Annotated in this window: 206 protein-coding genes, 10 tRNA genes and 4 pseudogenes (2 of these 220 only partly in view); 73 read left to right on the forward strand and 147 right to left on the reverse strand. The window is 61.9% G+C overall.

The features are described 5' to 3' along the window. The 20 genes from ACM6IM_RS10235 to ACM6IM_RS10330 all read right to left on the reverse strand — a co-directional run. On the reverse strand, positions 1–702 hold the 5' portion of the coding sequence (locus ACM6IM_RS10235; RefSeq protein WP_201189081.1) for a CsgG/HfaB family protein. It extends 156 nt beyond the left edge of the window; 702 of the gene's 858 nt are visible here — the first part of the coding sequence; it begins with the start codon at positions 700–702; its stop codon lies off the left edge, out of view. A gap of 30 nt (positions 703–732) precedes the next feature. After that, entirely contained in the window at positions 733–1,167 is a 435-nt protein-coding gene (locus ACM6IM_RS10240; protein ID WP_192301601.1) for a curli assembly protein CsgF, read from the reverse strand. Then, on the reverse strand, positions 1,164–1,553 hold the full coding sequence (csgE, locus tag ACM6IM_RS10245; RefSeq protein ID WP_192301602.1) for a curli production assembly/transport protein CsgE: 390 nt from the start codon (positions 1,551–1,553) through the stop codon (positions 1,164–1,166). Before csgE ends, ACM6IM_RS10240 begins: the two co-directional genes overlap by 4 nt. Beyond that, positions 1,550–2,080: a type II secretion system protein gene (locus tag ACM6IM_RS10250; RefSeq protein ID WP_414865054.1), complete on the reverse strand. Its 531-nt coding sequence runs from the start codon at positions 2,078–2,080 to the stop codon at positions 1,550–1,552. The genes csgE and ACM6IM_RS10250 overlap by 4 nt, the downstream gene beginning before the upstream one ends. Further along, positions 2,055–2,429 (reverse strand): type II secretion system protein, encoded by a 375-nt coding sequence (locus ACM6IM_RS10255; RefSeq protein WP_192301604.1) that lies wholly within the window; start codon positions 2,427–2,429, stop codon positions 2,055–2,057. Before ACM6IM_RS10255 ends, ACM6IM_RS10250 begins: the two co-directional genes overlap by 26 nt. 3 nt (positions 2,430–2,432) lie before the next feature. Then, on the reverse strand, positions 2,433–2,906 hold the full coding sequence (locus ACM6IM_RS10260) for a type II secretion system protein (RefSeq protein ID WP_192301605.1): 474 nt from the start codon (positions 2,904–2,906) through the stop codon (positions 2,433–2,435). A gap of 2 nt (positions 2,907–2,908) precedes the next feature. Continuing rightward, positions 2,909–4,744 carry a secretin N-terminal domain-containing protein gene (locus ACM6IM_RS10265; protein WP_192301606.1) on the reverse strand — a complete coding sequence of 612 codons (1,836 nt, stop codon included), beginning with the start codon at positions 4,742–4,744 and terminating at the stop codon, positions 2,909–2,911. After that, positions 4,741–5,259 (reverse strand): hypothetical protein, encoded by a 519-nt coding sequence (locus ACM6IM_RS10270; protein WP_414865055.1) that lies wholly within the window; start codon positions 5,257–5,259, stop codon positions 4,741–4,743. Before ACM6IM_RS10270 ends, ACM6IM_RS10265 begins: the two co-directional genes overlap by 4 nt. Beyond that, the gene (locus ACM6IM_RS10275) at positions 5,259–5,807 is read right to left on the reverse strand and encodes a pilus assembly protein PilO (protein ID WP_414865056.1); all 549 of its coding nucleotides are present in this window, start codon (positions 5,805–5,807) and stop codon (positions 5,259–5,261) included. Before ACM6IM_RS10275 ends, ACM6IM_RS10270 begins: the two co-directional genes overlap by 1 nt. Next, positions 5,794–6,339 carry a PilN domain-containing protein gene (locus ACM6IM_RS10280; RefSeq protein ID WP_414865057.1) on the reverse strand — a complete coding sequence of 182 codons (546 nt, stop codon included), beginning with the start codon at positions 6,337–6,339 and terminating at the stop codon, positions 5,794–5,796. Before ACM6IM_RS10280 ends, ACM6IM_RS10275 begins: the two co-directional genes overlap by 14 nt. 1 nt (position 6,340) lies before the next feature. Next, a complete protein-coding gene (locus ACM6IM_RS10285; protein WP_414865058.1) occupies positions 6,341–7,144 on the reverse strand; it encodes a hypothetical protein in 804 nt (267 codons plus the stop codon). Next, a complete protein-coding gene (locus ACM6IM_RS10290) occupies positions 7,125–8,831 on the reverse strand; it encodes a GspE/PulE family protein (RefSeq protein WP_414865059.1) in 1,707 nt (568 codons plus the stop codon). The genes ACM6IM_RS10285 and ACM6IM_RS10290 overlap by 20 nt, the downstream gene beginning before the upstream one ends. Before the next feature lie 84 nt (positions 8,832–8,915). After that, positions 8,916–9,446 (reverse strand): response regulator, encoded by a 531-nt coding sequence (locus tag ACM6IM_RS10295; RefSeq protein ID WP_201189101.1) that lies wholly within the window; start codon positions 9,444–9,446, stop codon positions 8,916–8,918. Between the two features lie 224 nt (positions 9,447–9,670). Further along, positions 9,671–10,624 (reverse strand): peptidylprolyl isomerase, encoded by a 954-nt coding sequence (locus ACM6IM_RS10300; protein WP_414865060.1) that lies wholly within the window; start codon positions 10,622–10,624, stop codon positions 9,671–9,673. A gap of 15 nt (positions 10,625–10,639) precedes the next feature. Next, on the reverse strand, positions 10,640–12,190 hold the full coding sequence (locus ACM6IM_RS10305; RefSeq protein WP_414865061.1) for an ABC transporter substrate-binding protein: 1,551 nt from the start codon (positions 12,188–12,190) through the stop codon (positions 10,640–10,642). 9 nt (positions 12,191–12,199) lie between these two features. Further along, positions 12,200–12,820: an SCO family protein gene (locus tag ACM6IM_RS10310; protein ID WP_414865062.1), complete on the reverse strand. Its 621-nt coding sequence runs from the start codon at positions 12,818–12,820 to the stop codon at positions 12,200–12,202. Next, positions 12,817–13,476, reverse strand: coding sequence for an SCO family protein (locus tag ACM6IM_RS10315; RefSeq protein ID WP_414865063.1), 660 nt, complete (start codon positions 13,474–13,476; stop codon positions 12,817–12,819). Before ACM6IM_RS10315 ends, ACM6IM_RS10310 begins: the two co-directional genes overlap by 4 nt. Before the next feature lie 13 nt (positions 13,477–13,489). Further along, the gene (locus tag ACM6IM_RS10320) at positions 13,490–15,442 is read right to left on the reverse strand and encodes a cytochrome D1 domain-containing protein (protein ID WP_414865064.1); all 1,953 of its coding nucleotides are present in this window, start codon (positions 15,440–15,442) and stop codon (positions 13,490–13,492) included. Between the two features lie 352 nt (positions 15,443–15,794). Next, the gene (mnxG, locus tag ACM6IM_RS10325) at positions 15,795–21,644 is read right to left on the reverse strand and encodes a manganese-oxidizing multicopper oxidase MnxG (protein ID WP_414865065.1); all 5,850 of its coding nucleotides are present in this window, start codon (positions 21,642–21,644) and stop codon (positions 15,795–15,797) included. A gap of 324 nt (positions 21,645–21,968) precedes the next feature. Further along, complete coding sequence (locus ACM6IM_RS10330) at positions 21,969–22,577, reverse strand: lytic transglycosylase domain-containing protein (RefSeq protein ID WP_201189114.1); 609 nt, start codon at positions 22,575–22,577, stop codon at positions 21,969–21,971. A 194-nt stretch (positions 22,578–22,771) separates the two neighbouring features. Between ACM6IM_RS10330 and gspG the strand changes: the two genes are divergently transcribed. From gspG to ACM6IM_RS10345, 3 genes are all read left to right on the forward strand, one after another. After that, positions 22,772–23,221, forward strand: a complete 450-nt coding sequence (gene gspG, locus ACM6IM_RS10335; RefSeq protein ID WP_201189116.1) for a type II secretion system major pseudopilin GspG — start codon at positions 22,772–22,774, stop codon at positions 23,219–23,221. Positions 23,222–23,233: 12 nt separating this feature from the next. Continuing rightward, a complete protein-coding gene (locus ACM6IM_RS10340; protein WP_414865066.1) occupies positions 23,234–24,421 on the forward strand; it encodes a type II secretion system F family protein in 1,188 nt (395 codons plus the stop codon). Between the two features lie 102 nt (positions 24,422–24,523). After that, on the forward strand, positions 24,524–25,015 hold the full coding sequence (locus ACM6IM_RS10345; protein ID WP_414865067.1) for a hypothetical protein: 492 nt from the start codon (positions 24,524–24,526) through the stop codon (positions 25,013–25,015). Positions 25,016–25,134: 119 nt separating this feature from the next. On the opposite strand, the gene ACM6IM_RS10350 is transcribed toward ACM6IM_RS10345, so the two are convergent. Continuing rightward, positions 25,135–26,031 (reverse strand): LysR family transcriptional regulator, encoded by an 897-nt coding sequence (locus ACM6IM_RS10350; protein ID WP_192301623.1) that lies wholly within the window; start codon positions 26,029–26,031, stop codon positions 25,135–25,137. Between the two features lie 160 nt (positions 26,032–26,191). Between ACM6IM_RS10350 and ACM6IM_RS10355 the strand changes: the two genes are divergently transcribed. After that, a complete protein-coding gene (locus tag ACM6IM_RS10355) occupies positions 26,192–27,211 on the forward strand; it encodes an alpha/beta hydrolase (protein WP_414865068.1) in 1,020 nt (339 codons plus the stop codon). A gap of 170 nt (positions 27,212–27,381) precedes the next feature. Continuing rightward, positions 27,382–28,809: a mechanosensitive ion channel domain-containing protein gene (locus tag ACM6IM_RS10360; RefSeq protein ID WP_414865069.1), complete on the forward strand. Its 1,428-nt coding sequence runs from the start codon at positions 27,382–27,384 to the stop codon at positions 28,807–28,809. Between the two features lie 109 nt (positions 28,810–28,918). Here the strand turns inward: ACM6IM_RS10360 and ycaC are convergent, their stop codons facing one another. From ycaC to ACM6IM_RS10390, 6 genes are all read right to left on the reverse strand, one after another. Further along, positions 28,919–29,545, reverse strand: coding sequence for an isochorismate family cysteine hydrolase YcaC (gene ycaC, locus ACM6IM_RS10365; protein WP_192301626.1), 627 nt, complete (start codon positions 29,543–29,545; stop codon positions 28,919–28,921). A gap of 67 nt (positions 29,546–29,612) precedes the next feature. After that, positions 29,613–31,451 (reverse strand): amidohydrolase, encoded by a 1,839-nt coding sequence (locus ACM6IM_RS10370; protein ID WP_414865070.1) that lies wholly within the window; start codon positions 31,449–31,451, stop codon positions 29,613–29,615. Next, positions 31,448–32,041, reverse strand: coding sequence for an antibiotic biosynthesis monooxygenase (locus tag ACM6IM_RS10375; protein WP_414865071.1), 594 nt, complete (start codon positions 32,039–32,041; stop codon positions 31,448–31,450). Before ACM6IM_RS10375 ends, ACM6IM_RS10370 begins: the two co-directional genes overlap by 4 nt. Continuing rightward, positions 32,034–32,450 (reverse strand): DoxX family protein, encoded by a 417-nt coding sequence (locus tag ACM6IM_RS10380; protein WP_192301629.1) that lies wholly within the window; start codon positions 32,448–32,450, stop codon positions 32,034–32,036. Before ACM6IM_RS10380 ends, ACM6IM_RS10375 begins: the two co-directional genes overlap by 8 nt. Positions 32,451–32,772: 322 nt before the next feature. Further along, on the reverse strand, positions 32,773–33,693 hold the full coding sequence (locus ACM6IM_RS10385) for a LysR family transcriptional regulator (protein WP_192301630.1): 921 nt from the start codon (positions 33,691–33,693) through the stop codon (positions 32,773–32,775). Positions 33,694–33,724: 31 nt separating this feature from the next. After that, positions 33,725–34,708 carry an MBL fold metallo-hydrolase gene (locus tag ACM6IM_RS10390; RefSeq protein ID WP_414865072.1) on the reverse strand — a complete coding sequence of 328 codons (984 nt, stop codon included), beginning with the start codon at positions 34,706–34,708 and terminating at the stop codon, positions 33,725–33,727. 197 nt (positions 34,709–34,905) lie between these two features. On the opposite strand from ACM6IM_RS10390, the gene ACM6IM_RS10395 reads away from it, so the two are divergent. After that, entirely contained in the window at positions 34,906–35,346 is a 441-nt protein-coding gene (locus ACM6IM_RS10395) for a helix-turn-helix domain-containing protein (RefSeq protein ID WP_414865073.1), read from the forward strand. Positions 35,347–35,408: 62 nt separating this feature from the next. Here ACM6IM_RS10395 and ACM6IM_RS10400 read toward each other — a convergent pair whose 3' ends face one another. Further along, positions 35,409–35,984, reverse strand: coding sequence for a flavodoxin family protein (locus ACM6IM_RS10400; RefSeq protein WP_414865074.1), 576 nt, complete (start codon positions 35,982–35,984; stop codon positions 35,409–35,411). A 380-nt stretch (positions 35,985–36,364) separates the two neighbouring features. Here ACM6IM_RS10400 and ACM6IM_RS10405 point away from each other — a divergent pair, with 380 nt between their 5' ends. Next, positions 36,365–39,169 (forward strand): ATP-binding protein, encoded by a 2,805-nt coding sequence (locus ACM6IM_RS10405; protein WP_414865075.1) that lies wholly within the window; start codon positions 36,365–36,367, stop codon positions 39,167–39,169. Here the strand turns inward: ACM6IM_RS10405 and ACM6IM_RS10410 are convergent. Together ACM6IM_RS10410 and ACM6IM_RS10415 are read right to left on the reverse strand one after the other, a co-directional pair. After that, the gene (locus ACM6IM_RS10410; protein WP_414865076.1) at positions 39,134–40,615 is read right to left on the reverse strand and encodes an ATP-binding protein; all 1,482 of its coding nucleotides are present in this window, start codon (positions 40,613–40,615) and stop codon (positions 39,134–39,136) included. The two genes, ACM6IM_RS10405 and ACM6IM_RS10410, sit on opposite strands and share 36 nt — an antisense overlap. 161 nt (positions 40,616–40,776) lie before the next feature. Then, positions 40,777–41,727, reverse strand: coding sequence for a GlxA family transcriptional regulator (locus tag ACM6IM_RS10415; RefSeq protein WP_414865077.1), 951 nt, complete (start codon positions 41,725–41,727; stop codon positions 40,777–40,779). A gap of 233 nt (positions 41,728–41,960) precedes the next feature. Here ACM6IM_RS10415 and ACM6IM_RS10420 point away from each other — a divergent pair, with 233 nt between their 5' ends. After that, a complete protein-coding gene (locus ACM6IM_RS10420) occupies positions 41,961–42,683 on the forward strand; it encodes a pirin family protein (RefSeq protein WP_414865078.1) in 723 nt (240 codons plus the stop codon). Between the two features lie 47 nt (positions 42,684–42,730). Here ACM6IM_RS10420 and ACM6IM_RS10425 read toward each other — a convergent pair whose 3' ends face one another. Continuing rightward, the gene (locus ACM6IM_RS10425; RefSeq protein ID WP_192301638.1) at positions 42,731–43,594 is read right to left on the reverse strand and encodes a LysR family transcriptional regulator; all 864 of its coding nucleotides are present in this window, start codon (positions 43,592–43,594) and stop codon (positions 42,731–42,733) included. Between the two features lie 112 nt (positions 43,595–43,706). Here ACM6IM_RS10425 and ACM6IM_RS10430 point away from each other — a divergent pair, with 112 nt between their 5' ends. From ACM6IM_RS10430 to ACM6IM_RS10440, 3 genes are all read left to right on the forward strand, one after another. After that, positions 43,707–44,918 carry a YbfB/YjiJ family MFS transporter gene (locus ACM6IM_RS10430; RefSeq protein WP_414865079.1) on the forward strand — a complete coding sequence of 404 codons (1,212 nt, stop codon included), beginning with the start codon at positions 43,707–43,709 and terminating at the stop codon, positions 44,916–44,918. Between the two features lie 57 nt (positions 44,919–44,975). Next, a complete protein-coding gene (locus tag ACM6IM_RS10435; RefSeq protein WP_414865080.1) occupies positions 44,976–45,974 on the forward strand; it encodes an NAD(P)H-quinone oxidoreductase in 999 nt (332 codons plus the stop codon). A gap of 142 nt (positions 45,975–46,116) precedes the next feature. Then, positions 46,117–47,079, forward strand: a complete 963-nt coding sequence (locus tag ACM6IM_RS10440) for an alpha/beta hydrolase (RefSeq protein WP_414865081.1) — start codon at positions 46,117–46,119, stop codon at positions 47,077–47,079. On the opposite strand, the gene ACM6IM_RS10445 is transcribed toward ACM6IM_RS10440, so the two are convergent. The 3 genes from ACM6IM_RS10445 to ACM6IM_RS10455 form a co-directional block, all read right to left on the reverse strand. Further along, positions 47,076–48,890, reverse strand: a complete 1,815-nt coding sequence (locus ACM6IM_RS10445) for an ABC transporter ATP-binding protein (protein WP_414865082.1) — start codon at positions 48,888–48,890, stop codon at positions 47,076–47,078. The two genes, ACM6IM_RS10440 and ACM6IM_RS10445, sit on opposite strands and share 4 nt — an antisense overlap. Before the next feature lie 102 nt (positions 48,891–48,992). Continuing rightward, entirely contained in the window at positions 48,993–49,646 is a 654-nt protein-coding gene (locus ACM6IM_RS10450) for a DUF6338 family protein (RefSeq protein ID WP_414865489.1), read from the reverse strand. Positions 49,647–49,823: 177 nt separating this feature from the next. Continuing rightward, complete coding sequence (locus ACM6IM_RS10455; protein WP_414865083.1) at positions 49,824–50,828, reverse strand: AraC family transcriptional regulator ligand-binding domain-containing protein; 1,005 nt, start codon at positions 50,826–50,828, stop codon at positions 49,824–49,826. 166 nt (positions 50,829–50,994) lie between these two features. Between ACM6IM_RS10455 and ACM6IM_RS10460 the strand changes: the two genes are divergently transcribed. The 10 genes and pseudogenes from ACM6IM_RS10460 to ACM6IM_RS10505 all read left to right on the forward strand — a co-directional run bounded on the left by ACM6IM_RS10460 (position 50,995) and on the right by ACM6IM_RS10505 (position 60,300). Further along, on the forward strand, positions 50,995–51,846 hold the full coding sequence (locus ACM6IM_RS10460) for a 3-hydroxybutyryl-CoA dehydrogenase (RefSeq protein ID WP_192301644.1): 852 nt from the start codon (positions 50,995–50,997) through the stop codon (positions 51,844–51,846). Next, complete coding sequence (locus tag ACM6IM_RS10465) at positions 51,833–52,435, forward strand: TetR/AcrR family transcriptional regulator (RefSeq protein ID WP_201189147.1); 603 nt, start codon at positions 51,833–51,835, stop codon at positions 52,433–52,435. Before ACM6IM_RS10460 ends, ACM6IM_RS10465 begins: the two co-directional genes overlap by 14 nt. A gap of 164 nt (positions 52,436–52,599) precedes the next feature. After that, positions 52,600–53,013: a VOC family protein gene (locus tag ACM6IM_RS10470; protein ID WP_201189148.1), complete on the forward strand. Its 414-nt coding sequence runs from the start codon at positions 52,600–52,602 to the stop codon at positions 53,011–53,013. A gap of 455 nt (positions 53,014–53,468) precedes the next feature. Further along, the gene (locus ACM6IM_RS10475) at positions 53,469–53,675 is read left to right on the forward strand and encodes a hypothetical protein (protein WP_414865084.1); all 207 of its coding nucleotides are present in this window, start codon (positions 53,469–53,471) and stop codon (positions 53,673–53,675) included. A 177-nt stretch (positions 53,676–53,852) separates the two neighbouring features. Then, positions 53,853–54,661 (forward strand): annotated as a pseudogene (locus ACM6IM_RS10480) (response regulator transcription factor). A gap of 104 nt (positions 54,662–54,765) precedes the next feature. Continuing rightward, positions 54,766–55,881: an ABC transporter ATP-binding protein gene (locus ACM6IM_RS10485; protein WP_414865085.1), complete on the forward strand. Its 1,116-nt coding sequence runs from the start codon at positions 54,766–54,768 to the stop codon at positions 55,879–55,881. A 34-nt stretch (positions 55,882–55,915) separates the two neighbouring features. Beyond that, entirely contained in the window at positions 55,916–57,058 is a 1,143-nt protein-coding gene (locus tag ACM6IM_RS10490) for an ABC transporter substrate-binding protein (RefSeq protein ID WP_192301651.1), read from the forward strand. A 30-nt stretch (positions 57,059–57,088) separates the two neighbouring features. Next, a complete protein-coding gene (locus ACM6IM_RS10495; RefSeq protein WP_192301652.1) occupies positions 57,089–58,006 on the forward strand; it encodes an ABC transporter permease in 918 nt (305 codons plus the stop codon). Position 58,007: 1 nt separating this feature from the next. Beyond that, entirely contained in the window at positions 58,008–58,835 is an 828-nt protein-coding gene (locus ACM6IM_RS10500) for an ABC transporter permease (protein ID WP_192301653.1), read from the forward strand. Then, entirely contained in the window at positions 58,828–60,300 is a 1,473-nt protein-coding gene (locus ACM6IM_RS10505) for an aldehyde dehydrogenase family protein (protein WP_414865086.1), read from the forward strand. Before ACM6IM_RS10500 ends, ACM6IM_RS10505 begins: the two co-directional genes overlap by 8 nt. Before the next feature lie 86 nt (positions 60,301–60,386). Here the strand turns inward: ACM6IM_RS10505 and ACM6IM_RS10510 are convergent, their stop codons facing one another. The 11 genes from ACM6IM_RS10510 to ACM6IM_RS10560 all read right to left on the reverse strand — a co-directional run bounded on the left by ACM6IM_RS10510 (position 60,387) and on the right by ACM6IM_RS10560 (position 71,390). Next, complete coding sequence (locus tag ACM6IM_RS10510; protein WP_414865087.1) at positions 60,387–61,865, reverse strand: aldehyde dehydrogenase family protein; 1,479 nt, start codon at positions 61,863–61,865, stop codon at positions 60,387–60,389. Then, positions 61,858–62,820 (reverse strand): NTP transferase domain-containing protein, encoded by a 963-nt coding sequence (locus tag ACM6IM_RS10515; protein ID WP_414865088.1) that lies wholly within the window; start codon positions 62,818–62,820, stop codon positions 61,858–61,860. Before ACM6IM_RS10515 ends, ACM6IM_RS10510 begins: the two co-directional genes overlap by 8 nt. Positions 62,821–62,844: 24 nt before the next feature. Then, positions 62,845–64,353 (reverse strand): aldehyde dehydrogenase family protein, encoded by a 1,509-nt coding sequence (locus tag ACM6IM_RS10520; protein WP_414865089.1) that lies wholly within the window; start codon positions 64,351–64,353, stop codon positions 62,845–62,847. Continuing rightward, the gene (locus ACM6IM_RS10525; RefSeq protein WP_201189162.1) at positions 64,340–65,407 is read right to left on the reverse strand and encodes an aminoglycoside phosphotransferase family protein; all 1,068 of its coding nucleotides are present in this window, start codon (positions 65,405–65,407) and stop codon (positions 64,340–64,342) included. Before ACM6IM_RS10525 ends, ACM6IM_RS10520 begins: the two co-directional genes overlap by 14 nt. Before the next feature lie 5 nt (positions 65,408–65,412). Next, the gene (locus ACM6IM_RS10530) at positions 65,413–65,757 is read right to left on the reverse strand and encodes a cupin domain-containing protein (protein WP_192301658.1); all 345 of its coding nucleotides are present in this window, start codon (positions 65,755–65,757) and stop codon (positions 65,413–65,415) included. Between the two features lie 67 nt (positions 65,758–65,824). Next, positions 65,825–66,193 (reverse strand): cupin domain-containing protein, encoded by a 369-nt coding sequence (locus ACM6IM_RS10535; protein ID WP_201189164.1) that lies wholly within the window; start codon positions 66,191–66,193, stop codon positions 65,825–65,827. After that, positions 66,186–67,469 carry a nucleotide disphospho-sugar-binding domain-containing protein gene (locus ACM6IM_RS10540; RefSeq protein ID WP_192301660.1) on the reverse strand — a complete coding sequence of 428 codons (1,284 nt, stop codon included), beginning with the start codon at positions 67,467–67,469 and terminating at the stop codon, positions 66,186–66,188. The genes ACM6IM_RS10535 and ACM6IM_RS10540 overlap by 8 nt, the downstream gene beginning before the upstream one ends. Positions 67,470–67,503: 34 nt before the next feature. Beyond that, positions 67,504–68,580, reverse strand: a complete 1,077-nt coding sequence (locus tag ACM6IM_RS10545) for an ABC transporter ATP-binding protein (RefSeq protein ID WP_414865090.1) — start codon at positions 68,578–68,580, stop codon at positions 67,504–67,506. After that, positions 68,573–69,379, reverse strand: coding sequence for an ABC transporter permease (locus tag ACM6IM_RS10550; protein ID WP_192301662.1), 807 nt, complete (start codon positions 69,377–69,379; stop codon positions 68,573–68,575). The genes ACM6IM_RS10545 and ACM6IM_RS10550 overlap by 8 nt, the downstream gene beginning before the upstream one ends. Beyond that, positions 69,376–70,236, reverse strand: coding sequence for an ABC transporter permease (locus ACM6IM_RS10555; RefSeq protein WP_192301663.1), 861 nt, complete (start codon positions 70,234–70,236; stop codon positions 69,376–69,378). The genes ACM6IM_RS10550 and ACM6IM_RS10555 overlap by 4 nt, the downstream gene beginning before the upstream one ends. Positions 70,237–70,334: 98 nt before the next feature. Then, positions 70,335–71,390: a spermidine/putrescine ABC transporter substrate-binding protein gene (locus ACM6IM_RS10560; RefSeq protein WP_192301664.1), complete on the reverse strand. Its 1,056-nt coding sequence runs from the start codon at positions 71,388–71,390 to the stop codon at positions 70,335–70,337. A gap of 195 nt (positions 71,391–71,585) precedes the next feature. On the opposite strand from ACM6IM_RS10560, the gene ACM6IM_RS10565 reads away from it, so the two are divergent. Next, the gene (locus ACM6IM_RS10565) at positions 71,586–72,518 is read left to right on the forward strand and encodes a GntR family transcriptional regulator (RefSeq protein WP_201189168.1); all 933 of its coding nucleotides are present in this window, start codon (positions 71,586–71,588) and stop codon (positions 72,516–72,518) included. Between the two features lie 95 nt (positions 72,519–72,613). Then, the gene (locus ACM6IM_RS10570; protein WP_192301666.1) at positions 72,614–73,888 is read left to right on the forward strand and encodes a nucleotide disphospho-sugar-binding domain-containing protein; all 1,275 of its coding nucleotides are present in this window, start codon (positions 72,614–72,616) and stop codon (positions 73,886–73,888) included. A 615-nt stretch (positions 73,889–74,503) separates the two neighbouring features. Here the strand turns inward: ACM6IM_RS10570 and ACM6IM_RS10575 are convergent. The 6 genes from ACM6IM_RS10575 to ACM6IM_RS10600 form a co-directional block, all read right to left on the reverse strand. After that, complete coding sequence (locus ACM6IM_RS10575; protein ID WP_414865091.1) at positions 74,504–75,607, reverse strand: hypothetical protein; 1,104 nt, start codon at positions 75,605–75,607, stop codon at positions 74,504–74,506. A gap of 10 nt (positions 75,608–75,617) precedes the next feature. Further along, on the reverse strand, positions 75,618–76,769 hold the full coding sequence (locus ACM6IM_RS10580; RefSeq protein WP_192301667.1) for a M24 family metallopeptidase: 1,152 nt from the start codon (positions 76,767–76,769) through the stop codon (positions 75,618–75,620). 66 nt (positions 76,770–76,835) lie between these two features. Continuing rightward, a complete protein-coding gene (locus ACM6IM_RS10585) occupies positions 76,836–77,690 on the reverse strand; it encodes an ABC transporter permease (RefSeq protein WP_414865092.1) in 855 nt (284 codons plus the stop codon). Next, positions 77,687–78,535, reverse strand: coding sequence for an ABC transporter permease (locus ACM6IM_RS10590; RefSeq protein ID WP_192301669.1), 849 nt, complete (start codon positions 78,533–78,535; stop codon positions 77,687–77,689). The genes ACM6IM_RS10585 and ACM6IM_RS10590 overlap by 4 nt, the downstream gene beginning before the upstream one ends. Position 78,536: 1 nt before the next feature. Continuing rightward, positions 78,537–79,652, reverse strand: a complete 1,116-nt coding sequence (locus ACM6IM_RS10595; RefSeq protein ID WP_192301670.1) for an ABC transporter substrate-binding protein — start codon at positions 79,650–79,652, stop codon at positions 78,537–78,539. 77 nt (positions 79,653–79,729) lie between these two features. After that, positions 79,730–80,830: an ABC transporter ATP-binding protein gene (locus ACM6IM_RS10600; RefSeq protein ID WP_414865093.1), complete on the reverse strand. Its 1,101-nt coding sequence runs from the start codon at positions 80,828–80,830 to the stop codon at positions 79,730–79,732. A 130-nt stretch (positions 80,831–80,960) separates the two neighbouring features. Here ACM6IM_RS10600 and ACM6IM_RS10605 point away from each other — a divergent pair, with 130 nt between their 5' ends. Then, positions 80,961–81,854, forward strand: coding sequence for a LysR family transcriptional regulator (locus tag ACM6IM_RS10605; protein WP_192301672.1), 894 nt, complete (start codon positions 80,961–80,963; stop codon positions 81,852–81,854). Positions 81,855–81,888: 34 nt separating this feature from the next. Here the strand turns inward: ACM6IM_RS10605 and ACM6IM_RS10610 are convergent, their stop codons facing one another. After that, complete coding sequence (locus ACM6IM_RS10610) at positions 81,889–82,248, reverse strand: cupin domain-containing protein (RefSeq protein WP_207195344.1); 360 nt, start codon at positions 82,246–82,248, stop codon at positions 81,889–81,891. Positions 82,249–82,265: 17 nt separating this feature from the next. Then, positions 82,266–83,663 carry an NAD(P)/FAD-dependent oxidoreductase gene (locus ACM6IM_RS10615; RefSeq protein WP_414865094.1) on the reverse strand — a complete coding sequence of 466 codons (1,398 nt, stop codon included), beginning with the start codon at positions 83,661–83,663 and terminating at the stop codon, positions 82,266–82,268. 158 nt (positions 83,664–83,821) lie between these two features. Between ACM6IM_RS10615 and ACM6IM_RS10620 the strand changes: the two genes are divergently transcribed. Then, entirely contained in the window at positions 83,822–84,640 is an 819-nt protein-coding gene (locus ACM6IM_RS10620) for a helix-turn-helix domain-containing protein (protein ID WP_412547982.1), read from the forward strand. A gap of 221 nt (positions 84,641–84,861) precedes the next feature. After that, the gene (locus ACM6IM_RS10625; protein WP_414865095.1) at positions 84,862–85,941 is read left to right on the forward strand and encodes a sensor histidine kinase; all 1,080 of its coding nucleotides are present in this window, start codon (positions 84,862–84,864) and stop codon (positions 85,939–85,941) included. On the opposite strand, the gene ACM6IM_RS10630 is transcribed toward ACM6IM_RS10625, so the two are convergent. The 5 genes from ACM6IM_RS10630 to ACM6IM_RS10650 all read right to left on the reverse strand — a co-directional run bounded on the left by ACM6IM_RS10630 (position 85,902) and on the right by ACM6IM_RS10650 (position 91,609). Then, complete coding sequence (locus ACM6IM_RS10630; protein ID WP_414865096.1) at positions 85,902–87,080, reverse strand: carboxylate-amine ligase; 1,179 nt, start codon at positions 87,078–87,080, stop codon at positions 85,902–85,904. The genes ACM6IM_RS10625 and ACM6IM_RS10630 overlap by 40 nt on opposite strands. A 15-nt stretch (positions 87,081–87,095) precedes the next feature. Further along, entirely contained in the window at positions 87,096–87,374 is a 279-nt protein-coding gene (locus ACM6IM_RS10635; protein WP_414865097.1) for a hypothetical protein, read from the reverse strand. A 181-nt stretch (positions 87,375–87,555) separates the two neighbouring features. Continuing rightward, positions 87,556–88,485, reverse strand: coding sequence for a homocysteine S-methyltransferase family protein (locus ACM6IM_RS10640; RefSeq protein ID WP_414865098.1), 930 nt, complete (start codon positions 88,483–88,485; stop codon positions 87,556–87,558). After that, positions 88,485–89,459 (reverse strand): glycine betaine ABC transporter substrate-binding protein, encoded by a 975-nt coding sequence (locus tag ACM6IM_RS10645; protein ID WP_192302788.1) that lies wholly within the window; start codon positions 89,457–89,459, stop codon positions 88,485–88,487. Before ACM6IM_RS10645 ends, ACM6IM_RS10640 begins: the two co-directional genes overlap by 1 nt. An 86-nt stretch (positions 89,460–89,545) precedes the next feature. After that, positions 89,546–91,609, reverse strand: coding sequence for an ATP-binding cassette domain-containing protein (locus tag ACM6IM_RS10650; RefSeq protein WP_414865490.1), 2,064 nt, complete (start codon positions 91,607–91,609; stop codon positions 89,546–89,548). A 397-nt stretch (positions 91,610–92,006) separates the two neighbouring features. On the opposite strand from ACM6IM_RS10650, the gene ACM6IM_RS10655 reads away from it, so the two are divergent. Beyond that, positions 92,007–92,453: a cupin domain-containing protein gene (locus ACM6IM_RS10655; RefSeq protein ID WP_192301681.1), complete on the forward strand. Its 447-nt coding sequence runs from the start codon at positions 92,007–92,009 to the stop codon at positions 92,451–92,453. 36 nt (positions 92,454–92,489) lie between these two features. On the opposite strand, the gene ACM6IM_RS10660 is transcribed toward ACM6IM_RS10655, so the two are convergent. From ACM6IM_RS10660 to ACM6IM_RS10670, 3 genes are all read right to left on the reverse strand, one after another. Next, positions 92,490–93,092 carry a DUF4157 domain-containing protein gene (locus ACM6IM_RS10660; RefSeq protein ID WP_201189190.1) on the reverse strand — a complete coding sequence of 201 codons (603 nt, stop codon included), beginning with the start codon at positions 93,090–93,092 and terminating at the stop codon, positions 92,490–92,492. A gap of 243 nt (positions 93,093–93,335) precedes the next feature. After that, positions 93,336–93,677 (reverse strand): hypothetical protein, encoded by a 342-nt coding sequence (locus tag ACM6IM_RS10665; RefSeq protein ID WP_414865099.1) that lies wholly within the window; start codon positions 93,675–93,677, stop codon positions 93,336–93,338. A gap of 34 nt (positions 93,678–93,711) precedes the next feature. Next, positions 93,712–94,653 carry a catalase family peroxidase gene (locus tag ACM6IM_RS10670; RefSeq protein WP_414865100.1) on the reverse strand — a complete coding sequence of 314 codons (942 nt, stop codon included), beginning with the start codon at positions 94,651–94,653 and terminating at the stop codon, positions 93,712–93,714. Positions 94,654–94,867: 214 nt separating this feature from the next. Here ACM6IM_RS10670 and ACM6IM_RS10675 point away from each other — a divergent pair, with 214 nt between their 5' ends. Next, entirely contained in the window at positions 94,868–95,488 is a 621-nt protein-coding gene (locus ACM6IM_RS10675; RefSeq protein WP_192301685.1) for a helix-turn-helix transcriptional regulator, read from the forward strand. 12 nt (positions 95,489–95,500) lie between these two features. Here the strand turns inward: ACM6IM_RS10675 and ACM6IM_RS10680 are convergent, their stop codons facing one another. Further along, positions 95,501–96,604 carry an FAD-dependent monooxygenase gene (locus ACM6IM_RS10680; RefSeq protein ID WP_414865101.1) on the reverse strand — a complete coding sequence of 368 codons (1,104 nt, stop codon included), beginning with the start codon at positions 96,602–96,604 and terminating at the stop codon, positions 95,501–95,503. Between the two features lie 184 nt (positions 96,605–96,788). On the opposite strand from ACM6IM_RS10680, the gene ACM6IM_RS10685 reads away from it, so the two are divergent. Together ACM6IM_RS10685 and ACM6IM_RS10690 are read left to right on the forward strand one after the other, a co-directional pair. Further along, on the forward strand, positions 96,789–97,838 hold the full coding sequence (locus ACM6IM_RS10685) for an NAD(P)-dependent alcohol dehydrogenase (RefSeq protein ID WP_192301686.1): 1,050 nt from the start codon (positions 96,789–96,791) through the stop codon (positions 97,836–97,838). Between the two features lie 74 nt (positions 97,839–97,912). After that, positions 97,913–99,100 (forward strand): MFS transporter, encoded by a 1,188-nt coding sequence (locus ACM6IM_RS10690; RefSeq protein ID WP_414865102.1) that lies wholly within the window; start codon positions 97,913–97,915, stop codon positions 99,098–99,100. A gap of 16 nt (positions 99,101–99,116) precedes the next feature. On the opposite strand, the gene ACM6IM_RS10695 is transcribed toward ACM6IM_RS10690, so the two are convergent. The 7 genes from ACM6IM_RS10695 to ACM6IM_RS10725 form a co-directional block, all read right to left on the reverse strand. After that, positions 99,117–99,518 carry an ExbD/TolR family protein gene (locus ACM6IM_RS10695; protein ID WP_192301687.1) on the reverse strand — a complete coding sequence of 134 codons (402 nt, stop codon included), beginning with the start codon at positions 99,516–99,518 and terminating at the stop codon, positions 99,117–99,119. 1 nt (position 99,519) lies between these two features. Then, positions 99,520–100,245 (reverse strand): MotA/TolQ/ExbB proton channel family protein, encoded by a 726-nt coding sequence (locus tag ACM6IM_RS10700; protein ID WP_414865103.1) that lies wholly within the window; start codon positions 100,243–100,245, stop codon positions 99,520–99,522. 82 nt (positions 100,246–100,327) lie between these two features. Continuing rightward, the gene (locus ACM6IM_RS10705; RefSeq protein ID WP_414865104.1) at positions 100,328–101,137 is read right to left on the reverse strand and encodes an energy transducer TonB; all 810 of its coding nucleotides are present in this window, start codon (positions 101,135–101,137) and stop codon (positions 100,328–100,330) included. Between the two features lie 74 nt (positions 101,138–101,211). Beyond that, positions 101,212–102,273: an ABC transporter substrate-binding protein gene (locus ACM6IM_RS10710; RefSeq protein WP_414865105.1), complete on the reverse strand. Its 1,062-nt coding sequence runs from the start codon at positions 102,271–102,273 to the stop codon at positions 101,212–101,214. A 56-nt stretch (positions 102,274–102,329) separates the two neighbouring features. Then, positions 102,330–102,716 carry a 2Fe-2S iron-sulfur cluster-binding protein gene (locus tag ACM6IM_RS10715; RefSeq protein ID WP_371047727.1) on the reverse strand — a complete coding sequence of 129 codons (387 nt, stop codon included), beginning with the start codon at positions 102,714–102,716 and terminating at the stop codon, positions 102,330–102,332. 19 nt (positions 102,717–102,735) lie between these two features. Then, positions 102,736–104,457: an FAD-dependent oxidoreductase gene (locus ACM6IM_RS10720; RefSeq protein ID WP_414865106.1), complete on the reverse strand. Its 1,722-nt coding sequence runs from the start codon at positions 104,455–104,457 to the stop codon at positions 102,736–102,738. Continuing rightward, complete coding sequence (locus ACM6IM_RS10725; RefSeq protein ID WP_414865107.1) at positions 104,450–105,442, reverse strand: ABC transporter substrate-binding protein; 993 nt, start codon at positions 105,440–105,442, stop codon at positions 104,450–104,452. The genes ACM6IM_RS10720 and ACM6IM_RS10725 overlap by 8 nt, the downstream gene beginning before the upstream one ends. A 297-nt stretch (positions 105,443–105,739) precedes the next feature. Between ACM6IM_RS10725 and ACM6IM_RS10730 the strand changes: the two genes are divergently transcribed. Then, positions 105,740–106,963: an MFS transporter gene (locus ACM6IM_RS10730; protein WP_414865108.1), complete on the forward strand. Its 1,224-nt coding sequence runs from the start codon at positions 105,740–105,742 to the stop codon at positions 106,961–106,963. Between the two features lie 131 nt (positions 106,964–107,094). Here the strand turns inward: ACM6IM_RS10730 and ACM6IM_RS10735 are convergent, their stop codons facing one another. Genes ACM6IM_RS10735 through ACM6IM_RS10750 form a run of 4 tightly spaced genes read right to left on the reverse strand, consistent with a single transcriptional unit; the run spans position 107,095 to position 111,927 of the window. Continuing rightward, positions 107,095–108,117, reverse strand: coding sequence for an aldo/keto reductase (locus ACM6IM_RS10735; protein ID WP_371047723.1), 1,023 nt, complete (start codon positions 108,115–108,117; stop codon positions 107,095–107,097). Positions 108,118–108,163: 46 nt separating this feature from the next. Further along, positions 108,164–109,954, reverse strand: coding sequence for an ABC transporter ATP-binding protein (locus ACM6IM_RS10740; protein ID WP_414865109.1), 1,791 nt, complete (start codon positions 109,952–109,954; stop codon positions 108,164–108,166). Beyond that, on the reverse strand, positions 109,951–110,946 hold the full coding sequence (locus ACM6IM_RS10745) for an ABC transporter permease (RefSeq protein WP_414865110.1): 996 nt from the start codon (positions 110,944–110,946) through the stop codon (positions 109,951–109,953). Before ACM6IM_RS10745 ends, ACM6IM_RS10740 begins: the two co-directional genes overlap by 4 nt. A gap of 3 nt (positions 110,947–110,949) precedes the next feature. Then, on the reverse strand, positions 110,950–111,927 hold the full coding sequence (locus ACM6IM_RS10750; protein WP_371047720.1) for an ABC transporter permease: 978 nt from the start codon (positions 111,925–111,927) through the stop codon (positions 110,950–110,952). 365 nt (positions 111,928–112,292) lie between these two features. On the opposite strand from ACM6IM_RS10750, the gene ACM6IM_RS10755 reads away from it, so the two are divergent. The 4 genes from ACM6IM_RS10755 (at position 112,293) to ACM6IM_RS10770 (ending at position 119,511) form a co-directional block, all read left to right on the forward strand. Then, the gene (locus ACM6IM_RS10755; RefSeq protein WP_414865111.1) at positions 112,293–113,882 is read left to right on the forward strand and encodes an ABC transporter substrate-binding protein; all 1,590 of its coding nucleotides are present in this window, start codon (positions 112,293–112,295) and stop codon (positions 113,880–113,882) included. Positions 113,883–113,950: 68 nt separating this feature from the next. Then, positions 113,951–115,159 carry an SfnB family sulfur acquisition oxidoreductase gene (locus tag ACM6IM_RS10760; RefSeq protein ID WP_414865112.1) on the forward strand — a complete coding sequence of 403 codons (1,209 nt, stop codon included), beginning with the start codon at positions 113,951–113,953 and terminating at the stop codon, positions 115,157–115,159. Between the two features lie 158 nt (positions 115,160–115,317). Next, the gene (locus tag ACM6IM_RS10765) at positions 115,318–117,861 is read left to right on the forward strand and encodes a TonB-dependent receptor plug domain-containing protein (protein ID WP_414865113.1); all 2,544 of its coding nucleotides are present in this window, start codon (positions 115,318–115,320) and stop codon (positions 117,859–117,861) included. A gap of 57 nt (positions 117,862–117,918) precedes the next feature. Then, positions 117,919–119,511 (forward strand): ABC transporter substrate-binding protein, encoded by a 1,593-nt coding sequence (locus tag ACM6IM_RS10770; protein ID WP_414865114.1) that lies wholly within the window; start codon positions 117,919–117,921, stop codon positions 119,509–119,511. A gap of 120 nt (positions 119,512–119,631) precedes the next feature. Here ACM6IM_RS10770 and ACM6IM_RS10775 read toward each other — a convergent pair whose 3' ends face one another. The 5 genes from ACM6IM_RS10775 to ACM6IM_RS10795 all read right to left on the reverse strand — a co-directional run bounded on the left by ACM6IM_RS10775 (position 119,632) and on the right by ACM6IM_RS10795 (position 127,065). Then, positions 119,632–120,810, reverse strand: a complete 1,179-nt coding sequence (locus ACM6IM_RS10775; RefSeq protein ID WP_414865115.1) for a JmjC domain-containing protein — start codon at positions 120,808–120,810, stop codon at positions 119,632–119,634. Next, positions 120,803–121,864 (reverse strand): LLM class flavin-dependent oxidoreductase, encoded by a 1,062-nt coding sequence (locus ACM6IM_RS10780; RefSeq protein WP_192301704.1) that lies wholly within the window; start codon positions 121,862–121,864, stop codon positions 120,803–120,805. The genes ACM6IM_RS10775 and ACM6IM_RS10780 overlap by 8 nt, the downstream gene beginning before the upstream one ends. Positions 121,865–121,894: 30 nt before the next feature. Further along, positions 121,895–123,061 carry an LLM class flavin-dependent oxidoreductase gene (locus tag ACM6IM_RS10785; RefSeq protein ID WP_414865116.1) on the reverse strand — a complete coding sequence of 389 codons (1,167 nt, stop codon included), beginning with the start codon at positions 123,059–123,061 and terminating at the stop codon, positions 121,895–121,897. 71 nt (positions 123,062–123,132) lie between these two features. Beyond that, complete coding sequence (locus ACM6IM_RS10790; protein ID WP_414865117.1) at positions 123,133–125,670, reverse strand: TonB-dependent receptor plug domain-containing protein; 2,538 nt, start codon at positions 125,668–125,670, stop codon at positions 123,133–123,135. A 153-nt stretch (positions 125,671–125,823) separates the two neighbouring features. Further along, positions 125,824–127,065: an acyl-CoA dehydrogenase family protein gene (locus ACM6IM_RS10795; protein WP_414865118.1), complete on the reverse strand. Its 1,242-nt coding sequence runs from the start codon at positions 127,063–127,065 to the stop codon at positions 125,824–125,826. Between the two features lie 277 nt (positions 127,066–127,342). Here ACM6IM_RS10795 and ACM6IM_RS10800 point away from each other — a divergent pair, with 277 nt between their 5' ends. The 4 genes from ACM6IM_RS10800 to ACM6IM_RS10815 are packed head-to-tail and all read left to right on the forward strand — an operon-like array spanning position 127,343 to position 131,853. After that, complete coding sequence (locus ACM6IM_RS10800) at positions 127,343–128,332, forward strand: ABC transporter permease (RefSeq protein ID WP_371047710.1); 990 nt, start codon at positions 127,343–127,345, stop codon at positions 128,330–128,332. After that, complete coding sequence (locus ACM6IM_RS10805; RefSeq protein WP_414865119.1) at positions 128,329–129,180, forward strand: ABC transporter permease; 852 nt, start codon at positions 128,329–128,331, stop codon at positions 129,178–129,180. The genes ACM6IM_RS10800 and ACM6IM_RS10805 overlap by 4 nt, the downstream gene beginning before the upstream one ends. A gap of 15 nt (positions 129,181–129,195) precedes the next feature. Then, positions 129,196–130,200: an aldo/keto reductase gene (locus ACM6IM_RS10810; RefSeq protein WP_414865120.1), complete on the forward strand. Its 1,005-nt coding sequence runs from the start codon at positions 129,196–129,198 to the stop codon at positions 130,198–130,200. A 57-nt stretch (positions 130,201–130,257) separates the two neighbouring features. Continuing rightward, positions 130,258–131,853, forward strand: a complete 1,596-nt coding sequence (locus tag ACM6IM_RS10815; RefSeq protein ID WP_414865121.1) for an ABC transporter substrate-binding protein — start codon at positions 130,258–130,260, stop codon at positions 131,851–131,853. Positions 131,854–131,882: 29 nt separating this feature from the next. Here ACM6IM_RS10815 and ACM6IM_RS10820 read toward each other — a convergent pair whose 3' ends face one another. Then, on the reverse strand, positions 131,883–133,322 hold the full coding sequence (locus ACM6IM_RS10820; RefSeq protein WP_414865122.1) for an HD domain-containing phosphohydrolase: 1,440 nt from the start codon (positions 133,320–133,322) through the stop codon (positions 131,883–131,885). A gap of 109 nt (positions 133,323–133,431) precedes the next feature. Here ACM6IM_RS10820 and ACM6IM_RS10825 point away from each other — a divergent pair, with 109 nt between their 5' ends. Together ACM6IM_RS10825 and ACM6IM_RS10830 are read left to right on the forward strand one after the other, a co-directional pair. Then, on the forward strand, positions 133,432–134,190 hold the full coding sequence (locus ACM6IM_RS10825; RefSeq protein WP_192301711.1) for an alpha/beta fold hydrolase: 759 nt from the start codon (positions 133,432–133,434) through the stop codon (positions 134,188–134,190). Positions 134,191–134,366: 176 nt separating this feature from the next. Beyond that, a complete protein-coding gene (locus ACM6IM_RS10830) occupies positions 134,367–135,401 on the forward strand; it encodes a diguanylate cyclase (RefSeq protein ID WP_414865123.1) in 1,035 nt (344 codons plus the stop codon). Positions 135,402–135,505: 104 nt separating this feature from the next. On the opposite strand, the gene ACM6IM_RS10835 is transcribed toward ACM6IM_RS10830, so the two are convergent. The 3 genes and pseudogenes from ACM6IM_RS10835 to ACM6IM_RS10845 all read right to left on the reverse strand — a co-directional run. Then, positions 135,506–136,051, reverse strand: a complete 546-nt coding sequence (locus ACM6IM_RS10835) for a hypothetical protein (protein WP_414865124.1) — start codon at positions 136,049–136,051, stop codon at positions 135,506–135,508. A 58-nt stretch (positions 136,052–136,109) separates the two neighbouring features. Then, entirely contained in the window at positions 136,110–136,319 is a 210-nt protein-coding gene (locus tag ACM6IM_RS10840) for a hypothetical protein (protein ID WP_201189203.1), read from the reverse strand. Between the two features lie 240 nt (positions 136,320–136,559). Continuing rightward, positions 136,560–136,652, reverse strand: a pseudogene (locus ACM6IM_RS10845) (cell wall hydrolase); the annotation flags it as partial. A 125-nt stretch (positions 136,653–136,777) separates the two neighbouring features. Here ACM6IM_RS10845 and ACM6IM_RS10850 point away from each other — a divergent pair. Beyond that, the gene (locus ACM6IM_RS10850; protein WP_414865125.1) at positions 136,778–138,796 is read left to right on the forward strand and encodes an acyltransferase family protein; all 2,019 of its coding nucleotides are present in this window, start codon (positions 136,778–136,780) and stop codon (positions 138,794–138,796) included. Between the two features lie 41 nt (positions 138,797–138,837). Here the strand turns inward: ACM6IM_RS10850 and ACM6IM_RS10855 are convergent, their stop codons facing one another. Beyond that, complete coding sequence (locus ACM6IM_RS10855; protein WP_414865126.1) at positions 138,838–139,146, reverse strand: hypothetical protein; 309 nt, start codon at positions 139,144–139,146, stop codon at positions 138,838–138,840. A 31-nt stretch (positions 139,147–139,177) separates the two neighbouring features. Between ACM6IM_RS10855 and ACM6IM_RS10860 the strand changes: the two genes are divergently transcribed. Beyond that, positions 139,178–139,348 carry a hypothetical protein gene (locus ACM6IM_RS10860; RefSeq protein ID WP_414865127.1) on the forward strand — a complete coding sequence of 57 codons (171 nt, stop codon included), beginning with the start codon at positions 139,178–139,180 and terminating at the stop codon, positions 139,346–139,348. A 200-nt stretch (positions 139,349–139,548) separates the two neighbouring features. Continuing rightward, positions 139,549–139,860 (forward strand): hypothetical protein, encoded by a 312-nt coding sequence (locus ACM6IM_RS10865; RefSeq protein ID WP_414865128.1) that lies wholly within the window; start codon positions 139,549–139,551, stop codon positions 139,858–139,860. 178 nt (positions 139,861–140,038) lie between these two features. Here the strand turns inward: ACM6IM_RS10865 and ACM6IM_RS10870 are convergent. The 9 genes from ACM6IM_RS10870 to thrS all read right to left on the reverse strand — a co-directional run bounded on the left by ACM6IM_RS10870 (position 140,039) and on the right by thrS (position 147,495). Further along, positions 140,039–140,115: transfer RNA gene (locus ACM6IM_RS10870), tRNA-Pro, on the reverse strand. An 89-nt stretch (positions 140,116–140,204) separates the two neighbouring features. Then, positions 140,205–140,561 carry a MerR family transcriptional regulator gene (locus ACM6IM_RS10875; protein ID WP_003179985.1) on the reverse strand — a complete coding sequence of 119 codons (357 nt, stop codon included), beginning with the start codon at positions 140,559–140,561 and terminating at the stop codon, positions 140,205–140,207. After that, positions 140,542–140,844, reverse strand: a complete 303-nt coding sequence (gene ihfA, locus ACM6IM_RS10880) for an integration host factor subunit alpha (RefSeq protein WP_002553164.1) — start codon at positions 140,842–140,844, stop codon at positions 140,542–140,544. Before ihfA ends, ACM6IM_RS10875 begins: the two co-directional genes overlap by 20 nt. Before the next feature lie 3 nt (positions 140,845–140,847). After that, the gene (gene pheT, locus ACM6IM_RS10885; RefSeq protein WP_414865129.1) at positions 140,848–143,229 is read right to left on the reverse strand and encodes a phenylalanine--tRNA ligase subunit beta; all 2,382 of its coding nucleotides are present in this window, start codon (positions 143,227–143,229) and stop codon (positions 140,848–140,850) included. A 26-nt stretch (positions 143,230–143,255) separates the two neighbouring features. Beyond that, the gene (gene pheS, locus ACM6IM_RS10890; RefSeq protein WP_192301721.1) at positions 143,256–144,272 is read right to left on the reverse strand and encodes a phenylalanine--tRNA ligase subunit alpha; all 1,017 of its coding nucleotides are present in this window, start codon (positions 144,270–144,272) and stop codon (positions 143,256–143,258) included. A 109-nt stretch (positions 144,273–144,381) separates the two neighbouring features. Beyond that, the gene (gene rplT / locus ACM6IM_RS10895; protein ID WP_007905879.1) at positions 144,382–144,738 is read right to left on the reverse strand and encodes a 50S ribosomal protein L20; all 357 of its coding nucleotides are present in this window, start codon (positions 144,736–144,738) and stop codon (positions 144,382–144,384) included. 28 nt (positions 144,739–144,766) lie between these two features. Then, entirely contained in the window at positions 144,767–144,961 is a 195-nt protein-coding gene (gene rpmI / locus ACM6IM_RS10900; RefSeq protein WP_002553160.1) for a 50S ribosomal protein L35, read from the reverse strand. A 60-nt stretch (positions 144,962–145,021) separates the two neighbouring features. Beyond that, positions 145,022–145,573 carry a translation initiation factor IF-3 gene (gene infC / locus ACM6IM_RS10905; RefSeq protein ID WP_169851780.1) on the reverse strand — a complete coding sequence of 184 codons (552 nt, stop codon included), beginning with the start codon at positions 145,571–145,573 and terminating at the stop codon, positions 145,022–145,024. After that, positions 145,573–147,495: a threonine--tRNA ligase gene (gene thrS / locus ACM6IM_RS10910; protein ID WP_192301722.1), complete on the reverse strand. Its 1,923-nt coding sequence runs from the start codon at positions 147,493–147,495 to the stop codon at positions 145,573–145,575. The genes infC and thrS overlap by 1 nt, the downstream gene beginning before the upstream one ends. A 370-nt stretch (positions 147,496–147,865) precedes the next feature. Between thrS and ACM6IM_RS10915 the strand changes: the two genes are divergently transcribed. Then, positions 147,866–148,168: a hypothetical protein gene (locus ACM6IM_RS10915; RefSeq protein WP_192301723.1), complete on the forward strand. Its 303-nt coding sequence runs from the start codon at positions 147,866–147,868 to the stop codon at positions 148,166–148,168. Between the two features lie 292 nt (positions 148,169–148,460). Then, on the forward strand, positions 148,461–148,673 hold the full coding sequence (locus tag ACM6IM_RS10920; protein ID WP_003179963.1) for a cold-shock protein: 213 nt from the start codon (positions 148,461–148,463) through the stop codon (positions 148,671–148,673). Positions 148,674–148,744: 71 nt separating this feature from the next. On the opposite strand, the gene ACM6IM_RS10925 is transcribed toward ACM6IM_RS10920, so the two are convergent. Together ACM6IM_RS10925 and ACM6IM_RS10930 are read right to left on the reverse strand one after the other, a co-directional pair. Further along, a complete protein-coding gene (locus ACM6IM_RS10925; protein ID WP_201189230.1) occupies positions 148,745–149,065 on the reverse strand; it encodes an I78 family peptidase inhibitor in 321 nt (106 codons plus the stop codon). Positions 149,066–149,229: 164 nt separating this feature from the next. Further along, positions 149,230–149,535: a hypothetical protein gene (locus ACM6IM_RS10930; RefSeq protein ID WP_414865130.1), complete on the reverse strand. Its 306-nt coding sequence runs from the start codon at positions 149,533–149,535 to the stop codon at positions 149,230–149,232. 131 nt (positions 149,536–149,666) lie between these two features. Here ACM6IM_RS10930 and ACM6IM_RS10935 point away from each other — a divergent pair, with 131 nt between their 5' ends. Further along, complete coding sequence (locus ACM6IM_RS10935; RefSeq protein WP_201189232.1) at positions 149,667–149,879, forward strand: hypothetical protein; 213 nt, start codon at positions 149,667–149,669, stop codon at positions 149,877–149,879. Positions 149,880–149,911: 32 nt separating this feature from the next. On the opposite strand, the gene ACM6IM_RS10940 is transcribed toward ACM6IM_RS10935, so the two are convergent. From ACM6IM_RS10940 to ACM6IM_RS10975, 8 genes are all read right to left on the reverse strand, one after another. Then, entirely contained in the window at positions 149,912–150,940 is a 1,029-nt protein-coding gene (locus tag ACM6IM_RS10940; RefSeq protein WP_414865131.1) for a nucleoside hydrolase, read from the reverse strand. Between the two features lie 37 nt (positions 150,941–150,977). Further along, entirely contained in the window at positions 150,978–151,382 is a 405-nt protein-coding gene (rbsD, locus tag ACM6IM_RS10945; protein ID WP_414865132.1) for a D-ribose pyranase, read from the reverse strand. Then, the gene (gene rbsK, locus ACM6IM_RS10950; protein ID WP_414865133.1) at positions 151,379–152,296 is read right to left on the reverse strand and encodes a ribokinase; all 918 of its coding nucleotides are present in this window, start codon (positions 152,294–152,296) and stop codon (positions 151,379–151,381) included. The genes rbsD and rbsK overlap by 4 nt, the downstream gene beginning before the upstream one ends. 18 nt (positions 152,297–152,314) lie before the next feature. After that, positions 152,315–153,334 (reverse strand): LacI family DNA-binding transcriptional regulator, encoded by a 1,020-nt coding sequence (locus tag ACM6IM_RS10955; protein WP_414865134.1) that lies wholly within the window; start codon positions 153,332–153,334, stop codon positions 152,315–152,317. Between the two features lie 3 nt (positions 153,335–153,337). Further along, positions 153,338–154,315: an ABC transporter permease gene (locus ACM6IM_RS10960; protein WP_192301731.1), complete on the reverse strand. Its 978-nt coding sequence runs from the start codon at positions 154,313–154,315 to the stop codon at positions 153,338–153,340. Then, a complete protein-coding gene (locus ACM6IM_RS10965) occupies positions 154,312–155,865 on the reverse strand; it encodes a sugar ABC transporter ATP-binding protein (RefSeq protein ID WP_414865135.1) in 1,554 nt (517 codons plus the stop codon). Before ACM6IM_RS10965 ends, ACM6IM_RS10960 begins: the two co-directional genes overlap by 4 nt. Positions 155,866–155,920: 55 nt before the next feature. Then, entirely contained in the window at positions 155,921–156,877 is a 957-nt protein-coding gene (locus tag ACM6IM_RS10970; protein ID WP_201189245.1) for a sugar ABC transporter substrate-binding protein, read from the reverse strand. Positions 156,878–157,101: 224 nt separating this feature from the next. Then, positions 157,102–157,554 (reverse strand): hypothetical protein, encoded by a 453-nt coding sequence (locus tag ACM6IM_RS10975; RefSeq protein ID WP_414865136.1) that lies wholly within the window; start codon positions 157,552–157,554, stop codon positions 157,102–157,104. A gap of 176 nt (positions 157,555–157,730) precedes the next feature. Here ACM6IM_RS10975 and ACM6IM_RS10980 point away from each other — a divergent pair, with 176 nt between their 5' ends. Next, on the forward strand, positions 157,731–158,021 hold the full coding sequence (locus ACM6IM_RS10980; protein WP_412547983.1) for a DUF1654 domain-containing protein: 291 nt from the start codon (positions 157,731–157,733) through the stop codon (positions 158,019–158,021). 4 nt (positions 158,022–158,025) lie between these two features. Continuing rightward, a complete protein-coding gene (locus ACM6IM_RS10985) occupies positions 158,026–158,715 on the forward strand; it encodes an endonuclease (protein ID WP_201189247.1) in 690 nt (229 codons plus the stop codon). Positions 158,716–158,820: 105 nt separating this feature from the next. Here ACM6IM_RS10985 and ACM6IM_RS10990 read toward each other — a convergent pair whose 3' ends face one another. Beyond that, a complete protein-coding gene (locus ACM6IM_RS10990) occupies positions 158,821–159,186 on the reverse strand; it encodes an SPOR domain-containing protein (protein WP_414865137.1) in 366 nt (121 codons plus the stop codon). A 250-nt stretch (positions 159,187–159,436) separates the two neighbouring features. Between ACM6IM_RS10990 and csrA the strand changes: the two genes are divergently transcribed. Next, positions 159,437–159,628, forward strand: a complete 192-nt coding sequence (gene csrA / locus ACM6IM_RS10995; RefSeq protein ID WP_192301738.1) for a carbon storage regulator CsrA — start codon at positions 159,437–159,439, stop codon at positions 159,626–159,628. A gap of 108 nt (positions 159,629–159,736) precedes the next feature. Here csrA and ACM6IM_RS11000 read toward each other — a convergent pair whose 3' ends face one another. Further along, on the reverse strand, positions 159,737–160,192 hold the full coding sequence (locus ACM6IM_RS11000) for a DUF2214 family protein (RefSeq protein ID WP_414865138.1): 456 nt from the start codon (positions 160,190–160,192) through the stop codon (positions 159,737–159,739). A 138-nt stretch (positions 160,193–160,330) separates the two neighbouring features. Here ACM6IM_RS11000 and ACM6IM_RS11005 point away from each other — a divergent pair, with 138 nt between their 5' ends. Then, positions 160,331–160,615, forward strand: a complete 285-nt coding sequence (locus ACM6IM_RS11005; RefSeq protein ID WP_192301740.1) for a hypothetical protein — start codon at positions 160,331–160,333, stop codon at positions 160,613–160,615. Positions 160,616–160,755: 140 nt separating this feature from the next. Here the strand turns inward: ACM6IM_RS11005 and ACM6IM_RS11010 are convergent, their stop codons facing one another. Then, on the reverse strand, positions 160,756–161,091 hold the full coding sequence (locus ACM6IM_RS11010) for a hypothetical protein (RefSeq protein ID WP_201189252.1): 336 nt from the start codon (positions 161,089–161,091) through the stop codon (positions 160,756–160,758). Between the two features lie 827 nt (positions 161,092–161,918). On the opposite strand from ACM6IM_RS11010, the gene ACM6IM_RS11015 reads away from it, so the two are divergent. After that, entirely contained in the window at positions 161,919–163,922 is a 2,004-nt protein-coding gene (locus ACM6IM_RS11015; RefSeq protein ID WP_414865139.1) for an acyltransferase family protein, read from the forward strand. Positions 163,923–164,242: 320 nt separating this feature from the next. Here the strand turns inward: ACM6IM_RS11015 and ACM6IM_RS11020 are convergent. Beyond that, positions 164,243–164,319 (reverse strand) — tRNA-Val (locus ACM6IM_RS11020). Between the two features lie 183 nt (positions 164,320–164,502). Between ACM6IM_RS11020 and ACM6IM_RS11025 the strand changes: the two genes are divergently transcribed. Next, positions 164,503–165,786, forward strand: a complete 1,284-nt coding sequence (locus ACM6IM_RS11025; RefSeq protein WP_414865140.1) for an NAD(P)/FAD-dependent oxidoreductase — start codon at positions 164,503–164,505, stop codon at positions 165,784–165,786. A gap of 66 nt (positions 165,787–165,852) precedes the next feature. Here ACM6IM_RS11025 and ACM6IM_RS11030 read toward each other — a convergent pair whose 3' ends face one another. From ACM6IM_RS11030 to leuC, 22 genes are all read right to left on the reverse strand, one after another. Further along, on the reverse strand, positions 165,853–168,264 hold the full coding sequence (locus tag ACM6IM_RS11030; RefSeq protein WP_414865141.1) for a TonB-dependent siderophore receptor: 2,412 nt from the start codon (positions 168,262–168,264) through the stop codon (positions 165,853–165,855). A 66-nt stretch (positions 168,265–168,330) separates the two neighbouring features. Then, positions 168,331–169,275, reverse strand: a complete 945-nt coding sequence (locus ACM6IM_RS11035; RefSeq protein WP_201189257.1) for a FecR domain-containing protein — start codon at positions 169,273–169,275, stop codon at positions 168,331–168,333. After that, a complete protein-coding gene (locus ACM6IM_RS11040; RefSeq protein WP_192301744.1) occupies positions 169,272–169,781 on the reverse strand; it encodes a sigma-70 family RNA polymerase sigma factor in 510 nt (169 codons plus the stop codon). Before ACM6IM_RS11040 ends, ACM6IM_RS11035 begins: the two co-directional genes overlap by 4 nt. A 257-nt stretch (positions 169,782–170,038) precedes the next feature. Then, a tRNA-Asp gene (locus ACM6IM_RS11045) sits at positions 170,039–170,115 on the reverse strand. 90 nt (positions 170,116–170,205) lie between these two features. Then, a tRNA-Asp gene (locus tag ACM6IM_RS11050) sits at positions 170,206–170,282 on the reverse strand. A gap of 53 nt (positions 170,283–170,335) precedes the next feature. Beyond that, positions 170,336–170,411: transfer RNA gene (locus ACM6IM_RS11055), tRNA-Val, on the reverse strand. 214 nt (positions 170,412–170,625) lie between these two features. After that, entirely contained in the window at positions 170,626–171,402 is a 777-nt protein-coding gene (locus ACM6IM_RS11060) for an SDR family oxidoreductase (protein WP_192301745.1), read from the reverse strand. Further along, a complete protein-coding gene (locus tag ACM6IM_RS11065) occupies positions 171,399–172,610 on the reverse strand; it encodes an O-succinylhomoserine sulfhydrylase (RefSeq protein WP_192301746.1) in 1,212 nt (403 codons plus the stop codon). The genes ACM6IM_RS11060 and ACM6IM_RS11065 overlap by 4 nt, the downstream gene beginning before the upstream one ends. A gap of 61 nt (positions 172,611–172,671) precedes the next feature. Further along, positions 172,672–174,177 (reverse strand): amidophosphoribosyltransferase, encoded by a 1,506-nt coding sequence (gene purF, locus ACM6IM_RS11070; RefSeq protein WP_192301747.1) that lies wholly within the window; start codon positions 174,175–174,177, stop codon positions 172,672–172,674. A gap of 41 nt (positions 174,178–174,218) precedes the next feature. After that, the gene (locus ACM6IM_RS11075) at positions 174,219–174,779 is read right to left on the reverse strand and encodes a CvpA family protein (protein WP_017337640.1); all 561 of its coding nucleotides are present in this window, start codon (positions 174,777–174,779) and stop codon (positions 174,219–174,221) included. A gap of 99 nt (positions 174,780–174,878) precedes the next feature. Beyond that, positions 174,879–175,544, reverse strand: a complete 666-nt coding sequence (locus ACM6IM_RS11080; protein ID WP_201189260.1) for an SPOR domain-containing protein — start codon at positions 175,542–175,544, stop codon at positions 174,879–174,881. Next, positions 175,528–176,835 carry a bifunctional tetrahydrofolate synthase/dihydrofolate synthase gene (folC, locus tag ACM6IM_RS11085; RefSeq protein WP_414865142.1) on the reverse strand — a complete coding sequence of 436 codons (1,308 nt, stop codon included), beginning with the start codon at positions 176,833–176,835 and terminating at the stop codon, positions 175,528–175,530. The genes ACM6IM_RS11080 and folC overlap by 17 nt, the downstream gene beginning before the upstream one ends. After that, positions 176,832–177,752, reverse strand: coding sequence for an acetyl-CoA carboxylase, carboxyltransferase subunit beta (gene accD, locus ACM6IM_RS11090; RefSeq protein WP_201189266.1), 921 nt, complete (start codon positions 177,750–177,752; stop codon positions 176,832–176,834). The genes folC and accD overlap by 4 nt, the downstream gene beginning before the upstream one ends. Positions 177,753–177,961: 209 nt before the next feature. After that, positions 177,962–178,585 (reverse strand): phosphoribosylanthranilate isomerase, encoded by a 624-nt coding sequence (locus tag ACM6IM_RS11095; protein WP_201189268.1) that lies wholly within the window; start codon positions 178,583–178,585, stop codon positions 177,962–177,964. A 63-nt stretch (positions 178,586–178,648) separates the two neighbouring features. After that, the gene (gene truA / locus ACM6IM_RS11100) at positions 178,649–179,473 is read right to left on the reverse strand and encodes a tRNA pseudouridine(38-40) synthase TruA (protein WP_414865491.1); all 825 of its coding nucleotides are present in this window, start codon (positions 179,471–179,473) and stop codon (positions 178,649–178,651) included. Positions 179,474–179,761: 288 nt separating this feature from the next. Then, entirely contained in the window at positions 179,762–182,404 is a 2,643-nt protein-coding gene (locus tag ACM6IM_RS11105) for a FimV/HubP family polar landmark protein (protein ID WP_414865143.1), read from the reverse strand. Between the two features lie 208 nt (positions 182,405–182,612). Further along, positions 182,613–183,623, reverse strand: a complete 1,011-nt coding sequence (locus ACM6IM_RS11110; RefSeq protein WP_414865144.1) for an aspartate-semialdehyde dehydrogenase — start codon at positions 183,621–183,623, stop codon at positions 182,613–182,615. A gap of 252 nt (positions 183,624–183,875) precedes the next feature. Then, positions 183,876–184,988, reverse strand: coding sequence for an aspartate-semialdehyde dehydrogenase (asd, locus tag ACM6IM_RS11115; RefSeq protein WP_414865145.1), 1,113 nt, complete (start codon positions 184,986–184,988; stop codon positions 183,876–183,878). A gap of 68 nt (positions 184,989–185,056) precedes the next feature. After that, positions 185,057–186,139: a 3-isopropylmalate dehydrogenase gene (gene leuB / locus ACM6IM_RS11120; RefSeq protein ID WP_414865146.1), complete on the reverse strand. Its 1,083-nt coding sequence runs from the start codon at positions 186,137–186,139 to the stop codon at positions 185,057–185,059. A gap of 65 nt (positions 186,140–186,204) precedes the next feature. Then, entirely contained in the window at positions 186,205–186,972 is a 768-nt protein-coding gene (locus ACM6IM_RS11125) for a class I SAM-dependent methyltransferase (RefSeq protein WP_414865147.1), read from the reverse strand. 119 nt (positions 186,973–187,091) lie between these two features. Continuing rightward, the gene (leuD, locus tag ACM6IM_RS11130; RefSeq protein WP_201189278.1) at positions 187,092–187,736 is read right to left on the reverse strand and encodes a 3-isopropylmalate dehydratase small subunit; all 645 of its coding nucleotides are present in this window, start codon (positions 187,734–187,736) and stop codon (positions 187,092–187,094) included. 11 nt (positions 187,737–187,747) lie between these two features. Continuing rightward, the gene (leuC, locus tag ACM6IM_RS11135; protein ID WP_414865148.1) at positions 187,748–189,166 is read right to left on the reverse strand and encodes a 3-isopropylmalate dehydratase large subunit; all 1,419 of its coding nucleotides are present in this window, start codon (positions 189,164–189,166) and stop codon (positions 187,748–187,750) included. A gap of 147 nt (positions 189,167–189,313) precedes the next feature. Between leuC and ACM6IM_RS11140 the strand changes: the two genes are divergently transcribed. The 3 genes from ACM6IM_RS11140 to ACM6IM_RS11150 all read left to right on the forward strand — a co-directional run bounded on the left by ACM6IM_RS11140 (position 189,314) and on the right by ACM6IM_RS11150 (position 196,322). Then, complete coding sequence (locus ACM6IM_RS11140) at positions 189,314–190,204, forward strand: LysR family transcriptional regulator (protein ID WP_201189282.1); 891 nt, start codon at positions 189,314–189,316, stop codon at positions 190,202–190,204. Positions 190,205–190,269: 65 nt separating this feature from the next. Next, complete coding sequence (locus ACM6IM_RS11145; RefSeq protein WP_414865149.1) at positions 190,270–193,548, forward strand: PAS domain S-box protein; 3,279 nt, start codon at positions 190,270–190,272, stop codon at positions 193,546–193,548. 500 nt (positions 193,549–194,048) lie between these two features. Beyond that, positions 194,049–196,322: a nitric-oxide reductase large subunit gene (locus tag ACM6IM_RS11150; RefSeq protein WP_414865150.1), complete on the forward strand. Its 2,274-nt coding sequence runs from the start codon at positions 194,049–194,051 to the stop codon at positions 196,320–196,322. Between the two features lie 53 nt (positions 196,323–196,375). Here the strand turns inward: ACM6IM_RS11150 and ACM6IM_RS11155 are convergent, their stop codons facing one another. The 10 genes from ACM6IM_RS11155 to gltX all read right to left on the reverse strand — a co-directional run bounded on the left by ACM6IM_RS11155 (position 196,376) and on the right by gltX (position 202,258). Beyond that, positions 196,376–196,822, reverse strand: a complete 447-nt coding sequence (locus ACM6IM_RS11155; protein WP_192301768.1) for an Hsp20 family protein — start codon at positions 196,820–196,822, stop codon at positions 196,376–196,378. 122 nt (positions 196,823–196,944) lie between these two features. Then, complete coding sequence (locus tag ACM6IM_RS11160) at positions 196,945–197,904, reverse strand: tRNA dihydrouridine synthase (RefSeq protein ID WP_201189289.1); 960 nt, start codon at positions 197,902–197,904, stop codon at positions 196,945–196,947. A gap of 89 nt (positions 197,905–197,993) precedes the next feature. Beyond that, positions 197,994–198,443 carry an acyl-CoA thioesterase gene (locus ACM6IM_RS11165; RefSeq protein ID WP_414865151.1) on the reverse strand — a complete coding sequence of 150 codons (450 nt, stop codon included), beginning with the start codon at positions 198,441–198,443 and terminating at the stop codon, positions 197,994–197,996. A 48-nt stretch (positions 198,444–198,491) separates the two neighbouring features. Beyond that, entirely contained in the window at positions 198,492–199,325 is an 834-nt protein-coding gene (locus tag ACM6IM_RS11170) for an alpha/beta fold hydrolase (protein ID WP_192301771.1), read from the reverse strand. 31 nt (positions 199,326–199,356) lie between these two features. Beyond that, the gene (locus ACM6IM_RS11175; protein WP_134421324.1) at positions 199,357–199,896 is read right to left on the reverse strand and encodes a TetR/AcrR family transcriptional regulator; all 540 of its coding nucleotides are present in this window, start codon (positions 199,894–199,896) and stop codon (positions 199,357–199,359) included. A 184-nt stretch (positions 199,897–200,080) separates the two neighbouring features. After that, a tRNA-Glu gene (locus ACM6IM_RS11180) sits at positions 200,081–200,156 on the reverse strand. A 79-nt stretch (positions 200,157–200,235) separates the two neighbouring features. Further along, a tRNA-Ala gene (locus ACM6IM_RS11185) sits at positions 200,236–200,311 on the reverse strand. Between the two features lie 53 nt (positions 200,312–200,364). After that, positions 200,365–200,440: transfer RNA gene (locus tag ACM6IM_RS11190), tRNA-Glu, on the reverse strand. A gap of 79 nt (positions 200,441–200,519) precedes the next feature. Continuing rightward, positions 200,520–200,595, reverse strand: a tRNA-Ala gene (locus ACM6IM_RS11195). Between the two features lie 181 nt (positions 200,596–200,776). Further along, the gene (gltX, locus tag ACM6IM_RS11200) at positions 200,777–202,258 is read right to left on the reverse strand and encodes a glutamate--tRNA ligase (RefSeq protein WP_192301772.1); all 1,482 of its coding nucleotides are present in this window, start codon (positions 202,256–202,258) and stop codon (positions 200,777–200,779) included. A gap of 220 nt (positions 202,259–202,478) precedes the next feature. Between gltX and ACM6IM_RS11205 the strand changes: the two genes are divergently transcribed. After that, positions 202,479–203,528, forward strand: a complete 1,050-nt coding sequence (locus ACM6IM_RS11205; RefSeq protein WP_414865152.1) for an HlyD family secretion protein — start codon at positions 202,479–202,481, stop codon at positions 203,526–203,528. A gap of 49 nt (positions 203,529–203,577) precedes the next feature. Then, entirely contained in the window at positions 203,578–205,068 is a 1,491-nt protein-coding gene (locus ACM6IM_RS11210) for an MDR family MFS transporter (protein WP_414865492.1), read from the forward strand. Positions 205,069–205,209: 141 nt separating this feature from the next. Here the strand turns inward: ACM6IM_RS11210 and uvrB are convergent, their stop codons facing one another. After that, entirely contained in the window at positions 205,210–207,225 is a 2,016-nt protein-coding gene (uvrB, locus tag ACM6IM_RS11215; RefSeq protein WP_414865153.1) for an excinuclease ABC subunit UvrB, read from the reverse strand. A gap of 338 nt (positions 207,226–207,563) precedes the next feature. Between uvrB and ACM6IM_RS11220 the strand changes: the two genes are divergently transcribed. Together ACM6IM_RS11220 and ACM6IM_RS11225 are read left to right on the forward strand one after the other, a co-directional pair. After that, positions 207,564–208,760, forward strand: coding sequence for an amino acid aminotransferase (locus ACM6IM_RS11220; protein WP_201189296.1), 1,197 nt, complete (start codon positions 207,564–207,566; stop codon positions 208,758–208,760). A gap of 175 nt (positions 208,761–208,935) precedes the next feature. Continuing rightward, positions 208,936–209,145, forward strand: coding sequence for a hypothetical protein (locus ACM6IM_RS11225; protein WP_201189298.1), 210 nt, complete (start codon positions 208,936–208,938; stop codon positions 209,143–209,145). Here the strand turns inward: ACM6IM_RS11225 and ACM6IM_RS11230 are convergent. Beyond that, a complete protein-coding gene (locus tag ACM6IM_RS11230; protein WP_192301777.1) occupies positions 209,142–209,372 on the reverse strand; it encodes a hypothetical protein in 231 nt (76 codons plus the stop codon). The genes ACM6IM_RS11225 and ACM6IM_RS11230 overlap by 4 nt on opposite strands. Positions 209,373–209,599: 227 nt before the next feature. Between ACM6IM_RS11230 and ACM6IM_RS11235 the strand changes: the two genes are divergently transcribed. Together ACM6IM_RS11235 and ACM6IM_RS11240 are read left to right on the forward strand one after the other, a co-directional pair. Further along, positions 209,600–209,675: transfer RNA gene (locus ACM6IM_RS11235), tRNA-Asn, on the forward strand. 211 nt (positions 209,676–209,886) lie between these two features. Continuing rightward, positions 209,887–210,021: pseudogene (locus tag ACM6IM_RS11240) on the forward strand (TolC family protein); the annotation flags it as partial. A 55-nt stretch (positions 210,022–210,076) separates the two neighbouring features. Here the strand turns inward: ACM6IM_RS11240 and ACM6IM_RS11245 are convergent. Next, positions 210,077–211,009, reverse strand: a complete 933-nt coding sequence (locus tag ACM6IM_RS11245; protein ID WP_414865154.1) for a helix-turn-helix transcriptional regulator — start codon at positions 211,007–211,009, stop codon at positions 210,077–210,079. A 575-nt stretch (positions 211,010–211,584) separates the two neighbouring features. Between ACM6IM_RS11245 and ACM6IM_RS11250 the strand changes: the two genes are divergently transcribed. From ACM6IM_RS11250 to ACM6IM_RS11265, 4 genes are all read left to right on the forward strand, one after another. Continuing rightward, positions 211,585–212,934, forward strand: coding sequence for an MFS transporter (locus ACM6IM_RS11250; RefSeq protein WP_414865155.1), 1,350 nt, complete (start codon positions 211,585–211,587; stop codon positions 212,932–212,934). Positions 212,935–213,034: 100 nt separating this feature from the next. Next, a complete protein-coding gene (locus ACM6IM_RS11255; RefSeq protein ID WP_201189306.1) occupies positions 213,035–213,727 on the forward strand; it encodes a fumarylacetoacetate hydrolase family protein in 693 nt (230 codons plus the stop codon). A gap of 49 nt (positions 213,728–213,776) precedes the next feature. Next, positions 213,777–214,535, forward strand: a complete 759-nt coding sequence (locus tag ACM6IM_RS11260; RefSeq protein WP_414865156.1) for an SDR family oxidoreductase — start codon at positions 213,777–213,779, stop codon at positions 214,533–214,535. A gap of 32 nt (positions 214,536–214,567) precedes the next feature. Beyond that, a complete protein-coding gene (locus ACM6IM_RS11265; RefSeq protein ID WP_192301786.1) occupies positions 214,568–215,524 on the forward strand; it encodes a 2-hydroxyacid dehydrogenase in 957 nt (318 codons plus the stop codon). A gap of 45 nt (positions 215,525–215,569) precedes the next feature. Here ACM6IM_RS11265 and ACM6IM_RS11270 read toward each other — a convergent pair whose 3' ends face one another. Continuing rightward, positions 215,570–216,871 carry an Nramp family divalent metal transporter gene (locus ACM6IM_RS11270; RefSeq protein ID WP_192301787.1) on the reverse strand — a complete coding sequence of 434 codons (1,302 nt, stop codon included), beginning with the start codon at positions 216,869–216,871 and terminating at the stop codon, positions 215,570–215,572. A 243-nt stretch (positions 216,872–217,114) separates the two neighbouring features. Between ACM6IM_RS11270 and ACM6IM_RS11275 the strand changes: the two genes are divergently transcribed. Continuing rightward, positions 217,115–218,248 (forward strand): lactonase family protein, encoded by a 1,134-nt coding sequence (locus ACM6IM_RS11275; protein WP_414865157.1) that lies wholly within the window; start codon positions 217,115–217,117, stop codon positions 218,246–218,248. Between the two features lie 114 nt (positions 218,249–218,362). Here the strand turns inward: ACM6IM_RS11275 and ACM6IM_RS11280 are convergent, their stop codons facing one another. Continuing rightward, entirely contained in the window at positions 218,363–219,883 is a 1,521-nt protein-coding gene (locus ACM6IM_RS11280) for a nucleobase:cation symporter-2 family protein (RefSeq protein ID WP_414865158.1), read from the reverse strand. A gap of 252 nt (positions 219,884–220,135) precedes the next feature. Here ACM6IM_RS11280 and ACM6IM_RS11285 point away from each other — a divergent pair. Both ACM6IM_RS11285 and ACM6IM_RS11290 read left to right on the forward strand, forming a co-directional pair. Continuing rightward, a pseudogene (locus ACM6IM_RS11285) lies at positions 220,136–220,240 on the forward strand (BrnT family toxin); the annotation flags it as partial. Positions 220,241–220,273: 33 nt separating this feature from the next. Further along, on the forward strand, positions 220,274–220,591 hold the full coding sequence (locus ACM6IM_RS11290; RefSeq protein WP_414865159.1) for a BrnA antitoxin family protein: 318 nt from the start codon (positions 220,274–220,276) through the stop codon (positions 220,589–220,591). A gap of 9 nt (positions 220,592–220,600) precedes the next feature. On the opposite strand, the gene ACM6IM_RS11295 is transcribed toward ACM6IM_RS11290, so the two are convergent. Continuing rightward, positions 220,601–221,443, reverse strand: coding sequence for an arylamine N-acetyltransferase family protein (locus tag ACM6IM_RS11295; RefSeq protein WP_414865160.1), 843 nt, complete (start codon positions 221,441–221,443; stop codon positions 220,601–220,603). A 90-nt stretch (positions 221,444–221,533) separates the two neighbouring features. Then, positions 221,534–222,328 carry an exodeoxyribonuclease III gene (locus ACM6IM_RS11300; protein ID WP_414865161.1) on the reverse strand — a complete coding sequence of 265 codons (795 nt, stop codon included), beginning with the start codon at positions 222,326–222,328 and terminating at the stop codon, positions 221,534–221,536. Between the two features lie 127 nt (positions 222,329–222,455). Between ACM6IM_RS11300 and ACM6IM_RS11305 the strand changes: the two genes are divergently transcribed. Together ACM6IM_RS11305 and ACM6IM_RS11310 are read left to right on the forward strand one after the other, a co-directional pair. Continuing rightward, a complete protein-coding gene (locus tag ACM6IM_RS11305) occupies positions 222,456–223,043 on the forward strand; it encodes a GNAT family N-acetyltransferase (protein WP_414865162.1) in 588 nt (195 codons plus the stop codon). 89 nt (positions 223,044–223,132) lie between these two features. Beyond that, on the forward strand, positions 223,133–223,471 hold the full coding sequence (locus ACM6IM_RS11310) for a hypothetical protein (protein ID WP_192301794.1): 339 nt from the start codon (positions 223,133–223,135) through the stop codon (positions 223,469–223,471). A 46-nt stretch (positions 223,472–223,517) separates the two neighbouring features. Here the strand turns inward: ACM6IM_RS11310 and ACM6IM_RS11315 are convergent, their stop codons facing one another. Further along, positions 223,518–225,089 carry a diguanylate cyclase gene (locus ACM6IM_RS11315; protein ID WP_414865163.1) on the reverse strand — a complete coding sequence of 524 codons (1,572 nt, stop codon included), beginning with the start codon at positions 225,087–225,089 and terminating at the stop codon, positions 223,518–223,520. A 163-nt stretch (positions 225,090–225,252) separates the two neighbouring features. Continuing rightward, a complete protein-coding gene (locus ACM6IM_RS11320; protein ID WP_414865164.1) occupies positions 225,253–226,980 on the reverse strand; it encodes a L,D-transpeptidase family protein in 1,728 nt (575 codons plus the stop codon). Positions 226,981–227,061: 81 nt separating this feature from the next. Between ACM6IM_RS11320 and ACM6IM_RS11325 the strand changes: the two genes are divergently transcribed. After that, positions 227,062–227,766, forward strand: coding sequence for a murein L,D-transpeptidase catalytic domain family protein (locus tag ACM6IM_RS11325; protein ID WP_414865165.1), 705 nt, complete (start codon positions 227,062–227,064; stop codon positions 227,764–227,766). 59 nt (positions 227,767–227,825) lie between these two features. Next, positions 227,826–228,444, forward strand: the 5' portion of a protein-coding gene (locus ACM6IM_RS11330) for a transporter substrate-binding domain-containing protein (protein WP_414865166.1). It continues 167 nt past the right edge of the window; 619 of the gene's 786 nt are visible here — the first part of the coding sequence; it begins with the start codon at positions 227,826–227,828; its stop codon lies beyond the right edge, outside the window.

Genomic DNA, 228,444 nt, shown 5'->3' on the forward strand with positions numbered 1-228,444 from the left:
CAACTGCGCCGGTTCGTTGGTGGTATAGCCAACCTCCGCCTCGAGCAGCTTCTTGAACTCGATGAACTTGAAGACCCCGGCGCTACGACCCACCGAGTAGATGGTCTTGCTGGTCATGACATTGGCCAGCACCTGCCCGCTGCGCACGTCCACCGCCCGCAGGTTCACGGTGACCTGATCCACGCGATACTCCCGGGAAATGTCGATCCCCAGGTAGCGCGCCCCTTCCCCGCCGCTCTTGACGTTGGTGTCGTAGGCAATGATCCCGCCCTCGAGCATCATGTTCGCCGCTTGCAGCGGCGGCAGTTCAGCCTGGATGTTCACCGGGGTGTTGGGCTTTTTCTGCGAAGCGCGGATGATCTTGCGCTCGGTCAGCAGGTTCTGCAGCCCTTCGCGTTCCAGCACCACGAACCAGCCGCTGGCCTGCAACGCGTCCATCAACATGCTCGCCGCCCCCTGGGTCACGCTGGTGGAGAACGAGCTGGCCGGCGTCGGTTTGTACTGCCCGGTCTGGTCGCGGAAACCGTACACCACCGCCATCAACCGGCCCTTGGGACGCGGCATGTTGATCAGGTCGTAGTAAGTCGAAGCCCTCGGGGTCAGCGTCGGCGTTTCAGTGTCCTGTTCGGCACCGATCGGCTCGCGCAGACTGCAGCCTTGCAACGCCGCCAACATCAGCCCCAGCAAGATTATTCTTTTCATGTCCTTTACTCCCCATCACGCCAAGTGCCCTCAAGGGGCCAGGCCACTCACCTGGATTTCCGAAATCTCACCCGTCGCCCGGTCCGTCACGACGATGGTCAATTGGCCGGAGTCGTCGACGACGTTGACGATAAAAGCGTCGGTGGTCAGGCTCCCCGTGTTGCCGGCGGAGATGTTGTCCAGCAACTGCCCGAGCAAGCGTGATTGCAACTGGCTGGTGAAGCGCTCCAGCGCCGAGGTGCCGGCCACCGACGTGCGTTTTTTCAGATCGGGATCGTCGTAGTCGTTCTGCGCCTGGGCATTGTTGAGCAGCCAGGTGCCGTTCAACGGGTTGCCGCCGAACGATGGGTTGATCGGCGTGTAGACCAGTTCCGTGGCGTGCACCAGGCTGCAACTGCCAAGCCCGAGCAGGCACAGGCCGGCCCGCGAAAGCGCTGAACGTTGCGAGAAGTTTGTTGTTTTCATAATTCGTCCCTCTCCAGGTCCGTTGTGTCCTGCAACATGGCTTCCAGCTTGCGCTGGACGATCTGCCCGCGTACCCAGTCGGCGGCGTCGTACGCCTCGTCCTTGAGTTCCACGGTGTTTGGCGGCAGAAACCGCCGGTAAACCAGGCGCTGCTGATATTCCACGGTGACCAGGGCGCCCCAGCGCGCCGAAGGCCGTTCACGTACCACCAGGTTGAAATCCATCGGGCTGGTGGCACGCAGGCGTTCACTGAACGAGTAATAAAAGTCGTGGCCGATGTGCGAAATCGTGTCATCGACGATGAAACCCATCATTTCGTCCTCTTCGCCGGCCGCAGCGGCAGCGGACGCCAGCATCAGGATCAGGGCCAGGCAGCGGCGGTTCATGGCTGCAACCCCTGAGGCGATCTGGACGGTCCCTTGCCGGCACCCGGCGCGCCGTCGAGGAACGCCTTCTCGGCCACGAACTGCCAGTCCTTGTAGCTCGCCATGCCGGCAAAATCCGACCACTGGGTGGGGAAGTCCGCCTGCTTCAACGGCTTGTCCGTGGAGGCGCTGGTGAGGCCGGTGATGCGCCCGTCGAACCCGCGCATCAAGGCCCATTCCCCCGCGCCCAGCGGGTCCGGATACAACTGCCGCAAATGATGCTTGGCATTGGGAAAACGCTCGTCCTGCAACAGGTCCTCAAGGGTTTTCGGGTATTGGGCCAAGCCCGGCGAACTGCGGTAGTAGCTGCGCAGGGCCTGGGCGTATTGGGTACCGACCCAGAGCAACTGGCGCTCGCGGTCACGGCGCGCGGCGGTGGCCCACAACTGGCCGGCACTGGCCAGGCCCATGCCCATCACCACGATCAGGAACAGCACGCCCAGGTAGGTGAAACCCGCCTCCCTACCACTCGGAAAATAGGCTGCCATCACGCGCCCTCCCTGTGGCTCCGCTCTTGATGTCGGCGACCGCGCCCGGTACGCCGTCCGGCGGTGCGACCATCACCCAGAGGTCCTTGCGCTCGGCAATCGGGTCCATCGGCGCATTGCGCAGGTAACGCTGCTCCACCAGTTGCTCGAGCGAATCGGGATAACGCCCGGTGTCGCCGTAATAGTGATCCAGGGCTTCGCGCATCGATGCCAGGCTTTGGCGCAGGGTGGTCTCTTTCGAGGATTCCAGGCTTTCGAAATAACGGGGCATGGCGATGGTCATGAGGGTCGCGATGATTGCCATGACCACCATCAGTTCCAGCAGGGTAAAGCCCTTTTGCCGACGCATGATTCACCACTCCCGATACGCAATGCCGTTGAGGCCCTTGCCCCGCGCCTTCGAATACACATCGAAGATGTCTTCGCCTTCGCGCGGGTTCTGCGCCGAACTGTCGTAGGCACGCAGGCCCCAGCCGCCTTCATCGTCGCGCTTGACCGGGACCAGCGGGTCCCGGGGCACGCGGCGCAGGAAATAGAACTTGGCGCCCTTGGCGCTGCGCACGTCGCGCACGCCGTCCACCAGCACCTTGAGGCTGGGCGGATAGCCGCTGCTGTTCAGCGACTTCTCGATGTAACCGGCGTCGAACGCGCGTTTGTAGGCGTCGATCGCATCGCGGATCTGATACAGCGCGGTGCGCAGTTCCTGCTCCTTGCCCCGGCGCACCACTGTTTCGGTCAGCGGTGCGGCCATGCTGGCCAGCAGGCCGATCAGCGCCAGCGTCACCACCACTTCGACCAGGGTAAAACCACGTTGCGAGGCGTTCATGATCAAGGCTTCTCGATAAAGACCTGGGTGGTGGTCGCGGCCACCGGGCGGTCGATGCGATCGGTGGTCACAGACATTGGCAGGCTGCGATCCGGCGCCTGGATGTGCATGCTGGTTTCGGTGCCAGTGGTGAACTCCATGTCGGACGGGCTCTGGTACGGCAGGTTGCGCACCACCCGCGGGGTGATCGACAGCACCAGCTCCGACTTGCTGACCGAGTCCTTGTTGCTGCCGAACAACCGGCCCAGCCCCGGGATGTCACCCAGGCCGGGGATCTTGTTGCCGGTGGCGCCATGGTCGTTGCGCATCAGCCCCGCCAGGATCTGCGTTTCGCCGTCATGCAGGCGCAGGGTGGTCTGGGCGTTGCGGGTATCGACCTGAACCGGAATCGTGCCCTGGCGGGTCGGTTCCAGCGGCGTGGCGTTACTGACTTCGAGGGCGATCTTGATCGCCACTTCGTTGTTCAGGTGCACGGTCGGCTGCACTTCCAGTTTCAGGCCGACGTCCAGGTAGGTCACGCTTTCGGTGATCACCGGACCCTGGGTGGACGGCACCGAGGTGGCGCTGATGATCGGCACGCGCTGACCGATGTGGATGCGCGCCTGTTCGCGGTTGCTGACGCGAATGGTCGGGCTGGCCAGGGTATTGATGTCGTTGTCCTGGGCGTTGATCTTGGCCTGGGGCGACGGCGAGATGGTAATCCGGCTGGAGTCGATGCCCTTGAGCTGGTTGAGCAGCGTCACCGGCGAACCGTCACTGTTGATCACGCCGAAGGTATTGGGCCATTGCAGGCCGAGGTCGAGAATCCGTTGGGTGGCGACTTCCATCACCTCCACTTCCAGCACCACTTCCGGGTTGGACTGGTCTTGCGATTGCAGGAGTTTTTCGGCCATGCGGATCGCGTCTTCGGTGTCGCGCATGGTCAGTGTGTTGAGGCGTTCGTCGACGAACACGTCGCGGGTCTTGAGCATGGTCTTGACCATGTTCAACGCCGTGTTGGCGTCGATGCTGGTCAGGTAGAACGTGCGCATCACCAGCTCCTGGTAATCCTTGAGCTTCTGCGGCGAATCCGGGTAGATCAGCAGGGTGTTTTCGTTCACCACCTTCTGGTGCAGCTGGTTTTGTTGCAGCAACAGATCCACCGCGTCTTCGATGCGCACGTCGCGCACGAAGATCGTCGCCTTCATGTCCGGGCGCAGGTCCTTGTCGAAGATGAAGTTCAGGCCGGCGACCTGGGACAGCACTTCAAAAATGGTCTTCAGGTTGGCGTCGCGAAACTCCAGGGTGACCGGCCGATCCAGGCGGGTGCGCAGTTGCGGGTAGGGGATGACGTTGCGGCTCTGTACCAGGCGGATACTGCCTTGCAGTTCCAGGGCGCCGGCATTTTGCGGGTCCAGTTCGAGGATCTGCTTGACCTGGCGGTCGGCGCCGTAGAGGTCACCGCGACGCAGGTCGCCCCGGGCCAGTTCGAGTTTTTCATCCATGCTGCGCAGGTATTCGAGCTGGCGCAGGGCGTCCTGGGCACGGCGGTTGTTCGGCTCGATGGTCAACACGCGGCTGTAGTTGATCCGGGCGGCCGCGAAATCGCGACGGGAGCGGTCGGTATCGCCCTCGGTCAGCAGCGCGGTGATGGCCCGGGTCCGGGCGGTATTGAGCGCCAGGTGCAGTTCGGTGTCGCGAGGGTTTTCCCGCAGCCCTTCCTGGATACGTGCCAGCCCCGCCTCGTATTGCCCCTGCTCGATCAACTCGGCAGCTTCCTTGTTGGCCACTTGCGCGGAACTGCACGCGGCCAGCGCAACGCAGAGGCAAAGGCTCATCGACAAACGGATCGGGTTCATGGCGCGCTCCCCACAGACAAGGTCTGGGACAAATGCATAGGCAGGTAGACCAGGCTCAACTCCCTGTCGGAGATGCCCTCGATCCGCCAGGTTTCGTCGATCACATCCCCTTTGCGTACGACGTATATTTTTTCGCCGTTCTGCAAAAACACCTGCAGGTCGGAACGGTCATCCAGCCGGCCAACGAACTGGAACGGCATCGGCGGTGCAGTGGGGGCCTGCACCACCGGGGTCACATTGACGGGTTGCTCGGTGACGCTGGCCAGGGTCGGCGCGGCTTTCCAGCTGCGGGCGGCAAACAGGTCGCCCGCCGGGCTCAAGTCCCTGATCGCCGCCGGTTTGCCCGCTGCGGGCGTGGCCGGCAAGGCCCTCTTGGCCTTGGCGTTGGCCGGGGGGGCGACCGCCGCCAGCGAGACATCGCCCTCTCCGGCCGGCGTCCAGTACTCGGGTAACCAGGCCAGCGCCGCCGCGACGCCGAAGAAGCCCACCCATCCTGCTACGCGCTTGGTGTTCATCATGACCTCGACAGGTAAAGGGTCAGGCGGATGCGCCCGGTCAGGTCGGTGTCGGCGATTTTCTTGCGCTGGAACTCCACGTCTTCCACCACCACCGCTGGCAACTGGCCGAGCAAGGCATGCAGGAAGCGCCGCAGTTGCGGGTAGCTGCCGCGCACCGGCAGCAGGATCTGATAACGCGCCAGGTGGGTCTTGGGGTCGATGCCCAGGGCGTATTCACCCCGTGCCAGGGTGATGCGTTCCTTCGCCGCGAGGGCGTAGATCTTGTCGATGGCCACCGTGGCCTGGGGTTGCGCCGGCAGTTTGCTGCGAAAGTCATCGAGTTGCCGTTGCGGTACCACGGGGGCGGCGACGCTGCCCTCCTCGACCCTGGCCAGGTAGTCGCGGGCGTCTCGGGTCTGCTGGCTGAGCTGTTGCAGCGACTGCCAGTGCGGCATCAGGCCTGCCAGGCCATACACCAGCGCCAACACCAGCATCGCCGCCCCCGCCAGGCCGGGAACGCCCAGGCCCTGCAGGTATTCGTGGACGATCAGTCTAGGGATTCGCATCGCCAATCTCCCAGGTAGCCGACAGGTTGAATTGCACCGGGTGCTCCGGCACGTTGGCCACGATTTCGTGGCTGAGCAGCGACACATCGGACAGCTCGTCGCTGGCCTCGAGGTTGCGGTGGAAATCGAGCATGGCTTCCAGATCCTTCGCCTCGGCGCTGATCCGCACCTGCCCTTTGCGGGCATCGGGGGTCAGGGTCAGCAAGGCGATGTCGTCGCGGGGCATGGCTTCGAGCATGGCGAACAGGCTTTCCCAGGGCCGGCGCAGTTGCTGCGAGACCTTGCGCATCTCGGCAAGGTTTTGCGCCTGTTCGCGGACCTGGGCCGGGGTCAGTTCGACTTTGGCACCGCTATCGCCGGTCAGCACGCGCTGGGTGGTCTGCAGGTGCCCCTGCTGTTGCTCGACCTGTTCGCCCAAGTGCTGCGACATCACCAGGCAGCCCAGCGCCAGTCCCCCGCCCATGGCCAGCAGGCTCCAGCCCAGCGGGCCCGAACGTCGACGGGGCTGAAAATCCAGGTTGAGGGCGCGCATCTCAGGCCACCGCCCGGGACATGACGTACAGGCAATCGCGTACGGGTGTGCGGCCTTCTTCGAGGGTGCGCAAGTGCACATCGGGCAGATCGGGCTGCACGTCGACGCGCGCCGGGGCATGCAGGTAGACGTTCAGCGGGCGCTCGCTGGTGGACGCCTGCAACTGGCATTCGCGGGCGATCAATGCGCTCAGCGCGGCGTCACTGTCGCTGCTGCCCACCGAGCGCACCGAGGTCCAGCGTTGTTCACGGGCCAGCAGCAACACGCTGCGCACTGGTTCCGCCACCACGAACAGGAAGTCGCCGCCTGCCAGGCTCTTGTCGAAGTGATTGAACGCCGCCATCAGGTACGGCTGCACCGAACGCAGGCGCAGGCCACGGGCACGGATCAGGGTGCGCAGGCGGGTCAGCAGGTCCTCGGGCAATGCGCTGGCGACGCGGTCATGGCCCGCCGGCTCCGCCGAGAGCACCAGGCTCCAGGGTTGGCTCGGCACGCCGTACAGGTCTTCGAAGCACAGTTGCGCGAAGCCGTGCAATTCGCCGGGGCTGCTGATCTGCTCGCTCCAGGGCACCAGGCAGAAGCGGCTGAAGTGCCCGGAAATCACCACGCTCAACTCGGCACCGGCACGGGTGTGGTCGGCCAGCAGGTGGTCGAGGGTGTCCAGGGCCACGGCCCAGGCATGGAAGCCTTCGTCGATGAAACCGACGCTGCCCAGCCACAGGGTTTCGCTGCCACGGCGCTGGCCGAGGCCGACGCCGCTGGCGCCGATGACGGCGACATAACGCTCACGAGATAAAAGTGACACGATTGATCTCCTCGAGAGTGGTCCGGCCCTGTTGCACCAGTTCCAGGGCCGATTCGCGCAGCAGGCGCAGGCCACGCTTGCAGGCGTGGGCCTTGATTTTCGCAATCGGTTGGCGCTCGACGATCATTTGCCGCAGCTCATCGTCCAGGTGCAGCAGCTCGGCAATGGCGCTGCGCCCACGGTAGCCGGTGCCGCGACAATGCCCGCAGCCCTTGCCATGAACGAAGTGGTAGCGGGCGGCCTGTTGCGCATCCAGGCCGGAAGCCTCCAGCTCTTCTTCGCTGGGGAGGTACGGGCTGCTGCAACTGGTGCAGACCAGGCGAATCAGGCGCTGGGCCAGCACCGCATTGAGCGCCGACACCAGGCTGTAGGGGTCGATTTCCATCTGAGTGAAACGGCCGATCACGTCGAATACGTTGTTGGCGTGGATGGTGGTGAACACCAGGTGCCCGGTGAGCGCCGATTGCACGGCAATCTGTGCGGTGTCGGGGTCGCGGATTTCCCCGACCATGATCTTGTCCGGGTCATGACGCAGGATCGAACGCAGGCCCCGGGCGAAGGTCAGGCCCTTTTTCTCGTTGACCGGGATTTGCAGCACCCCCGGCAACTGGTACTCCACCGGGTCTTCGATGGTGATGATCTTGTCCACGCCGTGGTTGATCTCGGTGATCATCGCGTACAGCGTGGTGGTTTTGCCGCTGCCGGTGGGGCCGGTGACCAGCACCATGCCGTAGGGTTCGGCGGCCAGGCGACGCAGCTGGCGCAGGGTTTCCTCCTCGAAGCCCAGGGCCTGCAATTGCACGCCGCAGACCTTGTCGGCCAAGTCCTGCTTGTCGAGTACCCGCAGCACTGCGTCTTCACCGAAGATGCTCGGCATGATCGACACCCGGAAGTCGATCTGCCGGCCGCTGATGCCGATCTTGAAGCGCCCGTCCTGGGGCACGCGCTTCTCGCCGATGTCCAGCTCGGCCATGACCTTGACTCGCGAAATCACCTGCTCGGCAAACTCGCTGCCCTGGATCTTGCTGATGTTGTTGAGCACGCCGTCGATCCGGTACTTGATCACCAGGCCGCTGCCGGTGGTGCCCAGGTGGATGTCGCTGGCGTGCATTTTCAAGGCGTCGTAGAGGGTCGAGTTGACCAGCTTGACCACGACGCTGGCGTCCTCGCTGATGCTGGTCAGCGACAGGCTTTGCAGGGTGTCGACTTCGGTATTGGCGTCGGCCTGGGCATTGAGCGATTCCACCGCGTGAAAGCTCTCTTCGTGACGCGCCAGATACGCCTTCAAGTCGTCGGCATGCACCAGGTACAACGGCGCGCCGTGCAGACAGTCGTCGATCCAGGCCAGGCGTGCGGTGTCGAAGGGGTCGGCGAACACGCCGATGACCGCGTCCTCGTGACGCAGCAGGATGAATTCACGTTTCAGGCATTGGGCCAGGGTGACCCGGTCGAACACCGGGGTGGCCTTGAACAGCGTGTCGGTGTCGAGCACCGGGTAATGCAGGGTCGCGCCGAGGCACTGGATGAAGGGCATGGGCGCCAGTTCGCACAACACCCCGAGGGCTTCGAGCATCCGTTCGCCGGAACGGCCGGCCAGCGCCCGGGCCTGGGCCAGTTGCTCACTGGAAAAGCGCGATGGGGGACATTCCAACTGCGCCGGTTCAACGGCAAGGGATAGACGGTCCATGGCTTGCTCTCCAACGCCGGGGGCTTTGAGCCCTGTCGACGCGGCGAGCGATTACGGTGGAGACCGCAGCGGCTTGTCGCGCCTTTACTCCCCGGTGAGCAATTGTTCGTCGTCTGGTGCCTTGGAGGCCGAACTTCGTCGGCGATCCGCCAGCACCCAACTGCCGTCGTACAACTGCAGCGGGAAACTCTCATTCCTGCTCTGGCGTCGTTCGACAAAACCTTCGGCGGTGCCCATGCCGGTGAGGGGTTCACGCTTCATCCCCAGAAGGTCGCACACGGCTCGGGCCAGTTCCGCCATTGGAAACGGTTTGAACAGGATATGGCTGACACCCAGCTGGTGGGCCCTTTCGCAGACTTCAGCGGTCGGGTGCCCGGTGATCAGCACAAAGTGGCAGTTCCTGTTCTGGCGGATAGCTTCGAGCACCTCAAAACCTTCCATGTCAGGCAAGCGGTAATCGAACACCATCACATCGGGTGCGAACTGTTCGGCTTCACCGATACCCGTCGCACCGTCATGTGCAATCCGAACGTCCAGTTCCTGCGCCTGAAGGTAATCCTTGAGGTTTTCTGCAAGAAGCTGTTCGTCTTCAACAACCAGTACTTTGTTTAACAAGGTGGACTCCTTGAAACCGCAGGTCCGATTTCCGAGCCTGGTGGAGTGCGCGCCTTGATAGGGCTAACGCACACTTCATGCCAGGCTGAGCGCCGGTAATTTCACCACTGCATCCCATTGAATTGCTTCGAATCACCTGTTCGTCCAGGCACCCTTTTCCCCAAAGACGGGGAAGCGCACGAAAGGTCGCCGAAGCTTTTCCCCCACTATTGGGGGGCCAATCCTCAGTCGCCGTCAATCCTTTGAATTCGATTGCTGGAGCGCAACTGCGCAAACACCTGCTGACGAACCTGGACTTGTTGCTGTCGGGCAAGGTACGCCCTGACACTTTCCAGTCCCTGTGTTTCTGAGACATCGACCGCCTCCAAGTGGTTCTGTTGAAAGATCAGATGCCAGCCCAGCGGTGTGCGGACCGGCTCGCTGACCCCACCGGGCTGCAAGGCAAACGCTGCCGCTTCGAACGTGGGCAGCATCCGTCCACGGGGGAAATAGCCCAGGTCCCCGCCCGCGCTGGCGGATGCATCTTCGGAACCGCTGCGGGCGACGCTGGCAAAGTCCTCGCCCTGAGCGATCCTGACCTGCATCTGCACCAAGCGTAGTCGAGCCGACTCGACCGCTGCTGCGTCGGCATCGGGCGCGACCTTGATCAGGATGTGCCGGGCCTGCACGGACTCCGGCTGGCCCATTTCGGCGCGGTGCTGGTCGTAGAACGCCCGAACCTGCTGTTCGTCCGGGCCGTCCACCCGGGTCAACTGCTCGAACACTTGCCGGGCCGCGAGCTCGCGGCGGGTGTACTCGGCAAAACCGGCCTCGTCGAAACCGGCATCTTCCAGGCGCCGGGCGAATTTCTCGGCACCGCCGCTGGCGGCGCGCATCTGTTCAACCTGGTTGTCGACGGCAGCATCACTGATGACCACACCGCGCTTGACCGACTCCTGCCAGAGCAATTCACGATCGATCAGCGCGTCCAGGGCCTGCTGGCGCAATTGCTTGTACGCCTTGGGGTTGCGAATGCTGCCCAGCGCGCGGCCCTGATCTTCCAGGTATTCGGCAAAATATCGTTCGAAGCGCAACGCCGATATCTCTTGATCATTGACCCGCGCAACCGCCGGGCCATTGCTGGCCAATGCCCCGGGCAACCACAGGGTCAGCAGTATCAGTAACGTGTTGAATGTCATGATCGAGGCCTCCGCTCAAGGGGTCGCCGTCACCGGTTTATAGGGGGCAACCAGGTAGAAACGCTGGTCAGGCAGATCCACGGTGACGATGTGTGCGCCGTTCAGGCCCAGGCGCCGCCCCGGCCCGAAGCTGATCAGCGGGGTCAGCCCGGTGTCGAAATCATGCAAGCCTTCCAGGGCGTTGATCAGCTTCTCGCGGCTGGCATCGCGACCGGCCTGCTTCATGCCTTCGCTGAGCAGCAGCATCGAACTGAAAGCCCCGACTTGCAGCACCGAGTGCTGGCCGCCAAGTCCCTGCTGCTCGCGCACCTGAGTCAGGGCCAGGCGCCCGGCCTGCGTCCAGTCACTGGGCACGAACGGATAGGAGAGGAACACCCGCCGGGAAAAACCGCTGGGCACCTGCAACAGGTCACCGGCCACCTGATTGGACGTGGCGAACAGGTAAGGCACCTGCCCCGCTGTTTGCAGGCGTGCGGCGAAGCGACTGAAATCCTCGCCGCAGCCCAGGTAAAACACGGACCGCGAGCCCAGCGGCAGTTGTTCCTGCGTCGGGTCGTAGGCATTGAGGCTGACGTTCTGCCAACCGCGTCGCAGCAGGTATTGCCCGAGGTTTTGCGCCGCCTGCTGCTGGCCGGGCTCGTTCGGGTAGGTGATCAGCGTCGGGCCCTGGAGCACGCGCAGGCTGTCGGTGGCGTAATCGGCCAGGGCGAACAGTTGTTCGCGCAGCCCCGGCATCGGTTCGAAAATCTGCCGACTGCTCTGCGTCGCCCCCTGCAACGACACCGGGCCGATCAGCGGAATACCCGCCTGTTCCAGGCGCGCCACCAGTTGCGCATCGAGGGCCGGTGCCAGCGGCGCGATCAGGGCGAACACCTGCTCCGGCCCGATCAACTGGCCCAGCGCGCGTTCGGCACTGGCCAGGTCTGGGCCCGGATCAATGATCGTCAGGCGCAATTGTCGACCGTGAATCCCGCCCGCCTTGTTGATACGCGCGATACTCCCGTTGAGCACCGCGGCCACCGTCGCCCCCTCCTCCACCAGCAGGCCCTGGCTGGGCAGCAAGGTGCCCAGGTGCAGGCTGTCGGGCGTCAGGCCGGGATCACGTTCTTCGGCCAGGCGCTTGAGGTAGGCCGTGAGGTTGCGCTGGTCGTTCATCGACAGCACGAAACGCGGCATCGCCGGGTCGAGGCGATTGTTGCCCGGATCACGCCCCTCCTGCACCGCCCGCGCCAGTGTGCGTTCGGTGTAGGCCGGGTAGTCGCGGCCATTGATGTGCTGCTGGCCGTGGCGGCTGGTCAACCGCGACCAGCTCAGGTCCGGCGGTCGCACCCCGCCCTCGGGCCGGCCCAGACCATCGGCGCCATGGCAGTTGGCGCACGGCAGGCGGGTGGCTGGCAACACCATGTCCGCCGCCCCGACCCGCGCCATGATCGGCTCGCCACTGCCCGATACGCCCTCGCGATACAGGCGTTTGCCGGCACTTTCTTCAGGGCTCAGGGGCGACGCACCAGCGCTCGGAAGGCATCCGGCGATCAGGAGCAGGCCAAGGACCAGGCTGAGGTTCATGGCGCGCCCTCAACGGCCGGCCACGGGCATTGTCAGCAGCTGCAAGCGCTGGGCAATGGCGGCGGCCGGGGCATCGGGACGGATCTTGCTCCAGCGTTTGTTGGCCACATCGCCGACGATCAATTGGGTTGAATGCTGCTCGGGGGTCGGCACGATCTGGCCGATGCGGCTCAATACAAGGTCCATTTGCGCCTTGTCGCCCGTGAGAAAAAACCAGTGGGGCCCATCGACGCCCTGTTTCAAGGTGTAAGCCTTGAGCACCGCTGGCGTGTCCCGCAGCGGATCACTGGTAAGGGAAATGAAGGTGATGTCGTCCGCCTTGTCGCCCAGCACTTCACGCACGTCCTTGAGCTTCTGGGTGATCAACGGGCAGGCATCGTTGCAGCTGGTGAAAATGACATTGAGCAGCACCACGCGGTTTTGCAGGGCATCGCTGTAGAAGCGCAGGGTGTTGCCGTTCTGGTCCTGCAACGGCGTATCGGTGAACCAGGTTTTCGCATCGCGCGTGCCGCTCGCCGGTTGCGTCGCGGCGACCGTCGGCATGGCGGGTTCATGGCCTTCATGGGCGAACGCCATCGAGCTGAAAATGCAGTAACACAGGGTCAATGAAATCCAGTCGACGACTCTCATGGCTGCTGCTCCGTGCTGGCGATGGCGGTGTGTTTGGCGTGGGCGTTGCGCTGGCCGCTGAGCTTTTCCACTTCACGGGTCAGCACGGCCGGGTCGGTGAAGCCGTAGTAGCGCGTCCAGTGGCGACTGTTGCCGTCACCGACGAGGATCAGCGGCTGGTGACTCTTGAAGTCGCCACTGAAACTGCCCAGCCCCTTGAGCGTTTCGTTGACCGACTGCGGCGAACCGGTGAGCCAGCTCCAGCCCGGCCCTTTCTGGAAGGCGCGGGCGTAGTCGTTCAGGCGCCGGGCGTCGTCACGCTGCGGGTCGATGCTGATCGACACCAGTTGCACCTCCTTGCCGACCCGCGCCCCCAACTGCTGCTGCACCTTGCCCATGATCGACGAGACCACTGGACAGACCGTGGAGCAACTGGTGTAGATGAAGCTCATGACCACGATCTTGTTGCTGACCAGGTCGTGTTCCAGGTGCACGTTCTGGCCGTTCTGGTCCACCAGCGGGACATTGGCGAACTTGACCTGGGTGCTTTCGGCGCTGGCGCTCTTGGCCGGCATGGCATGCCCGGCATGTTCGCCCGTCGAATGTGCCAGCGCCTGGCCAATGCCGGTAGCCAGCAGGCAGAGTGTCAGCAGGCCACGGTGTGTAAATCGATTCATGTCGAGGTCCTCTTCAATGAGCGGTGTCGGCCAGTACGCGGACACTGGCAAAGGTCTGGTCGCCGAAACCGGCGCCCAGGGACGGCGCACTGACGTGCAGGTACCAGGCGCCTTGCCGATCCAGGGTGACCGGGGCTTCGTAGATGCCATTGCCGATGTGGCGCGCCACCACCCGTTGCGGTCTTGAACTGGGGGCGAGGAAGTAGCGCAGCTGTACGTCTTCGACTCCGCTGCGCACGACGTTCTGCTTGCCCTGGACAATGCGCAAACGCACGGTGTAGGGATCGCCGAGCACGGCAGTGGTCTTGTCCAGCAGGAACTCCACTTTCGCCACGCCTGTGGGTGCCGCGCCGCTGTTGTCCGGCTCGATCAGCGTGCTGAAGCAGTGGACGATGTTCGGCTGGTTGAGCAGGAAAGCCACGTCGAAACGTCCGGCCGCCGGCAGTTTGACCCGCGCGCTGTACAGGCCCGGCTCGATTTCGCGCAGGCTGCGGTCAATGACCAGCGCCGCCCGTGCCAGTTGCCCGCGATTGGGGTAGCCGGACATGGGGGCGTTCATGCCTTCGGCGTAGAAGTAGGTGGTGTTGTCCACCGGATTGACCACGAACACCGCGTTGTCGTCACGCGACACCGCCAGGCTGGAGGCCAGCGGCAGGTCGCCGGCCATGCGTGGTGGCTGGGTACCGGCCTCGAAACCCTGGGTAATGGGCTTGCGCCCTTCCCCCAGCGACGCCAGGTTGATCATCATCACCTTCGACGACGCCAGCCCGCGCACATAGGCGTAGGCCTTGGTGAACACCACTTGATAGGGCTCGGCAGAGACGTCCAGAGTGTGGATCAGCGAATCGGTGGCGGCGTCGATCACCGCAGCCTGGTTCTCCAGGGTGTTGAGCACAATGCCGAAGCGGCCGTCGGCGCTGAAGCCCATCGGGCCCAGGCCCTGTTTCAAGGCGATCACCCGGCGCACCGACTGGCTCGCGGCGTCGACCACGGTCACCGTGCCGTCCTGACCATCCGTCACGTACGCGGCGCCGGCCAGCGGCGAATACACCACCGACAACGGGTGCGAGCCGGTCCTGAGCTGCTTGATCAAGGTCAGGCTGGCGATGTCGATGATGCTCAGGGTGCCGTCGTCGCGGTTGGTGACAAAGGCGAAGCGGCTGTCCCGGCTGAAGGCGATTTCGTGATGCCCGCCGCCGGTGGCCAGGTGCTTGAGGGTTTTGAGGCTGCGGGTGTCGATCACCGTGACCCCGGACTGTTCGGCCGATGGGGCGTTGTTGCCGACCCACAGCAGGCGTTCATCGGGTTGCAGGGCCACACGGACCGGGTGGCTGCCGGCCGCGACCGAGTCGAGCACCTTGAATTGTTCGCTGTCGATCACCGCCACCTCATCAGCGGCCGGCATCGACACGAACACCCGTTTGTTGTCCCTGGGCGTCACCCAGTCCATCGCTGGTTGCTTGATGTCGATACGCGCCAGGGTGCTGGTGATGCCGCCCACCGAGACCGACGGGTCCACCACCATGACGCTGGCATCGCGGTTCATCACCAGCAGGAAGTAGCTGTTGAGGTCCAGCAGCGGGCGCGCACCGATGTTGGATTTGAGGAATGTGCCGACCCGCGATTTGCAACTCTTGTCCCGGCCCTGGGCCTGATCGGCGGCCATGGCCTGCGGGTCCAGCCAGGCACCCGGCGCGGCACCGGCGAGCGGTTGACCGGAGGCCTTGTCGGTGATGCGAAACAGCACGTCGGCAAACTCGCCTTCGCGCAGCACCCCGTCCTCGGCCAGTGACCGCATCTGCAGCGCCACCGTGACGCCGTCGCGCTCCAGCGTCTGGCCAGCCCCGGTATCGGGCTGTGCGACGGCGCTGAGCACGGTCGGCGGCGTGGCCCGCCAGACGCTCAGCCAGATGACCGCCGCCCCCACCATCAACGTACCGGCCACCAGTGCAATGGTTCTGTTCATTTTCTTGTTCTCCCCTGACAGATCGGTGCACGCGTTCATGTGGGAGCGGGCTTGCCCGCGAAGAGGCCAGCACAGCCAACCTCTCTGAGCCTGACACTCCGCCTTCGCGGGCAAGCCCGCTCCCACAGGTACTGCGGCGCTCTTGGTGGGAGCGGGCTTGCTCGCGAAGAGGCCGGCACAGCCAACATCTCAGTGCCTGACACTCCGCCATCGCGAGCAAGCCCGCTCCTACAGGTACTGCGGCGCTCTTGGTGGGAGCGGGCTTGCTCGCGAAGAGGCCAGCACAGCCAGCATCTCAGTGCCTGACACTCCGCTTTCGCGAGCAAGCCCGCTCCCACAGGTACAGCGGTGGTTAAGGAGCCGGTGCCGGCTCCGGTTCATTGGTCACCCGCAACAACCCCCACAGCCCGGCGGTATTACCGAAGGACGCGTTGTCGCGGTACAGGTAGTCCCCGGCGATCGCATTGCTGCCCCCGGCGCTGGGGTGCATGAAGCTGAAGTGCGCCGCTGGCAACACGCTTTCCCGGGCGCCGATGTACATCGACATCGGGTTGTAGCCGAACTTCACCGAACCGATGCCCGGGGTGCCCATCGGGTAGCCGCCCAGGTCGCTCTTCTCGGAGACGAACGGGTTGACCGACCAGACGTGACCGTCGAGCTGGAAGGTCGAACCGCGACTGCCACCGGACGGCATCAGGATGTGCGTACGGAACGGCTGCCCCGGCTTGGCGTAGAACACCGGCGTTTGCGGATCGCCGCCCACCAGCGCGTTGCTGTAGGCCATGTGCGCATTGGGCACGTTGCCGTAGCTGCCCGGGCTGCCGGCGTGGCCGAACGGTGCATCGGGGGCCAGGCCAAAGCGGAACCAGATCGGTTCGACCTTGTAGTTGATGGCCATGCTGGCGTTGTCCTTCGGATCGTTCGGCACGCCATTGCCCTCCGAGGCGATGCCTTCCACCGGCCGACCATTGGCCCAGCGGGTGTTCAGCGCGCGCTGCCAGACCATCGCAAAGTCGCGGTAGCTGGTCTGGCCAGGGGCCGTCACCGTGGCCGACGCGCGCTTGGCATCCTCAACCCAGGTGGAGCCGATCGGCAGGATGCTCATCGCGCCACCCAGGCCTTTTTGCGGCTGCTTGATGACGTCCGCCGGGGTGATGTTCAACCCGCCGAACTCCACCGCCGTGGCGTTGATGTTGTCAACGTTGCGACCCAGCTGGGTGATCGGCTTGCCTTCACGCTCCAGGTGCCCGGCGTAGTACTGGTAGGTACGGGTCGGGTAGGCACCGGTATTGCCGACGCGGGGTGGCACGGTCTGGATCGGGTTGGCACCGACGTTGGCCCCGTCGGACTTGGTGATGTCATACGCCAGCAGTTGCGCGTGCAGCCCCACATGGCTCGATGGCCGCAACAGGTTGTTGTTGAAGGTGGTCGAGCCCATGCTGTCGTTGCGGTCGCGCTTGGCCAGGCCCTGCAGGATCGCGGTCTGGGCCAGGTCCGGCATCACGCTCGGCAGGCGGTTTTCCAGGGTGATGTTGATGCAGTCACCGGCCGCCGCGCGCAGGATCAGCGGCTCGACAGGAATACCGGGCTTGAGCTTGCCGGTGGTCACATCGAGGTCGCCCTTGCGCACGTACAGGATGGCGGTCGGGTCATGCAGCGGCCCGCTTTGCCCGCCGATGGTGAAGGTTTCGCCGTCCTCTTCGTCGACCACCGTCACCTGCGGGATGCTCATCGTCCGCGAGTTGAGCACCAGGGTGCCGCCGGTGGGTTTCAGCGGCCCGCCGACATGCTGCCCGATGCCCGCCGGGTCGCCGATGCTCAGGCCCAGGGGGTTGCTGAGGATGTCGTTGGCCAGCGCGGCGACCACTTCATAGTTGCGCTGCACGGTCGGCCGGGTCCCGATGCCATTGGGGTTGGCACCGATCCGTGGGCAGATGCCGTCGAATGCCACGGTGTTGCGCATGCCGGTCGGTTTCGAGTTGTTGGGCAGCGCGAACAGATCGCTGCGTTGCGCGGTGTAGTTGCGCATCACGCCCCAGATACCGTTCCAGTAGCCCTCGATGGCCGCGTCCATGGTGTAGAGGTAGTCACCGGTGGTGGCCGCTGCGCTGGAGATCATCGACACCGGCGCGTTGAAGCCCATCTGCTCGGAGATCCCGACCATTTGCGAGGCGCGCCAGCCGGAGTTGGAGCTCGCGCCGAAGCCGGAGCCGCTCTGCAGCCATTTCACACCGTGCAGGGTGACGTTGTGCTCCTCTTCGTGACCGCCGGCGTGCACCCGCAACCGCACGTTGTCACCGGTGTAGGTGCGCAGCATCGGGGTGAACGGGTCACCCGGTTCGGCGCCGCCCTTGTTGATGTGCGGCGGGAACAGCGTGGTGCCGCCGGTGGGACCGGTGGCCGAGGTGATCAGGTTCGGCGCCAGGTTCATCGCCGGGATCGCACGGTCGGTACGGCTCTGCATGGCGTACGCCAGGTCACCGCCCAGGCCGTCGGCCTGCATGCCGCGCTTGCCGTCCGGGCCGACCTTGTTCGGGTCGAACACCCGCAGGGCCAGCGGTTCGTTGCGGTAGTTGACGACGAACATGCCCGGGTCATCCACCGAGATCGCCTGCGGGCATGGCCGGCTTGGGCAGCCCGGTTTGACCCCGCCACGCAGTTCCACCACCGCTTCGAGCAACTGGCTGGTGTTGTCGCGCACCGGCGGGTTGATCGCGTAGCGGAAGCTGTCGGCGGTGGCCGGGTAGGCTTGCGGGTTGGGCACGCCGTTGGGGCCGGCGCCGACGTAGACACCGGCTTCATAGGCATGCTGGAAGTCGCTGTACTCCAGGAAGAACTCGCGGAAGCTGTCGTTCTTGCCGTCATAGTCCAGATCGCCAGTGGAAATCACCGCCTGCCACGAGGTCGGACCGCCGTCCTGCCGCGCACCGCTGTACAGCGGCTCGCCGGTTTCGGCATGAAACCAGGTGGAACCGGCCGGCTCAGCCAGTACAGTGGCGTACAGGCCGATCTGCTGGTGAGTCGATGGGCCAAGGTGGTCGTGGGTAAAGATGGTGCCCAGGCCCCGGTCGATGCCCTGGGTGTTGATCACCGGGTCGACGAACCAGCGCTGCATGGCCGTGCGTGCGCCCACCCAGTCTGCCCGACCGAACTGGCCGAAGTACGGGTGGTTTTTCGCTTTCGGACAGGCCGGAGTGCCGTCACGCGGGTCGGTGCCTTCGCACTGGTTGAACTCGCGAATGGCGTGGATGCGCTCCTGCACGGCACCGGGGGAAAGCACGCCGTCTTCGTAGTTCCAGCCGTTGGACGAGCCATCGGCAGACGTCAGGTCCCATTTGGGCAGGTGAATGTGCTGACCGATCACGTCGGTCGGCGTGCGCACCTGATAGTCATCCATCTCGTAAGTGGCGGGCACCAGGTTGGTTTGCTGGTACTGCACGCAGTCGAAAGTGTTCATGCGCATCACCAGTGGCTCTGGCGGACGCTGCTTGGTGATCACCGGCCAGGCGTCCTCCCACAGGGCGAGAATGCGCGCCTGCGGGAAGTGGTAGCCGACCTTGTTGTACACCGCGTCGAACTGGATATTGGCGGCCTTGTACACCCGTGGCCGATCGGCGGTGAAGGTCGAGGAGCCGATGAACGACATGCCATCCATGCGCTCACCGCTGGCGAATTCGCCGGTACCGGCGCTGCTGGTCAGGCGTTTTTGCCGGTCATCCATGCACGGTTCGTAGTAAGGCGCGCCAGCAATCGGCAAGGCGCCGTTGGTGCGGAAGTTGCGCGCCACCACCTGGCTGCCGGGCAGCACGGCGTAGCTGGGGTGATCCTTTTTCGCATGGAAGGCCATCGCTGCCTGTTCGACTTCGGTGCCCTCTTCCGGCAGGTAAATCGGTTTGGCCCGGGTCACGGCCTTGGAGAAATCCAGGGAGGTGGTGACCGTCTCGGCCTCGCCGCCCTCGGCGACACCGCCCAGGGCGTGACGCGGCAAACCGCCGTCCCAGCCGCCGGACTGATTGGGGTCGAGGTTGGCCCACAGCGCCTTGCCGCTGGCCTTCAAGGCCTGCGCCGTGGCCGCGTCGAGCATGTCCAGTGGCGGGGTCGGTGGGCGTTGGCCGACCGAGCTTTCCATGCCACCGATCCAGAAGGGATAGCCGGGGTTTTTCAGGGTGCCGTCGGCGTTGCGGTTGGCTTCGCTGCGATCGATCAGGGCGAGAGAACCGATGGCCTGGGCACCGCCCTCGTGATGTTCGCCGTCGTCGTCGCCTTCCTCATCGTCATCTTCATGGCCAGCCACCAGCGCTTCACCGATTTTCGGTACGACCGCGACCTTGCCGGGCATGGGTGCCATGGCTTTGCCTGGCAGCGGCACTACAGCCGGAATCGGCGTGCCGGCGACGATTTCGCCATCGGGCAAGGCCCGTGCACCGGCGGCGGGTTTACCGTTGCGCAGGGCATAAGGCTCAGTGTGGAAACCATCGGCGCCCTGGTCCGAGACCTCGAGCCGGGTGCCCTCCTCGAACACGTCATGCACCCGCCACATGGCCCACATGCCCTGGGCGAAGTGCGGATAGAAGTGGCAGTGATAGATCGCATCGCCCGCCACCCGGTTGCGGTTGCCCGAGCCGCCATTGGCGATCTCGTAGGTGTAGCCGGCGCCTGGGCCGATGCCCTGGGCATCGACGTAGTCGGAGTTGTCATCGTTGGGGTTGAACAGCCACTGATGGCCGTGCAGGTGGAAGATATGGTGCTCGTAGCCGTTGTGGGTGTTGCGGAATTTGACGAAATCACCGATGTAGCTGTGGGCGACGTTGGACGGCTCCGACGGATACAGCGCAGCTGTGGCCTTGACCCCCACCTGATCGGCGCTCGGTGCCTGGCCGGGGGTGATGCCTTCGAGCCCGACGTTGGCCGGTACATCGACCAGCATCGCCACGTCACCGACGGTGTGCGCACTGAGGAAGAATTCTTCATAGGCGCAGGACAGGCAATCGTGCATCGGCCCCACGCCCAGGCGGTTGGCGAGCACTTCCGCGCCCATGCCACCGGCCCCGTAGTTGATCATGAAGGAATCGCGGGTCGGCTCCAGCACATGGCTCATGACCGGGTCGGCGAAATATGCCGGGAAGGCTTGGGTGACGGCGGTTTCATCCTGGAACTGTGCCGAGAAATCGCGGAACGGTTCCAGCCGGTTGGGCAGCGCCGGGTTGCGTTTGCCGACACTTTCCAGGGGATAGGTCACGGCCGGAAAACTGCCGTCGGCGTTGCTGCCCATGACAATCGCATCGGCTTCGCTGGAGACGATCTCATTGCCGTCGACCATGTTGATGATCGGCTTGCCGGCCTTGCCCTCGCGAATCCAGGGTTCGCGCTGCGGGTAGCGCGCCTGATAGTCGACGATGGGATGACCGGCCGGCGTACGGCCGGTGCTGGCCAGGCGCATCTCTTCTTCGGTGATGGTGTTGCGGTAGCTGCGCCCGCCCTTGGGCATGACCGCTACCTGGCCGAACAGGCCGTTGGCGTTGTTGCCGGCGGCGCCTTCACTGCCAAAGGTCGCGCCACGGCTGCTGACGGTGAACGCCCCTTCGCGTTCGGCGAACAGCGTGTAGGAACGGCTGGCGCCCGGCGCGACCAGGGTGTTGGCGTTGCGCCCGGTGAAGGAAGAGATGTCATCGATGCTGTTGACTGCCTGCAGGCCGTTGACCTGGAAACCCACATGGCGGTCGGCGACCTGCTCGTCGGCCTTGAAGTTTTGACTGCCGCCGCCAACCGCTTCGAATTCGCCTTCTTCTTCCTCGCCCTCTTCTTCGCCTTCGTCGTCATCCTCGAAGTGCTTGTTCGGGTTGGCCTGGTACGCCAGCAGGTTCTGCAGGTTGACGGTCAGGCAGTCACCGGCGGCGACCCGCAGGACCAATGGGCGTGGGCGCTTGTCGGCGCGCAGCGACACCTTGCCCGGCACCGCTGCTCCGCCCTTGTCCAGGGGCACCTGCTGCTCATCGACCACATCATGGCGCAACGCGAACATCATGCCGTTGACGTTCTGTGCGCCCAGGCGGTTGAACATCAGCGGCTGGTCCAGCGCCACGACGTTTGCCACCAGATTGCGTTCGCAGCGCGCGGCCGCTTCGGCCAGCTCGACGCCCAACAGCGGCGCCAGAAACAGCAACAGGTTAACCAGGTGATGAGCGTGGGGGATGCCGGTCATGATCAGGGTCCTCGCTGTGGGTGCTCACAGGGAATGGTTCTCGACAAATCCCCTGGAGCAATCCGCATGCCATAAATATTTTTGTTATTTATCAATTGCTTACACAAACGACTTGATAAGTCGGGGGAAATCCCCCACCCACTCCCCCACTTTTCGGGTTGAGGCGCTGTGCCATAAGCACCACATGCCTCTGTGGGAGCGAGCCTGCTCGCGATGGCGGTGGATCAGCCAACATCCATCTCGACTGACCTTCCGCCTTCGCGAACAGTGGTCGGGTCGTTGAAGCATTCAGGGGGTAATGCCCCACTTCCGGGGCAACCCCCATTACAGCGGCGCATCGGCTGCCAGCCCCTGCAAACGGCGGTACTGGCGCAATACGCTCGGCACGTAGCGCTGGGTTTCGGCGAACGGCGGGATCACCCCGCCACGGCTGAGCACCGCTTGCGGCCCGGCGTTGTAGGCCGCGACGGCAAGGGCGATGTCGTTGTCGAACAGGGTCATCAGGCGCTTGAGGTATTTGGCCCCGCCCTGGATGTTGGCCCTGGGGTCGTAGACGTTGGTCACGCCCATCTCACGCGCTGTGTCGGGCATCAGTTGCATCAACCCGCCCGCCCCCTTTGCCGACTGCGCGCGGGGGTCATAGGCGGACTCGGCCTGGATCACCGCATGCAACAGCGCCGCCGGCAATTCGTTGGCCGTGGCGGCCGCCGACACCAGCTCGGCGTAGGGTTGCCGGGCAATCATCTGCGGTTGCTGATCGAGGCTGACCAGCGACGATTGCGGCTCGTGAATCACTCGCTCATAGGTGCGACCAGGGCGGTGGACGTTGGACAGAACGTAGCTGCCCTTGGCGTCCACGGAAACGAATACATCGGCCTGGGCAACGCCGGCCAGCAGCACACAACCGAGCAGTCCCGCGGTGAGTGTTCTCATTATTCTTCTCCCCTGACCGACCCCGAAAAATGGGGCTATTGCCCCAATGGCCGGTGGTGAACCAGCCATACGCAAGCACTGTGCCGAGTGCGAGGAGGCCCATGATTCAAGGGTTGCGCGAGGATCCCCGGGGGTGAGCATGGCTATTGCATGAGCGACCAGGGCGACCCTTCTGTCGACTCTGTGAGGTCATCATGAAACAGCAACTGTCTTGCACCCCGCCGGGGTGTTCAGTGCGAACCCAACGTGGGTTCACCCTGCTCGAATTGTTGGTGGTGCTGGTGGTGCTCGGGCTGTTGGCCGGGATCGTCGCACCGAAGTATTTCGCCCAACTCGGCCGCTCCGAAGTGAAGGTGGCCAAGGCGCAGATCGAAGGGCTGGGCAAGGCGCTGGACTTGTATCGCCTGGAGGTCGGCCACTACCCGTCGACCGAACAGGGCTTGCAGGCGCTGGTCACCGCACCCAGCGACGAATCCCGCTGGAGCGGCCCGTACCTGCAGAAAAAACTGCCGCAGGACCCCTGGGGCCGCAACTACACCTACCGCTACCCCGGCGAAAACGGCGAGTACGACTTGCTGTCCATGGGCAAGGACGGTCAACCCGGTGGTGACGGCGAGAACGCCGAAGTCACCAGTTGGCAATGACGGGAGGTGAATATGCGTTTTCATCTCAAGGCCGTCGGCAAGGCCGGCGTGGTCTCGATGAGTGTCGAAGCCCAGGGCGACAGCGAAGCGCGGCGTATGGTCGAGGACCAGGGCCTGCGGGTGGTCAGCCTGCACGCCGAACGGCACTGGCGGGCGTTGCGCCTGCGCCAGCGCGAAACCTTCAACCTGGTGCTGTTCAGCCAGGAACTGACCACCTTGCTCAATGCCGGCCTGCCGTTGATCGATGCGCTGGAAAGCCTGGCTGAAAAGGAAACCGCGCCCCAGGCCCGCAAGACCCTGAGCGAACTGGTACGCCTGCTGTACGAGGGCAAATCGTTCTCCCAGGCCCTGGCCCAGCTGTCGGCGGTGTTCCCGTCGCTGTACGTGGCCCTGGTCCAGTCCAGCGAGAAGACCGGTGCCGTGGGCGATGCCCTGGGTCGCTACGTCAGCTATCGCCAGCGCATGGACGAGGTCCGGCAGAAAATCGTCAGCGCATCGATCTACCCCTTGCTGTTGCTGGTCGTCGGCGGTGGCGTGGTGTTGTTTCTGATGGGCTACGTGGTGCCGCGGTTCAGCCTGGTGTTCGAAGGGCTGGGCTCGAACCTGCCGTGGCTGTCGCAAATCCTGATGAGCAGCGGGATGTTCCTGCACGCCCATCAGGCGGAATTTTTCGCTGGCCTGGCCAGCCTCATCGTCAGCCTCGCTTTCCTGCAACGGCAACCGACCTTCCGTCGGGGCGTGGACCGGTTGATCGAAAAACTCCCGGCGGTGCATCAGCGCATTTTCATGTATGAGCTGGCCCGTTTTTATCGCTCGCTGGGGATCCTGTTGCAAGGCGGCATTCCCCTCGTCACCGCCATGGGCATGGTCCGTGGCCTGCTCACGGTCGCCTCGCGGACACGCCTGGACGAAGCCTGCGAACGGGTGCGCGAAGGCCAGTCGCTGTCGACAGCGCTGGAGCTCAACCGGCTCGTCACCCCGGTGTCCCTGCGCCTGCTGCGGGCGGGCGAACAGTCCGGCAACCTCGGGCAAATGATGGAGCGCAGTGCCGACTTCTACGACGAGGAAATCAGCCGCTGGATCGAATGGTTCGTGCGCCTGTTCGAACCCCTGCTGATGACCTTCATCGGCCTGCTGATCGGGGTCATCGTGATCCTGATGTACATGCCGATCTTCGAGCTGGCCTCGAGCATTCACTGAGCCGCTGAATAAATCCACCGGTGAGGTGTTCTCTGATTGAACCCGCAATACGTTGCATCGTTTATCAACGTTCGAGAACGAAACAAGAAGACGGAGAACGACATGCACATCAACAGACTTTTACTCGCGGTCGCGATTGGCGCGGTCCTGTCCGCTTCGACCGTGTTGATTCCGGACAGCCTGTCCCACGTATCGAGCGCACAGGCCAAGGACGGTGGTAGCGGCGGTGGCGGCGGTGGCGGCGGCGGTCATGGGGGCGGTGGAGGCTCCGGCGGAGGGGGTGGCGGCTCTGGCGGTGGCGGTGGAAACGGTGGCGGTCATGGCGGTGATCATGGCGGCGGCAACAGCGGCCACGGCAGCAGCGGCAGTAGCCACGGCGGCAACAGTCACAGCGGCAATGACCATGGCTCGGGACACTCCGGCAACACCGCCTCCTCCGGTCGCAGCGGCACCCACGCCGAACCGGGTGACGACCACGGCGTGCATCGTTCCGGTGAAATCGGCGACGACCACGGCGTTCATCGCTCCGGTGAAATCGGCGATGATCACGGCGTGCATGTGGGTGCCGAGCCGGGTGACGACAAACGCTCCTGACCACAGCTGATCCCGCCCTGTGGGAGCGAGCCTGCTCGCGATAGCCGGCTGTCAGGCAACATTTTCATTAACTGACCCAGCGCCATCGCGAGCAGGCTCGCTCCCACAAGGAATGCAGCCTACAGCCCCCCTTCAACCCCATCCAGACGCTCACGCAAGAACTCGATCAATGCCTGCACCGGGCGCGAACTCTGGCGATGTTGCGGATAGACCGCCGACAACGTCAGCGGTTCGGGCTGATAATCCTCCAGCACGGGCACCAGCCGTCCATCCTTCAGCGCTGCCCCGACGATGAACGTCGGCAGGTAGGTGATCCCCATCCCGGCAATGGCCGCCTCCTTGAGCACCTCGCCGTTGTTGACGCGCATGCGTCCGGCGACGTTGACTGCCAGTGGTTTGCCCTGCCCCGCAAAGCGCCACTGCACCTGGCGGCCGTGACCGTATGGCAGGCAGTCATGGCCGTGCAGGTCCTCGGGCTTGAGCGGCGTGCCTCGCTCGGCCAGGTAGGCCGGGCTGGCGCAATACACCCGCTGGATGGTGGCGATGCGGCGGGCGATCAGCGTCGAATCCTCGAGCACACCGATGCGCAACGCCAGGTCGTAGCCCTCGCCCAGCAGGTCCACCGGCCGATCGCTCAAGTCCACTTCCACCGTGACGTCACGGTAGCGTTGCAGGAACACCGGCAGCAGGCAGCCCAGGTGCGCCAGCGCAAAGGACAATGGCGCACTCAGGCGAATACTGCCGCGCGGCTCGGTGGTCTGGCCGGCGATGCCCTGCTCCACCTGTTCGACCTCGCCGAGCAGGCGCAGGGCCGACTCGTAATAACTCTGCCCCAGGGGCGTCACGTCCAGTCGCCGCGTCGAACGGTTGAGCAGCCGAACCCCCAGACGCTCCTCGAGCTGCATCAGGCGGCGGCTGACAAACTGTTTGGACAGGCCCAATTGATCGGCGGCGGCGGTGAAGCTGCCGGAGTCCATGACCTGGCAAAAAATACGCATGTCTTCGAACGGGTTCATTGTCACTCCCTGGTTGACAGTTAAACGCTTTATAGCCGCTTTTTCCTTTTACGGCACCTTATTAATCTGTGTCCACGGTGTTGCTGAGGCCTGAAACCCAGCGCCAGCAGCCCTGACCAACAGGTTACGAACATCCAATCAATCAAAAAGGAATTGCCCCATGAACGTCGTCAAGAAAACCCTCACCGCTTCCCTTCTCGCCCTCGCTGTCGGCAATGCCTTCGCGGCAGGCAGCCCGGGCGTCGAGCACAATACCCAGGCGTTCCTCGAAGCCCTCGCCGCCGGCGGTGGCAAGCCGCTCGAGCAGTTGAGCCCGAAAGACGCCCGTGCAGTGCTGACCGGTGCACAGAACTCGGTGAAAGTGGACCTCTCGGGTGTTGACGTCAGCGATCGTGCGATCAAGGTCGACGGGCAGACCATCGACCTGAAAATCGTGCGTCCGGCCAAGGTCAAAGGCGAGTTGCCCGTGTTCATGTTCTTCCACGGCGGCGGCTGGGTGCTGGGTGATTACCCGACTCACCAGCGCTTGATCCACGACCTGGTGGTCGGCTCCGGTGCCGTCGCGGTGTACGTCAATTACACGCCATCGCCGGAAGCGCAGTACCCGACCGCGATCAACCAGGCCTACGCCGCGACCCGTTGGGTGGCCGAGCACGGCAAGGAAATCGGTGTCGACGGCAAACGCCTGGCCGTGGCCGGCAACAGCGTCGGCGGCAACATGGCCGCGGTCGTGGCATTGATGGCCAAGGAACAGAAAACCCCGGCGCTGCGCTTTCAGCTGCTGATGTGGCCGGTGACCGATGCGCAGTTCGAGACCGGCTCGTACCAGCAGTTTGCCGAGGGCCACTTCCTCACCCAGGGCATGATGAAATGGTTCTGGGACAACTACACCACCGATCAGGCTGAACGTGCGCAGATCCACGCCTCGCCCTTGCGAGCCAGCGCCGAACAGCTCAAGGGTTTGCCTGCCGCCCTGGTGCAGACCGCCGAGTTCGACGTGTTGCGTGACGAAGGCGAAGCCTATGCCCGCCACCTGGATGCGGCCGGCGTAGCGGTCACGGCCGTGCGCTACAACGGCATGATCCACGACTTCGGCCTGCTCAATCCGCTGAGCCAGATTCCGGAAGTCAAGGCGGCGGTGCGCCAGGCGGCGCTGGAACTCAAGACTCACTTGAACTGAGTTTCCCCCCTGTAGAAAACCTGTGGGAGCGAGCCTGCTCGCGATGGATGTGAAGACGACGCGTTCAATCATCAAACACGCGCCATCGTTAACGTCCATCGCGACGGTTCGACGCCTCGACATGCTCGCTCCCACAGGAGTATTCCAGCCCCCCTTTGCGGAGATGCCCCATGTCACTCATCTACAACCACCTGCTGTCCCTGAGTGCCCTGCTGCTGCTCATCGACACCGTGCTCTGGCACCTCGCACCGTTCAAGCATCGCGTCACGCGGGTCGGTGTGCGCCTGGTGTTGTTCGTGTTGTTCAGCGCCATCGGGATCAACGCCGGGGTCAACCCGTTGCAGGCGCCGCTGTTCGCCGATGATCGGGTGGCACAACTGGGCGCCACGGCGCTGGGGATTCTCTGGTGGCTGTACGCCGCGCGGGTGCTGACCGAACTGATCGGCCTGGTGCTGATGCGGCGCATCGGTCACAGCGGGCGCCTGCTGCAGGACGTGATCGGCGCACTGGTGTTCCTGGCGGCCATCGTTGCGGCGGCGGGCTATGTGCTGGAGTTGCCGGTCAAAGGCCTGCTGGCGACCTCCGGGGTGGTGGCCATCGTCGTCGGCCTGGCGTTGCAAAGCACCCTGAGCGACGTGTTCTCCGGCATCGTGCTCAACACCACCAAGCCGTATCAGGTGGATGACTGGATCGTGATCGACGGCGTGGAAGGCAAGGTGCTCGACATTGACTGGCGAGCGACGCACATGCTGACCAGCGCCGGCACCACCGCCGTGGTGCCGAATTCGGTGGCGGCCAAGGCGAAAATCGTCAACCTGAGCCGGCCGAACAACATGCACGGCGTGTCGATCAGCATTCAGGTGCCCAATCATATTCGTCCACGTCGGGTGCTGGATGCCCTGGAGCGCACGCTGCAGGGCAGCAGTCGCCTGCTGTCCAATCCGGCCCCGAAAGCAGTGCTCAAGGAAGCCGGCGAAAGCATGTCCGAATACGTGGTCAGCGGCTTCATCGCCGAGCTGGGCAAGAAAAGCGAAGTGCGCAATCAACTGTTCGACCTGGCGCATCGACACCTCGAAGCCGCTGGCATTTCCCGTCGACTCGATGGCGTGATCGAGCCGACGACCCGCGCCCGGACGCTGCTCGATGAGGTCAAGATTTTCCGCTCCCTGAGTGACGATGAACGCGATCAGTTGGCGCAGTCGATGGTTGCGCAGCAATACGCGGCGGGCCAGGTGGTGCTGGGTCTGGAGGAAGTGCCGGAGAGCCTGATGGTCATCGCCACGGGCGTGGTCAGTGCCACCGTGCCGGACGGTGCCGGGCACACCGAAGCCGGACGCATGGGCCCCAGTGAGGTGATGGGCGAACAGAGCATCCTGGGCGACACCCCTTCTGAGGCGACGTTCACCACCCTGACCTCGTGCATCATCTACCGCATCGACAAAACGCTGGTGCGCAGCTACATGGAGCAACGGGTGGAAGTGGGTCGCGCGCTGAACAAGTTGCAGGCGGTGCGGACACAGAACAGCCGAATGGCGTTGATCGCCAAACCGGCGCCGATCAAGAAAGGCGGGTTCTTGAGCTGGATGCAGAAACGTTGAGCACAAAAAACTGTAGGAGCGAGCATGCTCGCGATTGCGATGGTTCAGCCAACGTTGTCGTTGGATGTCCTACCGTCATCGCGAGCAAGCTCGCTCCTACAAGTTCAGCTTATTTGGCGGTGAATGCCGAGTAGCTGTTCATCAGGTTGCGGTAGTTCGGGATGCGCTGGGACAACAGGTTGGCCAAGCCTTCCATGTCGTTGCGCCAGTCACGCTGCAGTTCGCAGGCTACGGAGAACCAGTTCATCAGTTGTGCGCCGGCGGCGGTCATACGGGCCCATGCAGCTTGCTGGACGACGTCGTTGAAAGTACCGGAAGCGTCGGTCACGACGAAAACGTCGAAGCCTTCTTCCAGAGCGCAAAGGGTCGGGAAAGCCACGCAGACATCAGTCACGACGCCAGCAATGATCAGTTGCTTGCGACCGGTAGCCTTGATCGCCTTGACGAAGTCTTCGTTGTCCCAGGCATTGATCTGGCCTGGACGAGCGATGTACGGCGCATCCGGGAACATTTCTTTCAGCTCTGGCACCAGCGGGCCGTTCGGGCCGGATTCGAAGCTGGTGGTCAGGATGGTCGGCAGGTTGAAGAACTTGGCGCAGTCGGCCAGGGCGAGGACGTTGTTCTTGAACTCGTTCGGCGAGAAATCCTGCACCAGCGAGATCAGGCCGGTCTGGTGGTCGACCAGCAGGACAACGGCGTCGTCTTTGTTCAGGCGTTTGTACGGTACGTTGCTCATGTGAAGCTCCTCGATGGATGGGTGTTACAGGAGCGCCGGCACGCAAGGCTGACGCTATTTCTTTCACTTAGAATGCGAAGCACGAGCAGCCGAAGGCGCCCCAGAAACCGGCGAAATCGCTGACCGGCACACTCGACATCCGCGCCCGGTCATGGCTGTGGGCATGCACGCCACACGGCCCGCTGCAATGGTGAACCTGGGCCTGCATCGGCGAGGCCTGGCGCCAGTGACCCGGCACCTTGGCCACCGGCGACCAGTCCGGCAGCACCGGCACGCTGGCCGGGCCGAGTTTTTCGAAATCGCCGGCGGCGTACACCACTTTGCCGCCGACCACGGTCAACACCGACTCGATCCACTTGATCGCTTCCTCGTCGACGCTGAAGAAGTCCGCGCTCAGAGCCGCGACGTCCGCCAGTTGGCCGACCTTGATCATGCCCTTCTTGCCCTGCTCGGAAGAAAACCAGGCGCTGCCGTGGGTGAACAGCTCCAGTGCGGTCTGGCGCGACAAGCCTTCGGCGTGCAGCTCCAGGCCACCGACGGTGCGGCCACTGACCATCCAGTACAGCGAGGTCCAGGGGTTGTAGCTCGAGACACGGGTGGCATCGGTGCCGGCCCCGACCGGGACGCCCTCGGCCAGCATGCGTTTGATCGGTGGCGTGGCTTCGGCGGCCTTGGCGCCATAACGCTCGACGAAATACTCGCCCTGGAACGCCATCCGGTCCTGGATCGCGATACCACCGCCCAGCGCCCTCACTCGCTCGATGTTCTGCGGCGTAATGGTTTCGGCGTGGTCGAAAAACCAGGGCAGGCCGTTGAAGGGAATGTCGCGGTTGACCTTCTCGAACACGTCGAGCATGCGGCTGATCGATTCGTTGTACGTGGCGTGCAGGCGGAACGGCCAGCGCTGTTCCACCAGGTGGCGAACCACCGGTTCCAGCTCGTCTTCCATGGTTTGCGGCAGGTCCGGACGCGGCTCGAGGAAGTCCTCGAAATCCGCCGCCGAGAACACCAGCATTTCCCCGGCGCCGTTGTGGCGCAGGAAGTCGTCGCCCTGATGCAGGGTCACGCTGCTGGTCCAGTTCTTGAAGTCGGTCAGCTCTTCCTTGGGCTTCTGGGTGAACAGGTTGTAGGCGATGCGCACGGTCAGTTGCTGATCCTTGGCCAACTGCTCGATCACCTGATAATCATCCGGGTAATTCTGGAAGCCGCCGCCGGCGTCGATGGCACTGGTCAAGCCCAGGCGATTGAGTTCGCGCATGAACTGGCGGGTCGAGTTGACCTGATACTCCAGCGGCAACTTCGGCCCCTTGGCCAGGGTCGAGTACAGGATCATCGCGTTCGGCCGCGCGACCAGCATGCCGGTCGGCTCGCCATTGGCATCGCGCACGATCTCGCCACCGGGCGGGTTCGGCGTGTCACGGGTGTAGCCCGCCACCCGCAGTGCGGCGCGGTTGAGCAAGGCGCGGTCATACAGGTGCAGCACGAACACCGGCGTATCCGGCGCGGCCTGGTTGAGTTCCGCCAGGGTCGGCATGCGTTTTTCGGCGAACTGGAATTCGTTCCAGCCACCGACCACGCGGACCCATTGCGGCGTTGGCGTACGGTCGGCCTGCTCCTTGAGCATGCGCAACGCGTCGGCCAGCGACGGCACACCTTCCCAGCGCAGTTCGAGGTTGTAGTTCAGGCCACCGCGGATCAGGTGCAGGTGCGAGTCGTTGAGGCCGGGAATCACGCAGCGGCCCTTGAGGTCGATGACCTGGGTGGCGGAACCGCGCAGGGCCATGGCCTGGGCATCGGTGCCCACCACGACGAAGCGACCGTCGCTGATGGCCACGGCGGTGGCGTGTGGGTTTTCACGGTCAACCGTATGAAATTGACCATTGAACAGAATCAGATCGGCGTTCATCGCGTTTCCTTGGGTTGATGGGAAGAGGACAACCAGGGGGCGAACAGACGCGTCGCCAGAGGCATGAACAGGTAGCAGACCGACACCACGATGGTGAGGGTGATGAGGAACGTGGCGACCACGTAATTGGACAACCAGGCATTGAGTTGCAGCAGCGGGCCCCAGATCAGCGGCACCAGCAAGGTGTGCGGCAGAATCACCAGCAGCGTGACCACGGCCTGCTTCCAGCGCGGTGGCGGTGCGGCAGCGGCGTCGGCGGTCGGGGCGAACCAGAACTCATTGACCGGGTTGACCTCGGTCTGGTCGCCATCGGCGAGCATCGGCGTGGCTTCGTTCACCAGTTGCAGGCGCTGGGGCGAATCGAGCCAGCGCTGCATCGCTTCGGTGCTGCAAAAGCGCAGCACGCAGGTGTACAGGTCGAGGCCGGCGTTCTTGCCACGAATCACATCCACCCCCAGGTGCCCTTCCTGCTGCCCGGCGATGCTGACGATGTTGCGTAACCAGGCTTCGTAAGGCCCCTCGAAACCGGCCTTGACCCGGTGTTTGATGACCAGGGTCACGACTTCCTCGAAACGGTTGGATTCAGGCATAACGTAAAGCTCCGGTGAATCGGACATTGAGCGCGAGCCGTCCCGGCCCGGCGATAAGAACGCTGCTGAACAGCAGCAACAGCAGCCAGCCGAACTGCCCTTCCTCAAGGCTCCACTGCGGATGCACCACCCGCAACGCGATCAACAGGACACACAGGATCGGCAGGCACGCCAGACGCACCAACACCCCGGCGATAATCAGCAACGGGCACAGCACCTCGGCGAAGATCGCCAGCATCAGGGTGACGTGGGCACCGAGGTGGAAAGGGTCTTCGATCACCTGCAACTGAGAACTGTAGTTCAAAAGCTTGGGCAGGCCGTGCACCCACAGCAGGAACAGACTGGCGCTGACACGCAAAAAAAACAGCCCGATGGCCTGGGCCCGTTCATCCTGTCGCGAAACGTTCATGGGGTACCCGCCCGAATGAAAAAACACCGACGTCAATGCGCCGCAACGTCATTCGATAATGCGGGTAAGGGGATGGGGAAAATTGGATGTACGTGCTCTCTTTGTGGATGCACCCGGATCTGCAGAGAGAGATGAAGCCCCTGAGGGCGCGAACCTGCTCGCGAGGGTGGCCGTCAATGACGCGGCTGCCTGACACCCCGCGGTGGTTCTGCAGTCATCGCGAGCAGGCTCGCTCCCACAGGGTGGACTGCGCCAAGAAGTTGGACACCCGTCCAACCCTTGGGGGCAGTCCAGAAGCCCGATTGGTCTGTGGGAGTGGCGTTCAGCCCGCCAATGGCAAAGGCCTCGACATGAACTCGGCGATCCGCGAGCGCAGCCAGCGCTCGGCGGGGTCGTTGTCGTGCACTCCGCTCCAGGCCATCGACAACTGCGCCGCCGCAATCGGAAACGGGGGATCCTCAGCCCGCAACGCACACCCCTCGACCAGCGCACACGCCGCATAATCGGGCACCGTGGCGATCATCTCGGTGCCGGCGAGCAGCGCGCGCAACCCGCTGAACTGCGGCACGCCCAGCACCACCCGGCGACTGCGGCCGATCTTCGCCAGGTCCAGGTCGATGTTGCCACTCAGGTCGCCGGAAAACGAGACCATGGCATGCGGTCGCTCGCAGTACTCATCGAGGGTCAACGGCCCCGGCCGTTTGTCCCCGCGCAGCACCTTGCAGGGGATGTCGCGCAGCTTCTTGCATTTGGCATTTGCCGGCAGATCCGTGGTGTAGCTCACCCCCACGGAAATTTCACCGGAGGCCAGCAGCGTCGGCATCAGCAGGTAGTTGGCACGACGCACCACCACGATGATCCCCGGCGCCTCTTCCTGCAATTGCCGCAGCAATGGCGGGAACAGGCCGAACTCGGCATCGTCCGACAAGCCAATACGAAACACATCGCAACTGGTCGTCGGATCGAACTCCTTGGCCCGGCTGACCGCGCCGGAGATCACGTCCATCGCCGGCTGCAGTTCCTTGAGAATCGCCAGCGCCCGCGCCGTCGGCTCCATGCCGCGACCGTTGCGCAACAACAACGGGTCGTCGAACAGGTCACGCAAACGACCGAGCGCCGCGCTGACCGCCGGTTGCCCCATGAACAGTTTTTCGGCGACCCGGGTCAGGTTCTTCTCGAACATCAAGGCCTCGAAAATCACCAGCAGGTTCATGTCGACGCGGCGCAGATCGTTACGGTTCATTGGCACGGCTCCCTTTTCAATGCGTCGGACTTTACTCGATCAACGGCACGTTGGCTGCACGTTTGTAGGGACCGTACTCGACCGGCACCCATTGGAAGTGCTTGCCCTCTGCCGCGATATGGCCGATGCCCGGAAACGGCAGATGCGCGGCAGTGACCCAGGTCTTGCTGGCCGCCGCAGCGCTGAATACCTTGGCGCGGCTGTTGATCGCCTGCTGGCCATTGACGTCGAAGCCGATCGACACTTCCGGGTGCAGGAACTGCACCGCCAGGTTGTGCACCAGATCGCCCATGAACAGGATGCTCTGTCCTTGCGAGGTGAAACGGTAGGTGGTGCTGCCCGGCGTGTGCCCGGATTCCAGCGTCGCCTCGACACCGGCGACAGGCGACTGGCCACTGTCGAACGTTTTGAAGCGTCCCGCAGCCACATAGGGCGCCGTGGAATCCTGAGCGATCCGGAAATACGGTTTAGCCCCCTCAGGGGCCTTGGCGAGCGCCTGGGGATCGAGCCAGTAATCGGCTTCCGCCTTCGCCGCGTAGACCGTGGCGTTGGCAAAGACCGGTTGCTTCTGACCGTCGACCAGTCCGCACACGTGGTCCAGGTGCAGGTGGGTCAACAGAATCGTGTCGACCTGATCCGGCTGATACCCGGCGGCTTTCATGTTGTCCGACAGCATGCCCGCCGTGGCGCCGATGCACTGGCCGGCGCCGGTGTCGACCAGGATCAGCTGCTTGCCGGTGTTGACCAGGAACGCGTTGAACGCGGTCTGCACGCCCGGCGTTTCAATCGAGCGGCGGGCCAGCAGCGCACGAATCTGGCTTTGCGTGAGGCCTTTGAGCAGCTTGGGCGACAGGTCGTTGTACCCGTCGAACAACGCCGTGACTTCATAATCGCCCACCGCCAGGCGGAAGTACCCCGGCGCTTGGGTACCGACCTGCGCCGGCGCCTGAGCCATGGCCACACCCGACATCAGCGCCACTGCCAGGCCTGACGCGCGAATCAAAGAATGTTTCATGTCGCTACCTCGAACGATCGGAAAAAGCGGCCACTCTCGGCGCCGCCAGGTACCTCGATTGTGCACACCTCCCGCCCGCGGAAATTGCAGCCATGTGCTGAGTCGATCTGTCTGCGCACCGACACAATTAACAACGTTTAACTCGCCTGCCAGAGCCCCGCGTCCAAGAATGAAGCTCACCGACACGGACATTAGTTATGGCCCATTCTCAGCAGAACACCGCCTGTCTGGCCGTCACCGAAACGCCGAAGAAAACCACCGGGGGTTTGACACCGTGGCGTGAAAGCCTGGCCAAGCAACTGATCCTCGAGCGCCTGGGCGAAACCATCGAAGTCAGTGACCTGGCGCGGGCGTGTGCCTTGTCACGCAGCCACTTTTCCCGCGCGTTCAAATCCAGTACCGGTCTCTCGCCACAGGAATGGATCCGTCAGCAGCGCATCGACCGGGCCAAGCAGCTGATCCGCAACACCGACCGCAGCCTGACGCAGATCAGCCTCGAATGCGGTTTTTGCGACCAGGCGCATTTCTGCCACATCTTCACCCGCAGCGAAGGCATCAACCCGTTTGCCTGGCGCTGCCGCACGGTGCGCGCCCTGCCCCATCACGCCCTCCCCACCGTCCCGTTTCACGCGCAGTAAGCGTGCGGCGCTCCCACTTGAGGGGACGCCCCGAACCTCGAATTCATTGAGGCGACATCCGATCAGGCCGGCGCAGCGCCCATGCGGTGGGCGAGTCGCGCCACCCGTTCGCCCAGGCACGCCGCGGTGCAGCGGTCTTCCAGCGGCGGTGCGTCTTCGGGGGATTGCTCGACATTCGACTGAGCCATGGCACCGAGGGAGCTGCCGAGGCGATTCAACTGCCCGTCGAACAGACCGCTGCTGGAGCGTGCCGGCAATACATCGAGCCCGACCCAGATCATCGAGTGCTGTGCGGCAAACACCGCCATCTGCAGCAAGGTGTTGAGCTTGTCGCCGCACAGACAACCGGAATTGGTGAAGCCTGCGGCGAGCTTGTCGCGCCAGGGCTGGGCCAGATAGAACGCTGCGGTGGACTCCATGAACGCCTTGAAGTGCGCCGAAGCGCTGCCCATGTAGGTCGGTGCGCCGAAAATGATCGCGTCGGCGTGGTGCAGACGGTCCCACTGCTGATCGACGTCCTCGACGGAAATCAACAGGCAGGTGCTGCCCTGGTGGCGTTCCACCCCCTGGGCCACCGCTTCGGCGATGACTCGGGTGTGTCCGTAGCCACTGTGATACACCACCACCACGTTGCTCATTCCATTGTCCTTTTTGGGAGCGAGACCGACTTGCCGGCCGAAGCGTTGCGCCAGTCATCCACTGAGTTGGATGTGCCGCCGCTCTCGCGAGCAGGCTCGCTCCCACACTGACCGGTGGAAGTTGAAGAAGCAGAGTTTTGGGCGTAGACCAGACGCAGGACGAGTTAAATGTTGTTAATTATCCCTCGCGCACCAAAAGCCATGACGACACCTTTATTCCCCGTCGCAGCCCGTAAACACGCAGTGGATGCACAGGGCAGATAAACCGGTGATGACGACGGACACCGTCGGGGGGCTCGTCTGTGGATTGCGCCAGGGGATAATCCCGACGAAAATGCTCGGAAACCGCGAACCATAAGGTTGCAAGCAGGAGTGACCCGTTGACCCTAACCCCCGCCCAGGCGATCCATTTCGGTCCCTATCGGATCTATCCCGACCAACGTCTGGTCATGGAAGCCGATCAACCCGTGCGCCTGGGTCGACGAGCCATGGACATTCTGTTGATCCTGCTCGAACACGCCGGGAACGTGGTGAGCAAGCAAACGCTGATCGCCGGGGTCTGGCCCAACAGTGTCGTCGAAGACATCAACCTGCGGGTGCACATGGCCGCCTTGCGCAAGGCGCTGGGCGATGGTCAGGCCGGGCAGCGTTACATCGTCACCGTGGCCCAACGCGGCTACAGCTTCGTCGCGCCCTATTCGCTGGAGCACCTGGAGCAACCGGCGACGCATCCGGCCCCGACGCCTGGCGGCCACAACCTGCCGCTGCGCCGAACCCGCATGATCGGCCGCCAGTCCCTGGTCGATAACCTGGTGACGCAACTGCCGCGCCAGCGCTTCATCACCCTGGTCGGCCCCGGGGGGATCGGCAAGACCACTGTGGCCCTGCGGGTCGCCGAGCAACTGATCGGGCGCTACCGCGACGGCATTCTTCTGCTCGACCTGGCGCCCATCAACAAACCGTCGATGATCGCCGCGCACCTGGCCAGCCTGCTCGAGCTGTCCCTGCACGATGACGACCCCATTCGCGGCCTCGCGACGTTCCTGCGGGACCGCCAGATGTTGCTGGTGATCGACAATTGCGAGCACCTGATCGACGCCATCGCCCTGCTCAGCGAAAGCCTCCTGCGCGCCGCACCCCAGGTGCACGTGCTGGCCACCAGCCGCGAAAGCCTGCGGGCCGAAGGGGAATTCGTCCAGCGCCTGGAGTCGCTGGACTGCCCGCCGCCCATCGCCGTACTCGACCGCGCACAGGCCCTGACGTTTTCGGCCCTGCAATTGTTCGTCGAACGGGCCATGGCCAGCCACGACAGTTTTGAGCTGACCGATGACGAACTGCCGCTGGCCATTGAAATCTGCCAGCGCCTGGACGGTATCCCACTGGCCATCGAGCTGGCGGCGGCACAGGTCGGCAGCCTCGGATTGAACGGTTTGCTCAAACAACTGCAAGGCAGTTTCCGCCTGCTCACCCAGGGTTGTCCGGCCACGCTGGGGCGCCATCAGACCCTGCGCGCCACGCTGGACTGGAGCTACGAACTGCTCAGTGACTGCGAGCGGACCTGCCTGCGTCGCCTGGGGATGTTCCGGGGCAGCTTCACCCTGGAATCGGCGGCGGCGGTGATTGGCGGCGAGCACATCGACTCGCGGGCGGTATTCGGTTCGATCACGCAACTGGTGGCCAAGTCGCTGCTGAACGTCGAAGTCGGCGACGAGGAAGTGTTCTACCGCCTGCTCGACACCACACGCAGCTACGCCCTGGAAAAACTCGGCCTGGCCTCCGACCTGCCGGGCACCCGCGAACGCCACGCCGAACGCTGCCTGGCCTTGATGGAACAGGCCCGGGATGATTGGGAGCAGATCTCGACGGGTATGTGGCTCGAGCGTTATGCGCGCAGCCTGGAAGACATTCGTTCGGCCCTCGACTGGGGATTGACCCGCCAGGGCCCGCAAGTCCTGGCGATCCGCCTGACCGCGACGTCCACACCGTTGTGGCAGGAATTGTCGTTGCTCAAGGAGCATGGCCTGTATGTGCGCAAAGCGCTGACCCTGCTGGAGGCCGCTTCCGAACCCTGCCCCAAGGTGCAGATCGCCCTCAAACTGGCGCTGGGCAGTTCCTGCTATCACACCCAGGGCGGCACAGCGGAGACCATCGAAGCGTTCGTCAGCGCCCGCACCCTGGCCAGGCAGTGCAACGACATCGCCGGCCAGCTGCGCGCAGTCTCCGGACACATGGCGGTCAACCTCTGTTGCGCCGACTATCAGATGGCGCTGGAGCAGAGCCAGCAATTCGACCGACTGGGCCTGCACGGTGATGCCACCCTGTCCCTCAGCACCCAGCGTTTGCGGGTGCTTGCGCTGCACTTCGCCGGCGACCAGGCACAGGCGCGATTGAACGCCGAGCAAGTGTTGCAGCGCATGACCCAGAGCGGCCACCTCAACCGCTTCACCCACGGGTTTGGCGTGCAGTACGACCAGAGCGTCGCGTCACTGACCATTCTGGCGCGCATCCTCTGGCTGCAGGGGCAGCCGGAGCAGGCCTGGCGCACCGCCCGGCAAGCACTGGACATTGCGCTGCAGATCAACCACGGCACCTCCATCTGCTACACCCTGGCCCTGGCCGGTTGCCTGATCGCGCACTACAACGGCGACAGCCGCACGGCGCGTGAACTCTTGCGCCTGTTGCTGGAGCAAGCGCAGAAACACTCGGTGCAACTGTTCCACACCTGGGCCCGGCATTACGCGCAAGTGATCGACCACGAACAAGCCCACCTGCCGTTCAAGCCAGGCCTGGGGTTGATCAAGGACCTGCTGATCACCCTGGACAACCGTTTCGTCGATGACGAACTGGTGCTGCGGGCGGAAACCGGCATCGCGGGCTGGAACACCGCAGAGATCCTGCGGGCCAGGGCCAGTGCGCTGCTGGCCGAGGATGACCTGCTCAATCGTGCAGCGGCAGAGAGCCTGCTGATCCGCGCGTTGAATGTGGCAAAACACCAGGGGGCCCTGGCCTGGGAGTTGCGCAGTGCAACCTCGCTGGCGCAGTTGTGGCAGCGTCAGGGCCGGCATCGCCAGGCCCACACTTTGCTGGCGCCGATCTGCGATCGGTTCACCGAAGGGCATGCCACCCCGGACCTGACAAAGGCCCGCCAGCTACTCGACGAGTTGCAGCCCCACGCGCTCGCCTGAGCCTCGGCGGGCCTGGCTGATGTAGCGCGCGTAGCTTGTTTCGACTGCGCGCAGTTCACCGCTGCCTTCGAGCTTCTCCAGGGCATAGCTGCGCGTGGTGTTGAGTAGACGATAGTGGGTTGCACCACTGCCCTGCTCCTCTGACAACAGGGATTTGCGCACCAGGCTCTGCAGCCCCTGCGCCAGGCGAGCCGGCCGTATCGTCCCCCCGTGGACGCCAGTAGCCGCCTCCAGGGTAAAGGCCTTTTTGAACACCGCCAGACGCTGCAGCACGCTCTGCTCCAGGGGGCTGAGCAAGTGATAGCTCCAGTCCAGCGCGGCCTTGAGGGTTTGATGGCGCGGCACCGCCGTACGCCGCCCCAGCGACAGCAACTGAAAACAGTTATCCAGCTGGGCTTGCACACCGACCAGTGCCAGCGCATCGATTTGCGCGGCCGCCAGTTCAATGGCCAACGGCAAGCCATCGAGGCGGTGGCAGATATCGCGTACCACCGGGAGGTCCTGTTCGCGCAGGGTGAACCCCTGCTGGCGGGCGCGGGCGCGGCTGACGAACAGTTGCACCGCCGAATACCCCATGGCCTCGTCCACCCTGAGCAGCGCCGACCTGGGCGGCACTGTCAGTGGCGGTAGCGACTGGACGGTTTCTCCGTTCACCTGCAGCGGTTCACGACTGGTCACCAGCACCGACAGTCGCGGCGCCTTTTGCAACAAGGCTTCAACCAACGTGCGGCAGCGTTCGTGCAGGTGCTCGCAGTTGTCCAGCACCAGTAACGCATGCCAGTCCGACAGGACCTCCAGCGAAGTCCCGACCTGCAGTTGGAGGACGCGACTCAAGTGGTCCTCCACCTGCGCGGGGTCATCGATGGTCGTCAGATCCACCAGCCAGACACCGTCCCGATAATGTTGCAAGAGCAGCTCGGCCACACGCAGCGCGACAGTGGTTTTACCGATGCCGCCAGGACCGACCAGCGTCATGAGCCGGCAAACGGGCAATTGCCGCACCAGGCTGCCCACCAACGAGTCGCGACCGGTCACCGGTGTCAACCGTGCCGGCAGGTTGTGCTGAACCCTTTGCGCGCTGTCGAGCGACACCTGCCCACTCACCGGCGCGTGGGCCACCGGTGCAACGAAACGGTAACCGCGCTGCGGAACGTTGACGATGTAACGCTGCCCTTGCACACCGTCACCCAGTGCGCGACGCAGCGCGGCGATGTGCACGCGCAGGTTGATGTCTTCGACCACCGACGTCGGCCAGACACGCGCAATCAGTTCTTCCTTGCTGACCACGGTGCCTGCGCGCTCGATCAGTACCTGCAGAATGTCCAGCGCCCGGCCGCCCATGCGCAGTGGCCGATCACCGTCCAGGATCAAGCGTTGCCGCAGATGAAAGGCGTAGGGACCGAAATGCAGTGCGGTCTCGGTGTTCAACTCTCTGACGCTGTTCATGCGCGCTCACGTGGACAAACCCGCAATGGCTCAATGACATGCAGGGCTTGCGCACCTCCTCATAATACGTTCACCGGTATCTTGGCAGTCCTCCGTGACGGAACAACTGCCAAAGGGGGAGCGTCACGGCCATCACGGTGCGCAAGACGGACATGTCGGCACTAGCTGAACTGCTCGCGGTACTGGGCCGGCGTCAGCCCAAGCTTTTCGCCGAACAGAAACCGCATGTGCCGGACACTGCCGAAACCGCTTTTGAAGGCCACGGTCTTGAGCGGCAGGTCGCTGGTTTCCAGCAGGTTCCTTGCGCAGTCGATGCGCGCACTTTGCAGGAACTCCATCGGGGTCATGTTCACTTCCCGGGCAAACACCCTGGCGAAATGACGCGGGCTCATGTTGGCCAGGCCCGCCAGGCGCTCGATGCTGAACGCTTCGTCGAGGTGTTCGAGCATGTAGTTCTGCACCCGGGTCACCGGTGTTTCATGGGGGGCGACTGTGGCCATCAACGGACTGAACTGCGCCTGTCCGCCCTGGCGCTTCATCACCACCAGCAACACCTTGGCCACATCCTGGGCGACTTTCTTGCCATGGTCCTCGGCCACCACCGCGAGTGCGAGGTCGATGCCGGCCGTGACGCCGCCGGAGGTGATGAGGTTGCGGTCCTGCACGTAAATCTGATCGGTCTCCACCGTGGCCTTCGGGAAGCCCTTGATCAGCCGTTCGGTGTAATGCCAGTGGGTGGTGACCCGATAACCGTCGAGCAGACCGGCATGCCCCAGCACAAAGGCCCCGGTGCAAATCGAGCCATAGACCTCGGACCGACTGACGTTGTGCTTGAGCCAATCGAGCAACGGCGGATGTTTTTCGTTGTAGGCACCGGGGCCGCCGGGCACCAGCAACAGGTCGTAACCGTCACAGGCCTGATCGATGTGCAGGTCGGCCTGCACGCTCACGCCATTGGACGCCCGCAGCGCGCCCGGCATCGTGCCGATGGTCGACAACACGTAATGGTGCTCGGGCTTGAGGTAGCGATTGGCGACGGAAAACACCTCCATGGGCCCGGCCATATCGAGCAGGAGAAAGTCGGGAAACAGCACCATTGCCACAGTTTTCATGGGTACACATCACTGAATTCAAAAAAAGGATCAATTCACCGGACCCGCTTCCTTATGGCGGGTCTGGGACATGCAGAACATTATGGCCCAGCTCTGTAACCAGCGTCGCCCACCTGTTACTGTCAACCCAAAGGAGACAGTATTTCAATTTTCATCTACTTATTGCACCAAAGGATAAACATTAACCTTCTCCTCACTCGGACGAATCAACGTCCCCCAGAGGAGAATTCATCATGCTGACCCTTCGTAAAGCTTCTGATCGTGGCATGGCCAATCATGGCTGGTTGAAGTCGTTCCACACCTTCTCCTTCGCCAACTACCGCAATCCCAAGGAGCAGGGTTTTTCCGACCTGCTGGTGATCAACGATGACCGTGTGGCAGCCGGCAAAGGCTTTGGCCAGCACCCGCACCGCGACATGGAGATTTTCTCCTATGTGCTCGAAGGCGCCCTGGAACACAAGGACACCCTGGGCACCGGTTCGGTGATCCGCCCGGGCGATGTGCAATTGATGAGTGCCGGCAGCGGCGTGGCCCACAGCGAGTTCAACCACTCGGCAACCCAAGGCGTGCACTTCCTGCAAATCTGGATCGTGCCGGACGTCAGTGGTGCCAAGCCGCGCTACCAGCAAGAGCACTTCAGCGCCGGGAAAAAACGCGGACGCCTGCAGTTGATCATCTCCCCCGAAGGGAAAAACGGCTCGCTGAAAGTGCGCCAGGATGCCCGGGTCTACGCCGGCCTGTTCGACGGCAAGGAAAGCGCCACCCTGGAGCTGGCCGCTGACCGATATGCCTACGTGCACGTGGCCCGTGGCAGCGTCGAACTCAACGGCCTGCTGTTGCAGGAAGGCGACGGCGTACGGGTTCGCAACGAGCAGTTGCTGAACCTGAGCAATGGCGTCGATGCCGAGGTCCTGGTATTCGACCTGCGCCCACAAGAGCTGCCGGAAATGCCTTGATCCCCCCCTGTTGGAGCGAGACTGTTCGCTCCAACAGACAGGAGGGATCAGGCAAACCCTTCGACAATTTCATCGATCACTGCGCGCACCCTGGCGGTGTGTCGCAGGTCGGCGTGGGTCACCAGCCAGACGTCATAGGGCAACGGTCGCGTGCGCTCCGGCCACAGCCTGACCAGCCCGTCCCTCTCGCCCATGTACACCGGAATTTCCCCCAGCCCGATCCCGGCGGCAATGGCTCGGCGCACCAGCAGGCCTGAACTCAGGCTCGACACGATACGCCCGCGCCCCACTGGCTCCGAGACCAGGGTCAGCTCCTTGTTGCCCTGCAGGTACGGCTGATACACCACCAGATCATGCCCCTCGAACGCCGAACCCGGCGCCGGTACACCGTGGGCATTCACATAATCCTGCGAGGCAAACAAGCCGACCGGCCACCGGGCGATGCGCCGGGCGATCAGGTCGGGGTTGTCCGGGCGGGTGTTGCGCACGGCGATATCGGCCTCGCGTTTCGACAGGCTGAGCAATTGCGTCGACGCGTCCAGTTGCACCCGCACATCGGGGTGCCGCTCGTGCAAACGGGCAATCGCCGGGATCAGGAAATCGATGGCCATGGAATCGGTGGTGGTGACGCGCACGGTGCCGGTCAAGCGATCATCCAGGCCTTGAATACGCCGCTGCAACTCCAGCGCCGAATGCTCCATTTTCTCCACGGCCAGCAATGCCGCCTCACCGACGGCGGTCAACGCGTACCCCTCGGAGGTGCGCAGAAACAGCGTCGCCTCCAGGGTCTTTTCCAGCGCCGAAACCCGCCGTCCGACGGTGGCCTGATCGACCCCCAGCACCCGCGCGGCGCCGCGCAGGGTCGATTCCCGGCAAACCGCGAGAAAGACCCGCGCGTCATCCCAATTCATAAGCTTCTCCAGTGATGCATTTACGCATCACCATAGCGCAAAATCGCTGCACTATTGCATCAATAAAACTGGATAAGCTGGGCACCAGAGAAAAATCCACAGGACGGCTCCCATGCTCACTCCCACCGTTCCACCCCGCAACGCGGTCTGGCTGCCTATTTTCGCCGGCCTCTGTGCCAGCCTGGTCAGCATTGGCCTGGCCCGGTTCGCCTACACGCCGTTGATCCCCTCGCTGATTCAGGCGCAGTGGTTTTCCGCGAGCGATGTGGTCTACCTTGGCGCGGCCAATCTGGTCGGCTACCTGATCGGTGCCTTGATCGGCCATCCGCTGGCCCGTCGCACTTCCAACAAAACGGCGCTGCGGCTGATGATGCTGGCCGTCACGCTGGCGTTTTTCGCCTGTGGCTTTCCATTGTCGGTGAGCTGGTTCTTCGGCTGGCGTCTGTTGTCGGGCGTCGCCGGTGGCGCGATCATGGTGCTGGTCGCCGGCGCAATACTGCCGCAGGTGCCCGCTTCACGTCGTGGCCTGGCCAGCGGCGCGATCTTCCTGGGCATCGGCCTGGGTATTGCCGGGTCGGGAACGATTGTTCCGCCGTTGCTGAGCCTTGGCTTGCAGAACACCTGGCTCGGCCTCGGTCTGCTGTCACTGCTGCTGACAGCCGCCAGCTGGTTCGGCTGGCCATCTGCTCAGCACGCCGCAACGCTCACGCCATCGGCCGACACAGGCAAAACGCCCACCGACCCACAGGTCTATCTGTTGTTTGCCCAATACGCCTTCATGGCAGCCGGGCTGGTGCCGGCCATGGTGTTCCTGGTCGATTACGTCGCTCGCGGCCTGGGTGCCGGGCCGCACGTTGGCGCGTTGATCTGGGTGATGTACGGCCTCGGCGCGATTGTCGGGCCGGTGATCTACGGCTTTCTCGCGGACAAACTGGGAGCACGCCCGAGCATTCGCCTGGTGCTGGTGGTACAGGCCATCGCGGTCGGCTTGCTGTCCATCTCCAGCTCATTCACCGCCCTGGCGCTGCTGGCGGTGATCATTGGCTCGTTCCCGCCCGGCATTGTGCCGCTGGCGCTGGCCCGGGTGCATGAACTGATTCCGCAGCATCATCAGCAACAAATCGCCTGGAGTCGCGCTACCGTGTCCTTTGCCACCTTCCAGGCGCTTGCCGGGTTTGCCTATTCAGCCTTGTTCAATGCCAGCGGCGGTCGCCACGAACTGCTGTTCGTCATTGCCGCCGCAGCGATCGTCGTGGCATTGCTGCTGGAACAGGGCATGCGCCTGGTCACGCGTCGCGATCGGCTGCAGCCGGCGTTGAACTGAATCACTGTGGCCTTGACGTGGTCCCAGCCAATGACACCTTCCAGACAGGATGCTCCGATGAATCTGCCCTCCCGCATGACCCTGATAGAAATCACTGAACCCGGCGGCCCCGAGGTGTTAAAGCCACGCCAGGTCCCGATACCCACCCCGGGTGAAGGCGAAGTGCTGATCCGCGTGCACGCCGCCGGGGTCAATCGTCCCGATGCCCTTCAGCGGGCCGGTCAATATCCGCTGAAGCCCGGCATGAACCCGATCCCCGGCCTGGAAGTGGCCGGTGAGGTGGTGGCACTCGGCAAGGGGGTCAGTGAGTTCATCGTCGGGGACAAGGTCTGTGCCCTGACCAATGGCGGTGGTTACGCCCAATACTGCGTCACCCCGGCCGGGCAGACCCTCCCCATCCCCGAAGGCATGGATTGGGTGCAGGCCGCGGCCGTTCCGGAAACCTTCTTCACGGTATGGGCCAACCTGTTCGACATGGGCGGCGCCAGCAAGGGACAACGCGCGTTGATCCATGGCGGCACCAGCGGCATCGGCACCACCGCCCTGATGCTGTGCCGCGAGTTCGGCATCAAGGCTTTCGCCACGGCGGGCAGCGAAGAAAAATGCGCGGCTGTGCGCAAGCTTGGCGCCGAAGCGATCAACTACCGCGACCAGGATTTCGTCCGGGTCATCCAGGACAACACCGCCGGCAAGGGTGTCAACGTGATCCTCGACATCATGGGCGGTTCGTACCTGAATCAGAACATCGCCGCGCTGGGCATGGAAGGTCGCCTGGTGATGCTGGGCTTCCTGGGGGGTGGCCGCGCCAACGACGTCGACCTGCTGGGGATCATGAGCAAACGCGCAACCATCACCGGCTCGCTGATGCGCCCGCGTACCGACGCGGAAAAAGCCTCGATCGCCGAGCAACTGCGCGAATACGTCTGGCCGGTGCTCACGGCCGGGCGCTGCCTGCCGATGATCGACAAAGTCTATCCGCTGGCCGAGGCAGCACAGGCGCATGCGCGGATGGAAGCCGGGGATCATATCGGCAAGATTGTATTGCAGGTGGATTGACGATTGTCGCTGGAGGGGCGCGGTCGTTGTGGGAGCTGAGGTGTGACGGGGGAAAGACAGTGAACAACCGTCGAAATTGTTCCCGCCACCACCGCGCTTCTGTTAAAACCCGACTTTCAGTGTTCAACCGGTAGACCCGCCCATGCCCTCTCCCCTGCTCTCCACCTTGCGTCGCCGCTGGCTGGCGCTGCTGTGCATGACCCTGCTGGTGGTCGGCCTGCCGGTGAGTTGCGGCGTGCTGGAGCGTACCGAGCGTCAGTTGCTGTTCCGCATCGAACCGGGCACCGCTGGCTGGTATCGCGGTTTGCCCAGGGACGTCCAGGAATTCGACATCCAGTCCGACCGTTTCAAGGGCGGACAAAACCTGCATGCCTGGTGGTGGCCCGCCGCACGTCGGGATGCGCCGTCGATCCTGTACCTGCATGGGGTGCGCTGGAACCTGACCGGCCAGGCATTTCGCATCGAGCAATTGCGCGCCATGGGCTATTCGGTGCTGGCCATCGACTACCGTGGCTTTGGCCAGAGCAAGGGCGACCTGCCATCGGAGGCCAGCGTGTACGAAGATGCGCGTGCGGCCTGGGAACGCTTCCAGGCGCTGCAACCGGATGCGAACAAGCGCCTGATCTATGGCCATTCCCTGGGTGGCGCCGTGGCCATCGACCTGGCGGCCGACCTCGCCTCTCAGGCGAAAAAAGACCAGGTCGCCGTTCCGGTGCGAGGGCTGGTGATCGAATCGACCTTCACCTCACTGGGCGATGCCGTGGCGCAAGTGGCCGAAAGCAACCTGCCGGTAAAATGGCTGCCGGTGCGCTGGCTGCTGTCGCAGAAATTCGATTCCATCGACAAGATCGTCGACATCGACATGCCGCTGCTGGTGGTCCATGGCCTGGCCGACGCCTTCATGCCTTCGCGCTTCAGCGAACAATTGTTCAACGCCGCCAACGAACCGAAAAAGTTGCTGCTGGTGCCTGGCGGCACCCACAACAACAGCATGAGCCTGGGCGGCAGCCAGTACCGACAGGCCATTGAAAGCCTGATGAAGACCAGACCGGCACAGATGGCCGGACCGGCACTGACCCGCAATGCCCGTATGCCTGACAGCTAGCGATAACCTTGCGCCTGCAGATTGAACAACTGCGCATAACGCCCGCCCGCAGCCACCAGACTGTCGTGATCGCCACGTTCAAGAATGACGCCCTGGTCGAGCACGATGATGTGATCGGCGTTGCGCACGCTGGAAAACCGGTGGGAAATCAGCAGCGTCATGCGCTCCGTCGTGTGCTCGCTGAAATGCTCGAACACTGCCGCTTCCGCCGCCGGGTCGAGGGCTGACGTCGGCTCATCGAGAATCAGGATATCGGCGTCGCGACGCATGTAGGCGCGGGACAGGGCGATTTTCTGCCATTGCCCACCGGACAGTTCCTGCCCCCCGGCAAACCACCGCCCCAGTTGCGTGGCATACCCTCGGTCCAGTCGCTCGATGAACGGCGCGGCCATGCCTTCGGCGGCGGCCGCCTGCCAGCGCTGCTCATCGTTGAAAGCCAGGGTGTCACCGACGCCAATGTTCTCGCCCACGGTGAACTGGTAACGGATGTAATCCTGGAAAATCACCCCGATGCGCCGGCGCAGCGCCTCTTCCTCCCATGCCTGCAAATCGCTGCCATCCAGCAGGATACGGCCCTGATCAGGGCGATACAGGCGGGTCAGCAACTTGATCAGTGTGGTCTTGCCGGACCCGTTCTCCCCCACCAGCGCCACGCTGCGCCCCGGAACAAGGTGCAGGTCGATCCCCTCCAGCGCTGCCCGGCTTGCTCCCGGATAACGGAAACCGACCTGTTCAAAGCGCAAGCCATCCCCCGGCAAGGCGCCCACGGTGAGATGCCCGGTGTCCGCCACAACCGGTTCCGCCAGGTATTCATAAAGGCTCGACAGGTACAAACCATCCTCGTAGAGGCCGCTGATGGCGCTCAAGCTGCTGCTCACCGCCGCCTGGCCCTGCTTGAACAGCACCAGGTACATGGTCATCTGGCCGAGGGTGATATTGCCGTGGACGGTGTCGACCACCACCCAGGCGTACGCCAGATAAAACGCCGCCGTGCCGAGCAGACCCAGGACAAAACCCCAGCCATCGCGGCGCAGGGTCAACCGCCGGTCTTCGGCGTAAAGACGCGTGAATGTCTCGCGGTAGCGCTTCAACAACAGCGGCGCAAAACCAAACAGCTTCACCTCCTTGATGTAGGCCTCATGGGAGAGCAGCGTCTCGATGTAATTCTGCTGTCGGCTCTCCGGGGCACGGCGGGTGAACAACCTGAAGGCGTCGCCGGAAAAGTGCGCTTCGGCGAAAAACACCGGCAGCGCGCCGACCACCAGCAACACCAGTGCCCACGGCGAAAAATGCACCAGCAACACACCGAAACTGATCAACACGATCAGGTTCTGGATCAGCCCAAGCGACTTCATCACCAACGCCAACGGACGGGTCGAGGCTTCGCGCCGCACGCGAACCAGCTTGTCGTAGAACTCGGAATTCTCGAACTGCACCAGCGACAACGTCTGCGCCTTCTGCAGGATCATCGTGTTGACCTTCTGCCCCAACTGCACCCGCAGTAGCGATTGCTGGACCGACAACGCCCGCTGGGTCCCGGACAGCAACGCGAGCACGCCCGCCTCGAACAGCACATAACGCACCACCGGCCACAGCGGCGCACTGCCCTGCTGCGCGTGCAACTGCATGGCGAAGACCACGGCATCGACAATGCGTTGGCCAAGCCAGGCCGCCAGCGCCGGAAGCACACCGGCGACCAGGGTGGCCAACACCAGACCAAGGAACAATCCGCGAGAGGTGCCCCAGACCAGCAGCAGCGCGCGTCTGGACTGGTCGAGCAACGTTGTGATTCGGTTGAGGGCAGCGGGCATCCCTAACTATCGCGCCGGAACGAACGATCAGCGTTTCTTTTTACAGCCGGTGGACCCAAGGGGGGCTTGGGTCGCCGGGACACACCCGGCCTGCCGCTGCTATCAACCGTTGGTTTGTAACAAGGAGGCATTTCCTGAGGAACCCTGCTCGTCATGCTGTTCACCATTCTGCTGTGAAAATTCAACCCATTGAACGTTCGAGACATCAATAACAATAGCCTCTGCGCCTATTTGAAACTCCTGACCCTCGCCGTCGAGCCAACTGGGATCCTCAATCACAAACTGCCCCCTTGTCGGCTCGGCCGGCCATTCGATCGGCCAGCCATACAAGCGCCTGTTGTCCAGTAAATGCAGTACGACAAATCTTGGTCTGGTTGAGAAAGCACTGTACCACTGGCTGGGAAAGGAGGTCTGCCGGGTTATGTTCACTCTTCTGAGTGCGCGATGCAGCTTGTCACTGCTCGCGATGTAACAGGATAAAAAGCCTAGCAACACCGCAATCACTGCCGACAGCAATGCCTCTGATTTCCTGTCCCACACACCCACGGAAAAGAAACCCTCGCCAATCACGAGAAGCAACGCGCCCAGTCCAACCACCAGCGACTGAATCAAAAACGTAAATATCAACGCCTGAACAATCTGCCCGAAGGTGTCCGGCCGTTTGAACGCCGTCAGCGAATAGAAAATCCAGGCCGCCAGAAAACCCGGAATCAAATACTGAAGCAGCGGAATCACTTCCTTGACCAAGCCATCCATGCCGTTTTCATTCCATTGAAAAAATCGACTCGGAGCCAATAAATACAGCACCCCGAAGGCCTGTGTCACCCACGGACAAAGCAAGGTCGTCACAAGAAATGTCAGGACTACAGGCCGAAGTTTTTTCTTACAAAGGACGAAGACCAGCCGCACAAAAACTCAAACGGCGTCCGACGTTCACGCCTGAAATTTCGCCCGATATTTGCCTGGACTCTCTCCCGTCCATTTCTTGAACGCCCGATGAAACGCACTCGGTTCCTGGAAACCCAGTTGCTCGGCAATGTGACCGATGCTGGCCCGGCTCTCGCGCAACTGCTCGAACGCCACGGCGCGGCGGACCTCGTCCTTGATCTCCTGGTAAGAACAGCCTTCACGCTCCAGCCTGCGGCGAAAGGTGCTGGGGCTCAGGTGTTGTTCCAGGGCAAAGGCCTGCAGGGTCGGCCATTGGCTGTAATGGCTGTTGCGCAAGCGTTGGTGCACCTGCGATGCCAGGCCATGCTGGTTGCGGAAACGAATCACCAGCCATTGCGGAGCCGTGCGCAGGAACACTTTGAGCGACGCCAGATCCTGGACCACTGGCAAGCGCAGGTAGTGGCTGGCGAATTCGATTTCGGTGCGCTCGGTGCCGAAGGTCAGGTTGGGGCCCCAGAGCAAGCGGTCGTCGCTCAAGGACAGGCGCTCATGACGAAAATCCGCGCGGTCGATGGGGATGCGCCGCCCGCCCAGCCAGCACATCAGGCTGATCATCAGCACCAGGAACGTTTCGTCGCCAAACCGTGCGATATCGGCTGGCGCACGGGTTTCCAGGCTGATGACCGCACGCTTGCCGCGCACCGTCAGCGTGCCGCGGTAGTCGCTGAGGAACAGGGCGAAATTGCCCAGGCACTGGCGCATGGCTTTATGCAAGTCGGGCTCCTGGATCAGGGCGCGGCAGATCAACGCAAAGCTGCCCGGGGGCATGCCGTGGGAATCGAGCCGGAAGAACTCGTCGTTGAGCTCGCGGATCTGAATCAGCCACAGCGCCGCAAATGCGCTGGCTGGCACCCGTGCCGCGGGCTGTTCGAGCAACAGCGGGTCGATGCCGGCCTGCTCCAGCGCCGCCGCGAGGCGTCGCGGATCGTTGCCCAGCCCATGGATCATCGCCTGCACGAAGTAGGCGGCCACCGAGTCCTTTTCCCGCATCTGAACGCTTCGCTCCCCAATCAGCCGAATGGCAAAAAACACCAGCACCCTTGAACAGTTTCGGCATAGGCCAACCGTCGCACCGGCTCTAGACTCGCGGCAATCTTACGCCTTCCACCGTTGCGGCGGCGAAGGTATCGCAGGGTCTGATCGGAAGGACGGCAACATGAATCTGCAAAACATTGGCGTGATCGGCGCCGGCACCATGGGCAACGGCATCGCGCAGGTCTGCGCCCAGGCCGGCTTCAATGTGACCCTGATCGATATCGCCGACAGCGCCCTGCAAAAGGCCCTGGCGACCATCGGCAAGAACCTCGATCGCCAGGTGGCCAAAGAAACCCTGACGACCGCGCAGAAGCTTGCCACCCTCGACAACATCCGCACCAGCACCGATTACAGCAGTTTGCACAACGTGCAACTGGTGATCGAAGCCGCCACGGAAAACCTCGACCTGAAACTGCGCGTGTTGCAACAGATCGCCGCGCAGGTCAGTGCCGAGTGCGTGATCGCCTCCAACACCTCGTCGCTGTCCATCACCCAACTCGCCGCCAGCGTCAGCCAGCCACAACGGTTCATCGGCCTGCACTTCTTCAACCCGGTGCCGGTGATGGGCCTGATCGAAGTGATCCGCGGCCTGCAAACCAGCGACGCCACCCACGCCCTGGCCCTGGAGATGGCGACCACTCTGGGCAAAACCGCGATCACTGCCGGCAACCGTCCGGGGTTCGTGGTCAACCGGATCCTGGTGCCGATGATCAACGAAGCGATCCTGGTGTTCCAGGAAGGCCTGGCCAGCGCTGACGACATCGACGCCGGCATGCGCCTGGGTTGCAACCAGCCCATCGGCCCACTGGCCCTCGCGGACCTGATCGGCCTGGACACGGTGCTGGCGATTCTCGAAGCCTTCTACGAGGGGTTCAACGACAGCAAATACCGCCCTGCGCCACTGCTCAAGGAAATGGTTGCCGCCGGTTACCTGGGGCGCAAGACGGGGCGTGGCTTCCATGCCTATGCCTGAGCGTTGCTCACGGTTCGCCGAGTACCGGGACAAAGTGCTGGAGCTGTTCGCCAGCAAGGGGTTCGGTCAGGTCGGCATGCGCGAACTGGCCACATGCCTGGGACTGTCCCCGGGCTCGCTGTATCACCATTACCCGAGCAAACAGCACTTGCTGCTCGATCTGATCGAGGAATTCTACGAAGAGTTATTGGCGGCACTCGGGCGCATCGATCACAAGGCCGGTGCGAAACGCGACAAGCTGCATAACCTGATCCGCGCACACCTGAACCTGCATCAGGAAATGCCTTGGCATTTTCGCCTGGTGGAGCGCGACAGCGGCTGCCTGAACGACGAGCAGCAGGCGCGGGTCCGGCAATTGCGCGAACAATACGAAGGCACTTTGCTGCAGATGCTCGGCAGCCGCTTGCGCCTCAGCGAACCGGCACGTCTGGCCACCGGACACGCGATTGCCAACCTGCTCAACAGCGCCCCCTGCTGGCTGGCGCAGCACGCGCTGGACGAACAAGCGCGCGACGAACTGCTGGAAAACCTCATCGGCGGCGCCATCGAACGGCTGCTGCGGCCTGCACTGCCGCGCGCGGCAGCCTGACATCTCAGGCGCAACGCCATAAGCCGTGCCGGTTCAATAGACAAAACATCTAAAAGATTTTTGCATGTGGTCCCCTCTAACGCTTTGCTATTGGAGCCCATCCACCGCAGAGCCGGACGCGCACCGCGCCCTCCTTCTGCCGCCTTCCTTTTCGGGAGCCTGCCATGAAAATCAATCCCTACCTCATCTTCAACGGCGACTGCAAAGCCGCGTTCACCTTCTACGCCCAAGCCCTGCAAGGCCAGCTCGACATGATGATGACCTTCGGCGAGAGCCCGGCCCGCGAACACTTCCCGGCTGACCTGCACAACCTGATCATCCATACCCGCCTGTCGGTGGGCGACCAGGCGATCATGGGGTCGGACACCACCCCCGACCGCCCCACCGATGACATGGCCGGGTGCTCGGTATCACTGAACGTCGACAGCATTGCCGAGGCGGATCGCGTGTTTAATGCACTGGCCGAGGACGGCAGCGTGCAGATGCCCCTGGAAGCGACCTTCTGGGCGGCGCGCTTCGGCATGCTGGTGGACCGGTTTGGCGTGTCGTGGATGGTCAATTGCGAGAAGGATCAGTAAACGGTTCCCCTGCAGGAGCGAGCTTGCTCGCGATGAACCTGGGAACACTGAGGCGGGTCAGGACCATATTCAAACCACGGGCGCGTTTGTCCGCGGGGGATTGTGGAGTCGCGACGTTGAAACCATCCAGGGCCGCAAGCTCAAGGGGATTGTGATCAAGTACCGTTGAGGGCGCTGGATACCTTGGCAGACCTGCCCTGTGGAAGCGACGGTGCGAACAGCTTGCTCGGTCATGCAGAAGAATTGCCCTGCGCGAGGGTTTCCCGTGGAGCGTTCCAACTGCCGCTCACCACTCGTCGCCCAGGTCCCGACGCGCCCTTTCTTCCACCCCCGCTGGCTCACGGATTGCACACGCTGGCGTAGTCGCCGCGCAGTGACGAAATCCTGACGCGCCGGCCATCATCTATACTCACCACCACCAGCGCCAGGCTGGATCAGTTTTTCGGAGATGCAACGTGTCAACTCTCAGTGAAATCGCAGCGAATCACGCGAAAATGGCGAAAAAAATGGCCGGAGAGTCGACTGAAACGTGTGAGCGCCAACCCATGGTGGTTGGTGGCTTCGAGGTCAATTCCGTCGATGAGCAAGTGCAGGTGCCCTTCCATCTGATCGTGGGCGCCCAGGACACTCCGATTGCGCTGACGGCGGGCTACGCGCTCTGACGGCGACGCCCCCAATGCCTCGAGGATGATACTGACGCTGTAGCTCTCGGTAACAAACAGCCCCCTAACGGTGCGTCTTTTTTACGGCGCATCGTCGCTCGCCCCGCCCTGCAAGGCGCCAGCCGCCATGGCGTAGTTTGTGCATCGCAACGCATTCCCCTGCTGCCTGAAGCTGCCATGCGCCCCAAGGAACTCAAACTCTGGACCACCGGTGTCGCCCACTTGCTCGACCTGCAAGCGGGGCATGCACGCCTGGCGGGCTTGAGTCATTGGCTGCGCCAGGTGTGCCCGGTCGATCATTTCGTACTGTTCGTCTACGAGGGCAACCACCGGCCCCTGGCGCTGTTCGATACCTTTGCCGCCGACAAGCGCGCGGTGTACGTCGATGACTACCAGTGCGGGCCGTATCTGCTCGATCCGTTCTACCTGGCCTGTACCCGCGGACAGGCGCCGGGCCTGTGGCGCCTGCGCCAGTTTGCGCCGGACCACTTCTACCTCGGCGAGTATTACCTGACCTATTACCAGCAAACCGGTCTGGCGGAAGAAGTGGCGTTTTTCGTCGAACTGGGGGGGGCGCCATGGCGGTGCTGTCGTTGATGCGCTCGTCGGCCAGTTGCGCCTTCAGCCGCGACGAGATGCAGTTGATCGAGTGCGCACAAGGCGTAGTCGAACAGGTGGTCAACGAAGCCTGGCGCTTGCGTCAGGCCCAGCAACCGCGTCCGGCGCAGGACCTGGACTTCAAGATCCGCGAAGCCTTCGATCAGTTCGGCGCGCACATCCTTACCGGCCGCGAGCAGGAAATCGTCCAGCTGTTGCTGCGCGGTCATTCCAGCGCATCGGTGGCCGAGCAATTGAACATCAGCCCCGGCACGGTGAAGATTCATCGCAAGAACATCTACGCCAAGCTGGGCATCGGCAGCCAATCCGAATTGCTCGGTCTGTTCATCCGCGACCTGACCGGACAGGAGTTGGTCGTCGACGCCTGACGCCTGAAAACGACTCTATCCCCCAAGGGATATATACAGCGCAAAACCGCCGTTGCTAGTTTGGCCCCGTCGCACTGATTCATCACTGCAAGGGAGCCGGCCTCGTGAACGACAATTCGCCAAGTGATATCGAATTCTGCAATGTGGTCAAACGCTATGGCGAGGTGACCGCCGTCAGTGGCTTGAACTTCTCCGTGCGCCGTGGCGCATTTCACTCCTTCCTCGGCGGGTCGGGCTGCGGCAAGACCACCACCTTGCGCATGATCGCCGGCTTCGAACAACCCAGCAGCGGCGAAGTGCGCCTGGCGGGCCACTGCGTCGCCGGCGTGCCGGCCTACGAGCGTCCGGTGAACATGGTGTTCCAGCATTACGCACTGTTCCCGCACCTGACGGTGGCGCAGAACATTGCCTACGGCCTGCGTTATCGCACCCCGCGCCCAGACCGCAAAGCCCAACTGCGCATGGCCGACGAGGCACTGGAAATGGTGCGCCTGAGCGGTTTCGGCCAACGCAAGCCGAGCGAACTCTCCGGTGGCCAACAACAGCGTGTCGCCCTCGCCCGGGCGCTGGTGAACAAGCCCACCGTGCTGTTGCTGGATGAACCGCTGGCCGCACTCGACCGCAAGCTGCGCAAGGAGATGCAATCGGAACTGCTGCGCCTGCAACGGGAAGTCGGCATCACCTTCGTGCTGGTCACCCACGACCAGGAAGAAGCCCTGTCGATGAGCGACAGCATCAGCGTGATGCACAGCGGCTCGATCATCCAGACCGCCACCCCGGAACAACTCTACGAAGCACCGGCCAGCCGCTACGTCGCCGACTTCATCGGCGAATCGAATCTGTTCAATGGCACGGTGCGCCACCTGCACGGCAACCGCGTGGTACTGCGCACCGAGCAGGGACTGGAACTGACCAGCCCGCTGACGCCCACCGGCCAGGCCCTGAGCGCCGACACCGCCGGCTGCATCGCCGTGCGCCCGGAACTGATCAGCATCGCCGGCGCCCACGCCGAGCTGGCCCGCGAAGTGAAACTGCAAGGCTGCGTGGAAGACCGGATCTACCTCGGCAATACCACCGAATACCGCGTACGCACCCAGGCCTTCGGCGTGGTCTGCGTGCGGGTGCCGCGCCAGCAGGATCAGGGCGCCAATGCATTCGAACACGGCGCGGCAGTGAGCGTCGGCTGGGATCACGCCAACGGCCTGGCCATGGCGTTGTAATTCAACGATTCATCAACCGGATGTGGAGCGTGCTATGGACCAGAAGACGTTTATCAAAAACCTGCGCAGCTGGCAGAACGGCTCGATCAGCCGCCGCGATTTTCTTGGCCGCACCGGCCTGGGGATTGCCGCGGCAGTGGTCGCCACGAACATGCCGGGCCTGCTGACGTCCACCGCCCAGGCGGCCGAGCAGGCCAAGCTGGGGGATCGACTGTCGCTGGCGACCTGGCCCAATTACCACAGCCAGGACAACCTCGACGCCTTTGGCAAAACCACCGGCGCACGGGTCTCGATGAGCGTGTTCGGCTCCAACGAGGAAATGCTCGCCAAGTTGCAGGCCGGCGGCAGCGGCTGGGATGTGCTGGTGCCGACCAACTACACCATCAGCACCTACGTCGGCCTGGGCCTGATCGAACCGCTGGACCTGTCGCGCATTCCCAATTTCGACGCCTCGGCGTTTCAGCAGAAATTCATGGCGCAAGGCACGGTGGACGGCAAGGTGTATGCGGTGCCGAAAAACTGGGGCACCACCGGCATGCTCTACGACACAGGCAAATTGAAGAACGGCCCCACCAGCTGGAAAGAATTCTGGGCCGCCGCGCAAGGCCCGGCGAGTGGCCGCACCATGGTTCACGACTATCAGTTGACCGCCATCGGCAACGCCCTGAAAAGCTTCGGCTACAGCTTCAACTCCCTGGACCCGAAAGAACTGGCCGACGCGGAAAAACTGCTGATCGAAGTCAAGCCGCACCTGTTCGCGATCAACTCCGACATTCAGCCGTCGATGCGCAGCGGCGATGCCTGGCTGGCGATGTCCTGGACCGGCGATGCCTCGCAGTTGCACCGCGACAACGCGCAAATGCAGTTCGAACTGGGCAAGGAAGGTGGCGAACTGTGGAGTGACTTCTTCGCCATCCCCAAAAGCTCGGAGCACAAGGATGCCGCCTACGCGTTCATCAATTACCTGCTCGACCCGCAGCACAACAAGCTTGAAGTGCTGAGTCACGGCTACCCGAGCGGCGACAAGCGCGTCGATGCCCTGCTGCCCGCCGCCATGCTCGACGACCCGATCATGTACCCGGCCGCCGAGGCCTTGAGCCCGCTGGAGTTCGGTGCAGCGGCGACGCTGACCAGCCCGGCACGCGCCGAACTGATGGCGCGCTTCAAGTCCGCCTGAGCCCCGACCATGGCCAACGAGGAGTCACCCATGAATGCTGCCGCCCACCCGCAAACGGTGCAGCCGGCCAGTGCCCTGTCAGTCGAGGCGCGCCAGCGGCGCAGCCTCGGCCGACGGATCACCCTGCTGATGCTGTTGCCGTCGACCCTGTGGTTCCTGCTGCTGTTGTTGATGCCGCTGGTGATCATCCTGGTGTTCAGCTTCGGCGAACGCAGCGCTGTGGGCGGCTATGCCGGTGGCTTTACCCTGGCCAACTACCTGAACCTCGGCTCCCGCGGCGCGGCCTTCAGCAACACGCTGATGCTCGCGCCGCTGGGCACCCTGGTGTGCCTGCTGGCGGCCTACCCGCTGGCGTACTTCCTGGCGGTCAAGGTCACCCGCAACCGTTCGCTGTTGCTGACGCTGGTGATCGTGCCGTTCTGGACCAGTTTCCTGATCCGCACCTACGCCTGGATCTTCATCCTCAGTGGCAAGGGCATCCCGGCCATGCTCGCCAGCCTGGGCCTCGAGGATGTGCGGTTGATCAACACCCCTTGGGCGGTGCTGATCGGCATCGTCTATGGCTACTTGCCGCTGATGGTGTTCCCGATTTACGTCAGCCTGGAAAAACTCGACAAGCGCCTGCTCGAAGCCTCCGCCGACCTGGGTGCCAGCGCCTTCGAAAGCTTCCGGCGGATCACCCTGCCGCTGTCCGCGCCGGGGATCATCACCGGGGTCATGCTGGTGTTCATCCTGCTGATGGGTGAATTCCTGATCCCGGCGATTCTCGGCGGCGGCAAGGTGTTCTTCGTCGGCAACGCACTGGTCGACCTGTTCCTGCAATCGCGCAACTGGCCGTTCGGCAGTGCGTTGGCGATGACGTTGGTGGCGATGATGCTGCTGATCATCGGGGTGTACCTGAAACTGGTGGCGCGCTACGGCGGCCGCCCTGCCGACGGAGGCGTGTGACATGTGGCTGCGCAGCTATTCGACTTCGCTGTACCTGTTTCTCTATGCGCCCATCGCGCTGATCGTGCTGTTCAGCTTCAACGCCGGGCGCAGTGGCCTGGCGTTCGAATGTTGCTCGACGCAATGGTTCGGCCGCGCCTTCGGCAACCCGTTCATCATGGAAGCGCTGGGCAACAGCGCGTTCATCGCCTTCACCTCGGCGCTGATCGCCACGCTGTTCGGCACCCTGGCGGTGTTCGGCTTGCAACGGGCCCATCCCAAAGTGCGCCTGCTGTTCGACGCCCTGACCTACTGCGCGATCATCGTTCCGGGCATTGTCATCGGCATCTCGACGCTGATTGCCTTCATCAGCCTGTTCGACCTGATCAACCCCTTGCTGGCGAGCTGGATACCGGACGTGCCGCGCCTGAACATGGGGTTCTTCACCGTGATCGCCGCGCACTCGCTGTTCACCATGGCGCTGGTGATGGTGATCGTGCGCAGCCGCGTCGACTCACTGGACAAGGCCCTGCTGGAAGCCTCGGCCGACCTTTACGCACCGCCGATGCAAACGTTCTGGCGCGTGACCCTGCCGCAGATCAGTCCGGCGATCATGGCCGGGTTCCTGCTGGCGTTCACCTTCAGCTTCGACGATTTCATCATCGCGTTTTTTGTCGCAGGCTCCGAGACGACCTTGCCGATCTACATCTTTTCTTCGATCCGCCGCGGCGTGACCCCGGAGATCAACGCGGTATCGACCGTCATCATCTGCGCGTCGCTGGCGCTGCTGTTCACTTCCCGTCACCTGCAAAACCGCCGTACCGGCGTCCAGGAGTCTCACCATGCGTGATCAGCTTTACATCAACGGCGAGTGGGTCAGCCCGGACCTGGGCGGTTACCTGGACGTGATCGACCCGGCCACCGGCCAGGCTTTCCATCGGGTAGCGGCGGGCACCGAGGAGGACGTCGATCACGCGGTACGCGCCGCCCGGCGTGCCTTCGACAACGGCTGGAGCCAGACCACCGGGGCCGAGCGTGCGCAGTGGCTGGAGGCGCTGGCCGATGAACTGGAAAACGCTCAGCAGGCGCTGGCCGAGCTGGAAGTGCGCGACAACGGCAAACCCTTGCCCGAAGCGCAGTGGGATGTTGGTGATGCGATCGGCTGCTTTCGCTACTACGCCGGGTTGGCCCGCGAGCTGGATCAGCAGCAGGACCAGCCGCTGGCGTTGCCGGACCCGCGTTTTCGCTGCCGCATCCGCCATGAACCGATTGGCGTGGCCGGACAGATTATTCCCTGGAACTACCCGCTGTTGATGGCGGCCTGGAAAGTCGCCCCGGCGCTGGCTGCCGGGGCAACGCTGGTGTTGAAACCTTCGGAGCTGACGCCCCTCACGGCGCTGGAACTGGCGGCCGCCGCCGACCGCATCGGCCTGCCGGCCGGGGTCCTGAACGTGGTCAGCGGCCTGGGTGCCGATGCCGGCGGACCGCTGACCGAGCACCCCGGCGTGGACAAACTGGCCTTCACCGGCAGCGTGCCCACCGGGGCAAAAATCATGTCGGCGGCGGCCCGCGACATCAAGAACATCAGCCTGGAACTGGGCGGCAAGTCGGCGTTCATCGTGTTCGACGACGCCGATGTCGAGGCGGCCGTGGAGTGGATTCTGTTCGGGATTTTCTGGAACCAGGGCCAGGTGTGCAGCGCCACCTCGCGCCTGCTGGTACAGGAAAACATCGCTCCGCGCCTGATCGAACGGCTGGTCGAGGAAACCCGCCGGATCAGCATCGGCCCGGGCCTGCAGCCCGGGGTGTTGCTCGGCCCGCTGGTCAGTCAAGGCCAGTACGACAAGGTCCTGGGCTACATCGATCAGGGCCTCGCCAGCGGTGCACGCCTGCTGACCGGTGGCCAACGCCCGGCGCATCTGTTGGAAGGCTATTTCATGGAGCCGGCGATCTTCGACGAACCCGGGCACAGCAGCATCCTCTGGCGCGAAGAAGTGTTCGGCCCGGTGCTGTGCGTCAAGCGTTTCAAGACCGAGGAGCAAGCGCTGCAAATGGCCAACGCCAGCCGTTTCGGCCTCGCCGCAGCGGTGATGAGCGCCGATCTGCAACGCAGTGCCCGTGTCGCCAATCAGCTGCGCGCCGGGATCGTCTGGGTCAACTGCTCGCAACCGACCTTCGTCGAGGCGCCCTGGGGCGGCATGAAACACAGCGGCATTGGCCGGGAACTCGGCCAATGGGGGCTGCACAATTACCTGGAGGTCAAGCAGGTGACCGAGTACGTCAGTGACCAGCCCTGGGGTTGGTACCTGAAATAGTCTGGAAAACCCGTTCCCCTACAGGAGCGAGCAGGCTCGCTCCTGTAGGGGAACGCGGAACGTGAACACCCTGAAACCCACAAGCCTCACCCCAGATACCACCCCCAAGCCTCGCCGTTATACCGGGTGATCTGCTTGGTCTCGAGGTAGTTGTTGTAACCCCACTCGCCCAGCTCACGGCCAATGCCGCTTTGCTTGTAACCGCCCCAGGGCGCTTCGACAAAGGTCGGTTGCGAGCAGTTGACCCAGACGATCCCGGCGCGAAAACGGCGGGCGACCCGTTCGCAACGAGGGATATCCCGCGACATGACGGCAGCAGCCAGGCCGAACGGCGAGTCGTTGGCCAGGCGAATCGCTTCGGCTTCGCTGTCGAAGGCCCGCAGGCACACCACTGGGCCGAAGATCTCTTCGCGCCACACCGAGCTGTCTTCAGGCACATCGGCAAAAATCGCCGGGGTCAGGTAATAGCCTTTGTCCAGGTGCGCCGGACGTGCCCCACCGCTGACCAGGCGCGCGCCTTCCTGCTGCCCCAGCGCAATGGCTTCGAGCACCTTGTCCAGTTGGCCCTGGCTGACCAGCGGCCCGAGCTTCACCCCCTCGGTGAAGCCCTGGCCGATCCGGATCTGCTCGGTCGCTTCGATCAAGCGCTGCAGCAGTGCCGGGTACAGCGCACGCTCCACCAGCACCCGCGAAGTGGCCGAACAGACCTGGCCCTGGTTCCAGAAAATCCCGAACAGAATCCACTCCACCGCCGCGTCGAGGTCGCTGTCGGCGAAGATCACGAACGGCGATTTGCCGCCCAGTTCCAGGCTGATGTTCTTGATCTCGGCCGCTGCCGCTTGCATGATTTTGCGCCCGGTGGGCACGCTGCCGGTGAAGGCGATCTTGTCGACATCCGGGTGTTCGGCCAGGGGTTTGCCGGCATCGGCACCCAGGCCACTGACCACGTTGAGCACGCCGGCGGGCAACCCGGCCTGATCGGCGATGCGTGCCAGCTCGATGGCGGTCAGCGGCGTCAGTTCGGACGGTTTCAACACCACCGTGCAGCCTGCTGCCAGTGCCGGGGCGACTTTCCATGAGGCCATCAGCATCGGGAAATTCCATGGGATGATGGCGCCAACCACGCCCACGGGCTCCTTGATCACCGAGCAGTTGAAGCGTTCATCGGGCAGGCTGACGGATTGCTCGGCAGCCTGATCCGAACCCTCGGCGAGCGCGGCATAAAAGTCGAAACAGCCGGCGGTGTCGGCGATGTCCCACGCCGCTTCCGGCAGCGGCTTACCGTTGTCGCGCACTTCGATGGCCGCCAGTTCGTCCTGACGCGCGCGAATGCCGTCAGCGATGCGCCGCAGCACCTGCGCCCGTTGCGTGCCGCTCCAGCGCGGCCAGTCCCCTTCGTCGAACGCCTGGCGCGCGGCGGCCACCGCCCGCTCGACATCCTGGGCGGTGGCCGCCGCCACCTGCGCCAGCACCGACTCATCGCTCGGGTCCAGCGTTTCGAAAACACCGCGCTGCACCGGCTCGACCCATTCGCCGCCGATGTACAGCCGTTGATAATCAGCCATGACACACCTCGTTTTCCGGTTGTTCCAGCCGCACGTTTTCCAGACGACTGAAGGCATCGATTCGTACCCCGCGGCCCACGCTGACCCCAGGCCCGAATACCACGCAGGGCTCGATGCAGACATCGGCGGCCAGCCGCGTATCGGCACTGAAGAATACCGTGTCCGCGGCCACCAGGCTGACGCCCGATTGCATGACGGCCTGGCGCCGGCGCTGCTGGAACAGCTGCTCGGCGGTATGCAACTGTTCGCGATCGTTGACCCCGAGCACCTCGGTCTCGTCCACGTCCACCGCCATCACTGGCAGGCCGGCGTCGTTGGCCACGGCCACCGCGTCGGTGAGGTAATACTCGCCCTGGGCGTTCTGCTTGCCAATCCGGTCCAGCAGCCACAGGCAGGTGTCGGCACGCAGCCCCATGACACCGCCGTTGCAGAAGTCGATCTGCAGCTCCTGCGGGCTCGCGTCCCGGGCTTCGCGGATGGCCAGCAGGCGGCCGTTCTCCACCAGCAGGCGACCGTAGGGCCCCGGCTGCCTGGTGTGAAACCCGGCGACCGCCACGGCGGCACCGTCGATCAGCGCCTGGCGCAACTGCAACAGGGTCTGCGCGCTGATCAGCGGCGAATCACCGAACAGCACCAACACACAGCCCTGTTCATGGGCCTGCAAGGCCGGCCGGGCCGCCAGCAGTGCGTGCGCCGTGCCCAACTGCTCCTGCTGGACAAAGGTGCGCACCGCCGGTGCGGTCTGTTTCAAGTAGTCGGCCACTACTCGACCGCCTGCCCCCAACACCACCGCACAATGTTCGATGGCCGCGTCTTCGACCGCCGCCAGCACATGGCCGAGCAACGGCCGGTTGCCCACCGGGTGCATGACCTTGGGCAGCGTCGAACGCATGCGAGTGCCCTGCCCGGCGGCGAGGATCACCGCCAGGGTCGGCCAGGAAACGTTGTCGCTCATACGAACCTCTCCTGTGGCGACGGCTCAGGCCGGATCGCGATAGAACACGTCGTCGGCATACGGATACCACCAGTCATGGATCTTCGGCTGATGATCGATGATGACCATTTTCGAGCGACGGAACGCCTCCAGGCCCTGACGCCCGAGTTCACGCCCAAGGCCGGACATCTTCCAGCCGCCAAAGGGCAGCGCGTCGTTGTCGATCAGCGGGTTGTTGACCCAGACCATCCCGGCTTCGAGACGCTCGGCCGCCTCCATCGCTTCGGCCAGGTCGGTGGAGAACAGCGACGCGCCCAGACCGAACGGCGAATCATTGGCCAGGCGCACCGCTTCGTCGAAGTCGCTGACCCGGCAGATTGCCGCGACCGGGCCGAAGCACTCCTCCTGGAGGATTGCCATGTCGGTGGTCACCCCGGTCAGGATGGTCGGCTCGTAGAACCAGCCGACACTGTGTTGCGGCGGCACCCGACCTCCACAGACCAGCGTCGCCCCCTTGGCCACGGCATCGTCCACCAGGCGCATGACTTTGTTGCGCGCAGCCTCGCTGACCATCGGCCCGATTTCCGTGTGTTCCAGGCCATGGCCGATGCGCAGGGCGCGGGTGCGCTCAGCGAATCGGGCGACGAATTCGTCATGCACTTCATCGACGACGTAGAAGCGTTCCGCCGAGGTGCAGATCTGTCCGCTGAGGTGGAACGCGGCGGTCACCGCGCCCGCCGCCGCGACCTCCAGCGGCGCATGCCTGGAGATGATCAACGGATCGCTGCCGCCGGCCTCGATCACGCAGGGTTTCATCTGTTCGGCGCAGGCCACCGCCACGGCCTTGCCCGCCGCCACACTGCCGGTAAACGCCACCGCGTGAGTGCCGCTGGACTTCACCAGTGCCTGTGCCGTCGCCGCATCGCCCGGCACGCAAGACACCAGGCCCGGCGCCAAGGCGGTGAAGTGTTGCATGAACTTGAGCGTGCACAGGGTCGTGGCTTCCGCCGGCTTGACGATGCAGGCGTTGCCGGCCGCCAGCGAGGCGGCGACCGTCCAGCACATCAGCAGGATCGGAAAGTTGAACGGCATGATGTGCACGCTGACGCCATAGGGTTCGTAGCGTACGTGCTGGAACGAGCCGATCTGCGTGGTGCCGGCGACCTTGCCGGCATCGTCCCGGGCCATTTCCGCGTAGTAGCGAAAGATCGGCGCGCAGTTGGCCAGCTCGCCCATGGCTTCCGGAAACGGCTTACCCATTTCCAGGGTCATCAGCCGTGCCACTTCGCGGTTGCAGGCAACCTCCTGCTCAATGGCATTGGCCAGTTGATGCAGGAGCGCGGCGCGGCTTTTCGCATCGATCAGCCGCCATTGCCGTTGCGCGGCGGTGGCGGCGTCGACGGCAGCCTGGACGTCGGCTTCGCCGCACAGCCCGACCTGCCCTACCGGTTGCAGGGTGGCGGGGTCCAGCACTTCGCGCACACGCGCCTCGCTCAGCGGCTGGTATTCGCCATTGATGAAGCGCAGTGCGGTATCAGTATTAAAGGTGGCCATGGGCAGATCCTTGAACCAATCGATAAGGGGTTTGGCGCAATGCATCGAGGGTGGCCGGCGGCAATTCATCGCGCCAGCCGGGCACATGGCCGTTGAGCCACGCGCGCAGCGGCCCGAAGGCCTCGGCGTCCAGTGCGCGAACGAACAAACCCAGGGTGCGCGGCAAGTGCGCCAGGTAACCATGCTTGCCGTCGCGACCGGCCAGGCGCACGAAAATCCCCAGCACCTTGGCGTGGCGCTGGGCGGCCAGGCGCCGGTAGTCCTCGAGAAAACGCGGCGCATCGAGTTCCGGACGCTGCATCAGGTAATGCGTCAGCATCGCCACGCGCAGTGCCTCGGGCACATCGCGGCGCGCGTCTTCGAGCAATGACATCAGGTCGTAGGCTGCGGCGCCGATCAAGGCGTCCTGGAAGTCCAGCAACCCGCAGGCCGCCACGCCTTCGCGACCTTCCAGCAACATCAGGTTATCGACGTGGTAGTCACGCAGCACCAGCGCTTCGCGGCGTTGCGCGACATCGCTGCAGGCCTCGGCGAACAGCAGGAGAAACGCCTCGCGCAGAGCACGCGCGGCGTCCTGGCCGATCAGCAACGGCACGTACCAGTCGATGAACAGCGCACACTCGTCACTCAGTTGCCCGGCGTCGTAGGGCGCCAGTGCGGCGGCGGACGGTGCCCGATGCAACGCCACCAGCGCGTCGACCGCCAACCGGTACAACGCGCCTTCCGGGTGCCCCGCCGCCAGCAGCCGGGTGTAAGTGTCGTGACCGAAGTCTTCGATCAGCGCCAGTCCGGCGTCCTCATCCACCTCGATCAAGCCCGGCGCGGAAAGCCCCAGGCCGTGCAAATGCCGTGCGACCCGCACGAACGGGCCGATCGGCTCGCTGAGCGGCGGCGAATCCATCAGCAACAGGCCTTCGCCGCCGAGGCGAAAATAACGCCGGGTCGAAGCGTCGGCCGGCAACGCCTGCAACGGCGCCCCGGCAAAGCCGGCACGCGCCAGAAAGGCTGCGCGCTGGCCCTCGCGGTCAAGCGCTGACGTACGTGTCTGAGTCATGGCAATCACCGGATCATGTAGACCTTTTTCACCGTCTCATGAACGGTGCACACGCCTTTCCAGTCCTTGCGGAAAAAGGCTGCGGTGTCGGGCTTGATTTCGATCACTTCGCCGGACTCATGGACGTACGTGCAGCGGCCTTCCAGGAAGTGGCAGAACTCGTCGCTGGTGACGTGACAGAACCATTTGCCCGGGGTGCAGATCCACACGCCGCACTCGGACTGGCCTTCGGGCCCCTTGTGCAGGACGACGCCAGAGACACGGGATTCGCCTTCCAGCATGGTCGGGATCACGCCCCAGTCCTTGACGTCGGTGATTTGCAGCGGGTTGTACAGGAACGGGGTGGTCATGGTTATTCTCCAAAAAAATCAGGTTGTCTGCAGGAGCGAGCGTGCTCGCACCTGCCGGTATCGAGGTTCAGGCCAGCATGTAAACGTTGCGCAGGGTTTGCCTCACGTGGCACTCGCCGGTCCAGCCGGCCGGGAACAGCACCAGGGTATTGGGACGGATCTCGATCACTTCACCGTTGTCGTGGCGATAGGTGGCATCGCCTTCGAGGAAGTGACACAGCTCGTCACGGGGAATCGACAGGCGCCAGCGCCCCGGCGTGCACACCCAGAGTCCGGTTTCGGGGCTATTGTTCGGCCCCTTGAACAGCAGGCGGCCACTGGAGTGCGAGACACCTTCGACGGCATCGCTCTGCACGCCCCAGTCCACCAGGTCGGTGCGGGTGCTGACGGCTTCGAGGTACGGCGTGATTCCCGCCGTGGTGTTTGCATCAGGCATCGTTGAGTACCTTGTCGAGAATGGCCGCCGCATCGGCGGGACCCTTGCGTGATTGCATCTGTGCGCTGGTGCGCTGCAGGCGTTGGCGCATCGCCTGATCGTTGAGGCAGGCGGCGAGTTTTTCCGCCAGCTGCGCTTCGCTCCACTCGTAGCGATCGAGTTTGAAACCGTGGCCGCTTTCCTCAGCGCGCATGGCGTTGTCGTGACCGTCCCAGACGTAGGACATGACGATCGCCGGCTTACCGAAAAACAGGCATTCGGTAAAACTGTTGTTGCCGCCGTGGTGGATCACCGCATCGACCTGGGCAATCACCGACGGTTGCGGGAACCAGTTGGAGATCTGCACGTTGTCGGGCAGGTCCGGATACTCGTCGAGGTGCTCGCCGACGTTGAACAACGCACGGTAAGGCAACTGACCGACAGCGCGGATCAGGCGCTGCAACAGGTCGACGTCGCCGGAACCGAGGCTGCCGAAACTGACGTACAACAGCGGCTTGTCGTTGTTGGCGCGGAACTGGGGAATTTCATAAGTGGTGTCGCTGCGCACGCAGCCCTGCAGGTAGTGGAAACGCTCGGGCGGCAACGGGTGACGGCGTTCGAACTTGACCGCGTCCGGGTACAGCAGCAGGTTCATGTACGGCGAGGCTTCGAAGAACGTCCCCAGCGGGTACGGTTGTTCGCCATGGGCTTGCAGGAACTGGTTGAAGTCTTCGTGGATCGGCCCGACCACTTCTTCGAAGCGCTGGCGGAAACGGGCGTGTCCGGCCTTGTCGTCGACGCTCATGCCCGAAAGGTGCGGCGGGATGTCCGGGTCTTCGATCTCGTTTTCCGAGCAGGAAATGATCCGCACCCACGGCTTGCCGTACTGCTTGATGGCCGGGAACAGGATTACGTTGTCGACGCAGATCAGGTCCGGCTTGACCTTGTCCAGCACCGCCGGCAGATCCTTCTGCGCCCATTTAGCCGTGTCGACGATGGCGGCCCAGCACTCCTTCACGTAGTTGTCGATCTGATCCAGGGGCGATTTGCGAAAATTGGGAATATGGCCGTTGATGAAGTCGACCCAGTAACGGGCCATTTCCTCGGCGGGCATCGGCGCCGACATGTTGACCATGTGTTCTTCAAAACCGTAGCCGGCATACACGCCGCTCATGCCCGGGTCGGTGAGGAACACCGCCTTGTGGCCGAGGGCTTCGCACGCCTGGGCGATACCGACTGAGTTCAGCGCCGGGCCATAAGCGGCTTCCGGAAAGAAGGCGATCACTTTCTGTTTCATCGAGCGGTTCTCCTGCCTGGTCTTTTTTTATTTGTCAGCGCGTCAACACACGGGCATGGCGAGCCTGCCAGCCGAGCCGGACGCTCATTCCGATAGCAAAATGGGCGAATTCGAATTGCGAGGACGGCACCCGGACGATCAACGGCTTGTCGCTGAACCCGGTCTGCACGTGCAGGTTGGTGTCGAGGCCGTGATAGGCGATTTCGACGATGTGACCGCTCACCTGGTTGGCACACACCTCCCCTTCACCCAGCACCTGCAGGCGCTCGGGACGCACCACCACGGCCACCGGTTGCCCCGGCACCAGCGGCGCGTCGGTCTCGACGGCCAATTCCTGGCCATTGACGCGCACGCTGTGCTGCCCGGAGCGCACGCCTTCCAGCAGATTGCTGACGCCGATGAAGTTGGCAACGAAGCGGCTGTTGGGGTTTTCGTACAGCTCGGTGGGGCTGCCGCACTGGCAGACCTTGCCGCCGTCGAGCACCGCCATGCGGTCCGACATCACCAGGGCTTCTTCCTGGTCGTGGGTGACGATGATGAAGGTGATGCCGCTCTCGAGTTGCAGGCGCTTGAGTTCCAGCTGCATCTTTTCCCGCAGCTTTTTGTCCAGTGCACCCAGCGGCTCGTCCAGCAGCAACACCCGCGGACGCTTGACCAGTGCCCGCGCCAGGGCGACGCGCTGGCGCTGGCCACCGGAAAGCTGATCGGGCTTGCGCTCGGCCAGTTCGCCGAGTTGCGCGGTGCTCAGCACTTCATCGACCCGGCGACGGATGTCCGCCTCCGGCAGGCGTTCCATCTCCAGTCCATAGGCAATGTTCTTGCGCACGGTCATGTTGGGAAACAGCGCGTAGGACTGGAACATCAGGTTCAGCGGACGCTTGTTGGCCGGCAGTGGCGAAATGTCCTTGCCGTCCAGGTAGATGCAACCGGCGCTGGGGGTTTCGAAACCGGCGAGCATGCGCAGCAAGGTGGTCTTGCCGCAACCGGACGGTCCCAGCAGCGCGAAAAATTCGTTCTCGCGGATGTTCAGCGACACCTCGTTGACCGCCAGGCCGTTGCCATAAGACTTGCTGACCTTGTCCAGGATCAGTACCGCAGATGAGTTATTCATGGGTGCGAGGAGCCTTGTTGAGACGCTGCGAAGCCAGCAGCGCGGTGATGCTGACCAGCATCACCAGCGTCGCCAGGGCATTGATTTCCGGGGTGACGCCGAAACGGATCATGGCGTAGATCTGCATCGGCAACGTGGTCGAGGCCTGACCGGAACCGGAGTTGAAAAACGCGATGATGAATTCGTCCACCGACAGGGTGAACGAGAGCAACCCGCCCGCGAGCACACCGGGGAAAATCGCCGGCAGCAGGACTCGACGAAACGTGGTGAACGCGCTCGCCCCCAGGTCGATCGAGGCCTCGAGAATCGAGTAGTCGAAGTGCTTGAGCCGCGTGCGCACCACCGCGCAGACGAAGGCGATGTTGAACACGGCGTGGCTGATGATGATCGAGTGCAGGCCCAACCCGACCTTGAGCAGGTTGAAGAAACTCAGCAGCGCAATCGCCAGGACGATGTCGGGGATGATCATCGGCGCCATCAGCAACGTGTCCACCACCTGCCCCTTGTCATTGCCCTTGCGGCGCAACTCGATGCCCAGCGCCAGGAACGTACCCAGCACGCAGGCAATGAAGGTCGCCGCCAGCGCCACGATCAGGGTGTTGAGGGCCGCCGACAGGATCGCCGAGTTGTGGGCCAGCGCCACGTACCATTTCAACGACACGCCGCCCCAGGCGGTCGGCAGGCCGGACTTGTTGAACGACAGCAGGATCAGCACCAGGATCGGCACATACAGGAAGGCGTACACCAGCCACAGGTGCGTATTGAGGGCGGTGCCGCTTATGGAACGAGACTGACTCATGCCCGGCCCCCTTCTGCACGGCGGGCCACCAGGGCCTGGACGAACAACAGGATCAGCATGATCGCGATCAGGAAGAAACTCAGTGCCGCGCCGAACGGCCAGTCCCGCGCGGTGAGGAACTGCGAATAGATCAGGTTGCCGACCATCTGCACCTGCTTGCCGCCCAACAGGTCGGCGGTGATGAAGTTGCCGATGCTCAGGACGAAGACAAACACCGCGCCGGCCGCGACACCGGGCACGCTCAGCGGCAGGATGATGCGGCGGAAGGTCATCCAGCCCGAGGCCCCGAGGTCTTTCGACGCGTCCCACAGTTCGTTGTTGATGCGCGACAGCGAGGAGAAAATCGCCAGGATCACAAACGGGATGTAGTTGTAGACCAGCCCCAGCACCACCGACGCTTCGGTGTACAGCAGGTTGATCGGATCGCCGCTGTAGCCGAACAGCTGCAGCGTGCGGTTGATCAGGCCTTCGCGATTGAGCAGGACGATCCAGGCATAGGTGCGGATCAGGTAGTTGCTCCAGAACGGCAGCATCACCAGAAACAGGAACACCGCCTGATGACGCCGAGGCGCACGGGCAATGGCGTAGGCGGCCGGGTAGCCGATCAGCACCGCGAACAGCGTCGCCAGCCCGGCGATTTTCGCCGACTTGAGCAAAATACCGAGGTACAGCGGATCGAACGCGCGCTGGTAGTTTTCCCAGGTGAACAGCCAGTCGATCCCGCCGTAGGCGCCGCGCTCGACGAAGCTGTAGACCAGCACCAGCACGCACGGCACCACCAGAAAGATCAGCAACCAGCCAAAGCCGGGCGCAAGAAGCCAGGCCGACAGCCGCCTGTCAGCATGCAAAGCACTCATTACCCATATCCTCCCGCCCCGGAACGGAGGCGGCTTGCGAGCGTGGCGAGGCATGCAGGGCATGCCTCGTGATCAATGCGGCCTGCGTGATGCGAGGCTCAGTTCTGCGCCGCCATGATTTCGGTGACAGCCCGGGTGTAGGCTTTTTGCGTGGTGCCGCCCAGATCGCGCAATTGCTCCATCTTCAACAGCTCGCTCGGGGCGATCGTGAGGTTGGGATATTGCTTGAGCAGGTCAGCGGACAAACCGGCCATTGCAGCCTGGTTGGGGATTTTGTAGAGGATGTTTTCCGCGACCCAGACGTGGTTTTCCTTGGCGAGCATGAAGTTGATGAACTGCAACGCCTGCTCCTGGTGCTTGGAGCTCTTGAGCACGACCATGGTGTCGACCCACAGGTCGGAACCTTCCTTGGGCACCACGAACTTGATCGCCGCATTGGCCTGGGTGCCGTAGTTGCACCAGCCATCCCAGGCGTGCGCCATCAGCGACTCGCCGGAAGCGAGCTTGGAGTAGAAGGTGGTGTCGTCGAAGGCGAGGATGCGTTTCTTGGTGGCGATCAACTGGTCGCGGACGGCGGCGATCTGTTTGGGATCGCTGTCGTTGACCGACCAGCCCTTGGCCAGGAACCCGGCGCCGAGCATCCAGCGGTCGGTGGCGAGCATCGTCACCTTGCCCTTGAGCGCATCGCTCGGGTTGAGCAATTCGTTCCAGCTCACCGGTGCCGGCGTGACCTTGTCGGAACGGTAGCAGATCCCGGTCGTGCCCCAGGTGTACGGCACCGAGAAATGGTTGCCCGGGTCATATTCCAGCTGGGTCGCTTCGGGGTAGAGGTTTTTCAGGTTGGGAACTTTGACCGGATCGATATCCGCCAGCAGCCCCTGCTTGTGCAGGACTTCGGCGAACGGAGAAGAGACGAACACCACGTCATAGCCTTCACCGCCAGATGCCATGAGCTTGCCCATGATCTCTTCGTTGGTCGCATGCAACGCCTTGTCGACGTCGACGCCGCTGGCCGCCTTGAACTTGTCCAGCGCCTCCGGGGCCATGTAGCCGTCCCAGATGGAAATCACCATGTCCTTGGCGTTAGCGGTTTGTGCAGCGATCGCCAGGGAAACGCTCAATCCCAGACACATAAGGCCTTTCAGCTTTCTCATAATACTCACCCGACGATTGATTTTTTTTGTGTTCGAAGGCAGTACGGCAAACAGAGAAACGATTGCATATGTTTTTTTTTAGAAATTAGGACCAGCATGGAAAGATGTCAACGCTTTTTTCCGGCCTGACGCTCGAGCGGTGCATGACATAAGATGAGCACCTGAGTCCGAAGCGCCCAAATAGAGATCAGACGCTTGAGCACAACAGTCGAAAAAAAACCTCGCACCAACCACCTGGAACTGGCCCGACGAATTCTGGAGCACACCCAGGAAAGCGGACTGGTGGCCGGCGACCCGGTGGCCGAGCAGGCACTGGCGCGCACGTTCCAGGTGTCGCGCACATTGATCCGAGGCGCCCTGAAAGTGCTGCTGGAGGAAAACCTGCTCAGCCATGAAGCCGGCAAGGGCTATCGCCTGCTCGCCGCGCCGGCCGGCCAGGCCTTCAACGCTGCGCTGCCGCAGGCCGAGGAAGAAGAGCTGGCGACCTCGGTGCTGCGCGACCGCATGGCCGGGCGCCTCGGCGACAGCATCAGCATCAGCGAATTGATGCGTCGTTACAGCATCGGCCGACCTGCCGCGCAAAAAGCCCTGCAGCAACTCAGCGAAAGCCAGGCCATCGAGCGCGGGCCCGGCCAGTCGTGGCTGTTTCGCCCATCGCTGAACAGCCTGGCCGCCCTTGAGGAAAGCCTCAAATACCGCCTGATCCTCGAGCCCGAAGCGTTGCTCAGCCCTCACTTCAATGCCGACCCGCAACGTCTGGCCCTGCTGCGCAGCGCCATGCAGACCCTGCTCGCCAGCCCGGTCGAACACTTCGACATCCAGCAGTTTCGCGAGCTGGACATCAGCTTCCACGAGCTGATTGGCCAGAGCTGCGGCAACCGCTTCATCGGCGACGCCCTGCTCCAGCACCAGAGCCTGCGGCGCCTGCCGAACCTGCTGCCGACGGTCAGCGTGCACCGTCTGCAGGAGGCGTTGCGCGAACACCTGCAGATCATTGCGCACATCGAGCGCGGGCAACTGGAAATCGCCGCCGACCTGCTGCGCCTGCACCTGCGCCTGAGCGCCGCCCAGCGGCCGCAAACGGCCAATCGCGGGATTCCGCAGAGCCAATTGTTCGGGCGTCGCTGAAGCACTAAAAAAACAGGATGATTTTTTTTATAAAATAAGACAGCATCCAGTCATCTCAGGCACGGCGGGCTTTACCCGCCACGGATTCTTTTGCCATGCACCCACAAAAACTGATCGCCCTGTTTCCGGAAGCCAGTTTCGGCGCGGCGCTGAACTGCATTGGTATCGCCCAGTCACTGCGTGAGCTGGGGGCAAAACCGGTCTTTATCTGCCACGAACATTTCCAGGGCCTGTTCGCCGAATACGGTTTCGACGAATACCCGATACCGCAAGTCAGCCCGCTGTCGGCAGCGGAGCACCAGCACTACTGGGAACGCTTCATCGAGCGCAACATCCCCTATTTCGACCAGACCCCGCTGGCGCAGATCGACAGCTACGTGGCGCCGGCCTGGGAAGCGATCATCGACACCGCCATCGAGGCGGAAAAACCGCTGCAGCAACTGTTGGGCCGCCTCAAGCCAGACGTCATCGTGCTCGACAACGTGGTCATGTTCCCCGCCATCGCCAACGCGGGATGCCCTTGGGTGCGCATGGTTTCCTGCGCCGAAACCGAACTGCCGGACGCCGCCGTGCCGCCCTACCTGTCGGGATGCCTGGCCAGCGACGGCCAAGGCCGGGAAACCTTCGCCGAGCATTACCGTCGGGCGGTCATGCCGGCCCATGAACGCTTTTCGCAGTTCCTCGCCAGCAACGGCACAGCGCCCTGCCCGCCCGGCCAGTTCCTCGGCGACTCGCCGTGGCTCAACCTGTTGCTGTCGCCGACGCCGGTGCGTTATGCACGGCAACAGCCCCTGGACCCGCAGCGTTATGTGTACCTCGACGGCTGCGTACGGCGTGAGGCACCCTACATCGTTCCGGACTTTCCCCGGCACAACGACGCGCCGCTGATCTACATCAGCTTCGGCAGCCTCGGGGCCGCCGACACCGGTATGATCAAGCGCCTGATCGGCACCATCGAACACCTGCCCTACCGGTTCCTGATCAACGTCGGAGCCTATCGCGACGAGTACACCACGGTTCCGGACAACGTGTACCTGGACAGCTGGTTTCCACAACCGGCGGTGCTCAAGGAATGCCAGCTGTTCATCCACCACGGCGGCAACAACAGCTTTTGCGAGGCGCTGTACTTCGGCTTGCCGTCGTTGATCATCCCCTACTGCTGGGACGGCCACGACAACGCCGCCCGCGCCGAGGAAGTCGGTGTAGGACGCTACCTGCCACGGTTTGCCGACCCGTTGGCGGCCCTGCCTGCCGCCCTCGAACAACTGCTGGCCGACCCATCGATGAAACAACGCCTGGCCTCGTTCAGCCAGACCATGCAGGCCACCCGCGGGACGGATATCGCTGCACGCGCGATCATGGCGCTGTAGCGAAGCCTCGGTGCCCTGGCGATTGAATGTTCCAACCACTTCGCGAGCAGGCTCGCTCCCACAGGAAGAGCCCACCCAACCACCAGGCCAAGCGTTAGCTCGCCTTGCACTCTTGATCTTGCGTTTGCTTTTGCGTTTGCTTTTGCGTTTGCTTTTGCTTTTGCTTTTGATCCACCCGCCCCTTCGGAAGGCTGAGTGGAGGCGTTCATCCGGGGATTGGCGCGCAGCGCCGTTCGACGCAGTCGAACCCATCGCATGCAGGTGCAGCGAAGCCAACCGGAGGCGATGTCCCCGGAGGGATGCCGCAGCGAAGGAACGCCGAGCCCAAGCGAGGGGCCGGACGCTTGGGGCGAGACCTTTTGGTTCCTTTTGGGGCGTTTGCCAAAAGGGACTCGACCGTCAGGGCGAAACCATAAGTGGCCGTGACCGCAGCAACGGATATGTACACCAGCAAGAGCATTGTCGGCTATTAGTCCGCTCGCGAGCAGGCTCGCTCCCACAAGGGAACTGAATACAGCCGCAACCTGCTCGCGATAGACCGTAGAACACTCAGCAACCCCAGGCTTCCAGCGTCATCGCTGACAACCATCGCGAGCGAACTGCGCCTCCCCCTGCTCAGAACGCCCAACCCACCTCCTCCAGGGCCCGGCCCAGCGCGGCAACATCCGCATGGCTGCGCTCCTCGAACGCGGGCATGTACGCCAGCGGGTCGGGCAAGGTCGACGCCTGACCAAGGAAACCCTGGGCCGCCGCGTGCAGGCAGTAAGCGCTGTAGGCCGGGTTGTAGCCGCCTTCCTGAACGATCAGCAGCCGCCCTTCACAGTGCGCGTCGGCGAACTGGCGGGCCCGTTGTGCCAGGCGATTGAAGCCGTACATGGTCAACAGCTGCCGGCCGTTCGGGTCGAACTGCGAGGCGTCCAGGCCATTGGCGATGATCAGTAACTGGGGAGCAAACGCCGCCAGCGCCGGCTCCACAAACTGCTCGAACGCCAGTTCGTAGGTCAGGTCCCCGGAACCCATCGGCAACGGGATGTTCAGGTTGCAGCCAAGCCCTTCGCCACTGCCCCGCTCCTCGACGCCCCCGGTCTGCGGATGGCTCGGCCCCCAGGCGCCGTGATCCATGTGCAGCGACACGGTGAGCACCGTGGGGTCCTGGTAGAAACCCTCCTGAGTGCCATTGCCGTGGTGCACGTCCCAGTCGACGATGGCCACCCGCTCGATCCCCGCCGCCTGGGCCGCTCGCGCGGCCACCGCCACGTTGTTGAAAAAGCAGTAACCGTCCGCCATCGCCGGCGCCGCATGGTGGCCCGGCGGGCGCACCAGGGCCATGGCCGGCCGATGCTCGCGCAGGGTTTGTTCAAGCGCCGCGACACTGGTGCCGGCGGCGGCCAGCAGCCCGGCCAGGCCGCCAGCGTTGATCAGCGTGGTGCTGCTGAAGCGCCGCCCGTGCTGATCGGCTTGCTGGATGTCGTCGCGATACGCCTCGGTGTGAAAACGCAGGATTTCATGCCACGTGGCGTGGCGGCCCGCGTGCCAGGCCAGATGGTCGGCCACCGGTCCATTGCGCAGAATGGCCCGCATGTTCACCAGCCGCGGGCTGCTTTCCGGGTGTTGGGTCTGGGTGTCCAGCAGCTCGCTGGGCGGTGCCTCGAACACCCCGTAGCCGGTGTCGTGGCGCAGCACGTCGTCGTGCCAGAAAACGTCCATCAATGCAGACATGAAGTACTCCTCAGTCGATGATCGTCAGCTCGGGAGCAATTTCCGACAGGCTGCGCGAACCGTCCGCTTCGCACAGCACCGTGTCCCCCAGCTTGAGGCCGAAACCTTCGGAGTACAGCGACAGGTTCGGTTCGATCGAGAACGACATGTTCGGCTGAAACACATGATCGTCCGCCTCGTCGACCATCATCGCCTCCAGCCAGGTCGGCGGATACGCCAGGCCAAGGCTGTAGCCGATGCGGTGCACGCGGGTGCGCGACAGATCGATGCGATCGAGGATCTTGTTGCACACGCGGTTGGCCTCGCCGACCGGCGTGCCCGGCTTCGCCACCTCGATGGCGGCGTTGAAGGCTTCGGTCAGCAGGGTCGAGACTTCACGCACCCGCGCCGTCGGTTTGCCGATGACCGCCGTGCGCATCAGGATCGCGTGGTAGCGATTGCACACGCCGGCATGCTCGAGAATCACCACGTCGCCGGGGCTGATTGTGATGCGGTGCGGCATGGCGTGGGTCATGGTGCTGCGGCGGCCGGTCGCGCACATCGGGCTGATCGCCGAGTACTCGCTGCCCGCCTCCCCCAGCGCCTTGGACACCACGCCGGAAATTTCCACTTCGGACATGCCCGGACGCAGCGCTTCGAACGCCGCCCGCATGCCGTAGTCGGCCATGCGCGCGGCACTGCGCTGGTATTCGATTTCTTCGGCGGTCTTGATCAGGCGTTCTTCGGCCACCACCACCGAAGCATCCTCGAAATGCGCGTTCGGCATGTGCCGCAGCAGGGTGGTGTATTGCAGGGGACTGAAGGTCGACGCCTGCATTTCCAGGCCGATACGCCCCTGACTCAGGCCCAGCCCTTCGAGCGAGTCGGCGACGATGCGCAGCGGGTCCTGCTTGGCGATGTCGTAGAAAATCCCTTCTTCCAGGCTCGACAACTCATAGGTGCAAGGCTCTTCGCTGGTGCGGGTCAGGAAGATCGGATTGGCCAGCTTGGGCGAAATGATCAGCGCCTGATACCAGAGGAAACCCAGGCTGTCGAAGCCCGTCAGGTAGTTGATGTTGTCCGGGTAGTTGACCACCAGCGCGTCAAGACCACGCTCGCTCATTCGACGTTTGACCGCGTCGATGCGTTGACGATAAGTGCGCAGGGGAAATGCAGTCATCATGAGGTATCCCTCCTTAGGGAAAAGGTGCACGGGTGACGGGTGATTTACCGCAGTAAGGCAGGTCGGCTAGCGACCCGGTGTGTCAGCGTTCCTGCCGTGCCGGTACAGACGCACCAACAGCACGACCAGGGTGATGAAAATCATCAGGGTGGAGACGGCGGCGACGGCCGGGTCCAGGTTGTAGCGCAAGCCATCCCAAATCCGCTTGGGCACGGTGATCACGTTGAGGCCGCTGGTGAACAGCGTGACCACCACTTCCTCCCAGGACATGATGAAGGCCATGAAAAAACTCCCGGCCATGCCCACGCGCACGTTGGGCATCAGCACCTGGCGGATGGTCATCCACAACCCGGCGCCCATTGAGCGAGAGGCCTTGTACAAGCTGGTGTCGAGCCGGCTGTAAGCCACCAGCATGGCGATCAGCGAGTACGGCAGCGCCATCATCAGGTGACCGAAACCCACGCTCAGCAGGGTGTCGAGTTGCTGGACCCTGGCCCCCAGGTAGTAAATGGACATGGCCGACACCACCTGCGGCACGATCATCGGCAACAGCACCACGCCAGTGAGCGCGACACGGTAGCGCGGCTCCAGCCAGATGCCGGTGGCGAACAGGAAGGCCAGCGCGGTACTGACCACGCCCACGACAATCGCCAACCCCAGGCTTTGCAGGATCGAACTCAGCCAGCCGTCGCTCAGCAGTTCCAGGTAGTGGCGCGACGACCAGGCACCGTCCGGAAAAGCCAGGTAGCGCTGATCGCCGAACGACAGCGGAACGATGACCAGGATCGGCAGCAGCAGGAATCCCGCCGCCAGCCACAGACCGGCGAACGACAGCAGCCGGGCGACATCGAAACGCAACTTGAATCGAGTGGCGGCCGGCGTTTGTGCCGCCGCCCGATTCACCGTAGGCAATGTGCTCATGCGGTCCTCCCGGTCAAACGTCCAAAACCCACCAGCTTGCCGAACACCACCGCGCAAACCGCGACCATCAACATCAGGACAATGCTCAGTGCCGCGCCCAGGCCCCAGTTGGACAACTGGAACATCTGGATGTAGATGCTCTCGGCCAGCATCGCGGCCTTGCCGCCGCCCAACAGGGCTGGCGTGACGAAACAGCCCAGGCTGAACACGAACACCGTCGCCGAGGCTGCCGCCACACCCGGCAGGGTGAGCGGGAAAAACACGTCCTTGAGCATGGCCCAGCGACCGGCGCCCAGGCTGCTCGCCGCACGCAACAAGCCGTCGTCGATCTGCCGCATGGACGACAGCAATGGCAGCACGGCGTAGGGCACCATGAAATGCACCATGCCGATCAGCGCGCCCAGTTCGTTGCGCACCAGGGCCAACGGTTCGTCGACGATGCCCAAGGTCAGCAGGCTCTGGTTGACCAGGCCGTCGTTGCGCAACAACACCAGCCAGGCAAACGCGCGAATCAACATCGACAACCAGAACGGCAACAGCACGAACAACTCGATGAACTGCCGCCCCCGTCCCGAGGCGAAACGCCAGCGGTAGGCAATCAGGTACGCAATGGCGACGCTGATCAGCGTCGTCAACAAACAGATGCGCAGGGTTCGCCAGATGATCGTGTGGATCGTCGCGCTGTCGAGGATGGTCGCGTAGTGCTGCACGCCAGGCTGCGGCAGGCTGAAGCTCCAGCCCAGCACACCCAGCGTCGGCAGCAGGTAGCCGACGAGGATGATCACCGGCAGCGGCAGGATCAGCAGTGCGTAGATGCGCAACGTACCTTGGGAACCGAGTCGCATGTCAGCCACCAATCAGCGCCAGGTAACGTTCGAGCGTCTCACCGTAGTGATCGGCGTACCACAGGTTGTTCATCGACACCTGCCTGCTCAGGTTTTCCGGCGCGGTCGGGTTGATGCGCTGCAACTCGGGCGAGAGCAAGGCGTTCGCCTTGGCATCCACCGGCCCCATGTTGTAGACCTCCATCAGCCTGGCCTGAACCTCCGGGCGCAGCGCATAGGCGATGAACTTCATGGCGTTGGCCGCGCCGGCGGGGTTGTTCTTGGGCACCATCCATACCGACGGCGCGACGATGGCGTTGTCGAACGTCCAGTCGATGGCACCCCCGGTGTCGTGTTTGATCAGCTCGGCGCGGGTGTGCCACACCTGGCCCATGCTCGCCTCGCCATCGCGCAACAGTTGCTGCGACTCGGCACCGGTGGACCAGTGCGTGACCACGTGCGGCATCAATTCTTCGATCTTGCGCAGGGCACGGTCGACGTCCAGCGGGTAGAGCTTGTCCGGCGCGACACCATCGGCCAGCAAGGCGCACTCCAGGTTGGCGCTCATCCATTTGTAGAGCGTGCGTTTGCCGGGGTACTTCTTCACGTCCCAGAAATCCGCCCAGCTTTTTGGCGGGTTCTTGCCAAAGCGTTTGGCGTCGAAGGCGATCACGTAGCTGTAGGTGTAGTTCGCCAGGCCGAATTCATGGATGTCGCCATAGCCGATCAGCGACTTGTCGACAATCGAGTAATCGATCGGCGCCAGCACGCCCTCCTTGCCCAGGCGGTACGAGGAATACATTTCACCGTCGCACACGTCCCAGCGCACGGCGCCGCTGTTGACCTGGGTTTTCACCGCGCCCTCGGTGGGCCCGCTGCCATCGACCTTCAACTGCAGGCCGCTGGCGGCGTTGAAACCCTGATAACTCTTCTCGAAAGCGGGGACTGCGTCGCCGCCCCAATTGGACACCACCAGTGATCCGCCTGCGGCGAATGCACTGCGCAGCGGGCCAAGCCCGGCCATGGCGGCCGCGACCATCAAGGCCTGGTTGAAACTGCGACGACTGAGCGTGCCGGCTTCGAGCTTTTCCCGGGCGATGTCCATTGTGTCGTCGATAAAGCGCTGTTTGTCTTTCATCCTAGAAACCCCATGCAATAGGTTGTGGGCAGGTGATCGAACCAGTTTCTTGTTAGGTGTGTTGCTTGGTTTTGTCGTCAGGAACAAATCAGGTGGCCATGCTGCCGTGACCAGGAGCACCAATACGCTTGGCCGCGCTCCAGGCTGTTCAACATCGGGTGACCGACCGGGATGCGCAGCGCCATCGGTTGCGCATCCTCAAGTCGCATATCCAGGCTGACGTGGGTGCCCAGATAGGTCAGTTTTTCCATGCGGGCGACCACGCCGTTGCCGCCGCCGGCCTGGGCGAACGGTTGCAGGTCGACATGTTCGGGACGGATCGCCAGCCAGTGCTGGCCGGTGTTGCTGACGGCCACCGGGTCGGCGCCACGGGTGACCACCAGCGGCCGGCCCTGATAATCGCAGACCAGCGTATCGTCCTGGCGGCGGATACCCTGCACGCCGAGCAGGTTGGTATCCCCGAGGAAATTGGCCACGAACCGACTGGCCGGACGCTCGTAGACTTCCTGCGGCGTGCCCAGTTGTTCCAGCCGGCCGTGGTTGAACACGGCGACACGATCCGACAGCGCCAGCGCTTCTTCCTGGTCGTGGGTGACGAACACAAAAGTGGTGCCGAACTCCTTGTGCATGCGCGCCAACTCGACCTGCATCTCCTGGCGCAAGCGCCGGTCAAGGGCGGACAGCGGCTCGTCGAGCAACAACAGCGATGGTTCGAACACCAGCGCCCTGGCGAGCGCGACGCGCTGCTGCTGGCCGCCGGAAAGCTGCTTGATGCCGCGATTGCCCTTGCCTTCCAGGCCAACCCTTTCCAGCATCTGCCCGACTTTCTCGGTGATTTGCGCGGCGGGCACTTTGCGCACCTTGAGCGGGTACGCAATGTTCTGCGCCACGGTCATGTGCGGGAACAGCGCATAGCCCTGGAACACCACGCCGAAATCGCGCTGGTCGGCTGGCAGGTGGGTGATGTCCTGGCCGTTGCGCTCGATGCGGCCTTCGGAGGGCTGCTCGAATCCGGCGAGCATCATCAGGGTGGTGCTTTTGCCGGAGCCGGATGGCCCGAGCAGGGTCAGGAATTCGCCGCGCTTGATGTGCAGGGTCAGGTCACTCAACGCACGGGTTTCGCCGTAAGACTTGCCCAGCCGCAACAGGTCGACAAAATGCTCATGCGTGACCGACATCGAAAATCCCTCTCATTTAAGCGGTTGAGTGACTGACGCGTGCAGCCATCTTCAAGTCAAACCAGATTGACATCAAATGATTTGTTTTCTAGGGTTAATGTGAATTCAACTAACGGTTAATCAAGCGAACATGGCTCTGAAAGCGACCCGTCGACTGCCCTCGCTGATCGCCTTGCGCGCCTTCGATGCCCTCGTCCGCCAAGGCAGCACGGGGGGTGCCGCGCTGGAACTGCACGTCACCCACAGCGCCATCAGCCATCAGATCAAGAAGCTCGAAGAGGAGTTGCAAGTCGCACTGGTGGAACGCCAGGGCAAAGGCGTGCACCTGACCTCGGCCGGGCGCAAGCTTAGTCAACTGGTCAACGGTGCGTTCGAGCAATTGCGGGATATCCAGACCGCCCTGCCGACCACGACCCCTTCCGGCAGTCTGCGCATTGCCTGCGCCCCGGCGCTGCTGGCGCGTATCTCGAAGATCCTCGACCGCTTCCTGCGCGACTACCCGGACGTGTCGCTGTACATGCTGCCGATCGAGCAGGCCACGCCGAACGTGGACATGGTGATTTCGTTCGGCGACAGCCAGGTCGAAGGCCAGCGCATCGCAGCGCTGGGCGACATCATGTATTTCCCGGTGGGCAGCCCGCGCCTGCTCAACGGCAGCGAGCCGTTGCGCAAGCCGCGTGACCTGGAGCGACAGGTGTTGTTGCACGAGGACGAGGGGTACGACTGGAGCCGCTACTTCCTGGCGGCAGGCATTCCCAGCCTGCAGGGCCGACAAAACATCTACCTGCCGAACGCCTCGCTGACCATCGATGCGGCCATTGCCGGCACCGGCGTCACCATCAGCGATTACATCCTGGCGGGCGAACACCTGGCCCAGGGCACCCTGATCCGGCTGTTCGACATCGAGTTCCCGGCCCCTCACCCCTACTTCATCATCATGCCGCTGCGCAGTACCAACGAGCTGGCCAAAGCCTTTTCGGACTGGTTGATGCGTGAGCTGGAGATGATTGCGCGGGTGGATTGACGCGCGTCGCAGGCATGGGCTCCCGACGTTCTGGTCACCCCCGCAGAATCATGAACACCTTGCGCACAGGCGTGAGGTTTTCCCAGGTGCCCTTGAACCCTGCAGCGACCACGAACGTGGCGCCGGCCTTGAATTCCTGGCTGACGCCCTGGCTATCGGTCAGCCGCACATGCCCTTCGAGCAGGTGGCAGAGCTCGTCGTAATCGCATTCGCAGCGCTCAAGGTGCTCGGGCGCTTCCCAGATACCGCCCGTGGCTTTCTTCTGCGGGTCGACAAAATGCCGCCAACTGCGGCTGCGATACGGCGTGTCGACCAGCGCCGGGTCGCTGGTTTCCAGCTCGACCGCTGGCAAATCGGGGTTGGCGAAGTCGATGATGTGTTCAGGCTTGTTCATGGATGTGCTCACTTCAGTCAGGAATCAAAACCGATGCCCAGCGCGTCAAAGCCCTTGAGCAGCCAGTCACGGTGCCCGGTGAGGTCTTCGCGGGCCAGCGAGCGCTGGGCCAATGACACGCCCGCGTAGCGCAAGGGCTCGGGTGGAAACGGAAAAGGTGCGGTCGAGGTCATCGCCAGTTTGGTGCGTTCGGTCGGTTTGCCTTCAAGCAGATCAAGCAGGGTCAGCGCCGCGAAACGACTGGCCGATACCCCCTGCCCGGTGAACCCCTGTGCATAGGCCACGCGCCCGTTCGATGAGGTGCCGCAAAACATCGTGGTGCGCGCCGAGGTGTCGATGACGCCGCCCCAGGCATGGGTAAACCTGACATCGGCCAATGCCGGAAACGCCGACTGGAACTGCCGGGCCAGGGTCGCGAAGCTGTCCGGACGTTGCGTCAGGGCCTCGTCACGGCGGCTGCCGAAATGGTAGATCGCGTCATACCCGCCCCAGAGAATGCGGTTGTCCTCGGTCTTGCGCAGGTAATGGAACTGATTGCCGCTGTCGGCGATGCCGTAGCGCCCGACCCACCCGATGGCGCGCAACTGCGCGTCGTCGAGTGGCTGGGTCGCCAGGGCATAGTCATAAATGGGGATGACCTTGGACTTCAGCGAGCCCAGCAATGGCGGCGCAATGTTGGTGGCAAGCGCGACCCTGGCCGCCTTGACCGTGCCCAGGCCGGTTTCCAGCACCTGGGCAATACCGTCCTGGCGCAAGGCGCTGACCGGGGAATGCTCGAACAACTGAACACCTTGTGCCAGGCACACCCGGCGTAGCTCGGCGACCATTTTCACCGGGTTGAGCAGCGCGTAGTTGGGCTCGAAAACACCCGCGACATAGTCAGGTGAGTCAAGGTACGACTTGAGTGCCTCGCCCTCCAGGTACTCGCAGGCAATCCCGAAACGCGCGTAGTTACGCTGCATCGAGCGCAAACCCTCGACCTGCCAGGGCTGGTGGGCGACGTTGAGTTTTCCCTTGCGTTCGAAACTGACGTCCATGGCGTAGTGCTGCAGATCCTGCTCGAAGGCATCCAGGTTTTCCCGGCCCAGGCGCACCAGCTGCTCGGCTTCCCCGGGCCAGCGTTTCAGCGCATTGGCCACCCCGTGGGAAATGCTCGGTGCGCAAAACCCACCGTTGCGCCCGCTGGCTTCGCCGCCGCACTGCCCGGCCTCCAGCACCACAATCGTCGCGTCGGGCGAGCGCTGACGCGCCAAAAGCGCCGTCCACAAACCCAGGAACCCGCCGCCGACGATGGCGAGATCGCACGAGACATCGCCGGTCAGCCGCGGGGCGACGGGCGTGTCGACCCGCGCCTCCTGCCAGACAGGGTAAGGCCGGGCATCGGCCAGGGACTGGTTCGCGGCGTGAGGTGTCATGGGCGCATGCTCCAAAAAATTCATGGGCTGACGCTAAAGCAATGGCCGGCGCTTTCACAGGTACGACGGCGCGACAAACCTCGCAGCGGACACGGGCGGAAAACCGGCGCTTCTGGAATACTCTGGGCTTTGCCCTGATCCGCGCCATGGAGTTCGTTGTGGAAGCACTTGATTTACCCACCACCGCTACCTTCGTGACAGACCCTGCCAGCGTGCAGACCCACGAGGTCGCCGTGCGTTATCACCAGGCCTGGAAGCGCCGTGACCTCGATGGCGTGATGGCGCTGTATCACCCCAGTGTCGAATACAACGACTTCCTGCAGAACCGCACCCTGGACTACGCGCAACTGCGCGACTACCTCGGCGCCAGCATGCCGCTGGGATCGCAGGAGTTGCAGACCTACACCGACCGCCTGCGCATCGATGGCGATACCGCCTTCCTGCAATACCGGGTCACGCTCAATGGCAGCGACGGGCTGGTTTCATTCCGCACGGTGGAAGCGCTGTCGATCAGGGACGGGCTGATTGTCAAAGTCAACGAACACGCGGTCCTGGTCAGCCAGGCGCTTTCGGTGACCCGCCCGGCCTACAGCGCCGGCGCGGTCAGTCGCCTGGGCTTGTCGGCCCGGCAGATCGGGGCGCTGGCCAATGACTTGCAGCAGTACTTCGAACAGTCCAAGCCCTTTCTCGATCCCCGGCTGGACCTGTCCCATGTGGCTGCATCGACGGGTTACACGCGCAACCAGATTTCGTTTTTCCTCAATCAGGTTCGCGGCCAGACGTTTTATGCCCTGCTCAATCAGCTGCGCCTGGACGAGGCACTTGAACGGCTGAATGCCCAGGGAGCGGCGGCGCGGATCGAGGAGATTGCCAGCGCGGCCGGGTTCAACTCGTTGTCGACGTTTTATCGGTGTTTCAAGGAAAGGACCGGGTGTTCGCCGAAGGGTTACCTGCAATCCAACACCCCCCCGCTGTAGGAGCGAGGTCCGGACAACGCCGGTGGCCGGACCGCCAGAGCGTCGTCATCGAATACCATCACCAGCAGGCTCGCTCCCACGGGGACATGCATCGCGCCTACACTCTCTTCGCCCTCAACTAAAATGACACCTGGAGCCAAGGCCGGCTCCTTCGCCCGTTCGCCTGTCGGACGCAAGGCACATTCCTATTACGGGTTACCAGGGAGGCAAGAACGACCGCTATGCGACTGTCTGATTTCATTCTCACGCACATGCAACAGATTTTATTGGCAAGGGAGACGTACACCGGGACGATCGACACACCTGGGCCGGCAATGGACGCCAAAGGCCTGAACAACCATGCGCAGTTCATTCTGGAAACGGTTGCCCGCGACATGCGCAGTGCCCGGCCCGAGGGCGATTGGCCGGCCAGGGCTCAGGCAAGCACACGTCTGATGGCAGGGTTCACCCTGGACCAGATGGTCCTGGAGTACCGGGCCTTGCGCGCCAGCGTGCTGCGGCTCTGGCTCGCGGACGCCCCCTTCGTCGACGGTTCCCAGGTCGATGACATGATTGGTTTCAACGAAGCGATCGATCAGGTGCTCGTGGAATCCATTGCGACGTATGGGCAAGCCGTGGAATCGACACGCAAGAACGTGCTGGGCGTTCTCGGGCATGACCTGCGCTCCCCGTTGGGCGCGGTGATGATGGCGAGCGACCTGCTGCGCCAGCACGAAAACCTGTCCGAGCGCGGACTTCAGCTGGCAACACAGATAAGCACGAGCGTGCGACGAGCCAACCTGATGGTCAATGACTTGCTCGACCTGGCGCGGGTCAACCTGGGGACGGGAATACCCGTGAAGCGCGAAGCCTGCGAGCTGAACGCGCTGTGCACATCGGTCATCGAGGAGCTGCGCACCGGGTTTGCGCAGGTACGGATTGTGTTGCATGCCAGCGAGCGCGTCACCGGCCACTTCGATCCGTTGCGCATGGAGCAGGTGTTCACCAACCTGATTGCCAACGCGATTCGCCATGGCGATCCGCAGCAACCGATCCACGTGACACTCGCCCGCCAAGGCGACCGAGCATTGTTCAGCGTGCACAATCGCGGCGAACTCATTCCGGCCCATCTCATGCCCTGCCTGTTCAATCCCCAGGGCCGCTACTCCAGCTATGCCAGCGACGAAAAGGGCTCATCCGCCGGGCTGGGCCTGGGCTTGTTCATCGCCGCGCAAATTGTCGAAGGCCACGGCGGCAGCATCGAAGTGGCGTCGACGCTCGATCAGGGCACGACCTTCACGGTGCTGCTGCCCTCGGCCTGAGCAGTACGCGGGCGATGGCCCTGGGCGGTTTCCGTCAGCAGATGATCGACCACCTGCGAAAGCGCAAGATCGGTGGTGTGGCCGCTGCTGATGGAGGCTTCGTAAACGCCGCGCTGCCGTTCTGCGCTGCTGCCTTCGCAGGCAATCTGCCGCAGCTCGGCAAACACGCCGTCCACGCCCAGTGCTCGCGCGGTTTCCCCCAGCGTCTGCTCTGCCATGGACAGCCATTGCCCAAGGGTCACCGGTGCGTCGAAACCCTCGACGAGGAACGCTGCGTTGATGCCCGACCTTTTCGCCCTCCAGCGATTCTCCATCACTCGCCATCTTGATTTCGCCGAGTAATCGGCGCCCGGGCGAGGTTGCGCGATGGCATGGGCGACCATCACGCGGAACAATGAAGCCAGACTCAGCGCGTCCCCCAGACGCGGACAGGCGTCGGTCATGCGTAACTCCAGCGTCGGATAGCTGGCCGAGGGACGCACGCCCCACCAGCAGCCACCGGCGTCCCTCAGGGTGCCATTGGCGATGAGAAAGGCGACATACGCGTCGTAGTCGTGCTGATCTTCCAGGTACTCCGGCACACCCATGCGCGGCCATTCATCACAGGCGGTCTGCCGATAACTGGCGAACCCACTGTCATCGCCCTGCCAAAAGGGCGAGGAACTGCTCAGCGCCAGCAGCAGCGGTGTCCAGGGCAGCACCTCGTTCATGACGTGAATGCGGTCCCGGTCACCTGGAATTTCAACGTGCACGTGCAGGCCCGAGAGCAGGCTGCGTCGGGCCACCTGCTGGTAATCGTTGAACAGTTGCTGGAAATGCGCCTGGGTCGTGGCCCGTTGCAGATGCCAATCCCCCAGCGGATGGCTGCCGGCGCTCAGCAATCCCAGGCCGAAGGGCTGCAACGCCTGACGCAGGGCGGCGCGGGCGTTGGCGAGATACTCTGCGGCCTGCGACAGGCGGGTGAAAACAGGCGAAGCCACTTCGATCTGCGCCTGGAACATCTCGTAGGCGAAACCATGGCCCACTGCAGCCTTGCACGCATCGCTCACAGCCCGAGGCACTTCGCCTGGCATCCGCTGGGTGGCCAGGTCCGTAATGAAATACTCTTCTTCTATGCCGAACCTCAGTTGCTCGCTCATGGCGGCCCCGGTGTGCTAAGCGAGGTTCGGGACGCAGGGCCGTGCCGGGTGGTAATCCTCCCCCGCGACCGCCCGCAGATAAGCCTGGTCTGCCCGGACACGCAGTTCCCGCCACTCCGGCCAATCGACAAGACCGATGCGATCCATCTCGTCCGCCTGGCGAAGCAGCTCCTCATGGTAGGCGTCCGGGCAGTGCCTGCGCAGTGTGCCGTCGTCGAGCGCACGATGCCAGGCGTCCAGGGCACAGAGTCGCTGCTGTTGCAGGGGCGTCAACTGGTGGTTGAAAGAGGTCATGGCGGCATCAATCCGGGGATGTTTTGGTATGGAACATCCGGGATGCCGCCAGGTTCAGGAAAACTGACGAGTGTGTTGTTTGCGCAGGCCTGATCGCCGGCAAGCCCGCTCCCACGGCAGTCCAGCGTTCAAAAATCCACGGTGGGAGCGAACCGGCTCGCGATGGCTATCGGGCAGTCAATCAGATCCGTCGGGTGCCACCCCCCTCTGCTGGCGGCAGCAGGTGCAGGTGCAACTGCGCGATGTGTTCAGGCCCGATACCGCAGCAGCCGCCGACGATGTTGGCGCCAGCGGCGACCCAGGCACTGGACCAGTGCAGGTAGGATTCCGGGGTCAGGTCGGCACGGATCTCCAGCAAGGTGCTATTGGCCTTGGCCTCGGTGCTGACGGGAGGAAACGCGTTGGCGTAAACCCCCAGTTCGATGGCTTGGCCGAGGCGCTGAATCACCGCTTGCGCCTCGACCAGTGCCGCCGCCATGACTTCCGGCTGGCTGCAGTTGAACAACACCACGGCGGCGCCCAGTTCGGCGGCGACCTCCACGGCATCGGCCACCGCTTCGCCGGAGCGCAGGCGCGGTGCGCCATCGGCTTGATCCAGCAGCGTAAAGGACAACCACAGGGGTTTCGGTTCAGCACCCAGGGCTTCGTAGACCGCGCGAACCTCGGCAATGGAGCTTTGGGTTTCCGCCAGCCAGACATCGACCTGGTCGCGCAACCCGGCAATCAGTTGCCGATGAATGTCGACGCTGCGCGAGTGATCGAACAAATCCGGCCGATACGAGCCCAGGGCCGGCGGCAATGAACCGGCCACCGTGACCGGCTCGGTATTTTCGCCAGCGGCCTGTCGAGCCAGGCGCCCGGCCCTTTCAGCCAGGGTTCGGCCGTGCTCGGCAAAGCGTTCCTCACCAATGTGAAAAGGCACCACCGCGTAGCTGTTGGTGGTGATGATCCGGGCCCCGGCCGCGATGAATGAGCGGTGAGCCTGCAGCACGGACTCCGGCGATTCGATCAGCGCCAGCGCCGACCATTCCGGTTGACGGAAGGGGGCGCCGATGCGCTGCAATTCCCGCCCCATGCCGCCATCGAGCAAACGTAGGTTCGAGGCACTCATCAGTTGGCGCTCACCTTCTGCGCCGGCCCGGCCAGCCACTGATCGACGATCGCAGGGTTCGCCTTGACCCAGGCCTTGGCCGCGACATCGGCCGGCTGCTTTTCCTTCTCGATCTTCAGGATCAGGTCATTGAGTTGCGAGGGCTCGATGGCGACGTTTTGCAGAAATTCGGCAATCTTCGGTGCCCGCTTTTGCAGGGCGACAGAGGACAGCACGTAGACCTTGGCATCCGGGAATGCGCAGGTGATCTGGCTCTTGTTCAGCCAGTCCGGATCCACCGTCGGGCTGATGAATTTCCAGCAGCCGTCAGCCTTGTACAGCGGATCGCCTTTCTTGTTGTCCTGGGCATAACCGTCGAAGGCCGGTTCTTCCAGGCGACGCAGGTCGAAGGCGGAGAAGATCCAGTCCGGGGTGTAGGCATAGAACACCACACCGCGCTGGGCCTTGTAGGCCGCTGCCAGTTTCGAATAGGTCACCGAAGCCTCGGTGGAAATCGACTCGAATTTATCGGCGAACTGGTAATCCTTGGCCTTGATTTGACCGATGTAGGTCGACTCCCAACCCGCCGGCCCCACCAGCAACTGGGCCTTGCCACCGCCCAGGGGTTCGAAGAGCTTGGCCACTTCCGGCTTCTTCAGGTCATACACGGATTTGACCCCGTATTTGTCCTGCAGATAGCCGGGGATGTAGAAGCCTTGCTCCCCCACATAGGGCTGCTTGTTCGGCACCAGCGAGCGGGTGCCGCCGGTGACATACTTGGCCCACGCCGCGGATTGGTTGGGCAGCCAGATGTCGGTCAGCACGTCGACCGAACCGTCGCCTTTGGACGCCGCACTGAACAGCACCGGGACATCCCCGGCCAGGTAGGAAACGTCGGCATCCAGACGGGTTTGCAGCACTTCTCCGAGGATGTGCTGGATGGCGATGGCCCCGGTCCAGTTCTGTTCGCCGATGACGATCTTGTCCTTGGCCATGGCCGTGGCGGAACCGATCAGGGAAGCCAGCAATGCCGCCGTGCCAAGGGTGCGCGATAGGGGTGTCTTCACGATAAATCTCACTGTCAGTGGTTGAGGTGGTCTTGCTTGCGCAAGCTCGATTGAATGATTCGGTCGGGGATCAGCGCGCACACGACAATCGCGATGCCGGCCAGCACGCCCTCGCCGCCCTTGATGTTGCGCAGCGCGGTCATGACGTCGTAACCCAGGCCGCCGGCGCCAATCAGGGCCGCGACCACCACCATCGACAGGCTCATGACGATGGTCTGGTTGATCCCCAGCAGCAGCGAGCGGTGGGCCAGCGGCAACTGCACCTTGATCAGGGTCTGCCAGGGGCTGGCGCCGTGTGCCACGGCGGCTTCGACCGCGTCCTTGGGCACTTCCTGGATGCCCAGCGACGTCAGACGGATCATCGGCGCCAGGGCAAAAATCACGGTGGCGATCACGGCAGGCGTCTTGCCCACCGAGAAGAACGCCACGGCGGGGATCAGATAGACGAAGGTCGGCAGGGTCTGCATGACATCCAGCAAAGGCGTGACCAGGCGGCGCACCAGCGGTCGCTTGGCCAGCACAATGCCGGTGGGAACACCCAGCACCAGGGCGATCAGCACCGAGGAACCCACCAGCGCCAGCGTGGCAATGGTGTGCTCCCAGAAGCCGAACACACCGATGTACAACAATGCTGCGCCGCTGGTGAGCGCCAACGCCCATCCGGCAGAGCGCCAGGCCAGGAACACCAGCGCCAGCGCCGAGACGGGCCATGGCAACCAGCCCAGGATGTTTTCCACGCCCTCGATCACCGTGCGCACGGCGACGATCACGCCCACGAATGCACCTTCGAAGGTGATTTGCGACCAGCCGATGAAGTCGTCGATGCCCTGCGCGGTCAACAGCATGGCCTGGCGGTTGATGGGAAACTGCAACAGCGCATGGGTGGTTTCCGGCGTCACCACGCGCCACAGCACCAGCGCCTGGGACACCAGCACCACCGCCAATGGCAGCAGCCAACCGGAGGGGCTGAAACGCGAGGCATGACGGCTCAGGGAAATCGCCGTCAGACGGCTGGCTGCCAGCACGAGCAGCGCAACCGGAATCAGCCACCACGATGAGCTGGCAACGCCCTGCCCCAACGCGGCCAGGGCCGCGAGTTCGAGCGCATAGGTGCTCCAGAAGGAGCCGCCCTTGCCCCGCGCCGCCAAGGCCGCCGGCCCCAGCAGCAGTGCTTGCCACCATGGCAACCCGGCAGTGGCCGGCTGCTCGCGACGTTCCGGTTGCGCGGCGTGTACCGCCAGGCTGTTTACAGCGACGGGCGCGGATGAGGCGGGCTGGCAATCGCGGAAGAAATCTGCCACTTCGGCGTCGGCCGGTTCCTCAAGCAGCTGTTGCGGCGTCCCCAACTGCACCAGGCGCCCCCGGCGCAGCACCGCGATACGGTCGGCCAGGCGGATCGCCTCGGCCGGATCATGGGTGACCAGCAGCGTCGTGATCCCGCGCTCACGGACCAGTGCCAGGAAATGACGTTGCAGGTCTCGCCGGATCGTCGGGTCCAGCGCGCTGAAAGGTTCGTCCATCAACAGGAAGTCCGGCTCCGTCACCAACGCCCTGGCCAGCCCGACGCGTTGCTGCATGCCGCCGGACAGCTCGCGGGGGTAATGCTCGCCCCAGCCCTCCAGGCCGACGGCCTTGAGTTGCACGGCGGCGGCCGCCAGACGGACGGCTTCCGGCTCGCCACACAACTCCAGCGGCAGCGCGACATTCTCCAGGACCGTGCGATGGGGCAACAGGCCGAAATGCTGGAACACCATGCCGATGCGCCGCGACCTGAGCGTGCGCAGCGCACGGTTGCTCAAGCCGCTGATGGCCTGGCCTTCGATCAGCACTTCACCCTGGGTCGGTTCGATCAAGCGATTGATGTGGCGCAGCAAGGTCGACTTGCCGCTGCCCGAAGTGCCCATCAGGCACAGGACCTCACCGCGTCGCACCTTGAGACTGACGTCGTTGACCGCAGGCAAGGTCGGCGCGCCTTTTTTGCGCAGGTAAGCCTTGGTGACGGCCCGCAGTTCAAGCACCACATCGCCATCGTTCTCAAGCTCGGCACCGGGTTGAATGGACCTCTGCGCAGACTCGATGTCTGTCGCCAACGGGGTTTGAATGACTGTCACAAGCGCTCCCGGCAAACCACCTGCAAGAACACTCGCTCACAGGTTCTGAAAAGTCGGGCGTCAGACCGTGACCGGAAATCGGTCAGCCCAACGCCAAAAAAACGCCCGGCTGGAAAGCCCGGCGCTCTGGATTGGCATAAAGCTAAACGATCTTAAAAAATTAATATAAATACTATTTTGGAATTAGCTTAGGCGACGTTTTGCTCGCGCTTTTGTACCGCAACGTATCCCCGGAGGTGGCGGCCAACTCCCGATACAAAAGCCCCCAGGCTCGACACGCGGCAGATACACCGCGCCCTCCTAATGAAGTCACCGCACACGCGGCCCCTCAACCCTTCGCCGTGCTCTTCCAGGAGAACAAAAAATGTCTCGATTCAAGACTCGTAAAACCGCTGGCGTCTTGGGTGCTGCCCTTGCTGCGAGCATCGCACTGGGCGCATTCGCTGGCCTCACCCATGCCGAAGACGTCAAGGCCGCCAAGAGCTGGCAGACCGGCCTGCACCGCACGGACCTGTTGCGCGGGGACCTAGGGGCCGCCGACCGCGAAGTCATCCAGGTTCGTGTGGACTTCGAGCCAGGCGTCGCGGCGCCCAAGCATTCCCACCCCGGCGTTGAAATCGCCCACGTCGACAGTGGCACGTTCGAGTATCAGCTCGAAGGCCAGCCGCCCGTGACGCTGAAAGCGGGCGACTCGCTGTTCATCCCGGAAGGGGTCGCCCATACGGCGAAGAACGTTGGCTCGACCACCGCGTCGGAACTGGCGACCTACATCGTGAAGAAAAATACGCCGCTGTTGATCCTGTCGAAATAAGCGACGTTTGTCGCAGGAGGCGCTCAGGGCGTGGGGTCATTGCGGACCACGTCCCGCAGCGGCCTCTTCGCGCATCACCCGCCCCACCTCGATCTGAACGGCGTAGGCCGGTTCCTCCACGGCGTTGAAATCCTGCGTGTAACGCTGGGCGAACCCTTCGACGCCCCACGTCTGGTACTGCTGCACATGCTTGAGTTCATGGGCCCAGAGCGCGATGTTCTGCTCGGCATCCCGAGGGGCTCGAAAAATGATCACGTCGATCAGCGTCACCGCGCCGATATCCGGGTTCTGCAGCATGGCATTGGCGGCGTTGAACTGGCCGTTATCGCTGATTCTGTAGCGCACCGCGTCGAGCACAGGGGCGTCATACCAACGCAGCAGTTGCTCGCGGACAGCCGGCGGCATCGGTTGAACACCGGCGTTGACCGCTTCGGTGCGCGATTGGGTCAGCCACAACGCCAGGGCTGGCGCCGCCACCTGATAGATACCCTCGGGCACGCCCGCGATTTTGCCCAGGTCGGGCAGGCAAAGGCAGCCGTTCAGGCACACCTGTTTCTCGCCTGACGGGCAGGCGCTTTCTTGAGCCGAAACTGAAAGGCTCAGGCACAGCGTCAGCATTGGCAGCAAGTGCAGAGTCATGGCAGCGCAGGTTCCTGCTCGGGAAGGCGGCAGTGTGTCGTACAGCCCAAGGTTAGCCCCGAACTGAGCTCCTCCCAAGCCTGCAACCTGTCATCAGGCTCGACGCAACTGGGTTTCACCAGGCATCTGCGATGACGTCAGTTCACTGGACGAAAAAAGCCCCACGCCGAAAACCGGCGCAGGGTCAAAATGGTTGGTTGCGGCCAACCAAAGGAGCTGGGTGAAACGTACTTGCGGCCGAGGTCAGATACAGTCCCGGGCCACGCGCTCGAAGCTCGACGGCAAGACATTCGAGGCCAGCGGTTGGCGGTCGTAGATAAACACCTTGCCGCCCTTCCCGGCCTTGTGCGCCTCCAGGACCTTGTCCGCCGACACCCTGCTGGGCACCACGATCCGATAACTGCGCTGGCTCTGTGAAACGCTCGGGGTCAATGCGCTGTCCTGCAATTTCGGTACGACGCAGTCGGCGTACTCGGCAGGCGTCTTGCGGGTCTGCAGGGTCAGGGTCGGGTCGTTCGGCGCGCAGGCACAACCCGCGAGCAACACAGCGCCAAACGCCATGGCCGTCACGCGTAAAGGATGCATGGATCTGAGCCTCGGGATAGCCAGTGGTGGTTGATCAGCTCGCGGCTTCGTCAGCAGCCTGACGACGCGCCAGCGATACGCTGTACGCCGCGCTGCGCGCCAGGAGTACCGGGTCGTCCGACGGTTCGATGCCTTCGGGCAGGCGCATCGGGTCGAAGACGCCCTGGTTGCACAGGGCATCGGACGTGGTGGTGCGGATGCTCAGGCACCCGAGCTCAAGGCGAGCGCCAACGTTCTCGCTCCAGGGCTGCGACGGATCGACCAGCGAGTCGTCCGGCCCGGCGGGCTGGATGTACAAGTTGAATTGCACCGTGCCGGCCTGTAAACGCGACTCAAGGTCTGTCGCCAGAAAGGCATCGGGCAGGTTGGCTTCCTGCTCCTCATTGAGATAAACCGTACCTGCCAGCGGTTCCATGACCAGCCGGCCCCACACCCCCTCCCCGCGGCTGTTGACGAAGCGGAAGGCGTGCGTCGAGAAATACGCCGTCGTGGCGTAGGACGCCGGTGCCGGGTGAGCGGCCAGCAGACGGGGCTGGAGTTTGCCGTCAGGGAAGCTGGCTTCATACGCCTTGATGTTGTCGGGATCAGGCTTTTGGGTGGCCGGGTCGGCGACGCGTGCCTGCAGGAACGCGACAAACGAGGCCGGTGTCGCGGCGAAGAACACCGGCTCGGAGATCATCATCAGGTCGTAGGCTTGCGAGTCATTGCTCAGGTGCACTGACAAACCGCGCACGGTGCGACTTTTATCGGAAACGTTCGGATTGCCACCGCCGACCGAAAAGCGCAACACGGCAGGCACCTCGCCCTGGGAAAACAGGCTCGAGCGGACCCACTGCGGTGCGTTCGGCGAGGGCGTGAATTGACCGGTCGCGCAGACCCCCTTGGCATGAGAACTTCGTGCGGCCTTGTGTTTGCCGAACACGGCATTCAGTGCATCGATCATTTCGGCAGGACGGGCGTTTTCGTGTGCGTTCATTGGTCTGGGCTCAGGAAAATCAGGCTTGGCTTCTTCGCGACGTGCTGCTGAAACAGCAGAAGTCTTGCGCATTGGCGTTAGGTTTCAGGGTTTCGCCAGGCCAGTCTAACGAGCTTACGCGATTAATGACAATACCAATTGTCATTAATCGCGTAAGCCCATTTCCCCGACGGGATTGCTATGATCGGCACTTTGTAACCACAAGGGTTTTTTCGTGACCACGAAAAACGACATCCTGCGCCTGTTGCAACGCGAACCGCTCACCGTCGTGCAGCTGTGCTCGCACCTCGACGTCACGCGCAACGCCATCAACGTGCAGTTGCGCCAACTCGAAGCCGAAGGGGCGGTGCGCCGCGCCAGCGTCAAGCAACGGGGAATGCTGGGCAAACCACCGGTGGTATACGAGGCGGCACCGGGCAGCGAGGACATCGAATCGAGCGCCTACCGCCTGTTCCTGCGCGGGCTCCTGAAAGTCATGCAGACACGCATGGACGAACAGCAGATCAGTGAACTGCTCGACGAAACCGGTCGTCACCTCGCCCGTGAAGCCGGCATCGCCACACCGCGGGATTTCCAGAGTGGCCTGCAGTCGGCCATGGCGGCGGCCGACGCGCTCGGCGCCAGCACCGAAGCCCATGCCCAGGAAGAAGGCGTCATGGTGCGCAACTACACCTGTCCGTTGGGCGGTGCCGTGCGTGACCAACCTTGCGTTTGCCGGGCCATGGCCTCGTTCTTCTCCGAAGCCACCGGGCAACCGGCCGCAGACCAGTGCCTTCGCGGAGAACGTCTGGTGTGCCAGTACCTGATCACGCGGCCGATGGAGAGCGGGGCCTGAGCCCCTTCCCGGTTACAGCGAAGCCAGCAGCGGCGTGTAGCTGCGTTTATAGAGGCGGTCGCCCAGCCACCTGAGGATGACGTTGCGGGCAGGCGTCGGCAGCGTGCGCATCTTGTCGCGCGCGACACATTGTTTCTGCACCCAATCCACCCTGGGCTTGCGTCTCGCGCTGTAGGACTGCAACGCCGACGCCACGTCCTGATGCGCCGCGAGGGCTTCGGCCAGCGCCAGTGCATCCTCGAGGGCCATGCCGGCGCCCTCCGCCATGCTCGGCGATGACGCGTGTGCCGCGTCGCCGATGAGCACGGCGCGGCCACGATGCCAGTCCTGCATCACCACCTGCTGGATACTGCCGAAATGCGTGTCCTGCCCGGCCTGGGCGAGCAATGGCAACAGCGGCTCGGCGAAGTCAGCGAACAGGCTTTCGAGCGAGGCGTGCCGGACGCGATCGGCGTCCGCTTCGGCCAGTGCCATGTCGGCATAGACGTAGACCTGTTCGCGGCTGACAGGGATGGCCAGCAAGGTGCGCCCCTTGCCCAGCATCGCCGTCCAGCCGTCGATGCCCGGGCTGTTGTGCGTGATGAAGCGCCAGCAGACATTGCCGACGTACGACGGCTGTACCGCCGGGAAGATCATCCGGCGAACCGTCGAGTCGATGCCGTCGGCGCCAATGACCAGGTCATAGGTGGCCGTGGTGTCGTCGGAGAAAGCCACTTCGCACGCCTCGGCGGACGGCGTCATGCCGGTGATCGAAACACCGAACCGGGCCCGGGTGCGTTCCAGCGCGCCACGCAGGATCGCGTGCAGCGTATTGCGCGGCAGCGACAGGCAAGGCCCGCAATCCCGCCAGAAATCTTGGGTATCGGTGACGGTCAGCATTCGTCCACGCTGATCCATGATGCGTTGCGTGTTGATGACCGCCGCGACAGCGCGCACCGACTCCAGCAGCCCCAATTGCTCAAGGGCCCGGCCGGCATTCCCCGGCAGATAGAACCCCATGCCGCCGGGCGTTTCATCCTGGCGTCGTTCGATCAGGTCCGGTTCCAGGCCCTGGCGTTCCAGGGCTCTGGCCATGGCGAAGCCGGCAATGCCGCCGCCCACTATCAGTATCCGCATTCCCGTGTCCTTTAGCCTTTGAACATAAGCAATGACGCCATCATAACCTGCAGAAATGACAACCCGTGCCAGGGGACCGGCCAACACTCATAGAATCAGGCAAGCAATCCACAGGAATGGTCTACAGCGAATCCGCGGCATGGGCAGAAAATGGGCATCCGACTTACTCAATCAGGAATTTCCCATGCTTGTACACGCCTACGGTGCCCATGCAGGTGACAAACCCCTTGAGCCCATGCAGATCAACCGCCGCACGCCCGGCGCCCATGACATCCAGATCGATATCGCGTTTTGCGGCATTTGCCATTCGGACCTGCACCAGGTGCGTGCGGAGTGGGCAGGCACGCAATTTCCCTGCGTACCGGGGCATGAAATCGTCGGTCGCGTCGCCGCAGTCGGCGCCCATGTGACGGATTTCAAGAAGGGCGACCTGGTCGGTGTCGGCTGTATCGTCGACAGCTGCAAACACTGCGACGACTGTGAGTCCGGCCTGGAAAACTACTGCGACGGCATGGTCGGCACCTACAACTTCCCGACCCCGGATGCGCCCGGCTGGACACTCGGCGGCTACGCGCAAAACATCGTGGTGCATGAGCGTTACGTCCTGCGCATCCGCCATCCCGAAGCACAACTGGCCGCCGTTGCGCCGCTGCTGTGTGCGGGCATTACCACCTACTCGCCACTGCGGCACTGGAACGCCGGGCCGGGCAAGAAAGTCGGCGTGGTCGGCATCGGCGGCCTGGGTCATATGGGCATCAAGCTGGCGCATGCCATGGGTGCGCAGGTCGTGGCCTTCACCACGTCCGAGTCCAAACGTGAGGCGGCCCGGCAACTGGGCGCCGACGAAGTGGTGGTGTCGCGCAACGCCGAAGAAATGGCCGCGCATGCCAAGAGCTTCGACTTCATCCTCAACACCGTCGCCGCGCCCCACGACCTCGATGCGTTCCTGGTACTGCTCAAGCGCGATGGTGCGTTGACGCTCGTGGGCGCTCCCGCCTCGCCGCATACCTCGCCGAACGTGTTCAACCTGATCACCAAGCGCCGCACGATTGCCGGCTCGATGATCGGCGGCATTCCCGAGACCCAGCAGATGCTGGATTTCTGTGCCGAACACGGCATCGTCGCCGACATCGAGCTGGTGCGCGCCGACCAGATCAACGCGTCCTATGAGCGCATGCTCAAGGGCGAGGTGAAGTACCGTTTCGTGATCGACAACGCCACACTCGCCGGCTGAAGCCCCTCGATAAAAACACCCCTTCCCCGCGCCCCCGCTCCAGGGGGCGCGATGCTTTGCGCAGGATTCAAACCATGACCCATCACCCCCGACAATCATGGGGCGCGGTATTCGCCATGTCCCTCGCCGCCTTCGTTCTGGTGGCCTCGGAGTTCATGCCCGTCAGCCTGCTGACGCCCATTGCGGCAGATCTGCACGTCACCGAAGGACAGGCCGGCCAGGGCATCGCCATGTCCGGATTGTTCGCCCTGATCACCAGCCTCCTGATCGCCTCGGTGGCAGCGCGAGTCAAGCGCAAACCATTGCTGCTGTCGCTCACGCTGCTGATGATCGTTTCTGGAACGGTGGCGGCGTTCGCACCGAACTACACGACATTCATGCTCGGCCGCGCCCTGATCGGCATCGCCATCGGTGGTTTCTGGTCGCTGTCGGCAGCCACCGCGATGCGCCTGGTGGCCGAAGATCAGGTCACCCGGGCGATGGCCATCGTCAATGGCGGCAATGCCCTGGCGACGGTGATTGCCGCACCGCTGGGCAGTTTCCTCGGCGCGCTGATCGGCTGGCGCGGGGCGTTTTTCTGTATCGTGCCGGTCGCGGTCCTCGCCGGCCTGTGGCTCTTGATCAGCTTGCCAACGATGAAAAACACCGCCAGCGCCGGCAGCGCGAATGCCTTGCGGTTGATGAAAAGAGTGCCGGTCGCGCTGGGCATGGTCGCGGTCAGCGTATTTTTCATGGGCCAGTTCATGTTGTTCACTTACTTGCGCCCCTTCCTTGAAACAGTCACCCACGTCAGTGTGTCCATGCTCTCGCTGATGCTGCTGGTGCTGGGGTTGGCGGGCCTGGCCGGCACCTTCCTGATCGAAGCGTTCCTCAAGGTCGGCCTGCATCGCACCCTGATCGTCATCCCGGTGCTGATGGCCATGATCGCACTGGCCCTGGTGTCCTTCGGTAGCTCGGCGATCACCACCACTGTCTTGCTGGGAATCTGGGGGCTGGTGGCGACGGCAGCGCCAGTGGGTTGGTGGACATGGCTGGCGAAAACGCTGCCGGACGATGCAGAAGCGGGAGGCGGCTTGATGGTCGCCATCGTCCAGCTCGCCATCGCGTCTGGCGCGACCGTGGGCGGCCTGGTGTTCGACTTCAGCGGCTACCGCGCGACCTTCGAATTGAGTGCCCTGTTGCTGGGGGCGGCGGCGGTTCTGGCGTGCCTGTCTGCACGTGCCGCGTTGCGGGGCACGCCTGCGGTGGCGAACCCGGCATGAACCGCCGCTCACGTCCCTACTTCGCGGTAATCACTGACAATTTGGTGATTCCTGCCCGTTCGATCGACGCCATGGCCCGCGCCACTTCGCCGTAGTTCACCCCGTTATCCGCCTGCAACTGGACACGCAGGTCGGCGTTTTTTTCCCTGGCGGATTTGAGGTTGGTTTCCAGCAGGTCCGGCTGAATCTCGTCCTTGTTGATGAACAGCTTGCCCTTGTCGTCGATGCTTACCACCAGCGGGTCTTTCTGTTCCACCGGTGCCACCGCTTCGGTCTTCGGCAGGTTGATCGGGATCGAGTTGGTCAGCAGCGGCGCGGTGACGATGAACACCACCAGCAGCACCAGCATGACGTCCACCAGGGGCGTGACGTTGATTTCACTCAGCACTTCATCGCTGTCTTGGGTGGAAAAAGCCATCTCAGGACGCCTCCTTCACTGTTTGCCCGGTCGCGGTGGCGGCGGATTTTTTGTGGGCCGGATGCAGCAGTACGCGGAAAGCGTTCTTTTGCGCCAGGCTGTAGAAGTCGTGGGCGAAGTCGTCGAGGTCGGCAGCCGTGAGTTTCAGGCGCCGCAGGAAGTAGTTGTAGACCAGCACCGCCGGGACTGCGACGGCGATCCCCACGCCGGTGGCGACCAGAGCGGCGCCGATGGGGCCGGCCACGGTTTCCAGGCTGGCCGAACCGGCCGCGCTGATGCCCTTGAGCGCGGACATGATGCCCCAGACCGTACCGAACAGGCCGATGAAGGGCGAGGTGCTGCCGATGCTGGCGAGAATCGCCAGGCCGGTTTCCAGCGAGCGGCGCTCACGCACGATCTGCTGGCGCAGGGCGCGCTCGAGGCGGTCCTGGTGATTGATCGCCTGGCTCAGGTCGGTGGCCTGCGCGCCGTCCGGCACCTGGATCGCGGCGTACCCGGCCTGGGCGACACGGGCGGCGGCACCGGGTTGGTCGTGGGCCAGTTCCGCGGCGGAATCGAGGCTGGAAGCGGCCCAGAATTGTTTGTGGAAACGCCGGTCCTGATTCTTCAGGCGGGTGAACTGCACGCCCTTGAGCAGGGCCAGGCCCCAGGTGGCGACAGAAAAGACAATCAGCAGCCAGATGACCGCGTGTTCGATGGATTCGAAAGGGGAAGCGATGAGGTTCATGGTCGGCACTCCAACAAGGCATTAGTCGTTTGTTGCGATGCGCCTTTTGTCAGGTGGCCCGCGATGTCAGTCAGCAATTGCGTCATTTGATCTTGAAGTCGATGGGCACGCTCACCCAGCCGTCCTGGGCGACATCGCCCTGCTTGGCCGGGACGAAGCTCCAGCGTTTGACCGCAGCCAGTGCGGCGTCATCGAGCTGGTCGCGGCCACTGCTTTTCTGGATCTGGATCTCCCCGGGCTTGCCGCTGGCCAGCACGTGCACGCGCAACAGCACCGTGCCTTCCCAGCCACGACGCATCGCCAGCGACGGGTATTCCGGGGCCGGGTTCTTCAGGTATCCGGCACTCGCCGAGGCCGGGGTCACCGGTTTCGGTGCGGGCGGTGCCGGAGGTGCGGGCGCGGCGACAGGAGGCGCCGGAACCGGTGGCGCGGGCGGTTGCTCCAGCGGTTTGGCCACCGGCTTGGGCACCGGTTTCACCACCGGCTTGGGCTTGGGAACCGGTTTGGGCGGTGGTGGCTTGACCGCCAATTCATCCTCCACCGGTAGCGGTGGCTCGACGACGGGCTGCACGATCGGCTCGGGCGGTGGCGGCTCCACCACAGGCGGCGCCGGCTGCGAGAACTCGATGGTCATGGGCGGAATTTCCGGCGGCACGATAGGCAGCGCCGGCGTCGGTGTGTTGTTCACCCAGACGATCACGGCACCGTGCAGCACCAGGGCGAACACGCCGAGCAGCGCCGCTTCACGACGGCTCAGTATGCGTTTGGGCGTGCTGTGCAGGCGTGATTGCGACAGTGGGCCGAGGTAGACCCGCCCGAAGTCGAGCAACTCACTGCCCGGCGCTTGACGCCAGGGCGCATTCAGCGTCGGGACGGTTTGGACATTGCCCATTTTTAATCCTGTCAGTGTTCAGTGATGTCGAAGAGAAACGCCGGCCCCAGTCCGGCGTGTCCATGCCGCCGGTGTCAATCCAGCACGATCTGGTCCTTGATTGCCTGGGCCTGCTGCAACGGCGCCGGGTCTATCCAGCGGTCGAAATCGAAGTCCTTGTCGATGAAGCCTTCGGCGAGCAGGAAGTCCTTCTGCCGGCGCAAGCCTTCGACGTAGACCTCAGACAGCGTCGGCTCGAATGCCAGATGCACCTGCTCGCCGAACGCCAGTCGCACGCTCGCCTCGTCGGTGGCAGTTTCGGCGGCGATGGTGGTGACCACCTCCTGCGGATGCGTCTTGGCCCATTCGTGGGTTTTCAACAGCACCGCCAGGTAACGCGCGACGATGTCCGGCGAGTCGATCAGGGTCTGACGGTCCACGGTGATCGGCCGTGGCGAACCGGCGCTCAGGCGCAGCAGCGGATCCTCCTGCTCGTTGATGTTGATGATCGGGCGCAGCCCCTGGGCCAACGCACGGGCGCTGCCGGCGCCCTTGATGAAGATCGCGTCGACCGTGCCGTTGAGCAGCGCCAGGGTCGGGATGGCGTGATGGTCCTCCCGGGTCCTGGAGACTTCCTTGAGGTCCCATTCCGGCGCGGCGATATCGACGAATTCCACGCTGTCGCGGGGCACGCCGCCCAACTGCAATGCCGTCAGCAAACCGCGCAGGCCTTCGGCGCGACCGACGTCCACCAGGTCACTGGCCGCCTTGCGCACCACGCCGAGCTTGCGCCCGCGCAAATCCGCGACGGTGTGGATGTCGCTGTCGCCCCGCACGAACACCTGCTGTTGTTCGTCGACCCAGGTGATCCCCACTACGACGGTGTCCTGGCCCAACGACCGCGCCCAGATCGGCGGCACGTTTCCGCCTTCGCGGAAGCTGCCGGCCAGGCTGTGGCGGAAATGCGATTCACGTACGGCCCGGTCTTCGGAAGCACGGATCGAGTCGAGCTTGATGCCGTGACGGGCAAATTCGTTTTGCAGCCAGTGCTTGTGCTGGGCGATGCCCGAGGTGGTCGGCACCGGGCAACGGGTGTACCAGATTGCCGTGGGCTGTGTGTTGGTTTCCGGTGCGGTTTTGCGCAAGGCTTCAGACATGGTTCAACTCCTGAAAGGGTTCACGGGGTGATTGGAAATGCAATCCCGACAGGCAGTCAGGTGGTTGTTGGAATGCGGTGCCCGGTGGCCGCTTTAGCCACACGCTCGGGCTTGACTCTGACGAGGCTGAGTTCGACGACCGTGTCGTGCAGCGCCAGCTTGGGCTTGGCCGGTTCGATGCGTATGCCGTCGTGCAACGCCACCGTGCAGGCCAGTTTGACTTCGCCGTCGATGCGCATCGCACACAGCTTGCACAGGCCCCGGCGGCACGACAGCGAGTAACCGAGGTTGGGTTCGAACACCCGCTGGGCGTACTGCAACGCGGTACTCACCGACGCCCCTTCCCAGCGGTCGATGCCAAGGCCGAGCCCGGCCGGCGGCGGCAAGCGGATGTCCAGTTGTCGCAGTTCGCCGTCGCGGTACAACGTCAGGTGCATCAGCATGCAACACTCCTTGAAAGCGTCATGGTCGTGCCACCCACGGGAAGGCGACGGTCCGGGTCCGGCGCACCAGCACGCCCCCTTCGTCGTTCACCAGTGAATGGCTGAGCACGCCGCTGTCGGCGTGTTTGTGATCGTGACGCTGATGGGCGCCAATCGAATACTCGCGCCCCCTGGCGCCCAGCAACGCCGACTCGATCACCGTGAACGCCGCCTGACACTCCAGCGCATCGCTCCAGTCACGGTTCCACATCCGGTCAGGGGTGCGGCACGCCAGTTGGGGCAACACGTTGTTCCTGAGGTCGGCCAATTGCGCCAGGCCTTCGTCCAGCGCCTTGGCGCTGCGTACCGGGCCAAGGGCGCGTTCAGCCAGCTGCGAGAGACTTTCCTTGAGCTCAAATGGCGCGATGCCACTTGTGCGTTCGAACGGCGCGAGGGTCACTGCCACGGCTTCGTCAGCGTTCTGTGCCCGACGATCCCGGGCCCGGCGCTCCCGGGCATCATTTGCGGCTGCCTGGCCGGCCACACGGCCCTGCACCAACACCTGCGCCCCGGCATTGCCGGACAGGCGATTGGCGCCGTGCATGGCCCCGGTGACTTCACCGCAGGCAAACAACCCCGGCACACCCGTGGCCGCGCCGGTATCGACCTGCACGCCGCCCAGGGAAAAATGCGCGGCGGGCGCCACTTCGATGGCATAGCCCTGCTTGATCCGCTCCACCAGCGGGGTCATGTCAAAACCTTCCCACTGCCAGTGCGCGCTGATCGAGCGCGAGGTGCTGGGGAAGTTGTCGATGATGTCGTTGGGCAAATGCTTCCACGACAGGTACACCCCGCCGTTGGGGCTGCCACGCCCCTCGTAGACTTCCGTGGCGCTGGCGGCCGACACCATGTCGCGGGTCGCCAGTTCCATGCGCTGCGGGTCCCAGCGCGCCATGAAGCGTTCGCCGAAGCGATTCATCAGCCAGGCATGCACGCCGCTTTGCGGTCCGAGAATCCACGGGAACTGCAAACCGCGCCAGAGCGCCGGAGCGGTCAGGCAGCAGGGCAGAAACTGCATCATTTCCATGTCGATCAGGGTCGCGCCGGCCTCCACGGCCATGCGCTGCCCTTCCCCGGACAACTCTTCCGGCGCGGTGCGCAAACTCCAGTTGGACGTCGCGCCGCCGGTGGCGAGGACGGTGCTGTGGCCATGAATGCTCTCGACCGTGCCGCTGCGCCGGTCCAACCCGAGTACACCGACCACCGCCCCCTCGCGCCGCAACAGTTGCGTCGACTGGAAGTCCTCGCGAAAACTCACCCCCGCCTGCTGGGCAATACGGGTCAAGGCACGCTGCATGTCGACGCCACTGATGTGCACGCCGCGCCCGCTGCTGTGACCGGGGGCGCGACGGTTGACGGTGAACTTGATGCCCCAGTCGATCAGCCGGCGCATCTCCTCGCCGATGCCGGTGACCATGCTCTGCACCAGCTGCTGGTCGTTGAGCCAGGAGCCGGCGACCACGGTGTCCTGCAGGAAGCGTTCCTCGGTATCGCTGGCATCGGCTTCCAGGCCAATGGCGACCAGGCTTTCGCCCGCGATCGAAACACCACCGCCCGAGGTGATGGTCGCGCCGCTGCGCCCCACCAGCCCCTTGTTCACCACCAGCACAGAAGCCCCCGCCTGGCGCGCATGATAGGCCGCGACCAGGCCGGCCGCGCCACCACCGAGAACGATGACATCCCAAGTCACCGCCTCAGTCATACACCCACGCCTCCACGGAGAAATCGTTGTCGATGAAGCCTTCAGCCAGCAGGAAACCCTTGAACGAATCGATCGCCTGCAACCCTGGCGCATCGATCGAGGTGCTGAACTTCAGATGCAGCTCCGGGCCGAATGCACCCTGCACGGCCTCTTCCGATACGCCGATTTCCTGGGCGACAAAGCGCCGGGTCTCATCGGGATGCTGCGCGGCCCATCGGGCGGCTTCAGCCACCGCCTCCAACAGCGACTGCACCAGGTCCGGACGTTCCCGGGCCAGGGTGCCGTCCACCGTCAACAAGCGTGGCGTGCCGTTATTGATGCGGATCGCCGGGTCGGCGTGGACGCCGGTTTCACTGAGAATCACCGCGTTGAACTGATGGGCAAGGCTCAGGCCTTCGGCGCCCTTGACGAAGAACGCATCGATCTCGCCCTTGATCAACTGGGTGATTTCATTGGCATAGGGCAGACGCCGCACAAGCTGGAGCGGGTAGCCCGGCGTGGTGTCGCCCCACTGCGCAGTGCCGGTGGCGACGTCGACAAAACGCACGGCCTCGCGGGCAATGCCGGCAACCTGCAAGGTCGACAGCAAGCCCTTGAGCGCCGTGGCGCGCTGAAAATCAATGATGCCCGGCGGCTGGCGTGGCAGGCCGAGGCGCTTGCCCACCAGTTCGGCGACCGTGCGCACCCCGGAGGACGGCAAAGTGATGACGGCCTGGAATTCGTCGATCCAGTTGATGCCAATCAGCCGCGTATCGCGGCCATTGGCCCGGGCATGGATCGGCGGGATATTGCCGCCCTGGCGAAAGGACCAGGGCTGGGTGTGATCGAAATGACTGGCGCGGACTTTTTCATCTGTGGAGCTTTGCAGCGACTGCAGGCCGACCGACTTTGCCGCGAGCGTGGACTGCAAAAAGCCCAACTTCACGGCCAGCCCCAAGGGCGTCGGCGTCGGGCAGCGGGTGTACCAAAGATTAAGGTCGGTCATAACATTCGCCATTAAAAAGATGACAGCACGTCGCAACTAAGAGCGACGATCTGAAACTACAAACATAATGACGGACGTTGTCGCACGGCATTGAAAAAGCGCTTTATACAAATAAAAACAGCTCATGCCCCGTGCGAGGTGAAACGAGTGTAAAGGAAACTAATTGGCGCCACATAGATCGTTAAGTTCTGAGTTTATGACTGCGTTTCAATTGACAGCAACCGATGCATTGCGCAGATTACATCGCGTTTTCAGCCCTACCTTCTGCTCTGCACTTTGTCTGGATATAACCTATTTATGTCTGCTCTTTCGTTGTGGCTGAATAATTTCACTCCCCTGCAATCCGCGCACACTCGAACTTACCTTGGCGGCCAGTCGGTATCGATGATCGGCATCTGGCTGCAACAAACGGCGATGGCACTTCTGGTGTATCAACTGTCGGACGGGCAGGCGTTTGCGCTGGGGGTCAGTGCGCTGTGCTCAAGCCTTCCCATCCTGATGTTCAGCCTGTTCACCGGCGCCCTGGCCGACCGTTATGACAGGCGCAAGCTGTTGATCGGCTGTCACCTGGTGGAAATCGCCCTGACCTTCGTGATCGCCGCACTGATCCAGACCGGGCAGGTGCAACTGGCGCACCTGTTCTTTTTTGCCTTTCTGATGGGGTGCGTCAACTCGGTGTATTTCCCGACGCAGCAGGCGTTTCTGTTCGACCTGGCGGGCCTGGACAACATTCGCAAGCTGATCAGCATCAACTCGATGATCCTGAATGTCTGCCGCACCCTGGGGCCAACACTGGCGGGTTATCTGGTGGCGCAGGTGGGCATGTCGGCGGCCTTCTGGGCCAACGGCTTGTCGTACTGGGTGGTGATTGTGTCGCTGATGTCCCTGCGTCAGGTCCAGCAACGGCAGCCCGATGCCGGTGAAAAAGTCTCCCTTGGCGAGGCGGTGGCGCATATTCGCCAGACCTTGACCCTGCGCAATATCTACATCTGCAGCGCGGCGCTGACCATGTTCGGCCTGGGCACCCTGGCCCTGCTCCCGGCGGTGGCCCAGGGCGATCCGCAGCGCACCGGTCTGCTGCTGGGCGCTGCGGCGGCGGGGTCGCTGGTGTATGCGTTTTTTCTGTCGCCGGTGATCAGCCACATCCGGCGCATGGGCCTGACGCTGTCGCTGACCCTGGTCTGGATGGGCGGCTGGCTGGTGGTCTCGGCGCTGTCGAGCCTGCTTTTCCTGCAACTGTTCGCGCTGTTCATGTTCGGACTGGCCACCTCGCAGGCGATGGTGACCTGTACCAGCCTGGTGCAGATCCTCTCGCCCGCGACCATGCGCGGCCGCCTGATGGGGTTGTTCAGCATCATCGGCTTCGGCCTGCAGCCCTTGGCCACCCTGGTCGCCGGTTACATGGCCGATCGCCTGGGCGTGGCCACCACCATTGCCTTGTGGGGTCTGGTGGCGGTCACGATTGCCAGCCTGCTGCTGGTACAACCGCAATGGCGGCATTGGAACCTGGCAAAAAACTGATCCCGACACCCACCTGTGGGGCCGGGATCGACATCAAGATTCAGTGCGGGAACGAGCCTGCTCGCGAAAGCGAACCGCCATCGAGCAGCGATATCGCCTGTAAGCCCCTTCGCGAGCAAGCCCGCGTGTCATCAGACCCGCGACTTACGCCCGGCAAACGGATGGCTCGGGTCGTTGTAACCCGGCGTCGAAGAGTGACCGGTGATCACCAGGTCGTCGATAAAGGCTTCATCTTCGGCGGTAAAGGCGTAGTTCAGTGCCGGCACATAATCATTCCATTGTTCTTCGGTACGAGGCCCGGCAATCGCGGAAGTGATCAGCTTGTTGTTCAGTACCCAGGCCAGGGCGAACTGGCCCGGGGTGATTCCGCGCGCCTGGGCGTGGTCCTTGACGCGCTGCGCCAGGTTCAGCGACTCGGGGCGCCATTCGGTCTGGTGCAGGCGCTTGTCGTTGCGCCCGGCGCGAGTGCCTTCGGAGGGCGGCTGGCTCGGATCGTACTTGGCGGTGAGCACGCCACGGGCCAGCGGGCTGTAGGAGACCACGCCAATCCCGTAGTACTCGGCCGCCGGCAGGTGCTCGTTTTCGATTTGGCGGTTGGCCAGGTTGTACAGCGGCTGGCTGGCTGCCGGGCGCTCGATGCCCAGCAGGTCGGCGGTGCGGCTGAATTCGGCGAGTTTCCAGCCACGATGATTGGACAGGCCATAGGAACGGATCTTGCCCGCCCGAATCAGGTCCGACAACGCGCGCAGGGTCTCTTCCACCGGCGTCGTATGGTCCTCGCGATGCAGATAGAACAGGTCGATGTAATCGGTGTTCAGGCGTTTCAGGCTGGCCTCCACCGACTGAATCACGTTGTGCCGCGAAGCACCGCGATCATTGGGGCCCAGCGCCCCCGGGTTCGGGTTGACGAACTTGGTCGACAGCACCCATTGCGAACGCCGCTCGGCGATCAGGCGGCCCACGGTTTCTTCCGAAGCACCGCCGTTGTAGCCGTTCGCGGTGTCGATGAAGTTGATGCCCTGCTCGTACGCCTTGTCGACAATTCGCCTGGCCACCGCATCGTCGGTCTGCCCGCCAAACATCATCGTCCCCAGGGTGATGGGCGACACCTTGATCCCGTTGCGGCCCAGGTTGCGGTACTCGATAGCGCTCATGTTCACTCCCCTAATGGTCTTTTCATTGGTTATTCAAACAACATCACTAAATTGCAAAGCGCGATAACAGCAAGGCCACCGGCAGGTCCTGCCAGACGGCATCGCTGTAGGGCACCGACTCGTCGTCGGCCACCGGATAACGCGGGACCGGCACCGAGCCAATCAGTTTCTTCGTGTAGTCATGGCGGGCGTTTTTCCAGATTCCGTCATGGGCGCCCTCCTCGACGATCTTGCCGTCGTGCATCACCAGCACACGGTCGGCCATGTACTTGACCACCGACAGGTCGTGGGAAATGAACAGGTAGGACAGGCCGAATTCTTCCTTCAGATCCGCCAGCAGATTGAGGATCTGCGCCCGAACCGAGACGTCCAGCGAGGACACCGCCTCGTCGAGGATCACCAGCGACGGCCGCAGGATCAGCGCCCGCGCCACGCCGATGCGCTGCCGCTGGCCACCGGAAAACTCGTGGGGGTATTTCCACACCGCCGAGGCCGGCAGCCCCACGCGCTGGACGATGTCGAGGATGCGCTGGCTGCGCGCCTGGGCCTGTTTCACACCGTGATTCTTCAACACGCCGTCGAGGATGCGATAAACGCTGTGCCTGGGGTTCAGCGACCCGTACGGATCCTGGAACACCATCTGCACGAAAGGCCGGTGGGCGCGCAGCTGTTTCTCGCTGAACGACGCGATGTCGGTGCCATTGAGCAGGATTGCGCCGGAACTGGAGCGAATCAGGCCCAGAATGGTTTTGCTCAGGGTCGATTTTCCGCAACCGGATTCACCCACCAGCCCGAGGGTTTCGCCGGGCCGGATCTGAAAGGACACGTCGTCGACGGCAGTGACCAGACCCTGGCGCGTCTTATACTCGGTGCGCAGGTGGCGTACGTCGAGGATGGGCCGTTGCTCGGCGTCACCCAGCGCGTCACGGACGGTGGGCGCGCGGGGATGGCTCTGCAGATCGAACTCGATCAGGCCGTTGGCGCCGGGGCGCACGTTGATTTCCGGCAACGAAGCGCTGGCGTAATGCGACTCACTGTCCAGGCGCAGCGAAGCACCGAGCAGGCCTTTGGTGTACGGGTGCTGCGGCGCGGTGAAGATCGCTTCGGTGCTGCCGGTCTCGACGATCAGACCGTCGTACATCACCGCCACCCGATCAGCCCACTGCCCCACCACCCCCAGGTCATGGGTAATCAACAGCAAGCCCATGGCGTACTCTTCGCTGAGCTCCTTGAGCAGTTGCAGAATGTGCGCCTGCACCGTCACGTCCAGTGCGGTGGTCGGTTCATCGGCAATCAGCAGGCGCGGCTTGCAGGCCACGGCGATCGCGATCATCACCCGTTGGCGCTGGCCGCCGGACAAATTGTGCGGAAAGTCATCCAGGCGCGCCGCCGCGTTGGGAATCCGCACTTTCTTCAGCAGGGCCAAGGACTCGGCGCGAGCCTCCTGGCGCGACAGGCCACGATGGCGGCGCAGCACTTCACCGATCTGCTCGCCGATGCTCAGCACCGGGTTGAGCGAGGTCATCGGGTCCTGGAACACCATGGAGATCTCGTTGCCGCGCAAGCCACGCATCAGCGGGTCACTGATGCCGGACAGGTCCAGGCCATCGAAATCCACGCGTCCCTCCAGTTCGGCGCGACCGCCGAGCAGGCGCATGATCGCCATCGCCGTGGTCGACTTTCCGCAGCCCGACTCGCCCACCAGCGCCAGGGTTTCGCCCCTGGCCACCTGGAAACTCACGCCTTTGACGGCCTGGTGATCGCCATAGCTGACGCGCAGATCAGCGACCTTGAGCAAAGCCTGGCGGTGGTCGTCAAGGTTGGCTACAGCATTCATGCAGTTCTCCCGCGCAGTCGTGGATTCAGGGCGCTGATCAAGGCGTCGCCCAGCAGGTTCAGGCTGAACACCGTGATCACCAGGGTCAGCCCGGGGATCGCGGTGAGGTACAGGGCGCTGCGCAACATGTCGCGACCGGTGCCGATCATGCTGCCCCAGCTGACTTTGTTCGGGTCGCCGACGCCGAGGAACGCCAGCGAAGATTCGGTGAGGATCGCCGAGGCGACGATCACCGAAGCGGTGATGATGATCGGCGGCAAGGCGTTGGGCAGGACTTCGCGAACAATGATCCAGCGCGTGCTGTAGCCGACGCTGCGGGCGGCGAGCACGAAGTCGGCGCTGAGCAAGGCGCGGAACTCGGCGCGCACCAGTCGCGCCACGGTGTCCCAGGAGGTCAGGCCGATGACGACGGCGATGATGGTCACGGTGGATTGGGTGATGGAGACCACGACCACCACCAACAGGAACGACGGCGTGGTCTGGAAAATTTCGATCAGCCAGGTCAGCAACCGGTCGACCTTGCCGCCGAAGTAACCCGCCAGCGCACCGATCAGCGTGCCGATCAGCACGCTGACCAGGGCGGCGGTCACGCCGACCAGCAACGATACCCGCGCGCCGTGGGCCAGGCCGGCGGCCAGATCACGCCCCAGGGCGTCGGTGCCGAGGGGAAACTGCCAGTCCTCGCCCGGCGCCAGCAGGGGTTGCCCGGCCATGTCCAGTGGATCGCCGGGGTACAACAGCCCCGCCGCCAGGGCGACGAACAGGATCAACAGCAAGATCGCCGACCCCGCCACCGCCCCCGGCGAACGCAGCAGCGCCCGGGTCACCGGCCAGCGGCTGCGATGATCGTCCGAATCGGGTGCAATGGGAACTGCCGACAGCGTGGCGCGGGGCAGCAGGCGCCCCAGCATCGTCGTGCCCAGTTGCTGGCGCCAGCCGGTCAACGCCGCACGCGAAGGTTGCAGGCTCACGTCCTGTAGATCGAGGCTCATGGTTCAGCGCCCTCTCAACCGGGAAGCGATGCGCGGATCAAGTCGAGTGTGCAGCCAGTCCACGAGGATGTTGGCGACGATCACGATGAACGACGACATCAGCAGGATCCCCAGCAACACCTTGTACTCACGGGCCTGCACCGCCTCCAGGGTCAGGCGGCCAATGCCGGGCCAGCCGAAAACGGTTTCCGCCACCGCCGCACCGCCGAGCAGGCCACCCAGGTGCGCCCCGGCCACGGTGGTCAACGGCAACAAGGCATTGCGCAGCACATGGCGCCAGGTGATGCGCCACGGCGACAGACCTTTGGCCCGGGCCGTGCGCACGTAATCCTGGGTCAACACTTCCAGCACCGAGGCGCGGGTCAGCCGGGCATAAATGGCGACGAAGAAACTGGCCAGGGTCAATGCCGGCAGAATGGCGTACTGCAGTTTGTCGACGAACTTGTCCAAACCACTGAGCCCGGCGCCGATCGTGCCGTCGCCGCCGGCCGGCAGCCATTCGAGCTTGACCGCGAACAGCACGATGGCCATCAGGCCGATCCAGAATCCCGGTGTCGAGTACAAAACGAACGCCAGCGAAGACAGCACCCGGTCCGGCCACTTGCCGGCCCACAGCGCCATCACCACCCCCAGGCTGACACCCGCCACCAGGGAAATCAGCAAGGCCAGCCCCATCAGCAACAGGGTATTGGGCAGCCGCTGGGTGATCACATCGAGCACCGGAATGCCGTAACGCGGTGAATCGCCGAGGCTCAGTTGTGACAGGTGGCCGATGTAATCGCCGAACTGCGCCAGCGACGATTTATCCAGGCCGTACTGCTGGCGCAGCAACTGGGTGGTTTCCGCCGTCGCCGAGCCCGCCTCGGCCACCAGGGCGTCCACCGCATCGCCCGGCACGCTCTGCAGCAGGATGAAGTTGAGAATGATCACGCCGATGGCGGTGGGAATGGCCCGGACAATCGCACGGAAGAAAAACGGCATGCGCGCCCCGGAGCGAACACATTGAGTCACGCGTAAATAAAGATTACTGGCCGGCATCAAGTTCTCTGCACACAAGCGAATGGGGCGGGACGGGTTCAACGGCCAACACTAATACAGCAATTTTTAAAGCCGAACACTGAATAAAAAGTTCTAAACTTATTATCTGCCGGGGTTATTGAAACTGCGTTTAACGTTATAACTCGGCCACTTGAATACTTCGGAAACTATCCGCTAGGCTCGCCGCTCTGTTCTGATTCCCAACAGAACAACGACACACCCTCCATTTAATAAAACGCCGCTTTGGTTCTAACCATAGAACCGGAATCAGCGCGCACTCTTATTACTTGCTTTGCGAAAGGTGCAGCATGTCGTTAACCAGAAGGATGTTTATCAAGGATTCCATGATCCTGGCGGCGGGAACCGGCCTGTTGAGCCAGGCATCCGGGGTTTTTGCCGCGGTCGACGGCAAACAGACCCTGGTGGTGTCGCAGTTTCCCGAACCCACGGTGCTGACCAACGCACTCACCACCGACGGCACCATTTACACCGTCACCAGCAAGTTGTTCGACGGCCTGCTGTCCTATGACGCACAACGCCAGCCTGTTCCCCGCCTGGCCACCGACTGGCAGGTCAGCGCCGACGGCCTGGTCTACACCTTCAACTTGCGCCCCGGTGTCACTTGGCATGACGGCCAGCCGTTCGGCTCCCAGGACGTCGCCTTTTCCCTGCAGAACATCTGGCGCAAATTCAACTCGCGAGGCATCACCACGTTCGCCCCGGTGAGCAACGTTGAAACGCCCACGCCATTGCAAGTGGTGCTGACGCTGTCGACGCCAGCGCCCTACTTGCTCAGCGCCTTGTCGTCGACCGATGCCCAGGTCCTGCCCAAGCACCTGTACGACAGCGGCAACCCGCTGACCAACCCGCACAACATCCAGCCGATTGGCACCGGCCCCTTCAAATTCGAACGTTGGGATCGCGGTGTATCGATCAACCTGGTGCGCAACGAACAGTATTGGGACCCCGGCAAGCCGCACCTGGACGCCCTGATCTTTCGCATCATTCCCGACCTCACCGCCGCGTCGGCCGCCCTGGAAACCCAGGCCGTGCAACTGGCCTCGGTGGCCCTGAGCAACGTCAAGCGCCTGCGCGGCATCAGCCAGTTGCAGGTCAGCGAAATCAGTGCGCCCTACTCCCCGGGCCTGGTCGGGTTCGAGTTCAACCTGGAAAAACCGGTCTTCCAGGACGTGCGGGTGCGCCAGGCGTTCGCCCACGCCATCGACCGCGACTTCGTGGTCAAGAACATCTACTTCGGCTACGCCCAGCCGGCGTTCAGCACGATCCCCGCGAGCATGAGCGATTTCTACGACGACAGCGTGCCCCGCTACCCTTTCGACCTGGCGAAGGCCGAGGCCCTGCTCGAGGAAGCCGGGCTGAAAAAAGGCGCTGACGGCACTCGGCTGACGATCTACAACGACCCCAACCCGGCCAACGAAACCCTGCAGATTGCCCACTACCTGCGCAGCAACCTGGCAAAGATCGGGGTGAAACTGGTGATCCGCTCCCAGGATTTCCCCGAGTACGTCAACCGCGTCTACACCCGTCGCGACTTCGACACCACGCTGATCAGCGCCACCGCCGGGCCTGACCCGGTGATGGGCACCCAGCGTTTCTATCACTCGGCCAACTTCAAGCCCGGCATCGCCTTCTCCAACGGCGCGCGTTACGCCAACCCACGGGTCGATCAACTGCTGGAGCTGGGGCAGTCGGAAATCGACCCGGTCAAGCGCAAGGCCTGGTACGCCGAGTTCCAGCATATCGTGCTGACCGACCTGCCGAAGATCCCCATCGTCTCGCCGACCGTGGTGGTGGTGACACAGAAACAGCTCAAGGATTTCTTCAACTCCTCGGAAGCGCTGTACGGCAATTTTGCCGATGCGAGTTACCAGGCCTAGATCCCGCAAGCCCACAGGGGACTGGGATTGGCTGAACCCTCCACCACTGCAAAGGAACAGGACTCACGATGACCGAAGCTCTTCGCACCGCCCACCCCCTGACGGTCGCTCCGCCCGCCAGCCCGGCCCATATCATCCGCAGCGACCAGGAAGCGGTGCAGGTCGCCGAGCGCCTGGCCGCGCAGTTCAAGCAGAACGCCCAAGTGCGCGACGTCGAACGGCAACTGCCCTGGCAGGAACTGGAGGACTGTGCCCGTAGCGGCTTGCTGGCGATCCGCGTGCCGCGCGAGTACGGCGGCGCGCACGTGTCCTACCTGACGTTGACCCGAGTGGTGGCCGCCATCGGCGAGGCCGACGCGTCGATCGGGCAACTGTTGTTGAGCATTGTCCTCGCCAGCAGCGTGATCGAAGCCGTCGGCCGCGAGGAACAGAAACGCCTGTTCTTTGGCAAGATCCTCCAAGGCTATCGCTGGGGCAACGGCCACGCAGAGGGTGGAAGCCTGCCGGCCGGCACGACCCGCACGCGGATCACCCGCGAAGGCGACCATTACCGGGTCAATGGTGCCAAGGCATACTCCACCGGCGCACTGTTTTCACAGTTGATTTCCATCGGTTGCGTGGACGACGACGGCCTGTCGAAAACCGCGGTGATCGATCGTCATGCCCCCGGCCTGACCATCATCGATGACTGGGACGGTTTCGGCCAACGCACCACCGCCAGCGGCACCTTGTTGCTGGATAACGTGCGGGTCGAACACAGCCACGTACTGGATTCGGAACAGGGCAAGACCCGCGCCAACACCTATGGCATTCCCGACCTGTTCCACAGCGCCCTGGACCTGGGCATCGCCCGCGCTGCGTTCAGCGACACCCTCGACTACGTACGCAATCACGCCCGTCCCTATGCGCGGACCGGTGTCGAGGCGGTGGCGGAAGACCCTTATGTGCTGGCGATCATCGGCGACGTGCACACGCGCATTCATGCCGGTGAAGTCGTGCTGGAGCGCGCCGCCGAGCTGTTCGACCAGGTCACTGCCGAACAGGGTCCGGGACCCTCGGCCCAGGTATCGTCGGCACTGGCGGCGGCGAAGATTCTCACCACCGAAGCGGCACTGCTGGCCAGCAACAAACTGTTCCAGCTCGGCGGCGCCAGCTCGACACGGCTCGAGTACGGCTTCGACCGGCATTGGCGCAACGCCCGCACCCACACGGTCCACGATCCGGTGGCATGGAAATTCAATCTGATCGGCAAGTATCACCTGACCCTTCAACGCTGATCCCTTACGCACTTCGACCCCAGGAGGCAAACGCCACTCACACGACCTTGCGCGCTTCACAGGACATGCACCCCCACTTGCCAGGCTAGAACCAGCCAGCGTCGACTCACTACTGCACACACAGAACATAATGCAGAGGCAATACCAGGCTCATTCCCATGTCTCAACTTCCATCCCGACGTCACACCCTCGGTGTAGTTTTCTCCATGGGCGCTGCCAGCCTCGCGCCCGTTGACACCGCCAGCGCCGAAACCGATTACGAGAAAGACCGACTGGAAACCGTGGTGGTCACCGGTTCCCGGGTCGAGACCACCGCCCTCAAGGCCCTGGCCCCGGTGCAATTGATCAAGGGCGAGGCCCTGCGCTCCACGGGGGCCAGCGACTTGCGCCGCGCCCTGTCGCTGGTTGCGCCGTCCTACATCAACATCAACAGCAACGGCGGCGCCCTGTCGAAGAACGTTGGCGGCTCCTCGCTGCGAGGGCTGTCGGGCAACCAGGTGCTGGTGCTGGTCAACGGCAAACGGCGTCACGGCACCTCGATGATCAACAACAGCGGCGGCGCGACCCTGGGCTCCTCCGCCGCAGACCTCGGGCTGATCCCGATCTCGGCGGTGGAACGGGTCGAAGTGTTGACCGATGGCGCAGCGGCCCAGTACGGCTCCGATGCGATTGCCGGAGTGATCAACGTCATCCTCAAGTCCTCGGCGTCCGGTGGTTCGGCGGACGTGTCCTATGGCGAGTACAACCACGACGTGTCCAAGGTCGGCAACCTGGGCGATGCGGGCGCCACCTACACCGGCGGGCTGAACTCGGGGTTTGCGCTCGGTGAAAACGGCGGCTTCGCCAACCTCAGCCTGTCGTACCTGAAAACCGGCGACAGCCACACCGTCGGGCCGTGGAAACAGCCGTCGCAAGCGATCTGGCAGATCTACGCCGCGCCCAACGATCCGCGTGAAGCCTCGGCCAACCGCAACGTGCCGGAAAACTACGAGGTGGTGCCGATCCAGGAAAGCACCAGTTTCGCCTACAACCTCGGGTTGCCGCTCAACGACAACCTGTCGCTGTATTCCTTCGCCACCTACAGCCCCCGCACCTCGGAGGCCAAGGGTTCGTTCCGCTCGGAAACCAACGCCACGGCGAACGTCGTGACCACCCCCGGCGGCTACAGTTCGCGCCTGCAGACCAAGGAAGAGGACCTGCAACTCAACGTTGGCCTCAAGGCCGAAGACCTGCTCGGCTGGGCCTGGGATGCGGGCCTCAGTTACGGGCAGAACCGCGCCGACATCAACATCCTCAACACCACCAACCCGTCCTTCGGCGCGCTGTTGCCGTTGCAGAACATGCACGCCGGCGACCTGACCTTCGCCGAGAGCATCGCCTCGCTGTCCGCCCAGCGCGCCTTCGACACCGGGCTGTTCGAGCACCCGCTGAACGTCACGGTCGGCACCGAGTACCGCTACAACAGCCTGGAACTGGGCGCCGGCGAGTACTACTCCTATGCCGGTGGCGGCTACCGCTACCCCAACGATTATCCGGCGGTGAACCTGCGCGGCAGATTGGCGGGAGCCGGCTCGGCGTTCCTCACGGGGTTCAGCCCGCAGTTCGAATTCGACGAGTCGCGGCACAACACGGCGTTCTACGTGGACTTTGCCCAGAAGATCACCGACAAGTGGGACAGCGGCCTGGCGGTGCGCTACGAGGACTACTCGGACTTCGGTTCGGCGGTGGCGGGCAAGTTTTCCAACCGCTACCAGTTCACCGAACAGGTGGCCTTGCGCGGCACCGTGAGCAACGGTTTCCGGGCGCCGTCCCTGGCCGAACAGAACTACCAGAGCGCGACGGTGCAACCGGTCAACGACCCGATCACCAACACCTCGTACATTTCCTACTATTACGACACTCTGCGCCCGGACGCTCCCGCCGCCCAGGCGCTCGGGGCGAAGAAGCTCAAGCCGGAGAAGTCGACCAACGTCAGCTTCGGCCTGGTATTCACCCCGACCGATCGCCTCTCGGCCTCGGTGGATGTGTACCAGATCGACATCCGCGACCGGATTTTCCTCACCGGCGCCTTCAACGGTTTCAACAACGCCGCCGTGGCCCAGGCGCTGACCAGCGCCGGGTTGACCAGCCAACAGCAGGTTCGCTACTTCACCAACTTTGGCGATACCCAGACCCGTGGCATCGAGTTCAAGCTCGACTACGACGCCGACTACGATCGCTTCGGCCGGGCCCACTGGGGTCTGAGCTATGCGCGCAACCGCACCAAGGTCAAGAGCGTCGACGACCCGGCGGTGCTGAGCAATGCCGGGCTGAGCCTGCTGGATCGCGAGCGCATCACCCTGCTCGAAGAAGCCTTGCCGCAGAACATCGTGCGCGGCTCCCTCGACTGGCAATTGGGCAAATTCCAGGTGCAGTTGACCGAGCACTACTACTCCAAGACCCGTGCGGTAAACAATGTGCTCAACCGCGCCCAGGACTCCACCACCAGTGACTCGTTCATCACCGATGCGGCCTTGAGCTACCTGGTCACCGACAACATCAAGGCCACTCTCGGCGCCAACAACCTGTTCAACAAACGCCCGCCGAACCAGCCCGACAGCCTGGCCTCGACCATCAACCATGAAGACCCCTACGCCAACCGCAACACGCCGTACGGCATTGGCGGCGGTTTCTATTACGCGCGCCTGAGCTACGACTGGTAAGCCCCTCGCCACCTGGCTCCCTGGCTCAGGGAGCCCTCGCCTGAAAGGTCTTTTCCCATGGTTACGCGACGTACATTTCTCGGCTACTCCCTGGCTTCAACCGCCGCCGTCGGCCTGCTGGGTCATCGTCCTGGTTTGGCAAGCAGCCGCGGCGGCACCCTGATCATCGCGCAAAATCCCGAACCCACGGTGCTCACCACCGGGCTGACCACGGCCCCGGCCACACAATTGATTTCACCGAAGATTTTCGATGGCTTGCTGTACCTCAGCCCGCAGAACGGGCCGCAACCGCAACTGGCGGAAAGCTGGAGCTTCAGCCCCGACGGTTTGCAGGTCACGTTCAAACTGCGCCCGGGCGTGTTGTGGCATGACGGACGGCCGTTCACCTCGGCGGACGTCGCCTTTTCGGTAATGGAGGTCTGGAAAAAATACAGCTCCCGTGGGCGTTCGGCGTTCCCCAATGTCCAAAGCGTCGAGACACCCGACCCGCTCACGGCGGTGTGGAACCTGTCGCGCCCGACGCCGTACCTGCTCAGTGCGTTGAACGCCCGGGACTCACAGGTACTGCCCAAGCATCTGTACGCCGGCACCGACATCCTCAACAACCCGGCCAATACCGCGCCCATCGGCACCGGGCCGTTCCGGGTCAAGGAGTGGGTACGCGGCAACTACCTGACGCTGGAGCGCACCCCCGATTACTGGCAAAGCGGCAAGCCGTTACTCGATCAGGTGATCTACCGGTTTATCGCTGACCCGTCGTCGGTGTCGGCGGCGCTGGAAACCGGCGCGGTGCATGTGGCCTATGCCGACACCCTGTCCAACAGCGAAATCAAACGCCTGAAACACCACCCGGCGCTTACCGTGCATGATCGGCTCAACACCTACGGCGGCACCGGCATCATGGCTTTCGAGTTCAATCTGCAACGCCCGGAATTCCAGGATGTGAGGGTGCGCCAGGCGTTCGCCCATGCCATCGACAAGCAGTTCATCCTGGACAACATCCTGCTCGGCCAGGGCACCACGGCCGACTCGCCCATCCCGAAGAATTTCCCGCAGTTCTACAGCGCCGATGTGCCGCAGTATCCATTCGACCTGAAGCGCGCCGAAGCCCTGCTCGAAGAAGCCGGCTTGAAGCGCGACAAGGATGGCGTTCGTCTGCGGATCAGGAATGACCCAAGCCCTTCGGCGGCGTACCAGCAGACCGCGAACTTCCTGCGCAGCAGCTTTGCGAAAATCGGCGTGAAGCTGGACATCCGCAACCAGGACTACGCGCAATTCATCGACCGCATCTACGGTCGCTACGACTTCGACACCAACCTGTCCCCCGCGTCCACCGCGCCGGACCCGGCCATTGGCTTGCAACGGTTCTATTGGAGCAAGAACATTCACTCGGGGGTCGCCTACTCCAACGCCACCCATTATTCGAACGCCCAGGTCGATGCATTGCTGGAGCAGGCCCAGGTCGATAACGACCCGCAACGCCGCTGGGATCTTTACCACCAGGTGCAGAAAAAAGTGCTGGAGGACGTGCCAAGGATTCCGATCGTTTCCAGTGAAGATGCGTTACTGGCCAGAAGCACCGTACACAACCTCACCGACTCGACCGGCGGCGGCTTCATTGGCAACTTGAGCAATGTGACGCTGGGTTAATGGTTGCTCACAAGACCCGCATCCACCTCGGAACCTGTGGCAGAAAGCCTGCTCGCGATAAGGGCTTCACATCCAGCATCCACGACGCCTGGCACTCCGCCCTCGCGAGCACGCCCGCGCCTACCCGCGCGGCACCAGTTGGCGCAGGGCGCTGGCTTTCACCAACAGTTCAAGCAACTGGCGCAGATCGCCCGGGGGGATCTGTGGCGACTGCTGCCCCAGGCGGGCCAGGTCGAAGGCTGACGTGCGTCGCTGTAGCCACTCGATGGCGGGCAGCAATCCGTCGGGGACTTCACTGTCGAAGGTCACCCGCGGCCGCCAGTCCTGATCGAGCGCGGTCACCTGCAAATGCACGCGTCCAGGCGCAGAAGGCGTCACGGCAAGCTGCGAGCCGGGCACCCGCAGCAGCTCGGTGCTCTCCACTGGCGGCGTCGAACTCCAGTCAAGAATCGATTGCTGCGCGTCGTTGACCAGGCGCGCGGCCAGTTCCCCGAGCAAGGTCGTCAACCCGTCGCGCTGCGCCTCCACCCCGCCATACAAGGGCAAGCGCCAGCGCGCATCACCCAGCAACCACGGCTGCAACCACCGCAGCAGCGCATCGGCCAACACTGGCGGACGGATGACGATGCTCAGGGACAACGACGGCTCCCGTGCCTCAGTCCGATGCCAGGTGCCGCGCGGCAGAAACAGCACGGAACCGGGTTGCATCTCGTGCGGGGTGAACAGCACCTGCGAAGGATCGGGAAATCCCGCGCGAGCCTGTTCGTAGAGGTTTTCCACCGCCACCATGTCGGGGCCGAATTGTGCGCCATACGGCAACTCGATCTCGGTCATTGGCGCCACGTAAAAGGTCTTGCGGCCCAGCAACTGAATGGAGATCACTTCCTCGGCATCGTAATGACAGGAGACCCCGTCATCCCCCGCCGAAGCAAAGGCGCTCAACCGCGCACTGCCCGTCGCCACGCCCAGTTCACGCTCCAGTTCGCGCAGAAAACCGGGCGCACCGGGCAGCGTCTGGGCAATGTCCTGCAGAAACACTGTGAGCCCCAACTGCAACAGGCTCGCGGCATTGGCCTGGCTGTCGAATGTCTTGGGTGAGCGCAAGCCACGACCGAACGACAATGGCCCACGGTAACGATCGGCCAACGCTTCAGGGCTGCTTAACAGCAACTGCCGGAACACGTCCGGCAACCTTGCCAGCGGCCCGTGTTGGACACGGATCGCCGACGGCCATGCCGAGCCTTCAATGCTGAGCCCTGACGTACCGAACAACTGACCGAGCAGGCTCACCTCAGCCACGACGCGCCACGGCAGCGCGTACCAGCGGGATCACGTCACGGCCAAAAACCAGGGTGTCGGGCACCGGATCGAAGCCGCGAATCAGGAACTTGTCGACGCCGAGCCTGTGGTACTCCAGCAATGCATCCGCCACCTGCTGCGGTGTGCCAACCAGCGCAGTGGAATTTCCATGCGCGCCGGTGACCGCCGCAAACTCGGTCCACAAACGCTCGTCGAGCACCGCCCCCTGGGCCGCCGCCTCGCGCAGACGCTGGGAACCGACGTTCTGGTGCAAGGCCGGGGCCGCCGGGTATCTGGCTTTCGCCGCCGCCAGCAGTTCCCGGCTGCGGGCCCACGCGGCGTCTTCGGTGTCAGCCACCAACGGCCGGAACGCCAGGAGGAACTTGATCTCGTTCTCCCGTCCATACCGGGCCGCCGCCTGGCGGACGTTGGCGATGGTCTCGGCGGTCTGTGCCAGCGACTCGCCCCACAACGCATAGACTTCGGCGTGCTGCCCCGCCACTTCGAACGCGGCCGCCGATGAGCCGCCAAAGAAAATCGGCACCCCGGCTCTGTGCCACGGCTTGACCGAGGACAGCGCCCCTTTGACCCGGTAGTAATCGCCCTGGTGATCAAACGGCTGGTCGCTGTGCCAGACTTTTTTCACCACGGTCAGGTACTCGGCGGTGCGTGCATAACGCTCATCCTTGGCGAGAAAGTCACCGTCGCGTTGCTGGTCCTCGTCGGTGCCGCCACTGATCACGTGCACCGCCAGCCGGCCTTCGCTGAACTGGTCGAGCGTCGCCAGCTGCCGGGCGGCAACGGTCGGCGCAACGAAACCGGGCCTGTGGGCGAGCATCACCCCCAGGCGCTCGGTGTTGTGCAGCACATACGCGGCAATCTGGTTGTTGTCCGGCCAGGTGGCAAAGCTGCCGATCAACAGGCGATCGAAGCCATTGGCCTCGGCGGTGTGCGCCATGTGCCTGATGTACGCCTTGTCGATGATCGGGCCACTGGCCTCGATGGTTTCCGCGCCGGTACGGCTGCTGGTGTGGCCGATGAACTCGAGACTCATGGTGGGCTCCTGATAAAGCGATGCGAAGGGTTACAGGCGCAGGCCGGCCTGCTTGAGCAGCGGCAGGATGCGATCGCCGAAATACGCCAGGTCCACGGCAAAATCGTGGAAATTCAATTGCACACCGTCGATGCCGGCGGCCTTGAGCGCCACCAGTTGCTCGACCACCTGCTCTGGCGTGCCGACGATTTCGATGTTGCCGCCCAGGCCCAACCCGGTGTTGCGCGAGCCGTCTGCCCGGCCCCGCCAGGCATGGGCGTCGCTGGCATAAGCCTTGTGGTTGCCAAACGCGCCGGGGATCTTGTTGCCGACAATCGCTTCGAGGTACTCACGGGTTTGGGCTTCGGTATCGCGGCTGACAATGATCGGGTTGATGATGGTTCGCACCTCGCGGCCAAACGCCCGGGCGCGTGCCTTGATGTTCTGCACGTGGGCAGGAATGTCTTCCAGCGTCTCGCGAATCCCTGCGCCCGAGGAGTTGGTGATGAACACCAGGTCGGAATGGCTGGCGGCGAAATCGATCCCCGCCTCCGACCCTGTGGCCGTGACCAGCACCGGACGCCCGAAGAGCGGCTTGGGTGTGATGTAGCCGTCCTTGATCCGCCAGCCATGCCGGCCTTCGTAGGTGAAGTTCTCGTTGCTGCTCCACAAGGTATTGAGCACGTCGAACAGCTCGCCGGTCAGTTCATAACGCTGGTCATGCTCGATCTGTGGGTGACCGAACATTTCATGCTCGATGGGCCGGTGTCCGGTGACGATGTTGATGCCCCAGCGCCCCTTGGCGATATGGTCCAGGGTCGCGCCGTATTTGGCGATGTGCAGCGGGTGCAAGGGGCCGTAGAGCACGTGAATGGTCGACACCAGAATGATGCGGTGGGTAATCGCCGCCATCGCGCCGAGGGCGATGAACGAATCCAGCGATGCCTCGCCGTCGTAACCGCCCTTGGGCAGCCACTGGGTGCGGCTGAAAGCCAGGTCGAAACCCAGGGCTTCGGCCTGCTGGACGATTTTGGCGTTGTAGTCGAAGGTCCAGGTGTTGGACGTCGGGTGGCTGGTCAGGCGAATGTCCTGCATGTTGAGGAACACCCCAAGCAACAAGGGTTGCTCCAGGGCCTTGCTCAAGGGGCTGTCGGCGAAGTCCAGCGGTGCCGGAAACGCCGCGCGTTCAATCGGTTCATTGACGTGGGGCTGAGCCATTTCGAAATCCTTTTTAGGCGAATGAAAGGCTGGGACACCCCGGCGGCAAACGCGCCGGGGTGCCACCGCGATTACCAGAAATAGTCGAGACGTGCGTAGTAGTAGCCGCCGTCCACGCCGTAGGGCGAGTACCAGCTGTACGCCGGGTTATCGACGGGCATGAAGTAGAAAAGCTTGGCTTGCTCGCTGAGCTGTTCCGGCCGCTCGTTGAAGATGTTCAAGCCCCCCACGGACACCTTGAGCTGGTCGCTGACGTTGTAGGCCACGTCCAGGTCGGTGATGAACGCCGACTTGACCTTCTCATCCCGGTTGGGGTTGAAGTAGCTCTTGCCGGTCACGGGGGAATAGCGGGTTTCCTTGACCGACACTTCGAAGTCGTTGACGAACCAGGTGTGCGACAAGGCGGTCTTGTTCTTCGGGAAGGCCGTGGTCAGGTTGCCTTGCTTGTCCCGGCCCAGCACCTGCACACCGGTCCCCGCCAGCGAGTCGGGCTCGTTGATGCTGCGGATTTCCTGCAGGCTCTGGGTGCTGGTCAACGTCCATTTGCCGCGCCCATACGGCCCGTAATCGGCCCGGTAATCCGCCACCAGATCGATCCCCCGGGTGCGCGTGTCGGCGAGGTTGCCGTAGTAGGCGACGCTCTGGTTGGTGCTCAGCCCCGCGTTCGCCAGCAACTGGGCGATGTTGGCGTCATTGACCCCGCTCAGCGCGCTGGTTTGCAGGATGCGGTCCTTGATGTCGATCTGGTAGAAGTCGACGGTCACGTCGAGGTTCTTCGCTGGCGTGGCGACGAAACCCACGCTGTAGTTGCGCGACTTCTCCGGCTTGAGCGCCTTGGAGCCCAGGGCCGTCGCCTCCGGCGAGCCGGGCTGTGCGTAGGTGGTGATGTTCTGGCTGAGCACCCCGGTGACCGGGTTGGCGCTCCAGGCCGATGTGCTGGAGGAGAAATACTGTTGCTGCAGCGACGGCGCGCGGAAACCATTGTTGATCGCACCGCGCACGGCGAAGGTCGGGGTCAGTTGATAGCGGGTCGAAATCTTGCCGCTGGTGGTGTCACCCACGTCGCTGTAGTGCTCGAAACGTCCGGCCAGGCTCAACTCCCAGTCGCTGGTCAGCTTCTGGGTGAAGTCGACGTAGCCGGCGGTGTTGCTGCGATCCCAACTGCCGGCGGCCTCGGGGCTGAAACCGCCCCACCCCGCCGAACCCGAACTCGGGCGCTTGCCGGCGTTGGGCGAACCCACCGGGTAGATGTAGCCACCGTCGGCGTAGGAAGCGAATTCACCCTTGCGGATCTGGTAGCCGTCGACCCGGTATTCGATGCCCGCCGCAACATGCAACGGGTCGGCGAACAGCCCGGTGTCGAACGAGCGGTTGATGTCGAGGTTGTTGGTCCACTGGCTGAAAATCGCTTCGCCGTTGTCGATGTCTGTCGGGCTGGCGGGACCGAAGGAGGCATTGAGCGAGTCGTCGTTGTGGTACTGCACGTCGTTGCGGCCATAGCTGGTCGACAGGTCCCAGTCCCAACCGAGCACGTCCTTGCCCTTGATGCCGAACACGCCTTGCAGGTCGTCCTCGACCGAGCGGAACTTGGGCAGGAAGCCGTCGGGATAGATCTCGGGAATGTTCTGCGCCGAGTTGGCGGTGCGGTAGGTGCCGAAGCCCGTGGAGTCGCGGTGGCTGAACGTCGAGAACGAGTAGAAATCCAGCGCGTCGTTGAGCGGCAGCTCGGCGTTGTAGGCGAAGTTGTAGGTCTGCGCCCGGGGCTGGCCCATGATCTGCCGGTTGCGACTTTCGCCGAACTCCCGGGGGTCGTTGCCCGAGTAGATCTTGGTCCGGTCCGGCACGGCGCCGGCGACGTTGCTGGTTTCCTGGATCTTGATGTCGCCGCTGAGGTTGAAAAACCCGTCGTTGGGCAACTCGAAACCCTGGTTGATCAGGCTTTCACCGGTCGCGCCAAAGTTGCCCTTGTGCCCTTCGCGCTGGCCGTACTGGCCGTAGAGCGCGGTGGCCTGGCCGCCGCTTTTATTGCGTTTGAGGATGATGTTGATCACCCCGGCGATCGCATCGGAACCGTATTGGGCGGCCGCGCCGTCACGCAGCACTTCGATGTGGTCGACCGCACTGACCGGGATCAGGTCGAGGTCCACCGGTGACTGGCCGTTGGAAGTCGAGGACGATTGGTGGAAGATCTGCGCGGTGTTGTGGCGGCGCTTGCCGTTGACCAGCACCAGCACCGCGTTACCGCCCAGGCCCCGCAGGGTGGCGGATTTCACCGCGATCCCGGTGGCGCCGGTAAAGCCAGCGTCGTTGGTGTAGGAAGGCACTTGCGCCGCAAGGGCGTCGCGCAGGTTCTGCTTGCCGGACCGGGCCAGGTCATCGGCGGAGATCACATCGATGGGTGCCAGGCTCTGGGCCACGGTGCGTGACTCAGTGCGCGAGCCGGTGACCACCACGGTTTCCAGGGCATTGTCGCCTTTGGCCGATTGCCCGGCACTGCGTCCGCTGCTGGAATCGTCGGCGAAGGTGGCAGCGCTGCCACACAGGGTCATCACGCCAATCGACACCATCAATCCGAGGGGCGAGCGTGGGGTATTCAAACGAACATTCATGAACTACCTGCAAAAAATCAATTTATTGCTGGCGTGGTGGACGTTCCTGGCCATCTAACAAGGATTAGGAGATGCGGTACCTGGTGGGGTCTTGCGCGTTAGTAGGGTGAAGCGGATGGAAAGATCAAACTTGCAGCGTCCATGCACAACAACTTAGAAAACCAGCCCCTCTCTCAGGTGTGTGGTGGTTTCATTCAAATAAAAGTCACCGACAACCCGTGCCTTGTGCAACAAGGGATTGTGGTTCAATACCGTGCGAATATTTCGCCAATGCCGATCAAAGTTGTACTTTCGAGAGGTCGCCGAACCGCCTCCGACTTCAAACAGGACTTCGGCAGAACGCAGGGCAAGTTTGGCGACCACCACTTGCATCTGTGCGTTACTGATCGACGCATCAATCAATTGTTGATCCACCCCCGGATCAGCACTTAACAGGGCGCGTGAACTTTCATCCAGAATACGAGCGGTATGGGCGATCAACGCGTCCGCCGCGTAGACGTTGGCGGCAATTTCGCCGACCACCTGTTGCACGAACTGATCGTCCCGGGCGATCTCCACCGGGCTGTGCATGGCCGCGCGCGCCTGTTTGCGTACGTAACTCACCGCGTCCTGGCGGATGTTGCGCACCACGCCGGCGGCGCAGGCAGCCAGGTGCAACTGGCGCAACGTCGAGCAATGGCGGCCGACATCAGCGTCGTGGCTGCGGGTCTTCAGTTCGCTAGCCAGCACTTCGACATTGTCCAGCAACACCCCGCCACTGGCGGTCAGGCGCTGGCCCATGCCGTCCCAGTCGTCGAGCACGTTGATGCCCCGGCGGTCGGCGGGCAGCAGCACGGAAACCACCTGCCCTTCATCGTTGGTCGCGGAGAAAGACAGGAAATCGGAGTAGGCAGAGCCGGTGGCGTACCATTTCCTGCCGTTCAAACGGTAACTGTCTCCAACCCGGGTCAAGCGCGTGAGAATGGTGCCCAACGGCGCACCCACCTCGGTGTGAGCCCCGGCAAACAGCTTGCCATCGAGAATCTTGCTGATGTAATCACGCTTCTCGGCGCTGTCCGGGCTGTGGATCACCGCTTCGCTGAAGTTGAAATGCGAACGCAGCGCATGGGCGACGTTAGGGTCGGCGGCCGCCAGGCTCGCGATCAGCTCGATGTAGTCGCTCACGCTACCGCCGGGCCCACCCAGTTCGACGGGAATCCTCAGGGCGCCAAGCCCGGCCTCGCGGATCAGGCGGAAGGCTTCGAACGGCAACTCGCGCTCCAGATCGCGCTGCGACGCTTCCTTGGCGATCTCTCCCGCCAGGGCCGGGATACGCCCCAGCAAAGTGCGCAAGACATCGGGGGATGAAGTTCCGGGCCGGTTCGAGCTGACATCAATGGAATGATTGAACGTCACACTTGCCTCATCTAACGAACGAATAAAGTTGCTCTGCCCGCGATGGACAGACCCTATAACTTTTGGACATATACCCCAATTAGCAAAAACTCGATTTGTTGCTGGAGGCCGACAGTAATCATCCCCCGGCGACCCGTCAATCGCTTGAACTTAACCGACGTATATCGTTTTTATCTATGCTTAGATAAACGCAAAAGCATAACGATAGAACTTTTTCCTTCATTGACAAAGGTTATAAGCAACCCGTTAATAGCGGCGCACTTGATGGAATCATTCAATGAAGAACTTGCTGATATTCAGCAACGCACTCTGGCGCGCGTTGTTGCACACCCTGCCGACCATGCTCGGTATTTTGTTGATCAACTTTCTATTACTGCAACTGGCACCGGGCGACGCCGCGGATGTCATGGCCGGAGAATCCGGTTCGGCCACCCAGGAAAGCCTCGCGGCCTTGCGCAGCCAGTTCGGCCTCGACCAGTCGATCGGCGTGCAGCTGTGGAACTACCTGAATAACCTCGCGCACCTTAACCTCGGCTATTCACCACGCTACGGCTCAACCGTCGAGTCGCTGATTTCGCAACGCCTGGGCACCACGTTGACCCTGATGCTGTTGGCGCTGGTGTTCTCGCTGCTGATCGGCATCGCCCTCGGCATGCTCATGGCTCACTGGCACGGGCGCTGGCCGGATCGGTTGCTGTCGGTGTGCTCGCAGTTTTTCTATTCGGTGCCGGGCTTCTGGATCGGCCTGATGCTGATCGTGGTGTTCTCGGTCAAGCTCGGCTGGCTGCCCACCGGCGGCGCCGGCACCATTGGCGCTGACCTGCACGGCTGGGCCGCCGTCGTCGACACGCTGCGCTACATGGCACTGCCGGCCAGCTCACTGGCGCTGATCTACATCGCCATATACGCCCGCCTGACCCGTGCGTCCATGCTCGAGGCCGGCGCCCAGGACTATGTGCGCACCGCCACCGCCAAGGGCTTGTCGCCCTGGCTCATCACCTTCAAGCATGTGCTGCGCAATGCGTTGCTGCCGATCACCACCATGGCCGGGCTGCACCTGGGCGGCATGCTCGGCGGCGCCGTGGTGATCGAAACCGTGTTCAGCCTGCCGGGGCTCGGGCGACTGGCCTACGACGCGGTGATGGCTCGCGACTACAACGTCCTGCTCGGCATATTGCTGGTGTCGTCGCTGTTGGTGATCGCCACCAATGTCCTGGTCGACCTGCTGCAAACCTGGCTCGACCCGCGTATCCGGAGCCGTCGATGAGCGCGCCACGCAGCGCGGCGCTGCGACGTTTCGCGGGTAACCCGACGGCCATCGGCGGGCTGCTGTTTTTGCTCCTGGTCAGCGTGCTGGCGCTGATTGCTCCGCTGCTGTTCCCCGGCGATCCGCTGGCGATGGAGGCCGACGCCCTGCTGTGGCCGGGCCAGGACTGGCACTACCCGCTGGGCACCGATGCCCTGGGCCGCGATGTGCTGGCAGGGATCGTCCATGGCGGCCGCGTATCGCTGCAAGTGGGGATGCTCGCCAGCCTGTTCGGCGTGTCGCTGGGCCTGAGCATCGGCGCGCTGGCCGGCTATTTCGGCGGGCGTGTCGACTATGCCCTGCAACGCCTGATCGAGATTTTCCAGACCATGCCCAGCTTCGTCCTGCTGGTGGCGCTGGTCGCGATTGCCCAGCCCTCGGTGCCGACGCTGATCTTCGCCATCGGCATCATTTCCTGGCCCACGGTCGCACGCCTGGTGCGCGCCGAAGTGCGCTCGATCCGCGAGCGCGAATACATCCTCGCCGCCCGCAGCGTCGGCTACAGCCAACTGCGGATCATTGTCCTCGAAGTGCTGCCGAACATCCTGCCGACGCTGATTGTCACCACCTCGATCATGGTCGCTTCGGCGGTGTTGATGGAGTCGGCGCTGTCGTTCATGGGCCTCGGCGATCCGAACCAGGTGAGCTGGGGCAGCATGATCGGCAGCGGTCGTGAACAGATCCGCAGCGCCTGGTACCTGACCGCCATTCCCGGTCTGGCGATCTTCCTCACGGTACTTGCCTTCAACCTGATCGGCGACGGCCTGACCGACGCTTTCAATCCCCACCAGGCCAACGGCCGTCATTAACCCCGGAGTTCTTCCATGGAATATCGCTACCTCGGCCGCAGCGCCATCAAGGTTTCACCGCTGACATTGGGCAGCATGATGTTCGGCGGTCCCACCGATGAAGCGACGTCCCATCGCATCATCGCCAAGGCGCATGAGCAAGGCATCAACTTCATCGACACCGCCGACGTCTACCATGACGGCCAATCGGAAAGCGTGGTAGGTCGGGCCATCCATGACACACGGCAGCATTGGGTGCTGGCCACCAAGTTCGGCTATTCCCGGGCCGGGCGGCCCAATGTCGGCGGGCAATCACGCAAGTGGATCATTCAGTCGGTGGAAGACAGCCTGCGGCGCCTGGGCACCGACTACATCGACATTCTGTACTTCCACCACGCCACCTTCGACGCTCCTTTGGGTGAAGGCGTGCGTGCCATCGCAGACCTGATCAGGCAAGGCAAATTGCGCCACTTCGGGGTCTCCAACTTCCGCGGCTGGCGGATTGCCGAGGTGGCGCAACTGGCGGACGAACTGGGCATCGACCGCCCGGTGGCCAGCCAGCCGCTGTACAACATCGTCAATCGCAGCGCCGAAGCCGAGCAGATTCCGGCGGCCCACCACTTCGGCCTCGGCGTGGTCACCTACAGCCCGCTGGCTCGTGGCGTGCTGACCGGCAAATATCGTCCGGACGTACAGCCGGACGCTGACTCCCGGGTCGGTCGCAATGATAAACGCGTGCTGGAAACCGAATGGCGTCCGGAGTCTTTGAACGTGGCCCAACGCATCCAGGAACACCTGAGCGGCCGCGACGTGACCCCGGCGGACTTTGCCCTGGCCTGGGTGCTCAACAACCGCCAGGTCACCTCGGCCATCGCCGGGCCACGCACCGAAGCACAGTGGGACCAATACCAGCGAGCCTTGCAGGTGAAGATCAGCGCCGAAGACGAAGCGTTCGTCAATCAACTGGTCAGCCCTGGTCACACCTCGACACCAGGCTTCACCGACCCGGGTCATCCCGTTGAAGGTCGTACCCCGCGCTGATTTTCTTTCACCTGGCACGGGTTCGCCGCGCGAACCCGTGCCCCACCGGATACCGCCATGAGCCTGACCCGACGCCAGTTGCTGGCCTACGCCAGCGCCACCACCACACTGCTGCAACTGACACCGCGCTTTTCCTTCGCCGAAGACACCCCGGTGCGTGGCGGCACGTTGAAGATGCACATCGCTATCGAACCGCCGATTCTGGTCAACCTGACCCACACCGCCGGCGCGGCGGTGTACATCACCGGCAAGATCACCGAGGGTTTGCTGACCTACGACCTCGATCTCAAGCCGCTGCCACAACTGGCCACCGCCTGGACCGTCAGCGACGATGGACTGGAATACACCTTCAGCCTGCGCCAGGGCGTGAAGTGGCACGACGGCCAGGACTTCACCGCCGATGACGTGGTGTTCTCGCTGCAAACCCTCAAGGCCTCCAACCCACGGGGCCGGGCGACATTCGCCAACGTCGCCAGCGTCACCGCGATCAACCCGCACCTGGTGCAGCTCAAACTGAGCAAACCTGCACCGTATCTGCTGACCGCCCTGGCTGCCTGCGAATCGCCCATCGTCGCCAGGCACGTGTACAAGGACGCCCGTCCGGAAACTCATCCGAACGCCACAGCGCCGATCGGCACCGGGCCGTTCGTGTTCAAGGAGTGGGTGCGCGGCAGCCATGTGATCCTTGAACGCAACCCACACTACTGGGATGCAGGCAAACCGTATCTGGATCGGGTCATCGTGCGCTTCATCGCCGATTCGGCCGCCACAGTGGCAGCGCTGGAAGCCGGGGAAATCGACATTTCCACCGGCGGTGTGCCGCTGAGCGACATCGACCGCATCAAGGGCAACCCGCGACTGAGCATCGAGGACCGCGGCGAGCCTTACATCAACGGCATTACCCGCGTCGAGTTCAACTTCGATAACCCGTACCTGCAACGGCACGCCGTGCGCAGCGCCATCGCCCATGCCATCAATCTCGAGTTCATCCGCAAGACCATCTTCCTCGGCTACGGTCAGCCGTTGTACGGACCGATCAGCCCGGACATGAAGCATTTTTATGCGCCGGACCTGCCCCGCTACGCTTTTGACGTGGCCAGGGCCAACCAGTTGCTCGACGACGCCGGACTGCCCAGGGATGCCAAGGGCGTGCGTTTCAAGCTGACCCTGGACCCGCTGCCTGGCCCGGAAACCTACCGCCGCACCGCCGACTACATCAAGCAGGCCCTGGCGAAAATCGGCATCCAGGTCACCCTGCGCTCCCAGGACTTCGCCACCTATGTCAAACGGGTCTACACCGACCGCGACTTCGACTTCACCCTCAATGGCATGAGCAACCTGTTCGACCCGACCGTGGGTGTGCAGCGGCTGTACTGGTCGAAGAACTTCCAGCCGGGCGTGCCCTTCTCCAACGGTGCGCATTACAGCAATCCGAAAGTCGACCAGTTGCTGGAAGCGGCGGCTGTGGAAACCGACGTGGGCAAACGCTTCGACTTGTTCGCCGAATTTCAGCGAACCATCGTCGAGGACTTGCCGGACCTGGGCATTTCAACCCTGGTGAACCCGATTGTGTATGACAAGCGGGTCAATCGGTTCTTCGTGGGGGCGGAAGGCCTGGGAAGTAATGCGGCGGAAATTTTCATCAGGTCTTGAGGCGCGACGCCGCACACCCTGCGTGAAACTCAGATCAACCCCAACGTCAGCGCCTTGAGCGTCGCCGCGGCACGGGTGGTGCATTGCAGTTTGCGGAACACGCTCTCGACGTGGGTGCGCACCGTGCTCGGGCTGATGCCGAGCTGGCGTGCCACCTCCTTGTTGCTGCCCCCCATGCTGATGCGCTGCAGGATTTGCGTTTCACGCTCGCTCAGCGGGCTGTCGTTGGTTTTGCAGGGCGCTACCGCACGCTCGCCGCGTGCGGCGGCAATCACCGCCTGGCAGGCCCGAGGGTCGAAACGCCCCTGCGCGGCCTCGTCGAGGATCAGGCGCTCGGCGTCCCCCTCGCTCAACGCTGGCCGCCAGGGGCGCACGGAGCGCAAGGCCTGCCAGGCGAGTGCCGCCGCCAACAGGCGATGTTCCGGTTGCAGGGCATCGCCGTCGAGGCCCTTGAAGTAGCCGCTGCCATCGAGCCGCTCGTAGGCATTGGCGGCGATTCGGCCAGGGGCTGCCAGTTCCGCGATCTGGTTGCAGGCACGCGAGGTCCAGTAAGGCACCAGCCGGACCTGTTCGAGATCGCCGTCCAGCAACGGTCCGGCCATGTTCCAGATGCGATTGGGCACGGCCGCACGGCCGACCCCATGAATCAACGCCGCCTTACCCAATTGCTCGACGGCCGGCTCCGCCAGCCCCCAGAGCCTGGCGGCGTCCCGCACCAGCTCGGCGGAACGGCGCGAGTAACCCGCCAGCCAGGGAACCTTGAGGTCGATGACGTCTCCGACCAGGGTGAGAGGGACCTGTGCCCTGAGCGCAGGCGATTGTGAGTCAGCGGTCTGCGGCTGGCGCAGCGCGTCCAGCCAGTCCACGGCGTTGCGGGTCAGCTCGGCGGCCAATGCGGCCGGGTAACGACGATTGGCCTGGCTGGCGATCCACTCCAGCGCGGCGTCCAGCCCATGCACCCGCGCGAGAATCTCCAGGTCACCGGCCAACAGCACTTGGTAAACCACCTGCGGTACATCGGGATGGCGCAATTCACCGGGGTTGCCTTCACCGTCGAACTGCTCGAACACATGCCGCAGCCCCAGCTCTACCGGGGCGCTCAGGCCGAGTGTCTGGGCGATGTCACCCGCCACCTCGCAATGCACCTGGGCCAAGGGTGCCGATTTACGCATGGCGCGCAAGCCTGCCGCGCCGAGTGTGTGAGTGAGCATGGCGTTACGGCCGCCGACGTCATCGCCCAGCAGGCGCATGAAGCCTTCGGCGTTGGCGGTGCAGCCCGACCAGCGCAGCAGGGACACCTGCCGTGCCACTTCGGTGTGCTCGCCGGCGCCGTCGCAGGACTGCGCGAGCATCTGCGCCAGACGCGCGGCACGGCGCGACTGATCCGTGGGTTGCCCCATGCTCAGGTCGCCTACCACGGACAAACACAGGATCGCGCTTTCCAGCTCGATGCCATCACTCTCGCGCATATCGCTCTCCATGATTCACTCGGTTTTTGCCCGGCCTCGGATAAACGACCGATACCGGACCCTGCCTGAATTCCTGAAACTGGTCCCATCAACCACAGGAGATTCCACCATGTTCAAACCCAAGGCTATCGCCCTCGCACTCGCCATGACCACCTCCCTGTTCGCCGCTGCCAGCCACGCCGCCCCGCAACCCTCGGTGGTGATCGTACACGGCGCTTTCGCCGACGGCTCCGACTGGGCCAAGGTCGTTCCTCTGCTGCAAGCCGAAGGCATCAAGGTGACCGTGGTGCAAAACCCGTTGACCTCGCTGGCCGACGACGTCGCCGCCACCCAGCGCGTACTGAACAACCAGGACAACGATGTGGTGCTCGTCGGCCACTCCTGGGGCGGTACAGTAATCAGTCAGGCCGGTACTGACCAGAAAGTTCGTGGCCTGGTGTACGTCGCCGCGTTTGCCCCCGATGCCGGTCAGGCCGTCAAGGACCTGGGCAAGGAATACCCTGCACCGGTCGGCACCAAGGACATCGCCGCCGATAAAAACGGTTTCCTGTACATGACCCCCAAAGGCATGGCCACCGGCTTCGCCCAGGATCTGCCCGCCGCACAGACCGCCGTCATGGCCTCTACACAGGGACCGATCCGCGCCGCCGCGTTTGAAGACAAGACCAGCGTCGCGGCCTGGAACGGCAAACCGTCCTGGTACGTCGTGGCACGTGAAGACCGCATGATCCAACCCGACCTGCAACGCGCATTTGCCAAGAAGATCAAGGCGCAGGTCACCGAGGTCGAATCAAGCCACGTGCCGCAACAGTCGCGCCCTGCGGATGTGGCCAAGGTCATCATCGACGCAGTCCGTAAAACCCAGTGAGTCAACGCCGCACCATGACAGGCGCCCCACGCCTGTCATGGTGACAAGGGGCCCCTCCAGGCCGGAGGTGTTCTACAACATTCAGTCTTCCATTAGCCAGGGCACTCCCCGGGCTGTAAAGTTAGCCGCCGACACGTCGATAATCGATAAACCTTTTCAGCGACCGGCAGGCTTAGATGGATCAGCTTCTTTCTCTTCTCTCCGAGACCATCCCCAAAGCCCATAACCTGGAGCAACTGACGCGACCGTTGCTGGCCCTGCTCAGCCAGGTCACGGGAATGGAATCGACCTACCTGACCACCATCGACACCGATCAAGGCCTCCAGCGTGTCGAGTTCGCACGTAACGTCGGTGACATGGTGATCCCGGAAGGCCTCGTCGTGCCATGGGCGGATACGCTGTGCAAACGGGCGCTGGACGAGAACCGTCTGTACTCGGATGACGTTGCCGACTGCTGGGGCGATTCCGAAGCCGCCGCGACCCTGGGCATCCAGACCTACGTGAGCGCGCCCATCAAATCCCACGATGGAGAGGTGCTGGGAACCGTCTGTGCCGCCAGCTCGGATCGGGTGCCGCGCACGCCCGAAGCGGAACCGCTGCTGATGCTGCTGTCGGGGCTGCTGGGCTATTCACTGGAACGTGAACGGCTGGTGGAGAGGCTGCAGGTGGTCAACGCCGAGTTGACCAGACTGGCCCTGTCGGACCCGCTGACCGGTTTGTCCAACCGACGCGCCATTCTCAGCGATGCCACACGCCTGCTCGCCCTCGCGGAACGGGAAAACAAGTACCTGCTCATGGGCGTCATCGATCTCGATGGCTTCAAGCTCATCAATGATACCCACGGCCACCTTGCGGGCGACGAGTTACTGCGCGGTGTCGCCATCCGGCTGCAACAGGCCCTGAGAACCAGCGACATCATCGGACGTACCGGGGGTGACGAGTTCATCGCAATCGCCCTGGGCACACCGTCCGAACACCCGGCCCTGGCCAAAGACATGCAGCATGCCGCCGAACTGCTGCAGGATCGCCTTTCCAGAGCGACCATCGGGCGTTACGAGTTGGGTCATGGCCTGGACGATATCCACTACCCCGGCGCCAGCGTGGGCGTCGTGGCGGTGATGCCGAAAAACATGACGGCGAACGAAGTCATCAAGCTGGCTGATCACGAGATGTACAGGGTGAAGCAGCAGCGCAAGCGACTCGGGTCATAGGCATGACAGGTTCAACTCGATGCGCCCTGTGGGGCTGACGCCGCAATCATCTTCCGGCATCAGCCTTGACCGGCCGCAAAACGCCCGGCGGTTCAACAGCCAGGTTACTTCGCCTTGGCGCTCTTGATGTCGCTGATGATTTGCTGGGCAATGGCTTCCACCTGCTCCTTGGTCATGGCCGACATGACCCCCTCCCAGGCAGACGATGAAGTGTCATAGGTTCGGGTGCCAATCAGACGTCCCGACTTCAGATCCGAATAATCCGCACTCGAATTGACCCACGCATTACCGACCATCACGCCAGCACCATAACGAGCGCCCGGGGTAAGGTAGCGAAAGTTGGTCACATTGATCTGGACGCCCACACCGTCCTTGTCAGCGGAAGTCGAAACCGGAGTGTCAGACACACTGAAACCGGCACGAATGGCTTCGTTACGCAGCGCGTCATTCCACTCTTGCTTCAAACGTGGCCAATCCTCGTTTTGCTGAACCTTGGCGTTGCCCTGAAAGTTGACGACCAGGTTGTGCTTGGCCACTTCCGGAATGACCAGCGTCTCGGTACCGCCGCTTTTCACTGACGCGGCACAGCCACTCAGAAGCGACACGGCAACAACACACGATGCGACCCATACAGACTTAACAGTTTTCATAGAACTTCCATATCCAAACAGTGTGCATGCGCACATGAACAAGCGTTAGCAGATGCGCTTAGTGGAGGGTGACAACTCTGCGGCTTTCGCCAATCCTGATTCGATCCAAAGCCCGATTCAAGGCATCCAGAGCATCCAGGAGCGCTTTCGCCTCCGCCTCACGGCCATTGCCCCAAAGGCGTTCAGCCATTTTGTTCAGGGCCTGAATGGACCGTTCGATATCGGCAGCCGTCGCTGACGCTCTGTCTTCAGGAAGGTTCTTTGGCATTGGGAAGCCTCTTCAAGGCGATGCCCTGTTGTGACGTTGAACGAGTACACCACCTGGCGGAGGCACGCACTCACCAGGCAGATCCTGCAGCGATGGGAAATTTATCACTATTAAAATGCCACTACGAGACGTAAAGGGCCGAATTTCATTTTTTGCGCAGGCGTATAAAATCCAACACAATCATGTTAACTATTTGATTTTTCTAATGAATCATGGTCTAAACAGAGTGATTCGGGCACTCGCCCCTGCGAGATGGCCAACCAAGGACTCGCCCCGGGCCTCAGCCCACTGCGGGCGTGCGAGGATATCGCGGTCTTTTTCGGTTGCTGTCATGACTGTCCTCCAGGCTCAAAACGCCCGCTATTAGCGAGCCACGAAAATTCTTTATAAAGTATCTGCCGTGTACGATACTGCGCGTCTTTTTCTGGGGGTGATAAGACATTGGAGTTTCAAGAATAATGACGTCTCTTGCCGAGCAGGGCTTGACTCTGACGAAACAGTCCCTCACTCATCCAAAATACAGACCAGACATTGATGGACTGCGGGCTGTTGCAGTTCTGTTAGTTGTGGGTTATCACGCGTTTCCGGGGTGGGTGCCAGGCGGGTTTATTGGTGTTGATGTCTTTTTCGTAATTTCCGGATATCTGATTTCAACCATTATCTACGGAAGTCTTGAGCATCAGAAATTTAGATTTACGGAGTTCTACGCACGGCGCATCAGACGCATATTCCCTGCTTTGTTACTGGTGCTAATTTCGTGCTATGCCTTCGGCTGGTTTTCTTTACCTACCGGGGAGTATAAGCAACTGGGAAAACACATCGCGGGCAGCGCTTCATTCGCATCCAACTTAGTACTTTGGAAGGAAAGCGGGTATTTTGACACTGCCGCAGAATTGAAACCGCTGCTGCACATGTGGTCGCTGGGTATCGAAGAGCAATTTTATATTGTCTGGCCTATCATTCTGTGGTCTGCATGGCGAATGCGCCTGAATATACTGACGCTGACGGTTATTTTACTCGGAGCCTCGTTCGCACTAAATATAATTAACATCGAAAGTAACCCATCCAGCACCTTCTACTTCCCGCAGACACGGGCATGGGAGCTGTTGTCCGGATCGGTATTGGCCTACCTTGCCTTGCGCCATAGCGAGCAAAGCAGATGGGTTTCCGAACGACTAAAGTCAATACTTAAAATAACTGCTTTGCATCCCGGCACCCCAATAGCCGGATCCCTCCTGCGTAATGGGCAGTCGCTAATTGGCGCTACTCTGCTCGCGATCAGCCTTCTCATTATCACCCAAGAAGGCTTCCCTGGCTGGCAGGCAATCATCCCCTGCGCGGGTGCCATTCTGGTTATTTCCGCCGGCCCAAATGCCTGGCTTAACAAGCATATCCTTGCTGGAAAGTATTTCGTATGGATCGGTCTGATAAGCTTTCCGCTTTATCTTTGGCACTGGCCAATTTTGTCATTCGCCAAAATCATTGAAGGCGGGATGCCCTCCAGAGAGTTTCGAATTGCAGCAGTATTGTTAAGCATATGTCTCGCGTGGATTACATACCGACTCGAATTGAGAGTCAGACTATTAGCCAATGGCAAGCTCGGCATAATCATTCTTTCGACATCAATGGCTGCAGTAGGCCTGCTTGGATTTATAACATATAAAACCGATGGATTTTCTTATCGGGAGCCTGCTGAGATACGCGCAATATCCAACTTTAAATATGAAATGATGATAGATGCCCGATACTCGGATTGCTGGCTTGGCGCGGCTGATCCTTATGACGGTTTTGCCGGAAAATGCTTTATTTCAAGCGGCAACACACCAGGTTCCGGGGTATTGGTATGGGGTGATTCTCACGCTGCAAGGTTCTATCCTGGGCTAAATGCGGTTATCGGCAGCAACACTAAAATTCTTCAAGTAACACGCAGTTCATGCCCACCAATCTTAGACTTTGGTGATTCCGTTTGCGCTCAAAGTAACGCCTACATATTGGCCTCTATCGAAAAAATCAAACCGCAGACGGTCATCTTGTTTGGCGCCTGGGGAAGGTATGGAACAGACTGGGACAAAGGGTCAGCCAAGCGGAGTAAACTTCTTCATACCCTCAGCGAGATAAAACGCGCAGGTATTCAAGATATAATTGTATTAGGCCCGTCCCCAGAGTGGACAGACACACTACCCAAGATCGTATACAACAGCTGGAAAAATGATTACCCGCTTCACAGAATACCTAACAGGCTGAAAGAAGGACTTAATCCTGAGACCAAAAAGGTAGACGTTTATTTCAGAGAATTTATCTCGAAGTCAGAAGCCAATCTTGTGCCCTTGTACGACTTGCTTTGCAACGCGGAAGGGTGCATGACGCATGTCGACGGTGATCCTGCCAAGCTTACTAGCTGGGACTATGGCCACCTGACAACAGACGGAGCAAAGGTGATTGCCTCCAAGCTTGTTGAATCAGGTGTAATTAAATAGTCGTTGTCTCCCTGGCGATGGCTTCGTAGCCTCGACAACGCTTACTCAGTAAAGCCAGTCAGCGGTACCTTCCTCTCGCTCGGCGGGCGAGCAGTACGCAAAGTACGCGCGCCCGCTTCGACAGCAGCCCCAACGGCGATGCCGGCGACAGCAGCATCAACATCGAGGTCGTCGGCCATTGGAGGGATCAGCCATTCGAGCGCGTCATCGGCGAGAACTACAGCGAGAACCTTCGCGCTGCCATTGATCAGGCGATGACCGCTCCGGCCTATCCGCCTGCGCGCCCCGAATATCCCGAGATCGACGAAGCGCTCGAAGCTGCTGCGATCCAGTACTCCCTCCCCCTTCAAAGTCAGCCGCTATAGCGGCAAGGACGAAGTCATGCCCGTAGAAGCTGTTTTGATCCAGCCATTACCGATTGAGCGCGATGAGTTTGGCTTTTGGACCCACCCTCAATGGCCCTCCAATGACGACGAGCTGATCCCGTATTCGTGGTTCACCGAGCGAGGTTTAGAGGTTCGCGAAACCAACTTTGAATACGACGCCCCCTGAAGAGCTCCAAGCAACTTGGTTTCACGATGGGATTCCAGACTGCACGGCATGGGAACCGACCCCGCCCGGTGGCGATGCCTGGTTCATCTTCTCGATCTATGATGCCGATGATGGCCCGATCTGCGTGTGGGTGCGGCGGGTGCCCCCATGATCGCCCTCGCTTGGTTCGCCTACGTGTACTGCTACAGGGGGAAGCGGTTATGGACCGCATGGTCAGCGTCCCCACCAAGGTACTGGCCGGCCCGGCGCTGGACTGGGCTGTCGCATCAATCGAAGGCGATCAACAGCCCGCCGCCGGGCAACTGCAGCTCTTCGCCCAGGCCGACGCCGATCAGTTGATCGAGAAATACGGCATCTGGGTCGAGCGCGGTCATGTCGACCCCTGGTTGGCCGACGCCACCTGTGACCCGTTCCAGCACCAGCCCGGCGACACCCGGGCCATGGCCGTGTTCCGCGCGGTGGTCTTCGCCAAGTTCGGTGCCGCCGTCAGCATTCCCGCAGCACTCACCTAACCCTTACCCCACACAAGAGCCTGCCGGTGTACGGCGGGCGAGGATTCGTCATGTCCCCGAGGCAATTCCAGACCTGAATACCAGCGAAATCACCGGATAGTTTTGCGCCAGTTTTGCGCAGGCACAAAAAAGCCGATCAGATTGATCGGCTTAAGTGTCTGATTTTACTCAGGAATAATGGTCGGGACGGAGTGATTCGAACACTCGACCCCTAGCACCCCATGCTAGTGCGCTACCGGACTGCGCTACGCCCCGACTAGGCGTGAAACTTGTTCTTCACCTCGAAGAACGCTCAAGAATATATCGCAAGCGGTTGAAAACTGGAAGTATTCAAACGAATGATTTTATTTCTTGAGGACAACCAGCACATCTTCCAGCTCGGCAATCATCTGCCGAATCATCTGTTTGTACTGGGTGGTGTCATCTTTGGCCTCATCACCGGACAAACGCAAGCGCGCACCGCCGATGGTGAAACCCTGATCATAGAGAAGCGCGCGGATCTGCCGGATCATCAGCACGTCCTGTCGCTGATAATACCGGCGGTTTCCGCGTCGCTTGACGGGGTTGAGTTGAGGAAACTCCTGCTCCCAATAGCGCAGCACGTGCGGTTTTACCGCACACAGCTCGCTGACTTCACCAATGGTGAAGTAGCGTTTGCCTGGGATGACGGGTAGCTCGTCGTTATGACTTGGTTCCAGCATAAGCCTCAACTCGGGCCTTCAACTTCTGCCCTGGACGAAAGGTGACCACACGGCGAGCCGTGATCGGGATTTCTTCACCCGTTTTCGGATTGCGGCCAGGCCGCTGGCGTTTGTCCCGAAGGTCGAAATTGCCGAAACCGGACAATTTGACCTGCTCGTTGTCTTCAAGAGCGTGCCTGATTTCCTCGAAAAACAGTTCGACCAATTCCTTGGCTTCCCGCTTGTTCAGGCCCAGCTCTTCATACAGACGTTCCGCCATCTCAGCTTTCGTCAAAGCCCCCATACGTCACTTCCTTAACGTGGCGTTCAACCTTTGTTCGAGCGAGGTGAGGATGTTTTGCGTCGTGGTATTCACCTCATCGTCATTAAGAGTGCGCGATGGATGCTGCCAGGTCAAGCCAACTGCAAGGCTTTTTCTATGCGGATCAATACCTTTACCCTGATACACGTCAAATAGCCTGAGGTCTGTCAGCCATTCACCTGCATTTTCACGGATTACGTCGAGCACGGCATTGGCCGCAACGCCGACATCAGCGAGCAGTGCCAGGTCACGACGCACTTCAGGAAAGCGCGATAACTCCTGGAATTTCGGCATTTTCCCCAGCGCCACTTCTGCCAGCACCAGTTCAAAGACGAAGACCGGACGATCAAGGCCCAGGGCCTTGGACAATTCAGGGTGAATCGCGCCGACAAAACCGACCAGACGACCCTCACGCTCAATGCGTGCGGTCTGGCCTGGGTGCAATGCAGGGTGCTTGCCCGGCACGAAAGCGAACGAATCCAGTGCCCCGGCGAAACCCAGCACGGCTTCCACATCGGCTTTGACGTCGAAGAAATCCACGACATCGCGACCTTGTGCCCAGCCTTCCGGCAAACGGCTACCGCAAACCACACCCGCCAGCATCGGCTCTTGTTTCAGACCGTCCAGTTGCCCGACAAAACGCAGGCCACTTTCGAACAGACGGACACGGTCCTGTTGACGGTTCAGGTTGTGCTGAAGCGCCTTGACCAGACCCGGCCACAGGGACGAACGCATCGCCGCCATGTCGTTGGAAATCGGGTTGGCCAGCAACAGCGGCTCGACACCCGGATTAAACAACTCGAATTGTTTCGGATCGATGAAGCTGTAGGTGATCGCCTCCTGATAACCACGGGCCACCAGCAGGCGACGCAGCTCAGGCAGGTCGCTACGCGCTTCGGCCTTGGCTTGCGGCGCCAGACGGGCTTGCGGGTAACGCACCGGCAGACGGTTATAGCCGTACAGGCGCGCCAGCTCTTCGATCAGGTCAACCTCAAGGCTGATGTCGAAGCGATGGCTCGGCACTTCCACGCGCCACTGCCCTGCCCCTTCGGCGGTGATGGTCAGGCCCAGGCCGCTGAGCAGGCTCTCGACCTCGGCCGAGTCCATTTCCATGCCCAGCATCTGGCTGATGCGTTGAGCGCGCAGGGTCACCGGCGCGATCGACGGCAGGTGCTGCTCGCTGACGGTTTCGATGATCGGACCCGCTTCGCCGCCAGTGATGTCCAGCAGCAGACCCGTGGCGCGCTCCATGGCTTCACGGGCCAGCTTCCAGTCCACGCCGCGCTCGTAACGGTGCGAGGCATCGGTGTGCAGGCCATAGGAGCGGGCCTTGCCGGCAACGGCAATCTGATCGAAAAATGCGCTTTCGAGGAAAATGTCGCGGGTGGTCGCGGTGTTGACGCCGCTGTGCTCGCCGCCCATGACGCCGGCGATGGCCAAGGCCCGGGTGTGGTCGGCAATCACCAGCGTATCGCTACGCAGGCTGACTTCCTGGCCGTCGAGCAGTACCAGCTTCTCGCCTTCTTCGGCCATACGAACGCGGATGCCGCCGTTGATTTCGGCAAGATCGAACGCGTGCAGGGGTTGTCCCAGTTCGATCATCACGTAGTTGGTGATGTCGACGGCAGCGTCGATGCTGCGCACGTCGGCGCGACGCAGACGCTCCACCATCCACAGCGGCGTAGGCCTGGACAGGTCGACATTGCGGATCACACGCCCCAGGTAACGCGGGCACGCAGCGGGTGCGAGCACGTCAACCGGACGCACTTCGTCGTGTGCGGCAGGCACGCTGGCAACGACCGGACGGGTGACCTTGGCGGCATACAGCGCGCCGACTTCACGGGCCAGACCCGCCAGGGACAGGCAGTCGCCGCGGTTCGGGGTCAGGTCGACCTCGATGCTGGCGTCGTCCAGGTTCAGGTATTCACGAATGTCCTGGCCCACCGGTGCGTCGACCGGCAGTTCCATCAGGCCATCGTTGCCCTCACCGACCTGCAGCTCGGCCTGGGAACACAGCATGCCGTTGGACTCGACGCCCCGCAGCTTGGCTTTCTTGATCTTGAAGTCACCTGGCAGTTCGGCACCGATCATGGCGAACGGGATCTTCAGGCCCGGACGCACGTTCGGCGCACCGCATACGACCTGGAAGGTTTCCGAGCCATTGCTGACCTGGCACACACGCAACTTGTCCGCGTCCGGGTGTTGCTCGGTGCTCAGCACCTCGCCCACTACCACGCCACTGAATTCACCGGCGGCCGGCGTAACGCTATCGACCTCAAGACCGGCCATCGACAGACGAGCAACCAGCTCGTCGCGACTTACCTGCGGGCTGACCCAGCCGCGCAGCCATTGTTCACTGAATTTCATCCTGCTCTCCTAAGAATTCGTTACGACTAGCGAAATTGCGCGAGGAACCGCAAGTCGTTGTCGAAGAACAGACGCAAGTCGTTCACGCCGTAACGCAGCATGGCCAGACGCTCTACGCCCATGCCGAAGGCAAAGCCGGAGAACTCTTCCGGGTCGATGCCGGACATGCGCAGCACGTTCGGGTGGACCATGCCGCAGCCCATGACTTCCAGCCAACCCGTCTGCTTGCAGACGCGGCAGCCTTTGCCGCTGCACATCACGCATTCCATGTCGACTTCGGCCGATGGCTCGGTGAACGGGAAATACGAAGGACGGAAACGCACGGCCAGTTCTTTTTCGAAGAACACGCGCAGGAACTCTTCGATGGTGCCTTTGAGGTCGGCGAAGTTGATGTCGCGGTCGACCAGCAGGCCTTCGACCTGGTGGAACATCGGCGAATGGGTGATATCGGAGTCGCTGCGGTACACGCGACCCGGGCAGACGATGCGGATCGGCGGCTGCTTCGATTCCATGGTGCGGACCTGTACCGGGGAGGTATGGGTGCGCAGCAACATGTTGGCATTGAAATAGAAGGTGTCATGCATCGACCGGGCCGGGTGATGGCCTGGGATGTTGAGTGCTTCGAAGTTGTGGTAATCGTCTTCGACCTCAGGGCCTTCGGCGATGCCGTAGCCAATGTGGGTGAAGAATTGTTCGATACGCTCCAGCGTGCGGGTCACCGGATGCAGGCCACCGGAGGTCTGGCCGCGGCCAGGCAGGGTCACGTCAATGGACTCGGCAGCCAGCTTGGCGGCCAGATCGGCCTCTTCAAACAGCGCCTTGCGGGCATTGAGAACCTCTGTAACACGCTCCTTGGCAACGTTGATCAGGGCGCCGACCTGTGGGCGTTCCTCTGGCGGCAGATTGCCCAGGGTCTTCATCACCTGAGTCAATTCACCCTTCTTGCCAAGGTAGTGAACCCGGATTTGCTCCAGGGCATTGATGTCTTCAGCGCTTTGCACAGCCTCTAGTGCTTGAGAGACGAGCGCATCCAGGTTTTCCATGTACAGACTCCAGATACAAAATAGGGGAAGAGCTTGAAGGCTCTTCCCCTATTTATGACGTTTAACACCTGGCCCCACAGAGGTGAGGCCGGGTGACTGTCGGGGGTACTTAAGCCAAGGTGGCTTTAGCTTTCTCGACAATCGCAGCAAACGCCGCTTTTTCGTTCACTGCCAGATCAGCCAGAACCTTACGGTCGATCTCGATGGACGCTTTTTTCAGGCCGGCGATGAAACGGCTGTAGGACAGACCGTTGATACGAGCACCAGCGTTGATACGAGCGATCCACAGAGCGCGGAACTGACGTTTTTTCTGACGACGGTCACGGTAGGCGTATTGGCCTGCCTTGATTACCGCTTGCTTGGCAACACGGAATACGCGGGAGCGAGCGCCGTAGTAGCCTTTAGCAAGTTTCAGAATTTTTTTGTGACGTTTACGGGCAATGACGCCACGCTTTACACGAGCCATGAGTTACTTCCTCTATTCTTGACTAAAATTAACGAAGGCGCAGCATGCGCTCGACTTTTGCCACGTCAGACGGATGCAGCAAGCTGCTACCGCGCAGTTGACGCTTACGCTTGGTCGACATTTTGGTCAGGATGTGGCTCTTGAAAGCGTGCTTGTGCTTGATACCGTTAGCAGTTTTCAGAAACCGCTTAGCAGCACCACTTTTGGTTTTCATTTTTGGCATGTTCGGATACTCCGCATTCAGTTGATAAACATAATCAGAAGGCCTGCCGTGCCCTGTTGATTACTTCTTCTTTTTCGGGGCGATGACCATGATCAGCTGGCGTCCTTCCATCTTAGGATGCTGTTCGACCGAACCGTATTCGAGCAGGTCAGCTTCAACCCGCTTGAGCAGTTCCATCCCCAGCTCCTGGTGGGCCATCTCACGGCCGCGGAATCGCAAGGATACCTTGGCCCTGTCCCCGTCACTCAGGAAACGTACCAGGTTGCGCAGTTTTACCTGGTAATCCCCTTCCTCCGTCCCTGGACGAAACTTGATTTCTTTAACCTGAATCTGCTTCTGGTTTTTCTTGGCCGCGGCAATCTGCTTCTTCTTCTCGAAGATCGATTTGCCGTAGTCCATCAGTTTGCAAACAGGGGGTACTGCATCGGCGGAAATCTCCACCAGATCCAGCTTGGCCTCTTCAGCCTTAAGAAGCGCGTCTTCAATTGACACAATCCCAAGCTGTTCACCTTCAGCTCCAATTAACCGAACCTCGCGTGCCGAGATATTCTCGTTGATCGGGGCCTTCGGTGCAGCTCGTTTATCTTGTCTCATTTCACGCTTAATAATAATTACTCCGAATCTGGGCGACCACGCCGGGAAACCGCTTGCGCGAGAAACTCAGCGAACTGGGCGACGGGCATCGAGCCCAGGTCAGCACCTTCACGAGTACGCACAGCGACAGTTTGCATTTCGACTTCCTTATCTCCGATGACCAGGAGGTATGGAACCTTGAGCAAAGTATGCTCGCGGATTTTAAAGCCGATCTTTTCATTTCTCAAGTCAGACTTGGCACGAAACCCGCTTTCGTTGAGAGTTTTTTCCACCTGGGCGACGAAATCTGCCTGTTTATCAGTGATATTCATCACCACTGCCTGGGTCGGAGCCAGCCACGCAGGGAATGCACCCTCGTAGTGCTCGATCAGAATTCCGACGAAACGCTCGAACGACCCAAGGATCGCCCGGTGCAACATCACCGGATGCTTGCGGCTGTTGTCTTCGGAGACATACTCGGCTCCCAGACGGACAGGCAGGTTGAAATCGAGCTGCAGGGTACCACACTGCCAGACACGGCCGAGGCAATCTTTCAGCGAGAATTCGATCTTCGGCCCGTAGAACGCGCCTTCTCCCGGCTGCAGGTCGTACGGCAGGCCCGCACTGTCGAGGGCTGCAGCCAATGCGGCTTCGGCACGATCCCACAGCTCGTCGGAACCCACGCGCTTTTCCGGACGAGTGGACAGCTTCATCTCGATGTCCTTGAAGCCGAAGTCGGCGTAGACATCCATGGTCAGCTTGATGAACGCGGCGGACTCGGCCTGCATCTGCTCTTCGGTGCAGAAGATGTGGGCGTCGTCCTGAGTGAATGCACGCACCCGCATGATGCCGTGCAGCGCGCCCGACGGCTCGTTACGGTGGCAGGCACCGAATTCGGCCAAGCGCATCGGCAGCTCACGGTAGCTCTTCAGGCCCTGGTTGAACACCTGCACATGGCAAGGGCAGTTCATCGGCTTGATGGCGTAATCGCGGCTTTCCGACTCGGTGGTGAACATGTTGTCGGCGTAGTTGGCCCAGTGCCCGGACTTTTCCCAAAGGCTACGGTCGACGACCTGAGGCGTCTTGATCTCCAGGTAACCGTTTTCGCGCTGAACCTTGCGCATGTACTGTTCGAGGACCTGATACAGGGTCCAGCCGTTCGGGTGCCAGAACACCATGCCTGGCGCTTCTTCCTGGGTGTGGAACAGGCCCAGGCGCTTGCCGATCTTGCGGTGATCGCGCTTTTCAGCTTCCTCGATGCGCTGGATGTAAGCCGCCAGCTGCTTCTTGTCAGCCCACGCCGTACCGTAAACGCGCTGCAACTGCTCGTTCTTGGCATCGCCACGCCAGTAGGCGCCGGACAACTTGGTGAGCTTGAAGGATTTCAGGAAACGCGTGTTCGGCACGTGCGGCCCGCGGCACATGTCGACGTATTCTTCGTGATAATACAGGCCCATGGCCTGCTCGTTCGGCATGTCCTCGACCAGACGCAGCTTGTAGTCTTCGCCGCGGGCCTTGAACACTTCGATCACTTCGGCGCGCGGAGTGACTTTCTTGATCACGTCGTAATCTTTCTCGATCAGCTGCTGCATGCGCTGTTCGATGGCCGCCATGTCGTCCGGGGTGAAAGGACGTTCGAAGGCGATGTCGTAATAGAAGCCTTCGTCGATGACCGGCCCGATGACCATCTTGGCAGTCGGGTACAGCTGCTTGACCGCGTGGCCGACCAGGTGCGCGCAAGAGTGGCGAATGATCTCCAGCCCCTCTTCATCCTTTGGCGTAATGATTTGCAGCGTGGCATCGCTGTCGATGATGTCGCTGGCGTCGACCAGCTTGCCATTGACCTTGCCGGCCAGGGTGGCCTTGGCCAGGCCAGCACCGATGGATGCGGCGACCTCGGCAACGGAAACCGGGTGATCGAATGAACGTTGACTGCCGTCGGGAAGAGTAATAGTTGGCATGGCGCCTCCTCTCCTAGTGGTGACCCCTACCAAAGGTCACGTGGGTTGGGATGAGCCAGTACAAGATCCAGTCCAGGCCATTCAATGACGAACGCCTGCCTTACAGCGGCAGGAGCCTTGCGGCCAACCGGAAAACCGAACCAGAGTGACTGGGATTCAAATCGGGGTTATTCGGACATTCGCCGCCGGGGACCGCGGGTCATCCGGAGCGTGCAAACACCCGAGCGACGCATGCTAGCACAGATGAACGGTCATCGCCGCGCCCAGGTTTTCCATTGGGGCAAATCGGCCATTTTATGCCAGAGTGCTGAACTTGGCCCCCTTTCATCCCTCAGATAAAAAGACATTGACCCACAAGGAGCATCTCAGCATGCGTCTGAATCGTTTGTTCGCAGTAGTCGCCCCCATTGCCCTCCTGCTGCCGCTGACTGCCCACGCCGACTGGCCCAAGGGCGAACGCGAGAAGTACATGGCGCAGTGCACCCAGGCGGCAAGTCCCCAGATCGGCGCCGCAGCAGCCAAGGCCCACTGCGCCTGCGGTGCGGATGCGATCAAGTCGTACCCCGCCGCCGATCTGCAAGCTCTGATGGATAACAAGGCCGACGAAGCGCTGCAGCGCAAGGCGCTCACCCAGATTTCAGCGTGCAAGGCTGATAACAAGGCTAAAAAATAACGTCGAACAGACGCGAGAAGGGCTCGACTACCGTTGAAAATCCCGCGAAAAAGCGCCCTTTTCAACAATTTATGCAGGTTTTACAGCTTTTTTTATCGTCTTTACTTTAGCCTGAAAGCCTTTTAAAACGGGGCTTTCAGGCGCATCGAGCAACAAAGAGCGAGCGACTGAAGGGTAAACAGCACGTCCGGGGGGCTCCCAAATCGAACATTTCGACTATGATACTCCGGTGTGCCCAGTTGGCCTGAGCAGCACAGTACTACTGAAAATATATGTTTCTTGGAGATACACCATGTCTAATCGCCAAACCGGCACCGTTAAATGGTTCAACGATGAAAAAGGCTTCGGCTTCATCACTCCTCAAGGTGGCGGTGACGACCTGTTCGTACACTTCAAAGCTATCGAAAGCGACGGTTTCAAAAGCCTGAAAGAAGGCCAAACCGTTTCCTTCGTGGCTGAGAAAGGCCAAAAGGGTATGCAAGCTGCACAAGTTCGCCCAGAGTAATTTCCCGGCGCGCTAAAAAAACCCCGTCCATGTGACGGGGTTTTTTATGGGCGATTGAAAACCTGTCGCTGTCAGCCGCAATTGACCCGGTTGATCACCAGCTGGTCATCGGTGCTCAGGTTCAGGCGATCGGAGCGATACTCCAGGGTCACCATGTCATTGGGCTTGAGGATTCGGGCGCTTTGTGCACCGGCGCGAACGCGTGCCTGCTCGAGCAGTTCGGGCGAAGCCTTTTTACCAAGAGTGAACTCGGCAGCCTTTGCTTCGCAGCGACTGTGGCCGGAATCAGCCGACGCAACAGGGTCCGTGGCCGAGTCGGTGGATGTATTGCTGCAACCGGCCAGCAAGCCAACGGCCAGCAATGTACCCAATGACGCGAGCTTCCAAGGCATGGAGCCTCCTTTTTTCCAGTAGTTAAGACTAGATCGTGCGACCGCCAATATGACGTTTGGTTTCACAAAGGGGTACTAGCACCTTGCCCACGACCGTGGCTGGCGAGTTTGCCTGACCCTCCTCTGTCGTCCACCGCTCAATCGTGACTGAATATGAACGGCACTCAATATATATCGATGTAATCGAAGGGTGGCTTGGGCCAGTTGGCTTTCAGCGCATTGAAGATCTGCATGACCCAGACCTCATCGCTGGCGGCAACCCGCCCCACGTAACCGGAGCCTTTGGCCCACGTTTCCAGGCGAAACAGCAGGCCCTCGATGTCGGTGCCGCCCACGACACCCGACGAAATATAGGCAATACCACCCTTGGTCACCCGCAGCTGCGTGTGTTCATCATCGCTGGCACTGGCCAGCAGTTGGCGCACCGCTTCCAGGGTCAGGCCGTCAGGAACATTCAAATCGATCTGCACAGCACGATCCTTGAAAAATCGTTAAAGACCCAGTGTCGCATAGCCCTGCCCTCATGCCTAAGTCGGAGTGTCAAAGGGGCCGCAAAATGATTAACTCATACGCGGACTTCACCCAATTCACGAGCGCCATCATGACCACCGTAAGCATAGACGCCGACATCAAGGCCAAATGGCCCCAGGGCCATAGTTCCTACAGCCCGGGCAGCCCGGAAGAGTTGGCAATCATAGGCATCGATCTGTTGGTCAAGGCGCTGGGGACCGAGGCAGCACAATCGTTCATTGCCCAGGTATTCGAAAAATACCCGGCCGACTACAAAGGCGCCGACACCAACGAAAGGGAGTGAAACCCGCAGGCCGGCACCTGCGGGGGTGAAGCTTACTTCAGGCGAGCCAGACGATGGGTCAGCAGGTCAAAAAAGCCCTGAGCGTCGCCACTTTCAATCCAGACGGCATTCTTCGGCGCTTTCAGACCGTCGTACCAGTCGACAATGGTTTGACCGAAGGTCGGGCCTTCACGGCTATCGATTACCACATTGACCGAGCGCCCGCTGAACAGCTCAGGCTTGAGCAGATAGGCGATGACGGTGGCGTCATGCACCGGACCACCTGGAATGCCGTAGTGCTCCATATCGGCCTTGATGTACTCGTTGAGGATATCGCCCACGCGTTTGCCGGCCTCGTTGTTCAACGCAGCGATTTGCTTCAGGCGCGCGTCACTGGTCAGGATCTTGTGCGTCACGTCCAGTGGCAGGTAAGTCAGCTTGACGCCGCTCTTCAGCACCACCTCTGCAGCCTGCGGGTCGGCGAACAGATTGAATTCGGCCACGGGGGTGATGTTGCCACCGTTGAAGTGCGCCCCTCCCATGATCACCACTTCCTTGATGCCTTCAACGATTTCCGGCGCCTGGATCAGCGCCAGGGCCAGGTTGGTCTGCGGCCCCAGCATGGCGATGGTGATGCTGTGGGGCCTGGCGGTTTTCAAGGTATCGATCAGGTAATCGACCGCATTTCCCTTGGCCAGCCCCTTCTGCGGCTCATACACCGTGACGCCCGCCATGCCTTCCTTGCCGTGAATGTTGTCGGCATAGATCGGCGTACGCATCAGCGGCTTTGGCGCCCCCGCATACACAGGCACTTCTTCGCGCCCTGCCCACTCCCGCGCCAGCCGCGCGTTACGCGAGGTCTTGTCCAGGCGCACATTGCCGGCCACGGTGGTCAGCGCGAGAACATTCAATTCCTGTGGTGATGCCAGGGCGAGCAGCAAGGCCACCACGTCGTCGGCACCTGGATCGGTGTCGATGACCAGGTCGATCCTGTCGGCCGCCTGGGCGCTCGTTGCGGTCATGAGGGTCAAAAGCAGCAGGCTCCGGAGCAGACGGGGCAATTTCTGAGCATAGCGGTACATGGCGCACTCCTTGTGCAGGGGGAAACAGTGAATCGATTCAAAAGGTGACCCCGGCCGCCAGCACGATGTTGCAGTACGGCTGGCATTCACCGGTGCGCACGATCGCCCTCGCCTGTCGGCTCAAGACCTTGAACTGCTCATGGCTGAGCAACTCGCGCTGACCCAGCGCACCTTCGGCATGCAGTTTTTCCAGCGCAACCAGCGCTGACGGTTGTTTGTCCAGGATCTCAAGGGCCAGCACATGACGTTCGACCTGCATTTCGCTGAGCACAACGTTCAACGTGCTGATGAAATCCGGAATACCCTGGGTCAGGGCCAGATCGATCAGCTCGACACCCGGCGGCACCGGCAGGCCGGCATCACCGATCACGACCAGGTCGCCGTGCCCGAGGGAAGCAATCAGTCGCGACAACGCGACATTGAGCAAAGGTGTCTTCTTCATGGTGCTTCAAAGGCCTGTACTTCGGATAAATCGGGAATCGAGGGCTGCGCGCCAGCCCGGGTGACCGACAGCGCAGCGGCAATCTGTCCGAACTGTATGGCCTCGCTTTCACTTTTACCGGCGGCCAGTGCAGCGGCAAAACCACCGACAAAGGTATCGCCCGCCGCCGTGGTATCGATCGCTTTCACCTTCGGTGCGGCAAAGTGCTCGAAGCCCTGGCCATTGGCGAACAACGAGCCCTGTGCGCCGAGTGTGATGATGACCTTGCCTGCACCCATCGCGACCAACCGGGCCGCCGCGGTTTCAGCAGTCGCCAGCGAGTCCACCGGCAGCCCGGTCAGGGCCGAGGCTTCGCTTTCGTTGGGAATCAGGTAATCGATGGCGGCATACCAGTCTGCCGGCAGCGGGCGACTGGCAGGCGCCGGATTGAGAATGACCGTCTTGCCCAACTCGCGGCCGCGCTTGAGTGCATGACCGACCGTGGCATCGGGCACTTCCAACTGACAGATGATCACATCCGCCGCCTGCAATACCGTGTCGAACCGGTCGATCAATGCTGGCGTCAACGCCCCATTGGCACCGGCAACGATCACGATCGCGTTCTGGCTGTTGTCATCGACCACAATCAACGCAACGCCGCTGGCACCCTCTGCCACGCTGACCGCCTGACAATCGATTCGCTCAGCCAGCAGCGCCCCGCGCAGCGCTTCGCCATAGGCGTCGCTGCCGACGCAACCGACCATCGATACCTGCGCGCCCAACCGCGCCGCAGCAACTGCCTGATTGGCACCCTTGCCGCCGTGGACCGTGGTAAACGACTCACCGATCAGCGTCTCGCCGCCACGGGGCAAACGCGAAGCACGGGTCACCAGGTCCATGTTCAGGCTACCTATCACCACTACTCTTGCTGGCATACATCACTACTCGCTGTATCAACGCAATTGTGCGAAAAGACCCGCCAGAGGCGCCGTCGATTCCCGCAGGACAATACTGGGTGTCACGATCCGCTGGTCGATCGCCGTATCCGGCTTGGCGATCCTGCGCAGCAGCACGCCGGCCGCCATTTCCCCCAACTGCAGGATCGATTGCCCTACGGTGGTCAGCGCCGGATAAACGTAACGGCTCATCTGGATATCGTCGAAGCCGATCACCGACAACTCGGCCGGTACGCGGATGTTGCGCTCGGCGGCGGCTCGCAGGACGCCGAAGCCGATCATGTCGTTACCGGCAAAAATCGCGGTGGGCGGGTTCTTTTCCAACAGGGTCGCGGCGGCTGTGTAACCGCCGGTGCTGGTGAAATCACTTTCCAGCACCCGCTCCCGGGACACCTCGACGCCGGCTTCCTGCAAGGCGCGGCGATAACCCGCCAGGCGCATCTGGGCCACACTGGTGCCTGCCGGCCCGCCGATCGTGGCGATGTCCCTATGCCCCAACTCCAGCAGGTGCCGGGTCGCCAGGTAAGCACCGTATTCATGGTCGATGCGCACCAGGTCGGTATTCACGCCTTGGAGCCCACGGTCGACGATGACCATCGGCGTGCGCACCCCCGCCAACCCCTCCGCCAGACCGGCGTCACCACCGGCTGACGCCACGATCAATCCGTCGATGCGCTTTTCCAGCAACACGCGCAGGTAACTGCGTTGCTTATCCGGATTGTCATCGGAGTTGCAGAGAATCACGCAGTAGCCATTGCGCTCGCAGTAGTCCTCGATGCCGCGTGCCAGCTCGGCGAAGTACGGGTTGAGGCTGTTGGGCACCAGCAGGCCAATGGTTGCCGTGGTCTTGGCTTTCAACGAACGGGCCACCGCGCTGGGCACGTAGTCGAGGCTCTTGATCGCGGCCTCGACCTTGACCCGCACTTCTTCGCTGACCGGACGGGTCTTGTTCACCACATGGGACACCGTGGTGTAGGAAATTCCCGCGAGCGCGGCTACATCTTTAATGGTTGCCATGACTCAGGTCCGCCGGCTTGCGCGCTGACTGCGATAGGTATCCAGCACCACCGCTACGACAATGACCGCACCTGTGATGATGCGCTTGGTCGGTTCCGTCGCGCCGATTTGCGCCAGCCCGGCCGCCAGCACGGAAATGATCAGGACACCGAAAAACGTGCTGATGACCGAGCCGCGCCCACCCATCAGGCTGGTGCCGCCGATCACCACCGCCGCGATCACTTGCAGCTCCAGGCCGGAACCGGCATTCGGGTCCGCCGCCTCCAGGCGTGAAATCTGGAACAGCGCCGCGATACCGGCCAGCAACCCCATCAGACTGAACACCAGGATCTTGTAGGGCTTTGGATTGATCCCTGCCAGGCGTACCGCTTCTTCATTGGTGCCGATACCGATCAGATAACGACCGAACACGGTGCGGGTCAATACCGCCTGGGCAATGAAGATGATCAGCAAGGCAATGATGAACGAAGGCGAGATGCCGAAGGCAATCGGGTTGGACAGCCAGGCGAAGGCATCGCCGATGTAGGCCGTGCGCGAGCCGGTCATCTGGTACGCCACGCCACGCGCCATCTCCAGCACGCCGAGGGACACGATGAACGACGGGATTCGCCACGCCACGGTGATCGAGCCGGTGATGGTCCCGGCCAATGCAGCGGCCGCCATGCCAAGCAGCGCTGCCGGCAGCACGCTCCAGCCCCAACCCAGAATGGCCACACTGACCGTCGATGCCGCCAGCGCCAGCACCGACCCCACCGACAGGTCGATGCCACCGATGATCAGCACGAAGGTCATGCCGACCGCCAGCACCATCAAGTCCGGTATCTGGTTGGCCAGGGTGCTGAAGGTGTCATAGGACAGGAAATGGCTGCTCAGGATCGAGAACAGAACGACCATCGCCAGCAAGGCACCAGCCAGGCCCAGATAAGTGCCAAGGCCGTAGAAATTGCCGCTACGTTGACCGGCAGGCGTTGCAGTTTTCATGGGAGATCCCTAGGCGCTGCCTCGTTGAGCAACGCATCACGTTTTTGGTAGCCGGCAAAAGCGGCGGCAAGCAAGTCATCCTGGGTCCAGCTGTCGCGCTCAAACGTCTCGATCAGGCGCCCCGCCGACAGTACGCCGATGCGGTCGCAGATCAGCATCAGCTCGCGCAAATCACTGGACACCACCACCAGCGCCTTGCCCTGCCGGGTCAGCTCACCGAGCAATGCATAAATGTCGAATTTGGCACCGACATCGATGCCGCGTGTCGGTTCGTCGAACAGCAACACCGAACAATCGCGCTCCAGCCAGCGGCCGATCACGACCTTCTGCTGGTTACCGCCGGACAGCTCCGATACCAATTGCGTCGGGCTGGAACTGCGGATGCGCATGGCGTCGATCTGGCGCCGGGCCAGCGACACCTCCTCGCCGTTGTTGACGAAACCCGCACTGGATATCTCCGCCATATTGCCCAGGGCAATGTTGGCGCTGATCGACTGAGTCAACAGCAAGCCTTCGCCCTTGCGATCTTCGGTAATCAGCGCGATGCCCTGTGCAACGGCATCCGCCGGCGAGCGAATGGTTGCGACCTGCGCTGGCGAACCCAGCGCCACCGTGCCGCTGTCTGCCGCATCGGCGCCGAATATCAGCCGTAACAGTTCGGTGCGCCCTGCCCCGATCAAACCGGAAATGCCGAAGATTTCGCCGGCACGCACCTCGAAGGACACATCGCGCACCTTGTCGGCACGGGTCAGCCCTCTGACCGTCAACGCCGGGGCGCCGATCTTGCGCGGCCCCATGTCGATGTGTTCGCCCAGCTCGCGGCCAACCATCAGGGTCACCAATTGATCACTGTTGTAGTTGGCCATCGGTTCGACGCAAACCAGGTTGCCGTCGCGCAATACCGCAATGCGTTGCGCCACTCGCGCCAGCTCTTCAAGGCGGTGGGAGATGTAAATGATCGACACCCCACGTGCCTGCAGGCGTGTGATCTGCTCGAAGAGCATTTCGACTTCACGGGCCGTCAGCATCGCGGTCGGCTCATCGAGAATCAGCACATGGCAATCGCCAATCAAGTTGCGGGCGATCTCCACCATTTGCTGGTGACCGATGCCCAGCTCGCCGACCAGCGTGTCCGGGTCGATCGCATCGAGCCCGACCTGGGCCATGGCCTCGATCGCCGCCTTGCGCAATTGCTTGCGACTGATCCAGCCCGCGTTGCTGGGCAGATTGTCGAGAAACAGGTTTTCCGCTACGGACAGGGTCGGCAGCAGATTGAGCTCTTGCATGACCATGCGGATGCCCAGCTCTTCAGCCTGGGTGCGGCTGCCGGGACGGTAATCCTGACCCTGAAATTGCATCTGGCCGGTGCTTGGCGTGACCAGTCCGCCGATGATTTTCGACAGCGTGCTTTTGCCGGCGCCATTCTCGCCCGTCAGCGCCAGCACCTCGCCGCGCATCAGCGTCAGGTCGATTCCAGTGAGGACAGGTTGCGCATAAGTCTTGCCGATACCGCTGACCGAGAGGACAGCGTTCGGGGCGGAAACTGACATAAGAATCTCCATGCGCTCGCCCGGACGGGCGAGCACCGTTGTGTCGCCAGAAGGACTACTTGGTGACCAGCTCGACCGGCGTTTCGATGACGCCGTTGGCGCCGCTGTCGACTTTCTCACCCTTGATGATCTTCAGCGCCGTCTCGATACCGAACACGGCTTGCCTGGCGGCAAACTGGTCGGCCGTGGCGAGGACGCGGCCGTCCTTGAGCATCGGCTTGATCGCATTGATGTTGTCATAACCGACTACCTGCACCTTGCCGGCCTTGCCTGCGGCACGCACCGCAGACACCGCGCCGACCGCCATGCTGTCGTTGCCGGCCAGCAGGGCCTTGAGGTTCGGGTATTCACTGAGCATTGAGGAGGCAACCTGGTTGCCCTTGTTGATTTCCCAGTCGCCGGATTGCAGGGACACGACCTTGATCTGCGCCGCTTCCATTGCATCCTTGAAGCCTGCAGTACGGGCCTGGGCATTGGTGGTCGTGGAAACGCCTTCGATGATGCCGACTTCATCACCGGCCTTCAGTTGCCTGGCCAGGTACTCGCCCACCAGGCGTGCACCCTTACGGTTGTCCGGGCCTACGAACGGAACTGTGATGTTCTTGCTTTTGAGGACCGCGGCGTCCAGCTGGTTATCGATGTTGACCACCGTGATGCCGGCATCGACCGCTTTTTTGATCACGGGCACCATGGCCTTCGAATCAGCCGGGGCGATGACCAGTGCATTGACCTTGGAGACGATCATCTGCTCGACGATACGGATCTGGTTGGCTGTGTCCGTTTCGTCCTTGATACCGTTGGAGATCAGCTCGAAATCGCCGGAGTGTTCTTTCTGGTAAGCCTTGGCACCGTCTTCCATGGTCAGGAAGAATTCGTTGGCCAGAGACTTCATGACCAGCGCGACTTTAGGTTTTTCAGGGGTTTCGGCGAAAGCCGAAGAGACAGGCAGCGCGGCGGATGCGGCAGCCAGCATAGCGACAGCAAGAAGACGTCCAGCGAATGGCAGCTTCATGGGTTCACTCCGATCTTATGATTGTTCTGAGCAACGCTTGCGCTGATGTACACTTCACCGCTGTGGTCAGTCATAGACAGTCGGCGGAGCCTCGCAAACGTTTGCGAAGACCGAACTATGCGAATCTCGTCGTGATTTGTCAACGACTGGAAAGCTGCCAGGTGTGTCAGCGCCTGTGCGACGCTTGAGCCTCTGGCCAGAGTGACAGACTATGGTGTCAGGAACTACACCGTCGTGCTGACAATGCCGCCCGTACCGGAACCCTTGGCCAGTTCCTTGACCAGGTTAGCCGTGACCTGAGCCAACGCACCATTGGTGTCGGCTATCTGGCCCTGGATCGACATGACCACCGCCTGCTTCGCTTCCGGGGTTGGATAAGACGCAGCCTGCGCCGCCGCCAATTGTTGCTGTTGCTCTCGCAGTTGCTGTTGCAACTCCTGCATGCGCTTGAGCAGCATCTTCACCGTGATGCTCTGGCCACCGCCGCTCTCCGTTTTTTTGCTCTCGGTCAAAGGGCCGCCGCCTGTGCGCACCTCCGCTGCATCGCCTTCATCCTCGTTGCCCAACGCCAGCGTCGAAGCCTCGGCCGTCGAGTCGCTCAAGGTGTTGATCGTGGCTGCGGATTTACCCCCGATGGTGATTGCGCTCGCATTGGGGAAGCCAACCGAAAATGACATGTGAACTCCTGGAAAGAAAATCCTTTGAAGGGCATCGACCCGAACTCGGGATTCTTTAGCGATCATCCAGGTATCAGCCAGCCGCCGGTACCGACTGATAAAAAAAACCGACGTCCTACACCAAACGGAAAAAACCGCTGTCAGAGGAATTTCTTGAATTTTAAGCAGTTGCGAAAATGCTTACGGTTAAATACTGTATGCACGTACAGCTTAATAAGGATAATTCCGTGGCCACCACCTCCGCTTCTCCTGACACCTATCAACGCATGGGTCTGCGCGTTCAGAAAATCATCAATTCCCCCACCGCTCAGAAAGCCAGGGCGGCACTGATCTTTCGCCTTCCGGATGAACCCGAGAGTGAGTGGGAGCAATTGCTCGAAGAAATCGACGAGAACGATAACGTCACCCTCGCCTACCGCGACGACGGCGGTGTGCAGATTTTCTGGGTTGTACCGAAGGAAGATTGAGTCAATGAGTGTCCGCTGGTTTGTTTTACTGTTGCTGTTTTCCGCGACGGCCGCCCACGCCGACGCTCCACGCACCTTCAACGAAGCCAAGAAAGTCGCCTGGAAACTGTATGCCCCACAATCCACCGAGTTCTACTGCGGGTGCAAATACACCGGCAACAAGGTGAACCTCTCTGCCTGCGGCTACGTGCCACGCAAGAATGCCAAGCGCGCCTCGCGCATCGAGTGGGAGCACATCGTCCCCGCCTGGCAGATCGGCCACCAGCGCCAGTGCTGGCAGGAAGGTGGACGCAAGAATTGCACGCGATACGACCCGACCTACCAGAAGGCCGAGGCCGATTTGCATAACCTGGTGCCAAGCATCGGTGAAGTGAACGGTGACCGCAGCAACTTCAGCTTTGGCTGGTTGCCGGAACAATCGGGTCAATATGGGTCGTGCCTGACGCAAATCGACTTCAAGGCGAAGAAGGTCATGCCTCGTCCGTCCATTCGCGGCATGATCGCCCGGACTTACTTCTACATGAGCAAGCAATACGGTCTGCGCCTGTCGAAGCAGGACCGGCAACTGTACGAAGCCTGGAACAAAACCTACCCGGTACAAGCTTGGGAACGTCAACGCAACCAGAGCGTCGCCTGTGTCATGGGGCGCGGCAACGAGTTTGTCGGACCGGTCGACATGAAGGCGTGCGGTTGAACGTCAACTGGAAAACACAAGGCCCCGGGGCGAACGCCCGAGGCCTTTTTTGTTTTGAACACGACCCAGTCTTCATCTTGCCGCCCGATCAACAGGCGACTGCGATTACTGAACCGCCGGGCGCTCGATGACCAGCAATTCGATGTTCTGTTTTTTCGCCCGAGTCAGCGCCGCGCGCACCTCTTCCTGCTTGGCCTCAGCCTCGGCTTTCGAACTGTAGGGTCCCATCAGGATGCGGGTCTTGCCGTTTTCCTCGATCACATTGGCAATGAAGCTGTGCTCGATCAACCAGCCACTCAGGTCGCTGACCGCCTGGGTTATTTCACCCCGGACCTCCAGATCCCACTGAGGAGCAGAGGCAGCCGCCGGCGTAGCGGCCACTGTCGGTTGCGGCTTTTGCGCATCGACGCTCTTGCCTTCACCACATCCCGCCAATGCCAGTACTGCGATTACCCAGGCCATTTTGCGCACAACGCTTTCCTCTGAATGCTGAAAGCGGGGATTTTATCATTCATGAATACATCCCGAGTCCCACAAAATCGGCTGAAAACAACGAGAATGATGGATGCGGCCTCTGTATAGTTACGCCTTGGGAATTAATGCAGCATCTGCACGTCAGAAAGAGGCACCCAAACCGTGAGACTTCGCACTAATCTATACATACCACCGACCTCTGCACTGTCCGAAACAGGTGCCCCACGAAGCAATCAAGGAGAAGACCATGCTGATACTCACCCGCAAAGTCGGTGAAAGCATAAACATTGGCGATGACATTACGATCACCATTTTGGGCGTAAGCGGCCAGCAAGTCAGAATCGGCATCAACGCCCCGAAAGACGTTGCGGTGCACCGCGAAGAAATTTATCAGCGCATTCAGGCTGGCCTGACCGCCCCGGACAAGTCGCAGTCCTGAATCCTGTCGCAGTCAGTAGCCAGCCCGTTCGCCGCGCAACGACGGCTGGCTAAAGATTTGCGCATCAATGCTCTCCTCCCCCCCGCTTCACCGTCCGACGAACCTCAGCTAGCCAAACGTGACGCCACGCGCCATCCCCGTGGCCGCGATGACCATCAGCAAGACCAGCAACCCTTCGACATGACTGATCCTTGCAAACAGCGTGGCGCGCGCGGTGTCGATTGCTGCGCCGCGGGCCAGCGCAACCCGCCATTTGATCAAGGTCACCATCGGCGCCACTTCAAGCAGCAGGATGAGCACGAACAGCGTCATCTTCAGGTGGAACAGCGGCTGGTGCAGGTAATAGTCCGTTCCTTTTTCGTACCCGCCAAATGCGCGCACCCCACCGGTCACCAACAGCATGAGGGCGCAAAGCCCCCAGACGTTATCCGCAACCAGCACACTGCGGACCTCGCCCACACCCACTGCCAAACGTCGCAAATTCGTACCGCGCACCAGCACCGCCCATAACCCCAGGCCAAGTGCCAACAGATGAAGCGCCGCTAGAAACCAATGAACAAGCATCGAGAAACTCCTGTCAGGACACGGGTCATTCAACCTGTCAGTAGTAGCTCATCAATCGCTGCATTGCATCTGCCCCACCTTGGCACTGCCTACAAATGACAATATTTCGCAACGGAGCAAGGCAGGTACACGCGGGTCATGAAGGAACGGTACGAGATCCACTTTGTAGTGGGCGGTTGCAAGCAAGCCATCATCATCGAACGATCCAGCATGAGTGATCTTGAAGCCTGGAAAGCCGCTTTGCTGCACCACGGGGAATGCGCAGGGACGACATTCAGCATTCGACTGGTTTCAGAAGCCATCGACAGGGCTGAAGATCGTGGAATAAGAAAAGTGCGGTGGAACAAGGCGAGCCACACCATTGCCTGGAGTGAACGAGCGAGACTGGCGCGGAGCATGGTGGGCTTGAAAAGTATTGAGTAGCGCGCTGTCAGGTACAAGGAGATCGTGAGACAGAAACGCCAGACAACAAAAAAGGGCTCACCTTTCGGTGAGCCCTTCCAGACCGCCCAGCAGAGCGAATGAATTTCTCCCACAGAGTTAGCTGAGGGGCGCAGGGGTGACTACTGAGCCATTTGTTTACACTTGAGAAAATCATCATCGCGGATGTCAAATGAAGTCGACAAAACGATTTTCTGATCCTTGAGAATGCATTCATCTTCGTCTTCGTCGATCAATCGCAGCTTCCACTTACCTGGGGCGATATCCGTCAGGGTCAACTGATTACCTGGTTCAAGTATGTAATCCCCAAGACGATCATCACCCCAATCGCCATCGATGGACGGGGCAAAATAAACCTCATGAATTTCCAGTGAGGTTTTGTTTTCGATCTTGATGGTCGCCGCGACAGAGTGAGTGGTGAAAAGCGAAAGGCCGACTACAGAAACAATTTTTCTCATGAACGTCCCAATCTGTCCCTAGCGTGATATTGAAATGCCATAATCTTTTTTCTGTCACCAAGCCGTCAACACTTAATTGGAAAACGTTGAGACGGAAGCCCGGAAGGTCAAAATCTCTTGCGACCCCTCTAGACCGCTTCATAGAGCGGACTTGGTCGGTAGGCCTGATAGAATTCAAACGAACGCTCTACGCTTTTGAGATTACCGCGAAGTAATTGTAACCTATTGATAGATATGAGAAAACGATGTTTCAGAGCACCTAATAGCTGTGCATATCCTTATAAAAATCAATCACTTAGAGCGAAAATTCCTACAGCAGCGTCTTTTTCTTCGGCGCTCCGCTGAGCAAACAATCCTGAGGCCTACGTTTCCAGCACCTTCTCCGCCCTCAACATCCGCGCAATTACTGTATGCAAACACAGCATTCAAAAAGCCATCAGCAAATGACTGATCGCCGAGCAGGCTCGAACTCTCCGTCACTTCCTGAACGCGTACGCAAACAGCATTCAGGACGTTGGATCTTGCAGTGGCGCAACCGTCGGGGGATGGAGATGAGCATCGACGCGTTTCATCACCACCCTGAAGCCGTGACCAGTTTGCGCGATCCGCTCGCAGTGGCGATCGTTAAGGCTATGGCTCACGCCGGATGTCAATCTGGCTACGGATCAACTGACAAGCCATCAATGACTTGACAACGGAACTGACTGAGTAAATATCCAGTTAAATTTCGAGAATTTTGCCGAAGAAGCACCGCACCATCCCAACTCACTAACGCGTAAGATGTGCTAGTTTTGATAATCCATCACTACAAGGAGCGCGTCGCAACCATGACTTCACTTTCGGAAAAGGTTGCGTCTTTAGAAAATTCACATCTCGCACACCCGCAATATCGACCCGACATAGATGGACTTCGCGCAATTGCCGTTCTATCAGTAGTCGGTTTCCACGCTTTCCCGACCTGGTTAAAAGGCGGTTTCATCGGTGTCGATATTTTTTTTGTTATCTCTGGATACCTGATCTCTACCATAATATTCAAGAGCATAAAAAATAATAGTTTCAGCTTCTCAGAATTTTACGGCCGACGTATAAAGCGTATTTTCCCCGCCTTGATACTGGTTCTTTCGGCATGTTTAATAGGTGGTTGGTTTGTACTTCTTTCCGACGAATACTCTCAGCTAGGAAAACATACAACGGGTGGCGCCGTATTTGTTTCAAATATTATTCTATGGAATGAAAGCGGGTACTTTGACACCTCAGCAGAAGTCAAACCATTGCTTCACCTCTGGTCATTAGGCATAGAAGAACAGTTTTATATTTTTTGGCCTTTGGCCTTATGGCTATCCTGGAGACTGCGATTAAATATTTTACTGTTGGCTGTTGCTTTGGCAATTTTCAGCTTCTCTCTGAACATCGCCAATATAAAAAACGATCCATCAGCTGTGTTCTATCTCGCTCAAACACGTATCTGGGAGTTGCTTGCGGGCTCATTACTTGCCTATTTTGCGATTTTTGACAGTGGAAAGATGTCCATCTTCAACTTGAAGGGAAAGACATTCATAAACGCCGCCTCCATGGCAGGCATATCCCTGATTAGCTTGGGGTTGATTTGTATTAACAAAGACGACTCGTTCCCGGGATGGTGGGCAGCATTACCTGTCCTAGGAACCGTTTTAGTAATAGCAGCGGGGCCCAATGCATGGATCAATAAAAGCATACTCTCAAGCAAAATGTTTGTATGGTTCGGCCTGATCAGCTTCCCTCTCTACCTCTGGCACTGGCCACTGCTGACATTTGCCAGAATAATCGAGAGTGAAATGCCTTCTCGTGAGATCAGAATTGCTTTGGTGTCGATTTCCATAATATTGGCTTGGGCGACCTACTTTTTTATCGAGCGCCCGTTAAGAGCCAACAACAGCAGGTTTAAAACTCCTGCACTTGCAGCACTGATGGCGATAGTGGGTGCCTCGGGCTTAACGATTTTCAATCTTGGAGGCTTACCTCATCGCGACGCCGTCAAAGACAGCGAAGCGCCCAACAGCCAGTTTGTAGGCCCCCTCTGGAAATTCGCCAAGAATGACACTTGCATTAATCGCTACCCGTTTAAAGAGGCTCAGTCATATGGTTGGTGGTTTTGCATAACGAACAAAGATGAACAGCCCACCTTACTGCTGCTCGGCAACAGCTTCGCAAATCACCTTTACCCAGGAATGGCAACTGAAGAAAAACTTAGAACACAGACCGTATTATCCATTGGTGCTTGCCCCCCAGACATGGGCTCACCCTCGGAGGAAAAGTCCGAAGTTACCACTAGCCCTTGCTCAGGGCCTAGGGCGTACCACCAAAAACTATTAATTAACAACATTATTGAGCGCAGTGGAACAATTAAGTATGCCATTCTTGATGGCCTGGATGTAAAACCAAGCGCAGCCTATATCCAGAACATTAATGAGCGAATCGATTATCTCGAAAAACGAGGCGTTCGGGTAATCGTATTTATTCCACACTTTACTGCGAATCGCAGCTTGAAGGGCTGTTTCGCTCGCCCACTGAAAAAAGCATCAGAAACATGTGATATAAGCCCAGAATTCCGCACAAAGATTTATGAAAATTTTAAACCTGCGATAGAAGCAATTTCAAAAAACCATCCTAATGTTAAATTTTTCGATCAAAACGAATTATTCTGCAACGATAAAGGATGTTCATTGGTTCAAGATGGCATGCCTTTATATAGAGATGAATATAATCACTATTCCGAATATGCCAGTAAAAAAATTGCCAGATTGTTTACCAATTGGGCGAAATACAACGCTCCAGATATTCTAGATGATTGAACCAAGTGCCTTAGCGAAAGCGCCACCTGCCTGATGGAGGCGCCTTCAGTGGAAATTGCACTGCTGGCCTACCCAAGCCCGAGTCAACGCTGTGTTGCAACGACGCGATGATTTTGATTGCAACAGGCGATCGCCACGTGTCCTCAGTTATCGAGCATGCGCACGCGAAGACATCGAGGCCGCAAAGGTCTGGATCGTGAATAACGTGCGCGGAAGTGGAAGACGAGCGATATCTCGCCCTGGATAAAAATCGCAGAAAGCAAAAAGGGGTCACCGTTTCCGGTGACCCCTCTAGACCGCCCAGCAGAGCGGATTTTGTTTGGTAGGCGCGATTGGACTCGAACCAACGACCCCCACCATGTCAAGGTGGTGCTCTAACCAACTGAGCTACGTGCCTGCTGTGAGGCGGCATTCTACGGAATTCCGGAAGGGTGTCAACACCTTTTTTCGAGCTAACCCTATGAATATGCAAAATATTTAATTTCGTTGCCGCAAGCAGGAATTGGCGATGGCTGGCGGTCGATTTTCAACTGGGGTAGGATCGCTGCACTCGTAAAATATATTAAACAGAGGCAGCAGGATGGCGAACACTCCCTACCCAGAGTCCTATTACGCCGCATCGGCCAACGCGGTTCCGCCGCGCCCGGCCCTGCAGGGTGACGTAGAGACCGATGTCTGTGTGATCGGCGCGGGTTATACCGGTCTGTCCTCTGCCCTGTTTTTGCTGGAGAACGGCTTCAAGGTCACGGTACTGGAGGCGGCGAAGGTCGGTTTCGGCGCGTCGGGCCGCAACGGTGGCCAGATCGTCAACAGTTACAGCCGCGATATCGACGTGATCGAGCGTACGGTCGGTCCCAGGCAAGCCCAGTTGCTGGGGCAGATGGCGTTCGAGGGCGGACGGATCATTCGTGAGCGGGTCGCCAAATATGATATTCAGTGCGACCTGAAGGACGGCGGTGTGTTTGCCGCGATGACGACCAAGCAAATGGGCCATCTGGAAGCGCAGAAGCGCCTGTGGGAACGATTTGGTCATACCCAGCTGGAGCTGATGGATCAACGTCGCATCCGTGAAGTGGTGAATTGTGAGCAGTATGTGGGCGGCATGCTCGACATGAGCGGTGGCCACATTCACCCTTTGAACCTGGCCCTGGGCGAAGCAGCAGCCGTCGAATCATTGGGCGGTACAATCTACGAGCAATCACCCGCGGTGCGCATCGAACGCGGCGCCAACCCGGTGGTGCACACGCCTCAAGGTCGGGTGCGGGCCAAATTCATCATCGTGGCGGGCAACGCCTACCTCGGTAATCTGGTGCCGGAACTGGCCGCCAAGTCGATGCCTTGCGGCACCCAAGTGATTACCACCGAACCCTTGGGCGATGAGCTGGCGAACAACCTGCTGCCTCAGGATTACTGCGTAGAAGACTGCAATTACCTGCTCGATTACTACCGGCTGAGTGGCGACAAGCGCCTGATTTTCGGTGGTGGCGTGGTCTATGGCGCGCGGGATCCTGCAAACATCGAGGCGATCATCCGGCCAAAGATGCTCAAGGCTTTTCCGCAGCTCAAGGACGTGAAGATCGATTACGCCTGGACCGGTAATTTCCTGCTGACCCTTTCCCGTCTTCCTCAAGTCGGACGACTGGGCGACAACATTTACTACTCCCAGGGCTGCAGCGGCCACGGCGTGACCTATACGCATCTGGCAGGCAAGGTCCTGGCCGAAGCGTTACGCGGTCAGGCCGAACGTTTCGACGCCTTTGCCGACCTGCCCCACTACCCCTTCCCTGGCGGACAGTTGCTGCGCACACCGTTTGCTGCGTTGGGCGCGTGGTATTACGGGCTTCGGGACAAGCTCGGCTTTTGAACGACACAACGGGATGAACAAGAGGCGCCTGGTGGGAGCGAGTCTGCTCGCCCCCACAGCCCTCACTCAGAAATCGACGGTTGCAGAGAGCAGATAGGTCCGCGGCGTCGACAGCGTCAATCCAGGCTCACTGTCATCCGACGCGCCGGCCGAGCTCCAGTAATGCTTGTCCGCAACGTTCTCGATGTTGGCCCGCAGGGTAATGTTCTTTTCCTCGACCTTGAACGCGTAACGCGCCCCCACGTCGAACCGCTCCCAGGAATCGATTTCCTTGACGTTGGACTGATCCAGGTACTGCGAGCTGGAATAGATGCCCCGGCTGGTCAGCGTCAGGCCCTCGACGGTCGGCACGTCCCACTCGGCGCCGAGATTGACGTTGAATTTCGGCGTGGCCGGCGCGCGGTTGCCATCGAAGGTGCCGTTGGTGGTGTGGGTCAACTCGCTGTCGATGTACATCACACCGCCAAGCAGACGGAACCCTTTGAGCGGCTCACCGAACACACTCAGCTCCACACCGTCGTTCTGACGCTTGCCGTTAGGCCCGAACACCCGCGTCGTGGCATTGGTTTCATAGGCGGGCTGCTTGATGCGGAATACCGCAGCGGTGACGGCAAACGGGCCGGCATCATACTTGGCGCCGACCTCGACCTGGCGACTGATGAAGGGCGGGAAGATCTCGTCTTCGTTGATCGACGTCGACGGCGCGACCTTGCCCTGGCTCAGGCCCTCCATGTAGTTGGCGTACAGCGACAGCTTGTCGGTCGCCTTGAACAGGATGCCGCCCGACGGCGAAACCTTTTCCTCATCGTATGCGGTGTCGCCTTTGACATCATCGGCCCAGTCGTCAACCTTCACCCGCTGCCAGCGCGCGCCCAGGGTCAGCAACAGGCGATCATCGAAGAAGCCCAGGGTGTCGGACAGCGCCACGCCGCTGAAGCGGTTTTCGGTGTAGACCTTCGAGTCCAGCCGGGTGGGACGCACAGGCGTTGGCGTGACCACCGGGTTGTAGAGGTTGCTGTTGGCCGCCGCGTACCGAGCCCCGCCGTTTTCAAAGTCCATATAGAAGTAGCTGGCCGCCAGGTTCACCTCATGACTCACTGAACCGGTATGGAACCAGTTGCGCACCCCGGCGGTGGCCGTGCGGACATTTTCGTCGCGGGTGAAGTCTCGCGGCTGAACGCTGAAATCCCCCCGGTTGTTGGTCACTGAAACGGCGTGCCGGAGGAAGTCATGATTACTTTTGCGCGCACCCGCCGCGCCGTACAGCATGACCGAATCGCTGATATCGAACTCGCCGGTCACCGTGCCAAACGTGTCGTTGGTGCTGGCCTTGCTCCACGGCTGCGCGTAGTTGCGGTGCACATCGTTCGCGCTTGGCACTTTCGCATTGGCACCGACCTGCACACGCTCCTGCGGCGCATCGGTGTCTCGTTCGGTACGCCCCAGGTCAGTCGACAGCCGCAGGCGCTCACCACGAAAGTCCAGACCCAGCACAGCCATCTCGCGGTCGACATTCTGGTGATCCCATTCGGTGTCGCCGGACTGCTTCACACCGTTGAAACGCAGACCGAACTGGTTGTCTTCGCCGAAACGCCGACCGACGTCCACGGCACCACCGACCTGACTGTCCGACGCATAGTTGCCGGTGAACGAGGTAATGGGCTTGTCGGTGGCGCGCTTGGGTTCGACATTGATCCCTCCCCCCACGCTGCCCCGCGGCGAGATGCCGTTGATCAACTGGCTCGGGCCCTTGATGATGTCGACGCGATCAGCCATCTCCATATCGATGGTGTACGTCGGCAGCACGCCGTAGAGCCCGTTGTAGGCGACATCGCTGTTGAACAGGCTGAACCCGCGAATGGTGAACTGTTCGTAGCGCCCCCCCGCCGGGTTGGTGGCACGAACCGAAGGATCGCTGGAAATCAGGTCGCCCAGGGTGCGCGCCTGCTGGTTCTTGACCACCTCACTGGTATAGGTCGTCATGCTGAAAGGCGTTTCCATGAAGTCTTTCGAGCCCAGTAGCCCCTGCGACCCGCGACGCGCGACCTGGCCGCCGGCAAACACCTCACCGCCAGCCCCTCCCGTGGCCCCGAGAATCGAGGTCGGGGCCAGTTGCAGGCTGCTGCCATCCGGCGCGGGGGTCAGGATATACGCCTGCTCGCCGACCGGTTGCAGTTGCAGGCCAGAACCTTGCAACAGGCGGGCAAAGCCTTCCTCGACCGCGTACTCGCCAGACAGGCCGGTGCTGCTGCGCCCGCTCACCAGCGCCGGATCGACCGAGAGGTTGACGCCCGCCAGGCCGGCGAAACGGGTCAGCGCATCGCCGAGACTGCCGGCAGGCACCTGAAACTGGCGCCGGGCGGCATCATCAGCCCAGGACGGGCTGACCCACAAAGGACTGGCACTCAGGCCCAGCATCAGCCCCAGGTGCATCAACGGACCCGAAAAAACCGGACGACGGTAACGAACTGCACGCATTGGAATTGCTCTCTTGATCATTCACATGCCTTGAATGACAAGCGAGCCAAAAAAAGGGGACAGGCTTTACACACTATTTTTGCGCGATTGCAGCGTGACCCAGTATCGGGTCCGGGCATGCACCTCCAACGGCAGGCTGGCCGCCAGCAGCGCAAGGACCCGGTCGGTGTCGTCGAGCAGGAAACTGCCGGTGACACGCAGGGCTTCCAGCTCCGGATCCCAGCGCAGGATGCCCGGTCGATAGAGGCCAAGCTCACGCAGGAAATCACCCAGCGGCTGGTTGTTCGCCATCAACACACCTTCGCGCCAACCCGGCGCAAGCGTGTCGAATGGCGCGATCACACCGGCACCTGACTCGCCGAGGCTGACCTGTTGACCGGCGCGCAACGCCAGTGGTGGCCCCTGCAAGGGCTGCAACTGCACGGAACCGTTGAACACCGACACGCGGCAGCCGCGTGCTTCCTGACGCACGCAAACTTCGCTCTGACTGACGACGACGCTGCCGAATCGGGTCTGGATCGTCAGCGCCACCGAACCCGGCACCTTCAGCGACAACTCACCCTCGATCAGCCTCACCCGACGCGCCTGCATATCGACATCGACGGCGCTGGCGGTATTGAGCTGCAGGGAACTGCCCTCGGCCAACTGCACCTTCCGGCGCTCGCCGGTAGCGGTGTGCAGGTCGGCACGCCAGACGTCCAGCGGCAATTGCCGACTGATCAACCACGCTGCCGGAACCAACGCCACAGCCCCCAGTGCACGCTTGAGCAGCACCCGACGCCCGGGATCAGGGCGATCCAGGCTGCTCAGCGCGAGCGCCGACGGCAGATCGGCAAAACGCTGGCGCAGGGCTTGTGCCTTCTGCCAGGCCTGCTCGTGGGTCATATTGGCATCGCGCCAGCGCTGCAGATTCGCCCGGTCCTGCTCATCGGCGGCGCCCGACTCCAGGAGCGCAAGCCATTGCGCAGCAGCACGCACGGCCTGACGCGGATCGACCACCTGACTGTTCACAGGTCCACCAACAGGCAATGTTCATAAGCCTGCGCCATGTAGCGCTTGATCGTACGCTCGGACACCTGCAGGCGCTCGGCAATCTGTTGATAGTTCAAGCCTTCGAGCTGACTCCACAGAAACGCCCGACGCACCGCCCTCGGCAGGCCATCGAGCAGCTCATCCAGCGCTTGCAGAGTTTCCAGCAGCAGCCAGCGCTGTTCCGGGGATGGCGCGCATTCTTCAGGCAGCGACGCCAGTGCAGCCAGGTAAGCCTGCTCAAGGCTGCGACGTTGGTAGAAATTGCTCAGCAGGCGTTTGCCCACAGTCAGCAGGTAGGCCCGGGGTTCCTGCAGATCGGCGATCCGCTGGGAGCTGGAGAGTACGCGCAGGAATGTATCCTGACTCAGGTCCGCGGCATCACAGCCGTTACCCAGGCGTCTTCTCAACCAGCCTTCCAACCAGCCACGGTGATCGCGGTACAGGTCGTGAAGGGTTTGCTCCTGCGGCATCGCTGCATCACTCATTTCAAGAAGCCCTGGCCCGAAGAGTTTTCGTAAATGAGAGTGATTCTAATTAATGATGATGCGTTGAACCAAGCCTTTTATACAGCGAATGTGCAGAAAGGCCGCATGGATCAAACAAGGAGGGGAATAAACAGCCAAATTTCAGACACAAAAAACCCCGGTCTTTCGACCAGGGTCTTTGCTATCGATCCGAAGTAAACGCTGAAATTCAGCGGCCTTCGTAGCACCAAGGCGTTCAGTGGGCCTTGAGGCAGATATGGCGCAGCGGACGGGACTCGAACCCGCGACCCCCGGCGTGACAGGCCGGTATTCTAACCGACTGAACTACCGCTGCGTATCGCTGTGGACTTGCGTCCATGTAACCGTTTGACTGACGCCTTCGGTGGCTTCAATCGCGAACCGAATGAATTCGATTCGTAAAATATGGCGCAGCGGACGGGACTCGAACCCGCGACCCCCGGCGTGACAGGCCGGTATTCTAACCGACTGAACTACCGCTGCGCGTCGGTGGAGGCTTTTCAGCTTCCATCTTGCTTTCGCAAGACTCTCGGGAGTGGTGGGTGATGACGGGATCGAACCGCCGACATTCTGCTTGTAAGGCAGACGCTCTCCCAGCTGAGCTAATCACCCGTTTGCATCTCCGAGGCCGCGAAATTTACGCAGGTGGCGAACCTAAGTCAATAGCAGGATTGAAGTTTTTCTTAAAAAGACAAAATCATGTCATTTGCAGGCAGAAGGCCTTAGCGGGCCGGCCCGCCCCCCGCAGCGATCACATTGCTTTCAAGCGCGGGAGCGAGGCTGTTCGCGAAAGCAGTGGCCCGGACAACCACCGCGCCAGCCCCGATCACTCGCTGTAGACCATCTTCTTGCTCATCCCGCCATCGACCACGAATTCCTGGCCCGTGACGAACCCGGCGTTCTTCGACAGCAGCCAGGCCACCATCGACGCCACGTCCTCGACCGTCCCTACCCTGCCCGCCGGATGCTGGGCATGGTCGACCTCGGTCAGCGGTTCGGCACGTCGCACCGCGGCGTCGCGGGTATCGATCCAGCCGGGGCTGACAGCATTGACGCGGATTTCCGGCCCCAGGCTGATTGCCAGTGCATGGGTCAGGGCCAGCAAGCCGCCCTTGCTCGCCGCGTACGCCTCGGTATCGGGTTCCGACTGTCGCGCCCGGGTCGAGGCCAGGTTGACGATCGCGCCACTATGGGCACGCAGGTAGGGCGCACAGTGCTTGGCCAGCAACATCGGTCCGCTCAGGTTCACCGCCAGCACCCGATTCCAGTAGGCCAGATCGAGGCTTTCGAGGGTGATATTGTGCGGATCGGCCACCGCGGCGTTGCACACCAGCGCATCCAGCCGTCCGAACTGCCCCAGCACTTCGGCAACGCCCAAGGCCACCTGCGCCTCGTTCGCGACATCCATGGCAATGAACCAGGCGTTATCGCCCAGCACCTTCGCCACTTTCGCACCGCGATCGCGGTCCAGGTCCGTCAGCACGACCTGCCAGCCTTCGCTGATCAGCCAGGCCGCGATCCCCAGACCAATGCCCCGCGCGGCACCGGTTACCAGTGCCACGCGACCTCTGGAAGCCGTGGTCAATGAGGACAGCTCAATCACAGGGCAGCCAGCCCACGGGCCAGATCGGCCTGCAGATCCGCCACGTCTTCCAGACCGACCGCAATGCGGATCAGGCTGTCGCGAATGCCTGCGGCTTCACGCTCCTGCGGCGCCAAACGGCCGTGGGAGGTGGTGCTCGGGTGGGTGATGGTGGTCTTGCTGTCACCGAGGTTGGCGGTGATCGAAATCAACCGGGTAGCATCGATGAAGCGCCACGCGCCCTCCTTTCCACCCTTGACTTCGAAACTCACCACCGCGCCGAAGCCTTTCTGCTGGCGCTGGGCCAATTCGTGCTGCGGATGGCTTTTCAGACCGGCGTAGTGCACTTTTTCGATGCCGTCCTGCTGCTCCAGCCACTCGGCCAGCTGCTGGGCATTGGCACAGTGTGCCTTCATGCGCAGGCCCAGTGTTTCGAGGCCCTTGAGGAAAATCCAGGCATTGAACGGGCTCAACGAAGGGCCGGCGGTCCGCAGGAACCCCACCACTTCCTTCATCTGCTCGCTGCGACCGGCCACAACGCCACCCATGCAACGACCCTGGCCATCGATGAACTTGGTCGCCGAGTGCACGACGATGTCTGCGCCCAGCTTCAGCGGCTGTTGCAGGGCCGGTGTGCAGAAGCAGTTGTCGACCACCAGCATCGTGCCCTTGGCGTGCGCGATCTTCGCCAGCTCGGCGATGTCCACCAGCTCCGCGAGCGGATTGGATGGCGACTCGACGAACAGCAATTTGGTGTTGGCCTTGATTGCCGCCTCCCAGCCGGACAAATCCGCCAGGGGCACGTAATCGACTTCAATACCGAAACGCTTGAAGTACTTCTCGAACAGGCTGATGGTCGACCCGAACACACTGCGCGAGACCAATACGTGGTCACCAGCGCTGCACAGGCTCATCACCACCGCCATGATCGCGGCCATGCCGGTGGCGGTCGCCACGGCCTGCTCGGCGCTTTCCAGCGCAGCAATGCGCTCTTCGAATGCACGCACGGTCGGGTTGGTGTAGCGCGAATAGACGTTGCCCGGCACTTCCCCGGCGAAGCGCGCGGCCGCGTCGGCGGCAGTACGGAATACATAGCTGGAAGTGAAGAACATCGGATCGCCGTGCTCGCCTTCCGGCGTGCGGTGCTGACCGGCACGTACCGCCAGGGTATCGAACGCTACGCCTTCGAGGTCGCTGTCCAACCGACCGGCATCCCAATCCTGACTCATGCTGTCACTCCTTGCCTTTCTCTGGTAGATACAAAACCGGCCCCTCAGGGCCGGTGCAAACTCAGTTGTTGTACAGGTCGATGATCGCGCTGACCGCCTGCGTCTTGACCTTGGAGGCATCGTTGCGCGCCTGCTCGATCTTGTTCAGGTAGTTCTCGTCGACATCGCCAGTGACGTACTGGCCGTCGAACACCGCGCAATCGAACTTGTCGATCTTGATCTTGCCGCCCCCGACCGCTTCGATCAAGTCAGGCAAGTCCTGATAGATCAGCCAGTCAGCACCGATCAGGTCAGCCACGTCCTGGGTCGAACGGTTGTGGGCGATCAACTCATGGGCGCTCGGCATGTCGATGCCGTAGACGTTCGGGAAGCGCACGGCCGGGGCAGCAGAGCAGAAGTAGACGTTTTTCGCGCCGGCTTCGCGGGCCATCTGGATGATCTGCTTACAGGTGGTGCCACGGACGATGGAGTCGTCCACCAGCATCACGTTCTTGCCGCGGAACTCCAGCTCGATGGCGTTGAGTTTCTGGCGTACGGATTTTTTCCGTGCAGCCTGGCCAGGCATGATGAATGTACGGCCGATGTAGCGGTTCTTCACGAAGCCTTCGCGGAACTTGACGCCCAGGTGGTTCGCCAGCTCCAGCGCCGCGGTGCGGCTGGTGTCGGGAATCGGGATGACCACGTCGATGTCGTGCTCCGGGCGCTCGCGCAGGATTTTCTCCGCAAGTTTCTCACCCATGCGCAGGCGGGCCTTGTAGACCGATACGCCGTCGATGATCGAATCCGGACGCGCCAGGTAGACGTGCTCGAAAATGCACGGCGTCAGGGACGGATTGGTCGCGCACTGGCGGGTGTGCAGCTTGCCGTCTTCAGTGATGTAGACCGCTTCGCCTGGCGCCAGGTCGCGAATCAGGGTGAAACCGAGCACGTCCAGGGAAACGCTTTCGGAGGCGATCATGTATTCGACGCCTTCGTCGGTGTGACGCTGGCCGAAAACGATCGGGCGAATGCCGTGCGGGTCGCGGAAACCGACGATGCCGTAGCCGGTCACCATCGCCACGACGGCATAACCACCGACGCAGCGGTTGTGCACGTCAGTCACGGCGGCGAACACATCTTCTTCGGTAGGCTGCAACTTGCCGCGCTGGGCCAGTTCGTGTGCGAACACGTTGAGCAGCACTTCCGAGTCGGAGTTGGTGTTGACGTGGCGCAGATCGGACTCGTAGATCTCCTTGGCCAACTGTTCAACGTTGGTCAGGTTACCGTTGTGCGCCAGGGTGATGCCGTAAGGCGAGTTGACGTAGAACGGCTGAGCCTCGGCCGACGTCGAGCTGCCGGCGGTCGGGTAACGCACATGGCCGATGCCCATGTGGCCCACCAGACGCTGCATGTGACGCTGATGGAACACGTCACGCACCAGGCCGTTGTCCTTGCGCAGGAATAACCGGCCGTCATGGCTGGTCACGATACCGGCAGCGTCCTGGCCGCGGTGCTGGAGCACGGTTAGCGCGTCATACAGCGCCTGATTGACGTTCGACTTACCGACGATACCGACGATGCCACACATGCGAAGCAACCCCTACTTTATGGAACTGGATTGAACACCACTCACTGAGGCGTTTTGGCCGTCGGCAAGAGGTGCTCCTTGAACGGTATTTCAGCGGGTACGCTGATACCGCTGGCAAGCCACTGACTGCTCCACCCGAGGATCAGGTTTTTGGACCAGTCTGCAACCAATAGAAATTTTGGCACGAGCTGGGACTGCTGCCACCACCCGTCCTGCTGTACCGGCCCCAGGCTCAACAGCCCGACCGCCACGACCACCAGCAACACGCCACGCGCGGCGCCGAAGGCCATGCCGAGAAACCGGTCGGTCCCGGACAACCCGGTGACGCGAACCAATTCGCCGATAAGATAATTGATCATTGCGCCTACGATTAACGTGGCGACAAACATAATTGCGCAACCCGCGATCACGCGGGCCGATGGCGTTTCGATGTATCCGGCGAGGTATTCGGACAATGCACCACCGAACATCCAGGCGACGACTCCTGCGATGATCCAGGTCACCAGCGATAATGCTTCCTTGACGAAGCCGCGGCTCAAACTGATCAATGCGGAGATGGCGATGATTGCAACGATCGCCCAGTCAACCCAGGTAAATGGCACAGTGCAGCCTACAGACGGATAAGGCGGCGCATTTTAGCAGAGCCCATGCGTGTCGGTAAGCTGCGATTGTCAGTGCATTTCAAATCGGGGTGATAGTTTTTACCCACGTTCAGGCTGGAAACGCACGACAAAACCCTTGAGGTTCTGTTGGCGGTTCAACAAGTCACGCAGGCGATCGGCTTCCGCACGCTCGATCAGCGGCCCGACGAACACGCGATTCTTGCCGTCGGCCGTGCGGATATAGGCGTTATAACCCTGGCTGCGCAGGGTCTTCTGCAGGTTTTCCGCACTGGCACGGCTCGACAGGCTGGCCAGTTGCACCGACCAACTGACCGACAGGCCATTGGCATCGACGCGGCTTTGCGTCGTGTCCGGCTTGGTCGGTGCGGCTGCAATCGGCTGGCTCGGCGCCGTCGTCGGCCGGGTAACCGGTGCCGGCACGGGGGCTGGCGTCGCAGGCTTGGCCGCCGGTGCCGGGGCGACCGGCGCAGTCGGTGCGATCGGCGTCGAAGGCTCCTCCTGCTGGGCGATCTCGTCATCGCTTGGCACGGGCTCTTGCGGCAGGGCTTGCGGTTCCGGCACCACGACCGGCTCAACCTGCACTGCCGGCACCGAAGGCGCCTGCGGCGCGGCGGGCGCTTCGACCGTGACCTGACGCTGCTCATCCTGGCGGGAAAACAGCATCGGCAGGAAAATCACTGCCAGCGCCACCAGCACCAAGGCGCCAACCATGCGCTGTTTGTACGCTTTATCCAGCAATGCCATTTGCCGCTTCCTCCGTGGAGCGCCGAGCCAGCCAATCCAGGGCCTCGGCGACACAATAAAATGATCCGAACAACACAATCTCGTCGTCGCTCGTTGCCTGCGCACACTGGCCTTCCAGGGCGGCCGCCACGCTGTCATAGGACGTCACCGAAGCACCGAGTCCGTGCAGCGCTCCGTACAGGTCGGCCACTGGCCGTGCGCGCGGCGAATCCAGCGGGGCCACAGCCCAGTGCTGGACACTAGCACTCAACTCGCCCACAACACCATCCAGATCCTTGTCCGCCAGCAATCCGAATACCGCCAGACGCTTGCCGGCCGGTGGTCGGCTCGCCAGGCGCCGGGCCAGATACTCGGCCGCGTGAGGGTTATGCCCCACATCGAGCAACAGATTCAGGCGCTTGCCTTGCCAATCGAACTGGCGGCGATCCAGACGCCCGACCACGCGCGTGGCTTGCAGGGCATCGGCAATCTGCTCCCTGACCCAAGGCAAGCCGAGCAGCAGATAGGCCTGCAGTGCCAACGCGGCGTTTTCCATCGGCAGATCAAGCAACGGCAGGTCATGCAGTTCGACGGAGCGCCCCTGGGCATCCAGACCGCGCCATTGCCAGCTGTGGTCGGTCACGCCCAGGTCAAAATCGCGCCCACGCAGGAAAAAGGGGCAAGCCAGCTCACGTGCCTTGTCCAGCAGCGGTTGAGGCGGATTCAGGTCGCCACAGAGCGCAGGCGCGCCTTGGCGGAAGATTCCGGCTTTTTCATAGGCCACGGATTCACGGGTGTCGCCCAGATAATCGGCGTGATCAACGCCAATGCTGGTCACCAGCGCCATGTCGGCGTCCACCACATTGACCGTATCCAGACGCCCGCCCAGCCCGACTTCCAGCACGACGGCATCCAGCCCGGAATGCTGGAACAGCCAGAAGGCCGCCAGGGTGCCCATTTCGAAATACGTCAGAGAAGTGTCGCCACGCCCGGCTTCCACAGCGGCAAAGGCTTCGCACAGCTGGGCATCGGTGGCTTCGACACCGTTGACCTGCACCCGCTCGTTGTAGCGCAGCAGGTGCGGAGAATTGTAGACACCGACGTTCAGGCCCTGCGCCCGCAGCAACGAAGCCACGAATGCGCAGGTGGACCCCTTGCCGTTGGTGCCGGTGACCGTGATCACCCGAGGCGCCGGCTTGCCCAGTCCCATGCGGGACGCTACCTGTTGCGAGCGCTCAAGGCCCATGTCGATGGCCGAAGGATGCAATTGCTCGAGGTAGGCGAGCCACTCGCCAAGGGTACGTTGGGTCATAGGTTTGCAGGCACCGGCGGAACGACGATCGGCTCGACGGGTGTGGCGACGAATTTCGGCGTCGGCTTGCCGGTCAGTTGCGCCAGCAGGTTACCCAGGCGTGGACGCAGCTCCTGACGAGGAATGATCATGTCGATGGCGCCGTGTTCCAGCAGGAACTCGCTGCGCTGGAAGCCTTCCGGCAGTTTTTCGCGCACGGTCTGCTCGATGACGCGGGGACCGGCGAAGCCGATCAGGGCTTTCGGCTCGCCGACGATCACGTCGCCGAGCATCGCCAGGCTGGCGGAAACACCACCGTAGACCGGGTCGGTCAGCACGGAGATGAACGGAATGCCCTCTTCACGCAGACGCGCCAGCACTGCGGAAGTCTTGGCCATTTGCATCAGGGAAATCAGGGCTTCCTGCATCCGCGCACCGCCGGAGGCCGAGAAGCAGATCATCGGGCATTTGTTTTCCAGGGCGTAGTTGGCCGCACGGACAAAACGCTCGCCGACGATGGCGCCCATCGAACCACCCATGAAGGAGAACTCGAACGCCGAAACCACCACCGGCATGCCCAGCAGGGTGCCACTCATGGAGACCAGGGCGTCTTTCTCGCCGGTCTGCTTTTGTGCAGCAGTCAGGCGATCCTTGTACTTCTTGCCATCACGGAACTTCAGGCGATCGACCGGTTCCAGGTCCGCACCCAGCTCGCTACGGCCTTCGGCGTCGAGGAAAATGTCGATACGGGCGCGAGCGCCAATGCGCATGTGGTGGTTGCACTTGGGGCAAACATCCAGGGTCTTTTCCAGCTCCGGACGATACAGCACAGCCTCGCAAGACGGGCATTTGTGCCACAGACCTTCAGGCACCGAGCTCTTCTTGACCTCGGAACGCATGATCGAAGGGATCAGTTTGTCTACTAACCAGTTGCTCATGCTTTCTTTCTCCAGTACCGGCGGCCCGAACGCTCTGGTTCGCAGCCCCGCGTATGCCCTTGAGCCAAATTCATGTGTGTGGCGATGATCGCTGGATGGCCGGGTCAGTGAAGCGTGACCTGCGTACAACCCATCGATCCTCAGCCGTGCCTGCTTTGTGCAGCGCAGTGCATTTTGGGACGGCGGCAGTCTGCCAGCCGTCACATCGACTACGTGCTGCTGCGTACCGCTTCAATGAATGCCTGAATCTTTGCGTGATCCTTGATGCCCCTGCTCGCTTCCACCCCACCGCTGACGTCCACGGCATAAGGCCGAACCTGTGCAATCGCTGCGGCAACGTTGTCCGGCGTCAATCCACCCGCCAGGATGATCGGCTTGCTCAGACCTTGAGGTATCAGAGACCAGTCGAAGGCTTCGCCGGTTCCGCCCGGAACGCCTTCGACGTAGGTGTCGAGCAGAATGCCACTGGCGCTTGGAAAGGCCCGGCAGGCCGCCGCGATGTCATCGCCAGCCTTGACCCGCACCGCCTTGATGTACGGTCGATGCCAGCCATCACAGTCGGCAACCACTTCATCGCCATGAAACTGCAGCAGGTCCAGCGGCACGGCGTCGAGCAGTTCACCCATCTCGCAACGACTGGTGTTGACGAACAAGCCAACGGTGGTCACGAACGGCGGCAGCGCCCTGATGATGTCGCGAGCCTGTTGGAACGTCACGGCGCGCGGACTCTTGGGGTAGAACACGAATCCGATTGCATCCGCCCCGGCCTGCACTGCCGCCAACGCATCCTCTATGCGGGTAATCCCGCAAATCTTGCTGCGAACGGGCGACATGTCGATAAAACCTCAGGGTAAATCCGGGGAAGTCCCGGATGGTAGCAAATGCATTCGAGGGCGTCAGCCGTCAAGTTCGGAGAAACCGGTCAGGAAGTGCGGGCCGATGTAACGCTCGGGCAACTCGAACTCCTCGCGGTACTCGACCTGCACCAGGTACAGGCCAAATGGATGCGCCGTCACCCCGCCGGAGCGGCGAATGCGGCTCTCCAGCACCTCTTTCATCCACTCCACCGGACGCTCGCCAGCACCGATGGTCATCAGTACGCCCGCGATATTGCGCACCATGTGATGCAGGAAAGCGTTGGCACGAATGTCCAGCACAATCATCTTGCCATGCTGGGTAACCCGCAGATGATGCATCTGCTTGATCGGCGATTTGGCCTGGCACTGCCCGGCGCGGAAGGCGCTGAAATCGTGGGTGCCAACCAGGTACTGCGCTGCCTCGGCCATGCGTTCGACATCGAGCGGACGATGATTCCAGGTGATTTCCTGGTTCAGGTGTGCCGGGCGGATCTGATCGTTGTAGATCACATAGCGATAGCGCCGGGCGATGGCCTTGAACCGGGCATGGAAATGCGCCGGCATGACCTTGGCCCAGGTGACACTGACGTCATGGGGCAAGTTGATGTTGGCGCCCATGACCCACGCTTTCATCGACCGCTCGACCTGCGTGTCGAAATGCACCACCTGGCCGCACGCATGCACGCCCGCATCGGTACGCCCGGCACAGAGCAGCGACACCGGCGAATCGGCGACTTTGGACAAGGCCGTTTCCAGGGTTTCCTGAACGGTGAGCACACCGGAAGCCTGACGCTGCCAGCCACGAAAGCGCGAGCCCTTGTACTCAACGCCCAGGGCGACGCGAAAAAAGCCCTCGGCTGCCATTTCGGCGGCCGGGTTATCTATATTTGCCAAGAGGTGAAGCCTGCTGATGTTCGCAAAGGCGGGCATTATAAGGCCGTCGCACCGGGATGCCAGCGACGTTTGGTGCGCAGCTGACTTCGATCAGGCCCTCATCGCGAGCAGGCTCGCTCCCACATTGGATCTTGCACCTCCGGCACTTTGTGGGAGCGAGCCTGCTCGCGATAGCCATTCAATTATCACCACCAACCGACAAAAACAAAAACGGCAGCCTCAGGGGCTGCCGTACTTGTTTGTGCCTTGACCGATGACTCAAGCCAGACGCGAAAGCATCTCCTTGGCTTCGCTCTTCTGGCCGTCGCTGCCTTCGGTCACCACTTCGTTGAGAATGTCCCGGGCGCCGTCGGCGTCCCCCATGTCGATGTAAGCCTGGGCCAGATCGAGCTTGGTGGCGACTTCGTCGGTGCCGGAGAGGAAATCGAACTCCGGCTCGTCCGCTGCGGACGCCAGGGCGTCCTCTTCGCTGAAGGTGGGCTCGCTGATGCTCTGGGACAGGCGATCCAGCTCGGCATTGACGTCATCCAGCTCGGCCGAGAAGGCGTCCGGAGCGTCCATCTCATCGGCCAGCGACAGGTCGAAATCAGACGGCAGCTCCAGATCATCCGGCATTTGCGCGGTGACCGGCACCTCAGCGGCCGGCAGATCCTTGACGTCGTCGTCCAGGCTCAACAGGAAATCGTCTTCGGCCAGCGTGGCCGGTGAAGGCTCGGCGCCGAGGTCCATGTCCAGATCGAAGTCCGACAGGTCATCGAGGCTTTCCTTGATTTCGGTCTGCTGCTGCAACACCGACTCAAAGCTCAGGTCATCGTCCGCCGGAAATTCTTCGAGCTCACCCAGGACGCCCGGCTCGGCTTCAGGCGCGACTGGCGGCGCGGCCACAACCGGTGTTTCCAGATCATCCAGGCTCAGGTCGAACGCGCTGTCGAAGTCGGCGTCGTCCAGCGCCGGCGCTGGCGCCTCCGGCTCGTCCAGCAACAGGTCCTTGACGTACTGCGCATCCAGTTCGGCGGCGACCGCAGCCGCCGCGAGGCCGCCGGCAGCGACCACAGCCATGGCCGGGAAGCGGCTTTTCAGCTCTTCGACACGGGCGAAGTTCTCGCCGTTGGCCACCAGCTGACGCTCCTGACCGACGAATGCATCGCGGTCGCCCTGCTGACCGTAGACTTCCATCAGTTTCAGGCGCAAATCACTGCGTTGGGGTTCCTGCTTGATCCCGTCTTCCAGCAACGCGGCGGCCTGGTTCAGGCGGCCAGCGGCGATGTGCGACTGCGCCTTGCTCAGCACGTCATCATCGCGTTCGGCCGCTGGCGCCACCAACGGCGCGGCAATCGGCGGCGTGACCACCACTGGCGCAATCACCGGCGCGGGAGCGGGTGCTGGAGTCGGCGCGGGAGCCGGAGCAGTGGCGAGTTTCACGCTTGCCGCCGGCACTTCCAGCCCCTCGAAACTGCTTTCCGGCAGATCCTGGTCGAACGACAACGACTGCTCTTCGGCCAAGGCACGCGCCATGCGCAAATGTTTCTCGGCCTCCTGCTGAGCTTTGCGGCGACGGGCCAGCAACAGCAGCAACAGCGCCAGCACCACCGCGCCCCCACCAATCAGGCCCAACAGCACCGGATTGGTCAGCAGGTCGTTGAAGGCCTGCTCGTCAGATGCGCCAGGCTTCGACTCGGCAGGCGCTTCAGCCGGGGCTGGCGCTGCTTCGGTGGCGGCTGGTGGGGTTGGGGTTGCCGGTGCGGCCGGCGCATTCGTCAGCTCGGCGGAAATCACCGGTGCCGTCGCGATTGCACCGGCCGGGGCCGCAGCCGGTGCCGGCTCTGGAGTACCACTCGCGGCACCCTCCGCCTCCAGCTTGGCCAACTGGTTGTTCTTGAGTTCGATCAGGCGCTGCAACTTGTCCATCTGACTCTGCAGATCGCTGATGCGGCTTTTCAGTTCGGCATTGTCGCGGCGGGTCGTGTCCAGGCTTTCCTGGGTCACGGCCAGCTTGTTGCCCAATACCTTGGCATCGCCTGCCGGACCTTTGCCACGCGCCTTGCCGGACTCGGCCGAGACGAGGCTCAGATTGTCCTTGGCGGCTTGCGCAGGGGCAGCTTCACTGCGACCGCGGTTGGTCGCATCGAGTTGCTGCTGTCCGGTCCCGGGCTTGGCCACATAACGACGACCCTGGCGCCAGGCGGCGTTCTGCGCGGCGACTTCAGCAACGGCCTGGGGTTGCGCCAGGCTGGTGCTCTGGGTCTGATCCGGCATGCGCAGGACCTGACCGGTTTTGAGCAGGTTGATGTTGCCATTGATGAACGCATCCGGGTTCAACGCCTGGATGGCCAGCATGGTTTGCTGGATTGACCCGCCGTTACGCGCTTTCGCGGCGATTTCCCACAGGGTGTCGCGCGGCGTGGTGGTGTATTGGGTTGGTTTGCTGGCACCCGTCACCGGGGCCGTAACCGATTGAGCGGGTGCGGGTTGCGCAGCTGCATCGGCGGTCTGCGGCGAGAACTTGGACGGGTCGAGCAAGACGCTGTAGTCGCGCAGCAGACGACCGTTGGGCCACATCACCTGAACCAGGAATTTCACCATGGGTTCGGACAGCGGCTTGCTGGAGGTCACGCGCAGAATGCTCTTGCCACTGGCGTTGATGACCGGCGTGAAACTCAGGTCGTTGAGAAACGCCTGGCGGTCGACTCCGGCCTTGGCAAAATCTTCCGCCGACGCCAGGCTCGGCAACACTTCGGCAGCGGTGAGCTCCTTGACGTCGAGCAGCTCGATTTCCGCCACCAGCGGCTGGTTCAGCGAGGACTTCAGGGTCAACTCCCCGAGCCCGAGCGCATGCGCCATACCGGAGGACAGCGCCGAGGCGGCCGCTATTGCTAACACCAGTTTGCGAACTTGAACCATAGCCTCATCCTTTGTCTGAACATTCCTCGGCCAGCGAGAAGGTGTTGATTGTCGCTGCCGTAAGGCATTGCGCGCGGCGGCGAAGGGTCGTCGCGCGCGATCATTTCTTTCATGCCCCGGAAAGCCCCGCAGGGTGGCTCGCCTTCAGCAATCCGGCCTGGCAAGGTGCCTGACTGGAATCAATATGCAAATTGTGGCCAAGTATCTTTTACAGCAGGTCTTTTATCAACAATTCAGCCACCTGCACAGCATTGAGCGCCGCGCCCTTGCGTACGTTATCTGACGTCAGCCACACATTAAGTTCCGACGGGTCGTCGATCCCGGCGCGTACCCGACCGACGTACACCACATCCTGCCCTACAGCGTCGCCGACCGGGGTCGGGTAATCGCCGGCTTCCACCAGCTCGATACCCGGCGCGTCGTCCAGCGCGGCATTGATGTTTACCAGGTCCACGGCACTTGCTGACTGCAGGGTCACGCTAAAGCTATCGCCAAAAAACACCGGGGCTTGAATACAAGTGACGGAAATCTTTAATAAAGGCAACGCCATGACCTGGCGCAGCTCACGCACCAGGCGTTTTTCCAGCAGCGTGTGCCCCTGCTCATCCGCCTTGCCGACTTGCGCCAGCAGGTTGAACGCCATCTGCCGATCGAAGAATTTCGGCTCCAGCGGGCGCATGTTCAGCAATTCGGCGGTTTGCCGGGCCAGTTCGCTGACTGCCTCGCGCCCCTGATCGGAAACCGCCAGGCTGGCCACCACGTGGACGCGTTGCAGGTCGAGCAGACCGAGCAACGGCGCCAGCACCACGGCCAAGGTCGTGGCCGACGGGCTCGGGCTGCTGACCTGGAACGGCTTTTTCAGCCCTGCCAGCACCTGGGCGTTGGCCTCCGGCACCACTGGCGGCGCCTGATCGGCCGGCAAGGCGCCGGACAGGTCGATCAATGAGCAACCGGCCGCCGCAGCCCGCGCGGCGAAACTCAGGGTGATTGCCGGTCCGGCAGCGAAAAACACCAGCTGCACCTTGCTGAAGTCGAACTCATCGACCTCCCGCACCCGCACGTTGCGGCCGCGAAACAGCACCGAACTTCCGGCGGACTCGCTGCTGGCCAGCAGGTGCAGGTTGCCGATCGGAAAATCGCGCTCTTCGAGAATCTGTACCAGCGTTTCGCCGACAGTACCGGTGGCGCCGATCACGGCAATATCTAGGGTCTGGCTCATGGTGCTACCTCTGGCGAAACGGGGGAGCGGCACTTTACCGGGTGGGTGGGGTGCAGGCAATTTCTGCCGGGGTTTGTGTTGGGTGTACCGGCCCCTTCGCGAGCAAGCCCGCTCCCACAGATACAGCGGTGCCCTTGTGGGAGCGGGCTCGCTCGCGAAGAGGTCGGGACAGACACTCAAAAACATCAGACTGCCGACATAAAAAAACCCGCGCCTCCTTCAAGGCACGGGTTCTTTCATTGCATCAACCGATCAACGCTCAAGCAGAATCCGCAGCATGCGACGCAGCGGCTCGGCCGCGCCCCACAGCAGCTGGTCGCCGACGGTGAAGGCGCCAAGGAACTGCGACCCCATGTTCAGCTTGCGCAGACGGCCAACGGGGATGTTCAGGGTGCCGGTGACCTTGTTCGGGCTCAGCTCCTGAATGCTCGCATCACGGTTGTTCGGCACCAGCTTGACCCAAGGGTTGTGCTGGCTGATCAGCCCTTCGATGTCGGCCATCGGCACGTCTTTGTTCAACTTGATGGTCAGCGCCTGGCTGTGGCAGCGCATGGCGCCGATACGCACGCAGATACCGTCCACCGGGATCGGGCTCTTGAAGCGACCGAGGATCTTGTTGGTCTCGGCCTGAGCCTTCCATTCTTCGCGGCTCTGACCGTTCGGCAGTTCCTTGTCGATCCACGGAATCAGGCTGCCGGCCAGCGGTACGCCGAAGTTTTCGGTCGGGTACGCGTCGCTGCGCATGGCTTCGGCGACACGACGGTCGATGTCGAGGATGGCACTGGCCGGGTCGGCCAGCTGATCGGCGACGGAGGCGTGGGTTGCGCCCATCTGCTTGATCAGTTCACGCATGTTCTGCGCACCGGCACCGGAGGCCGCCTGATACGTCATGGCGCTCATCCACTCGACCAGACCGGCTTCGAACAGGCCGCCCAGGCCCATCAGCATCAGGCTGACGGTGCAGTTGCCACCGATGTAGTTCTTGGTGCCCGCGTCGAGCTGCTGGTCGATGACCTTGCGGTTCACCGGGTCCAGCACGATCACCGCGTCATCCTGCATGCGCAGGCTGGAAGCGGCGTCGATCCAGTAGCCCTGCCAGCCGGCCTCGCGCAGTTTCGGGAAGACTTCGCTGGTGTAGTCGCCACCCTGGCAGGTCAGAATCACGTCGAGGGTTTTCAGCTCTTCAATGCTGTAAGCGTCCTTGAGCGGAGCAATTTCCTTGCCCACGGACGGGCCTTGGCCACCGACATTGGAAGTGGTGAAAAACACCGGCTCGATAAGATCGAAATCCTGCTCTTCCAGCATCCGCTGCATGAGCACGGAACCGACCATACCGCGCCAACCGATCAGACCTACACGTTTCATCGCAACTACACCTTCTTGAAAAGTGGGCCGCTGCTTCCGGGGGTGAAAGTGGCAGCGGGCCCGAGAGATTACAGATTCCGCAGCGCGGCGACTACTGCGTCACCCATTTGCTGCGTACCGACCTTGGTGCAACCGGTCGACCAGATGTCGCCGGTGCGCAAGCCCTGATCCAGCACCAGGCTCACGGCTTTCTCGATGGCATCGGCCGCGGCCGACTGGTTGAAGCTGTAACGCAGCATCATCGAGACCGACAGGATGGTCGCCAGCGGGTTGGCGATGCCCTGGCCGGCGATATCCGGCGCCGAACCGTGGCACGGCTCGTACATGCCCTTGTTGTGGGTGTCCAGGGACGCCGACGGCAACATGCCGATGGAGCCGGTGAGCATCGAGGCCTGGTCGGACAGGATGTCGCCGAACATGTTATCGGTGACGATCACGTCGAACTGCTTCGGCGCGCGCACCAGTTGCATGGCCGCATTGTCGACGTACATGTGGCTCAGCTCGACCTCGGGGTAATCCTTGGCCACCTGCTCGACGATTTCGCGCCACAGCTGGCTGGACGCCAGGACGTTGGCCTTGTCCACCGAGCACAGCTTCTTGCTGCGCACCATGGCCATGTCGAAACCGACACGGGCGATGCGGCGGATTTCGCTTTCGCTGTACGGCAGGGTGTCGTAGGACTGGCGCTCGCCGTTCTCCAGGGTACGGGTGCCGCGTGGCGCGCCGAAGTAGATACCGCCGGTCAGTTCGCGAACGATCAGAATGTCCAGGCCCGAGACGATTTCCGGCTTCAGGCTCGAAGCCTCGGCCAATTGCGGGTACAGGATCGCCGGCCGCAGGTTGCCGAACAGGCCCAGTTGCGCACGGATTTTCAGCAGACCGCGCTCAGGACGGATGTCACGCTCGATGGTGTCCCATTTCGGGCCGCCCACGGCGCCCAGCAGCACGGCATCAGCCGCACGCGCGCGGTCCAGGGTTTCATCGGCCAGCGGCACGCCGTGCTTGTCGATGGCGGCGCCGCCGATCACATCGTGGCTCAATTCAAAGCCCAGGCTGTACTTGTCGTTGGCCAGTTCCAGCACCTTGACCGCTTCGGCCATGATTTCCGGGCCAATACCGTCGCCAGGGAGAATCAGAATCTGCTTGCTCATGCTTTCCTCATGTCATCAGTCGGTGCGCCCTGAGGCGCGCCCGGAAAAAGTCTATCGATCGGGGCTCATTTTTCGGCGAACAGTACCAGTACATCGGTACTGAACGAACCATCGGCCTCAATCTCGAAATATTCGCGCACTTCGTTGCCCATCGACTGCTGCAATTCGCGGATCGCCGCGCGCATCGCTGGGGGTGTGCGCATGCGCTCGACCCAGGAATTGTATTCCAGGCGCAGGCGTTGACGCGTGGTGCTGCGGGCATGCAACCCGGCCTCGCTGACCTGGCGCAACCACTCGCCGGCGGAATAATCGCGTACATGGCTGGTGTCGCGTAGCACTTCGACACTCTGCAGGTAAGTGTCGAACAACGGGCTACCCGGTGACAACACGTCGACGAACGCCGCCACGCCGCCCGGCTTCAGCACCCGGCGCACTTCGCGCAGGGCCAGGCCCAGGTCGCTCCAATGGTGCGCCGAATAACGGCTGAACACGAAGTCGAATTCACCCTCGGCGAACGGCAAGCGCTCAGCGGCGCCGCACACCGTGGAAATATTGCCCAAGCCGCGATCAACGGCCGCTGCGGCGACCACATCGAGCATTTGCTGCGACAGGTCGTAAGCCACCACCTCCCTGGCCTGCGACGCCACGTGGAAACTCACGTGGCCGGCGCCACAGCCCAGGTCCAGGACCCGGGCCTCGCCCTGCCCCGCCAGCTCAGCCTGTAGCAGGGCGAATTCAGTGCCTTGAGCGTGGACAGCGCTGCTCAGGTAGGCCGAGGCCTGCTCACCGAATTGTTTCTGGACGACCTGGCTGTGTTGGACGGTGCTGGTCATGGGGTACTTCCTTTTGTAGTTGAATCCTGAGGTGTTGATTCGGGCCCTATCGCGAGCAGGCTCGCTCCCACAGGGGAATAGATTTCAATGTGGGAGCGAGTTTGCTCGCGATTGGGCCATCAAGCATCGCGAAACAACCACGGCTGGCTAGCACGGTGCTTGCTTTCAAACGCTGCAATCGCATCGCCGTCCTGCAGGGTCAGGCCGATATCGTCCAGACCATTGAGCAGGCAATGCTTGCGGAACGCATCGATCTCGAAATTCAGCACCTTGCCATCCGGACGGGTCACGGTCTGGGCTTGCAGGTCGATCTGCAACTGGTAGCCCGGATCGGCCTCGACCTGCTTGAACAGCTCGTCGACTTCCTCGTCGCTGAGAATGATCGGCAGCAAGCCGTTCTTGAAGCTGTTGTTGAAGAAGATGTCGGCGTAGCTCGGCGCGATGATGCTGCGGAAACCGTACTCTTCCAGCGCCCATGGCGCGTGTTCACGGCTGGAGCCGCACCCGAAGTTCTCGCGGGCCAGCAACACGCTGGCGCCCTGGTAACGCTCGGCGTTGAGGACGAAGTCCTTGTTCAGCGGGCGCTTGGAGTTGTCCTGGTAGGGCTGGCCGACATCCAGGTAACGCCACTCGTCGAACAGGTTCGGACCGAAGCCGGTGCGTTTGATCGACTTCAGGAATTGTTTCGGGATGATCTGGTCAGTGTCGACGTTGGCACGATCCAGAGGCGCGACAAGACCGGTGTGCTGGGTAAAAGCTTTCATGCTGCGCTCCTTCAGATCAATTCACGAACGTCGACGAAACGACCGTTCACCGCCGCCGCAGCAGCCATGGCCGGGCTCACCAGGTGGGTACGCCCCCCCGCGCCCTGACGGCCTTCGAAGTTGCGATTGGAAGTCGACGCGCAATGCTCGCCCGACTCCAAACGGTCCGGGTTCATCGCCAGGCACATCGAGCAGCCCGGCTCACGCCATTCGAAACCGGCTTCGAGGAAGATCTTGTCCAGGCCTTCGGATTCGGCCTGCGCCTTCACCAGGCCCGAACCCGGCACCACGATGGCCTGCTTGATGGTCGAGGCCACCTTGCGACCCTTGGCGATGACCGCCGCCGCACGCAAGTCCTCGATCCGCGAGTTGGTGCAGGAGCCGATGAAAACACGATCGAGCTGGATGTCGGTGATCGCCTGATTGGCGGTCAAGCCCATGTACTTCAAGGCGCGCTCGATGGAACCGCGCTTGACCAGATCGGCTTCCTTGGCAGGGTCCGGCACGTTCTGATCGACGGCCAGTACCATTTCGGGCGAGGTGCCCCAGCTGACTTGCGGCTTGATCTGAGCGGCGTCGAGTTCAACGACGGTGTCGAACACGGCATCGGCATCGGACACCAGGTCTTTCCAGGCTTCGACGGCCAGGTCCCATTCTGCGCCTTTCGGGGCGAACGGACGGCCTTTCACGTAGGCCACGGTCTTTTCGTCGGCCGCCACCAGACCGACGCGTGCACCGGCTTCGATGGACATGTTGCAGATGGTCATGCGGCCTTCGACGGACAGGTCGCGAATGGCGCTGCCAGCGAATTCGATGGCATGGCCGTTACCGCCGGCCGTGCCGATCTTGCCGATCACGGCGAGAACGATGTCCTTGGCCGTCACGCCGAACGGCAGCTTGCCTTCGACGGATACCAGCATGTTCTTCATTTTCTTGGCGACCAGGCACTGGGTGGCGAGCACGTGCTCGACCTCGGAGGTGCCGATCCCGTGAGCCAACGCACCGAAGGCGCCGTGGGTCGAAGTGTGGGAGTCGCCGCAGACCACGGTCATGCCCGGCAAGGTCGCGCCCTGCTCCGGGCCGATGACGTGGACGATGCCCTGGCGCACGTCATTCATCTTGAACTCGACGATGCCGTACTCATCGCAGTTGTCGTCGAGGGTCTGCACCTGCAGGCGCGAGACCTGGTCGGCAATGGCTTCGATGCCGCCCTTGCGCTCCGGCGTGGTCGGTACGTTGTGGTCCGGGGTCGCGATGTTGGCATCGATGCGCCAAGGCTTGCGCCCGGCCAGGCGCAGGCCTTCGAAGGCTTGCGGCGAGGTCACTTCGTGGATGATGTGACGATCGATGTAGATCAGCGCAGAGCCATCGTCGCGCTGCTTGACCAGGTGCGAATCCCAGAGCTTGTCGTAGAGCGTTTTGCCGGCCATCAGACGGTTCCTCATCAGCTTGTTTCTATGCCCCGGGTCTTGAACGATTCAATAACCCTTTGGCTTGTGAGGCTGATGCTATGGGGTTAGATTAAATAACTCAAATTCATATTTTTTATGCTTTGGATAACCAGCTGGAATGACTCCATGGACCTCGCCAATCTGAATGCCTTTATTGCCATTGCCGAGACCGGCAGCTTCTCCGGCGCCGGCGAACGCCTGCACCTGACGCAGCCGGCCATCAGCAAGCGCATCGCCGGCCTCGAGCAGCAATTGAAGGTGCGCCTGTTCGATCGCCTGGGGCGCGAAGTCGGCCTGACCGAGGCCGGGCGCGCCTTGTTGCCGCGGGCCTATCAGATTCTCAACGTACTGGACGACACCCGCCGCGCTCTGACCAACCTGACGGGCGAGGTGAGCGGTCGCCTGACGCTGGCCACCAGTCACCATATCGGCCTGCACCGCTTGCCGCCCTTGCTGAGGGAGTTCACCCGTCGCTACCCACAAGTGGCGCTGGATATTCAGTTCCTCGATTCGGAAGTGGCCTACGAAGAAATTCTGCATGGCCGCGCCGAACTGGCGGTCATCACCCTGGCGCCGGAACCCCATACCCTGGTCAAGGCCACTGCGGTATGGGATGACCCCCTGGATTTCGTGGTCGCTCCGGAGCATTCGCTGATCAGCAACGGCGCGGTCAGCCTGGCGGACATCGCCCGGCACCCGGCGGTGTTCCCCGGCGGCAACACCTTCACCCACCACATCGTCCAGCGCCTGTTCGAAGCCCAGGGCCTGACGCCGAACATCGCCATGAGCACCAATTACCTGGAAACCATCAAGATGATGGTCTCTATCGGCCTGGCCTGGAGTGTGCTGCCACGCACCATGCTCGACGAGCAAGTTGCACGAATACCTTTGCCGGGCATACAACTCACTCGCCAGCTAGGCTATATCTTGCACACCGAACGGACGCTGTCGAACGCAGCACGGGCTTTCATGGCCCTGCTGGATGCGCAAATCGATCTGCCAGGGACTCAAGGCTAAGTTGTGCTACTCCTATAGAGCCGCGAATGCCTGTGCCTAACGCCAATTCAGCCTAAGGCTTGCCAATGCCCAAATCTGTTGACCGTATTCCGCCCATGCCACGTATCCAGGCGCTCGACCCGAAGCGGTCCGAGCAGAGCTGGGAAAGCGCCCCACAGTTACTGGCCGCCCTCAACGGCGCACGCCTGGGCGCCTGGTACTGGGACATCGAGCGCGGGCAGATCAGTTGGTCGCGGGGCACGCAGGCCTTGTTCGGTTTCGATCCTCACCAGCCCTTGCCTGCCGACCTGGAATACCTCGACCTGTTGCCGCCCGAAGATCGCGCCAAGACGGTCCGCGCCTTCCACGCCGTGATTGCCGGCGCGCCGCTGGAGCAGGCGATGCACCACCGCATCCGCTGGCCCGACGGCAGCCTGCACTGGCTGGAAATCAACGGCAGCCTGCTGCCGGACAAACACGGCCGTCCGCGGATGATCGGGGTAATCCGCGAGATCACGCACCAGCGCCAGCGCGAACAGGCGTTGAGCAGCTCGGAAAAACGCTTCGCCACGCTGTTTCACCTGTGCCCGAACATGGTGTTGCTGACCCGCCAGGAAGACGGCCTGATCACCGAAGCCAACCAGTATTTCGAAAGCCTGTTCGGCTGGCCGGTGCAAGCCGCGATTGGCCGCACCACGGTCGAGCTGGGTTTGTGGGTGCACCCCGAGCAACGGGAAAAACTGGTCAAGGCGACCAAGGCCAAAGGCGAACTGGTCAGCATGGAAGTGCAGTTTCGCGCAAGCAACGGGCAAATCCACGACGGCATTCTCAGCGCACAAAAAGTCGAACTCGAGGGCCAGCCCTATCTGCTCAGCACCTTCCTCGACACCACCGAGCGCAAGGCCGCCGAACTCGCCCTCAAGGACAGCCAGGAGCGCCTCGACCTGGCGCTGGACTCGGCGCAACTGGGCACCTGGGACTGGCACATTCCCAGCGGCATGCTGTACGGCTCCGCGCGAGCCGCGCAACTGCACGGGCTGGACGCCAAGCCGTTCCATGAATCGTTCGAGGACTTTTTCGAGGGCGTGCCCGGCGAAGAGCGCGACAGCATGCGCGATGCCTATCGAAGCCTGCGTGAAGGCCCGGCCGGCAACTATCAATTGACCTATCGCGTGCAGCTCGAGGATGGCTCTTCGCGCTATCTGGAGAGCCGCGCCCGCCTCTACCGCGACCAGAACGGCGCACCACTGCGCATGGCCGGCACCCTGCTGGACATTACCGACCAGGTCGAGCGCGAGCAGAAGCTGGTCGCCTCCGAAGAGAAGTTCGCCACGCTGTTCCAGGTCAGCCCGGACCCGATCTGCGTCACGCGCCAGGACACCGGCCAGTTCATCGAAATCAACTCCAGCTTCACCCAGACCTTCGGCTGGGGCACCGCCGAGGTCATCGGTCGCAGCGCCGACGAAATCGGCCTGTGGGACGCCTCGACCAAAAGCCAGCGACGCATCGAACAAGTCATCCGCGAACAGGGATTGAACAACGTCGCCATCCTGGTCAGGCACAAGAACGGTCAAACGCTGACGTGTGTGATTTCCAGCCGCCAGATCATCGTCGGCGACCAGCCCTGCATCGTTACCACGCTGCGCGACATTACCCAGCAACAACGCTCGGAAGCGGCCCTGAAAGCCAGCGAAGAGAAATTCGCCAAGGCCTTCCACTCCAGCCCGGACGCCATCACCATCACCGAACGCGAGACCGGGCGCTACCTGGAGGTCAACGATGGATTCTGCCGCCTGACCGGCTATCGCGCCGATGAAGTGGTCGGCCGTACGGTGTATCAGGTCGGTATCTGGGCCGAAGAAAAGCAACGCTCGGCGCTGCTGGCCGAATTGCAGATCAAGGGCCGGGTTCATCATCAGGAAATGCTCGGGCGCAACAAGCGCGGAGAATTGCTCACGGTCGAAGTGTCCGTGGAACCGATCACCCTCAACGAAACCGACTGCCTGCTGCTGACCGCTCGCGACGTGAGCCTGCTGAAAAATGCCGAAGCGCAGATCCGCCACCTGGCCTATCACGATCCGCTGACCAACCTGCCCAACCGCGCGCTGCTGATGGATCGCCTGAGCCAGCAGATCGCCTTGCTCAAGCGCCACAACCTGCGCGGCGCCCTGATGTTCCTCGACCTCGACCACTTCAAGCACATCAACGACTCGCTCGGCCACCCGGTGGGCGATACGGTGCTGAAGATCATCACGGCGCGCCTTGAAGCCAGCGTGCGCATGGAGGACACCGTCGCGCGCCTGGGTGGCGACGAATTCGTGGTGCTGCTCAGTGGCCTCGAAGGCACGCGCAATGAAGTCTCGGCCCAGGTCCGCGAGCTGGCCGATACCTTGCGCGAGTTGCTGTCCGAGCCGATGTTTCTCGACGGCCAACGCCTGCAAGTGACGCCCAGTATCGGTATCGCGCTGATTCCTGATCACGGCTCGACCCCGACCGACCTGCTCAAACGCGCCGACATCGCGCTCTACCGGGCCAAGGACTCCGGCCGCAACACCGCGCAGATGTATCACAACACCATGCAGAAGGCCGCCAGCGAGCGCCTGCGCATGGAAACCGACCTGCGCCTGGCCCTTTCCCGGGGCGAATTCGATGTGCATTTCCAACCCCAGGTCGACGCGCGGGACAACCGCATCGTCGGCGCCGAAGCGCTGGTACGCTGGAACCACCCGGAGCTCGGCGCGCAATCCCCGGCCGAATTCATCAAGGTGCTGGAGGACAGCGGCCTGATCCTGGAGGTCGGCACCTGGATCGTCGACGAAGCCTGCGATGCCTTCAGGCAACTGATTGCCCTGGGGTTGATCGACCCGCTGCAGTTCAGCCTTTGCGTGAACATCAGCCCCCGGCAGTTCCGCCAGAACGACTTCGTCGAGCGCATCGAACACAGCCTCGAGAGCCACGGCCTGCCCTGCTCGATGCTGAAACTGGAAATCACCGAGGGCATCGTCATCCAGAACCTGGAAGACACCATCAGCAAAATGCGCCGCCTGAAAAAACTTGGCGTCAGTTTCGCCATGGATGACTTCGGCACCGGGTATTCCTCGCTGACCTACCTCAAGCGCCTGCCGGTCGATACCCTGAAAATCGACCAGTCGTTCATTCGCGACGCCACCACCGACCCCAACGACGCCGAGATCATCCGCGCCATCGTCGCCATGGCGCGCAGCCTGGAATTGAAAGTGATTGCCGAAGGGGTCGAGACGCCGGAACAACTGGAGTTTCTCCAGGGGCTGGGCTGCCACCTGTACCAAGGTTATCTGCACAGCAAGCCCTTGCCGGTGGAGGCGTTTCAGAAGCTGCTGCGTTGATCGGGGTCCTCCTGCGGGACGCATACCTGAGTATGAATCGCTAAAACCTACACATGACACCACTGACCCTGCGTACAAATGACGCGGCGCCGGCCACCCCGTACATTTGATCCCACGACGACGGCATGCCCCCCGCACCGCCGTCGGCTGATCGCTGACAGTCGATCACCCTCCCTGGCAATACCCGGCCCTACCCTTCCCGATCACAGGGCCGGTTTTTTTGCGCCCGCATACCCGTTATGCGGGCGCTTTTTTATAGGTCATATCGACCAGGTCGTAGTCAATGTGACCTTTTCGCATCGAGTCATATAGACACGGCAGCAGCAGTCCACCGGGTAAAACCTGGCGATTGCGGGCGGCACGAGTCTTGATAGGGCTACGCCCATATGCCGAACGTCAACATCAAGGAGCTGATATGCACCGCAACACCTATCCGGCAGCGATGACGCTGTCGCGGCCACTGCACAACCCTGTTCCGTCCGTGAACATTGAGGTGATCCATGGGTGAATACCGCAAATTATGGTGGTCGCTGATCGGCGTCCTCGGCGTGACCTTCTGCCTGCTGGGCTGGTTCGGTCGCGAGATCTACCGCCAGGCTCCGCCGATCCCCGAGCAGGTGCAGAGCGCCGATGGCACCACGCTGTTCCGCGCCGCTGACATCCTGGATGGCCAGACAGCCTGGCAGAGCATCGGCGGCATGCAGCTGGGCTCGATCTGGGGCCACGGTGCGTACCAGGCGCCGGACTGGACGGCCGACTGGCTGCACCGCGAACTGCTCGCCTGGCTGGACCTGGCGGCGCAACAGCGTTTTGCCAAAGCCTATCGGGATATCGATGACGACCAGCAAGCCCTGCTGCGCCATCAACTCAAACGCGAATACCGCGGCAACCGCCTGGTCAACGGCACCCTGGTGCTCAGCGAGCGCCGCATCCAGGCCATCGCAAAAACAGCAGCGTACTACCACGCACTGTTCAGCAACGACCCGTCGCTGCACGGCAGCCGCGAAAGTTTCGCGATGAAAGAAAACACCCTGCCCGATGCCGCCCGGCGCGAGCAACTGACCCACTTTTTCTTCTGGACCGCCTGGGCCGCCGCCACCGAGCGCGACGGTCAAACGGCGACGTTTACCAACAACTGGCCCCACGAACCCCTGATCGATAACAACGCCACGGCCGAGAACATGGTCTGGTCGATTGTCAGCATCGTCGTGTTGCTGGCGGGCATCGGCTTCCTGGTCTGGGGCTGGGCGTTCCTGCGTAACCACGAGGAAGGCGAACCCAAGGTGCCGGCGCAGGATCCGCTGAGCCTGATCAAGCTCACGCCTTCGCAAAAGGCCCTGGGCAAGTACCTGCTTCTGGTCGGTGCGCTGTTCGGCTTCCAAGTGCTGATGGGCGGCGTGACCGCGCACTACACCGTTGAGGGCCAGGATTTCTACGGCCTGCCACTGTCGAAGTGGTTCCCCTATTCGCTGACCCGGACCTGGCATCTGCAGAGCGCGATGTTCTGGATTGCCACCGGCTTCCTCGCCGCCGGGCTGTTTCTGGCGCCGTTCATCAACGGCGGCAAAGACCCCAAATACCAGAAGCTGGGCGTGGACCTGTTGTTCTGGGCCCTGGTGCTGGTGGTCGTGGGTTCCTACACCGGCAACTTCCTCGCCATCGCGCAACTGATGCCCGTCGAATGGAGTTTCTGGCTCGGTCACCAGGGTTACGAGTACGTCGACCTGGGCCGCCTGTGGCAGATCGCCAAGTTTGCCGGGATCGTGTTCTGGCTGGTGCTGATGCTGCGCGCGATGGTGCCTGCCCTGCGCCAGCCCGGTGACAAAAACCTGCTGGCGCTATTGGCCTGTTCGGTGATTGCCATCGGCCTGTTCTATGGCGCGGGCCTGTTCTACGGCGAACGCACCAACCTGTCGGTCATGGAGTACTGGCGCTGGTGGGTCGTGCATCTGTGGGTCGAAGGCTTCTTCGAAGTGTTCGCCACCACCGCGCTGGCGTTCATCTTCACCAGCATGGGCCTGGTGTCCAAGCGCCTGGCGACGACCGCGACGCTGGGGTCGGCCTCGCTGTTCATGCTCGGTGGTGTGCCCGGGACCTTCCACCATATCTATTTTTCCGGCACCACCACACCGGTGATGGCGGTCGGCGCGACGTTCAGTGCACTGGAAGTGGTCCCGCTCATTTTGCTGGGTTATGAGGCCTGGGAAAACTGGCACCTCAAGGAACGCGCGGCGTGGATGACGAAAATTCGCTGGCCGCTGCAGTTTTTCATCGCCACCGCGTTCTGGAACATGCTCGGGGCCGGTGTCTTCGGGTTCCTGATCAACCCGCCGATTTCGCTGTATTACATCCAGGGTCTGAACACTACGCCACTGCACGCCCACGCCGCGCTGTTCGGCGTCTACGGCTCGCTGGCACTGGGTTTCAGCCTGTTGATCCTGCGTTACCTGCGGCCGAACCTGCAGTTCAACGATCGCCTGATGAACACCGGTTTCTGGTGGCTCAACGGCGGGCTGGCGCTGATGATTTTCACCAGCCTGCTGCCCATCGGCATCCTGCAGTTCTATGCCAGCGCCAGCCAGGGCTTGTGGTACGCCCGCAGCGAGGCGTTCATGCAACAGGACCTGCTGCAAACCCTGCGCTGGGTGCGCACCTTCGGCGACATCGTGTTCCTGGTCGGCGCGTTTGCGGTGATCTGGCAAATCGCCGGCGGGCTGCTGTTTTCGTCCCGCCATCCGCGCGCCGTGAACACCCAGACGGTCGGCCAGCGTTAAACCGGCAAGCACAAAAAAAGGGCGCCATTGGCGCCCTTTTTTGTTGCTCGGCCTTAGTGCTGCAGGGCCGGCTTTTGCTCCCCGTTGATCGGGATGCGCTTGGCCTTTGCCTCTTCCGGAACGACCCGCAACAGGTCAATGCTCAACAGACCATTGCGCAGGTCTGCGGCCTTGATCTCGATGTGATCGGCCAGACGGAAGGACAGCTTGAAGGCCCGCTGGGCGATGCCTTGATGCAGGAAGGTCACGCCTTCGTTCGCATCACGTTTGCCGCCACTGATGGTCAGCACGCCCTTCTCGACCTGCAGCTCCAGGTCATCTTCCTGGAAACCGGCCGCCGCCACGACGATACGGTATTGATCGTCACCGTGTTTTTCCACGTTGTAGGGAGGGTAAGAGCTGCCTGGCTCGTTACGCAGGGCCGTTTCGAACAGGTCGTTGAAACGGTCGAAACCTACCGAGGAACGGAACAGAGGCGCGAGGGAAAATGCAGTAGTCATGATTCAAATCTCCTGAAAACAATCAGCAAGTTTTTTTGTCTCCGCGACCCGAATTCGGCATCGCGTAACCCTTAGATAGGGACCGCCGATTGCATTTCAAGAGCTTTTTTTCAGATTTTTTTTCAAGCGGCCTGCGCCACTGGCAAACCGAGCAAACGCGAAACCTGATCCGGTTCCGTCTCGCGTCGCAGCACGGTGAACAGCGCCACCGCCTCGGGATAATTGCGCGTCAACATCGCCAGCCACTGCTTCAAGCGACCCGGCGACTGGCGTGGCGTCATTTGCGCCTTGGCCTGCAGCCAGAAATCCTGGATCAGCGGCAACAGCTCGGCCCAGCTCATTTCGACCACTTCTTCACCGGCACGGGCTGCCATGATCTGCCGGCCCAGGTCCGGACGCGACACCAGGCCGCGACCGAGCATGATGTCTTCCACGCCGCTGATTTCCCGGCAACGACGCCAGTCTTCGACACTCCAGATGTCGCCATTGGCGAACACCGGCACCTTCACCACGTCCTGCACGCGCGGAATCCATTCCCAGTGGGCCGGTGGTTTATAGCCATCGGTCTTGGTTCGCGCATGCACCACGATGTGTTCCGCACCGCCGTCAGCCAGGGCCGTGGCGCAGTCCAGCGAGCCATCCGGGCTGTCGAAACCCAGGCGCATCTTCGCGGTGACCGGAATGTGCGCCGGCACCGCGCGACGGACATGCTCGACAATCCGGTTCAACAGCTCGGGCTCCTTGAGCAGCACTGCCCCACCCCGCGACTTGTTGACGGTCTTGGCCGGGCAACCGAAATTCAGGTCGATGACTTCAGAGCCCAATTCGCAGGCCAGCGCCGCGTTTTCCGCCAGGCACACCGGATCGGAACCCAGCAGCTGCACGCGCAAGGGCACACCGGCGGCGGTACGCGCACCGGTCAGCAGCTCAGGGCCGAATTTGTGGAAGTAGGCCGGGGTCAGCAACTGGTCGTTGATCCGGATGAACTCGGTCACGCACCAATCGATACCACCCACCCGGGTCAGCACGTCCCGCAGGATGTTGTCGACCAACCCCTCCATGGGTGCCAGGGCAATTTGCATGAGAAACACACTCGACGAAAAACGTGCGGCAGTTTACTGGATTACGCGGGAAACCGCAGAACATCAAAGATTCCCCGTGGGGGCTCCCATCAGCTCTTCAGCAGATCCAACACCGGCAACGCCGGGCCATAGCCTTCGATGAACTCGGCCGGCATGCGTTTGGGCCGACCCGTGGACAGTTCGATGCAGACAAACGTGGTTTGCGCGCGCAACAACGTGGCGTTGTCGCGCGGGCGCTTGAGCTGGAAGTGTCGGGTCATTTTCAGGCGCTGGTCCCAATCGACGATCCAGGTCGCCAGTTGCAACTGGTCACCCTCGTAGGCCGCCGCCAGGTAATCGATCTCGTGACGCACCACCGCCATCGCCCGGTCCAGGCGCCGGTACTCGACCAGATCCAGACCCAGGCGCTGAGAGTGGCGCCAGGCGCAGCGTTCGAGCCAACTCACGTACACCGCGTTATTGGCGTGCCCCAGGCCATCGATGTCCTCGGCGCCCACTTCCAGATCGATGATAAATGGCGTTGCCCGATCCCAGCCCATGCCCCACTCCCGGTCAGATTGTTTCGACCGGGGCAGTGTAACGGATGCTCAGGCCGATTGGCGCGATTGCAGGCTGCGGCCGGCCAGCAGTGATAACACGCCATCAATGACACGCGGGTCGGCCAGCACCCGTTGATGACCGCCCTCGGGCAGGCGCAACAATCGGCTGTCGAACCAGGCGTCGTGGATCAACTGGGATTCCTTGACCGAGACCAGGCGGTCGTCTTCGGCATGAACGATCAGCCCGGGCATGTCCAGCTGATAGTGTGCGACGTCCAGTGCCGCCGCGCGCATCCCGACGTCTTTTTCAACCTCACGGATGAACGCCGAGCGGGCTTTGGGCGGCAGTCGCACGTAACGGGCAAAACCTCGCAGCACCCCGAGAATCCTGGCCGGTGCCGCAATCGTCACCAAGGTTTCGGTCCGCAGCCCCAACTGGACCGCCAGCATGGCACTGGCGCCGCCCATCGAGTGGCCGATGACCGCCTGCAAGGGCGGCAGTTCGGCGGCGGCTTCAAGCATGGCGCGGGCGAACAGCATGACATTCGCTTCACGGCCAGGGGAACGGCCGTGACCCGGACCATCCAGCGCCACCACGGAGTATCCGGCCTCGACCAGCGCCGTGATCAGGCTGGCAAACTGGGTCGGCCGTCCTTCCCAACCGTGCATCAGCAACACCGCCGGGCCTTGCCCCCAGCGCAGGGCCGAGAGACCGAAACGCAGGGTGATACGCTCGGATCTTGCCAGCAGTGGCAATTCCCAGTCACGCGGCGGCAGATCCCGCGGCGTCATGAACGCCAGTCGCATTTTTGCTGCGACCAGCTTCGGTGCAAACCAGCCCAAGGTGCCATTAACGCCACGAACCCACTTCAACGTGCTCATCGCTCTCACTCCCCAGGCCAGTGCCTTCAGGTCATAGCACCGCCGACTTGGCGGCACGCAGCAATCGATCGGACAACTCTCCCGGTCCCAGCGCCCGTGCCAGGGCCAGGCCACCGACCATCAGCGCCATATCGGCCAATGCCTTGTCGGTGTCTTCCGGGCTGGCCGCCAACTGCGCGACCATCAACTCCACATGCTCGTTCAACGCCACACGGAACGCGTCCGGCAGACGCCCCAGCTCGCCGACCGACGCCGGGATCGGGCAGGCCGACTCAGACGAATCGCGGTGTTTGCGTGACAGGTAGAACGCTGCGACCAGAGCGCGACGCTCTTCACCGGTCAACTCGGCGTCCATGTCGGCAATCAGTCCACGGCGGTGACCGAGCAGTTGCTTGAACGCCTCCAGCATCATCGCGTCCTTGCTTTCGAAGTGCGCATAGAAGCCGCCCACCGTCAGGCCGGCTGCCCCCATCACTTCGCCCACACTCGGTTCAGCCGGGCCACGCTGTATGAGCGCAGCACTGGCGGCCTTGAGAATGCGTTCGCGGGTTTGAGCTTTTTTGTCGTTCATCGTTGCCTCCAAATATTACGACTAGAATATTATTCTCATAATAATTTTCTGCAAGCCGTGATTGTGACCGTCGGTCTGAAGCGCCGTGGGAAAGAAATGAGGGATTTTGGTCAAACGCCAGACAAACAAAAGGGCCATTCAATAATTGAATGACCCTTATAAAATCCCGCAGAGCGGGTAATCGTGGCGTCCCCTAGGGGACTCGAACCCCTGTTACCGCCGTGAAAGGGCGGTGTCCTAGGCCACTAGACGAAGGGGACGCAAAACCTTCTATGCAACTGATCAGTGCTGAGTGCTGATCGATTCAAGGCCGGTGTGGCCAGACCTTGAACTGTAAATTGGTGGAGCTAAGCGGGATCGAACCGCTGACCTCCTGCATGCCATGCAGGCGCTCTCCCAGCTGAGCTATAGCCCCGGATTTTTCGCCTCGCGGCGGAGCGACATCTTGCAACATCGCTTCTGTAAAACTGGCGTCCCCTAGGGGACTCGAACCCCTGTTACCGCCGTGAAAGGGCGGTGTCCTAGGCCACTAGACGAAGGGGACGCAAACCCTTCTATACAACTGATCAGCGCTGAGTGCTGATCGCTTCAAGGCCGGTGTGGCCAGACCTTGAAGTGTAAATTGGTGGAGCTAGACGGGATCGAACCGTCGACCTCTTGCATGCCATGCAAGCGCTCTCCCAGCTGAGCTATAGCCCCTCATCGCTGAGGACGGGGCGAATCTTAATGGCGCTTCGGAAACGTGTCAAATTTATTTTTAACAATTTCCAAAATTTTTTGCCGACATAACAATCACTTACCGCCCTGCCCCGTAAATCCGGGGGTGTCTCCGTTCCCGTAGCCGCCACCCGTGAGGGCGGCTACGGGAAGACGCCCTGAATCAGGCGATGTTACCCAGCAGTTTTTCCCACTCCTTGTTTTCCTTCTTCGACACGCCACCGAGCAGATCGATGGCCTGGCGCAGACGGAAACGGGTCAGGTCCGGACCAAGGATTTCCATGGCATCGAGCACCGACACCGAGCTCGCCTGCCCCGTGATGGCGGCAAACATCAACGGCATCGCGTCACGCAGCTTCAGCTCCAGGGATTCGACCACCGCCTGGATCGTCGCGGTAATGTTGTCCTTTTCCCACTGACGCAGGCTCTCCAGCTTCCACAGGATCAACTGCATCAACTGACGAACCTGATCGCCCGAGAGTTTCTTCGACTCGAACAGACTGGCATCCGGGTTGACGCCACCGGCAAAGAAGAACCCTGCCAGCGGTGCGACCTGGCTGAAGGTCTCCACCCGGCCCTGGACATGCGGTGCGATCTTCATCATGTAGTCGGGGTTGAACGCCCACTTCTGCACCCGCGCGGCAAACTCTTCCACCGGCAGGTCACGCAGCCACTGGCCGTTGAGCCACGACAGCTTCTCGATGTCGAAAATCGGCCCGCCGAGGGAGACGCGGCTCAGGTCGAAGTGGTCGACCATTTCCTGCAGCGAGAACTTTTCGCGCTCGTCCGGCATCGACCAGCCCATGCGCCCCAGGTAATTGAGCATGGCTTCCGGCATGAACCCCATGCGCTCGTAGAACGTCACCGAAGTCGGGTTCTTGCGCTTGGACAGCTTGCTCTTGTCCGGATTACGCAGCAGCGGCATGTAGCACAGCTGCGGCTGCTCCCAACCGAAATACTCGTACAGCAGGATCAGTTTCGGTGCCGAAGGCAGCCATTCTTCGCCGCGCAACACGTGGGTGATGCCCATCAGATGGTCGTCGACCACGTTGGCCAGGAAGTACGTCGGCAGGCCGTCGGTCTTCATCAGCACCTGCATGTCCATGCGATCCCACGGGATCTCGACATCGCCACGCAGCATGTCCGGAACCACGCACACACCTTCGCTCGGCACTTTCATGCGGATCACGTGCGGTTCGCCGGCGGCCAGGCGCCGAGCGACTTCTTCCTTGGACAGCAGCAATGCGCGGCCGTCATAACGCGGGGTTTCGCCACGGGCCATCTGCTCGGCACGCATCTGGTCCAGCTCTTCGGCGGTGCAGAAGCACGGGAACGCATGCCCCAGGTCCACCAGTTGCTGGCAGTACTTCTGATAGATATCGCCACGCTCGCTTTGCCGGTAAGGACCGTGCGGACCACCCACGTCCGGACCTTCACTCCAGTCGATACCCAGCCAGCGCAGGGCGTCGAAAATCTGCTGCTCGGACTCGCGGGTCGAACGCAACTGGTCGGTATCCTCGATCCGCAGGATGAACTCACCGCCGTGCTGCTTGGCGAAGCAGTAGTTGAACAAGGCGATGTAAGCGGTACCTACGTGGGGGTCCCCGGTAGGCGATGGCGCAATGCGCGTGCGGACGGTGGTCATGGCAAGTCTCGAAATGAAGATGAAACAAAGCGCGAATGTTAACAGGCGTTGCCCGCCCGGCTCCAGTGAGCAGGGCATTTAAGCCAAGCTTGCCTCTACAAGGGGCCGCCACCGCGATGAATGACGGATTATCACCCGATGGCATTTACCCACTATTGGCTGTATGCCAAATTCGCCTGCTGATAACTTTCCTTACAATTTCTCGACTACAGTTTGCCCCATGCCTGCCCAACTCAAGCGCCGCCTGCTCATTTTCCTGTTGATTGTCCTGCTGATTGCCGGGGGCTTTTTTGCCCACTGGTTCTTCAAGGGGCGGTTTTATGAAAGCACCGACAACGCCTATGTCCAGGGTGAAATCACCCGCGTGTCGAGCCAGCTGGGCGCGCGCATCGACCAAGTGCTGGTGCAGGACAACCAGCACGTGGAGAAAGGCCAACTGCTGATCAGGCTCGAAGGCGATGACTTCCAGCTCGCCGTCGACCGCGCCAATGCCACGCTCGCCACCCGCCAGGCCGAACGCCTGCAGGCACAGAGCAAACTGACCCAGCAAGCCAGCCTGATTGCGGCCAGCGAAGCCCAAGTGGCCTCCAGCCAGGCCAGCCTCGGCCGCTCGCAAATCGACCTGGCCCGCGCGCAAGCCTTGCGCAAACCGGGCTACGTTTCCGAGGAACGGGTCACCACCCTTTCGGCCGACAACCACATTGCCCGCTCGCAGGTGAGCAAGGCCCAGGCCGACGCGCAAGGCCAGCGCCAGCAAGTCGACTCCCTGAATGCCGAAATCAAGCGCCTCGACGCGATGATCGCCAACGCCAGGACCGACCTGGCCCAGGCCGAGCTCAACCTCACCCGCAGCGAAATCCACGCCCCCATCAGCGGTCTGATCGGCCAGCGCGCGGCGCGCAACGGCCAGTACGTGCAGGCCGGCGCCTATCTGCTGTCGATCGTCCCGGACCAGGACATCTGGATCCAGGCCAACTTCAAGGAAACCCAGATCGGCCACATGCAGCCCGGCCAGAAAGCCGAGCTGACCTTCGATGCCTACAGCGACACGCCCATCGAGGCACGGGTCGACAGCCTGTTCGCCGCCTCGGGCGCGCAGTTCAGCCTGTTGCCACCGGACAATGCCACGGGCAACTTCACCAAAGTCGTCCAACGGATCCCGGTCAAACTGACCTTCGCCGCAGACAACCCGCTGCGCGGCAGGATTCGCCCGGGCATGTCGGTCACCGCGACAGTGAACATCAAAGACAGCCCTGACGATGGCCGGTGATCAACTGATCCGCCCGGTCGGAGAACCGACCCGGCGGGACTGGATTGCGGTGATGAGCGTGATGCTCGGCGCGTTCATGGCAGTGCTCGACATTCAGATCACCAACTCGTCGCTCAAGGACATTCAGGGCGCGCTGTCGGCGACCCTGGAAGAAGGCTCGTGGATCTCGACTTCGTACCTGGTCGCGGAAATCATCATGATTCCGCTGACGGCCTGGCTGGTGCAGTTGCTCTCGGCGCGCCGCCTGGCGGTCTGGGTGTCGCTCGGGTTTCTCGTCGCGTCGCTGCTCTGTTCCATGGCCTGGAGCCTGGAAAGCATGATCGTGTTCCGTGCCCTGCAAGGGTTCACCGGCGGTGCGCTGATCCCGCTGGCATTCACCCTGACCCTGATCAAGCTGCCGGAGCATCACCGCGCCAAGGGCATGGCCATGTTCGCCATGACGGCGACGTTCGCGCCCTCCATCGGTCCGACACTGGGTGGCTGGCTCACGGAAAACTGGGGGTGGGAATACATCTTCTACATCAACGTGCCGCCAGGCCTGATCATGATCGCCGGCCTGATGTATGGCCTGGAGAAGAAGGCAGCGCACTGGGAGCTGCTCAAAAGCACCGACTACACGGGGATTGTCACGCTCGGGATCGGCCTAGGCTGTCTGCAGGTGTTTCTCGAGGAGGGTCATCGCAAGGACTGGCTCGAATCGGACCTGATCGTCACCCTCGGCAGCATTGCCCTGATCAGCCTGATCACCTTTGTGATCGTGCAGTTCTCCAAGCCCAACCCGCTGATCAACCTCGGCATCCTGGGCAACCGCAACTTCGGCCTCTCGAGCATTTCCAGCATCGGCATGGGGGTCGGCCTGTATGGCTCGATCTATCTGCTGCCGCTGTACCTGGCGCAGATCCAGAACTACAACGCCCTGCAGATCGGCGAGGTGATCATGTGGATGGGCGTGCCGCAGCTGTTCCTGATTCCGCTGGTGCCGAAACTCATGAAAATTGTCTCGCCGAAATGGCTGTGCACCCTGGGTTTCGGGCTGTTCGGGCTGGCGAGTTTCTCTTCGGGCGTGCTGAACCCGGATTTCGCCGGGCCGCAGTTCAATCAGATCCAGATCATCCGCGCCCTGGGCCAGCCGCTGATCATGGTGACCATTTCGCTGATCGCCACCGCCTACATCCTGCCGCAGGACGCTGGCTCGGCGTCGAGCCTGTTCAACATCCTGCGCAACCTCGGCGGAGCGATCGGTATCGCCCTCCTCGCCACGCTGCTGGATGCTCGGACCAAGACCTATTTTGATTATCTGCGCGAAGCGATCGTGCCGACCAACCCGCAGGTGGCCGAGCGCATTGCGTCACTGACGGACCGGTTTGGCAGCGAAACGGCGGCGCTGGGCAAACTCAGCGAGATCGCCCATCAGCAGGCGTCGATCATGGCTTACAACGATGCGTTTCATTTTGTCGGGATTGCGCTGGGGATCAGCATGGTGGCGGTGTTGCTGACCAAGGCGTTGCCGGCGGGGTTGAAGGCTGGGGAAGCGCATTGAGTTTTGTGGTGTCGCTTCTGGCCTCATCGCGAGCAAGCCCGCTCCCACAGTTATTGCGTGTGCCACAAATATTGGGTACGACGCGGTAAGTGTGGGAGCGGGCTTGCTCGCGATGGGGCCAGCCCAGGCACCGCAAAAAATTCAAACCTCGATCAACCGCTCCCGCAACTTGCTGATCTCGTCGCGCATCTGCGCCGCCGCTTCGAATTCCAGGTCGCGGGCCAGTTGGTACATTTTCTCTTCCAGCGCCTTGATGCGCTTGGCGATCTCGCCCGGCGAGCGCAATTCGGCTTCGTACTTGGCGCTTTCCTCGGCAGCCTTGGCCATGCCTTTGCGCTTCTTGCTGCGCGAGCCGGGCACGGTAGCGCCTTCCATGATGTCGGCGACGTCCTTGGTCACGCCTTTGGGGACGATGCCATTGGCCAGGTTGAACGCGATCTGCTTGTCGCGCCGCCGCTCGGTTTCGCCGATCGCCCGCTCCATCGAACCGGTAATCCTGTCCGCGTAAAGAATCGCCCGACCATTGAGGTTGCGCGCCGCCCGGCCGATGGTCTGGATCAGCGAGCGCTCGGAACGCAGGAAGCCCTCCTTGTCCGCATCGAGAATCGCCACCAGCGACACCTCGGGCATGTCCAGGCCTTCGCGCAGCAGGTTGATGCCCACCAGCACATCGAAGGTGCCCAGGCGCAGGTCGCGGATGATTTCCACCCGCTCCACGGTGTCGATGTCCGAGTGCAGGTAGCGCACCCGTACGCCATGGTCGGCCAGGTAATCGGTCAGGTCTTCGGCCATGCGCTTGGTCAGCGTGGTGACCAGCACCCGCTCATCGACGGCGACGCGCTGGGTGATTTCCGACAGCAAGTCGTCGACCTGGGTCAATGCCGGGCGAATCTCGATCTGCGGGTCCACCAGACCGGTCGGGCGCACCACCATGTCGATGACACGCCCGGCGTGCTCGGCCTCGTAATTGCCCGGCGTTGCCGAGACGAAGATGGTCTGCGGGCTCACCCCTTCCCATTCGTCGAACCGCATGGGCCGGTTGTCCAGCGCCGACGGCAGACGGAAACCGTACTCCACCAGGGTCTCCTTGCGCGAACGGTCGCCCTTATACATGGCCCCCACTTGCGGCACGCTGACATGGGACTCATCGATCACCAGCAAGGCGTCGGCGGGCAGGTAGTCGTAGAGCGTCGGTGGCGCCGCGCCGGCCGGACGCCCGGACAGGTAGCGCGAATAGTTTTCGATGCCGTTGCAATAGCCCAGCTCGAGGATCATCTCCAGGTCGAATCGCGTGCGCTGTTCCAGGCGCTGGGCTTCCACCAGCTTGTTGTTGGAGCGCAGGTACTCCAGGCGTTCCTGCAACTCCACCTTGATGCCCTCCACGGCATCGAGCAGGGTTTCACGCGGGGTGACGTAGTGGCTCTTCGGATAGAAGGTGAAGCGCGGCAGCTTGCGGATCACCTCACCGGTCAACGGGTCGAAGGCCGAGAGGCTCTCCACTTCGTCGTCGAACAACTCGATGCGGATTGCCTCGAAATCGGATTCCGCCGGATGGATGTCGATCACGTCACCGCGGACACGGAAGGTCGCACGGGCGAAATCCATGTCGTTGCGGGTGTATTGCAGGTCGGCGAGGCGGCGCAACAACGCGCGCTGGTCGAGCCTGTCGCCGCGATCCACGTGCAACACCATTTTCAGGTAGGTTTCCGGGCTGCCCAGACCGTAGATGCACGACACTGTGGTGACGATGATCGCGTCCTTGCGCTCCAGCAACGCCTTGGTCGCGGACAGGCGCATCTGCTCGATATGGTCGTTGATCGAGGCATCTTTCTCGATGAAGGTGTCCGAGGACGGCACGTAGGCTTCGGGTTGATAGTAGTCGTAGTAGGACACGAAGTATTCGACGGCATTGTTCGGGAAAAACGCCTTGAACTCTCCGTACAACTGCGCGGCCAGGGTCTTGTTCGGTGCCAGTACCAGCGTCGGGCGCTGGACCTGGGCGATCACGTTGGCGATGCTGAACGTCTTGCCCGAACCGGTAACGCCGAGCAGCGTCTGGTGCGCCAGCCCGGCCTCGATGCCCTCGACCATCAGGCGAATGGCTTCCGGCTGGTCGCCGGCGGGCTCGAATCGGGTGACTAGCTGGAATTCAGACATGAAATACCCTCTGGGTCGCGCCCGTCCGGGTCAACCGGACAGCAACGAAAAAGACCGCAAACGACCGAAATCGCCCGAGGAAAAAACTGGATTGCGCTCAATGTGGAGTCGATTGCCCGCTCTTTCAAGACAAACGCCCTACATCCCTTAAAGACTATGACGCGGCCAATCGACTAACGGTCGAAAAATAATCGGAAAAACTTACGGTAAAAGCCGATTCGGCTGTCGCCATCACTCGCAGATGGCCTCTATACTAGCTCCCCGTTTGTGCACCGCTCTAGTGCATTCGGCTGGAGCGCGACACGTCCCTCCACACTCCATTCAGAGCCGCCGCAAAAATGAGCCTGTTCTCCGCTGTCGAAATGGCACCACGCGATCCAATCCTGGGCCTCAACGAAGCATTCAACGCCGATACCCGTACCAGCAAGGTCAACCTGGGGGTCGGTGTTTACTGCAACGAGGAGGGGCGAATTCCACTCCTGCGCGCCGTTGTCGAAGCCGAGACGATTCGCGTCGCTCAACACGCTTCCCGTGGTTACCTGCCGATCGACGGTATTGCTGCCTATGACCAGGCGGTGCAGAAACTGCTGTTCGGCAATGATTCGCCACTGATCGCCGCTGGCCGCGTGGTCACCACCCAAGCCGTTGGCGGTACCGGTGCGCTGAAAATCGGCGCCGACTTCCTCAAGCAGCTGCTGCCGAACGCCGTCGTCGCCATCAGCGACCCGAGCTGGGAAAACCACCGCGCGCTGTTCGAAACCGCCGGTTTCCCGGTGCAGAACTACCGTTACTACGATGCTGCGACCCACGACGTCAACCGCGCCGGCCTGCTGGAAGACCTCAATGCCCTGCCTTCCGGCTCCATCGTTGTGCTGCACGCCTGCTGTCACAACCCGACCGGCGTCGACCTGAGCCCGGCGGACTGGAAAAACGTTCTCGAAGTGGTCAAGGCCAAAGGTCACGTACCGTTCCTCGACATGGCTTACCAGGGCTTTGGCGACGGCATCGACGAAGACGCCGCAGCCGTGCGCCTGTTCGCTGAGTCGGGGCTGACGTTCTTCGTCTCCAGCTCGTTCTCCAAGTCCTTCTCGCTGTACGGCGAGCGCGTGGGCGCTCTGTCGATCGTCAGCGAGTCGAAGGAAGAAAGCGCGCGCGTGCTGTCGCAAGTCAAACGCGTGATCCGCACCAACTACTCCAACCCGCCGACCCACGGCGCGAGCATCGTTGCCGCCGTGCTGAACAATCCGGAACTGCGCGCCCAGTGGGAAGCGGAACTGGCCGAGATGCGCCTGCGCATTCGCGGCATGCGCACGCAGATGGTCGACCTGCTGGCCCAACAGGCGCCGCAGCGCGACTTCAGCTTCGTCGGTCGTCAGCGCGGCATGTTCTCCTACTCCGGCCTGAGCGTTGAACAGGTTCACCGCCTGCGCAACGAATTCGGCATCTATGCCCTGGACACCGGCCGCATCTGCGTGGCCGCGCTGAACCAGAGCAACATCGATGTCGTCACCAAGGCGATCGTTGCGGTGATCTGAGTCGTCGAGCAGTAAAAAAAACGGGAAGCCAATGAGCTTCCCGTTTTTTATTTGTCCAAGATAATTCTCAAACCGCCCCCCAGGCCCCCTAGACTGCACACAGATCGATGGTGGGAGCGAACCTCCTCGCCCCTACAGGCTTCATGTACACCCATGAGTTCAGACGAGAATGCCAATGAAAAACGATGACCTGCGCGCAGAGCGCGATGACCTGGACGACCTCGACGTGTTCGTCCCCCGCCCCCCGGCAAAACGCGCCAACAACCTGGTACTGCAAGTGGCGGCCGGGGTGTTCCTCGGCGGTCTGGCCCTGTGGCTGGTGCAACTGGGCGCGACGCTGCTCTACGCCAAACTGATGCTCGGCACGATCACCTTCGGCGGCTAGGCCAGTTCGCTCGCACGCTGGCTGGCGGCGTCGTCGAAGGCGACGTACAGCGATTCCGCGACCTGGCTCTTGATCGCCTTGGTGCTTTCCAGGCCCAGGACAAACCCTTCGGCCTTGCCCCCAGCACGGTTCAAGTCGGCAGCGGTACTGGCTTGCGTGATCGCATCGAACAGTTTCTCGGCGTGTGGGCCAACCCCTTTAGGCAGGCTGATTTGTCCGATGCTCATGCGAACACCCCGTGGGTGCAGGCGGTGAAGGTTGAATGGTTCATGGCGCGTACCTTTTCGGCGAATGGCCGGCAGCGTGTGTTACCACTTCCGGGCCGCCATGGTAGACCTGCGATGCGTTTCTGGTAACCGTCAATCGACGATAAACCGCCGCCCGTCCCGATCAATCGCTCAAATTGCCATGGCGCGCTTGACTTCTCTTTTTGAATCAGTAACATGCACGCCATTCCGCGATAGCTCAGTTGGTAGAGCAAGTGACTGTTAATCACTGGGTCCCTGGTTCGAGTCCAGGTCGTGGAGCCAGACAAGGTTTCAGGGATAGCTTTCAGAATCTCTGCAAACCCTTCAAAACCCGCCTTACGGCGGGTTTTTTCGTTTATGGGATTACCTTCTCCAAATCCGCTTCCCGTTCAGCCCCACCTGCAGACCGCGCCGACGCGCTTTGGCCGGCGACGGCCTCGACCTTCCGGCTCAACCCAATGGCCGCAAAGGCTCATGCACGGGCTCAGGCTTGATCTTGACCCCATCTGATGGCAGAGCTCAGGCGAAAACCGAGTCGGCTCGCGCGGCTGTGGCCGCGTTCAAGGCATTGGGTGGCGGTTGGCAGCCGGACGACTCAAATGTTCGTGTTGCCTCGACGGCACGGTAGCGCGATGACCGGTGTGATTTCTCTCTGACCACCCACTCTGCGATCGAACGACCCATCAGGTGTTGGACGGTGATTGCGGCGTGTCGGGATTGAGTTGCTGGCGGCGGAATTGCCCCGGGGGCTGGCCATGGATCTGGCGAAAGCGCCGCGAAAAGTAGGCTTCATCGGCGAAGCCACACAACCTCGCCACCTCCCCCACAGGCCGCGTGCCGTTGAGCAGGTAATTGCGCGCCGCGTGCATCCGGCGTTCCAGCACCAGTTCGGTGAAGGTCTTGCCGATTTCCTTGCGCAACCAGTGCGTCAGGTAGGTCGGTGACAGGTAGGTCGCGGCGGCGACCTTGATCAGGTTGAGGTCCGGGTCGGCGATGTTCTTGCGTAGATACTCGGACATCCGGCTCAACGCATCGCGTCGGCTGACTTCAGCGGCGTTCTCTTCGGCCAGCCGCTTGAGCGGCTCGGCATACAAGGCACACACGCCCCCCACCAGTTGCAGCAGCAATCCCTTGAGCATCTCGCGGGTGCCGAATTGGCGGTTCTCGTCCAGCACGCGCATCTGTTCGATCAATCCGCAGACCTTGCTGAAATCCTCATCGGCAAGGATGAAGTCCAGATGCTCCTGGAAGCGAAACGGCGACAGCTCGGGCGCCAGCAGGATCGACACCTCCTCCAGATCCATCGGATCGCACTGCAGGTGCGGCAGCAGAAAGGTCTGGGAAAAATTGATCACAATGAAATTGCTGTCGGCCGGGTGCGGGATCACGTGCACGCGATGCGGCAGGATGAACGCCAGCGTGTTGCGCGGAAACGGACGTTCGACGTTACCGATGTGCTGGACGGTGTCGCCACCCAGGTTGACCTGAATCTGGAAGTATTCGTGGCGATGCGGGCTGGTTTCGGCGCGTCGGCCCTTTTTGTCGCGAATGTAGAAGTCCGTCAGCTCGCTGCGCTGCTGCATGACGTAGGTGGGAACACGACTCGGTGACGACATTTCCTGGGGATCCTCGGCAATACATGGACAGGTTGTCGTTGTGCGGCGACGAGGCCCATTGTGAGGGCGATTACGGCTCGACTTCAACACGACATAGGATGACAGCGCGATTCCGAAAAATAATTGTATCCGTGAGTGATATTTCGACTGTCCAAAAATCCCGCACAGCCTGTCTAAATCTTATTTCTTATAAAACAGATAGTTATGAATCCATCGACGCAAATATAAAGAAATGCGTCGGTAGGATTTTTCTTGGACAGATGCATTTCACGCCGTTTTCAGCGAAAAAAACGATCTAACGCCTCCGTTGATTTTGCCAGGTTGTACGACCACTGTGGCAGTCATTGCAGCCCGACTCCTTCCAAAAACAATCAAAAGGTGCGCACTCATGAACCCGTTTTTTTCTCTCGCCAATCCTCCCCCGCCCTTCCCGACTCCAAGGCGTCCCTGAACACCTGACAGCGGCTGTTCGCGCCTCTTTTTCCAGCAGAGATTTCGCTGTCCCCGGCAATGGGGGCAAGGGCTTCGGCTGCGCGCGAACCACTTGATTCACCTGACAATAAGAAGGTCCACTCATGTCGAACTCACAAACCTCTGCGTCCACCGCCCCACCGCTGAGTGCCGGCATCCGGGATGCCGTGATGCCTCAGCGCCTGCCGACACGCCGGCGCTGGATCATGCTGTCGCTGCTGCTGATTGCAACGATCATCAACTACATCGACCGGGTGAACATCTCGATTGCTGCGCCCTTCCTGTCCAAGGACCTGGGCCTGGACAAGATCGAGATGGGCCTGATTTTCTCGGCGTTCGCCTGGACTTACGCCCTCGCCCTGGTGCCTGCCGGGTTCGTGGCCGATCGCTTCGGCTCCCGGTTCACTTACGGCGTCTCGCTGATCAGTTGGTCGACAGTCACCGTCTGCCAGGGTTTTGCCACGGGCTTTGCGTCGCTGTTCGGCCTGCGCCTGGCCGTCGGCGCCATGGAAGCGCCGGCCTTTCCGGCCAACAGCCGTGCGGTGACGGTGTGGTTTCCGGCCCGGGAACGGGGCATGGCCAGCAGCATCTACGTGTGCGGCCAGTACCTGGGCACGGCACTGTTTACTGGCGCGCTTCTGTGGCTGGCCACGACCTTTGACTGGCGCCACGTGTTCTACAGCACCGGGGCACTCGGCATCGTTTTCGGGGTGATCTGGCTGTACATGTACCGCGATCCGCTGAACTGCAAGAAAGTCAGCCAGGAAGAACTGAAGTACATCGAGTCGGGCGGAGGACTGGTCAAGTGCAGTCAGGAACGCACCAAATTCAACTGGCGGCAGATTGCCGAGCTGTTCACCTATCGGCAGATCTGGGCGATTTGCATCGGCAAGTTCGCCAGCACCTCGGCGCTGTATTTTTTCCTCACCTGGTTCCCGACGTACCTGATCGAAGAGCGCCAGCTGACCACGATCAAGGCCGGGATCTTTGCCGTGATGCCGTTCGTCGGCGCAACGGTCGGCATCCTGCTGGCGGGCATCGTCTCCGACCTGTTGATCCGTCGCGGCTATTCCATGTCGTTTGCCCGCAAGTTGCCGCTGGTGGTGGGATCGATGCTGGGCATGTCGATTGTCCTGGTGAATTTCACCGATTCGAACCTGATCTGCATTGCCATCCTGACCATCGCCTTCTTTGCCCAGGGCATCGCCTCGTCGTCATGGGCGGCGGTTTCGGAAGTGGCGCCCAAGGAACTCATCGGCCTGACCGGCGGGGTCACCAGCCTGGCCGCCAACATCGGCGGGATCGTCACCCCGATCGTGATCGGCGCAATCGTCCAGTCGACAGGCTCCTTCGCCTTTGCCTTCTGGTTCATTGGCGGCGTGGCACTGATGGGCACCTTGTCCTATTCGTTCCTGCTCGGTCGCTTGCACCGCATCGAACTCAAGGTTCGTTAAGTACAGAAACGCGTTTTTCTCCAATACGAGGCGGCTTTCGTCCAACTTCGCCAAACGAAGCCGCCGTAGGCTGATGCCTTCACCAGGACAATGACAAGAAATGACCATGACCGACTACGTGTTCACCCCGGATCTGCCCGTTACCCTGCCCGTTGCCGGGAGCCCCAAGCGCTTCCCCGTCGGCCGGGTATTCTGCGTCGGACGCAATTACCCCTGGCCAGACACCCAGGGCCAGTCCCGCCAGCCACCGGTGTTTTTCATGAAACCGGCCAGCAACGTGGTGGATGCCACCGGTGAAGTGGCGTTCCCGCCCCTGACCGACGAGTTCGCCCACGAAATCGAACTGGTCGTGGCCATCGGCGAGGGCGGCGCCAATATTCCGGAAGATCAGGCACTGGCCTATGTCTGGGGCTACGGTGCCGGCCTGGACCTGACGCGTCGCGATGTCCAGCGCTCGGCCAAGAGCAATGGCTTGCCATGGGAAGGTGCCAAGGTGTTCGACGGCGCCGCGCCCATCACCGCCATTGTGCCGGTCTCCCGCGCCGGCCACCCCGAGGGTGACCTGTGGCTGAACGTCAACGGCGTGGAACGCCAGCGCGACAGCCTCGACAGCCAGATCTGGTCAGTCAGCGAAATCATCAGCCGAATTTCCCAATCGGTGGCGCTGCGGGCCGGCGACCTGATCATGACCGGCAGCCCGGCGGGCGTCGATGTGCTGCAACCCGGCGACATCATCAACGCCGGGATCGATGGCATCGGCCAGATCGAAATGCGCGTCGGCCAGCGACCTTGACCCCTCAATACAACACGCCCCAAGTGAACTGAAAAAAGGAAACAACAACATGTCCAGTCCTTTGAAAGTGGCCCTGGTAACCGGTGCAGGCAGTGGAATCGGTCGCGCCGTGGCCCTTGGCCTAATGGCCGATGGTTTCACCGTGGTCTTGGCCGGACGCCGGCCGGAACCCTTGCTGGAATTGGCTGAACTGGCGGCTGTCGACGGACACGAAGCCCTGGCGGTGCCCACGGATGTGCGCGATCCGGCCAGCGTCGATGCGCTGTTTGCCACCATCACCGTCAAATACGGACGCCTGGACGTCGTGTTCAACAATGCCGGCGTCAATGCCCCGGCCGTACCGCTGGACGAACTGACGTTCGAGCAGTGGCGCAACGTGATCGACACCAACCTCAACGGTGTTTTCCTCTGCGCCCGTGGCGCCTTCGGCCTGATGCGCCGGCAACTGCCGCAAGGTGGACGCATCATCAATAACGGCTCGATTTCGGCCCATACCCCACGCCCCTTCAGCAGCGCCTACACCGCGAGCAAACACGCGGTGTTGGGGCTGACCAAGTCCCTGGCCCTGGACGGCCGCGAATTCAACATTGCCTGCAGCCAGATCGACATTGGCAACGCCCTGACCGAAATGTCGGTGCGCATGACCAAAGGCGTGCGCCAGGCCAACGGCACCATCGCCGTGGAACCGATGGTCGACGTCAAGCACGTGGCCGATGCCGTGCGCTACATCGCCGCCCTGCCACTGGAGGCGAACGTCCTGAACATGACCGTCATGGCGACTGCCATGCCGTTTGCCGGTCGCGGTTGACCGGCCTTTTTATTCCGCTTCGCGAGGTCTACATGAAACCAGAAGTCTTGCAGCTCAGCCCGATCCTGATTCCTGAAATCAACACCCGGCTCGACGAGCTGTTTACCGTGCGCCGTTACTTCCAGCAGGCCGACAAGCAAGCCTATCTGCAAGAGCACGGTGCGAACATTCGCGGCGTGATCACCGGCGGGCACACCGGCATCACCCAGGCCGTCATGGCGCAGTTGCCCAAACTGGAAGTGGTGGCCGTCAACGGCGTGGGCACCGATGCGGTGGACCTGGCCTACGCCAGGGATCGCGGGATTCGCGTGACCGCGACCATCGGTGCATTGACCGAAGATGTCGCCGACCTGGCCATCGGCCTGTTGATTGCCGTGTGCCGTGGCCTGTGTACCAGCGACCGCTACGTGCGCTCGGGCCAATGGCCGCACAGCCCGACGCCGTTGGCACCGTTGCCGTTGGCGCGCCAGGTGTCGGGCATGCGCATCGGCATCGTCGGCATGGGCCGGGTCGGTCGCGCCGTGGCGGCCCGCGCCACCGCGTTCGGTTGCCCGATCAGCTACACCGATCTGCAACCGATGAGTGACGTGGACCACACCTTCGTCGCCGACCTGAAGCAACTCGCCAGCAACAGCGACGCGCTGATTCTCGCCGCTGCCGCCGACAAGGGCGAAGCGATCATCAATGCCGATGTATTGCAGGCGCTGGGCACAGGTGGCTATCTGATCAACGTGGCCCGGGGCAAGCTGGTCAACGAGGCCGACCTGGTGGCGGCACTGGCGGCCGGCGAGATCGCGGGGGCGGCACTGGATGTGTTCGTCGATGAGCCGAACGTACCCCAAGCCTTGTTCGGCCACGAGAACGTCGTGCTGCAACCCCATCGGGCCAGTGCGACCGTGCAGACCCGTACACGTATGGGCGAAATGGTGGTGGCGAGCCTGGTGGACAGTTTCGCCGGGAGAGTCCCAAAGGGATCGGTGACGGATTGAACCCTTGGCATCGAGGGGACATGACGTCCCCTCGATGCTTCGGTGTCAGGCAAACAAATCGGCACCCAGCTGGAAGGCGACCCACAGCGCGAGGCCGGTTGCAAAGGCCAGTGCGATATTTTCAAACAGGTTGTTGCGGTATTGCTTGTCCAGCAACGATTTCTGGTTGGACATGATCAGCAGGCCCAGGGAAATCACCGGCAAGCCAATGATGTTCAACGCGCTGACACCGATGGTCAGCGTCACGAAGTCCGGCATGCCCGGTAGCGACCAGATCAATGGCGTGACGAGGATGAACAGCATGAACCATTTGTGCATCGGGTCATGGTGAAACTCCTTGCCGTACTTGGCGCGACGCTTGGGCAGAACGTGCTGGAAGGCATCGGTGATCAACATCGGGAAAGCCGTGGTCTTGCCCGAGATACTGGCAAACAGCGTCGCGAACACACCGATGAAAAACACGTACCAGCCGATCGGGCCGAAGTAGATTTCCAGTGCCTTGCCCAGGTCACCCAGGGTTTTGACCTCGATGCCGTTGGGCCGCAGGATTTCCGCGCCGACGATCCAGATGGCGAGGTTGATGACGATCCCGACGAACACCGCAAACAGCAGGTCGTTGCGTTGAATGCGCTTGTGTTGTGGTCCGACCCAGCCCTTTTGCCGCATGACGTAAGGATGCACGAAGTTGGCAATCGAACCGGCGACGGCACCGATGACCGAAACCGCCACCAGCAATGCGCCATGCACGCCCTCGTCAGGCGGAATGCTGAAACCGACGGTGCCTTTGATGATGCCGGTGACATCGGGACCGGACATGACGGCCAGCGCGATGAACGCCAGGGTCATGATCGCCAGCAGCAGCTTCATCACGCCTTCGATCATCGAGTAGATGTTACGCCCGACCAGCATCCAGACCGCCAGCACCACCGCCACCGAACAGAGCAGCGGCTGGTCGATCTTGAACAGCATCGCCAGCGACTCCCCCGCGCCCTTGATCATGTAGGCGTTCATCAAGTGGCCCATCAGCAGGGCATAGACCAGCATGAACCAGGCGAAGACCGGATTCAGTTGGGCGTAACCTTGCAGGATGGTCATGCCCTGGTTATTGCACAACTGGAAGCGCGCGATGATGTTGACGATCAGGTATCTCAACAGCAGAGAGACCGCCAACACCCACATCATGGCGTAACCGTAGTTGGCACCGGCCACGGACGACGTGATCAGGTCACCCGCGCCCAACCACGACAGCACGGCAATGATTCCCGGGCCCAGGAGTTTGAATATTCGTAGAAATCGACTTTGTGCGGGCGCCGCAGCCTGGCCTTCCACGGAAGGAATGCTGGTCATAGAGGGTATCTCCATTGTTTTTTTTGTGAGAACCCGCGAAGTCGAACACAGTAAGTACGATGTCGTACAACACTTGTTAAAACGAGATTATTTAAAAATATTTCAATTCCTCAACAGCCGTATGGGCTTTCCGCAGTGACACCTGTCTGGCGTTTCTTTCCTGGTTGGCAAAACAGGCATTGAAGTCCAGCAAACACAGTCATAGGATGACTGATCACGCTTATAACAATAAAAGGTCCCATTGTGCGTAAATCCCTCGTCCTGGCCGCTGCCGTTGTCAGCGGTCTCAGCCTGCAAGCCAATGCCGCTACCTACGCCTATATCTCCAGTCCGGGCGACGGCTTGATCTCCCAATATCGCCTTGACCAGAGCAACGGTGCGCTGAGCCTGGTCAATCAGGTCAACGCCGGTGACCAGGTCAACCCGATGGCGATCACGCCTGACGGCAAAGTGTTGTTCGCCGCATTGCGGGTCAAGCCGTTTCAGGTCCTGGGCTACCGCATTGACCCCAAGAGCGGGCAATTGACGCCGTTGTCCAAGGCCCCACTGGCCCAAAGCATGGCTTACCTGTCGACCGACAGGGCCGGGCATTACCTGCTCGGCGCGTCCTATGGGGCCGACGCCGTTACGGTGCAAGCCATCGACAAGGCCTACCAGCCGTCGGACAACATCCTGAGCTACGCCACCGGGCCGCATGCCCATTCGGTGCGCACCGACCCGAGCAATCGTTTCGCCTACACCGGAAACCTGGGTGCCGACCGCGTGCTGCAATATCGCCTGGATGACAAGACCGGTGCGCTCACCCCCATCGGCAGCGGTTACGTCAGCGTGCCGGCCAACACCGGTCCCCGGCACCTGACCTTTTCCAAAGATGGCAAATACCTCTACGTGGTCGGCGAGATGAGCGGCACTGTCACGGCCTTTTCAATCAATGACAGCACGGGCGCATTGACCCAGATTGCCGTGGCCAACGGGATTCCCGAGCGCTTGAAACTGGCCCACGGCGAAGTGCGCGATGCGCGTAACAACGACCTGAAAGACGACCCGACACCCCGTATCTGGGCGGCGGACTTGCGGATTTCGCCCGATGGCAAACTGCTGTTCATGACCGAGCGCACCAGCAGCTCGGTGTCGGCGTTCGCGGTCGATACGACCACCGGCGGGTTGCGTTTTCTGCAGAACTATCCGGTCGAAGAGCAGCAACCGCGCAATATCGCGTTTTCACCCAACGGGCGCTGGTTGCTGGTCACGGGAGAGAAAAGTGCAAAGGTCGGCACGTATGCAGTCGGCAGTGACGGCGCCCTGAAGCGTGTCGGTGAAGCGGCGTCGGGCAAGGGCGCGTTATGGATTGAAGTATTGCAGACGTCGGTGGAGTGATCCTGCACTCCCGTTGCGGCCAGCTCGGGATCGAGGCTGACGCGTTCTCCGACTGAACGCGTCGTCCTTTGGTCCATCGCGAGCCGGCTCGCTCCCACAGATTCAACGGCCTGTTCAGGCATGCTCGCTACTGTTGGCGTGTACCGTTCGCGGTTCGCCATGCCCATAGTCCTCCACCTCGATCACCGGAACCTCTTTACCGTCGCAATCGTGCAACTTGCCTTCGCTGAAGTAATCGCCTTCGCGCAACGCGGCCAGGTCCTGGTAGCGCAAGACACGTTCAGTGCCGGCGGCAAACACCGATTGCTGGTCCGAGTTACCGGCGGTGAGGTGATTGAAGGTCAGGTTCAGCACAATCGCCATGATCGCCGAGGAACTGATACCCGAATGAAAGATCGTGGCGAACCAGCTCGGGAAGTGGTCGTAGAAATTCGGGGCGGCGATGGGAATCATGCCGAAGCCGATGGAGGTGGCAACGATGATCAGGTTGACGTTGTTGCGATAGTCGACCTTGGACAACGTGCGAATGCCGCTGGCCGCCACCGTGCCGAACAGCACGATCCCGGCCCCGCCCAGTACCGAAGTCGGTACAGCGGCGATGACCCGGCCCATGAATGGCAACAGGCCAAGGATCACCAGGAACAGGCCGCCAGTGGCGACCACGTAGCGACTCTTGATGCCGGTGACCGCCACCAGCCCGACGTTCTGGGCAAAAGCGCTCTGGGTGAACGAACCGAAGATCGGCGCGATCATGCTCGACAGCATGTCGGCACGCAGGCCATTGCCCAGGCGTTTGGAGTCAACCTTGGTGCCGATGATTTCACCGACGGCCAGGATGTCCGCCGAAGTCTCCACCAGCGTCACCATGACCACGATGCACATCGACAGGATCGCGGCGAAGTGAAACGTCGGCATGCCGAAGTGGAACGGCGTCGGGAAGCCGAACATCGGGCCCTGGGTGACGGACGAGAAGTCCGCCATGCCGAGGAACAGCGCAATGATCGTCCCGATGACCATCGCCAGCAGGATCGACAAACGGGAAATGGTCGCGCTGCCGATCTTGCTCAGCAACAACACCAGCACCAGCGTTACCGCCGCCAGACCGATGTTCGCCATGCTGCCAAAATCCGCTGCGTGGCTGTTGCCACCCATGGCCCAGCGTGCGGCCACCGGCATCAGCGTCAAGCCGATGGTGGTGATCACGATGCCCGTGACCAGGGGCGGGAAAAACCGGGTAATTCGCGAAAACACCGGTGTGATCAACAAGCCGATCAGTGACGCCGCGATAACCGCCCCCAGGATCGATTGGAAGCCGCCCTCGCCCCCACTGCTGACAATCGCCACCATGGTCGCGACACCCGAGAACGACACCCCCTGCACCAGCGGCAACTGACAACCGAAGAACGGCAGGCCGAGGGTCTGCAGCAATGTCGCCAGCCCTCCCGCAAACAATGAAGCAGCAATCAACAAACCAATGTCCGCCGGTGTGAGCCCGGCCGCCTGGCCGATGATCAACGGCACCGCGACGATACCGCCATACATGGTCAGGACATGTTGCAGGCCGTAAGCCATATTCGCGCCGACCCCGAGGTTTTCGTCCTCGGGCCGTTGGTGTGAAACATGGGGCGTTTTCATGATTGGGGGGTTCCCTGGTTTTTGTTATGCGCACACTGTATGCAACACAACAGACAAATGTCCATAGAGTTGTATACAACTTACCAGTCAGATTATGGACACAGGTTCATGCTCTCCTCTTGCATCCACTCCGCGCACCTCAATAAACCTTGCAATTCATCACCTCGAGACGGCGCTTCTCGCCCGCCAGTCTTTTTCAAATACGGCGACAGACGGCAACGCTGCCTCAATTTCTATACATATAAAGTATGCATAAAGAAGTCATTCGACATTCAGTTCGACAAAAGCAAGAACGCGGCCAATCACTTGAAGCATCGCGGCGTCAGCCTCTCGGAGACAGAGGCGGTGTTTTATGAGAGCGAGCGTCACCGCTACCTGGAGGCTTGAGCAATGAACGATCAATACGACTTCAGCGATGCCGGGCGGGGGGCTGTTGCTTGCGGCAAGGGCAAGACACGCATCACCATCATGCTGGACGAAGCGGTGATCGAGGCGGCTCGCTCGCTCGCGGAAACCGAGGGCTATGGCTACCAGACAGTGATCAACAATACGCTTCGCCACGCCTTGCTCAGTAAAAAGGGCGAATTCGCAGGATCGGCACAGCTCAAAAAAGGCATCACTGCCTCAGACCTGAAAACCCTGGAGAAAAAGCTGCTGGACGCCGTCAGCGAAATCCAGCAAATGACGGAAGCTGACGTTCGTCCCTGAGCGAATCAGTCAATCGAAGGTGCCCTGGCTGGACTCGATCAACCGTCCAAGCACCTGCTTCAAGTGTTCACTTGCGGGCACCTGGATGCCGAACTCGCTCTCCAACAGTGCAATCAGCTCTTCGACATCCGCGATCTGGCGCCGCTCGCTGTCGCGGCCGATCCGGTGGACCGCGAAACTGCCATTGTTCAACGTGCGCCGCCACCCTTCTCCGGTCCGCGCCACCATCAGCCTCTGGGCAAATGAGGAGTCGGGAGAGGTCGAAACGTACCAGTTGCCGACCGCGTAATCGATGTCTTCCTGGCGCTGCAGGTCGAAGATGTACATCGGCCGCCATTCACCGTCGACCTTGGCGCGCAACGTGTAGCCGTCCACATGCCGTTCGATGCGATAGGGCTCATGGGGCGTGGACTGTTCAGCGCACGTATCGAGCAGCAATGGCGCCGTGGGCACCATTCCGCCGAAACCGACATCGGTGATATAGCGCACGTCGTCCAGGGTGACCAGGCTCAGGCGATGGGTACGCGCCGTCCATGCGCCTTCCGGTTGGCCCATGACCACGCGCCCGGAGATTCCCTGAGCGTTGAAGCCCAGTTGCTGAAGCAGGCAAAGAAACAGCTTGTTGAGTTCGTAGCAGTAACCGCCGCGTGCCTGGTGCAAAACCTTCTGCTCGATGGAAGCCAGGTCGATGAGCACCGGTTCGCCCGACAATGTCGTGAGGTTTTCGAACGCAAAGGCACCGGTATGACGCCGTTGCAGTTGGCGCAGGATTTCCAGGGTCGGTGGCGGTGCCGTGTCGAACCCCAGGCGTTGCAGGTACAACGCGAGGTTGCTCGGGCGTATCTCACTCATTGCTCGTTCCTTATGCGCGGCGATGGCGCCATGTATAAGGGAAAAAGTGCTACGACCGACAATTGATTTCGCCAATTGCCTCCACCGCCATCAGCGTCGCTTGCGCGAGCTCAGCTGAATCCAGGTCGGGGCATGGTCGCTGGAATGCGGTTCATTACGCACCCAGGCATCGACACCGGCCTCCTGCAGATAAGGACTTAGCGCCGGATTGAGCAGCAGATGGTCAATGCGAAGTCCGGAATTTTTCTGCCAGTGCTGGCGGAAATAGTCCCAGAAGGTGTACAGCCGATCCTCGGGATACAGATGGCGCAGGGCGTCGGTCCAGCCCTGATCCAGCAATCGTTGATAGCACTCGCGGCTTTGCGGTTGCAGCAGCGCATCCTTGAGCCAGGACCGTGGGTTGTAGATATCCAGGTCGGTCGGCACCACGTTGTAATCGCCGGCCAGCACCACCGGGTGCTCGCTGCGCTGCAGGTCCCTGGCGTAAGCGATCAGCCGCTCGAACCAGGCCAGCTTGTAGTCGAACTTCGGGCCCGGCTGCGGATTGCCATTGGGCAGGTACAAACACCCCACCAGCACCCCATGCACCGCTGCTTCGAGATAGCGGCTGTGGGTGTCGCTGTCGTCACCCGGCAGACCGCGACGGCTCTCCAGGGGCTGCGCATCCCGCGCCAGGATCGCCACCCCGTTCCACGACGATTGCCCCTGCCAGATCGCACCGTAACCGGCCGCCTCGAGTTCGGCAGCCGGGAACGCGCTGTCCACCGACTTGAGCTCCTGCAAACACGCGATGTCCGGTTTCTCTCGCTCCAGCCAGGCCAGCAGGTTGGGCAGCCGGGCGCGCATGCCATTGACGTTGAACGTTGCGATTCGCAATTGCTTCATGGACCAGCGCTCCGTACAAGGGTGTTGTGCGTGTGACATCCTTGCCTTGCGCGGGTTGCGTTGGCGATTGCCAGCGAGGCGTAATAGGCAACCCGTGCTCAACTGATCCGCCGAGAAAGAACACCTGATGGATATCACCCTGCAAGGCCACGCAATCAACCTGCGCCCGCTGCAATACCGCGATGCCGAAGCCCTGGTCCACGCCGCGTCCGATGGCGAACTGTGGAACCTGACCGTCACCGTCGTGCCCTCCCCGACCACCGTCGACAGCTACCTGAAAAAAGCCCTCGACGGCCGGGATGCCGGCACGGTCCTGCCTTTCGCCATCGTGCTGAACGACACAGGCGAAGTGATCGGCTCGACGCGGTTCTGGAAGATAGACCGGCTCAACCGCAAGCTCGAAATCGGCAGCACCTGGATCTCGGCCCGCTGGCAGAAAACCTTCGTCAACACCGAAGCCAAATACCTGATGTTGCGACACGCCTTCGAGGCGCTGGGCTGCGTACGGGTGCAATTCACCACCGACGAAAACAACCAGAAATCCCGCAACGCCATTCTCAGGCTCGGGGCGCAGCAGGAAGGCATCGTGCGCCACGAGCGCATCATGCCGGATGGTCGCAAGCGCAACTCCGTAAGATTCAGCATCATTGACGACGAATGGCCGCAGGTCCGGCAGACACTCGAACACAAACTCAGGGAAGGCACGGCCCGCTGACCGGTGATGACCGCCCGTCGTCCAACCGGCACCAATTTCCCGCCCTTTCACACCAACATCAGGTACCGACTCATCTTTGGGAGACGCACTTGATGAACATCAAACTCACTTCATTATTGCTGGCGAGTCTGTTGGCCACCTCGGCGACCGCCTATGCAGCCAGCGGTGACGGCGCGGATGCCAGCGGCACCAAATCCGGATCCACGGGCGGATCGACCATGGCGCCCAACAACAACCCAGGCGAACCGTCCGGTGGCAACAACGGCGGCGGTGCTGAGGGCAAGGGCAACAATGGCGGCGCGGGCACCTCAGGCGGCAGCTCAGGCGGAACGGGCGGAACCGGGGGCGCCAGTGGCTCGGGCGCAGGTGGTGGCACCGGGGCGTCAGGCGGTGGGACCGGTGGTGCCGGAGGCGGCACCGGCAACTGATCGCACAAAAGCCCCCGTGTTACACGAGTGCGGGGGCTTGCGCGTCTCAGCGGTCGGAGCGCATCAGCTCCCCGAAAGCGCCTTCAATCGACAACACCGCCGCGCGGTTTCGCCCCAAGTGCTTGGCTTGATACAGCGCCGCGTCCGCACGCTCGATGAACACTTCAGGGCTGTCCAGGCGCGTTGGCACGAAGGCATGGCAGCCCAGGCTGACGGTCACATGGCCACTGGGTGCGCCGCTATGGATGATGTTGCGGGCCATCACGCTGTGACGGATCTGTTCGGCAACCACCAGAGTGCCATGAATGTCGGTGTCCGGCAGCAGTACAGCAAATTCCTCGCCGCCGTAGCGCACGGCCAGATCAACCGGACGATGGCAGCAACTTTTCACTGCCCTGGCCACCTCGGCCAGGCAATGGTCCCCCGCCACGTGGCCGTAGGCATCGTTGTAGCGTTTGAAGTAATCGATATCGAGCATGATCAGGCCCAACGAACTGGACTGGCGGATGTCACGTCTGAACTCGATCTCCAGCGCCCGCTCGAACAGACGACGATTGGCCAACCCGGTCAGGCTGTCGTGGGTCGCGATCAGCTTCAGTTCTTCCTTGGCCTTGCGCAGATCCCGCTCGACCCGCTCGCCCACCCGCACCTGGCGCACGAACACCCAACCGAACAGGCCAATACCCAGTAGGACCAGGGCCACAATCAGGCTCGACTGGAAGGCCGTGTCGTACCACCCCTTGAGAATCGAATCCCTCGACGAGGCCGCCGTCACCACCAGCGGGTACGCATCGAGTTGCCGGTAGCCATGCAGGCGCACCGCACCATCGAGCACCGAACTGATCATTGCGCTGCCGGACATGGCGCCGGCCAGGTACTTGCTGAAAATCTCGCCCTTGGCCAATGACTGGCCGATCTGCGACTCCACGAACGGTCGCCGCGCCAGCAGTGTTCCATCGGTCAGCGCCAGGGCAATGGAGCCGTCCTCATCGATGCTGAAACTTTTGAAGAACTGATCGAAGTAGGACATCTTGATGCCGGCCAGCATCACGCCCTGGAAATGGCCATCCTTGTCGTTCACCCGCTTGGACACCGGGATGATCCATTCGCCATTGGTGCGGCTGCGAATCGCCGGACCGATGTGCGCCACGGACGACACGTTCTGCTGGTGATAGAGGAAATACTCGCGGTCAGCCACGCCTGGACCACGGGGCAGGTCCTCGAATGAAGTCACGATCCACTGACCGTTGCGATCGAACAGGAAGATCCCGTGCAACTGACTCAGCGCCTGTACGCGCCGCGCGAACGTCTTCTGCAACAGGGATTTGTGCACCTGATCGAAACCGTCCATCTGAAGCCAGTCCGCCAGGCTGGTCAGCACCAGGTCGGCCTTCATGAACGTGTCTTCGGCCTGCTGCGCCACGGCGCGCGTCAGGTTAGAGGACGCCGCTTCGGCCACCGCCAGATCGTGCCGGCGCGATTGCTCGAGTTGCAGATACAGCAAGCCGCACAGGCACAAGCACACCACGGCAATAAACAGCACCGCAGCCTTGCGCAGGGGCAGCCGTTTCAAGGCGGTACCATTGGCGTGACGCGGGTCGTCATCGGAGATAGGCAAAAGCTCATCCTGCAAGGGCAAGGCATGGGCAGAAGGCCCAAAACCCTTAAAGGAAGCGAGCTTAGTCTACGCGTCGAGGCGCGGCAATTGTCCTTTCGACGGGCGTCACATCGCGTTTTGCAAATGTCCGCGCCGAGGCAGAAGATCCCCCGAATGCACCTGATTACTGCCCCGCCACCGCTGCATGCAAACTCAACACAGGCGCCGGCGAAGGTCGATTCAACGCTCGCAACACGGGCGCATCATAGCCATACACATCCGGCTTGAAAGACACGCGCCCATCATTGCCCAGGTCGACCGTCCAGTAGGCCAGCAACACCGGAACCTTCACCGGCAGCCGAATGTTCTCGGTCCTGCCGTTGGCCAGCTGCTTCTGGATACCGTCGCTGTTCCACTTGACCGGGTCGTTGAACAACAGCTCCACCAGCTGCAGCGGGTTTTCCACGCGGATACAGCCGGAGCTGGTCGCTCGGACGGTCCGGGCGAACAACTCGCGATGCGGCGTATCGTGAAGGTAAATCGCGTAGTCGTTGGGGAAGCGGATCACCACCTGCCCCAACGAACTGTCGCGTCCGGCATCCTGGCGCAGACTGAGCCCACGCGGATGGGTCCAGTCGACGGTGGCCGGGTCCACTTCGTTGCCCTCGCGATCGATCACCCGCATCCGGTTGGCGGCGAGGTAACCGGGGTTGCTCTGGATCTTCGGCAGGACGTCTTCCTTGAGGATCGTCGGCGGTACGGTCCAGGTCGGATTAAAGGTGATGTAGGAAATCTGCGCCTGGAAGATCGGCGTATTGCGCGCCGCCTTGCCGACCTGCACCCGAGAACGCCAGATCGGCTGGCCATCGCGGTACATCGCCACTTTATAACCTGCGATATCAACGATCACGAACGTGCCTTGAAGCTTGTAAAGCAGCCAGCGCGCCCGCTCCATGTTCACCCGTACCTGATCGATACGCGCCTCAACGGGCACGTTCAACGCGGCCAGGGTGTTCGCGCCGACCATGCCGTCCGCGCCCAGGTATTGCTCGTCCTGATACTTTTTCACCGCCGCCGTGACGGCAGCGTCGTACCGGGTGCCATGGAGCAGGCGCGGATCGAGAAAACCTGCCGCGACCAACCGCGCGCGCAACTGCGCGACGGCCGGTTCGTCCATGCCAGGCTTGAGCGAATGATCCACCGTCACCTTCGGCCAGCCGCCCCGGTCCCGAACACTGCGCAGTTGTGCCAACGCCTGGCGCAATCCGGCGTACACCGCTTCCTGGGGCGGTGCCAGGGCAAAGGCTTTCGCCACGTCGTGCTCGTCCAGCGCGGCGAAAAACGCGTTGACGTCCTCCCGCGGGTCAACCCCGTTGGCATCGAAGTTCCAATGAATGTCCAGCCGTGAAGGGTCGACCTTGCCCCGCCGCAACTGCAACAGCGCGGTGATGAAGGTATGAGTGGTCGCCAGGTCGAATGCGGCCTGCTGCTCAGGCGTGACCGGCGTGGTCTGCATCGCGGCGCGGGAGCGGACCAGCTCATCGATACGGAAATCCGCAGGATTCAGACCATCGGCGTCGGTCGCATTGAGACTGGCGATCAATTGTTCGACGTCGCGGTCATTGGCCCAGACCGCGCGATAGGCGCGGTGGGTGTAGAAATCCATGACCAGGCGGCTGACATCCACACGCCGATGACGCGCCGACGTCAGCAACGGCGGGAACGCTGTTTTCAGGGGTTCCAGCGAGGCCTGGATGGCTTGCGCGACGTTGTCATCCGCAGCAGCCTCAAACACGGCGTTGGTCGCAGATACCGGCGCAATCGGCGAAGTTTCTCCGAGCGCAGTGCCGCTGATCAGAAAGACCATAAAAAAAACACGGCTTATGACGAATAACCTTGTTAAAAGCACCATGGATAATCCTTAATCTCCCGCATTCAACGCCTGGCTTTCATCGCACTGCTAGACTCGAACTTAACATGATGAGACATCTATATGGCGCTACTACGTTTTGGCATCCTGCTGCCGGGCCTGCTGCTGACTGCAATGTTCATACCGTCAGCCTACGCCGATTCACTGGCGGCCGCCCTCATCAAAGCGGCCCCGCAAGCTGACGCCAAGGTCATCAACCTCGCCGTCCGTGCCTCGCAATGCAGCATCGCTCAAGGCGCCGCTCCTGTCCAAAGACTTGCCGTGATTGATTATTCCCTGCCTTCGACCCAACAGCGCCTGTGGGTGTTCGATCTAAAGAAGCGCAAATTGCTGTTTCATGAACTGGTTGCCCACGGACGCAACAGCGGCGAGAACATGGCCGTCAACTTTTCCAACCAGAATGAAAGCTTTGCCACCAGCCTCGGCCTGTATCGCACCCAGCAGAGCTACGTCGGACAGAACGGGTACTCATTGCGCATGGAAGGCCTGGAGCCAGGCTTCAACGATAACGCGTTCGACCGCGCCATCGTGATTCATGGCGCGCCGTATGTCAGCCCGGTGCTGGCGCGGGCCAATGGGCGCATCGGTCGAAGCCTGGGGTGCCCGGCCGTGCGCCCGGCCATTGCGCACAAGCTGATTGATTCCATGAAGGGCGGGCAGTTGCTGTTTTCCTACTACCCGGATCAGCGCTGGTTGAAGACGTCTTCCTACATCAACTGCGGCAGCGGGACGATGGCGACAGCGGAGCAATCGACGAGTAAACGCTGAAGCGCGATAGCGTGCACAATAAGCACCGCCCCAAAATCCATCAGGGAAGTCGGATCACAATGAAAACAAAAAAACAGGCGCTGATTCTCGGCGCTTTGCTCGCCCTGTCGTCTGGCGTTCAGGCCGAGCCATCGCATCTGGACAGCGTCATTCAGCAAGGACAACTGCGCGTCTGCACCACGGGCGACTACAAGCCCTATACCTTCAAGGCCGAGAACGGCGAATATGCCGGCATCGACATTGCCATGGCCCGCTCGCTGGCCGACAGCCTGGGCGTCAAGGTCGAATGGGTGCAGACCACCTGGAAAACCCTGATGCGTGACCTGGTGGCGGGTAAATGCGACATCGGCATGGGCGGCATCTCGGTCACGCTGGAACGCCAGAAAAAGGCATTCTTCAGCACCACCCTCGACATCGACGGCAAGATTCCGCTGGTGCGCTGCGAGGACCAGGCGCTTTATCAGACCGTCGAGCAAATCAACCAGCCCGCAGTTCGACTGGTCGAACCCGCCGGCGGCACCAATGAAGCCTTCGTTCACGCCTTCCTGCCCAAAGCGCAATTGAGCCTTCACGACAACGTCACCATCTTCCAGCAACTGCTGGATAAAAAGGCCGACGTGATGATCACCGATGCCTCGGAAGCCCTGTACCAGCAGAAACTCAAACCCGGCCTGTGCG

The sequence above is a fragment of the Pseudomonas sp. IT-P12 genome, assembly GCF_949767465.1.
Lineage (GTDB): Bacteria > Pseudomonadota > Gammaproteobacteria > Pseudomonadales > Pseudomonadaceae > Aquipseudomonas.

Excerpts from the sequence above, each read along its gene's own strand:
- ACM6IM_RS10490 (WP_192301651.1), top strand. The coding sequence starts at position 55,916 with ATGGACCAGAAGACGTTTATCAAAAACCTGCGCAGCTGGCAGAACGGC.
- ACM6IM_RS10760 (WP_414865112.1), top strand. The coding sequence starts at position 113,951 with ATGACCGAAGCTCTTCGCACCGCCCACCCCCTGACGGTCGCTCCGCCC.
- ACM6IM_RS10515 (WP_414865088.1), bottom strand. The coding sequence starts at position 62,820 with ATGAGCGACAACGTTTCCTGGCCGACCCTGGCGGTGATCCTCGCCGCC.
- ACM6IM_RS10420 (WP_414865078.1), top strand. The coding sequence starts at position 41,961 with ATGCTGACCCTTCGTAAAGCTTCTGATCGTGGCATGGCCAATCATGGC.
- ACM6IM_RS10530 (WP_192301658.1), bottom strand. The coding sequence starts at position 65,757 with ATGACCACCCCGTTCCTGTACAACCCGCTGCAAATCACCGACGTCAAG.
- ACM6IM_RS10305 (WP_414865061.1), bottom strand. The coding sequence starts at position 12,190 with ATGAACCTCAGCCTGGTCCTTGGCCTGCTCCTGATCGCCGGATGCCTT.
- ACM6IM_RS10615 (WP_414865094.1), bottom strand. The coding sequence starts at position 83,663 with ATGACACCTCACGCCGCGAACCAGTCCCTGGCCGATGCCCGGCCTTAC.
- ACM6IM_RS10525 (WP_201189162.1), bottom strand. The coding sequence starts at position 65,407 with ATGACTCAGACACGTACGTCAGCGCTTGACCGCGAGGGCCAGCGCGCA.
- folC (WP_414865142.1), bottom strand. The coding sequence starts at position 176,835 with ATGACCCAACGTACCCTTGGCGAGTGGCTCGCCTACCTCGAGCAATTG.
- ACM6IM_RS11265 (WP_192301786.1), top strand. The coding sequence starts at position 214,568 with ATGAAACCAGAAGTCTTGCAGCTCAGCCCGATCCTGATTCCTGAAATC.
- ACM6IM_RS10380 (WP_192301629.1), bottom strand. The coding sequence starts at position 32,450 with ATGAACGTTTCGCGACAGGATGAACGGGCCCAGGCCATCGGGCTGTTT.
- ACM6IM_RS10785 (WP_414865116.1), bottom strand. The coding sequence starts at position 123,061 with ATGGCTCAGCCCCACGTCAATGAACCGATTGAACGCGCGGCGTTTCCG.
- ACM6IM_RS10560 (WP_192301664.1), bottom strand. The coding sequence starts at position 71,390 with ATGAGAAAGCTGAAAGGCCTTATGTGTCTGGGATTGAGCGTTTCCCTG.
- ACM6IM_RS11040 (WP_192301744.1), bottom strand. The coding sequence starts at position 169,781 with ATGAGTGATGCAGCGATGCCGCAGGAGCAAACCCTTCACGACCTGTAC.
- ACM6IM_RS10985 (WP_201189247.1), top strand. The coding sequence starts at position 158,026 with ATGAGTGTCCGCTGGTTTGTTTTACTGTTGCTGTTTTCCGCGACGGCC.
- ACM6IM_RS10320 (WP_414865064.1), bottom strand. The coding sequence starts at position 15,442 with ATGAACAGAACCATTGCACTGGTGGCCGGTACGTTGATGGTGGGGGCG.
- ACM6IM_RS10370 (WP_414865070.1), bottom strand. The coding sequence starts at position 31,451 with ATGAACGCCGATCTGATTCTGTTCAATGGTCAATTTCATACGGTTGAC.
- ACM6IM_RS10690 (WP_414865102.1), top strand. The coding sequence starts at position 97,913 with ATGACCCATCACCCCCGACAATCATGGGGCGCGGTATTCGCCATGTCC.
- ACM6IM_RS10310 (WP_414865062.1), bottom strand. The coding sequence starts at position 12,820 with ATGAGAGTCGTCGACTGGATTTCATTGACCCTGTGTTACTGCATTTTC.
- ycaC (WP_192301626.1), bottom strand. The coding sequence starts at position 29,545 with ATGAGCAACGTACCGTACAAACGCCTGAACAAAGACGACGCCGTTGTC.
- ACM6IM_RS10545 (WP_414865090.1), bottom strand. The coding sequence starts at position 68,580 with ATGAATAACTCATCTGCGGTACTGATCCTGGACAAGGTCAGCAAGTCT.
- ACM6IM_RS10600 (WP_414865093.1), bottom strand. The coding sequence starts at position 80,830 with ATGTCGGTCACGCATGAGCATTTTGTCGACCTGTTGCGGCTGGGCAAG.
- ACM6IM_RS11140 (WP_201189282.1), top strand. The coding sequence starts at position 189,314 with ATGGACCTCGCCAATCTGAATGCCTTTATTGCCATTGCCGAGACCGGC.
- ACM6IM_RS10740 (WP_414865109.1), bottom strand. The coding sequence starts at position 109,954 with ATGAATGCTGTAGCCAACCTTGACGACCACCGCCAGGCTTTGCTCAAG.
- rplT (WP_007905879.1), bottom strand. The coding sequence starts at position 144,738 with ATGGCTCGTGTAAAGCGTGGCGTCATTGCCCGTAAACGTCACAAAAAA.
- ACM6IM_RS10595 (WP_192301670.1), bottom strand. The coding sequence starts at position 79,652 with ATGAAAGACAAACAGCGCTTTATCGACGACACAATGGACATCGCCCGG.
- ACM6IM_RS10840 (WP_201189203.1), bottom strand. The coding sequence starts at position 136,319 with ATGCCAAAGAACCTTCCTGAAGACAGAGCGTCAGCGACGGCTGCCGAT.
- ACM6IM_RS10300 (WP_414865060.1), bottom strand. The coding sequence starts at position 10,624 with ATGACATTCAACACGTTACTGATACTGCTGACCCTGTGGTTGCCCGGG.
- ACM6IM_RS10820 (WP_414865122.1), bottom strand. The coding sequence starts at position 133,322 with ATGCGCGAGAGTGATGGCATCGAGCTGGAAAGCGCGATCCTGTGTTTG.
- ACM6IM_RS10810 (WP_414865120.1), top strand. The coding sequence starts at position 129,196 with ATGGAATATCGCTACCTCGGCCGCAGCGCCATCAAGGTTTCACCGCTG.
- leuB (WP_414865146.1), bottom strand. The coding sequence starts at position 186,139 with ATGAGCAAGCAGATTCTGATTCTCCCTGGCGACGGTATTGGCCCGGAA.
- ACM6IM_RS11205 (WP_414865152.1), top strand. The coding sequence starts at position 202,479 with ATGCCTGCCCAACTCAAGCGCCGCCTGCTCATTTTCCTGTTGATTGTC.
- ACM6IM_RS10640 (WP_414865098.1), bottom strand. The coding sequence starts at position 88,485 with ATGAGTGCCTCGAACCTACGTTTGCTCGATGGCGGCATGGGGCGGGAA.
- ACM6IM_RS10550 (WP_192301662.1), bottom strand. The coding sequence starts at position 69,379 with ATGAGTCAGTCTCGTTCCATAAGCGGCACCGCCCTCAATACGCACCTG.
- ACM6IM_RS10575 (WP_414865091.1), bottom strand. The coding sequence starts at position 75,607 with ATGTCTGCATTGATGGACGTTTTCTGGCACGACGACGTGCTGCGCCAC.
- ACM6IM_RS11255 (WP_201189306.1), top strand. The coding sequence starts at position 213,035 with ATGACCATGACCGACTACGTGTTCACCCCGGATCTGCCCGTTACCCTG.
- csrA (WP_192301738.1), top strand. The coding sequence starts at position 159,437 with ATGCTGATACTCACCCGCAAAGTCGGTGAAAGCATAAACATTGGCGAT.
- ACM6IM_RS10330 (WP_201189114.1), bottom strand. The coding sequence starts at position 22,577 with ATGAGAACACTCACCGCGGGACTGCTCGGTTGTGTGCTGCTGGCCGGC.
- ACM6IM_RS10750 (WP_371047720.1), bottom strand. The coding sequence starts at position 111,927 with ATGCCGTTTTTCTTCCGTGCGATTGTCCGGGCCATTCCCACCGCCATC.
- ACM6IM_RS10460 (WP_192301644.1), top strand. The coding sequence starts at position 50,995 with ATGAATCTGCAAAACATTGGCGTGATCGGCGCCGGCACCATGGGCAAC.
- ACM6IM_RS10835 (WP_414865124.1), bottom strand. The coding sequence starts at position 136,051 with ATGAAAACTGTTAAGTCTGTATGGGTCGCATCGTGTGTTGTTGCCGTG.
- ACM6IM_RS11170 (WP_192301771.1), bottom strand. The coding sequence starts at position 199,325 with ATGAGCACGTTGAAGTGGGTTCGTGGCGTTAATGGCACCTTGGGCTGG.
- uvrB (WP_414865153.1), bottom strand. The coding sequence starts at position 207,225 with ATGTCTGAATTCCAGCTAGTCACCCGATTCGAGCCCGCCGGCGACCAG.
- ACM6IM_RS11230 (WP_192301777.1), bottom strand. The coding sequence starts at position 209,372 with ATGAGCATCGGACAAATCAGCCTGCCTAAAGGGGTTGGCCCACACGCC.
- ACM6IM_RS11320 (WP_414865164.1), bottom strand. The coding sequence starts at position 226,980 with ATGGTGCTTTTAACAAGGTTATTCGTCATAAGCCGTGTTTTTTTTATG.
- ACM6IM_RS11155 (WP_192301768.1), bottom strand. The coding sequence starts at position 196,822 with ATGACTACTGCATTTTCCCTCGCGCCTCTGTTCCGTTCCTCGGTAGGT.
- leuC (WP_414865148.1), bottom strand. The coding sequence starts at position 189,166 with ATGGCCGGCAAAACGCTCTACGACAAGCTCTGGGATTCGCACCTGGTC.
- ACM6IM_RS10935 (WP_201189232.1), top strand. The coding sequence starts at position 149,667 with ATGACCACCGTAAGCATAGACGCCGACATCAAGGCCAAATGGCCCCAG.
- ACM6IM_RS11260 (WP_414865156.1), top strand. The coding sequence starts at position 213,777 with ATGTCCAGTCCTTTGAAAGTGGCCCTGGTAACCGGTGCAGGCAGTGGA.
- ACM6IM_RS10255 (WP_192301604.1), bottom strand. The coding sequence starts at position 2,429 with ATGCGTCGGCAAAAGGGCTTTACCCTGCTGGAACTGATGGTGGTCATG.
- ACM6IM_RS10610 (WP_207195344.1), bottom strand. The coding sequence starts at position 82,248 with ATGAACAAGCCTGAACACATCATCGACTTCGCCAACCCCGATTTGCCA.
- ACM6IM_RS10725 (WP_414865107.1), bottom strand. The coding sequence starts at position 105,442 with ATGACCGACCTTAATCTTTGGTACACCCGCTGCCCGACGCCGACGCCC.
- ACM6IM_RS10400 (WP_414865074.1), bottom strand. The coding sequence starts at position 35,984 with ATGAGCAACGTGGTGGTGGTGTATCACAGTGGCTACGGACACACCCGA.
- ACM6IM_RS11145 (WP_414865149.1), top strand. The coding sequence starts at position 190,270 with ATGCCCAAATCTGTTGACCGTATTCCGCCCATGCCACGTATCCAGGCG.
- ACM6IM_RS10960 (WP_192301731.1), bottom strand. The coding sequence starts at position 154,315 with ATGAAAACTGCAACGCCTGCCGGTCAACGTAGCGGCAATTTCTACGGC.
- pheT (WP_414865129.1), bottom strand. The coding sequence starts at position 143,229 with ATGAAATTCAGTGAACAATGGCTGCGCGGCTGGGTCAGCCCGCAGGTA.
- ACM6IM_RS11025 (WP_414865140.1), top strand. The coding sequence starts at position 164,503 with ATGGCGAACACTCCCTACCCAGAGTCCTATTACGCCGCATCGGCCAAC.
- purF (WP_192301747.1), bottom strand. The coding sequence starts at position 174,177 with ATGTGTGGCATCGTCGGTATCGTCGGTAAGTCGAACGTCAATCAGGCG.
- ACM6IM_RS10940 (WP_414865131.1), bottom strand. The coding sequence starts at position 150,940 with ATGTACCGCTATGCTCAGAAATTGCCCCGTCTGCTCCGGAGCCTGCTG.
- ACM6IM_RS10970 (WP_201189245.1), bottom strand. The coding sequence starts at position 156,877 with ATGAAGCTGCCATTCGCTGGACGTCTTCTTGCTGTCGCTATGCTGGCT.
- ACM6IM_RS11325 (WP_414865165.1), top strand. The coding sequence starts at position 227,062 with ATGGCGCTACTACGTTTTGGCATCCTGCTGCCGGGCCTGCTGCTGACT.
- ACM6IM_RS10735 (WP_371047723.1), bottom strand. The coding sequence starts at position 108,117 with ATGAGCGCTATCGAGTACCGCAACCTGGGCCGCAACGGGATCAAGGTG.
- ACM6IM_RS10605 (WP_192301672.1), top strand. The coding sequence starts at position 80,961 with ATGGCTCTGAAAGCGACCCGTCGACTGCCCTCGCTGATCGCCTTGCGC.
- ACM6IM_RS10645 (WP_192302788.1), bottom strand. The coding sequence starts at position 89,459 with ATGGCCAAGGACAAGATCGTCATCGGCGAACAGAACTGGACCGGGGCC.
- gspG (WP_201189116.1), top strand. The coding sequence starts at position 22,772 with ATGAAACAGCAACTGTCTTGCACCCCGCCGGGGTGTTCAGTGCGAACC.
- ACM6IM_RS11065 (WP_192301746.1), bottom strand. The coding sequence starts at position 172,610 with ATGAGTCAGGATTGGGATGCCGGTCGGTTGGACAGCGACCTCGAAGGC.
- ACM6IM_RS10860 (WP_414865127.1), top strand. The coding sequence starts at position 139,178 with ATGCCCGTAGAAGCTGTTTTGATCCAGCCATTACCGATTGAGCGCGAT.
- ACM6IM_RS10655 (WP_192301681.1), top strand. The coding sequence starts at position 92,007 with ATGTCTCGATTCAAGACTCGTAAAACCGCTGGCGTCTTGGGTGCTGCC.
- ACM6IM_RS10250 (WP_414865054.1), bottom strand. The coding sequence starts at position 2,080 with ATGGCAGCCTATTTTCCGAGTGGTAGGGAGGCGGGTTTCACCTACCTG.
- ACM6IM_RS10790 (WP_414865117.1), bottom strand. The coding sequence starts at position 125,670 with ATGAATGTTCGTTTGAATACCCCACGCTCGCCCCTCGGATTGATGGTG.
- ACM6IM_RS11305 (WP_414865162.1), top strand. The coding sequence starts at position 222,456 with ATGGATATCACCCTGCAAGGCCACGCAATCAACCTGCGCCCGCTGCAA.
- ACM6IM_RS10450 (WP_414865489.1), bottom strand. The coding sequence starts at position 49,646 with ATGGATGGCTTGGTCAAGGAAGTGATTCCGCTGCTTCAGTATTTGATT.
- ACM6IM_RS10430 (WP_414865079.1), top strand. The coding sequence starts at position 43,707 with ATGCTCACTCCCACCGTTCCACCCCGCAACGCGGTCTGGCTGCCTATT.
- ACM6IM_RS10445 (WP_414865082.1), bottom strand. The coding sequence starts at position 48,890 with ATGCCCGCTGCCCTCAACCGAATCACAACGTTGCTCGACCAGTCCAGA.
- ACM6IM_RS10685 (WP_192301686.1), top strand. The coding sequence starts at position 96,789 with ATGCTTGTACACGCCTACGGTGCCCATGCAGGTGACAAACCCCTTGAG.
- ACM6IM_RS10850 (WP_414865125.1), top strand. The coding sequence starts at position 136,778 with ATGACGTCTCTTGCCGAGCAGGGCTTGACTCTGACGAAACAGTCCCTC.
- asd (WP_414865145.1), bottom strand. The coding sequence starts at position 184,988 with ATGAAACGTGTAGGTCTGATCGGTTGGCGCGGTATGGTCGGTTCCGTG.
- ACM6IM_RS10415 (WP_414865077.1), bottom strand. The coding sequence starts at position 41,727 with ATGAAAACTGTGGCAATGGTGCTGTTTCCCGACTTTCTCCTGCTCGAT.
- leuD (WP_201189278.1), bottom strand. The coding sequence starts at position 187,736 with ATGAAAGCTTTTACCCAGCACACCGGTCTTGTCGCGCCTCTGGATCGT.
- truA (WP_414865491.1), bottom strand. The coding sequence starts at position 179,473 with ATGGCAGCCGAGGGCTTTTTTCGCGTCGCCCTGGGCGTTGAGTACAAG.
- ACM6IM_RS10720 (WP_414865106.1), bottom strand. The coding sequence starts at position 104,457 with ATGACTGAGGCGGTGACTTGGGATGTCATCGTTCTCGGTGGTGGCGCG.
- ACM6IM_RS10715 (WP_371047727.1), bottom strand. The coding sequence starts at position 102,716 with ATGCTGATGCACCTGACGTTGTACCGCGACGGCGAACTGCGACAACTG.
- ACM6IM_RS10695 (WP_192301687.1), bottom strand. The coding sequence starts at position 99,518 with ATGGCTTTTTCCACCCAAGACAGCGATGAAGTGCTGAGTGAAATCAAC.
- ACM6IM_RS10440 (WP_414865081.1), top strand. The coding sequence starts at position 46,117 with ATGCCCTCTCCCCTGCTCTCCACCTTGCGTCGCCGCTGGCTGGCGCTG.
- ACM6IM_RS10345 (WP_414865067.1), top strand. The coding sequence starts at position 24,524 with ATGCACATCAACAGACTTTTACTCGCGGTCGCGATTGGCGCGGTCCTG.
- ACM6IM_RS10435 (WP_414865080.1), top strand. The coding sequence starts at position 44,976 with ATGAATCTGCCCTCCCGCATGACCCTGATAGAAATCACTGAACCCGGC.
- ACM6IM_RS10800 (WP_371047710.1), top strand. The coding sequence starts at position 127,343 with ATGAAGAACTTGCTGATATTCAGCAACGCACTCTGGCGCGCGTTGTTG.
- ACM6IM_RS11225 (WP_201189298.1), top strand. The coding sequence starts at position 208,936 with ATGAAAAACGATGACCTGCGCGCAGAGCGCGATGACCTGGACGACCTC.
- ACM6IM_RS10920 (WP_003179963.1), top strand. The coding sequence starts at position 148,461 with ATGTCTAATCGCCAAACCGGCACCGTTAAATGGTTCAACGATGAAAAA.
- ACM6IM_RS10340 (WP_414865066.1), top strand. The coding sequence starts at position 23,234 with ATGCGTTTTCATCTCAAGGCCGTCGGCAAGGCCGGCGTGGTCTCGATG.
- accD (WP_201189266.1), bottom strand. The coding sequence starts at position 177,752 with ATGAGCAACTGGTTAGTAGACAAACTGATCCCTTCGATCATGCGTTCC.
- ACM6IM_RS10680 (WP_414865101.1), bottom strand. The coding sequence starts at position 96,604 with ATGCGGATACTGATAGTGGGCGGCGGCATTGCCGGCTTCGCCATGGCC.
- ACM6IM_RS10360 (WP_414865069.1), top strand. The coding sequence starts at position 27,382 with ATGTCACTCATCTACAACCACCTGCTGTCCCTGAGTGCCCTGCTGCTG.
- ACM6IM_RS10925 (WP_201189230.1), bottom strand. The coding sequence starts at position 149,065 with ATGCCTTGGAAGCTCGCGTCATTGGGTACATTGCTGGCCGTTGGCTTG.
- ACM6IM_RS10965 (WP_414865135.1), bottom strand. The coding sequence starts at position 155,865 with ATGTCAGTTTCCGCCCCGAACGCTGTCCTCTCGGTCAGCGGTATCGGC.
- ACM6IM_RS10875 (WP_003179985.1), bottom strand. The coding sequence starts at position 140,561 with ATGCTGGAACCAAGTCATAACGACGAGCTACCCGTCATCCCAGGCAAA.
- ACM6IM_RS11290 (WP_414865159.1), top strand. The coding sequence starts at position 220,274 with ATGAACGATCAATACGACTTCAGCGATGCCGGGCGGGGGGCTGTTGCT.
- ACM6IM_RS11295 (WP_414865160.1), bottom strand. The coding sequence starts at position 221,443 with ATGAGTGAGATACGCCCGAGCAACCTCGCGTTGTACCTGCAACGCCTG.
- ACM6IM_RS10455 (WP_414865083.1), bottom strand. The coding sequence starts at position 50,828 with ATGCGGGAAAAGGACTCGGTGGCCGCCTACTTCGTGCAGGCGATGATC.
- ACM6IM_RS10395 (WP_414865073.1), top strand. The coding sequence starts at position 34,906 with ATGGCCCATTCTCAGCAGAACACCGCCTGTCTGGCCGTCACCGAAACG.
- ACM6IM_RS11280 (WP_414865158.1), bottom strand. The coding sequence starts at position 219,883 with ATGAAAACGCCCCATGTTTCACACCAACGGCCCGAGGACGAAAACCTC.
- ACM6IM_RS11250 (WP_414865155.1), top strand. The coding sequence starts at position 211,585 with ATGTCGAACTCACAAACCTCTGCGTCCACCGCCCCACCGCTGAGTGCC.
- ACM6IM_RS10290 (WP_414865059.1), bottom strand. The coding sequence starts at position 8,831 with ATGGACCGTCTATCCCTTGCCGTTGAACCGGCGCAGTTGGAATGTCCC.
- ACM6IM_RS11095 (WP_201189268.1), bottom strand. The coding sequence starts at position 178,585 with ATGTCGCCCGTTCGCAGCAAGATTTGCGGGATTACCCGCATAGAGGAT.
- ACM6IM_RS10955 (WP_414865134.1), bottom strand. The coding sequence starts at position 153,334 with ATGGCAACCATTAAAGATGTAGCCGCGCTCGCGGGAATTTCCTACACC.
- ACM6IM_RS10625 (WP_414865095.1), top strand. The coding sequence starts at position 84,862 with ATGCGACTGTCTGATTTCATTCTCACGCACATGCAACAGATTTTATTG.
- ACM6IM_RS10240 (WP_192301601.1), bottom strand. The coding sequence starts at position 1,167 with ATGAAAACAACAAACTTCTCGCAACGTTCAGCGCTTTCGCGGGCCGGC.
- ACM6IM_RS11080 (WP_201189260.1), bottom strand. The coding sequence starts at position 175,544 with ATGGCATTGCTGGATAAAGCGTACAAACAGCGCATGGTTGGCGCCTTG.
- ACM6IM_RS11010 (WP_201189252.1), bottom strand. The coding sequence starts at position 161,091 with ATGAGAAAAATTGTTTCTGTAGTCGGCCTTTCGCTTTTCACCACTCAC.
- ACM6IM_RS10710 (WP_414865105.1), bottom strand. The coding sequence starts at position 102,273 with ATGTCTGAAGCCTTGCGCAAAACCGCACCGGAAACCAACACACAGCCC.
- ACM6IM_RS10315 (WP_414865063.1), bottom strand. The coding sequence starts at position 13,476 with ATGAATCGATTTACACACCGTGGCCTGCTGACACTCTGCCTGCTGGCT.
- mnxG (WP_414865065.1), bottom strand. The coding sequence starts at position 21,644 with ATGACCGGCATCCCCCACGCTCATCACCTGGTTAACCTGTTGCTGTTT.
- ACM6IM_RS10270 (WP_414865055.1), bottom strand. The coding sequence starts at position 5,259 with ATGAACACCAAGCGCGTAGCAGGATGGGTGGGCTTCTTCGGCGTCGCG.
- ACM6IM_RS11160 (WP_201189289.1), bottom strand. The coding sequence starts at position 197,904 with ATGCAAATTGCCCTGGCACCCATGGAGGGGTTGGTCGACAACATCCTG.
- ACM6IM_RS10390 (WP_414865072.1), bottom strand. The coding sequence starts at position 34,708 with ATGAAACATTCTTTGATTCGCGCGTCAGGCCTGGCAGTGGCGCTGATG.
- csgE (WP_192301602.1), bottom strand. The coding sequence starts at position 1,553 with ATGAACCGCCGCTGCCTGGCCCTGATCCTGATGCTGGCGTCCGCTGCC.
- ACM6IM_RS10730 (WP_414865108.1), top strand. The coding sequence starts at position 105,740 with ATGTCTGCTCTTTCGTTGTGGCTGAATAATTTCACTCCCCTGCAATCC.
- ACM6IM_RS11015 (WP_414865139.1), top strand. The coding sequence starts at position 161,919 with ATGACTTCACTTTCGGAAAAGGTTGCGTCTTTAGAAAATTCACATCTC.
- ACM6IM_RS10540 (WP_192301660.1), bottom strand. The coding sequence starts at position 67,469 with ATGAAACAGAAAGTGATCGCCTTCTTTCCGGAAGCCGCTTATGGCCCG.
- ACM6IM_RS10780 (WP_192301704.1), bottom strand. The coding sequence starts at position 121,864 with ATGAGTCTCGAGTTCATCGGCCACACCAGCAGCCGTACCGGCGCGGAA.
- ACM6IM_RS10355 (WP_414865068.1), top strand. The coding sequence starts at position 26,192 with ATGAACGTCGTCAAGAAAACCCTCACCGCTTCCCTTCTCGCCCTCGCT.
- ACM6IM_RS10770 (WP_414865114.1), top strand. The coding sequence starts at position 117,919 with ATGGTTACGCGACGTACATTTCTCGGCTACTCCCTGGCTTCAACCGCC.
- ihfA (WP_002553164.1), bottom strand. The coding sequence starts at position 140,844 with ATGGGGGCTTTGACGAAAGCTGAGATGGCGGAACGTCTGTATGAAGAG.
- ACM6IM_RS10915 (WP_192301723.1), top strand. The coding sequence starts at position 147,866 with ATGCGTCTGAATCGTTTGTTCGCAGTAGTCGCCCCCATTGCCCTCCTG.
- ACM6IM_RS10825 (WP_192301711.1), top strand. The coding sequence starts at position 133,432 with ATGTTCAAACCCAAGGCTATCGCCCTCGCACTCGCCATGACCACCTCC.
- ACM6IM_RS11005 (WP_192301740.1), top strand. The coding sequence starts at position 160,331 with ATGAAGGAACGGTACGAGATCCACTTTGTAGTGGGCGGTTGCAAGCAA.
- ACM6IM_RS10805 (WP_414865119.1), top strand. The coding sequence starts at position 128,329 with ATGAGCGCGCCACGCAGCGCGGCGCTGCGACGTTTCGCGGGTAACCCG.
- ACM6IM_RS10765 (WP_414865113.1), top strand. The coding sequence starts at position 115,318 with ATGTCTCAACTTCCATCCCGACGTCACACCCTCGGTGTAGTTTTCTCC.
- ACM6IM_RS10975 (WP_414865136.1), bottom strand. The coding sequence starts at position 157,554 with ATGTCATTTTCGGTTGGCTTCCCCAATGCGAGCGCAATCACCATCGGG.
- thrS (WP_192301722.1), bottom strand. The coding sequence starts at position 147,495 with ATGCCAACTATTACTCTTCCCGACGGCAGTCAACGTTCATTCGATCAC.
- ACM6IM_RS11245 (WP_414865154.1), bottom strand. The coding sequence starts at position 211,009 with ATGTCGTCACCGAGTCGTGTTCCCACCTACGTCATGCAGCAGCGCAGC.
- ACM6IM_RS10280 (WP_414865057.1), bottom strand. The coding sequence starts at position 6,339 with ATGCGCGCCCTCAACCTGGATTTTCAGCCCCGTCGACGTTCGGGCCCG.
- gltX (WP_192301772.1), bottom strand. The coding sequence starts at position 202,258 with ATGACCACCGTCCGCACGCGCATTGCGCCATCGCCTACCGGGGACCCC.
- ACM6IM_RS10350 (WP_192301623.1), bottom strand. The coding sequence starts at position 26,031 with ATGAACCCGTTCGAAGACATGCGTATTTTTTGCCAGGTCATGGACTCC.
- ACM6IM_RS11150 (WP_414865150.1), top strand. The coding sequence starts at position 194,049 with ATGGGTGAATACCGCAAATTATGGTGGTCGCTGATCGGCGTCCTCGGC.
- ACM6IM_RS10385 (WP_192301630.1), bottom strand. The coding sequence starts at position 33,693 with ATGAACCGTAACGATCTGCGCCGCGTCGACATGAACCTGCTGGTGATT.
- pheS (WP_192301721.1), bottom strand. The coding sequence starts at position 144,272 with ATGGAAAACCTGGATGCGCTCGTCTCTCAAGCACTAGAGGCTGTGCAA.
- ACM6IM_RS10865 (WP_414865128.1), top strand. The coding sequence starts at position 139,549 with ATGGACCGCATGGTCAGCGTCCCCACCAAGGTACTGGCCGGCCCGGCG.
- ACM6IM_RS10665 (WP_414865099.1), bottom strand. The coding sequence starts at position 93,677 with ATGCATCCTTTACGCGTGACGGCCATGGCGTTTGGCGCTGTGTTGCTC.
- rbsK (WP_414865133.1), bottom strand. The coding sequence starts at position 152,296 with ATGCCAGCAAGAGTAGTGGTGATAGGTAGCCTGAACATGGACCTGGTG.
- ACM6IM_RS10425 (WP_192301638.1), bottom strand. The coding sequence starts at position 43,594 with ATGAATTGGGATGACGCGCGGGTCTTTCTCGCGGTTTGCCGGGAATCG.
- ACM6IM_RS10265 (WP_192301606.1), bottom strand. The coding sequence starts at position 4,744 with ATGAACCCGATCCGTTTGTCGATGAGCCTTTGCCTCTGCGTTGCGCTG.
- ACM6IM_RS10590 (WP_192301669.1), bottom strand. The coding sequence starts at position 78,535 with ATGCGACTCGGTTCCCAAGGTACGTTGCGCATCTACGCACTGCTGATC.
- ACM6IM_RS11110 (WP_414865144.1), bottom strand. The coding sequence starts at position 183,623 with ATGAGCCAGACCCTAGATATTGCCGTGATCGGCGCCACCGGTACTGTC.
- ACM6IM_RS11270 (WP_192301787.1), bottom strand. The coding sequence starts at position 216,871 with ATGACCAGCATTCCTTCCGTGGAAGGCCAGGCTGCGGCGCCCGCACAA.
- ACM6IM_RS11220 (WP_201189296.1), top strand. The coding sequence starts at position 207,564 with ATGAGCCTGTTCTCCGCTGTCGAAATGGCACCACGCGATCCAATCCTG.
- ACM6IM_RS10465 (WP_201189147.1), top strand. The coding sequence starts at position 51,833 with ATGCCTATGCCTGAGCGTTGCTCACGGTTCGCCGAGTACCGGGACAAA.
- ACM6IM_RS11030 (WP_414865141.1), bottom strand. The coding sequence starts at position 168,264 with ATGCGTGCAGTTCGTTACCGTCGTCCGGTTTTTTCGGGTCCGTTGATG.
- ACM6IM_RS10260 (WP_192301605.1), bottom strand. The coding sequence starts at position 2,906 with ATGAACGCCTCGCAACGTGGTTTTACCCTGGTCGAAGTGGTGGTGACG.
- ACM6IM_RS11175 (WP_134421324.1), bottom strand. The coding sequence starts at position 199,896 with ATGAACGACAAAAAAGCTCAAACCCGCGAACGCATTCTCAAGGCCGCC.
- ACM6IM_RS10580 (WP_192301667.1), bottom strand. The coding sequence starts at position 76,769 with ATGATGACTGCATTTCCCCTGCGCACTTATCGTCAACGCATCGACGCG.
- ACM6IM_RS10705 (WP_414865104.1), bottom strand. The coding sequence starts at position 101,137 with ATGGGCAATGTCCAAACCGTCCCGACGCTGAATGCGCCCTGGCGTCAA.
- ACM6IM_RS10535 (WP_201189164.1), bottom strand. The coding sequence starts at position 66,193 with ATGCCTGATGCAAACACCACGGCGGGAATCACGCCGTACCTCGAAGCC.
- ACM6IM_RS11000 (WP_414865138.1), bottom strand. The coding sequence starts at position 160,192 with ATGCTTGTTCATTGGTTTCTAGCGGCGCTTCATCTGTTGGCACTTGGC.
- ACM6IM_RS10755 (WP_414865111.1), top strand. The coding sequence starts at position 112,293 with ATGTCGTTAACCAGAAGGATGTTTATCAAGGATTCCATGATCCTGGCG.
- rbsD (WP_414865132.1), bottom strand. The coding sequence starts at position 151,382 with ATGAAGAAGACACCTTTGCTCAATGTCGCGTTGTCGCGACTGATTGCT.
- ACM6IM_RS10745 (WP_414865110.1), bottom strand. The coding sequence starts at position 110,946 with ATGAGCCTCGATCTACAGGACGTGAGCCTGCAACCTTCGCGTGCGGCG.
- ACM6IM_RS11125 (WP_414865147.1), bottom strand. The coding sequence starts at position 186,972 with ATGACCAGCACCGTCCAACACAGCCAGGTCGTCCAGAAACAATTCGGT.
- ACM6IM_RS10555 (WP_192301663.1), bottom strand. The coding sequence starts at position 70,236 with ATGAGTGCTTTGCATGCTGACAGGCGGCTGTCGGCCTGGCTTCTTGCG.
- ACM6IM_RS10670 (WP_414865100.1), bottom strand. The coding sequence starts at position 94,653 with ATGAACGCACACGAAAACGCCCGTCCTGCCGAAATGATCGATGCACTG.
- ACM6IM_RS10500 (WP_192301653.1), top strand. The coding sequence starts at position 58,008 with ATGTGGCTGCGCAGCTATTCGACTTCGCTGTACCTGTTTCTCTATGCG.
- ACM6IM_RS10980 (WP_412547983.1), top strand. The coding sequence starts at position 157,731 with ATGCTTACGGTTAAATACTGTATGCACGTACAGCTTAATAAGGATAAT.
- ACM6IM_RS10815 (WP_414865121.1), top strand. The coding sequence starts at position 130,258 with ATGAGCCTGACCCGACGCCAGTTGCTGGCCTACGCCAGCGCCACCACC.
- ACM6IM_RS10375 (WP_414865071.1), bottom strand. The coding sequence starts at position 32,041 with ATGCCTGAATCCAACCGTTTCGAGGAAGTCGTGACCCTGGTCATCAAA.
- ACM6IM_RS10635 (WP_414865097.1), bottom strand. The coding sequence starts at position 87,374 with ATGACCTCTTTCAACCACCAGTTGACGCCCCTGCAACAGCAGCGACTC.
- ACM6IM_RS10630 (WP_414865096.1), bottom strand. The coding sequence starts at position 87,080 with ATGAGCGAGCAACTGAGGTTCGGCATAGAAGAAGAGTATTTCATTACG.
- ACM6IM_RS10520 (WP_414865089.1), bottom strand. The coding sequence starts at position 64,353 with ATGGCCACCTTTAATACTGATACCGCACTGCGCTTCATCAATGGCGAA.
- ACM6IM_RS10585 (WP_414865092.1), bottom strand. The coding sequence starts at position 77,690 with ATGAGCACATTGCCTACGGTGAATCGGGCGGCGGCACAAACGCCGGCC.
- ACM6IM_RS10700 (WP_414865103.1), bottom strand. The coding sequence starts at position 100,245 with ATGAACCTCATCGCTTCCCCTTTCGAATCCATCGAACACGCGGTCATC.
- ACM6IM_RS10275 (WP_414865056.1), bottom strand. The coding sequence starts at position 5,807 with ATGCGAATCCCTAGACTGATCGTCCACGAATACCTGCAGGGCCTGGGC.
- ACM6IM_RS10505 (WP_414865086.1), top strand. The coding sequence starts at position 58,828 with ATGCGTGATCAGCTTTACATCAACGGCGAGTGGGTCAGCCCGGACCTG.
- ACM6IM_RS10570 (WP_192301666.1), top strand. The coding sequence starts at position 72,614 with ATGCACCCACAAAAACTGATCGCCCTGTTTCCGGAAGCCAGTTTCGGC.
- ACM6IM_RS10470 (WP_201189148.1), top strand. The coding sequence starts at position 52,600 with ATGAAAATCAATCCCTACCTCATCTTCAACGGCGACTGCAAAGCCGCG.
- rpmI (WP_002553160.1), bottom strand. The coding sequence starts at position 144,961 with ATGCCAAAAATGAAAACCAAAAGTGGTGCTGCTAAGCGGTTTCTGAAA.
- ACM6IM_RS11300 (WP_414865161.1), bottom strand. The coding sequence starts at position 222,328 with ATGAAGCAATTGCGAATCGCAACGTTCAACGTCAATGGCATGCGCGCC.
- ACM6IM_RS11105 (WP_414865143.1), bottom strand. The coding sequence starts at position 182,404 with ATGGTTCAAGTTCGCAAACTGGTGTTAGCAATAGCGGCCGCCTCGGCG.
- ACM6IM_RS10410 (WP_414865076.1), bottom strand. The coding sequence starts at position 40,615 with ATGAACAGCGTCAGAGAGTTGAACACCGAGACCGCACTGCATTTCGGT.
- ACM6IM_RS11165 (WP_414865151.1), bottom strand. The coding sequence starts at position 198,443 with ATGGGCTGGGATCGGGCAACGCCATTTATCATCGATCTGGAAGTGGGC.
- ACM6IM_RS10495 (WP_192301652.1), top strand. The coding sequence starts at position 57,089 with ATGAATGCTGCCGCCCACCCGCAAACGGTGCAGCCGGCCAGTGCCCTG.
- ACM6IM_RS10510 (WP_414865087.1), bottom strand. The coding sequence starts at position 61,865 with ATGGCTGATTATCAACGGCTGTACATCGGCGGCGAATGGGTCGAGCCG.
- ACM6IM_RS10660 (WP_201189190.1), bottom strand. The coding sequence starts at position 93,092 with ATGACTCTGCACTTGCTGCCAATGCTGACGCTGTGCCTGAGCCTTTCA.
- ACM6IM_RS10830 (WP_414865123.1), top strand. The coding sequence starts at position 134,367 with ATGGATCAGCTTCTTTCTCTTCTCTCCGAGACCATCCCCAAAGCCCAT.